Source organism: Prochlorococcus sp. RS04 (assembly GCF_001989455.1).
In the GTDB taxonomy this organism is placed as follows: Bacteria; Cyanobacteriota; Cyanobacteriia; order PCC-6307; family Cyanobiaceae; genus Prochlorococcus_A.
In genome coordinates, this window is sequence record NZ_CP018346.1 from 1 (window position 1) to 224,212 (window position 224,212).

The following is a 224,212-nucleotide window of genomic DNA, read 5'->3' on the forward strand; positions in this document are numbered from 1 at the left end:
TCATATCCAAATAATGAATCAAGATAATCTTGAAAGTCAGGAAAACCTTTCTCGAAATTATTATTTTCTTTATCATCCTGGTTTTTTTCATCCGAACTATTTTTTCTTACATTAGGATCACGTAGATATTCGTATGCTTCGTTAATTAATTTAAATCTTTCTTCTGCATTAAGATCGTTTTTATTTAAATCTGGATGCCATTTTCTTGCTTCTCTTCGAAAGGCCTTTTTAAGTTCTTTATCATCGAAATCAGGGGGTAAACCCAAAATCGACAAATAGTCTTTTTTAGAGGAAGTAGTCATTGTCCCATGGATCATCGTCCCTAGAATTACCATACCTCGAATTTCTATAATTTCTATTCATTTGATTATCCCAAGGGTCATCATCCCAATAATCATCAGAAAAGAGTTCATCCTTTAATGATCCAAATGTATTTTTAATACCCTGTAAGGGATTATTATCAGTTTTCTTTTCAGCAGCAAATTTTCTATTTAAGCCGAATAATGCTTCTTGTAGAGCACTTACTGATATTTCTAGTTCTTGAGGATCATCGTCATCAATATACTCTTCAACATCTTGAATAGCCAATTCAACAGCTCGTTGTTGCCTTTCGGCCCCATAAGGGCCAAATTCTAATGAGGCATCTCTAAGTCTTCTCTCAGCTTGCGCAATAAGAGTTAAAGCACTATTTTTTCTATCAATTACAGCTCTTGTCTTTCTATCTTCATTAGCTTTCGCTTTAGCTTCTTCAATTATCGAATTTATTTCTTGTTCATTTAAATTAGAACCTCCAGAGATTGTAACTGTTTGCTTTCTTCCTGTTGTCCTATCAGTAGCACTTACTTCTAAAAGACCATTAGCATCAATATCAAATGCTACCTGGACTTGAGGTATCCCTCTTGGCGCTGGAGGTATTCCTGATAGTCTAAATTTACCGAGTGATTTATTTTCAGATGCTAAAGGCCTTTCTCCCTGGCGTACTTGAACAACAACTGATGATTGATTTGCTTCAGACGTACTAAAAACATCAGATTGTCTAACTGGTATTGGAGTATTACGCGGAATGAGTACCTTCATAAGACCACCAATAGTTTCTAAACCTAAAGATAAAGGAGTAACGTCATTTAGAAGTAAATCTTGTAAATCACCACTAATAATTCCAGATTGTATTGCAGCTCCAACTGCTACTACTTCATCAGGATTAACAGATTGACAAGGATCATTTGGAACAAGAGTCTTTACTAATTGTTGAACCATTGGGATTCTTGTGCTTCCACCTACAAGAACTACCTCATCAATATCCTCTGCATTCCATCCAGAATCATCTAAAGCTATTTGCACAGGCTCTAATAATCTATCAAGTAAATCTTGTGATAATGACTCAAATATTTTTCTATTTAATGTTTCTTCAATATGTAACGGTCCCTCATTACTTGTTGTGATAAATGGTAAAGATATTTTTGTTTTTTGCAAACCTGACAATTCACATTTTGCTTTTTCAGCAGCCTCAGTTAATCTCTGTAAAGCTTGTCTATCCCTTCTTAGATCAATATCATGTTTAGCTAGAAATTTTTCTGCGAGCCAATCAACTATTTTTGAATCAAAATTGTTACCTCCTAGCTGTGTATCTCCACAAGTGGCTTTAACATCAAATACACCATTAGAAATTTTCAACAATGAAACATCAAATGTTCCTCCTCCTAAATCAAAAACTAAAACATTATTAGAAGAACTTTTTTCAAAACCATAAGCAAGAGCAGCAGCAGTAGGTTCATTTAAAATTCTATCTACTTTAATACCAGCTAATATTGCAGAATCCTTTGTAGCCTGCCTTTGAGATTCATTAAAGTAAGCAGGGACAGTAATAACTGCAGAATCAACCGTATCTCCAAGATAAGTTTCAGCATCATTAATTAATTTTCTAATCAATGAGCTCACTAATTCTTCTGGTGCATATTCTCTTTCTGTATTTGGACTAAGAACTCTAACGCTTCCATTGGTATTAGCCTTTACGTTATAAGGAACAGAAATACTATTCTCATCTAATTCATCCCAGTCACTACCAATAAATCGTTTAAGGTTATAAAAGGTATTCTTAGGATTTAAAACAAGTTGTCTTCTCGCTTGGTCTCCTATTACTATTTCCTTGTCTTTTGTAAATCCAACTATTGAAGGTGTAGTTCTAGATCCTTCAGAATTTGCAATAACAATTGGACGACCAGCTTCTATAACTCCCACAACAGAGTTAGTAGTACCTAAATCAATTCCAACTATTTGCCCCATGATTTTAGATCGCTAAATTAAAGCAAAATTTACTAATAATTTAATTAATTTTTATCTTAGATATTTACATATAATAGTAAAAATCAAATATTTTCAACTTAATTTAAATAAATAAGATTATTTCTAACTGGTTAAAAGGATTACTATCTATTTTAAAAGATACTTTAAAGACAAAGGTGTTGATGTATTTAACCAAAATAAACTAATATAAAACGGAGAGAGAGGGATTCGAACCCTCGATAAAGTTGCCCCTATACAGCATTTCCAGTGCTGCGCCTTCAACCACTCGGCCACCTCTCCCAGGATAACCATTTTAACCCTTTATCATCCCATTTTAGAGGAAAGTTATTTGAAAAAGACTTTCACAGTCACGATTAAAAATAAGGAAACCGGAAAGGTCTACCAAGAGCAGGTTAATAGTGATGATTACATACTTAAGGAATTTGAAAAGAAAGGTTTCAAACTTGCATTTTCCTGTAGAAATGGTTGCTGTACAAGTTGTGCAGTTAAAATTAAATCTGGCACCTTAGAACAACCTGAAGCCATGGGTGTATCTCAGGCTTTAAAAGACAAAGGCTATGCACTACTTTGTGTCGCTAAAGCAACTTCAGATCTTGAGGTAGAAACAACATATGAAGATGAAGTTTACGATTTACAATTTGGACAATATTTTGGTAGGGGAAATACAAGAGTTGCACCACCTTGGGAATTTGAGGAAGATTAACTATCATGTTTGAATTAAGTGAAATAGAGGATCTTGCAAATCTAGTAAACTTATCCAGTTTGTATGAAATAGCCAAGAATTCCGCTCAAATTGGTAATGAAATTTTAAAAGTTAATTACAATAAAATTCAAAAAATATCATCAAAGGGTAGGAAGGGTGATCTAGTTACGAATGTAGATTTGGAAGTTGAAAATAAAATAAAAGAATATTTATTAGAAGAGACACCAAACATATCTATAAATGCAGAGGAATCGGGTAAATTAACCAAATCTTCGGACTTAACATGGTGTATAGACCCATTAGACGGTACTACAAATTATTCCCATGGATATCCTTTTTTTGGTACTTCTATTGGTCTTGTATATAAAAATAAGCCAATAATAGGCGCTATATCAGTACCTTATTTAAATGAACTATATTCAGCCTGTATAGGTATAGGCTCATTCTGCAATGATAGTGAACTTAAAGTATCGAATCCCTCTAATCTTTCTGAGAGTCTACTTGTAACTGGTTTCTCTTATGACAGATTTGAGACAGAGGATAATAATTATGCTGAATTTTGCTATTTAACACATAAAACTAGAGGTGTTAGAAGAGGAGGTGCAGCAGCAGTTGACCTGGCATTTGTTGCTGCAGGGAAGGTAGATGGATATTGGGAAAGAGGATTGGAAGTATGGGACTTAGCGGCCGGTGCTATCATTGTTAAAGAGGCTGGTGGTATTATTTCTGATTATCCATCAGGTGAATTTAAATTAAGTTCAGGAAAAATTTTAGCTTGTTCTCCCAGCCTTGAGAATGAATTAAAAAATGAACTAGATAAAGTCTCTCCATTTAAAAAAAATCTTTATACCTAAAATTATTTAAATATTTATATGACAGATATAAAGGAAATTAAATTAGTAGATGTAAAAAACAACTCAAACATCATAAATAAACTAAATAGTATTTATAAACTATGGGGATATGAAGAGGTTTCACCCTCATTTATTAATACTTTAGAGACCATAAAAGGCCGTGGGGTGATTGACGAAAATCAGGTTGTAGGAATAGTAAGTAATAATTCATTATGTCTTAGGCCAGAAATGACAACATCAATTGTCAAATTGTCATCTACTAGATTAATTAATAAAAAAAGACCTATAAGATTATTTACTAATGGAATGGTTTTTGATAAAAAACAAAATAATAAAAATTCATTTAATTTACAAGAAAAATTGCAGAGTGGAATTGAATTAATTGGATACGATACAAAATTTCCTGAAATTGAAGTTATTAACATTTTGTTTGATTCAATCGATAATATTAATTTGAAGGATGGTTGTAATTTATTTCTACTAGTAAGCACCACAAAAATAATGGACTTGATGCTGAACAAATATAGGAATAATAATTTTGAAGAAATTAAGCAAAGTCTAGTTAATTTTGATCAAGATAATTTATCTAAATTAGGAATAGATGAAGATGATAAATATATTCTTAAAGATCTTTTATTTACAAGAGGAGAACCAATTGCAATATTAAAAAAATTAAAAACCATATATGGTACTAGTAAAACATTGGATGATTTAAATTTTTTATTTGAAACATTATCAAAAATATCAAATAAATATGGTGTTAAATTACAACTTGATCCCACTTTTCAACCTCACTTGAATTTATATGAAGGAATAGTTTTTCAACTAATAGGGGATAATGGTAAAAATAAAAGCATAATCGCAAAAGGGGGAAGATATGACGAGTTAGTAAGATCATTTAGTCCTAATGAGAAAATATTTAATGGGATTGGATTTACAATTTCAGTAGACATTTTAAGAAATTTAATTAAAGAAGAAAAGTCAGAGAAAAAAAAGATTTTATTGATGTTTAAAGATTCTTATTTGTTAGAAAAAGGAATGAATGAACAAAAAATACAACAGAAAAAAGGAAATATTGCTGTCTTATATTTAAATCCATGTGATGACTTGGCTAAAGCAAATCAAATTATGAAAGAAAATAATTGTAGTGAAATTTTGTGGGTTAAATAAAAACAACTAAAAATTTATTTAACTTTTTAATTCATATGTTGTTCGGACAATACTCCTAATTAAACTTGATTAACTAGTTTTTACGAAATAAGATTTAAAATGTTTGATTTTTTTTAAATGGAAAAAGGCGAAATTCGTATTAATACTGAAAATATTTTCCCAATTATAAAAAAGGCAGTATATTCTGACCATGAAATCTTTTTAAGAGAACTTGTTAGTAACGGTGTTGACGCAATTAGTAAAAGAAGAATGGCCTCTATGGCAGGTGATTGCGAGAATACTGAGGAGGCTCAAGTAAAAATAACAATTAACCGTGAAAAAAATACGTTAACAATTTCCGATAATGGAATTGGAATGAATGATGAAGAAATTAAGAAGTACATTAACCAAGTAGCATTCTCTAGCGCAGAAGAATTCCTAACAAAATACAAAAAAGATAATGATGAATTTATAGGTCATTTTGGACTAGGTTTTTATTCAAGTTTCATGGTTGCAGATAGAGTTGACATATTAACTAAATCAGCAATTGGAGAATCAAAAGCTTTCAAATGGTCTTGTGATGGATCTCCAAATTTCACTTTAGAGGAGTCAGAAAGAGAGACAATTGGTACAGATGTAATACTTCACCTACTTGAAGAAGAAAAAGAGTTTATTGAGCCTGAAAGGATTAAATCATTAATAAAAAAATATTGTGATTTTATGCCAATAGATGTCTCATTAGAGGGTGAAACAATTAATAAGAAAAATCCACCTTGGAGAAAACAACCTAGTGAATTAAAAGATGAAGATTATATTGAGTTATATAAATATCTTTATCCTTTTCAGGGAGATCCACTGTTATGGATACACCTAAATACCGATTATCCATATGACATACAAGGAATATTGTATTTTCCTAAATTGTCTGGTAGAGCTGATTGGGAAAAGGGAGAGATTAAACTATTTTGTAATCAAGTATTCGTAAGCGATTCAATAAAAGAGATTGTCCCAAAATACCTTTTACCTCTAAGAGGAGTAATTGACTCTACAGATATACCTTTAAATGTTAGTAGAAGCGCATTACAAACAGATAGAAAAGTAAGATCTATATCATCATTTATTTCAAAAAAAATTGCTAATAAACTAAAGGATTTAATAAAAAATTCTCCAGAATTTTATGCAGAAATTTGGGATTCTATCTCTGCTTTTATTAAAATTGGGGCGATCGAGGATGATAAATTTGCTGAATTAGTAAAAAACAGTATAATTTTTGAAACAATAATAAATTCTGAGAAAGACGTCACTAAAGATATTGAAAATAAAAGTCTTATCAAATCCAATGATAAATATTTCACGACTCTGGCAAATTACAAAGAACGAAATAACTTAACTGACTCTAAAAAAATTATTTACTGTTCAGATTCTATTGCTCAGTCAAGCGCATTAAATATCTGCTTATCTGATAACAAGGAAGTTATTAAATCAGATCCCTTAATTGATGCACAATTTCTTCCTTGGTTAGAAAGTAAAAACGAAGATTATCAGTTTCAAAGAGTTGATTCAGAAATAAATGAACTTGAAGATAAAGAATCTAAAGAAATTGTAGATAAGGATGGCAAATCAAATACAGAAAATCTTAGAGATACTATTGTAAAAGCACTTAACAACGAAAAAGTAACAGTTAAAGTTCAGTCACTTTCAAGTAAAGGTGCACCACCAGCGATGATTTTGCTTCCAGAGCAAATGAGAAGAATTAATGATATGGGTGCTTACATGGAACAAAAGATGCCTGGCTTGCCTGAATATCATGTGCTTTTAATTAACAAGGAACATCCTCTTATTGTTGGTCTTAATAAAATTACAGGCAATAAAATAATTATTGATAAAAAAGACCCTATAGAAAATCCATTGGCATCTAAAATTGCAAATCATGTTTACGATATGGCTAAACTATCAGTTGGTGGATTAGATCAAGAACAGATTATTAATTTACAAAATAATAACGCCGATTTAATTTCAGAATTGCTTAATTCAACAAATTGAGTCGTGTGTTAAAATTTTTACAGATATAACCCAAAAAATATGTCAAGAGTTTGCGAACTGACTGGAGCAAAAGCTAATAATGGGATGGCTGTAAGTCACTCACATATTCGTACAAAAAAATTGCAACAAGTTAATCTCCAAAAAAGGAGACTTTGGTGGGAAGAAGGGAAAAAATGGGTAAATATAAAAATTAGTACCAAAGCACTAAAATCTATACAAAAAGTTGGATTAGATAAATTTGCTAAATCAAATGGAGTTGATTTAAAAAAATTCTAAATTTGATGAGAAATTTAGTTGTAAGTATATTAATATCATTTATTGTTTTTATTACTTGTAATTCGGCAAAAGCATTCGATTTTGCTCCAGAAGTAGGAGATAATGCCCCAAACTTTCAATTAGAAGGTTTTAATAAAAAAATAAAATCAAAAAAAATATGGGAATTAAATGATTTTCAAGGTAAGTGGCTTGTCATGTATTTTTATCCAAAGGACTTTACAGCAGGTTGCACTCTTGAAGCTAAAGGTTTTTCTGAATTAAAAAAGGATTTTTCAAAAAATAATGCCGAAATTGTTGGAATTAGTGCCGATAATCAAGATTCTCATGAAAGTTTCTGCAGCGAGAAGTCCATAAACTACACTTTATTATCTGATCCTGACGGAATTATTAGTGATAAATATGGTTCGTGGATTCCTCCATTCTCAGATAGAAATACTTTTTTAATTTCTCCAGATGGGAAAATTTCTTATAGATGGATTAGTGTATTACCTATAAATCATGCTAAAGAAGTTCTCAACGTTTTAAAGAAAAAAATTTAAAATTTTGCACGAATTATCATTTGGAACTTGGTTAATACATATCTCATCAGTAATTGAATGGATTGTTGCTATATTTGTCATAAAAAAAATTTCTACATATAAAAAATATAATTTATTTTTTTGGTTAAGCCTCGCTATGGTCCCAAACTTAATAGGTGCTATGTGTGCGATCACTTGGCATATCTATGACAACCAGGAAAATCTTTATGGTCTTGTATCACTTCAAGGAATATTTACATTAATAGGAAATTCAACATTAGCCTTAGCAGCAATAAAGATTTTTAAAGAAAAAGAGACTTATGAATGATTTATTTTTAAAATTTATAGAAAAATTAGGTTTAGTCGATAACACATTTTTGTTCGCAGTATCAATTATTCCTTATGCAATATTTTTGTTCTACTTATACAAAATAAAATCTGTTAATAATATTGTAAAAACAGGATTTTCCTTAACTGTTTTATTCGTATTGATAACTATATTGGTATCTTTCTTCACACTAAATTACTATAATGAAACCCTTGTTGAGGTTGACTTTCTGCATGGTTTAGCAGAATCATTCCTAACTTTAAGTGATTTTGTTATTTTGTTTGGATTTATAAGGTTGTTAAATAGCTTAGAAGTAAACAACTCTTAAGACCTTTTACAATTTTGTGTTTTTTAGGTAAAAGTATTAGAGAATATATAAAAATAACGATTTTTTATGTTTACTACATTATTTGCAGCTGCAGATCCAGCAACTTTTTCTTGGTCTCCAAAGTGTGCCGTCGTAATGATTGCATGTAATGTTTTTGCTTATGCTATTGCTAGAGCAACTATAAGAAAACCAAATGAAGGTTTTGAAATACCTAATTCAAAATTCTATGGTGGTTTAAGTCATGCATCAGTTGTAGGTGCTAATTGCCTAGGTCATATTTTCGGAATTGGTGCAATCCTAGGATTAGCCTCACGTGGTGTTTTATAAAAATTTATTTATTAAATTTTTAATTATTTAACTTAAATTTCTTAACAATTTTTTCTGCCATCTGATCAGGCTTAAGTCCTAATTTTTCTTTACTCTGGTCAGGTGAAGCATGATCAACTAAAACATCGGGTATACCTATCCTGTATACAGGAATGTTTACATCATTATCGTTAAGTAATTCAACTATTGCAGAACCAAATCCACCAATTAAGGTTCCTTCTTCCATAGTTACCACTTTTTGAATTCTACATGCTAATGGCATAATAAGATTTTTATCTAGAGGTTTCACAAATCTCGCATTAACAATACATGTATTAATGTTCATATTTTTTAGGATTTTTGAAGTTTCAATAGCTGATGCAACCATTGATCCATAAGCAATAATTAAAATATCTTCTCCTTCTTCAAGTATTTCAGCTTCGCCAATATTTAAAGGTTCCCAACCTTCATCCATTACAGCCACCCCTAATCCAGAACCTCTTGGTATTCTTAGAGCTGTAGGACCATTATGGTTAATTGAAGTTATTAACATTCTCTGTAATTCAGACTCATCTTTTGGTGCCATCAATACAAAATTAGGTATAGATCTCATATAACTGATATCGTATTGACCTTGATGAGTAGGACCGTCAGCTCCAACTATCCCAGCTCTATCAAGTACAAACGATACAGGTAAATTTTGTATCCCTACATCATGAATCAATTGATCGAATGCACGTTGTAGAAAAGTACTATAAATAGCTACAACAGGTTTAAGACCATCACAAGACATTCCTGCCGCCAGAGTAACTGCATGTTGTTCTGCTATTCCTACATCGATATATTGATCTGGAATATTTTTTTGCAATATATCTAAACCAGTCCCTGTAGCCATTGCTGCTGTAATACCAACGACTTTGCTATCCTGTTCACATATTTTCAATAAGGTTTGACCAAATATTTTACTATAACTAACAGGTTTAGGTTTCTTAGATGGAATTGATTTCCCAGTTGTTAGATCAAATGCTGACTGTGCATGATATCCAACCTGATCAGCTTCTGCATAAGGATATCCCTTGCCTTTGGTTGTAACTACATGAACAAGTACAGGTTTTTTAAGTTTATGAGCAGCGTTAAAAGTATTAACTAAATTTCCAATATCATGTCCGTCAATTGGACCCATATAAGTAAATCCAAGTTCTTCAAAAACAGCTCCAACCTTTGGCACTGCTAGTCTTCTAACGCTTCCTTTAATATTTTTTAGCTCTTCTGGAATATCCTTACCAATTATTGGAATATTTTTAACACTTTCTTGAACACTATCGGACAAAAATTGCAACGGTGGACTAACTCTTACTTTATTTAAGTAAGATGAAAGGGCTCCAACTGGAGGCGAAATAGACATATCATTATCGTTTAATACTACAACTAAAGGAGTGTTTGGTAAGTGACCTGCATGATTTATAGCTTCTAATGCCATACCTCCAGTTAATGCTCCATCTCCAATAACTGCAACACATTTATAATTTTCACCTTTTCTATCTCTTGCTATTGCCATTCCTAAAGCAGCAGATATAGAAGTACTTGCATGTCCAGCTCCAAAATGATCAAACTTACTTTCACTTCTCTTGAGATATCCCGCGACTCCATTTTGTTGTCTAAGGGAATCAAATTGACTAAAACGTCCTGTTATTAATTTATGAGGATAACCTTGATGTCCTACATCCCAAACAACCTTATCAAAATCAAGATCAAGAGTTTGATATAAAGCCAATGTAAGCTCAACTACACCTAATCCAGGCCCAAGATGTCCACCACTAGTAGATACTACTTGTAGATGTCTTTCTCTAATTTGACATGCAATTTCTTCTAATTGTGAAACTGTTAAGCCATGAAGTTGATTTGGATGACTTAACTCACTTAAAAGCATTTAACAAAAATTGGTATCTATATAATCTAAAACGCCGAGGTGCAAAATGAGTATTTTTTTTGAAATAGATCATGTAATGTTTTATTAGATTAATAATTAATGCTAAAAATATATATATGAATGATTATTTTGAAAAAATACTTCAAGCTGAAGTCTATGAAGTTGCAAAAAAAACACCACTAGAGAAAGCTCATAATTTAAGTAATACACTTAATAATGAAGTTTTTCTAAAAAGAGAAGATCTTCAGGATGTATTTTCATTCAAAATAAGAGGTGCATATAACAAAATGAGTAAGCTCACTAATTCACAGCTTGCTCAGGGTGTAATTACTTCTAGTGCTGGTAATCATGCTCAAGGGGTTGCACTTAGTGCCCTTAAGTTAAATTGCGAAGCAACTATATTAATGCCCATTACCACACCTCTAGTAAAAGTTAATGCAGTAAAAAAATTAAAAGCAAAAGTTATATTATATGGCGATAACTATGATGAAACTTATAAAGAGGCAATAAGGATTAGCCAAGAAAAAAATTTATGCTTTATTCATCCCTTTGATGATCCAGAAGTAATAGCTGGACAAGGAACTATAGCTATAGAACTAGAACAGCAGCTTAAAGAAAAACCTTATGCAATTTATATTGCTGTAGGTGGTGGGGGATTGATATCAGGTATATCCTTATACCTTAAAAAAGTATGGCCTGAAGTAAAAATAATTGGTGTAGAACCAGAAGATGCAGACGCTATGACGAAATCTTTGGAAGAAGAAAAAATTGTGGAACTATCTTCCGTAGGTCAATTTGCAGATGGAGTGGCGGTTAAAAAAATTGGTAAAAATACTTTTGATATTTGTAGAAAATATATAGATAAGATGATTAGGGTTAATACTGATGAAATCTGTGCTGCTATAAAAGATGTTTTTGAGGATACTAGATCAATACTAGAGCCCGCAGGTGCCTTATCAATAGCGGGAATGAAAAAAGATATTTTAAATTCGAATCATTCAAATAAAAAAATGGTTGCGATTGCATGTGGTGCAAATATGAATTTCGAGAGGCTTAGATTTGTAGCAGAAAGAGCAGAACTTGGAGAGTGTAAAGAAGTAATGATGGCTGTTGAAATTCCTGAACGTGCTGGTAGTCTAATTGATTTTTGTAAGTTACTTGATAATAGAAATTTAACTGAATTTAGCTATAGGATGTCAAATTCAAAGAATGCACAGATCTTTGTAGGGGTTCAAGTCTATGGTTTAAATGATAAAAAAAATCTATTAAATGTATTTAAAAATTCTGAATACTCATTTATTGACATAAGTGATGATGAATTATCTAAAAATCATCTCAGACATATGGTAGGTGGAAGATTACCAAGGGATTTTAAAGAGATGGAATATAGAAACTTTATTGAGCTTTTATATAGATTTGAGTTTCCTGAAAGGCCAGGCGCATTAATAAACTTCTTAAATAATATGAAGTCAAATTGGTCTATAAGCGTATTTCACTACAGGAATTATGGATCTGATGTAGGAAAAATTGTTATTGGAGTTTTGATTGACAAAAATGAGATTTTAGAATGGAATAATTTTGTAAAAATTCTAGGCTATAAATTCTGGGATGAAACTAAAAACGATACATATAGATTATTCCTTGGTGCATCAGATTAAATTTAAGGTAGATTAGGAAAGATTTCGGTAATTAAAATCAATCAATCTGATCTAAATACCACGCCAATATCTGATATAGATCTAGTTACTAAAGTTGAAGCTGTTCTATATTTAAAAGGCAGACCAATAACAAAAAAAGATCTTTCAGAAATTACTAATTCTGATATAAATTCAATAAATGATGCAATTAAAGATCTAAAAAATAAATACTCTAATCCCAACTCAGCTATTGAATTAAATGCAGTTAATAACAGTTTTTCTCTCGAACTAAAATCTAGTCTTAATGAATTCGTCGATGATTTACTTCCTTCTGATTTGAAAACATCAGAATTAAGGACATTGGCAACTATTGCGATCAAAAAAAAGATCCTGCAATCGGACCTCATACTTCTTCGAGGTTCAGGTGCTTATGATCATATTAAAGAATTATTAGAAAAGAAATTCATCGTCAAACGGAGGCAAAAAGATGGCAGATCATATTGGCTATCATTATCAGAAAAGTTTTTTCAAACTTTTGCTGTAAGTAATGAATATCTCTCAAATATAGGAAGTGGTAACAATAAGCAGCAATAATAAGGAAATGTTAGGATGTATTAAATTACGACAAGATGATGTTATCTGAGATTTTTGCAGTTTTGGGTCAAACTTTATCAATTTATTCTTTCATATTGATAATAAGAATTTTACTTACATGGTTTCCAGGTATTGATTGGAGTAACGGAGTTTTATCTGCATTAACTTCTATCACAGATCCTTATTTAAACATTTTTAGAGGTATTATCCCTCCAATAGGTGGATTTGATATTTCATCTTTGTTAGCTTTTTTACTTTTAAATGTTATTCAAAATTTAATTACAAATCTCCAGTATGCAAGCTTAGGTTATAGCTGAATTTATCTATCATCTCCCGAACCTCTTATCTTGCCTTTAGCTGCTCTTAATTTTAATTTTTCAAGGTTTTGTAATGCAACATCCTCTAAATTGAAATTTAATTCTGTACAAAGATTTGATACATACCACAAAACGTCTCCTAACTCTTTTTTAATACCTAATCTTGATTCGTTATCAAATATTCCATTTTTATCTCTTATAACTTTTTTCACTTTTTCTGCAACCTCACCAGCCTCTCCCACTAAACCAAGAGTTGGATAAATATTATTTGAACCTAAATCTGGATATTGTGCTGTTTCTCTAGCTTTTTTCTGATAAGTTTTAAAATCCATGACTTAAATAACTAACTTTGGGTATGGTAAATTTATTTATATCTAGCAATATTATCTATATATGTCGAATATTGATTTAAAAAGAAGAACAAAAATAGTAGCAACTATTGGCCCAGCAACTCAATCTGAAGAGATAATTTCAAATTTAATTAAGGCTGGAGTAACAACATTCAGATTAAATTTCTCTCATGGAGATCATAAAGATCATGCTGAGAGAATTAAAACCATAAGGGAAGTATCAAAAAAATTAGATATAGATATTGGAATATTGCAAGATCTTCAAGGACCTAAAATACGATTAGGGCGCTTTAAAGATGGGCCAGTAAAAGTTAAAAAAGGCGATAAATTCACACTGACATCAAATGAAGTCGATTGTACAAATACTATTGCAAATGTTACCTACGACAAACTTTCTCAAGAGGTTAGCGAAGGGAAAAGAATACTTTTAGATGATGGAAAAATAGAAATGATTGTAGAAAAAGTTGATACAAAAGCTAATAATTTGGAGTGCATGGTAACTGTAGGAGGGGTTCTTTCAAACAATAAAGGTGTTAATTTTCCAGATGTCCAATTATCAGTAAAAGCTTTAACAGAAAAAGATAAAGAAGATTTAAAATTCGGTTTATCTGAAGGAGTTGATTGGATAGCACTAAGTTTCGTAAGAAATCCATCCGATATAAATGAGATAAAAGATTTAATAAACAAAAATGGGCATTCAACTCCTGTGGTCGCAAAAATAGAAAAATTTGAAGCAATTGATCAGATCGATACAGTATTACCCTTATGTGATGGGGTTATGGTTGCAAGAGGTGATTTGGGAGTTGAAATGCCTGCTGAAGAAGTTCCTCTTTTACAAAAGGAGTTAATAAGAAAAGCCAATTCATTAGGTATCCCAATAATTACAGCGACTCAAATGCTTGATTCTATGGCATCTAACCCAAGACCAACAAGGGCCGAAGTTAGTGATGTAGCGAATGCAATTCTAGATGGTACTGATGCTGTAATGCTTTCAAACGAAACTGCAGTTGGCGATTATCCTGTAGAGGCAGTTGAAACGATGGCAACCATAGCAAGAAGAATTGAAAGGGATTATCCACTTAAGGCTATTGATAGTCACTTACCCAGTACGATCCCAAATGCTATTAGTGCAGCAGTAAGTAATATAGCTAGACAACTTGATGCAGGGGCTATAATCCCTTTAACAAAATCAGGTTCTACCGCTCGAAATGTAAGTAAGTTCAGACCACCAACACCTATATTGGCAACTACTACAGAGAAGAGTGTAGCGAGAAGATTGCAACTAGTTTGGGGAGTTACTCCAATAGTTGTTAAAAATGATGAAAGAACAGCAAAAACTTTTAGTTTAGCTATGCAAATTGCTCAGGAGATGGGAATCCTTAATCAAGGAGATTTAGTAGTTCAAACCGCAGGTACATTGACTGGAATTAGCGGTTCTACAGATTTAATAAAAGTCGGTTTGGTAAGAAAGATTGTATCAAGAGGTATTTCAATAGGAGAAATCGGTGTTACAGGTAAAGCAAGAATAATTAAAAATAATCTTGATATATCCTTAATTTGCCCAGGAGAAATATTATTTGTTCCGAAGGAATTAATGAAAAATATTCCATTGAGTAAAAATATTGCCGGTATTGTTACGAACCAAAATGTAAATGATGTTTATGCTTTGTTTAACAAAAATAATAAAAAGATTTCTACAATTTGTAATTTAGAAAATATGGATAAACATGAAATCAGTAATGGCGACCTTATTACACTGCAGCTAAATGAAGGTGTTATATACATGGGGCAAATTGAAGATGATGATTCATTAGATAAATATAAATATGTCTAGGAATATCTCAATAAAAGAAGCCTTAGGCATGGCCACAAAAACTTTAGTTTCGAACAAATTGAGAAGTTCTTTAACAATGCTGGGGATAATTATAGGAAATGCATCAGTTATTACACTTGTTGGGCTTGGAAGAGGTGCTCAAACATTAGCTAAAAACCAATTAAGTAATTTAGGTGCGAATGTTTTATTCATTGTTCCTGGAAATAATGACACCAGAAGAAGAGGTATTTCATTTCCTAAAAATCTTGTTTTAGAAGATGCAATAGCAATAAGTAATCAAGTCCCAACAGTTAAAAAAGTTGCGCCTCAAATTTCTGCTAACGAAATAGTGCAGTCAAATTCTAAAAGTCTAAATATATCAATTGCAGGAGTTACACCCGAATTTCTTGAAGTAAGAAGCTTTGAAGTTGATAAGGGAAGATTTATATCTAAGAGTGATATTAATAGTGCTAGAAGTTATGTAGTAATAGGTCCTGATCTTAAAGACGAATTTTTCAAAGATAATTCTTCATCACTTGGTGAAAAAATCAGAATTAAAGACCATACTTATGAAATTATTGGAATATTAAAACCAAAAGGTGCTGTATTTGGAAGTAATCAAGACAAAAATGCTTATATTCCATTAACCACCATGGTTAATAGGATTACAGGGAAGGACCCAACATATGGAGTAAGTTTAAGCTTTATTAGTGTTGAAGCGATAGATAAAAATGCAACTAGTGCCGCTAAATTTCAGATTACTAACTTATTAAGGCAAAGACATAAAATAATCCGAGATGATGACTTTGCGGTTAGATCACAAGAAGATGCATTGAATATAGTAACCAATATAACAAGTGGGCTAACGTTTTTATTGGCTGGTATTGGGGCAGTATCTTTGGTGGTTGGCGGCATTGGAATCATGAATATTATGCTTGTTTCTGTAAGTGAAAGGACTGAAGAAATTGGACTTAGAAAAGCAATAGGAGCTAAACAGTCAGATATATTAATTCAATTTTTGATTGAAGCATTGATTTTATCTACAATTGGCGGGTTAATTGGAACAACAACAGGATTATCAGGTGTTTTTCTTTTATCTCTGATAACACCACTTCCTGCATCAGTAGGAATTACAACTACTTTTTCCACCATGATCATTTCAGGATCAATAGGTTTAATCTTTGGCGTTTTACCTGCAAAAAGAGCTTCCAAATTAGATCCAATTGTTGCATTAAGAAGTTTATAAATATAATTTTTAATAATGCTCAATTTTTATAAATTAATTGAGATATTGGTGAGTCTTCAATCAATAGTAATAACATCAATGTTACCTGTTTATATTCCACTACCTTTTATCTATAAATCTAGTAATAACTTTGACTTACCTATCACATGGCAAATTCCGACCATAATTTTATTAACACTTATATTCCATAAAAAAGTTGTATTCAGAGCATTTTCTATATATATAATTTTGGGGTTATTTATACTTCCTATCTTTCAACAAGGAGGTTCATTAGGTTATTTGCTCACTCCAAATTTTGGTTATTTATTAGGTTTATATCCATTAATAAAAATAATTGATAATTTAAATAATAGAAATAAAATAAACGTTGGAAACTTTTTAAAAAACGGATTTATAGCAATAGGTGCTATGCATTTAACTGGAATATTTTACAACTTCTTACAAATCATATTCTACAGTCAATACAATTTATTTTTATATAATTTAGGGAAATACTCATTAGGTAAAATTGGATATCATTTTTTAATGCTTTTTCCACTTTTATTACTTATTAAACCTATAGAACATTTAAAACGTAGAAATAATGACTATTAATATAAAAACAAAATTATATTTTGTATCTTTAAGTATTTTTATTGTTCTAATTGATCAATTTACGAAATATTTAATGTTTTATAATAAAAAATTATTTATTAATAAAAATTTTCTTTTATTCAAATTAGACTTTGTAAAAAATTATGGAGCAGCATTTAATATATTAAGTGGTAGTAGAGTATTTTTATCTTTAATAAGTATTTTTTTTTCTATATTACTTCTTTATTTGATATTTAGGAAAAATACTTTAAACTCATTTGATCTATATTCTTATAGCTTTATTCTTGGAGGAACTATTGGTAATGGTATAGATAGGATATATAGAGGTTTTGTAATTGATTTTATAAATTTAAATATTATAAATTTTCCAGTATTTAATATTGCTGATATATCTATTAATATTGGTTTCATTTTTTTACTATACAACATTTTTAAAAATAATCGATAAAATGAATTATTTGAAATTAAAGTATATAAAGTATGTAGTATTGATATTATTTCTTTATATTATATTTTCTATATTTGTAAGAATAGTAAATATTTATACTCTTTTATTTTTAATTATAATTATTTATACTTTCTATAATATTGATAAAAAATTATTTAAAAAAATAGTTTATAAAGTTATATATAAAAATAAAAAAAATACACTTTCATTCAAAAATACATATGGTGCTGCCAAGATAAGTTTGGAAGGAGTCGAGAAGATTAACAAAAAAATTAGTGATAAAGTAGAAGCGGAATTGTTAAATTACCAAAAAAATAAACTAGAGTCCCAATTAAAAACAGGAGATTATAAAGTTACTCTTTTTGGAGCAGGTTCCTCAGGAAAAACATCTATAGCAAGATCTTTATTGAAAAATATTGTCGGACAAACCTCAGCAAAAATAGGTACAACAAAGCAAATTAATAGCTATAAAATTCGTATACCAATTTTAAAAAGAAACATTAATATAGTTGATACTCCTGGTTTATTCGAACCATCTAAATTAGGGGAAGAAAGAGAAAAAGCAACAATTATACAAGCATCAAATTCTGACTTAGTTCTTTTTGTGTTAGATCAGGACATAAATAAATACGAAAACTATTTAATTAAAGAATTATTAAAATTAAGGAAAAAAATAATAATAGTTCTAAATAAATGTGATTTGAGGTCTAGAGATGAAAATAACCTTATTAGAGAAAATATAATTTCTATAACATCCGCTAGAAAAAATAGAATTTCAGTTGTACAAACAATTGCAGTCTCTCAAAAATCTCCCTATACAAGATCAGATGCTTTAAATTTAGTTCCAGAGGTAGGAAGTTTATTTAGAGAAATAATTGAAACTCTCGATAATAATGGTGAAGAGTTATTAGCGGATAATATTCTTTTTCGCTCAAATAAGTTAGGTATTAAAAGTAAAAATTTCGTACAAGAACAAAGATATTTAATGTCAAATAAAGTGATTAATAAATATATGTGGATAACAGGAGGAGTAATACTAGTTAATCCACTACCAGCAGTTGATTTTATTACTACTACCTCTGTAAACCTTCAAATGATAATGGAATTATCAAAAATATATGAAATAAAACTTACAAAAAAAGATGCAAAAGATTTGGCGACTTCATTGCTAAGCGCATTAGCTAAACAAGGCATACTAAAAGGAGGTCTCGCCATTCTTTCTCCTGCTTTAGCTACAAGCTTGACTAAAATAATATTATCTAAATCTATACAATCAGTTACAGCAGGCTGGTTAATAAGAATAGTAGGACTAAGTTTGATTGAATATTTTAAAAATGGTCAAGATTGGGGAGATGGAGGCATTCAAGAAGTAGTAGATAAGATCTATAGAATAAGTAAAAGAGAGGATATTTTAAATAATTTCGTAAAAGAAGCTATTTCAAAAATTGAAATGAAAAAATATTTTAAATCAAATAAAAGTTTGCCTCCATTTACTAATTAATATTGGATAGTTGATCATTTAGAAAAGTTCTGAAATCAAAGATAGTTATTAATAGTAAATAAGCAATGCAAATAGCTATAGAGATAAACCCTGTTACTATTGCAATAATTTTTGGTCTTCCCATATTCATTAGTTAAGCATCTAGAAGTCTTAAAAGTTCTTTAATATCAGAATCCTTTGTATTGTAATTTCCCATGACAACCCGTAAAAAAAATTTACCTTTAAATTTTGGTCTAGAAAGCATAAAATTATTGTTAATTAGTTCATTTACTTTAGTTTGAGTCCATGCATCAGAGTCTTTTGGCTCAATTTTATTTGGTAAGAATGAAACAATATGAAGAGGACCTGAATATATATCAAATTTATTTTTACTAATATTTTTTACAAAAAAATCTTTTCTTTTAATTGATGACTTTAATATATTTTCTATACCTTTGAGACCTAAAAAACGTAACCCAAGCCATAATTTGATAACCTCTGCAGGTCTAGAACCTTGTATGCCTATTTCTCCTCTATTTATAATATTTTCTTTAGATGATATGTATGGTAGTCCAGTATTAAAAGTATTTTCTAAAGTACTCATATTTGAAACCAATAACAAAGATGAAGTCTTTGTAATGCCAAGAATTTTTTGTGGATTTATCGTTATCGAATTAGCCTGATTAATATTATTTAGACCTTCTATTGGAATAGAAGTTATAGCAAAAATCCCTCCAATTGAACCATCAATATGTAACCATATGTTTCTTTGTTTACAGATTTCACTTATTTCTTTAATAGGGTCAATGGCGCCTCTTACAGTTGTCCCAAGGGTGGCAACAATAGCAAATATTTTTTTATTTTCTATTGAACAATTATCTAACGAGTTTCTCAGATCGTTTATATCCATTCGACCTTGATTATCAGTTTTAATCCTGACAAGATTCCTAGTATCAAGACCCATTACTCTTATACATTTAACGAAAGATGAATGAGCATCTTCACTAACAAGTAATACAGAATTGGGATCTGAACCTAATCCAGCATTATTTCTAGCTGCAATAAGTGCATTCAGATTACTTAATGTACCTCCGCTAGCAGCTATACCTCCTGAGAAATCATTAAACCCTATTTTCTTAGCAAACCATTTGCATAATGATTCCTCAAGCAAGGTTACACTTGGTGATAACTCGTAAGCAAGAAGATTATTATTTAAACCAGCAGCAATTAAATCTCCCAAAATAGAATAAATTAAAGGTGGGGGATCAAGGTGAGCTAGTGAGCCAGGATGAACGGGATTAAATGAATTATTCAAAAGAGATTCAATTTCAGCAAACAAATCTTCCTCAGAGTTACCATCTTCCGAAGGCATAATACAATTGAAACTCTCATCAAAAGGTAAAGGACCATTTTTCTCAGCTTTAGAGAACCAGTCACAAAGAGTTTGACTTGCTCTATTAAGAAGAGTAATCAATTTGTCATTAGTCCCAAAGTTTGAGGGGAAATATATATCTTTATTATTAATTAAATCTTCAGCCATCAGATAAGATATCTATTAATAATTCTATTCTCAATCTTGGTAAATGAGATATATTTTTGAAAATGGAAATAGTAATGAAGAACAACAAAAAAAAACAAATAATTCAAAATACACTTCGTGGATGAATTCGATATTAAGAAGATCCGAAGAAATTGGAAAAGTTGAGCTACCAATCTGTTCAATAATTTTAGATGAGAGAGGAAGATGTATTGGGAGAGGGGTAAACAAGAGAAATATAAATAAAGACCCATTAGGTCATGCTGAGATAATGGCACTAAGGCAGGCATCTCTAATAAAAAATGATTGGAGATTTAATGAATGTATTATCATCACAAATTTAGAACCATGTACCATGTGTGCTTCAGCACTTATTCAAGCAAGGATGGGTAAAGTTGTTTTTGGTGCCTACGATAAGAAAAGAGGGGGATTGGGCGGCTCAATTGACTTATCAAAGCATAAAAGTTCTCATCATAAAATGGAAATCGTAGGAGGTATTTTAGAAGACGAATGCAGTAAAATTTTACAATTATGGTTTAAAAAGTTGAGGACTCAAAAATAGAATATTTTTTTAACTCAGTATCAAATAGGTTTAATAATCTGTCAACATTCTCATCACTTGAGTTATAGCCCATTAATCCTATGCGCCATACCTTACCAGACAATTCTCCAAGTCCATTTCCTATTTCTATTCCAAAGTTTCTTAAAAGATGATTTCTAAAACCATCTCCATCAACTGCAGGTGGGATCTTAACTGTTGTAAGAGTTGGCAATCGATAATCCTCTGATACATGTAATTCCATTCCTAGACTTTCTAAACCTTTCCAAAGTTTCTTTGCATTAGAATTATGCCTATACCAAACATTCTCTAAACCTTCATTTGCAATTAATCGTAAACCTTCTCGAATAGCAAAATTCATATTTACAGGGGCCGTATGGTGGTAAACGCGATCAGACCCCCAATATTTATTTAAAAGAGATAAATCTAAATACCAGTTAGGTACTTTTGTTTTTCTTGAACTTAGTTTTTCTTCAGCTCTTTTATTCATCGTAAAAGGGCTTAATCCTGGGGGACAACTTAATCCTTTTTGACTACAACTATATGCCAGATCAATTTTCCATTCGTCAATCAATAGTTCTAGAGCTCCAAGAGAAGTAACTGCATCAACTAAAAACAAGCAGTTATTTTTTCTACATACATCACCGATACCATCTAGAGGTTGTAAAACACCACTTGATGTTTCAGCATGGACAATAGCAAAAATTGCTGGTTTTTTAGTTTCTATTTCATACTTGATTTCTTCATAAGAAAAGGATTCACCCCAGGGTTTTTCAATAACAGATACATCTGCTTTATATCTTGTTGCCATATCAACAAGTCTGTCTCCAAAATATCCTTTTTTAGCGATAAGAATTTTTTCTCCTTCCTCTATAAAATTAGCTATTGATGCTTCCATAGCTGCACTTCCAGTACCACTCATTGGAAGAGTCAGACGATTATTACATTGCCAGGTATATCTTAGAAGTTGTTGAACATCAGACATCAATGAAATATATGCTTCATCTAAGTGACCAATAGGATTCAAAGAAAGAGCGCTTAAGACTTCTGGATGTGCGTTTGAAGGCCCAGGACCTAATAAAAGTCTAGAGGGAACATAAGTCTTTGAGAAATGAGATAAACTCTCTTCATTTAAAGCCGAAATAAGTTTTGCTTCTGTCAAAGCATTACATTCAATTACTCTTAAATTAATCTAATATCTCCACATAAGCGATATTTATTTAAAGAAATTAATTCAATTTAAATATTTAGGTAAACAATTATTAAACTTATGACTTGAAACACTAAAAGAAGACATCAAGTCTTAAAAAAAGTTACCGTTGATACATAACAAGAATCATCAAGTTATTAATTTCATATAAGGTATTAAAAAATTATGTCTAAATCTCCTCAAGATGTTTTAAGTCAAATTAAAGACGAAGGAATTGAACTCATCGATTTAAAATTCACTGATATTCATGGAAAATGGCAACATTTAACTCTTACATCAGACATGATAGAGGAGGATTCTTTTACAGAAGGTTTGGCATTTGATGGCTCATCAATAAGAGGTTGGAAAGCAATTAATGCCTCGGATATGTCAATGGTGCCCGATGCAAGTACAGCTTGGATAGATCCTTTTTATAAACATAAAACTTTAAGTATGATTTGCTCTATTCAAGAGCCAAGAAGCGGGGAACCTTATGATAGGTGTCCAAGAGCTTTAGCTCAAAAGGCATTAAAATATTTAGACTCGACTGGCATAGCAGATACTGCATTTTTTGGACCAGAACCAGAATTCTTCTTATTTGATGACGTGAGATACGACTCTAAAGAAGGAGGTTGTTTTTATAGTGTAGATACTATTGAAGCTCCATGGAATACAGGGAGAATTGAAGAAGGGGGAAACCTTGGATACAAAATACAATATAAAGAAGGATATTTTCCAGTAGCTCCAAATGATACTGCGCAAGACATCAGATCTGAGATGCTTCTTCTTATGGGTGAATTAGGTATCCCGACTGAAAAACATCACCATGAAGTTGCTGGTGCAGGCCAACACGAGCTTGGAATGAAATTTGATTCATTAATAAATGCTGCTGATAACGTTATGACTTATAAATACGTTGTCAGAAATGTTGCAAAAAAATATGGAAAAACAGCAACATTTATGCCCAAACCTGTTTTTAACGACAACGGAACAGGAATGCATGTTCACCAAAGTTTATGGAAGAGTGGACAGCCACTATTTTTTGGTGAAGGATCATATGCAAATTTATCTCAAACAGCAAGATGGTATATCGGAGGCATACTTAAACATGCACCATCATTCTTGGCATTTACTAACCCAACCACTAATAGTTATAAACGATTGGTTCCAGGATTCGAAGCGCCTGTAAATCTAGTTTATTCTGAGGGTAATAGATCAGCTGCGGTAAGAATACCTTTAACAGGACCAAGCCCCAAAGCTAAAAGATTAGAATTCAGATCAGGGGACGCACTTGCAAATCCTTACTTAGCATTCTCTGTAATGATGCTTGCCGGTATTGATGGAATTAAAAATCAAATTGATCCAGGAGATGGAGTAGATGTAGATTTATTTGAACTTCCAGCTGATGAACTTGCAAAAATTGATACAGTACCGTCATCTCTAAATGACTCACTTAATGCGCTAAAAGCAGATAAGGATTATCTATTAGCTGGTGGAGTATTTACTGAAGATTTTATTGATAACTTTATCGATATAAAATACGAAGAGGTACAACAACTAAGACAAAGGCCTCATCCACATGAATTCTTCATGTATTACGATGCATAAAAAAAAAACAATATTTTAAATTAATCAATTTGAGAAATATCACAAAATATTCTCAAATTGATTTTTTTTTTGTTGGAATATATATATATAAATTGAAAAATGGCTAGGGAATCTATCTCAAAAATTGCATATAAAACCCTACAACAAAGTAAAAGCATTGCAGGTTTTGCTCACAAACAGATTAGTTCAAGATTAATGAACTTTATTCTTCCCGATTCAAAGCTTGAAAATTTTAATATAGATAGAGACCTTCTTATGCAAATCCAAAATTCAATGGATATCTTAAGAGAAGAAGATTGGAATGATGCAGAAAATAATTTATATCCAAAAAAATTATTGTTTGACGAACCATGGCTTAGATATCTAACTCAATATCCTAAAGTTTGGCTTGATATGCCTAATACATGGGATAGACGCAGAAAACAAAACTTTGATGATCTTCCAAAATCAATTGATAAAGATAATTACCCTCAATATTACTTGAGAAATTTTCATCATCAAACAGATGGTTATTTATCAGATTTTTCAGCTAGCATTTATGACCTACAAGTTGAGATACTTTTCAATGGTAGTGCTGACTCAATGAGGAGAAGAATAATTAAGCCAATAAAAGAAGGACTTGAAATTTTTAGAGATAGAAAAAAAAGTTCTATAAAAATACTTGATGTGGCTACAGGATCAGGAAGAACATTAAAACAATTAAGAGCAGCATTTCCTAAAGAAAAAATTACAGGCATTGATTTATCTGATTCATACTTAAAAGAGGCAAGTAGATATATTTCAGATTTAGATGGAGATTTAATTGAGTTGATAAAAGGTAACGCTGAGGAATTACCTTTTGAAAATGATAGTTTTCAATGCATTTCTTGTGTGTACCTATTTCATGAATTACCTAGAACAATTAGAGCTAAAGTATTAAATGAATTTTTTAGAGTTCTTGAACCTGGTGGCATATTAGTTTTAGCTGATTCAATCCAAATAAGTGATTCACCTGACTTTACATCCGTAATGGAAAGCTTCTACAAATCTTTTCATGAGCCTTTTTATTGTGATTATATAAAAGAGGATATTGATTCTAAAATTAAGGATGTAGGTTTTAAAGATGTAAAATCAAATTCCTTTTTTATGACCAAAGTATGGTCTGCTGTAAAGTAAAAAAAAACTCTTATGACCTATTGGGATAAAGATACTATTCATCTTGTTCAAAGTCTTAATGACAAATTAAAGATTGATCATTCTAAATGGCATAAAGATAAAGGAAATAAATATAAACGAGCTGCAGAACTAATTTCGGCTGGATTATGCCAATTAATTATTTCTTGCAATGACGAGGAAACTATTGAGTATATAGAAGAAAGTGTTAAATGGTTAAAAGAAATAAACGTAGATCAACCTTGCCCTAGTAAAAATCACCTTTTTAAAGCCAACTGAAGTCTATTACCTTTACTACTCCATCTAATATCATCAAAACATTCATTAATAATGTATAGGCCACGGCCATTTACACTACTTATTTTTTTTGGTAATTTATAGTCTCTTTTTTTTATTTCTAAACCATTACCTTGATCTTGAATTTGCCAAACACACCAATTAGGAGTAATTATTCTTCTTACTCTAATATTTTTTTTAGGATCTAATTTATTTCCATGTTTTACTGCGTTAACTAGAGCTTCATGTAAACCAAGTTTTATAAGATAGCTTGATTGAGAATTTTTAATAGGTTCTAATAATTGATCGACAAATTCATTTAACTGTAATGATGATTCAAATTCATAGTTTGACCAGTTAATTTTTGGTCTTTTAAAAAATCTTTTTAAAATATTTTTGCCCCGGAATAAGGACATAATAATATTTTTCCACTGTCTTAATTTTAACTTATTAAATAGCTTAATTTAAAGAATATTATTGTGTCTCTTTGAAATAGCAGGATGCCGTAGGATGGAGTCCATAAGTCTTACTCCTCTTAGTTGATTTATTAAAGGCATATGTCCATCGGGAGCATCCAATGACCAGCAAAAAGATCCAGGATATCTAGTCCATAAGCCCTCTTTTTTCCACCCTATTTTCGGCCACATTAATTCATATTTTTTCCCTACTGATTTTAATATCTTTGCTTGAATTGAAAATCCAAATCTACCAGTAGAATAAATAGTCCATAATCTATCTATTGTTTCTAGATCTATTCCTGACATATTTTTAACTTCACTGTAAAAAACATATCCACGTTTTTCCGCTAATTTTCCAGCTAATTTTCGTAAGTAGGAACTAGTTAATCTATCTGCATCTTCAAACTTTTGCTCAACTAACAACAATTGCAATTCCTCATAATTAATATCAATATCTGAATATGTATTAAACCAATTATTGAATTTAGAGTTTTCAAAGAATTCTGCCTTAAATTTTTTTAAAACTTGCAATATCCAACCAGCAGCCCAGTCATCTCCTTCTTTATCAAACATATCAAACAGAGATGGGCCAAGATTAAAAATATTTTCGACTTCAGATTCTATTTGAGTTAATGAATTTATTCTTTTTCTTTGATTGGAATCTACAAATTTTTTTATAAGATCTAATGTAGCATTACTATAGTTATCCTGTTCTTTGTTATTCATTTTAAAAAATTAATCTAAAAAAATAAAAACTATCCATGTATTTCAAAAGAAAAGAACTAGAGAAATTTAGATGTTTTAAAGGACCACTTATAGATGTTAGGAGCCCGAGTGAGTATTATAAAGGACACATGCCTAATTCTATTAATATTCCACTATTTGATGATGATGAGAGATCTATAATTGGTACAATTTATAAAAAAGGAAGTAGAAAAAAAGCAGTCATAGAGGGATTAAAATTTTTTGAAAAAAAAATGGAATTACTTCTTGATAATTTATTCAAGAGTATTGAGTCTCATACAACTATTGCTAATAAAAATGATGAATTATTTATCAGGATATATTGCTCTAGAGGAGGAATGCGTTCACAAAGTATTGGATGGTTATTAGATAAATTTAAATTAAATATAGTTACACTTAATGGCGGATACAAAATATATAGAAAATGGGTATTAGATAGTTTTTCAAATAAGTTGAATTTAGTAGTTATTGGTGGGAAAACAGGAACAGGTAAGACAAGATTATTATCATTACTTGAGAAATATAAATATCAAACTATTGATCTTGAAGGATTTGCTTGTCATAGAGGAAGCACATTTGGAGGTTTAGGAATGAAAAAACAACCTTCAAATGAACAATTTGAAAATATAATTGCAGAAAAATTAAATTCTTTTAAATGTTCTAATAATATTTTTGTAGAAGCTGAAAGTGCAAATATAGGTAAATGTAAAATTCCTCATGAATTCTTTAATCAGATGAAAAACTCTAGGAGGATTGAAATTATAAGGAGCGAATCTAACAGGTTAGATGAGTTAATAGATACTTATAGTGTATTTAAAAAAGAGGAACTCCAAGAATCAGTACTAAGGATAAAAAAAAGACTAGGACCGCAAAGAACAAAAATTGCTCTTGAATCAATTAATAATGAGAAATGGGACTTAGTTTGCAAATCAGTTTTAGAATATTACGATAAGTGTTATGAATATGAAAAGGTTGGCAAAACTAATATAAAGATAATAGATTTAACTGATAAAAAATATGATGAAAGTACACTAGAGTTAATAAATAATGTTTTATAAAATAACTACAAACGAATATGAAAAATATTTCCTAAGATAAAAAATTATCAACCGAATATTATGACAACAAATAAAACTGCAAAAATACAATTTTATGAGGGAACTGATGAACCAGTAGTGCCTGAAATAAGACTGACTAGGAGTAAAGATGGTACTACCGGTCAAGCATTATTTTTATTTGAAAAACCTCAGGCATTATCTTCAATTACAGACGGTGAAATCACAGGTATGCGGATGATAGATTCCGAAGGTGAAATATTAACTAGAGAAGTTAAAGTAAAGTTTGTTGATGGAGAACCAATTTTTTTAGAAGCGGTTTATATTTGGAAGAACACACCAGACTTTGAAAGATTTATGAGATTTGCAAATAGTTATGCAAAATCAAATGGATTAGGATATTCTGAAAAGAAGTAGAGTATTATAAAAATTGAATAGTTCATTATATTTCAAGTTAGTAGCAATATTAATTACTTTATTAATAGTATGGACTTTAAGGGATTTTCTCCTCCTAATAATTTGTTCTTTAGTAATTTCAAATATTGTATGTAATCTATCTAATCAAATCCAAAATGGTTTGAAAATTCCTCGATCGATTTCTTTGTTTCTTGTCTTAACCGTCATATCAGTAATAATATTTTCTATTTTTATTCTTGTATTACCTCCGTTTATAAAAGAATTCAATGAAATACTAGTTGACATTCCAAATGGTTTATCAAAAATAAATATATTGATCAATACAAATCTCAACAAATTTAATAGCTTATTTTATGGCGAACAATCAGAAAATGTTATAGACATATTTAGTTTAATAAATAATGTAGTTACCATTCCAGATGTCTCAACTATTGCAAAAGCTATTCAAGAAAGTTTTAAGAATTTAATTAATATTGCGGGGAATCTAGGTTCAGGTCTTTTGAGATTAGTATTCGTATTAGCAGTGAGTTTGATGATTTCTATTGAACCAAAACAATATAAAGAAAATGTACTTCTATTAATACCAAAAAATTACCGAAATAAATTTAGAAATATTCTGGAAAAATGCAATATTGCATTAGCAAATTGGACCTTTTCTATGGTCATAAGCTCATTATCAGTAGGTTTATTATCATTAATAGTTTTATCTATATTAGATGTCAAATACGTTGTCTCAAATGCTTTAATAGCAATGGTTCTTAATATAATTCCGAATATAGGTCCAGTTATTAGTGGTATATTTCCAATCTCAATTGCGCTACTAGATAATTTTTGGAAACCACTGGCAGTTTTAGGATCATATGTAATCATTCAAAATATTGAAAGCTATATCATAATGCCATCTATAATGAAGAAAAAAGCAAACCTACTTCCTGGTTTGACATTAATATCACAATTTGGATTTACCTTCATTTTTGGTCCATTAGGCTTAATACTATCTCTTCCATTAGCTGTAGTAATACAGGTTTTAATCAAAGAATCATTTAAAGATATTTAAAAACTACTTAATTAATTTTTTATATAAATATGGGTATGAAAAAAGTATAAAGATAGCTAAGGGATGTTTACCTATAGCAAAATATAGAGAACTAAAAGTAAAATGATCAAATAATATTCTTAGCTCAGTAGAAAGATCTATTAAAACTAAAGAAAATAAAATTATCAAATAGTAATTCAATTTCATAGAATGAGGAGCTTAAGCTCAGTCTTTAAGCAATAAAGATGGAGCCAATAAAATACTTGAAAAACTTCCAACAATAATGCCTAATGATAAGGCCAAAGAAAACCAAAACAGCGAGTAAGATCCAAACAAAATTATGCTTAATAAAGGGATAAGGGTTGTAATACTGGTAAAAGTTGTTCTCCTAAATGATTCGTTTACTGATAATTGAATAGTTTCGTTATAGCCTTCTTCCTTTGATTTTAAATTCTCACGTATTCTATCAAAAATAACAACAGTATCATTTACGGAATAACCAGCAATAGTTAACAAGGACACCGCAAATAAACTATTTACTTCGACAGATAATATAATCCCTAACCAGGAAAATATACCGAAAACAATTAATAAATCATGGAATAAGGCTAATAATGCAAATAATGCATATTTTTTATCGAACCTAATAGTTATATATAAAGATATTGCAAATAAAGAAACCAACAATGAAGTAACACAATTGGTAAGTAATCTTTTCCCAAGTTTTGGACCTATTAATCTTGAATCCTTACTCTCATAATTTAGAGGTCCAATAATATTATCAAGATTAGTAATTAGATTATTTGATTCTTCGATACTCAAATAAGGTGTTCTTATTGAAATTAATTTATTATTATTTTGGAATTGTAATTTAATATTATTTATAAATTTTTTATTACTAGAGATATCTCTTAAATTTTCTAAAACTGAATCAGGGGAAAGATTAGAACATTCATCTTCACAAACTCTTTCTATTCTTAGTTCATTTCCTCCAACAAAATCCATCCCTAAATTTATAGGTTTCTTATAGGAAGTATTAAAAGTTGAATATAAAATTCCTAAAAGACTTAGCAAAATAAGAAAAGTTGAAAAACTAATTATCTTTCTTTTATTTTTTATAAGTTCAAGATTATAATTCATGGGAAATTAGAAACAAAAAATTTAATTTGAAAAATTATTCTTGGGTAGAAAGAGATTTTTTTGCCTTAAAGATTGATATGTTGTAAAAAATCTCAAAATAGTTTTAGAACAATTTAATGAGGTAAACAAGCTTATTAGAACTCCAATACCTAATGTTGCCGCAAAACCTTTAACGAAATTTGTTCCTAATAAAAACAATACAAAACAACTTAAAAGAGTAGTAATATGACCATCAACTATAGATGAATTAGCTCTTTGAAAACCGCTATCAATAGATCTTGAAAGAGTATTGCCGTCATATAATTCTTCTCTAATTCTCTCAAATATTAGAATATTTGCATCAACTGCCATACCAATGCTAAGTATAAGCCCAGATATTCCAGGTAAAGTCAAAGTTACAGGAATTAATGAATATAGGGCTAAGTTAAAGAAACCATAAAGTACTAGAGATAGAACTGAAACGAAACCTAGAATTCTATAATTAAAAATCATAAATATTCCAACAAAAATTAATCCACTAATAGCTGCATAAAGACTTTTTAAAATATTTTTGGATCCCAATAAAGCCCCTATAGTGTTAGTTTCTACTATTTCAATTGGCAATGGTAATGAGCCTCCTTTAAGTTGAACTTCTAATTCTCTAGCATTTTCAGCAGTAAAATTACCGCTTATTGTTGCTGATCCACCTGTAATACCAGTACTAGCAAACTGGTTACCAACACTAGCTTCACTTATAGATTCGCCATCAAGGATGATAGCCAATAGTTGATTAGTGCCAGCAATTGACTTTGTAATTTCTGCAAACTTTTCACCTCCTGAATTACTAAAAGCTAATAAAACTTCCCAATTATTATTTGTTTGTTCTTGTCTCCTTCCTGCGTTAATAAGATCCTTACCAGATAAATCCGTTTTAATAAATAAATTTGTAATTTCTTTATCAACATATTTTTTGATTTCAATTAACCTCCCATATAAATCATTACTAGTAGATGAGTAATTCAAATCTTGCTCTATATTTGTAAGATCATCTTGAATAACTTTTAAGAAATTATCATTATTTTGATTTTTTTCTTCAAAGGAATATTGTTCAATTAATTCTCTAATACTCAATCTTTGCAGTTGCAGGTTTTTTAAATCTTTAGATGTTCCTTCTTTTTGGGTTCTAAATTCTAATAAAGCAGTCTTACCTAATACCCTTGAAGCAACTAATGGATTTTGTTCGCCTGGTAATTCTAAAATCAATTGATCACCACCGAGTGTTTGTAAATTAGACTCAGAAACTCCTAAATTATTAACGCGCTTATCTATAACCGAATTAACTGCTTCAAGTTCATCCCTTGTTACCTTACCTTCCTCTTTAATAATTTGTAGTGTAAGTTGAGAACCACCTTGTAAATCCAATCCCAACTGTAAGGGATAATTTATTAATAGATAAACAGATAAAGTAAGTAGAAATATAATAAAAAAAAGCCAACCTTGCCTTCTTTTCATTTTCTATATACTCCCACTAATTAAATGTTCAACTTTTTCAACTATTTGATGTGGTTGGATTATTGTCAAATTCTCAAGATTTCCATTATAGGGAGTTGGAATATCCTGACTAGATAATCTAATTGGTCGGGCATCAAGATCATCAAAACACTCTTCTGTTATCAAGGCAATTAATTCTGCACCAATACCTCCAGTCTTCATACATTCTTCAACAATAATTACTTTATTTGTTTTTCTTATTGATTTTGAGATGGTTTCCATATCAAATGGTTTTAAACTTATTAAATCTATTAACTCAACATCTATTCCTTTTTTTTCTAACTCTTCAAGAGCTTTAAGGCAGTGATGTCTCATTCTTGAATAAGTCAATAAAGTAATATCACGCCCTTCTTTTACAACGTCAGCCTGATCTAAAGCGCAAGTATAATCACCCTCAGGTAATTCTTCAGACAAATTGTATAGAAGAACATGTTCGAAAAATAGAACCGGATTATCATCTCTTATAGCTGCTTTCATTAAACCTTTAGCATTTGTGGGCGTACTACATGCAACAATCTTTATGCCAGGAACTGCATGAAAATATGCTTCAAGTCTTTGACTATGCTCAGCACCAAGTTGACGACCAACTCCACCAGGTCCTCGGACTACTGCTGGTATTTTATAATTTCCGCCACTTGTATATCTAAGCATACCCATATTGTTCGATATCTGATTAAATGCTAAAAGCAAAAATCCCATATTCATTCCTTCTACTATTGGTCTTAAGCCAGTCATTGCTGCACCGACAGCCATACCCGTAAAACTATTCTCTGCAATTGGAGTATCTAAGACTCTTAACTCTCCATATTTTTCATATAAATCCTTAGTTACCTTATAAGATCCTCCATACTGACCCACATCTTCCCCCATTACGCAAACATTTAAATCATTTGCCATTTCTTCATCAATTGCCTCTTTCAAAGCATTAAATAATAATGTTCCAGCCACAATTAATTACCTAATTAATCACATATATAATCCTACCACTTTGAATAATTCAACCTCCTTCAGCAAAGGTTATGAGTAGTAATATTGATAAAATCATTCCTGGAGATAGCAAAAGGACTAAAAGGCCTAAGTCATGTAAAGACATTCAAAGAAAGTGTTTCTTTAATAATATTGGCAATTCAACTTTTCTTCACAATAAAACTTCGAATAAATACAATAAAAAGTCCTATACCTATAAAAGCAAAAGAAAAAGTTAGCAAAAAAGATAATCCAATTATTAATGTATTAATGCTAGAGGAAATATTTTGGACTATTTCAGAAGAATTTGATGGTTTATGTACTGAAAAATAAATTGCAATTTTATTACTTAAAAAATAAAAAATTATAAATAATAAAAAACTTGTTAATGATCCAACAATAAAATTTAAAGGTCCTTTTTCGGGAATATTTTTTTTAATATTCTCATTACTGTTATCAGCCACAATAGATTTTTATATAAAAAAATTTAAATGAATGTTATTCCCTTTTCAAGGAAAGTGCAAACCCATGAATCATAGCCTTTATCTTTAAATAATTTAGAATTTGCATTTAATTCTTTTTTAGCAGTCTCTATATCTTTAAAGAGTGCAAAGCATGTAGGGCCTGATCCACTCATTGAAAATGTGAGACAATTTTCTAATGTAGAAAGTAAATATAATGCCTGCTTTACAGAATCATTTTCATTTTCAACAACTAACTGCAAATCATTTTTAATAAATAAATGTTGATTATCAAAATTTAAGTTATTTAAACCATTATCTCTTAAATTTTTTCTTATGTTCTCAATCATTTCTCTATCAGTAAGATATTCATCACAAAATCTCTTACTATATTTTTTATAAGTTTCAGCAGTTGATACTGATACATTCGGATTTTTTAAAAGAATTGCTCCATATTCAAGTGTTGAATCTAATTTCTCCAAAATTTCGCCTCTTCCAAAACATAATTGAATACCACCATTTATAAAAAAGGGAATATCAGATCCTAAAGTCGATGCTAATGAACGTAAAGTTTCTAAATCTAATTTCAAATCCCATAAATTATTAAGACCAATTAATGTTGCTGCTGCATTACTGGAACCACCAGCTAATCCTGCGCCAATTGGGATATTTTTTCTTAAAAATATATTCGCACCGTAATCTATATTTGATTTTTTCCTTAATAGATTTGCCGATTTAACAATTAAGTTATCATCAGATAGGCTTAAATCATTACAATCAGACTCAAGTTTAATTAAACCTTCATTATTAATTTCAAATTCTAAATAATCAGCAAGATCGATATTTTGCATAATCATTGCCAACTCATGAAAACCATCCTCTCTTTTACCAATAACTTCAAGATGCAAATTTATTTTGGCTGGAGATTTTATATTAATTTTCTTTTTAGCTAAATCTTGCATATACTTAAATTTTTATTCTTTAATTTTAATACAATTTTCTGCAAGCTTAATCCATTGGTCAATTGAAATGTCTTGTGGTCTTAAATTAAAACAAACTTTTGAAGATTCAGATAATTCATTTATCTCTTCATTTGAAAGTATTGAATTAAGTGTATTTCTAAGCATTTTTCTTCTTGAATTAAATGAAATTCGAAGAAGTTTATCTATATATTTTTCTAGACTAATATCTAATCTTAAATCATTTTTAATTGGTTCGAAAACTACTAAAGAAGAACAAACTTTTGGAGGAGGACTAAATGATGAAGGCGGCACATCACATATTCTTTTTATTTTTGATAAAAGTTGCATTCTTATACTAAGCGCACCAGCATTAGGACTACCTTCTTTTGACAAAATCCTATCTACAACTTCTTTCTGCATTAAAAATATTATTTTTTCGTAATTATAGTTTCTTATAATGCCCAATCGACCTATGAAAATATCCAATATTGGTCCAGTTATATTGTAAGGAATATTTGCAATCACTTTTGTAATCTTCTTATTAATCGAATCTAAATTTACAGAAAGAATATCTCCCTGCTGCAGTGAAAACTTATCATTATTATTGAATTTTTCATTTAATAAATTTATTAAATCTTTATCTAATTCAATTGCATGTAATTTTTTAATTTCTGAATCTAACAACTTAGATGTTAAAGCTCCTTTACCAGGACCAATTTCTAAAATAAAGTCATTTTCATTAAGAACAGCAATTTCTTTAATTTTTTCTAATATCTTTTTATTTACCAACCAGTGTTGTCCAAATCTTTTTTTTTGATGATAGTTTTTAGAATTCATCTAAAAGATAAATAATATGTTTAAATTAAATATGAATTTATTTAATCCTTTATATCATGAGCTTATCAAAAAAAAATTTAGATAAACTCAATAAATTTAAAAAAAAGAAAAATTTAAATAACGAAAGTAAAAATATAAATAATTACATAAATATAACTAATAATGATAATTTAATCACCAATCCACCTAATTCAGAAGATCCCAATAAAATTTTTTATTCGTTAATTGATAATTCAGAATCTTTAGAAGAGACTTCTAACGTAAATAATTCACTAAGAAAAAGTGAGATTAAACAAATTAATATGAATTCTAAAAATGATAATTTTTCCAAGAAATTAACAACCGAGGAGGAACTATATGATGAATTTAATTATCTTCTTGATGAATAATTAGTTTTGATATTTACTTATGATTCAGAGTAATAGATTATCCATTTATGCTATCGGCAAAATAAAGAAACTTTGGATTAGAGATGGAATTAATCAATACAAAAAAAGAATGCCTGAACTTATCATTAATGAGTTAAAGGCTTTTAATTTAAATAATCTTAGATCCAATAACAATATTATTATCTGTCTAAGTGAAGAAGGAAAACAGTTTAATTCAGTTGAACTAAGTTCCTTACTCTTGAATTTTAAAAATAAAAAAATTAATTTCTTAATCGGTGATACTGATGGAGTTAGTTCAGATATAAAAGAAAAATCAGATCTTGTACTAAGTCTGTCTCCTTTAACTTTTCCTCATGAATTAGCTAGATTAATCCTAATCGAGCAAATCTATAGAGCTATTTCTTTATCAAACAACTCCCCTTACCATCGTTCTTAAAAAGATTAGATTCAATCTAAAATTAATCTATAAAAGTTAATAACTAACTATTTTTTGATTTTTTGCTATATAGTACATATATACTATTAATTTCATATTGGATTCTTTTGATTCAACTACTAAAATATTTAAAATACCCTTATTAACTGATTCGGTATCAGCAGGGTTTCCTTCTCCTGCAGATGACTATACAGAAGAAAATATTGATTTAAACGAACATTTAATATCTAATCCTTTTAGCACTTTTTTTCTTAGAGTTAAAGGTGACTCAATGATAAATGCAGGAATTAAAGATAAAGATTTAATAATAGTAGACAAGAGCTTAACAGCCAGGCCAGGGAATATCATCATTGCAATGATAGACGGAGAATTTACAATAAAAAGATTATCTATAAAAAATAATGAATTATATTTAAAATCAGAAAATCATAATTATCCTGATTTTAGGTTTAAAAACCATATTGATGTACAGATATGGGGAGTTGTTATTTATTCAATACATAGCTATTTATGAGAATTTCAAATATTGATGCAATAGCTCTTATAGATGCTAATAATTTTTACGCGTCATGTGAACAAAATATTAATCCTCATTTGAGAAATAAACCTGTAGTAATTTTATCTAATAATGACGGATGTATCATTGCAAGAAGCCCTGAAGCGCGAGCTTTAAAAATTAAAATGGGAACTCCGTATTTTAAGGTCAAAGAAAGACTAAATAAATTAGATGTAGCAGTCTTAAGCTCAAACTACTCGCTTTATGGGGATATGAGCAGAAGACTAATGAATTTACTGAAAAACTACTGTGAACAAATAGAAATTTATTCCATTGACGAAGCATTCGTCTCGATTTCTAGACCTAATGATGAAAATCTATATCCTTGGGCAAGAAGCATAAGATCATTAATATATCAGAATCTAGGGATTACCATAACAGTAGGAATAGGAGAAAATAAAGTAAGAGCAAAAATTGCTAATAAACTAGCTAAAAATATTGATTATTCAGCTGGAATATTTGATTTAGGTAGAACCGAAAATGAGAATGATTATTTGAAAAGAATTAGTATAGATAAGATATGGGGAGTCGGGAAACAAACATCTAATTGGTTACAAAGTAAAGGTATTAAAAATGCGAGAGAGCTAAGAGATATGGAAGAAAATGAAATCATTAAGAAATTAGGCATCGTAGGGAAAAGACTGCAATTAGAACTGAAAGGCCATAGATGCCTGCCCATAGAAAAAAACAAGAAATCAAAAAAAGAAATTCAGGTGAGCAGGAGTTTCGGCACACCTATCACAAAATTAGAAGACTTAACTCAAGCACTGGCAACTCACGCAATAAAAGCCTCTGAAAAAATGAGAAGCCAGAATTTACAATCATCTAATATTAGAGTATTTGCTAGAACCAGTAAATATTCAAGTCAAAATTATCAAAGAAGTGCTCATAGAAAACTTACAAATGCAACAGATGACACAAACAATATTTTAAAAATAGTAGTTGAATTATCTAAAGAAATTTATAATCCCGAATATAAATTCTCAAAAGCTGGTGTTTTAATGCAGGATTTAACAAATAGCGAATATTTACAGCAATCAGTTATCAATTACAAATCTCAGAAAGTCTTAAAAAAATCAACAAATCTTATGAAAACGATTGATTTATTAAATAAAAGATTTAATAACAATGCAATTACATGGGCTATTACAAAAAATTCACAAAGTTGGAAGATGAATAAGAATTTCTTAAGTCGCTCATCTACAACTGATATAGAACAAATCCCAACTATAGTGAAGTAAACAAAATAGAATGGAATTTATATTATTTTTGAGCAAATTAGATAAAGAGATTCTTAACTTATTAATAAAAGCAAACTACATAGTTGAAGAAAATAAAATTGAATGTCTATTAAACAAAGAAATAAAAGGGCTACATAATTTTAAAGAAAATAAAATAATAATATGTACTGAAAATGTAAAAAGGAAAACAAATTTTAGAAATAAGAATCAACAATCAAATAAAGATAACTTCAAAACAGAAAGGTCGATAAGAAAAGCATTAAGACACGAAGCAACTCATGCGATACAAAAATGTAATGACAATAAAACAATAGGGGATATAAAAAAATTAGAAAGCAAATTGCATCAAAGTAAAAGAAAAGCATTAGAGTTCTCTAGTTCAAATTTTTCTGGGACTTATGCGAAAGAAGTAGAAGCTTATGTTCTTGAAGATAAACCCAAAAAAGTTAAAAACATGATTAAAAAATACTGCCTATAAATTAAAACTTTTTATATTAACTAGCGACGAAATTGCCACAGCGTTGTTTGTCTAAGAAATTCATATGTTGTCTTTCTAGGTAATATAATTCCTGAAATTTAATGGCATCTGAGTTTAAATCCTTAAAAAGATCATCTATCTCTTTATTTGTATTTGAAGAACCTGAAGAAGGATTATCAATTAAAATAGATATACAATTTTCTAAAGTTTTTAATCTTTGAGATCCCCAAGATTCTATTAAGTGTCTACATCTTTTTAGAGAATTATATTTCTCAAGAAGTGATAATGTTCCTAGTAAATTGTCCTTAGGATTACTTAGCAATGTTAAAAACAACTCATTTGGATTAATAAAAATATTAATTTTATTTGATGATTCAGGATTATTGAGAGCTAAGTAGTCAGGCAGAAGTGAAATTAAGTTAATAGAAGAAAAATCTTTTTGAAGATTTTGACTATTTGATTGTTTTAAATCATTTAAGTAATTTAAACCTAAATTATTTTGTTCAATTTTTGAAATAGCATCCCATAAACTTTGAATATAACAAGTATTAAAACCATTAATTTCTCTTTTGAGAAATTCATCACGAATAAATAGCCTAAGATCTGGACAATGTAAATAATAAAAAATTATTTCCGATTCATTTTTCTCCCGTCGAGAAATTTCATTTGGTTGTTCAAATTTTTTTGATCTACCATGCCAACGAAATCCCTTTACTTGATTTCTTAAATCTTGTTCAAACTGTATTGCTAACCTAGCTTGTCCCTTACTTAATTGTTCGGAAACTTTTTGTAAATAATGAGTTCTGGTTGATGATTGAGGTAATTTACTCAACAATTTTACCAATGAAGAAATAACACTTTGGAAAATTTCAGACTTAGTTAAATCTTGATCTTTAAAGATCTGATCAATCTCCCAATCAATCCAAAAGGATGAATTATCAATTAAATTAAAATAATCTTCAGGGGTATGACTATTCAAATATTCGTCAGGATCTTTAAAATGACTTAGTTGAAGTATCTTAAGATTAATTTGATCATGAAGGGATAGGGTCTCAACTTCTTTAATTACTCTTTTTGTAGCTAAAATTCCTGCATTATCAGAATCAAAATTCAAAATTATATTTTTATTATCTGTACATCTACATAGTTGAGAAATTTGATACTTATTTAATGCGGTACCGAGAGAAGCCACAGAATTAGTTATACCTTTTGAATGAAGAGAAATAACATCAAAGTAGCCTTCAACAATAATAGCTTTATCTCTTTTTCTAATATCACTAGAAGCTTTTTCGAAGGCAAACAACATTTTTCCCTTTTCAAATATCTCTGATTCAGGAGAATTAAGATATTTGGGTTCCTGACCATCAAGAGATCTTCCTCCAAAGGCAACTACTCTTCCCTGCATATCATGTATTGGAACAATTAATCTATTTCTAAAACGATCATAAATCTTGTCAGAATTATCTTTAGAAATTGCAAGGCCTGAAGCTAATATTAAATTAATGGGGAATTTTTCTACCTTGGAAAGATAATTAAATAAATCATTCCATGAATTTGGGGCAAAGCCTAATTCAAAGTTATCAATAATCTTGTTACTCAAGTTTCTATTAGATGTTAAATATTTCATGGCTTCAAAACCAAGAGAATTATTTAATTGAGACCTAAACCATTTTTTAGTGACTCTTAATATTTTATAAAGCTCTTCCTTTCTAGATAGTTGTTTTTTATAAGCTTCTACTTGGGGACCCTCAAGATTTTCAACATTAATATTATTTTTTTTTGCAAGAGAAAGTACAACATCTGAAAAATTTGCACGAGTAAATTCCATTAAAAATTTAATAGAGTTTCCACCTGCACCACAGGAAAAACAGTAATAGAATTGTTTAGTTGGTGATACTGTCATAGATGGCTTAGTATCATCATGAAAAGGGCAAATCCCAACAAATTCCTTGCCTTTCTTCTTAAGAACAATATGTTCAGATATAACGTCAACAATATCTGCTTTTTCCTTAACCTCTTGAATAGTTCTTGGGTGTATAGAATGAACCATTGAGATTTTTATTAAAAACAAATAATGATTTATTTGTTATAGGTCAAAATCAAATAAGAATCTACTTAATTTCACAATAAAACTATTTTTTTAAATGATAAATATCGCAGTATTAGAAAAAAAATTTTATTCATTGAACAAGTTTAATTTGGTATTTGCTTCATTCTTCTTTAGTTTGATGACTTTATGCGTAAAAAATATTGATAAAAGGATACCTATTTATGAATTAGTTTTATTCAGATCATTTTTGAGTTTAATTATTACATTATTCATAATTAATCTAAAAAATATAAATCCTTGGGGAAACAATAGACCATTACTTATCTTAAGAGGTGTTTTAGGAACTTTAGCTTTAGTTTGCATTTTTTATGCGATAAGAAATATGCCCCTTAGTATATCTACAGTCATTCAGTACACATACCCTATCTTTATATCTATATTCGCTGGCATATTTATAAACGAAAAAATAACTCGGAATATAATTTTTGCTTTACTTGTTGGCTGGATTGGAATATTTGTAATAATAAATCCAAGTCAATTATCAAATATAAACGTTGAAATTGAAAATGTTTCGATCTCGATCGCATTTCTTGGGGCAATCTGCACTGCATTGGCTTACGTAACTGTGAAGAAACTTTCATTTACTGAAGATGTTTATGTAATTATTGAATATTTTCCACTTGTTTCTTTTATAGCTTTATTGCCAATTGTATTAATGAACTGGGTTACCCCAACCTGGAATGAATTAATTTGGATAATTGGCATTGGCTTATTTACTCAATTAGGTCAGACTTTCTTAACTATAGGATTAAAAAATTTGCCTGCTTCTGAAGCTTCAACAATTAACTATTTGCAAGTTTTATTCGGGTCAATTTGGGGGGTTTTGTTTTTTAGTGAAATAATAAATATAAATTTTTTATTAGGTGCTTCACTAGTATTATTAGGAACTATTATATCTACTACCAAAATAATCAAAAGGACATAGAATATAATTATTAAAATATAAAAAAAGTGAAATTTTTCTATTTAGCTTTATTATTTTGTTTTTCTCCAATTGTTCAAGTAAATGCAACAACACCAAAGTCAGTAACTTGCACAAGAACTGAATATAGAGAGGAATACATCCCTGGAACCAAATCAAATCCAGGCTACGTGAAAAGTTATGAGGTGGACGTTGTAATACCTTGTGGAGGTCAAAATACTGCTGAAAAAATAGATGATAATGACTGTAGTGAAGGTTCTGTTATAGGAGGACTTCTTGGTGCTGGAATAGCACTATCTTCCTCTAGAGGGAAAGATAGATTTTGGGCAGTACCTGCTGGCGGAACGGCAGGAGCACTAATTGGTTGTCAGGTGGATGGTGGTTAATTGATAAGTTGGATAAATGGAGAATTGGTTGAGTTATGGCAAACCAATCAAAAATTTTTTGTTTTAGTAAATTGTCAAGGATTAGGATACGAAATACAAATACTAGAATCCTTTTTTCTCAAATTAAAAAAAAATCAGATATCTAATAAAAAAATTACTCTTTGGTTAAAACATATTAAAAAAGAAGATTCAGATTTATTATTTGGCTTTACATCAAAGGAACAAAAGAATTTCTTTATTGAAATTTTGAGTATCCGAGGTGTTGGATCTCAAATCGGCATGGGTATGTTAAATAAATATTCTATTGGTGAAGTTATCAATGCAATAAAGACACAAAATAAAAAATTAATTTGTTCCGTACCTGGTATAGGACAAAAAACGAGTGATCGGTTAATTTTAGAACTAAAAAATAAGTTTAAAAGCGAAATACAATTTGAAGAAGAAAAAGCAAATGATGAATTTAAGATTAAGGATCCAGAAATTAATAAAATGATCGAAGATCTTCAGTTAACTCTTCAATCATTAAATTACAAAAATAAAGAAATCAAAACTATTTTGCCAATTATTATTAATGAAGTAGATTTCCTTGCAAAAAAGGAAAGTAATTTATCATTTGAAAATTTATTGAAATTAGCTATGAATTATCTAGATAAAGAAAGTAGTAATATAGCTAGCTGACGTAGTATCATAGGTTAAAAGAGAAAAAATTTATGTCATTAGATACAGCTGAAAAACAGAAGCTGATTGAGACTCATCAAGTACATCCAACTGATACAGGTTCAGCCGAAGTTCAAGTAGCACTTCTTTCAAAAAGAATATCGAAATTAAGTGACCACCTCCAAGGAAACATTCATGATTTTGCTTCAAGGCAAGGATTATTAAAAATGATTGGTAAAAGGAAAAGATTACTATCTTTCATAAAAGACAAAAACGTTCAGAGATATCAAGAGCTATTAAAGAAAATTGGAATCAGAGGATGATTTCAATTAATGAAAAAAAAGCAATCTAAAAAAAAGACACAATTTAAAAAGAAAAAAAATTATCTTGAGAAAACTGCATTTTCTAATCTAGAAAAAGCATCTAATACTGTAAATGCCCCAAAGAGATCATCTACTGGGATACCAAAATATGTTGCTGATAGAATGGCAAGAAGAATATTTTTTACAGCAGGAATTCCCACAATATTAGGGATGTCTGTTTTTGTTGTTAGCTACATTATAGTTACAAGAAATATTGCTGAGATACCTCCTTCATCAACAATTGCAATTTCAGCATTATTTTTTTTATTAGGTTTAGCAGGTTTGAGTTTTGGAATATTATCAGCTAGTTGGGATAAAGAGCCTGGTTCTTTTTTTGGTATTGAAAATATTCCAATGAACATACAACGTGCAAAAGCAGCTTTCAAACCTGCAACTCAAAATTTCGAAGACAAAAATTAATCTAAGAAACTAAAGATTTCAAATTAACTTTGAATGATTTATCTTCTAATAATTTGCATACCCCTTGAATATCTCCAACGCAAAATTGCTCGCCAAATTTAACGTAGGTAACGCTATTTTTATTTCTAACTGCAGCTAAAACTGGAATCTTTATTCCACATCTATCTTTATCTGGTTTAAATTTAGTTAAACAGTTTCTCAAGGTATTTTGTACTCTTACATCTGATGCTTGAGAACTTTCAAGATTAATTATAAGTAATTTAAGGTTATCTATTTCTCTACAATCATCAATTATTAATTGAGTCTTATCACTTTTTTTATCTATTGTTCCCCACACCAATAATCTAGTATCAGTCAAAAGAAATTCTGATAATCTTACATAGGTTTTTGGAAAAACTATCGCTTCACAACATCCAGAAAGATCCTCAAGCTGAACTATAGCCATCCTATCTCCTTTTCTTGTTGTAATTTGCTTTAAATCAGGGATCATTCCAACTAACGATACTTTGGTTCTATCTTTAGTTTCTTCTAACTGAGAAATGCCAATAGGTGAAACAAGTTTTGCTGGCTTAGTTAAATGCTTAAGAGGATGATCAGATAAATAAAAGCCTAATAGCTGTTTTTCTAACTTTAACTTCTCAATAAGTGAATAGTCATCAACCTTAGCTAATTGTGATTCGGAAAAAGCAACATTAGAGTATTCTTCTTTAGAGTCAAATAGATTTCCTTGGCCTGATAATCTATCACGATTTCTTGAAGAGGCCCAATCAATAACATGTTCAAGATCTGACAATAACTGAGCTCTATTATTATCATTTGAAAATTCGTCTAGAGCTCCACAATGAATTAGAGATTCAATACTTCTTTTATTAAGAATATTAGAAGGCAAACGGTCGCACAAATCCGCTAATGACTTAAAGGTCCCCGAGCTATTTCGGTTTTCAATTATATTTCTTATTGCAGAATCTCCTAAATTCTTAATTGCAGACAACCCGAATAAAATCTGATTATTCTTAATAGTAAAATCAACCCCAGAAAAATTGATGCTCGGGGAAATAACTTCTATTCCCATTGAATAACAATTAGAAATATATCTTTGCATCTTATCGCTAGAGCCGGAATTTACGCTTAAAAGGGCTGCCATATATGCAACAGGAAAATGGGCTTTTAAAAATGCAGTTTGATAAGTTACAGCACCATAAGCAGTTGAGTGACTTTTATTAAAACAATATTCTGCGAATAAAACCATCTGATCAAAAAGATCATTTGCTAATTTTTCATTTACTCCTTTCTTCTTAGAACCATCTACAAAAATATTCCTATGCTTTACCATTTCAGAAACTTTCTTTTTCCCCATCGCTCTTCGAAGTAAATCAGCATCACCTAGAGAATAACCGGCTAAGTCTTGAGCAATTTTCATGATTTGTTCTTGGTAAACCATAATTCCATAGGTTTCAGTAAGAATTGACTTAATAAAAGGATGAGGGAAATCAATCTTTTCGTTTCCATTTTTTCGATTTATGAATTTAGGTATAAGGCCTGCATCAAGAGGACCAGGTCTATAAAGAGCCAGTATGGAAGAAATATCCTCTAGAGAGTTAGGTTTGAAATCCTTAACCACCTGTTTCATTCCAGAAGATTCAAGTTGAAAAATACCTTCAAGATCTCCTCTCCCAATAAGCTCAAAGGTTTTACCATCATTTTGTGGTAACTCATCAATCATTATTTTCTTACCAGTAGATTGATTAATAAGAGAAACTGTCTTTTCAATCATCGTAAGATTCTTAAGACCCAAGAAATCCATTTTCAATAATCCAAGTGATTCGATATCGTCCATAGAATATTGGGTTATTATTTGTCCTTCATTATTTCTTTGAAGAGGTACAAGTTCGTCAAGAGGATCTGATGCGATAACAACTCCAGCAGCATGAACTCCATATGTTTTATTAGTTCCTTCTATTCTCAAAGCCAAATCAACCCATTTTTTCACCCTATTATCATTAATATATTTCTCTCTAAACTCTTGACTAGGAGAATTCTTATCAATCATTTCATTTAACTTAAATGGTTTCCCTCTTACGACCGGAATTAATTTAGCCAATTTATCCGCCTCTCCATATGGTATATCTAGAACCCTTGCGACATCTTTTAAAACCGCCTTAGAGGTCATCTTATTGAAAGTAATTATTTGCGCAACTTTATCCTCTCCATAACGATTAGTAACATAATCAATAACTTCATTTCTCCTATCAATACAAAAGTCGGTATCAATATCTGGCATTGACTTTCTTGCTGGATTTAAAAATCTCTCAAACAACAATCCATGCTCAACAGGATTTATATTTGTAATTTGAAGAGCATAAGCTACTAGTGAACCTGCGGCAGAACCTCTACCTGGTCCTACAGGAATAGAGTTATCTCTAGCAAATTTGATATAGTCCCAAACAACCAAAAAATAATCAGGGAAGCCCATATCTTTAATAATTTTTAATTCGGAAGATAGTCTCTTTTTATAGTTCTCATCAACTTCTGAAAGATCATTTTTTTTAAGTCTTTTTAAAAGGCCTTTATTAGATAACTGTGTAAGGAAGGAAAATGAATCTATATCTTCGTTAAGGGGGAATTTTGGCATTCTATAATTTCCAAACAGATCAAATACTTCAACTTTTTGAGAAATTTCTACTGTATTATTGACTGCCTCAACAATTGATTCATCATCAATATGATCTTTAAAAAGTTCAAGCATTTCATTTTCACTTTTAATATATTCTGTACCGGTATATCTCAATCTTTTTTCATCACTTATTAGTTTTCCTGTTAATACACAAAGCAAAGCGTCATGTGCTTCAACATCCTTACTTGATAAATAGTGGGCATCATTGGTTGCAATTACTTTTATTTGGTGCTTCTTCCCAATTTTTATTAATTCAACGTTAACAATTCTATCCTCAATAGAGCCATGATCTTGTATTTCTAGATAAAAGTCATCTGCAAATAATTTTTTATACCAAAGGGCTACATCCTCTGCTACATCTAATCTACCTTTTAAGATAGCCTGAGGTATTTCTCCACCAAGACAAGCTGTAGAAACTATAAGACCATCACTATATTTGCTTAAAAGAGATTTATCAATACATGGTCTTGAAAAAATGCCTCGACCTCTCATCCCGTTTAGGTGACTAATTGTTGTCAACTTAACTAGATTTTTATAGCCAGTATAATTTTTTGCTAACACCACCAAATGATATCTTTTTTCTTTTTTTGGTTGAGGATCATCAATAGATCCATTAATCACGTACATTTCATTACCAATAATTGGTTTTATACCTTTCTCATTACACTTCTTGACCAAATCAAGAACACCATACATAACTCCATGATCAGTAAGAGCGATCGATTCCATTCCAAGATCACATGCTCTTTCTACAATTTTTGAAATTTGACTGGCTCCATCAAGTAAGCTGTAGTCACTATGATTATGAAGCGGAACGAAAGCCATATTCAAATAATTTATATATATAAGATAGAGAAAATTTCTAAAATATCTATACTTTGTGATTACAAATTAATTATTAATACAAATTTAAAATAAAGGTCTGTTTTTAATTACCTGAGCATCAATTTCAAAAATATTTGCGGCATTCAATATTCTATGTTCCTCTAATACATTGCCTATCAATTGCATTCCGATAGGTAATCCTTTAGTATCAAATCCACAAGGAATACTGATGGCTGGGAGGCCTGCTAAATTAGCAGGAACAGTTAATAGATCAGACAAATACATTGAAAGTGGATCATTGACAAAATCTCCCTTCAGAAAAGCAGTGGTTGGGCAAGTTGGAGTTAATAAAACATCTACTTTCTTAAAAGCATTATCAAAATCTTTTCTTATAAGTGTCCTAACTTTTTGTGCCTTCTTGTAATATGCATCACTGTAGCCTGCTGACAAAGCATAAGTACCTATCAATATTCTTCTTTGTACCTCATCTCCAAAACCTTGAGCTCTACTTTTTGAGGTCATTTCTATAAGATTTGAACCTTCATTCGATCTGTATCCATATTTAACTCCATCATATCTAGCTAAATTTGCTGAGGCTTCAGATGGTGCAATTACATAATATGTTGCAATTCCATCATTAAATCTAGGACATTCAATTTCGATAATTTCAGCCCCTAAAGATTGGAATCTATCAACTCCAGAAAGGACAGATTCCTTAACTTCTGGATTAAGCCCTGGGTGTTCAAAACATTCTTTAATAATTCCAATTTTTAAATCCTTTATAGATTTATTTAAGTCAGTCAAATAATTTGGAACTGGCTTATCAAGACATGTGGAGTCAAAAGGGTCTTTACCAGATATTGAATAAAGAATTTCAGCAGCATCTGAAACAGTATTTGTAATTGGGCCAATTTGATCAAGAGAGCTGGCAAATGCTACAAGTCCCCATCTGCTAACTCTGCCATAGGTAGGTTTAAGACCTACAACGCCACAAAAAGAAGCTGGTTGCCTTATTGATCCTCCTGTATCAGAACCAATAGCCGCTGCACAAAATCCAGCAGCAACTGAAGCAGCACTACCGCCTGAACTACCTCCTGGCACTCTATTAATATCCCAAGGATTTGAAGTAACACCAAATACAGAAGTTTCCGTTGAACTACCCATTGCAAATTCGTCTAAATTTGTTTTTCCTAAACAAATTGCCCCTGAAGACCATAATTTACTCGAAGCGGTGGATTCATAAGGCGCAACAAAGCTTTTGAGCATTTTACTCGCACAAGTTGTTGCAACTCCTTTGGTGCAAATATTATCCTTTATTGCTATTGGCATCCCCGCGAGAAGAGGCAGTTTTTCATTATTTTGAATTAATTTGTCTATATTTTCAGCTTGGGATCGAGCAATATCTTTTGTAGCACAAATAAATGAATTAATTTCAGGATCTTTGTGGTCGATGTTGGCAAAGATATCATTAACTAATTCTTTAACAGAAGCATTATTGCTGGTGATTTCTTTTCTTAAAGAATTAAAATTCATTTCTTAATTTATTTCTTAAAAACACAGTTATCAAACAGTTAATGGTTCTTCTTTTTTGCATCTTACTAAACTATGTTTAATATTTTTAGACCCTTCATCAGTAAGATCTTTAATAAAAGAAGGCATATTTTCCTTTAAGCTGCGTTTAGTAATAAATGGGCCGAACCAGTAGGTACTACTAGGTTGATCTGTCTCAATTTTAGCCCACCAGGCTAAACCGAGTTTGTTTCCAAAGTTTCTAATCAATTTTATTGGCCTGAAAGACCATCAATTCTTGTTAAATTCTATACAATTTTGTAGTGAAAATTCAATAAATTTTTATTAATCATATAAATGTATTGAAACAACAACATTTTAGTGGTTTTAAAAAACAGTGCTTATTAAAAAAATTATTTTCCTGTCAATTGAAAAAGTGATATAGCCGCCGCCACAGAGGCATTTAAACTTGAAGTCTTACCTTTAAGAGAGATGCTTAATATAAAATCGCATTTTTTTTGAGTAAGCAAAGAAATACCTTTATCTTCAGAGCCAACTACAACTACCAAAGGAGCTTTTTCTTGAAAATTTGAGATAGATATTTGACCATCTCCAGATAAGCCAACAACAAGAAAACCATTTTTCTTAAGTTCCTCAAGTGCTCTATTTAAATTGACAACTCTAGTTACATGGAGGTGTTCTAAGGCACCTGCAGCTACCTTGGCGACTGTTCCAGTTAATCCTGCAGACCTTCTCTGAGGAATAATTACACCCTTACAATCAAATGCCTCAGCTGATCTGATAATCGCACCAACATTATGAGGATCAGTAATACCGTCTAATGCGACCAATACAGGATTTGAACAATTTAGCTTAGAAAAATCGATTAATTGTTCTAGGGATATTGTTTTAGAACATGCTAACTGCAATGCGACACCTTGATGTGAAGCACCATATGTCAATTGCGAAAGCCTGTTCCAAGAAACTTCTTCAATAAGAACTCCTTTTGATTTAAGATCCTTAAGCAAAATATAAAATTTGTCTGAGGAAAAAATTTCCGAAGTACACCAAACCCTATTAATTGCTCTATCACAACTAAGAGCCTCATAAACCGAATGTTTACCCCATATCCAATCATCAAAACTTCTCTTATTAATAAACTCCTGATTCATATCAGAATCTTTATTAGGAAATTTTGTATTAGATTTAAGTCTTGGATTTCTTCTTTTTAAAAACGAAGTATTATTTTCATCATTTTTTTTTAAATTTTCAACTTTCTTATTTTTAGCGGAATTGCTCAAAAATCTATCATTTTTTTCTGAACGATTTGTGTTTTTTGAGAAATTACCAAAATGTGAGTTTTTTTTGAACTCTTTATTATTTCCGCGAAATTTATTTGAGGAGTTTTTCATAGATTCAATTCATTTTTAATTCTAAATATTCAAAAAGTGTTGATAATCTTTGAGGATCTTTTAAAAATAGCCAGCCAATAAGAGTTTCAAAACCAGTTGCTCTAGAGTATATGGTGGGGTCTGTTGATTTTGGATATCTCTTAATTTTATTTCTAGCACGCCTAATTAGATCAATTTCATTTGAATTTAATAAATGTTCAATTTGACTTAATGATTTTGACTGAGATTTTGCTTTTACTTCGTTTACTACAGATAAATGGAGGTCTTTAGATTTTAAAGGAAAATGAACATGCCTTAGTCTTTGGTGGAGCTCCCATACCGAATCTCCAAGCCAAGCAAGTTGAATAACACCTATATCCTCGGGGGATCCATATGGAACCAAGTTTTGAATCCAATAATTCAATTCTTTAAATAATTTAATGCATCTTCAAGACTTGACTTCAAGTTAAGAAAATCCCCTAAACGAACAAGTTTAATAGTTTGAGCCACTCTCGAATTGCCAACGACAGAGAACCCAAGTTTAGATTTTTTGCATTCTTTCGAAGTTTGAACAAGTGCTCCAAGACCTGAGGAATCTACAAAATCTATTTTTGTAAGATCAATAACGAATGGTAAGTCATTATTTAAATTATTAGTAACAAAAGTCTTAAATTGTTTTTCTGAGAAAGCATCAAGTTGGCCTTTAAAAGTAAAAACCATAATGTTTTCTATAACCTCAAGGTTTCCTCTTAAAGAAACGGTTAATTTTTTGAAATCTTCTATGATCTAATACCTCCAAAAAATTTAATATATCAAATGTAATTATCAAATCAAAAGAAAACAATATGTCAACATCTTTCTAACATTAGAGAAACAAATTTTTTAAATAAATAATCTGAATCATGTGGGCCAGGTCCTGCTTCTGGATGATATTGAACACTAAATATAGGCTTATTATAAACCTCTAGGCCAGCAACAGTATTATCGTTGAGGTTATAGTGAGTAATTCTAACTATGTCCTTTGAGAGAGAATTGGGATCAATAGCAAAACCATGATTTTGACTAGTTATCTCAATTTTATTATTTTCTCCACAAGGATGATTTAAACCACGATGTCCAAAAGGTAATTTATAAGTTGAGCCCCCTAATGCTAATCCAAATATTTGGTGGCCAAGGCAAATACCAAACATAGGTATTTCTCCATATTCAATGAGCGCTTTTGCTAAGTTTATACCTTCAGTAACAGAAGAAGGATCGCCTGGTCCATTTGAGAAAAATATACCATCCGGCTTGTTAGAGAGAACATCATTTAGAGAAGAGCGAGAAGGTAATACCAAAACTTCACAACCATGGGACACAAGTCTATTAAGAATTGAATTTTTAATTCCAAAGTCAATTGCTACTATTTTTAAATTTTTAGAAGATTCATTACATCTTTTTCTTAAATCAAAAGTTGTTTTCGTATGACTTTTCCATATATATTGTTGCTTTGTTGAAACAACCTTTGATAAATTTAATCCCTCCATCTTTGGGGTATCACAAATTATCTTTAGACAACTTTCATCAGTTTTATCTAAAGAGGTAATAACTCCATTCATCGCGCCACTAGATCTTAAAATTTTAACAAGAGCCCTTGTATCAATTCCATATAGACCTATGATGTTTTTCTCAACTAACCATTGATTAAAATTATTTTTAGATCTCCAATTACTAGTATTAAAAGAAAAATTTCTAACAATTATACCTTTGACATTAATATCGGATTCTGAATCTTCAAAATTAATACCAGTATTTCCAATCTCTGGATAAGTGAATATTAATAACTGTCCATAATAACTTGGATCTGTAATAACTTCTTGATATCCGGTCATTCCCGTATTAAAAACTATTTCACCAACGGCAGTACCAGAAGCACCAAAAAAGAATCCTGGAAATACAATTCCATTACTTAAAACTAATTTCGCGTTTTTCTTATATGGATTAATCATCAATTTGAAATTAATTAATTTGCAGATAAATAATTTTTTAAAAGTAAAAACTTTTTCCAAGGATCTGCTTGATAAATAGAAGATAAAGCTTTGTTAAATCCTTCATTTAAATCATCCTCAATGCCTGCTGCCCAAAGCACTAGCGCAGAGTTCAAGGCAACTACCTCGATATGAGATTTTTGTCCGGAACCATTTAAAACAGACTTTAATATTTCCTCATTAGACTCAGCATCTGAAACTACAAGCTTTTCGTTAGGTATATTTTCATGATTAAAATCTAAAATATTTATTTTTGAAAACCGTAATTCACCATTATCAACAAATACTAACTTATTATCTCCTTGAAGCGAAGCTTCATCAAGACCACCAGACCCATGAACGACTATTGCTCTATTCATACCCATTTTTAAAAGTGCACTTCCCATAGGTTTTAAAAGATCCTCAGAAGCAACACCCAAAACTTGAGCATTGGGTCTTAAAGGATTTACCAATGGTCCAAGTTGATTAAATACTGTCCTTATTCCAAGGGTCTTTCTTAATGGAGCAAGTTTTATTAAGGATTTATGCCAAACAGGTGCGAACAAAAAAGTTATTCCAATTTCACTTACGGCTTTGATTACTTTTTCTAATGAACAATTTAAATTCAAACCAAGATTCAACAAAACATCAGCAGAGCCAACTTTTCCACTAGCACTCTTATTTCCGTGTTTTGCAACTTTTACTCCACAAGATGCAGCTACAAATGCAACTGCAGTCGAAATATTGAATGTATTAGCTCCATCACCCCCCGTTCCACAAGTATCTACCAAATGTAACTTTGGTCTTGCTAATGGCAATTCGCAAACATTTAAGAGTTCCTCAGCCATAGAACTTAGTTCGACACCTGTAGAACTCTTTGCTCTTAAAGCACTCAAAAAAGCTCCTGTTTCAACATCTGAAATTTCATCATTAAGCCATCTTTGCATTAAAGATCTAGAAGTTGATTGATCAAGGTCCACTCCCTCCAACAAATTATTTAGGATTTCAGAGTTTGATAGATTAGAAGACATTGATTTATGGAAGAAAAATTATGCAGAATAAATTCAATTTGAGGTATCAAAACTTGAGCCAACTAAATCTTTATTTGTATTAGAGGGCCTGAAGCTTTTTGACCAAATAATTTTTGTTTTTGAAAAAAGTTCATTTTTAGTGATCTTCCAAAAATTTAAAATTTTTTCAATATCGTTTTTAATTTCGATTTCTCCTGGGAAATTGGTATAACGATTAATTAATCTAGCTAAATTTATATAGTCAAGATCTTCTGGTGTTTTTTTAGTTATAAGGGAATCTATAATGTTTTTGTCTGTTTCATGTAATGGATGAGTTTGCTCGTTACCCATAAATAAATACTGAATCATTTATAAAATTAGCTCACATATTCAAAAATGAAACATTATCTTAATCATATCTGCAAAATAAAATGAAAAATTTAAAGATAAAAGTTATATCTAAATACCTAAGACCTTACAAAAAAGAATTCTTATATGGTGCTTTAGCTCTCTTAATAGTAAATATACTAAGTGTTGTTATACCCCTAGAAGTAAAAAATATAATTGACCAATTACAAAATGGGTTCTCTTCGGATTTTGTTATTTCTAAATCTTTATGGTTAATATTTTTAGCAACTTGTATGGGTTTAATAAGATTATTTTCTAGACAGATTGTCTTCGGAATAGGTAGAAAAGTAGAAGTAAATCTTCGTCAAAAACTATTTGACCATTTACTTATTCAAGATCCAGAATGGATCCAAAAAAAAGGTAGTGGAGATATTATTAGTAGAGCTACAAGCGATGTTGAAAACATAAGGAGACTTTTAGGTTTTACAGTTTTAAGCTTGTGCAACATTGTCTTGGCTTATTCATTCACTATTCCTTCAATGTTTTCGATTAATAAACCATTAACAATATCCGCTTTAATGATTTTTCCATTAATCCTTGGGATTGTAAGTCTATTTGGAGGCAGAATGGTTAATCAAAGGAAAGCTCAACAAGAATCATTATCAAAACTTAGTGATCTAATACAAGAAGATCTATCTGGCATAAGTGCCATTAAAATTTATGCGCAAGAGAATGCTGAGAAAAATGAATTTAACATATATAATAAAGCCTATCGAAATTCAGCCATAAAACTTGCAAGAACAGCGAGTACCCTATTCCCTTTGTTACAAGGGATATCCTCAATTTCATTATTGATTTTATTATCATTAGGAACTTTTCAATTAGAGAGTGGATTTATTTCTATAGGTGGTTTAGTAGCTTTAATTCTTTACGTAGAAAGACTTGTCTTCCCTACAGCTCTACTAGGTTTTACCTTAAATACTTTCCAACTTGGTCAAGTAAGTTTAGATCGTGTTGAAGAAATCTTTCAGAACAACCCAAATATTGTAGATAGAGAAGAAACTAAATTTTTAAAAAGAAAGATTAAAGGATTCTTAGAAGCAAAAAATCTAACGATAAAGTATCCAGGATCAAAATTTAAAGCATTAAATAGTCTTAATTTTAAAATTTATCCTGGAGAACTTATTGCAATAGTTGGCCCAGTAGGTTGTGGGAAGACAACGCTAGCTAAATCTCTAGGTCGGACTATTGAAATACCAGACAATCAATTGTTTTTAGATGAAATAGATGTAAAAACTTTAAAATTAAGCGATCTCAGAAAAAATATTTCAATCGTTCCTCAAGAAGCATTCTTATTTACTTCTACAATCTCAGAAAACTTAAGTTTTGGAGAACCCAAAGCTTCTGAATATTTAATTAAAGAAAGCGCAACAAAAGCTGGATTAATTGATGATATCAATAGTTTTCCACAAAGGTTTAAAACTGTTGTTGGTGAAAGGGGTATTACATTAAGTGGTGGACAAAGACAAAGAACTGCACTAGGAAGAGCACTTCTTGTTGATTCTCCTATTGTTGTTCTTGATGATGCTTTAGCAAGCGTAGATAATAAAACAGCAGCAAGAATAATAGATGAAATGAGTGATAGAAGTAATAAAACAATCATAATGATTAGTCACCAACTTTCTGTTGCAGCAACCTGTGACAGGGTTTTAGTAATGGATAAAGGAGAAATAGTACAAGAAGGGGCTCATAAAGATTTAGTAGAGGTGAATGGACTATATAAACAACTCTGGGATAGAGAACTAGCTACCAGAATTGTAAAGAGCTAAAACTAATTTTTTTTTTCTTATAATGGATAGATTTAAATTATGTTTAAATTCCTGAAAAACATTATGAATAATGATGAGGTAAATTTAACTAATGATGCTTATGCCTTACATAGAATATTAAAAACAGATATCAAAAAAGATCCTAATTCAGAAGAAGATGAAATAATTTTTGGATGTGGTTGTTTCTGGGGTGCTGAAAAATGTTTTTGGAAACTACCTGGTGTTATCACAACATCTGTAGGTTATGCTGGAGGGGAAAAAAACAATCCATCTTATTATGAAGTATGTTCCGGCTTAACTGGTCATTCAGAAGTTGTAAGAGTTATATGGGATAAAAGGGAAATTGATGTAAGTGATTTATTAAAAATGTTTTGGGAATGTCACGACCCTACTCAAAAAAACAGACAGGGTCATGATTTGGGAACACAATATAGATCAGCAATATATTACAAAAATGAAAATAATATTAAAACCATATTAGCCAGTAAGGAGCAATATCAAACGGAACTAAGCAAAAATAATCATGGTTTAATTGAAACAGAAATAAAAATGATTGATTCATATTTTTATGCTGAACAATACCATCAACAATACCTTGCATCAGCTGGAAGCAGGCAGTATTGTTCCGCTTCACCTACAAAAGTTAAGTTAGGAGTATTTACTGGAAGCAACTATAAATTAGAAGACCATATATGGGAAAACTTTAATTGGGAAGTTGACAAGTGTGTATTGAGATCTGATAACAATCCTATAAAGAATAACATTTAAATCAATCTAATCTTTATAGTAAAGACACGGGGCGTAGCGCAGTTTGGTAGCGCACCACTTTGGGGTAGTGGGGGTCGTGGGTTCAAATCCCGCCGTTCCGATTATTTATCTTCTTCATTAATAAGCGATTTGTACAGTTTATATGAACTTATGCCTACCGCTATGAAAGTAAAAGAAGAAAAAAAAGCTAAAACCAATATTGTAAGATTTGAAACTTCAACTTCACCTAATTGGAAAGATATAAAAATGTTCATTAGAAAGAAATTTTTTAAAACCATAACACAATTACAAAAAATTTTTTTTACATCCAACTATGTATTCAGAAGAATTACAACACCAAAAAATACTCGATAGATTATAAATATTTTCAACCCATTTGAAGAAAAATACTTTAATAAGAAATCTATTGCTAATAAAGAAGACAAAAATGCAGTTATAAGACCAACAAATAGAGGAAAAAAACCTAATGCAAAGAAATCATTAAAAGAAGAAATAAACTCAACGATCGCAGCAAGAGAAATAGCTGGCATCCCTAAAAGAAAAGAAAATTTCGCAGCATCTCCTCTTTCCCATCCTGATATTAAAGCGCTAGAAATAGTGACCCCCGATCTTGATACACCAGGAAAAATTGCAAATGCTTGAAAGAAACCTATTAAAAAACTATTTGAATATTTATGGTTTTTTATATTAATAGAACCTCTTTTCGCACTATCTGCCAAGTACATAAAAAAAGCCATCAGAAATGAGACCAATGCTATTGATAAATTTGATCGAAGAACGTTTTCAAAAAAAGAAGGGATAAATATTTTTATAAACCCACCAAGCAAAACGATTGGAATAGTACCAATCAAAATAGACCTTAACAATCTTTCATGTAAGAGATATTCAAGAAAATTATTGGAAGATTGACTTCTGAAATTAAAAATATCATTCCTAAAATACCAGGCTATAGCTAGAACACTGCCTAGTTGAATTGTCGCGGACAATGAAGCTCCAGGATCATCAATACCTAAAAAAAGGGATATGATTTTTAAATGAGCTGTACTACTTACAGGGATAAATTCCGTCAACCCTTGAATTAATCCATATAAAACGAATTTTAAATATTCCAAAAATTATTAAATTACCTAATTAATTAATAGCAATTTACATTCAAAAATTAAAAGCTAGTATAAATAAATGAAAAAAAAATCTATTTTAATATTATTTTTTCTTTTTTCCTTAATCTTTTCTGGTTCTGCGAAAGCTAACTATTGGTTAATAATTGGAACCTACAGACAAGGACCGGGAGGAAGGCCAGAGGTTAGCGGAATAACAAGTCCTTCTTTACATTCTATTCCGATGAGAGATTTAGATACTTGTAATAAGGCAGGCGAAAAAATTACTAATGAAATATACAAACTTGTTTGGCAATTTGATAGTAGATGGACCTGTGTGTTTGGAGGTAATTAGAATTAAAGTTACCTTTTAACATCGTGAGCGCAGCCATCTCCTTTATAGTTTTCACTCTCGTAAAAATCATTTTTTGTCCCAAAATAAACTGTCAACAAAACGAACGGTAAGCTTAATATAAATAAAATAGTTGTTAAATCCATAATGGTAACTTGTTCAAAAAGGTTATGAAAAATTTAAAATTTTTCTGCTAACTCATTTTTTAATAATCTGTGGGTCCTTTAATACCAAGATAAAAGAACGCTCCTAATCCAACTAAAAGTAAAACTCCAGCTATGGCTGCAGAAGGAACGAAACCGCCTATTGCAAAGGAAGAAAAATAATACATCTATAAAACTAAAACTAGTTTGATAATATCAATAAAAAATAGGTATTTGTAAAAAATTTTGACTCGAAGACAATTAAATAATATCTGTTTTATGCCACTAAAGTCGAATCTTCGTTATCAGCAGAAATTCTTATTCTTTCTTCCAACTTAGGACCATATAATTCATTTCCCCAGATTTCAACTCTTGAATCATTTGGGGCCATAAAAGTAAGAATGTCAGTTGGGAATAAAACTCTTTCTAAGAAAAAATTTGATGGACCAATACATCTCAAGACAACCATCCTACAGCCTTCATTTTTGTAAGAAAACTCAACCATCTCTAAACAGCAAAATATAAATAATTAAACACTATTAAGCACTAAAAAAAATGTATAAAAAATTACTGAAAAAAAAGAAATTTAGAAAATGCTACAAATTCAATCCAGCCTCAACTAACTTTCTTTCTTGATCAATTAATAAAAGCGCATAGGATTTTATAACATCAAAACTTTTATGAGGAATTGAGACATTGAGCATTCTCAAGAAATTAGATAAATTTTCATCTTTAAGGGCGTTACCTTTTTGTAAAAACATTTCTTTTTCCTGATTTGTTTTCCATATATTCATATATTCAATCTTCAATGGCTTTAAGTGCCAAATATTGTCTATTAAACTCCAAATATCTAAATATTCTTTTAGGTTGTTTTGAATTTTTAATACATAAGATGATTCATGAAGACTCAAATCTGTTGTATTTATGGATCTATCATTTATGTCAATAGAATAAGGTTTTATTCCCAAAAACCATCCCTCAAGAATTAATAAATCAGGATTATCTAATCTCCAATGAGATCTATCTCCTAAACCATTTCTTAAAGATTTATCGAAAACTGGTACATTTAATTCTCCATTTATCTTCCAATTTAATAATTTTTCATGCATTAATTTTACTGAGTGACTTCCAGGAAAACCTCTTGAAACATTCCAAGGATTATTCTGAATTGCTAATTTCATTTCATTTGAAGGGAGATAAAAGTCGTCAATTGAAATAACCGCAATTTTGAAGTTAAATTTTAACGATATAGCTTCGAGCCATTTACCTAGTGTTGTTTTACCTGTGCCAGGAAGAGCTGAGATTCCAATAATTTTTCTATCAGAAAAATTATTATGCAATTTATAAGCCTGAGATAAAAGAGGTAAAGCCAAACCCCAAATCCAATCATCATTTACCTTATTGTTCCAATATTGATCAATTGAAAGAATGTTTCTTTTATTATTCCAAAAATTGAACCAATCATCCAAGGATTCCCAACCAATATCAACAATTAATTTTTCAAATTTTTCAAGAGGAAAATTAATATCTAAATCTTTCATCTTTCTAACTTAGTTCTCTATCATTTATTAATTTATTGATTTCATTTTTCCAACCATATCCATTTGGTTCAGAAGCCAAAGTAAATTCCAAATCTTTTAATTGATCTAGTAAATTTGAGTTAGGTCCATTTATTCCAGGAATAACTATTTTAATATCTGAGTTTAAAAGTAGAGGCAAATCATTTGGAGAATCGCCTAAACCTATAATTTCAATATTATGAACATTTGAATATTCTTTAAGAGCCTTTATTGCTTTTCCTTTATTCGATTTTGTAGATAATAAGTGACTCATTCTATTGCCCTTAAAAATATCAACATTAAATTTTTTACAACAGATATTAATTTTCTCTTCTAAAAAACTTGGCGGATTTAAAAAAGGCATGCTCCAGTGTCTATCACGCATTAAATTCAATGATTTGCCTACTAAACCTGTAAGCTGAGTGGCTTCTTGATCAGTGAGATTATTAAGAGGAGTAAGTTTGTAATCAATTTCTTTAGAAATAAAATTTAGGATTTCTTCAAGAGATTCGTACTTTATTCCAAGAATAATTTCTCCATTTACTCTTTTAAGAGATTCACCATATATTGCCGCACCATTCTCAACAATATAAGGATCCGTCAAGTTAAGTTCTTTTCTAATAACTTTTACTTCAGAAGCGGTTTTGCTTGTACAAAGAATTACGGGTATAGACAATTTTTGTAGTTTTTTTATAGTTTCTTTAGCAGGTGATAAATCATATGAGTGATCCATTAAAGTACCATCTACATCACTTACTACCCAAATAGAAGAATTTTCTATCATTTTTATAAAGCACTAAGCCAAATCACTTGAAAAGGATCAAGACTAATATTTTTGCAATTGTATTTATTTGTTGTTAAAAAATCATGGGTATTGAAATCATTATCAATTATTTTTGGTAGATCATTATCATTCAATTGATAATTAATTTTATTTTCAGTCATATTATGGATTGCAAAAACAGACCCAGGTCCTATACCTCTTTTGATTACAACAATATCACTTCTACCTTTAGACAAACAATTCATTTGTGAACAAGGGTGAAATTGCTTTAATTCTGATCGGACGTCCATAGCATTACGAAGATATTTTAAGTTTTTATTAGCATTAGATTCAGGATTATTTAAAACAGCTGAAAGATTTTCTGATTTAAACTTTTCTCTATTTAGATCTCTTCTTTGACCTGTCATAGAAAAACTTTTAATATCATTTTCTGAAGCTAGTAATGCTGGCAAATAAAATGCAGGGACCCCTTTAAGAGCCATTACTAATAGTTGACTCAAAATAAATCTCTCATATTGAAATCTTTTAGCATCTCTACTGGAGTCTTCCATTGCACTCCACCAACTAATATTCAATTCATAAGGTTTATCATCACCATTTGATAAACGTCTATGACTTACTAATCCTCCTCTTTTCTCACAATTAATTAATAAATCCTTAATTCTCTGCTCATTCATTAAACCCTCAAGAGCTCTTAGCCCAACGCCATCGTGCGATGCAGTGAAATTAAATAAAGTGGTATCTTCAGGTAAATTGGGCCAATCAAAAATCCATGAGTTTAGAATATCAGCTCTTGAAGTAATAATTGCCTCTAGGAGAAGAGGAGGCAATGGGAAATTATATGCCATGTGGGCTTCATCATCAGGAATGAGATAAGATAGATTCTCTTTCTGAGGAACATTGGTTTCTGTTATTAAAACTCCATCATCAAGAAGATTATTTAAAAGAACTCTTAAGAGTTTCACAATTGAATGTGCTCTAGGTAAATGTAAGCATGTGGTCCCTGATTCCTTCCATATAAAACCTACAGCATCAAGCCTTAACCATTTAATTCCATTAGATAAATAAGTAGTAATTAAATTTAAGAACTCAAGAGTCATTTTAGGATTATGCCAATTCAAATCAATTTGATCTGGCCCAAAAGTTGTCCAAACTTGTTTAGGACCATCATCAGTATTTATTTGAGAAAACAAAGAGGAACTTCTAGGTCTCACTACATTTGACCAGTCAAGATTTTGTTCCGGTGAAAAAACATTTGATATACCTGGTTCTTGGGATTTAATAAATTGTTGTACCCATGGGTGAGATGATGAGACATGGTTTAGTACCAAATCAGCCATCAAATCATGATTTTTAGAAATACTTTTGAGGTCATCCCAACCACCGAATTTTTCTTCTAGAGAATCATAACTTGACACTGCGAAACCTCCATCACTTGTAGATTTCAAAAAAGGAAGAATATGTACAACTTTAGAAAGACTTCCAAAATGTTTACTTAATAAATTCCTAAGAGTTATTAACGTTGCCTCACCATTTTTATAAATACTATCTGCATAAGTTATCAAAACTGAATGAGATTCATTCCACCTTTCCTTATCTCTTATTTCTTCATAAGCAGATTTCTCTGAGAAATCATCTAAAATCTGTAATAATTGGTTTGAGATAAAATTAATTTCTTCTGTAGTATGATTTGAATAAATTGTTTTTAACAATTTATCAATTTTTAATCTATCTAATTTTTTCTCTGAATCAATTTGCTTCACTTTGAAAAAATCATCGAAGTATTAATACCATTCTGCACATCAATTAGAAAATGGACTTTCAACAAGGTTTAATCACAACAATACATGAATATGGAGTTACAGGAAATTTACTTAAAGAATTAAACAAAAGTCTTAAAAGAAGATCAACTAGCATTTTAATACCTTGCTTATATGAAGAGTTTGAGCGTCCAGCATTAAAAGATATTAGAGGTGTTTTAAAAAACCTTACAGGCTTAAATGAATTAGTAATTGCTCTCTCCGCAAAAACTGTTGAGCAAGTTAAGTCAGCAAAATCATTTTTTGACTCAATGCCATTCCCAGTTCATGTTCAATGGACTAATTCTCCCTCTGTAATTGAGCTATTAAAAAGCCAAGAAAAAAATGGATTAGAACTTTTAGGAACTCCAGGTAAAGGATGGGCTGTATGGCAAGGCATTGGAGTTGCGACTAGAAAATCAGAAGTTGTTGCTCTTTTTGATGCTGATATAAGAACTTTTAGTCCTTTATATCCTTCAAGAATGATACTTCCACTTCTGGATGAATCATATGGAATATCATATGTAAAAGCTTTTTACAGTAGATTATCTCTGGAAACACATCAATTGCAAGGTAGAGCAACAAGATTATTCGTGGGTCCTTTATTGGCAAGTCTTGAGCAGTTAGTTGGTAAGGGTCCGTTTTTACAATATCTTCAATCTTTTAGATATCCATTAGCAGGTGAGTTTGCTTTTACTAAAGACCTTGCTATGAATTTAAGAATTCCTTGTGACTGGGGTTTAGAGATAGGTTTATTATCAGAGGTTTATAGAAATGTAAGGACCTCCAAAATAGCCCAGGTTGACCTAGGTTTATTTGATCATAAACATAAGAATATTGGTGATTCTTCTAAAGAAGGATTGCAAAAAATGTGTACAGAAATACTTTCAAGTGTTTTAAGAGGTCTCATGGAACATCAAGCCGAAACATTAACTAGCACTCAACTAGCAACTTTAGAAGTTCTCTACAAAAGAGTTGGAGAAGATCGGGTAAAACAATTTGGATTAGATTCAGCAGTTAACCAACTTCCATATGATAGGCACGAAGAAGAATTATCCGTACAAAAGTTTGCGAAACTATTAAGACCTGCTACAGAAGATTATCTGGCTTGTCCTACTACACTTCAATTACCAAGTTGGTCAAGAGTTCTATCTTGTGAGAATAAACTGCAAGAAGATTTAGCTATTGCAGGGTCAAAAGACATACAGATAAGTGAAAAAGAATTAATTAAAAACTTCTAAAGCAAAAAATACCTCTGAGCCATTGGGACTTCATCAAGGGGTTCACAAGTAAGAAGTTCTCCATCAGAAAAAACTTCATAAGTTTGAGGATCAACCGAAATATTTGGTAGTTTACTATTAAGTTTTAAATTTGATTTATTGATATTTCTGGTATTTTCTACTGCAATACATTTCTTTTGTAAGCCTAATTTATGCGGAATATTTTGTTCAATTGAATTTTTACTTAAAAAGGTAAAAGAACTCTTAATTAGAGATTGGCCGAAACTTGCAAACATAGGTCGACCATGTACAGGACCTGGAGTAGGAATTGAAGCATTTGCATCACCCATTTGGGACCAAACTATAGATCCTCCTTTAACAACTAATTCAGGCTTTACTGCAAAAAAGGAAGGTTTCCACAACGCCAAATCCGCAATTTTACCCTTTTCTATAGACCCAACATGTTTATCAATACCATGAGCTATTGCAGGATTAATTGTGACTTTAGAAATATATCTCTTTACTCGATAATTATCGTTTCTATCTGAATCCTGCGATAGCGGGCCCCTTTGGACTTTCATTTTATGTGCGGTTTGAAAAGTTCTTGTAATCACTTCACCAACTCTTCCCATAGCTTGAGAATCACTAGCAATAATTGAAAAGGCACCTACATCATGCAAGATATCCTCAGCTGCAATAGTCTCTCTTCTGATCCTTGATTCAGCAAATGCAATGTCTTCTGGGATTTTAGAATCTAAATGATGACAAACCATTAACATGTCAAGATGTTCTTCTAATGTGTTCCTTGTATAAGGTCTTGTTGGATTTGTGCTACTTGGAAGAACATTTTTTTCTCCACAGATTTTAATAATATCTGGAGCATGACCTCCACCTGCTCCTTCGGTATGAAAAGTATGAATAGTTCTTCCTGCAATAGCGTTGATGGTATCTTCAACAAAGCCTGCCTCATTCAAAGTATCAGTATGAATACATACTTGTACGTCAAACTTATCTGCAACATTTAGACAGGAATTTATTGTAGAAGGAGTGGTTCCCCAATCCTCATGAAGCTTCAATCCACATGCACCAGCTTCAACCTGATCAATAAGATTGCTCTCGTTTGTTGAGTTTCCTTTTCCAAAAAAACCTAAATTCATAGGAAATGCTTCTGCAGATTGAAGCATTCTTGCAATGTGAAAAGAACCCGGAGTACAAGTAGTAGCATTTGTGCCAGTTGCAGGTCCAGTTCCTCCTCCCAACATGGTTGTAATTCCAGAGGCTAGTGCTGTCTCAATTTGTTGGGGACAGATAAAGTGAATATGGGTATCTATTGAACCTGCAGTAAGAATATGCCCCTCTCCAGCTATTACTTCTGTTGATGCACCAATAACAATATCAATATTATCCTGGATATCAGGATTGCCAGCCTTACCAATTTCAAAAATCATTCCATCTTTTATACCCACATCAGCCTTAATTATTCCCCACCAATCTACGATCAAAGCATTTGTTATTACGGTATCTACAGCCCCATCAGCCCTTTTTACTTGAGACTGTCCCATCCCATCTCGAATAACTTTACCTCCACCAAATTTAACTTCATCTCCGTATGTAGTTAAATCCTTTTCTACTTCAATAAAAAGTTCAGTATCAGCGAGCCTTACTCTATCTCCTGTGGTAGGTCCGTAAGTTTGAGCATAAGTTTTTCTATCAATTTTATAAGACATAATTTTAACTATTTAAAGAACCATTAACTAATGAATTAAAACCATATACATTTCTTAAACCTGAAAATGGCACTAATTTGACATCTGTTATATCACCCGGTTCGAATCTAATTGCTGTTCCTGCAGGAATGTCAAGACGCATACCTTTTGTTATTTCTCGATCAAAAATTAAAGCCTTGTTTGCTTCATAAAAATGGAAATGAGATCCAACTTGCACAGGTCTATCTCCAGAATTAGAAACCGTTACTGTTTTAACATGCTTACTAAGATTTAGTACGATTTCACCTTCTTCAGGAATTATTTCGCCAGGAATTAAATTACTCATAACTAATTAATCGGATTGTGAATAGTAACTAATTTAGTCCCATCGGTGAAAACCGCTTCTATTTGAACTTCATCAACCATTTCAGGAATGCCCTCCATAACTTGTGATTTTGAAAGCCAGGTAGTTCCCTCTGACATTAATTGACTTACACTTTTACCATCTCGTGCTCCTTCAAGAACTTGAAAACTTAAAAAAGCAATTGTTTCAGGATAATTAAGCTTAAGACCTCGACTGAGTCTTCTTTCAGCTAAGAGCGCAGCAGAAAAAATCAATAATTTATCCTTTTCTTGAGGTGAAAGATGCATAATAAAAAATTAATCTATAAATTATTAAAAAAGGTTCTTTCTGAACATAATTAATAATTCATAGAATCTTGTAAAGGCCATACACCTTGATATTTTGGCTCACAAAATCCACAAACAGACCTGATTTGTTTCCAAATACAAAAAAAACATTTTCTAGCATCTTGAGAAGAACTTCCTAGGAATCGTACAGAGATTCCATTTTCAAGGATTCCAATAGATAAATTATTATTAGTTTCATTGAAAATCTTTTTTATGTTTCCTACCAGATTATTTATTTTTGACTTGGAGAAATCTTTTTCGCAAATCCAAATTAATGATCCAAAAACGGGCATATAATCCATGCCTGACTTGGCCACAAAACTTGCCTTAGATAATTCAATCTGATCAACATATTCCCAATCATCAAGTAAATCATTATTTCTCATAATTTCTAATTTAGACCTGAAAACTCCACTCTCAATAGATTCTCCGGATGAAGATCTTCCAAGTCTTATTAAATCAGTAAATAAAAAACTTGAAGTTTCTGAAATAGATACTTTAAAAATTTGCTCATACAAACCATTTGCAAAGATGATTGTTTCTTGGGGAAGAAACTCTAAATGAGAATTGTCAAGAATGTTTATGAGATTCTTTTGCTTTGAAAAACTTCCTTTTGGATTGATTTTAGATCTTCCAACTGTTCCATATACTTTTTGAGCTGAAGAAGTAGTCAATAAAACCTTAGAGTTTTTTTCAAGATTTACCTCAAAATCGAGTAAATCACCTCCAACCAATCCCCCTGCAGTATGGAGAACAGGCAAAATGCATCTTCCCTCTTGATCATGAGTAGACTTTAACAACTTATAAGGAGAAGTTGATTTAGATTTAAAGATTGTTTTATCAGCATTTCCTAAACTTGCTTTATTATTGAAAAAATTTAAGAAACAATTACCTTCCCATGAAGTTTTAATCATAAATTGTTTTCTTTAATTACTAAATTAAAGTAACCAAAAATTTTGATTATGAGAATGAATAAACAAATTGTTGTAACTGATTGGATTAAGGAGAAACCGAAATTAGGTTCATTTTTAAAACTTACTCTAAGTTCAGATGAAAGAAGAATCTTAAGAGGTAAAAGAATAACTGATTGTGATCAAGAAATAATTTTACAATTACCTAGAAAGGGCAAATTAAATGATGGAGATATTCTTTCAACTAATGAGTCCAATTTCTATGTAGAGATAATTGCCAAAACAGAAGATTTAATTGAAATAAGTTCAAATTCTAAAATTGAGCTAATTAAAACTGCCTATCATCTCGGAAATAGGCACGTGGAAGTAGAAATCAGCGAAGGCATTCTTCTAACAAAAAGTGATTATGTTATTAAAAATATGGTTCTAAACTTTAAGGTTGATGTTAAAAATACGAAAAAAAAGTTTTTCCCAGAAAGAGGTGCCCATAGTCATGAGTAAAAGTCACTTATTAAAATATTTATTAATAAGTCCTAACTTACCAGTCGGAGGATTTTGTTATTCGGAGGGAATGGAGAGTTATCTTCAAAATAAAAATTTAACAGATTCAAATTCTGTAAAAGACTTAATCTTAAGTGAACTAAAAATTGGTCAGATAAGACTCGATGCAAGACTTTTACTAGATTTTTTTGATATTTTCAATGAGATAAACTGCCGCAAAGATTTAAATGGTAATTTGCAAAAGCTAATAAGTTTGGATAAATGGATCCTCTCATCAAAGGACTCTCTCGAAATGAGAGAACAACAAATTCAAATGGCAAAATCACTCTTTGAGTTAACCAAAGAATTTGGATTTGAATATCCATATGAAAATGATAAAAAAAACTCCTGGTCATTAGCATGGAGTTGGGCTTGTTATTGTTTTGAAATTACCAAGTTAGAAATGGTTGAGAATTTTTTCTATGCGTGGAGTGCGAATCAACTTAATGCTGCATTGAGAATTATTCCTATTGGGTCAACAAAAGCACAATTAATTCAGAGAGACTTATTAGAAACAATTTCAAAAGTTTCTAAAGAAATTATGGACAAAGAAATTGATGACATCTATTTTGGCAATGTAGGTTTAGCTATGGCACAACAAAATCATAATGATCTTTATACAAAACTTTTTAGAAATTAATTTATGAGCAGCAAATTGAGAGTAGGCGTTGCTGGGCCTGTAGGTTCAGGAAAAACTGCATTAGTAGAGACTCTATGCTTAAGAATGAAAAAAACTCATGAGATAGCTGTTGTCACCAATGATATCTACACTAAAGAAGATGCTAACTTTCTTATAAATAAAAAAGTTTTAGAGGAAGGAAGGATTATTGGTGTAGAAACTGGAGGTTGTCCTCATACAGCGATAAGAGAGGATTGTTCATTAAATAAAAATGCAGTTTTAGATTTAGAAAATAAATATAATCCTTTAGATTTTGTTTTTGTAGAAAGTGGAGGTGACAATTTAGCATCTAGTTTTAGTCCAGAACTTGTAGATTTATCAATATATGTAATTGATGTATCTGCCGGAGACAAAATTCCTAGAAAAGGGGGACCAGGGATAACAAGGTCTGATTTATTATTAATAAACAAAATTGACTTAGCAGATAAAGTTGGTGCAGATCTAAATATTATGAAAAGTGATACTGAATTCATGAGAAAAGGGAAACCTTGGTTTTTTACTAACCTAAGTAGCGGCATAGGAGTTGAAGAAATAACTCAATTTTTAGAATCACATATACCCAACAATCGAAACTAGAAAAATGTCCATTCCTAATATATTGGATTCAACAAAAAGTTACGACTGATACAAAACGAATCCTCACTCGTTAATAACTTTTACTTTATCCCCCTAATGAGGGTCAATTACCTAATTTATCCTAATTCATGAGAATTTCAAGGCGTATTTTGGCAGGTTTAGCTACTGCCTCACTTGCGGTCACCGCAACTTCCTGTGGTGGAGGCGGAACCTCCGGAAGTTTCGATGACACTGTAACCGTTGGTATTTTGCATTCGTTATCCGGAACAATGGCTATTTCAGAATCAACTCTTGTTGATACAGAAAAAATGGCTATTGAAGAGATAAATGCTGCTGGTGGGGTTAAAGTTGGCGGCAAAAGCTACAAAATAGAATACATAGTTGAAGATGGTGCATCTGACTGGCCAACTTTTGCTGAAAAATCAAAAAAACTTATCGACCAAGACGGAGTTCCTGTCGTATTTGGTGGATGGACATCTGCAAGTAGAAAGGCAATGTTACCTGTCTACGAATCAAAAGATGCGTTCCTCTACTACCCAATCCAATATGAAGCTCAAGAATGTTCTAACAACATTTTCTATACAGGAGCCACACCAAACCAACAATCGGAACCCGCTACAGATTTCATGTATAAGCGTTCCCCTGCAGCTGGTGGAGATTTCTTCCTTGTAGGTTCTGATTATGTTTTCCCAAGAACTTCAAACACAATCACAAAAGCTCAAGTAAAACAGTTAGGCGGTAAAGTAGTTGGAGAAGACTACCTTCCATTAGGAAATACTGAAGTTGCTCCAATTATTTCAAAAATCAAAAAAGCTTTACCAGATGGTGGAATAATCATTAATACTCTTAATGGTGACCAAAACGTTGCATTCTTCAAACAGATTCAAGACGCAGGTATTACACCTTCAAGTGGTTACTACGTAATGAACTATTCAATTGCTGAAGAAGAGATTAGTACAATTGGTCCTGAGTTTCTTGAAGGTCACTACGGTGCTTGGAACTACATGATGTCAATTGATACTCCTGCATCTAAGAAATTTGCTGCAAGTTTCAAGAAAAGATGGGGAGCAGATCGTGTTGTAGCTGACCCTCAAGAATCTGCATATAACATGGTTTACTTATGGAAACAGGCAGTAGAAGATGCTGGCACATTTGACGACAACGCAGTAAGGGAAGCCCTTGTTGGACAAAAGTTTGATGCTCCACAAGGTCCTGTTGAAGTTATGCCTAATCACCACTTATCTCAAACAGTAAGAATTGGGGAGATTAATGCAGAGGGTGGATTTACAATCCTTGAAGAGACAGGAGTTGTTCTTCCTCAAGCATGGAACCAAAAGCATCCAAGTTCAAAAGGATTTGCATGCGATTGGACAGATCCTTCCAAAGGAGAAAAGTATAAGCTTTAATCTAATTAAAACCTATACTTCAAAATAAAAGGAGGTTAAGGCCTCCTTTTATTTTATATAATCAAATATTTTCTTTTTCTAAATTGGAGTTACTTCTCGATAGTCTTTTTAATGGTGTTGCAATCGGATCTGTACTACTTGTTGCTGCATTAGGTCTAGCAATTGTTTTTGGTCTTATGGGTGTAATAAATCTTGCCCATGGAGAACTTATGATGCTTGGGGCTTACACAACATACGTAACACAATTAATTTTCAAATTACCTATATTAAAACCTTTCTACAATTCATACATAATAGTTTCTATTTTCCTTGCTTTTATTGTTAGTGGAGTAGTAGGTATTCTCCTCGAAAAAACTATAATTAGAAAGCTTTATGGAAGTCCACTAGAAACACTTCTCGCAACTTGGGGGGTAAGCTTAATTCTTCAACAATTTGTCAGAAGTGTACCTTTAGCTTATGGGACCGGCCTGGTTATAAGTCTCTTAATTGGTTTATTCTTACCAACATCATTCCCTTCAAAAATTAAAGAATCAATAAATTTCAAATATTTTAAATTTAGTTCTTGGCTATTTGCTGCTTTAATTGGGGTCCTGACAGGTAGCGTAATCTCATCTTCTGTCAGCAAACTTAGTAGAGCAAGCGCTCGAAATGTTGATGTGACAGCACCCTCATGGATGAGAGGTCAAGTAGAAATTATAGGCACTGCATTTCCTAAAACAAGATTAATGATAATTGTCATTACTCTAATCTCTGTAATAGCAATAACATTATTTCTTAATCAAAGTGCTTGGGGGATGCGTATAAGAGCAGTTACTCAGAACCGACAAATGAGTGATTGTCTGGGTATATCTACTGAAAAAGTGGATATTATTACTTTTGGAATTGGATCTGGCTTAGCAGGAGTTGCTGGGGTAGCAGTATCTCTTTTAGGTTCTGTAGGACCGAATGTTGGGGGAAACTATATTGTTGGTTGTTTTATGGTTGTAGTGCTGGGAGGAGTAGGAAATTTATTAGGAACAGTACTTGCTTCATTTGGAATAGGGATAATGACTGATTTAATTGGAGCTGGAAGGCTCTTATCAATATGGCCAGATATGCCTTTACCTTTATCAAACACGATTAACTTTTTTGCAACCACAAGTATGGCAAGAGTAATGATATTTGCACTAATTGTTATATTCCTACAATTTAAACCTACAGGTTTATTTCCTCAAAAAGGAAGGATGGTTGAGAACTAATGTCTTTAAGTAAAATTAAATTTGATAAAAAAATAGTATTATCATTCTGGATAATTTTAATAGCCTTAATTATTGCAGCACCAGCTATACTCCCTGTATTTAGACTAAACCTTCTAGGTAGATACTTATCCTTATCCATTGTCGCACTTGGTGTAGATCTCATCTGGGGATATACAGGTTTACTAAGTCTTGGACAAGGTATATTTTTTGCACTAGGTGGATATTGTGCAGCAATGTATTTGCAAATAACCAGCTCCTCTGAATTTCCAAATAATATTCCTGAATTTTTTGCTTTATATGGTGTTGAAAAATTACCTTTTTTCTGGGAACCGTTTAGATCGCCTGTTTTTACCTTCTTCTCTATCTGGATAATTCCAGCATTGGTTGCTGGTTTAATTGGATTTCTTGTTTTCAGAAATAGAATCAAAGGGGTTTATTTTTCTATACTTACTCAAGCTTCTCTTCTTGTATTCTTTAACTTCTTTAATGGACAACAAAAACTTATAAATGGAACAAATGGATTAAAAACAGATGTAACAATACTATTTGGTCAGATGGTAGGCTCTGAGTCTATGCAAAGAATATTCTTTTGGATAACCGCCATACTAGTAATAGGAGCATGGTTTTTTGCAAAGTGGGTAGTTAAAGGAAGATTTGGAAATATCCTTATAGGAATACGAGATGATGAACCAAGAGTTAGGTTTACAGGATACAACCCAGTTATATTCAAGACGATAATATTTTCTATTGCAGGAGGACTCGCAGGAATTTCAGGAGCTTTATATACCGTTCAGTCTGGAATAGTATCCCCTCAATTTATGACGGTTCCATTTTCTATAGAAATGGTTATATGGGTTGCTGTTGGAGGAAGAGGAACTTTATTGGGAGCGATACTAGGAGCAGTTTTCATCAACTATGCAAAAAGTCTTGTAAGTGAAGCTTTACCTGCTAGTTGGATGTTTATTCAAGGAGGGTTATTTATATTGGTTGTAACAGCTCTGCCAGAAGGAGTTTTAGGATGGATTCAAGGAGATGGTCCTAGGAACCTTCTTCAAAGATTTGGTTTGAAAAGGAAGATTGAAACCTATCCAAGCTTAGAAGTTAATAATAAGGAGGGGAATAATGAATAATAAAGATCTTTTGAATTTAATAGATATTACTGTTAGTTTCGAGGGTTTTTTAGCTCTCAACAAACTTAATTTAAATTTGAAGAAAGGAGAATTAAGAGCTGTAATAGGACCAAATGGCGCAGGTAAAACAACATTTCTTGATGTAATTACTGGAAAGGTTAAGCCAACAAATGGTGAGGTGATATTTAAAGGGAAATCATTAGTAGGTAGAAAGGAGCATAAAATAGCTAGACTTGGTGTTGGAAGAAAGTTCCAAAGTCCAAGAATCTTTGAAAATCTAACAGTTAAAGAAAATCTTGAAATATCGGTGACAACTCCCAAAAGTCCCTTAAACCTTATAAATAAAAGTATTAAGGATGAACAGCTTAATGAGATTGATCGTCTAATGAAGATTGTTAATTTAGCTCAAAAAGTTAATTCTAAAGCTGGATCTTTATCACATGGCCAAAAACAATGGCTCGAGATAGCCATGTTAGTAGGTCAGAAGCCAGATTTAATGTTAGTTGATGAACCTGTTGCCGGTTTGACTGATGAAGAAACTGATCTTACAGCTGATTTATTAAAATCTTTATCGGGAGAAAATACAGTAGTGGTAATTGATCACGATATGGAATTTATAAGAAGACTTGATAGCAATGTTTCAGTATTAAATCAGGGCACAGTATTATGTGAGGGAACGATGGAAACCATACAAAAAGACAAAAAAGTTATTGATGTTTATTTAGGAAGACCTGAGGACTAGTTATGGAAAATTTACTCGAAATAAAATCCTTAAATACTTACTATGGCGAGAGTCATATTCTTAGAGATGTAGATTTAAATGTTAAATCAGGAGAAATGGTTTGTTTGATTGGAAGAAATGGAGTTGGCAAAACAACTTTATTGAAATCACTAATTGGTTTGTTAAAACAAAAAAAAGGCGATATCTATTTGATTGGAGAAAATATCAACAGAAAAGCACCTCATCAGAGGGCTAGAAAAGGAATGGCTTACGTTCCTCAAGGCAGAGAAATTATTCCGTACCTATCAGTTGAAGAGAATCTTATGTTAGGAATGGAGTCTCTACCAGGTGGATTATCTAAGAACAAGAAAATAGATCCATTTATCTATGATCTTTTCCCGATCCTAAAAGATTTTCTTCAAAGGAAAGGAGGAGATCTTAGTGGAGGACAACAACAGCAATTAGCCATTGCAAGAGCATTGCTAGGCAAACCTCAACTTTTATTACTTGACGAACCAACGGAAGGTATTCAGCCGAATATAGTTTTAGACATTGAAAATGCAATTAACCAAATAATTAGAAATACAGGAATTGGTGTTTTATTAGTTGAACAACATTTGCATTTTGTAAGACAAGCCAATAGATATTATGCGATGCAACGCGGAGGTATTGTTGCAAGCGGAAATACTAATGAGTTGAGTCAAGCGGTTATTGATAAATTCTTGAGTGTTTAATAGATTATTATTTTAAATTAATAAAAATCTTTAATCATTTTTCGCATCTTATAAGGTCTATACTGTTTGGATGCTCATTAATATACTTATTAAATTCCATTGCTAGTGTTCTAGCCTCGTAAGCGTCAAAAGCATAAAAACAACTTTCTAATCTTATATTTTGAAAATCGCGATAATGCACTGTGTATGGCTTTAACATATTATTTTTGTTCATTTAATTTGCTAAAAAGCAATTACTTATATTTCAACCATGCATAAATTAATAAGTTTAAAGCACAAATTTTGTTGTTATCAAAATATATTGACTTAAATTATGTATTTAAAAATACTTATAAAGAAAAAAAAGAAATTAATTTATTTTTTTTTTATTTTTGGAATCTTGCTTTTTACCTTCTATCAAAAAAACAAATTTTGATAAAATATATCCAAAAACTGGAATCCAAAACTTTTCATAAAAAAATTTCATAAAAAATTAAGCAGCTAATGATTCGTTATCTTCAATTTCAGTTTTATTAATTCGCTGCAAATCTACAGAATTAAATAAATGTTGAATGAGGAGAAAATCAAGTTCCCCTTTTAACAAATTAATATCGGATGAAAGGAGATCATCAACAAAATCATCAAAAGTTTCTGAAAGGGGATTCACAACTAAAAATTTATTTTTGTCATTATCATCGCATTAAGAATAAAAGTCAACCAAATTTGAATATTAATTTTTGAATTTTTTGTAAATTAATTAATAAAGTCTAAAAAATTAAATGATAAATATAAACAAGCAAAATAACAGGTTTAACATTAAGCTTAATGTTTTTGAATTAAATTTCATTTATCTCGCTTCCTTAATTTAACATCACTACTGATTTGCATTTTCAAAACGATAATACACATATTTGCTAAAAAGAAATTTAAAGAATGCATCATCAAACCTTTTAATATATTTATAGCAAGACTATTGATGTGCCAATTAGGAAAGAATCACTAAAAAAAATTTTTAAACGTAATAAATTTTTATAGATTTCAAATTTGATATTAATAGTAAATTTTAAATATTATTTTTTAATTAGCTCGAAGTAACCATTTTTATTTAATAAATACTTATCAAACCAAAGGCTTAATAGATTATCTAATCCTATTCCATTCATTTTATTTATTTGCGAAGTCTTATAGTCTGAGAGTGCAAGCAATAAATACGGAAAAATCATATCAGAAACCCCTTTTGGCAGTTTATCTAAAGGTATTCCATGCGCTCTATCCCATAAAATTTGCATATCCTGAGAGAACAAAGAACTCCAATAACTAAAATTACAATATAACTTTTCTGGAGGGAGGAGATTTACAGAAAAAATTGGGAGAGATGAATTCATAAGAATAAATATTTTATAGATTATTGAATTTAGATTTTTGAACTGATGAAAAATTTTTAATATGAAAATCTCCTATTAAATACAAATTTAATTTAACGCACAGTGCATCACTTAGCAACACCTAATTAAGTGTTATATTTATCCATCATTTCCTGAAATTTTAGGAATGATAAAAACTTTTTATAAGTTTGCAAGTCAAAAGTCTCCTGATTCTCTGCATTTAAATCGGTTGATTTTCCAGGAATAAAATGATTTCCTAAATTAGTATCAATTGAGGGTTTTGCATTATCTGTAAAGTCACCAGAATTATCAAATAAGTTTTTTGAATTATCGTGATTTGATTGATATGATTGAGTTTCTTTACCATTTTTTTTATTAAATATACCTCTTATAGAAAGTGCTTCTTCTACCAAAATACTTATTATTTTTGAATTGCTTAAATTGTTTTCTGTGCTTAACTTTTCAATTATTCTCATAACATCTTCTCTAGGAATAAAACCAACTCTTTTTTTCTTGGTAGGCATTTAAAAATTAATTAAAGTTCAGCACTTGACTGTAATAAGTGTTGCACTATATTCATTATAAGTCAATTTAATGCTAATGATTTTACCAACAACATTACTCTTAGGAGCCCTTGGATATCTTTTCTATACTTCAAAAAAAGAACTTTCATTAGATCACCATGAACTTATAGAAAACCAAAAAGAGAATGATGATTTGTATAAAGATTTGGAAGATCTATTTATTTAAAATTACCGCGTATACATTAAAGAACTTTGTTTCTTGACTAAAGATATACAAAATCTTAAACATAATTAGAATTAGATTAAAAAGCTATTAATTAAATGACTGTCCATCAAGATTACGAAATAAAAATCAATCTAAATGAATTGATCGAGAAGAGAATTCCATGTTGTGATTTACTTCATCCAGATCATTGTCTAACAGAAAAACAAGTCTCTGAAATTGCACATGATATTCGTATGGATTTAAATTTGCATGATCTTTATAAGCAAGTGGATCAACATATTATGAATTATGTAAATGCAGCAGGAATTGATAACAAAGATCATTGGGTTGAACCTCATCTTCCAGATTTGGAGAGAGATTTAAAAGAAGAAGTTGGAATAGAATTTGATTAATCTTTTTTTCTTACAAAAGAAATCAATATATGTATTTTTTTTCCAAATCATCTATTAATTTATAGATACTTTCAGCTGATCTCTTTCTTTTTTTTAATATTCTCAGTACTATAAATCCAATCAATAATGCAAAAATAGGTGTAAAAATTATAATTTCATGATTCATAATCATCAAAGAGAAACCTATTATTTAAATTATTAGAATTTCCGAATCAATAAAATAGGTACTTTATACAAATATCCTTCGCTATAAATAATTAAGATATTTTATAAAAAAGTGAATAGATACAATTTTTTTCATAAATTATGTAGAAATAAATTTTAATTCAATAAATATAATGATTAATTATTTTGCTTTAACAGTAACTGAGATGGGGATCGGTAAAATAGAGTTAGCAGTTATTGGCGTAGTAATTTTAATATTTCCAATTTTATTTGTTTATGCTTCTAAAAACCTTGATGCGAAGGGAGTTTTCGAATGGATGATGGAAAAACCAAATGATTGGATAGGTAAAAAATAAGACTCATAAAATATACATTTTCTAGTTAAACTTCAAATTTTCTAAATTACTAATATCGAAATCATAAACCTGGCAATTATTTTCTAAATCATTAATTATTGAATTTTTTAGTAGAGAATAATCTATCAACTTATTGAGTTTATTATTTTTAAATTCCTTATTAGTTTCTCCAATAGCAAATGCCAAAGCTCCTTCATAAGAGATGCCGAATTTGGTAGTGTTGCAGTAAGTTCTAGTGAACTTGTTAGAAATCTTTTTAGTATACTTTTCAAGACTTTTTGAAGAAGTATCTAATGAGTAAACTGGAGTACTAAAAAGAAAAAGCAAAGTTAAAGTTAATATCGCAAAAACTCTTTTAATCATAATATTTCATAAATTGCAGATTTAATATAGTTTAGAATTTAACTCTGCCGACTATGTTTTATTAAAAATATAGAAATTAAAAATTAATTAACCACAATCGCTAATTCATATTTTTGAAGATAAAAACTCTCTAAATGAGTATTTTATGGTTTGAATTTTTTTTGGTAGTTTTTTAAAAAAACGCCTAAATGCTTTTGGCATGATAAAAAATCCATTTCAATAATTAATAGATAACAAATAATACATTGGTAATCAATAAATAAATTAATTATTAAATATATGGATTGAGCTATGGAAATGTTTTTGAACATGAATTACTGTTTAATTAAGTATTAAATACAAAATTAATATGGCGCTACCAGAACTGATTTATGCTCCTATAGATGGCGGAACAATCCATAGATATGAAATTAGTGGTGGCAAGAGAAAATTTTTAAGATTTATAGGCTGTTATTTGGGTCAATGCAATTTCCACAAAAATATTGATGATGCTATTGCTTACATAAAAAATTTGAAGGAATCACAAAAGATACAAAAAACATGAAATAAAGATACATAAATGCGACAGAGACTCAATATTTTTCGATAACAAAATAATTATTGCTACAAATAATAGAGAATTTTCTTTTTATAAGAAATTGATTATTTACTTGGGTTATAGTTCCGAAAGATAAACAGTCATAAAAAAAAAGAAATTAATTTATGGAAAACAGACAAATTAATTTTTTTAAATCAAAAGACTTTAATACCGTTCTTAAGCCATTTAAAAAAGGAACGGTAGTAAAAATTGACTCGTTTGATATTAGAGAAAATCAAAAAGAATTAAATATAGGTTTATTTGGTTGGTATGCAATTTGTCCCTCTAAAGAGCTAAAAAAAAATAAGCTATATTATTTTTCACTCTATGATGAGCCTCTTGTTCTTTATAGAGATGAAAATAAAAAAGTTAGGTGTATTAAAAATATTTGTCCACACAGAGGGGCCTCCTTTTTTGGAGGGACAGTATCAGATGGGGTAATAACCTGCCCATATCATGGAGCTAAGTTTTCATCTGGAGGAAGTTGCCAAAATCTCAACAGAATTACATGTCGCCATATAGTCGATAATAACTACGATAACTATGCCAAAAGAATTCATTTATCTCAATACAAAACTTCAGAAAAAAATGGATATATTTTTGTACATTTTTCTAAAAAATCTGAGACTGATTTAAATAATATAAGTGAAGATACACCTATAAGTAACTACGAATTATATGAAAATGGGTTTTCACATAAGGATTATGTCTTTGAGGAGGTACTAGTTGACTTCAAATGTGATTGGTCAAGGATTATTGAAAATCATCTAGATATCCTTCATATCTTTTGGGTTCATGGCGATACAATCCCCGATAAAGATGTTAATAAAAACGTACTTGTTAGTTTTAACCAGAAAATTAATATTAATCCCAAATACATAGAAAGTATTTATTATTACAAGAATGACCCTACAAAAGAATTTATTCGGATAAAATACATACCTCCAGGAAGGATATTAATCTACAAAGGCGATCCTTCCGCATCAAGATATTTACAAGTTTTAGATCATATTCCTCTAGGAAACAACAAAGCAAGAGTAATAGTTAGACACTATAGGAAATTTCTACAAAATAAACTACTTAATAACCTCTTGTTATTTAAAGAGACTCAAAGAAAGATTTTTTATAAGATATTCGATGAGGATTATATGATTTTAAAAACACAAACATATAATCACGATATGGGATTTATAAGTAAGGATGAAATAAAATTATTAGGAGAAGATAGGATAATAAATTATTTTTGGAAGTGGTACAAGAAGTCTGAAGATAAAGATGAACCGTGGAAAAATACTAACAAATCCCAAAATCTTGATGTATATGAAAAAGTGATATTGAAATATCCACCTGAGATAAAGAAATTAGAAATTGAAAATAATCTTGATATTATTAGAAAAACATTTGTAAGATTTGCTGCTCCGCTAATATTTTTTATGTTAGTAATATAATTTATGAAGAAAGTAAATAGACCTTCATGGTTGAATTGGCTTTATCTCTTTATTTTTATTTTGAGCTCTATTCAATTGATTATATTTTGGAGTAATAAGTTTTAGTGTTAAATAAATTTTGGTTTGACGCAAAAAATATAAATTGTTTTAAAAATGACTTTAGAGTAATTAAAGATTTAAATTTAAAGATAGGGTATTCAGAAAATGTAATATTAATTGGACCAAATGGTTCAGGTAAATCATCCTTAATTGAAATAATTAATAGAAACATATACCCAGTAGTAGCTAATGAATCAAAACTGAAGATATTTGACAAAGAACTTATAAATTTGTGGGAACTAAGAAATAAAATAAGTACCGTAAATAATGATATAAAAAAAAGAATAAATCCAAATTTACAAGTTTTTGATTTAATCTTGAGTGGACTATATGGAAGATATTGTTACGTACAAAATAAATCTGAAAGAGATTCTTATAAGGTGGAAAAAATCATCAAGAAAATGAATATTACTAATTTATCTAAAAAGAATTTTTCCTACTTATCAGATGGAGAAAAACAAATTTCTCTCATTGCAAGGGCATTAATCAAAAAACCGAAAATCTTAATCCTAGATGAACCAATTGCAAATTTAGATTATAAATCAAAGTATTTTGTAATTGATAAGGTGAATGAATTATCAAAATTAAACACTAAAATTTTATGTGTCACGCATGATATTTCAACGATTACAAAAATTTATGACCGAGTCATTATGTTAAAAAATGGTGAGATAATCGCTGATGGAGAACAAAATAAGGTTATAAATAGTGAAAATCTTAATAAGTTATATGATATTCAAGTAGAGGTAACTAATAATAATGGAATTTGGAATATAAAAAGATTATCTAAATAACAATTATGAAAATCGCTATGGCAATAGAAAGAAATAAAAATTTTTTACTTTTTAAAAATGAAGAGGATTTTTTTTTAAATGAGGAAGAACCACATTTAGAACACACAATCCTACCTCCTAATGATCGATCTGAGACGAATGAAGAACTCCCACAATTAAAACAAACTTTATTTGCGCTCATCTAAAATAAAATACTTAGCAATTCTATATAAATTATATTCCTAAATACTATGTAAAGAAAAACTTCATTTATGTGATGATAATGAGAATCTATTGCAATAAGCATTTTTTTAGTGCATAATTGATAATAATTCTCATTATCATATTTAAATAAATGAATTTCCATAGTTATGGAGAATTCCCTTCAAAATCAGTAAGGATAATAACTGGGCAATCCGTATTAATAGATCCTTCATCAAGACCAAAAGGTACATGCCTGGAAGTTGAAAGTGGAATTGCAAGAGTTTATTGTCCTTGTGAAGAAACTGAAGGGATGACACTTGCATTTTTACAATCAGGTGATCAATTAAGAACAGACCTTTTATGTAGCGAAGGTGTTTGCGTTGAAGCACTAACAGATTTGTCTTTTCATAGCAATGTAAATATTGATGAGAATATTGGTTTCGATGCAGTAAATGAATGGACTTTGCAACTCCTTAGGATTAGGCACTTAGGAAATGCAGAACAGAGATTACAAGCGTTATTTTCAATACTAGTAAATCGTCTAGGTAGAAGATGTGGTCAATGGTGTGAGTTACCTTTTAGGTTAACTCATGAAAGGATTGGCGAATTAATCGGTTCTACACGAGTAACATCAACAAGATTAATTTCGAAATTAAGATCATCTGAGTTATTAATAGCTCCTATCGGGACGCAAACAGTAAGTGTTGCCCCTTCTTTTATTGAAACATCGCCGCTATAAAAACATGAAGGAATCACAATCACTCACAAACAATTTATTAATGGAAGTCTATTTTTTATCGAATAGACTCAGAAATATCAAGCAATCCTACAAAACCACAGAAAATAAAGCATTGAAGGAAAGGTTATTTACTGAAAACAAAAATATTTTTAAAAGAGTTAATGAGATTTATAAAATAGCTGTACTCTTAAATAAAAATAAAGAGAAAATCAACTTTTCAAATTTACTTTTTGAAATAACTAAAAGGACATTGAATGAAAATAAATTTGAAAGTAATTTATTTTTTCTTTAAATCACTATCTATTAATAAGATTGCCGAAGGTTGATTTGAAGCAAACTTTACCTTTCCTAGGATGTTGGCAAATTCATCTTCTGATTGTGTTTGAGCCTCTATAATTGGATCTAAGAATACGTTAGTTCTTGTATCTGAAATTCTTTCTGATATGGAATAAAGTTGTTGTAGAGATGAAGTTAAATCAGCCTCCATATTAAAAGAATAAGAAATAAGCTCCTCTATAGAATCCCACGTTTGAACAGGTGCAGGAATTTCATCTAATTTTACGCTTTGTCCTCTTGCGATTAAATAATCTGCAAATTTCTGAGCATGTTCCATTTCCCCTTGTGATTCACTTAGAAAATGAGAGGCAAATCCATTTAAATCACGTTCTTGAAACCATAGATAAATAGAAAAATATTGAACATTGGCATATCTTTCCATTGTTAGATGTTCAAAAATGTTATCCAACAAACTTTTGTCTATCGGTTGAGCAACAGCTCTTCCAGATGGACCAAAATTAACTAATTTTTTTGTTTTTAAGTTATTTTCATTCATTTTCGTATGAGTATCTAAAAAAATAATACAACATTTTGTATAAATTAGTAATTAATAAATTCTTTAAATTAAATTAAATAATATGATAATGAAAATCACTCGCAATACTGTAAATGAATTTAGAGTACAGTTTTTCTGAACTGCTTTTAAGTAATAAAATATATAAAAATAAAAAAAAGAAATGTAAAAAGAAAAAATGCTCTAATTGGAAGGGAGGGAAATGTAATTGCCTATAAATAAATTCTATATATATACCTTATGTGCTCCAGGATATAAAAAATAATAACTATTTTTATTTATAAAAAGAGAACATTTATCACCATTATTTAAGAGATTATTAATATCAGTTCTAACCCGCAATATGTTTCCATTAATAGTTACTTTATATATAAGAAATTCTCCAAGAAATTCTTTAGATATCACATTCGCATTTCCAGATTCTGATTTTTTAATTGAAATAAATTTAGGCGAAATTGACATACTTTTAATATTTGCAGATTGTAAAACTCCTGAACTATTTATTTCACCTAAACAAGACATATATGCATTACCATTTTTTTTGAGATTAATAATATTATTGCCCAAAATAAAACTACTAACAAATATGGTCTTGGGATTATTTAGAAGGTTAATTGGAGTATCAATTTGATGAATTTTTCCATCCTTCATAACAGCGACTTTATCGCAAATTGACATCGCTTCTTCCGGATCATGTGTAACCATCAATCCGCTTGCATTACAACCTTTTAGAATATTAGGGAGTTCACTTCTCAATTTTAGTTTGACATGCATATCAAGACTACAAAAAGGTTCATCTAATAAAATAAAGTTTGTACCTGGAGCAAGAGCCCTCGCAATTGCGAGTCTTTGTTTTTGGCCTCCAGACAATTCATGTGGGTACCTTCCAACAAAATTATCGAGACCGACAACATTTAATAAATAATCAACTCTAGATCTATCTTTTTTGTTTTTCAAACCAAAAATTACATTTTCCAAAACAGTTAAGTGAGGGAAAAGTGCATAGTCTTGAAAAACCATACCAATATTTCTTTTCTCAGGACTAAGAATTTTTTTCCTATTTGAAATTTCAGTATCATTTAGAGAAATCCTCCCTTTAGAAGGATATTCGAACCCCGCGATTAATCTTAAAAGAGTAGTTTTTCCGCAACCAGAAGGTCCAAGCAACCCTAACAATTCGCCGTTTTCAATTTTTAGATTAATTTCGTTTAATATCCAATTTGAACATTCTCGCTTATCGTATTTATGATGCAAATCATCAATTATTAACGCATCATTTTTCACTAAGTTCTTCTTATTCAAATATATTAAGTTAGCAGAAAATATTCACCTAAAATATTCCATGTATAATTTTATACACCATTTAATTTTCAAATTTAATGAGAAAGTCTGAAAGAGCAGAAATAATACGCAAGGAACTCAAAAAGCTATATCCATCGCCTCCAATACCCCTTGATCATACAAATGCATATACTCTTCTAGTCGCCGTAGTTTTAAGTGCTCAATCAACAGATAAGAAAGTTAATGAATTAACAAAAAACTTATTTAAAGTTGCAGACAATCCAGAAAAGATGATGCAGCTAGGTATTAATGGCATTTACGAATACATAAAATTTTTAGGTCTATCTAATCAAAAATCAAAAAACATCTATAACTTATCTAAATTATTGATTGAGAAGCATAATGCTACGGTCCCAGATTCTTTTGAGAAGCTTGAATCTCTTCCAGGGGTAGGTCATAAAACAGCATCAGTTGTAATGTCTCAAGTGTTTAAAATACCTTCATTCCCAGTAGATACTCACATACACAGGTTGGCGCAAAGATGGGGCCTATCAAATGGCGATAGCGTAGTTCAAACAGAAAAAGACCTAAAAAAAATATTTCCTATTAATGATTGGAATACTTTACATTTGCAAATAATCTTTTATGGCAGAGAATACTGTACTGCAAGAGGCTGTGATGGAACAAAATGTTATTTATGTCGCACTCTTTATCCCAAAAGAAAAAAGAAATTTATATGTAAAAAGCCTTAAGAAATTTATATAATATTTAAATTAGTTTTTAATCATGAAAATAGCAATTACTGGTGCATCGGGGAAAACAGGTTATAGAATTTCCGAAGAAGCAGTTAAGAAAGGATATAAAGTAAGGCAAATCATTAGAAAGAATTCAAAAGTCTCAGCAGGACTAGAGCGTTTAGAAACAATTAGGGTTTCATTAGACAATAAAGGGGGACTTGATGAAGCATTTAAAGATATTGATGCCTTGATAATTGCTACTGGAGCGAGAGCATCATTAGATTTAACTGGTCCTGCAAAGGTTGATGCATTAGGTGTATACAGGCAATTAGAGAGTTGCAAAAGAGTTGGTATTAAAAGGGTTATTTTAGTTAGTTCCCTTTGTACTGGTAAATTATTTCACCCATTAAACTTATTTGGATTAATTCTTATTTGGAAGAAATTAGGTGAAAACTTTCTACGTAATTCAAATTTTGATTGGACCATTATTAGACCTGGAGGATTAAAGGAAAATGAAGATATTAAATCAGAAAATATAAATTATTCAAAAGAAGATACTCAAATTAATGGATCAATCCCAAGAAGATTAGTTGCGCAATGTTGTATAGATTCTTTAAAAAACAAAGAATCCATAAATAAATTAATAGAAATTACAAGTTCGAATGATAATAAAAAGATATCTTTTAAAAAAGCTATGCAAATGATTTAAAAGATGTAAATATATAAATTAAAACTATGAAAATAAATCCCAAAATTGACGCATTACAATTAATGCTTACTGATTTAAGAACTAGAAATGAGCCAATAAGACATAAAGCTGCATTTAAAGGCTGTCAACCAGAATTTCAAAGTCTTGTATCAAGATTAATAAAGCAGTTAGAGGAAGAATTAGTTGCTGAAAAACTTACTAACCGAGATAGTTAAAAAAATTAGATTACTTAAATGAACTTAAGTTATCTAATTTTGCTTGTTCTGAAAGTTCATCATATCCTCCAAAAAATTTATTATCCAAAAATATTTGAGGGAAAGTATTATGGCTACTTTGAGCCATTACTTTTTTAAAGCTCTCATCATTTTCTATTAAAGTAACTTCATGAGGGATAGATAAAGAATTAAGCAACCTAATTGCTCTTTTAGACCAAGGACAATCCTTTAAAATATATGCTTTTACACGTGATTCATTTTTTAATAAATCATTACTTGAGATATTAATAATTTTCTGTTCAAAAGAAAGTAATAATATATCAGTACCTTTTTTTACAATGCAACCCTCCTCAAGATGACCGCCAAAGACATTACATCCCTCATCTGCAAAACTCAAATGTAAATGAACATCTCCTTTATTAAAATGTCCGTTTAAAGAAACTATCTCTAGATTTCCCTCAAATTTATTTATCTCTTGATTACCTGGGCATTGAATACAAACTGTTCTAAGATTACCAACCACTCCAGAAACATACCCATATAAATTATTCGATAAAGAATATTCTTTAATTGAATTTATCAAATCAGATTCTGGAGATAGCTTTAGGCTATGAGGCTGCATTAGATATTAGATATTAGGAATAGTTTTGTAATATAAAACATCATCATCCATAAAGAGAAGTTGAGTTTATAATCTTTAGGAATCAGATTTAAATTAAATTTTAAAATCTAGCATCAAAAACTATTTAAAATTTTTACTAAAAATTTAAGTTTGTTGAGAGTGTAATATATTTTTATATACAAAAATTAATTTGTTATTAAAAAAAAATTTTAAAAATTTGGCATTGAATATTCCCAATTTATTATCAATATCTCGCCTTTTCCTTGTATTTCCATTAATACTTTTTTTAGAAATTAATAGACCAATTTATGTATTTATATTGATTATTATTGGCGGTTTAACTGATTATTTTGACGGGTTAATTGCAAGGAAATTTAATCTTAAAACCAGATTAGGAGCTATCCTAGATCCTTTAAGCGATAAAGTATTCTATTTAATTCCTCTGACCTTCCTTTGTAAAAATAATTTTATACCCTTCTGGTCATTGTCATTAATTTTATTTAGAGAATTAATTATCTCTAGCTTAAGGAACTCTACAAAAGACGGCTTACCAGCATCAATGTTAGGAAAATATAAAACATTTTTCTTTTTTATTTCAGTAATTACCTTTTTTACACCATTAAAAAATAGCTTATTGGATAATTTGGCTTTAATTTTTTATTGGCTAGGATTCATCCTGACTTTTGTTACTTTATTAGGCTATTTAAGAATTAAAAAGAATATTGTCTGAATTTTCATCAAACTCCTGACTCTTTTTATTATTAAAATCATTCACAAAACTATCCTTCAGACCATTAAGTAAATCAAAAGTTGGCGCCCACTCTAAATCACGTTTTATCTTAGAGATATCAGTCTGATAATGATTTAATCTAATTGGAAATCCCTTTCGAGACTTAGGATCTAATTTTTGATAATCAAATGTTCTTAAAGAAATCTCATTTTGGTTTAATCCAAGAACATTCGCACAGAAATAAATTAAACCCTTGATTGTCACTCCTTTTTCACCTGAACAATTGTAAATATTATTTTTGGAATTTTCAAAATTTATGCACCTAATCATTACATCAGTTAGATCCGAAACATGGCCTAGCTGAGTAATTAAAGAACCGTCCCCAGGAATTGGTATAGATTTTTTATTAAATAACCTTTCAAAAAACCAATTTTCAATTTTATTATAATTTCCTGGTCCATAAATGTAAGTAGGTCTAAAACTCGTAAAAGGAATTTTTTGGTTTTTTAACCAATTTTCTGTCTCAAACTTACCTTTATGCCTACTTTCCGGATCAATTGGATCAACTTCGGATAAGGGTAATTCACAATTATCTTTATAAACACCTGCAGAGCTTACGTATATATATCTCTGGAAAGAGTTATCTAAATTCTCTATAAGAAGTTTGGTTTGTTCTAACTCTCGTCCAGAAATATCAAAAACAACATCATACTTTTCATTTCTTAGCTTGAAGATATCTTCTGAATTATTTCTATCACCCTTAATTAAATTTGTTTTTTCAGGATTACTTTTATTACCTCTTGTAAAAATATGAATATCATAATTTTTACTTAATAACTTTCCAACCAAAGACTTACCAACAAATCTAGTGCCACCCATTACAAGAATTTTCATATTCGAAAAATATTTAACTGAAGTAGTAATCTTAAATAGAATTACATATTGAATAGTACTACTAATAAGTAATTAATGAAAAGGATGATTCTATGGACCTAATACCAGCAATTGATTTAATGAATGGTAAGTGTGTAAGGCTTTTTAAAGGCGACTTTAATAAAAGAAAAGACTTCACAAAAGAGCCTCATGAGCAAGCTAAATTTTGGGAAAGCGAAGGAGCAAAATATATACATATAGTTGATTTGGATGCTGCAAAAACTGGATCCCCAACAAACGATAAATCAATAAAAAAGATTGCAAAAACAGTTAACATACCTATTCAAATAGGTGGGGGGATAAGGTCTCAAGAAAGGATAGAACAATTATTTTCTTATGGTATTGAGAAAGTTATCATGGGAACCTCTGCAATAGAAAATAAAGAACTAGTTAAAGACTTATCAAATAAATTTCCTGGAAGGATAATTGTTGGGATAGATGCAAAAGATGGAAAAGTGAGTACAAGGGGTTGGCTTGAGCAATCTAATATTTTGGCCACAGATCTAGTAAAGGAGTTTTCTTCATTTAAAATTGCTAGTTTTATTGTTACAGATATAAATACAGATGGGACTTTAGAAGGGACAAATGAAGAATTCATAAAAAGCATACTTGAAATTACAGATATTCCAGTAATAGCCTCAGGCGGTGTTGGTTCAATTTCTGATTTATTATCGTTAGTAAAATTTGAAAACTCTGGACTCTTTGGAGTAATAGTAGGTAAAGCTCTATATGAAAATAAATTCACAATAAACGAAGCGAATAATGTATTGTCAGCAGAGAGATTAAATGACTTTGATTTAAACACAAATTACTACGCTTAAAAGAGTATAAAAATTCTATTAAGGCTGGTGTTTGCAGGAATTGTTAGTTAATTTTGAATAAGAGATAAGAAATCTAGTCTTGGAATTAATTTCAAAAAAATCAATATTGATTATTGCTCCAAGCTTAATAGCAGAATCTTTATCGCTTAAGTTAACATCACTAGACCAAAATTTAGAAATTAATTTTAATAATGGAACAGGTGATAAAACTCCAGATTTAGTTATATGGAATGTTCTTAATTTCCAATCAGAAGATCTTGTAAGGTTAGAGTTTTTAAAATTAAGAGAAAGATATGATGAGTCAAAGTTTCTTATAATTCTCTCTGGCGAACTTGTTTATGAAGCAAATAACCCTCCATCGTTAAATGCTGAAGGTTTTCTTTTAAATCCCAGTGCAGAAAAAGTTCTTGAATCTATTGATACCATTTTAAATGGAGGAAGGGTATTTGATATTGAAAATAATTCCCGAGTTCAATTAAACAAAAATAAGCCTCTCTCTTTTAGTCAAAAAATTCTAACTTCAGGTCTTAAACAAATCGATTCTGAAATTAATCATATATTCAAATATGTCAACTCTGATTCAACACCAGAATTTTATAAATTCATTTTAAAAGGAAGATTAAGAGAACTTATTACTGCAAAATCTTTTCTAATTTTCTTATGGGGTAATTCACTAGAACTTTATACAGAGGCGGTTTACACTGAAAATAAAATTAATCTTGAAAATAAGAACACTGTTTTCATAAAAGATAAAAACACCGCAGAAATATGGAATTTGATTTTAGATAGACTAAAAGAAAGGTATAGCTCAACTAACTTACAAGTTGAATTTAATAATTCATCATTAATTCTCTCTGGAATAAAAAAAGAATTCATTTCGCGACTAATTTGCAAAATGTTAGATGAGTTAGATAATTTAGTAAAAAATATTAAGGAAAACTATAAGGAGAAAGATTTTAAAGATGATTTAGATTCTCTTATAAAAGAACTTAAAGTTAATACAATTTCAAATATCACAGACAGTTATTTTCGATTAAAAAAAGGAGGCGAATCTATTTCAATAAATGATTTTATCTATAGTGAGGTAAGTTGCGAAGAGATAGATAGAGAATCACATGAATCAATAATGTTTATTGAGCCAATTATTAAAAATGAAGCTCTTGACTATGATGGGAAATTACTCCCTCTATATGAAACAGAATCGTTTTTGATCCTCGAAAATATAATTTCAAATTGGACAATAAGGAACTGTAATTTATTAGCCTCTGAAATCTTTAATATTTGTTCTTCTTGGCCTGAATTAAGAACTGTACTTATAAATCCCGAATTACAATCGACAAGAAATTTTGAAAGATTTAGAAATAATATTAATAACTACAATCGCTGGCATGACTATATTTATATGCCTATCTATTTGTATGAGAGTAAACGAGAATATATTGATATTATTGATAAAAAATTTACCCGTTACTTTAAAAATGAAAATAGGGAGAAAGAATTAGAGAATCTAGAATGGCTACAAAAACAAGTTACATTGTTAGTTGAGATAAGAGATGCAGTAGCACCGCAGTTAGAAGTTGCTGTAAAATATATCGGTAATCTTTTTGTAACTTTCCTTACAAAGGTCGTTGGCAAAGCTATTGGTTTAGTGGGGAAAGGAATCCTTCAAGGATTAGGAAGATCAAGTTCAAAGTAAGTTTTTAAACTTTAATGAAAATAATTCAATGGATCCTAATAGCATTAATTTTCTTAAGTCCATATAAAGCAAATGCATCTAGAGATTCTGATAGTTACGATGGCAACATCTTTCCTATATACGCGGGAAATGGGGCAATAGTTCCTCCCCAGACAACTCTTCAGGAATCATTAAAAAATAAAAGAGTAGCAGTTTTATTTTTTTATCTTGACGATAGCTCAGATAGTAAAGCTATGGCTCCGATAATATCTGGTTTAGATTTGATATGGAGAAATAATATAGATATAATTGCTCTAACTACTGATGAATTACAGGATAAAGAAAAGTCTGATCTTAGAAATGAACCTAATTATTATTGGAACGGATTAATTCCACAAACCGTGATTTTAAATAGCGATGGTGAAGTTAAATTTGATGAAAATGGAATGATTAATATCGATGAATTAAACAAAGTTATAGGAGAACTAAAAGGAATTAATATAGAAGATACGACATTTTCTGTAGAGAGTTTTAATGAATACAACAGTATCATTTCTGAAAAAAAAGATAAAAACAAAAATTAATTAAAAAATGATATTAATAAATATCCTCTTATTTCTTTTATTTTTTTTAATTCTTTCAGATTTATATATTAAAAACTCACCCAAATCAAAATTAAATCTGGTACCTATAAATTATAAAATCAAAAAAAAAGATGGTTTAAACGAATTAATTATTGATTTAAAAATAACTAATAAAAGTAAAACCAAAGAGACGATGGTATCTAATATAAATTTTGAATTAGATTTTTTTAAAAATAAAGGTAACGAATATTCCCAAAATTTTAATTATCAAGAAGATATTTATATATATGAAAATAATAAAATTAAGAATTTAAATAATTACTGGCCAACAACAATTATCAAGTCAAATTCAGAATTATTTGTAAGAATCATATATAAATTTAGCAATAATAATTTTAGAAAAAAAATAAAATATTTATGGTTAAAAGTATTTTGGGAGAACTATGGACATTTTGGTATTTCAAATAATGAGGATTGTTTTTTAATTAATTTAGATAGTCAAAAACAAAGGCCGAAAGAAGTTTCTGAAATTACTTTAAATAATAAATATAAAGCTTTTGCTATTAAAACTGATATACTTGGTTGCTTTGATAATCCAGTAAGTACTGTGATTGAATACTGCAAAGGAATTGTAGAAAAAAATGATATTTTAACAATCGGCGAGAGTCCGCTAGCGATTATGCAAAATAGATATATTTCCCCTAAAAATTTAGAATATAGTTTATTTTCGAAAGCTTTATGTTATTTTTTTCACCCTACAAGCAGTCTCGCAACAGCTTGCGGAATGCAATTATTAATAAATAGAATCGGAGTCACAAGAATAACCTTTGCACTATTAATTGGATTTCTCTTCAAATTATTTGGTATTAAAGGTATGTTTTATAGGTTAACTGGTTCAGAATCATCCCTCATTGATGATATAAGCGGCACAGTTACACCTTACGACAAGAGTATAGTTATGGGTCCTCTCAATTCGGATTTATTTTGTAAGGAGGTCTCGAACTATCTAAATATAGATGTTGCTGTTGTCGATGTTAATGATCTTGGAGGTGTGAAAGTCTTAGCAAGTTCAAGTAAAAAAGTAAATAAAATACTTAAAAGAAACTTATTATCTAATCCAGCAGGCAATGGAGATGAAAAAACCCCTATAGTATTAATAAGAGAAAAAAAGTAAATGAAAAAAGATACCTCTTATTCTTTTCAATCTAAAAAAGGAATGGAAGTAACTTTTGAAGAACTCCATATACGGCACATTAATCTTTTAATAGATATTAAAAATAAGGAATTGAATAATTGGTTTTTAAAGATGGCAATTATCAATACCTTTGATGACTTAAAAATCTTCTTGAATAATCTTAAGAAAAATAAAAATAAATGCATAATTGCTATATATGGAAACGAAATTATCGGTTATTTGAACATTTTCCCATTAAACAAAAAAGAGACTTGCTTAAAAATATCTAAGCCCAAGTTGATAAATAGCAAGTCTTCTTTAACCGATAAACAATTAACTTTAGGATTGATAAAAAAATCTATCTCAATAAAAGAAACCAAAACTTCAAGTTGGATAATTAATTCAGATATAAATAATGTTGACCTCATATCAAACTCAAGAGAATTAGGCTTTCAACCTTTAGGAGAGATAATCCTTTGGGATGGATCTGATCTAAATAAACCTAACAATCAAAATACAAATGCCTATACATTAATTAATGAATTCCAAAACATAAATAAACAAAATATATTAAAAATAGTTAATTTCATAAGATCAAATCAATCTCCCTTAATAAGAAATATTTTAGATTTTGATCAAGAGGATATTCTTAAAAGAAATAACTCTAAGAGTGGTGCCTTAATATATGAAAATTCAGTTTTATGTACAATTTTAAAAGATATTAATTATCAAAAAGAAGAAATTTATACTTTAACTATAAGTAGATATTGGGATGAGAGATTCAATTCAATTTTAAAAGAATTTATAAAAAGATTTTTTGAAAAATCACCTGTTTCATATTTAAAAACCTATAAAGAAAATTCTCAATTAAATGTTTTTCTCGAAGAGTGTAATATCAAAGAAAAAAATCAAGAAATAATTCTTATTAGGAACACAATAATTAAGAATGAGTCCAAACAAGTAAATATAATAAATCAATCTTTGGAATCAATCTTTGAAAAATTAAGTCCTCAAGGTAATCCATATCCATCTCCTTTTCCATTAAAAACAAAGTGAAATTTTGCAAACCCCAACCCAAGTCAATTTTGAGTTTGGATATAGGTACCAAAAGAATAGGATTAGCTTATTGTGATCCCCTCTGCATAACATCAAATATACTTCCAGCAGTGAAACGATTTGAAAATAATCAAGAGATTAAAATCATTAGAAATTATATAAATGAATTTAATTTGACTGGTTTTATCGTGGGTATACCGCTAGATGAGAAAGGTCAAATGACCACTCAAGCTATTGACTGTAAAAATTACGGTAAATTACTTTCAAATGAATTAAAGCTTCCATTTTCTTATGTCAACGAACATAGTTCAACTTGGGAATCTTCAGAAAGATTTGGTATAAAAAAAGATAAATCCGGATTGATTGATAGTTTTTCAGCAAAAATAATACTTGAACAATGGATCGAAGAAGGTCCTGAATTAGAAGAAATAGCTGGTAAACGTCAGATAAAATATTAGTATTAAAAAGGATAGATAATTTTTAAATGAAAGAAGCCAATTCAAATGATAATTATGATGCACAGACTCTTTTATTAAATGACTCAAATGGAAACGAGCTATTTTGTTATCTTGAACAATTAGTAAGTGTTGAAGGCCAAGAATATGCTTTATTAACCCCAGTTGATACTCCAGTAAGTCTTTTTAAGATAAATGAAAAAGATGAACCTGAACTGATTGAGAAAATAGATAAAAATGAACAAATACTAAAAAATGCTGAAGCAGTCCTTCAAGAACATGATTTAAGACTTATCAGGTCAGCAGTTACATTAACAGTATCAGGAGAACTTGAAGAACCAATTTACGATGAATTAGAAGAAGATTACGTCGATGATGATAGTGAGAGTTATGAATTGCTCGTTAACTTTAATCTTTTTGACCAAGAATATGGCTTATATATACCACTAGATCCTTTTTTTATTGTTGGTAAATTAAAAGACAATGGTGCCTTATTAGTTGAGGATGATGAGTTCGATAAAATTCAACCTTTGATTGAAACTGAGCTTGAAAAAAGTAGTTCTTAAATTAAATGAGATCTATCCTAAATGTCAATTGGGATTCAAACTTACCAATATATAATATTTCTCAATCTGAGTTGCAAAAAAAAGGAATTAATTCTTTATTGCTAGACGTGGATGGGACTCTAGTAAATAGAAAATCAAATATGATCCCAAAAGCTGTAAAAAATTGGATCATAGAATCTAAAAAACTTTTCTCCTTATATCTAATAAGTAATAATCCATCAAAAAAAAGAATCGAAAAAATAGCGAAAGAATTAAATTTAAGGTATAAATACAATGCATCAAAACCTAGAAAAAAAGTAACTTTGTCTGCTATCAAAGAAATTGGCAGAGAGCCAAAAAATATAGCCATTATTGGCGACAGAATTTTTACAGATATTATTGTTGGTAATAGATGTAATATAAAAACAATATTAGTTAAGAGATTAAATAGAGATGGCCTGCCTATAAAATTTAATTTAACTTTGACAATAGAAAAATTAATTTCTCATTTTATAAAATGAAAACTTGGGTTATAAAAATTGGTACTAGTATTTTAAGAGGAACAGAGGAAACATCTACAGAAGAAGTTATTGAAAACCTTTCTAGATCCTTTACAAGTTTTCTTTCAAAAGGAAACAAGTTAATTTTAGTAACTAGTGGAGCCGTTGGATTAGGCTGCCAAAAGTTAAATATTAAAACAAGACCAAATGATTTAAGTACACTTCAAGCTACTGCTGCAGTAGGTCAAGTTAATTTAATGTCCTTATACGATAAAGTATTTAATAAATTAGGTCTTAATATTGCTCAAATTTTAATAACTAAAGCTGATTTCAATTCACGAGAATCCTTTAATAACGCTTCTAAAACTTTAAAAAGATTAATCGATTTGAATGTTATTCCAATAGTAAATGAAAATGATACCGTAGCAAATGAAGAGCTTAAATATGGAGATAATGATACCCTCTCTGCTTTAGTTGCCTTGGCTATAAATGCTAACAAGCTTATTTTATTAACCGATATTGAAAATCTATACTCAAAAGATCCACGTAATAATAAAGATGCGCAACCTATTAAAGAAGTTCATAATAGTGAATTAAAGGAAATTAAAGATAAAAATATTCTAAACTCAAATAATGAGTGGGGAACAGGAGGAATTTCTACAAAATTAATTTCTGCAGAAATTGCAACAAAAGGAGGAGTCGAAGTCCAACTAGTTGATGGAACTAATAAAAAAAACTTAATTGAAATATTTAATGATAATAAAATTGGAACTTTATTTTATCCAGTAGAAAAACCTATTGGAAACAAAAAAAGTTGGCTTTCACACGCAATTCAAACAGTAGGGAAAATTACTTTAGATGAAGGCGCTTCTTTTGCAATTAAAAAAAAAGGTGCCTCACTTTTAGCGGTTGGTGTTAAGAATGTAGAAGGAAACTTTACGATTAATCAGGCAGTTAAAATCGTAAATACAAATGATAAAGAAGTTGCAAAAGGTTTAGTATCAATAAGTAGCGACAAATTAAGAAGTATCTTAAATAATAAAGAAAATAACAACTCCTCGATAATTGTCGTTCATAGAGATGTTCTTGCTCTCTCTTAGAAAAAATTAAAACTGAAAAATGCTTTTAAGTGATTTAGTTGATCTAATAAAAAAAGGAAATTCAAATTTTATTAGTGCCAATATTTTCGAAGATTTAAATATAGATGATGCTGCCTCATTAGAGGCTGCAGTTAAACATCAAATATCTTTTTTAGAAGAAAATAATATACTTAAAGAAAAATTAGATCAAACTAAAGCATCAGCAATAATAACTACTAACAACGATGAAATCGTTAGTGCCCTAAAAAAACTCAATATATCTAACATAATCGTTAAAAATCCAAGAATTGCATTTGCAGAAGTATTGGATTATTTATATAAAACTATCAATTTCAAACCAGGAATTCATGACTCAGCAGTTATAGATAAAACAGCAATAATTGGAGCAGATTGCCATATTGGACCTAATGTCTATATTGGGGAAAATACAGTAATTGGAGACAATAATCATATTCTTCCTGGATCATCAATTTTAGGCAATGTTCAAATAGGAAATAATAATATAATTCATCCAAATTGTGTTATTTACGAAAATACCACTCTAAAAAATAATTGTGTAATTAATTCAAATTCTGTTATTGGATCAGAGGGATTTGGTTTTATTCCTGAAAATGGCAAATGGGTAAAGATGCCGCAAAAAGGTGGTGTAAAAATAATGAGTTTTGTAGAAATTGGAACTAATTGTTGTATTGATAGACCCGCAGTTGGATTTACTTTTATTGATGAGGGAACAAAGTTGGATAATTTAATACAAATAGGTCATGGCGTAAAAATTGGAAAGAATTGTGCATTTGCAGCTCAAGTTGGTATCGCTGGAGGCGCAAATATTGGAGATGGTGTTATTTTGGCAGGGCAAGTAGGAGTCAATAATAGAGTAAAAGTTGGTAATAATGTCATTGCGAGTTCAAAATGCGGAATCCATTGTGACATTGAAGATGGCAAGGTAATAAGTGGTTTCCCCGCGATGGAAAATAAATCATGGCTAAGGAGTTCAAGTATATTTAAAAAATTACCAGAATTAGCAAAAAAACTTAGACAATTAGACAAGCAATAATTTATTGTTCTATTAAACAAAAATTTAAATGAAGAAATATAAGATTGTTTTATTGTCAGGAGATGGAATTGGACCAGAGATTTCAGAAGTTTCAAAAAAAGTTTTAAAAAAGCTTTCAAAAAATCATAATTTCGATATTGAGATTATTGAAAAATTATTTGGAGGGATAGCGTATGAAAAATATGGTACTCCTGCTCCAGATGAGACACTAGAACAATGTAAAAAAAGTGACGCAGTACTTTTAGCATGTGTTGGAGATATTAAATATGATTCTCTTGCAAGAGAATTAAGGCCAGAAAGTGGGTTACTAAAGTTAAGATCTGCCCTAAACCTTTTCGCAAATATCAGGCCTGTCAAAATAAGAAAATCTCTATTAGATGCAAGTACATTAAAAAAAGAAATCGTTGAGCATGTAGATCTTATTGTTGTAAGAGAATTAATAGGAGGAATTTATTTTGGGAAACCAAGAGGACACATAACAAATACAAAAATCCCAAAAGCTTTCAATACGATGATCTATGATTCAACTGAAATAGAAAGAATAACCGAAATAGCAATAAAAATTGCTAACCAAAGAAATAAAAAAATATGTTCTGTTGATAAATCAAACGTTCTTGAGGTTAGTCAATTGTGGAGAGATACAGTTTTAAATATCACCTCAAAAGATAAAAATATATCCCTAAGCAATATGTATGTTGATAATGCAGCAATGCAATTAGTTAGAGATCCTAGTCAATTTGATGTGATTTTAACTAGTAATTTATTTGGAGATATATTAAGCGATTTAGCCGCAATGTTAACTGGTTCTATTGGTATGCTTCCATCTGCTTCTTTAAACAATAATGGCCCAGGCGTTTTTGAACCTGTTCATGGTTCGGCTCCTGATATAGCTGGTAAAAACATAGCTAATCCTATTGCAATGCTTTTATCTGCTTCCATGATGTTAAAAATTGGATTAAATGAAGAAGAAGCTGCAGAAAATTTAGAAACTGCCATTGATAAAGTTTTATCAAAAGGATTTAGAACAGCAGATTTAGCTGATGGGTCTACTGAAGTTTTATCTTGCAGTGAAATCGGAGATAAAATAATGGATGAAATTTAAAAAAAAATTAATAAATAAAAAAATATTTTTAAGTAAAACATAAAGTTGGCATATGACCTGTCAGAATCATTAGATATTGTTTTTTAAAAATGTCAAAACGTCATCCAGTAGTTGCTGTAACAGGATCTTCAGGAGCAGGAACAAGTACAGTAAAAAGAGCCTTTGAGCATATTTTTGCCAGAGAAGATATTGTTCCCGCAGTTGTTGAAGGTGATAGTTACCACAGATTTGAAAGAATGCCTATGAAAAAAGCTATGGCAGACGCTCTTTCAAAAGGTGAAAATTTCTCACATTTTGGTCCAGAGGCTAATCTTTTTGACAAGCTAGAAGAACTTTTTAAAATCTATGGTGAAACTGGAGGAGGAAAGAAAAGATATTATCTACATAGTCTTGAAGAAGCAGAAGAACATAATACAAGACTTGGGACATCCCTAGAACCTGGACAATTTACTCCATGGGAAGATATTCCTGAGGGAACAGATGTACTTTTTTATGAAGGTTTGCATGGCGGGGTAGAAGGTGATGGATACAATGTTGCCTCTTATGCTGATCTACTTGTTGGAGTTGTTCCGATAACAAATTTAGAGTGGATTCAAAAAATCCATAGAGATAACGCAGAAAGAGGTTACTCAGCGGAAACTATTGTAGATACTATATTGAGAAGAATGCCTGATTATATAAATCATATATGCCCACAATTCAGCAAAACCGATATTAATTTCCAAAGAATTCCCACAATTGACACTTCTAATCCTTTCATATGCAGGAATATCCCAACTCCTGATGAGAGCTTTGTGATCATACATTTCAGAAAAGGGGCAAGAGAGAAATGGGGGATTGATTTTCAATACTTGCTTGGAATGATTAATGATTCATTTATGTCAAGTCCAACAAGTATCGTTGTAAATGGAGGAAAAATGGGATTCGCAATGGAACTAATTCTCACTCCAATAATTCATAAAATGATTGAGGAGAAAAATAAATAATAATTAATTTTCGATTATCAACTTAAATCATTATTTTTTAATTTTGAGAAGTTTTTAATCTAGAGGATCTCAAATTTTTATATATCTTTCTTGATAAAAGTACCTTACTTAGATTTAAATAGAAAAAACAGGTAACGTTGTGTCATTAATCGACTGGTTTGCCGCAAGGCGCAAAGATCAATTTGTTGGGAAAGTTTCCCAAGATACTGACGAAGGAGATGGATTGTGGGTTAAATGTTCTGAGTGTTCGCAAGTAGCCTATAGAAAAGACCTAATATCAAATTTCAATGTTTGTAGTAATTGTGGACACCACAATAGGATTAATAGCGATGAAAGGATAAATATAATTGCTGATAAAAATTCATTTAAAGAATTTGATAGTTCACTAAGTCCTACAGATCCTTTAGGTTTTAAAGATAGAAGAGCGTATGCTGATCGAATTAAAGAAAGTCAAGCAGGTACAGGTTTAAGAGATGGAGTCGTAACAGGTATCTGTTCTGTGAATTCAATGCCTTTAGCATTAGCTGTTATGGATTTTAGATTTATGGGAGGATCCATGGGTTCAGTAGTTGGTGAAAAAATTACAAGGATAATTGAGAGAGCAACTTTGGAAAATTTTCCAATTCTTATTGTTTGCGCATCAGGCGGAGCAAGGATGCAAGAAGGTATGTTAAGTCTCATGCAAATGGCAAAAATATCTGGAGCACTAAAAAAACATAAAGAGAAAAATCTCCTATATATGCCCTTATTAACTCATCCAACTACTGGAGGGGTAACAGCCAGCTTTGCGATGTTAGGTGATTTAATTTTGGCGGAACCTAAAGCACTTATTGGATTTGCTGGAAGAAGGGTTATAGAGCAAACATTAAGAGAAAAATTACCCGATAATTTTCAAACAGCTGAATATCTGCTTGAGCATGGTTTTGTTGATGTAATTGTGAAACGAAAAGATCTCAAGGATACTCTGACTAAAATTTTAAAAATTCATGGTGTAAAAGAACTTGCAGAAGCAAATATATAAAATGAGTATAATTTCAAATTTCTTTTATTTTTCTTTAAGCCTTTTATTTTTTATTTTAAATTTTGCGCCATATTCTTATGGGATAGGAAATGTTGACTGGGTGCTACTAAAAGAGAATAGTGAAGGGAAAGAATGGCTTGATAAAGGCAGTATTAAGCCTTTTCCAAATGGTGAAATCAGTGTCTTAACAAAGTTCTTCAAAAATCCAACTAATTCTGATGATGATGGAGAGTTATCACTTTATGTAATGAGAATTAATTGCGATGAAAAAAAGTTTAAAGATACTTCCATAAATGGAATACCTCAATTCAATTCAAAATGGCAAACTTCAAATAATGATGAACTCATAGATGTTGTTATTGAAAATAGTTGTTCAGAGTTTATTAATGGATAAGAATGAATTCTAAAAATAAAAAATTAAAAATAGCAATTGCTGGACTAGGGTTTGGTAAAAATGTTCATTTAGAGGCATTAAAAGAGTCTGATTACTTAACTCCTGTAGCAATTTATCATTACGAGAAAAAACAAAAATCGATATTAGAAAAAGAAACGGGCTTAGATTTTTTTCATGATTGGAATGACTTAATTAAATCTCCAGAAATTGATGGGATCATTATTGCTACCCCTCCTGAATCAAGATTTAAATTAGCAAAAAGCGCACTTGAGAACAATAAAAATTTGCTACTAGAAAAACCTGTTTCAATATCTTCCCTTGAAATTGAAGAGCTTCAGAGAATATCTTTGATTAATAATTTAAGCGTATGTGTTGATTTTGAATATAGGGCAGTACCTCTTTTCCTTCAGACAAAAAAACTTATTGATGAAAATATCTTAGGAGATATATATCTAGTCAAATTAGATTGGTTAATGGGCAGTAGATCCGACCCCAAAAGATCCTGGAATTGGTATTCATTGGAAGAAAAAGGTGGAGGAGTTATTGGCGCTTTAGGTACTCATGCATTCGATATGTTGAATTGGTTTTTTGGAGAAGCAATAAACGTGTCTGGCAAGTTAGCAACATCAATAAAAAAAAGACCTTTACCTAATTCATCTGATTTAAATGATGTTACGAGTGAAGATGTATGTTTAGCCAATATAGAAATATCAAACTACAGCTCAAATCTTGTTCCATGTCAGGTATCTTTATCATCAATTTCTAAAAATGGTAGAGGATTTAGTTTAGAAATATATGGAAGCGAAGGTTCACTAATTCTTAAAAGCGAAAACCAAAAAGATTATGTACATGGTTTTAATTTGAAATTTTCAAACAACGAAAATAAAATACAAAATCTAACTGCAGATTTAAGTTTTAATTTTGAAAAAACATGGACTGATGGAAGAATAGCTCCAGTTTTGAGAATTCAAAATTTATGGGCTCAGAGTATAATTAATGGAACACCTGTAATCCCAGGCTTATGCGAGGGACTTGCAAGTCATAAAGTTTGCGAAGCTATAAGAGAATCGTCGAAGAGCGGGTTAAATATAAAAATATAGATTTTGTATATCTAATTACGTGACATTTGATCCCTCTTTGTACTAAACTCGCGGAAACAAGTGCTTTGTATAGCATCTAACTTATTTTAATTATGGCCCTCGTTCCACTAAGACTACTTTTAGATCACGCTGCTGAGAATGGTTACGGTATTCCAGCTTTCAATGTTAATAATCTTGAGCAAGTTCAAGCAATCATGGAAGCAGCATATGAAACTGATAGTCCTGTAATCCTCCAAGCTTCAAGAGGGGCAAGAAATTATGCAGGAGAAATTTTCCTACGTCATCTAATCCTTGCTGCTACAGAAACATATCCTAATATTCCAGTGGTAATGCACCAAGACCACGGTAATGAGCCATCAACATGTTATTCAGCAGCAATAAATGGTTTCACATCAGTAATGATGGACGGTTCTCTAGAGGCAGATGCAAAAACACCTGCTAGTTACGAATATAATGTTGCAGTTACTAAAAAAGTAGTAGATTTTGCTCATTCAGTTGGAGTTAGTGTTGAAGGAGAGTTGGGTTGCTTAGGTTCATTAGAGACAGGAAAAGGTGAAGCGGAAGATGGTCATGGATTTGAAGGTGAACTTTCTACAGATATGCTTTTGACTGATCCTGAAGAAGCTGCAGATTTTGTAGCCAAAACAAAAGTCGATGCTTTAGCTATTGCTATAGGAACAAGTCATGGTGCTTATAAATTTACAAGAAAACCTACAGGAGAAGTTCTTGCAATAAGCAGAATTGCTGAAATTCATAAAGCACTTCCAAATACCCATCTTGTAATGCATGGATCTAGTTCGGTTCCTCAAGAATGGTTGGATATCATTAACAAATATGGCGGTGAAATCCCTCAAACATATGGTGTTCCTGTTGAAGAAATTCAAGAGGGAATAAGAAATGGAGTTAGGAAAGTCAACATTGATACTGATAACAGACTTGCTTTCACTGCCGCGGTTAGAGAGGCAGCATTTGCTGATAAGGCAAACTTCGACCCAAGACATTTCAACAAGCCTGCCAGAAAATACATGAAGCAAGTTTGTCTTGATAGATACAAGCAGTTCTGGTGCGAAGGTCAAGCAAGTAAGATCAAACAAAACAGCACTAATTATTTTGCTGATCTTTATGCAAAAGGTGATTTGGATCCAAAAGTAAAAGCTACTGTTTAATTTCTTCCCAAATTAAAAAAAAGACCTCCATAATTGGGAGTCTTTTTTTTATTTCAATATTAATGATTTTAATGTAAAGAGACCATCAGTCCCACCAATTGTCTCGTCGCATGCTCGCTCTGGATGAGGCATTAAACCAAGAACATTTCCCTTCTCATTAGTTATGCCTGCGATATCGAATGAGGATCCATTGGGATTATTCTTATATCTTAAAGCGATCAACTCATTATCTACAAGTTTCTTTAAAGTATCAGAATCACAATGATATCTTCCTTCCCCATGCGCTATTGGCAACTTAATTGTTTGTTTTTCATCTACATTGTTGAACCAACCTCCTTTTGAAGAAACTATATCAAGTTCAACATCATCACAGATGAAATTAAGATTTTTATTTGCAGTAAGGGCACCAGGCAAAAACCCTGATTCTGTCAAAATTTGAAACCCATTACAAATTCCTAAAACTCTTTTCCCGCTTTTAACAAACTCATCCAAGGCATTTATTAATGGAGAGAATCTCGCAATTGCTCCGCATCTTAAATAATCACCATAGCTAAATCCTCCGGGTAAAACTATTGCATCTACATCACTTAAATCTGAAGACTCATGCCACAAATATTTTGTTCTTATGTCTAAACAACCTTCCAACGCCCATGAAACATCACGATCACAATTAGAACCAGGGAAGACAACAACTCCTACAGTAAAATTATCCATCTTATAATTTTTCTAGTGAATACTCATAATCTTCAATAACAGTATTTGCGAATAACCTATCACACAATAAATCAATTTTTTCTCTTACTTCTTTTTCACCATTACCTTCTATTTTTACCTCAATCATTTTTCCTATACGTAATGATTTAATTCCCTCGGCTCCAAGTTTTATAGAAGCAGATTTGGTAGCTTCCCCTGCTGGATCTAAAACTGAGGGTCTTAGTCTTACAAAAACTTTTACAGCAAATTGGTCCAATTAAAAATTAATTTCTACTAGAAGATTAGTTTAAATTTTTATAAAAAGTACTATTGATTAATAAACAAATATTTTTACCTCAAGGTTTTCTGAGTAATTAAATGTTTATGAAGCCTCTACCAAAACAAACTAAGCAAGTTCTTCTTGAATTTTCATGAGTTTTGAAATTTCCTGCGCCTCCACATTTTGAACATTTTATTTTATCAATTGATGTAACGCCGTCAGAGATTATTTGTTTTAAAGCAATTTTTGGATTTTCCATATTGGGCTGTCTACTGTAGTAAGTATCCCGACAGCTAACTATAAAGTCAAATTGCAATTTTTGGATCACTTAAAATCTTAAATTTCTCTTTAATTTTTCTATTGAAAGTTTTTATAGATTTTTCATCAAAAGAAATTATTACTAATTCAAGCCCAGCATTATCATTTGGTCTCCAACAATTGTCTGGAGCTTCTTCAAACCAAGTATTAATTTTCTTTCCGACAATTTGTATTTGTAAAGGTAATGATTTGTTTGGTATCCAAATACGTCCTTTTATTCGAAGAATGTTTAGTTCATCCAAGATTTTTGTCATCTCCTTTTCAAAGTCATTTTTTTCAAGGAAATAATTTAATTTAAATGAATCTGATACAAGCTCAACATGATTATGGTCATGTTCTTCAGTTAAAAATTCTTTATAAGTCTCTTTTTTTAAATTAAAGTCGAATAGATAGTTTAAATCAATTTTGCCGTTCTTAGATTTAAGGACTGGTGTAGATGAGTTTAGACTTCCTTGAATTTTATTTTTTACAACGTTAAACTGATCATCATTTAAGATATCTGATCTTGAGACTAAAACGATATCAGAAACTTCTAGTTGCTCCTCAAAAAGTTCATCTATAGTGGCGTTGTGATCAATTTTATCTGTTTCATTATATTGTTTTGTTATTTTATTTAAATCATTAATTGGTGAACCATTAAGCATTGATTCTCCATTAACGATGCCAACAACAACATCAAGGTAGATGGAAGACCTAATCTCAGGCCAATTAAGTGCTTGAATTAAGGGAATTGGTAGTGCCAAGCCACTTGTTTCGATAATTATTGATTCGATAGGAGGATTAAATTCTAGGAGAGCTTTTATTGATGGAACAAAATCATCTTGAACAGTACAACATAAACATCCATTGTTTAATTCGATAACGCAGTCTTCTTCAGATTGATCACATTTATCACAACTTTTAATCAAATCACCGTCAATTCCAACATCACCAAATTCATTAATTATTAAACCAAATTTTTTATTACTTTCTTTTAATAGATATCTTAGAAAAGTTGTTTTACCTGAGCCAAGAAATCCCGAAACAACTATAACTGGTATTTTTTTTTTCATCTTTGATGATTAACAACCCAAGCTATATTCTGTACTCTCTCCTGTAGAACTATTTGTGCCATTAGCAATCGCACATAGTTGTTTTTGTTGTGTACGACTAAGAACAGCATCAGTAAAATCTGCACCATCTATTTTTGCTCCTTCAAAATTGCTCTCCATTAATAAAGCATTTGTAAAGTTAACATCCGAAAGATCCGCATTTGTAAAGTCTGTTGCGTAAGCTAATGCATCTCTTAAATTGGCTCCAGTAAACTTTGAGTCTTGCAATTTACTATTATTGAAAACCGCGCCCTCTAAATTACTTTCACTGAAATTAAACCCATTCAAATCAAACTTAACGTATTCGTTACCGCTTAAGTCTTGACCATGCATATCTGGCTCTAAATTAAGGTCTTGCTGGTTTCTAATCTCAGGAGGTCTTTTAGCCCATGCAGAATTTACAGAATTAAAAAATAAAATCCCAACGAATAATAAAGTAATTAGTGCATTCTTTAGTGAGTGAGAAACAATTGATTTAATCATAATAAGACTGTATTTTAGAACTTAAGTATTTAAAGTTTGTAAGAGTATCTTAAAGGAAAATATATGGCAATGTCACTAAAGGTTATTGTTCCTCCTCATCCATTAATAAAACATTGGCTTTCAATATTGCGAGAAAAAAATACTCCAAACATTTTGTACTCAACTGGATATGAGCAATTAGGAAAATGGCTTACATATGAAGCATTACGTAATTGGCTGCCATATAAAAAAGAAATAGTAAATACTGATAATGGAGACACAGATGGATTCTTTATTAATAATGATTATCCAATAAAAGTGCTCGCAATGTTACCCGAAGGGTTATCTCTTTGGTTTGGATCTAAAGAAGTAATTCCTAATTCAACTCTCTCATTAGGAGAACTTCCTAAAACTATTGAATCAAATGAAGGAGTTATATTTTATTCAGAACAAATAACAACAAAATCAGCAACATTAGAAACTTTAATTAAATTAAAGGAATTAGGTGTTGATTCAAATAGGATTCTTTTAATAACTGCTATTTGCTCAAATAAAGGATTAAATGAAATTGCGAAATTACTCCCTAATCAGGTAATTTACACTTCTTGCATAGATGAGGAAGACGAAAAAACACAATTATTAGTACCGGGTATTGGGAATCCTCTATCGCGTTTAAGTACTATATTTCAAGATAAGAACTAATATAGAATATAGGAGTAAATATTTTACCAATGTCTGAATACAGAGATTCGTCTTCAAATAATCTTTTATCATTAATAAGCGGTGCTTTTATTGGAGCAGCAGGTCTAGCTTGGTGGTTAATATCCGAGGCAGACAAAAGAAAGGAGGAAAAAAAACAAAAAGCAATGATGTATTCCTCCAGAATTCAAGATGGCTCAGAAGCGATTGATTCAAATGAAAATATAAATGAAGTTGAAGGAGAGAATCTGGAGAAGAAAGTTGAGCAACTTAATTCTGCAATTGCTGATGTGAGGAAGCAACTTGAAGAGTTGGGGCAATAGAATAAAAAAGGTTCTCAAATAATATGAATAAACTCAGATCATCTGCAATAACCCAAGGTGTGCAAAGATCACCTAACAGATCCATGTTAAGAGCCGTTGGATTTAATGATGAAGATTTTAATAAACCTATTATTGGAGTTGCAAATGGATACAGCACCATAACACCATGCAATATGGGTTTAAATAAGTTAGCTCTAAAAGCTGAAGAGTCTATAAAAAGATCAGGTGGGATGCCTCAGATGTTTGGGACTATAACAGTAAGTGATGGGATTTCTATGGGAACAGAGGGCATGAAATATTCCCTAGTTTCAAGAGAAGTTATTGCTGATTCAATTGAAACAGCATGCAATGCTCAGAGTATGGATGGAGTACTTGCTATAGGTGGATGTGATAAAAATATGCCGGGTGCCATGATTGCGATTGCAAGAATGAATATTCCCTCAATTTTCATTTATGGAGGGACAATAAAGCCTGGGAAATTGCATGGAGAAGATCTTACTGTTGTTAGTGCATTTGAAGCTGTTGGACAATTAACATCAGGCAAAATTAATGAAGAAAGGCTAATCCAAGTTGAGAAAAATTGTATTCCTGGTGCTGGTAGCTGTGGAGGAATGTTTACCGCTAATACAATGTCTGCGGTTATTGAAGTATTAGGGTTAAGTCTTCCTCACAGTTCCACTATGGCTGCTGAAGATCTTGAAAAAGAACTAAGTGCTGATAAAAGTGCTGAGATATTAGTCTCTGCAATAGAAAAAGATATAAGACCTCTAGACCTAATGACAAAGAAAGCATTTGAAAACGCAATATCAGTAATTATGGCAATTGGCGGGTCAACAAATGCGGTATTGCACATCCTAGCTATTGCAAATACTGCAGGAATAGATATCAACATTAATGATTTTGAGAGAATCAGACAAAAAGTACCCGTTATTTGTGACCTTAAACCGAGTGGTAAATATGTGACGGTAGATCTTCATAAGGCAGGTGGGATTCCACAAGTAATGAAAATACTTTTGAATGCAGGATTAATTCATGGTGATTGCAAAAACATTGAAGGCAAAACCATCTCAGAATACTTACAGAATATTCCAGATAAGCCTCCAACAAATCAAAATGTCATAAGAGACATAGATGACCCTCTTTATAAAAAAGGACATCTAGCGATATTAAAAGGTAACTTAGCGAGCGAAGGTTCTGTAGCCAAAATTAGCGGCGTAAAAAACCCTGTATTAACAGGTCCAGCAAAGATTTTTGAAAGTGAAGAGGATTGTTTAAAATCGATATTAAATAACGACATCAAAGCTGGTGATGTTGTTGTTATTAGAAATGAAGGTCCTGTTGGAGGTCCAGGCATGAGAGAAATGTTAGCTCCAACATCTGCGATTGTTGGTCAAGGGCTAGGGGAGAAGGTGGCTTTAATTACCGATGGCAGATTTAGCGGGGGTACCTATGGTCTTGTTGTGGGTCACATAGCTCCAGAGGCTGCTGTAGGAGGAAATATAGCTTTAATAAAACAAGGTGACTTAATTACAGTAGATGCTGTAAAACAACTAATTGAGGTTGATTTATCTGACGAAGAATTAGAAAAAAGAAAAAAAGATTGGGTAAAACCTATTCAAAAATACAAAAGAGGAATTCTTTCGAAATATTCGAGAATCGTAAGCACATCAAGTTTAGGGGCTGTTACTGATTTATAAATCAGCTCAAATTTTATTTTCTTAATCAATAAAACTTTTTATCCTATTTGCTAAATTTTCCAATCTAGCGCTGTATTTTGGTGAGTTGCATTTTTTCCCATTATTGCTATCCATCCATAATGTTTTAACTCCACACCATAATATTGGTTCATCAGGGAAGTTAAGCTTAGAGATTACTAAAACCAACTCTTTATTTGATTTAAAAAGTTCTAATTCAAGATCATAAATTTCTAATCTCTTACCTTCTTTATCTCGACATAAGATATTAACTGTTAAATCAATATCTTCATCTTCGAATTCGTATTCACCACTTATTTTTACTACAGAATGAACAAAAGGTTTATTTGTTAAATCTGCTGACTTAGCGATTAAGCTCTCTATATTTTTAGTTGGGTTTTCAAATAACACTTATTGATTTAATTAAAACTTTTATTGAACCCTGTTTAAACTCATTATTAAGTAATCCATCATCACCAAACTTAGAGTGTAGTAGTTGCAATCTTTTAATTTTAGATGGCTTGAATTTAAATGGAAAACGTACTTTATTAGCTCTTACTGAAGGTTTTAACTCACTAAAAGGAATTTGAATATTTGTTGTCCCGAATTTTTTTGTTGAGAATGATTTAATCCATCTTAGTCCACCCGGAATAAATTCGGTTAGTCCTAGTAGATCATCTTCACAAGCGACAGCAAATTTAAAAGTTCTTCCTTGTCCATCAATATTTAATTCAAAGGATGAATATTCAGATACATTTAAAGTAGGTTTATATACAGACGATCTACAACTAACAAATCCTCCTGCTTTCTCGACAATATTACCCTTTAATATCAAACCCGAATTTGAAATTTCACAAGAAGCTGAACTTGATCCGCCCATAACAGTATCGTTTAATGTTTTCCAACCATCGAACTCCTTTTTCTGGAATAAAAATTTTTTCTTACTCATTAAATAATTTAAATTATTAATAGACTTTAACTAAATTTTTAATTCTTTTGCTGAATCCTGATCGCAAAATATTGAAATTTGATTAATAGATTTTATTAATTTTGATGGTGTCCTATCTGGTGGCTCTTTTTCATCTAATAACCTCTCAAGAGCAATTCTTTTAGAAGTTCCACTAACTAAAAATACTATTTTTGAAGAAGCTGAAAGAACCTTTGGAGTTAATGAAATTCTTTTTAAACCTTTACCTTCATTAAAAATAACAAAATCATCCACATTATTATTTTTTTGATAAGGGAACAGTGAGGCTGTATGACCATCGTCTCCAAGACCTAATAATGTTAAATCAAAAGTTGGAGGGCTTGATCCGCATTTTTCAAATAATTTAGAAATAAATTGATTTTTTGTAGCTTCATCATCAGCATTTAAATCATTGAAAATTTCATAAAAAAAAGCTTTAGATCCAAAATTAGTTAACAATGAATTCTTCAACATTAACGAGTTACTCAATTCTGAATTTGGATCAACACATCTTTCATCCCCTAAAAAGACATCAACCATATCCCATCTAAGATCACTTTTTGATAAAAGCTTATAGACAGATTTTGGAGTTGAACCTCCACTTACACAAAATTTGAACCTGTCTTTCTTTTTTAAAGTATGAATAATGTGGCTTTGAATAAACTTAAAAACCGCAGTTGATAGTTCTAACTTGTCTTTATATATATTTAAGGTGTATCCATTTTTGACCTTTTCAATCATTTCATCCATTCAGTATGAAAACTACCTTCCCTATCAATTCTTTCATATGTATGAGAGCCAAAACAGTCTCTCATTGCCTGAACAAGATTCTGAGGAAGTCTATTTGTTCTATAACTATTCAAATAATCTAGAGTACTTGATAAACATGGGACTGGTATACCTGCCTTTGTAGATAGAGAGACTACTTTAGCTAAGTTATCTAATCTTGTCGCAATTTCATTATTAAACCAATCATCAAAAATTAAATTTTTTAGATTAGGATCTTTATTATAAGCATCTTGAATTTTACTTAATAATTTTGATCTAATTATGCAACCACCTTTCCATATTTGAGCAATTGACGGCATATTCAATCCATAATTATATACTGCAGATGCTTCTCTTAAAATATCCATACCTTGGGCATAGCTAGCAATTGTGGCAAGGACTACAGCATCAAATAAAGGTTTCATTCCATCTGATATATTTCCTAAGTCAAAATCCTCTATCTCTTTAGATGGAATAGTTTTTTCAATCTCACTACGTTGCTCTTTTAAAGAACTCATTACTCTTGCATTTAAAGATGCATAAATAGTTGGGACTGATACCCCCAGCTCTAGAGCACTTACAACAGTCCATAACCCTGTACCTTTCTGGCCAGCTTTATCTAATATTTTTTCCACGACATCATCTCCAGTTATCTCATCTTTTGTATTTAGACAAATCTCTGTTATCTCAACAAGATAAGAAGCTAATTCATCAGTATTATTCCAAATACCAAATACCTCTGACATCTGCGGTCCATTCATACCTTTGACTCTCTTCATAAGGTCATAAGCTTCTGCGAGTATTTGTTCAATTCCGTATTCAATTCCGTTATGAACAGTTTTCACAAAATGACCTGAACCTCCTGGTCCAACATATGCAACACATGGTCCGTCATCAACTTTAGCAGCCATTTTTGTTAATAAGCTTTCTATTGCATCATATGAAGCCTTAGTACCGCCAGGCATCATACTTGGGCCTTCTAGAGCTCCTTTGGCACCACCTGATACTCCCATTCCAATGTATCCAAAACTTTTACTTTCAAGAGTATTTACCCTTCTTTCTGTATCTTTAAATTGAGAATTACCGCCATCTATTAATAAATCTCCTTCCTCGAGATATCCAGAAATATTATCTATTACAGCATCTGTCGCGGGTCCAGCTTTTACCATCATTAGAATTCTTCTAGGTCTCTCTAGCTTGTTAACAAATTCTTGGAGAGTTTCAGCTCCCTCTATATTCTTCCCAAAACCGCGACCTTGTAAAAATTCTTCAGTTTTTGAGTAAGTCCTATTAAAAACTACACTAGAAAATCCATTTCTCTCTGCGTTAAGAACTAAATTTTCGCCCATAACACCAAGACCTATTAAACCAAAATGTGCCTTGGACATAAAAAATTAAAAAACTCAATAAATATAGTGTGCCTGCAACTCAACAAAATTGCTCAAAAAAAATACTAATGTCAGCGAAAAATGATCGAAAAGATTTAAATAACAGTTCCGTTTGCAATCGTTGCATTTTTAACTACAACAACAATTCCATTTCTTATGTAGAAGCCTAATTCTGGCTTATCTGCTTCTTCTACTCGATCTTTATTGATAATTACGACATTATCACCAATCCTTGTATTTTTATCAAGAATTGCTCTTTTTACAGTAGTTCCTTCGCCTACACCAAGAGGAGTTCCGCCTCCTTTTCTTAATTCAATCCTCTCTTCAGGTGATTCAAAGAAATCGGCTCCCATAACGAGAGTATCCTCAAGAACAGAATCACTTTCAATCCTACTTCTAACACCTAAAACACAATGCAAAATACTGCACGACTTCAAGATTGTACCTTCACAAACTATTGAATCAGTAATTTGAGCATCTACAAGTTTAGAAGGGGGGAGAAATCTAGGTCTTGTATAAATTGGAAATTTCTCATCATAAAAGCTAAATGGGGGTTTTGGTTGCTCAGTTAATGCAAGGTTTGACTCAAAGAATGCCCCAATGGTACCAATATCTTCCCAATAATCATCAAATACATAACTTTTAAGAGTATCGCCTCTATTCAGGGCTTCTGGAATTATGTCCTTACCAAAATCTGTATAATTAGGAAATTTATTAAGAAGATCGAAAAGAGTATTTCTGCTAAAAACGTAAATCCCCATAGAGGCTAGATATGGTTTCTCGGCAGCTGACTCCTTACTTAATCCAAATTTTGAAGTATCTACTGCCATTGCCTTCAGCTTCTCTCCAGTAGGTTTTTCACTGAATTCTTTTATATTTCCTAAATCATCAGTTCTCATGAGGCCAAAACCTTCTGCTTGAGCTTCATCAACAGGTAAAGCTGCAACAGTTAAATCAGCGCCATTATCTCTATGATGTTGAACAAATAAACTGTAGTCCATTCTGTACAGTTGATCACCTGACAATATTAAATATTCATCAACATCCCATTCTTGAAATAACCATTGGTATTTTCTTACAGCATCAGCAGTACCTTCAAACCACTTCGGACTATCAGGAGTCTGTTGCGCGGCTAACACCTCCACAAATCCTTGACCGAAAGGACCATTTAAATTATAGGTTCTTCCTATATGTCTATTTAGAGATGCACTATTGAACTGGGTCAATACGTACATTTTTTCAATGCCTGAATTTATACAATTACTAATCGGAATATCTATCAAACGATACTTACCTGCCAATGGCACAGCAGGTTTAGCCCTCATTTTTGTTAGAGGGTAAAGTCTGGAACCTTTTCCTCCTCCGAGGATTATGGCCAACACACGCTTCATTAAATCTAATGGAGGTAGATATACAACTACTTAAAGTAACTGATTATGGGCATATTTAGAAATACAAATGGTCAGTTTACAAAGGTATTTCGATAAATCACTGGAAAAACTTAATATAAATAGAGAAAATTAGTTATTTTTATCTTCTTCTACCAAAGAAAACAATTTTTCAACGATTTTCAAAGAAACTTGTCTTTCTTCTCTTGATTGTGGACTTCTCAACTTGGTGACAGGCGTATGAAGTATTTTATTGATAATTCCTTTAGTCAGCGCTTCCACAACTTTTCTTTCTCGAGCCGAAAAATCTGGTCCCATCCTACTAAGTGCTTTTTGCAATTCCTCTTTTCTAATTAACTCCAAATCGGATCTAAGTTTATTAATTACTGGAACCGCCTCTAAACTTGCCCACCATTCTAGAAAAATGATCCTTTCTTCTTCTACTAGAGATTCCGCTTCCTTTGCTATTTTCTGTCTAAATTCTTGATTTCTTGAAACGACCTCTTGTAAGTCATCCACATCAAATGATTTCACAAATTCATGATGTTTCACATCATTAGATATATTTCTCGGTACACCAATATCAATAAATTTAAGTTTATTACTCAAATTTAATTTTTCAATTTTAGCGAGATCAATTATTGGCTCTTCAGAAGCTGTACTAGTGAAAACAAGTGAAGATATCGATATGTTTTCATCTAATTCGTTTAATCCTTTACAAGCAATCTCTAAGTCAGGGAAATCTAGAGCAAGATTCAATGCTCTATCAATATTTCTATTGACAAGAATTAGTTTATGACATCCTTTTGATTTTAAATGAGTTATTAAAAGCCTACTCATTCGTCCGGCGCCAACTACAAGAACGTTCTCTGATTCCAAACTTACTAGAGTATCAAAACCCTTTTCTTGTCCAATTTTTAATTGAGCTAATTCTACCGCTGCTGAACTGATTGATACAGCTCCAGTTCCTAAATTTGTTTCGGATCTTACTTTTTTACCTGTACTAACTGATTGAGTTAATAATCTATTAAGAATTGGTCCAGTAGATTGATTCTCTTGACCTAATCTCATCATTTTTTTTACCTGTGAAAGGATTTGTCCTTCCCCTAAAACGAGGCTATCGAGTCCTGCCGAAACTTTCATCAAATGCAAAACTGCTTCTTCCTGTCTAAAGCAAAAAAGATGTGGATTTAAATCTTCAAAAATAATTCCAGAATATTCTGATAAGAATTCTTTAATAGATGAAATTCCAGTATTTTTATCCTTTACAAGCGCATATATTTCGAGCCTATTACAAGTACTTAAGATTGACACCTCTAACACCTCAGAGAAAGCTTTTAAAGCTTTCAATGATTCTGTTATGGATTGGTCAGGAATACTTAACTTCTCACGCACTTCGACAGGTGCCGTGCGATGACTCAGTCCGACGACAACAATATGCATAAAATCAAAAGCGAATTTTTAAAGGCTGATACTCTTAGCACCATCTTTTATATGGACAGTATTCGTGAATCTTGCAGTACTATCTAATGTACTAATAACTAGACTACTTGTTCTAACGCAATCCCTTTCAAATTTAACTCCGTCAAATAGTAATCCATCAGTTATTCCACTTCCAGCGAAAACAACATTTTCTCCTGATGCCAATTCATTCGCTTCATAGATTTTATCTATATCGGTTATGCCCATTTCATTAAGACGTTGTATATTTCCTTCTTTTGTATAATCAGCCCATTCAGAAGTTTGAGCGATTGCTGGATCATAAACTAGCTGTCCTTGAAAGTGTCCGCCTAGAGCTCTCATTGCAGCGGCTGAAATAACACCTTCTGGAGCCGCACCTATACCCATCAAGCAATGTGTTCCAGTACCTGCAAAACCACATGCAATCGCAGCTTGAACATCACCATCAGATATCGGTTGAACTTTTGCACCACATCCTCGAATCTCTTTAATTAAATCTTTATGCCTAGTTCTATCCATTACAACAACAGTAAGCTCATCAATAGAAAGACCTAAGCAATCACTTAGTATCTTCAAGTTTTCAGTAGCTGAATTTCTAATATCTACTTTACCTTTAGCCGCAGGAGGTGCTGCTAATTTGTTCATGTAAAAATCAGGAGCATTGAATAGACCACCCGTATCAGAGGCAGCTAAAACAGCCATAGATCCTCTTTGATTATTCGCACAAAGATTAGTTCCTTCACAAGGATCTACTGCAAAGTCGACCCCTGGACCACTTCCACTACCAACCTCTTCACCTATATAAAGCATAGGTGCTTCATCTCTTTCACCTTCTCCAATAACAATTTTCCCTTTCATTTCAATTTTGCCCATTCGTAGCCTCATTGCCTCGACTGCTGCAGCATCAGCTTCATCTTTTTGACCAAGTCCTGTTAGTTTTGCTGAGGCAATAGCAGCTTGCTCGACAACTTCGAGAATTTCTTGAATTAAAGTTTGATTCACAATTAAATTTTGAGGATTTTCTAAATGTTTTGAGTATGATCTCATAAAAAATGGCATTTTTTATGAGAATTATTATGCTATTAAGCTTTTTTTAACTCTTTACAGCTGTTACTTTATCAGGCCGTGACTTGAAATTAGGAATAAACAACTAAATATAGTATCTTTATTAAATATTTTAAAAATTAAATGACTGAGTCAAATCAAGCAATTTCAACTGGTGCTAATAGACCAATTCAAATAATTCCTTCAGTTTTACCAGCAGATTGGGCAAATATGGGGGCATGTGTGAAAGAGCTCGAGGAGGCTGGAGTAGATAGGATTCAATTTGATGTAATGGATGGAAATTTCGTGCCAAATCTTACATTTGGGCCTGAAATGATTGCTGCATGCAGGAAATATTGCAATGTCCCTTTTGAAACTCAATTAATGGTGAGCCAATATAACTGTGAAACCATGCTTGAATCTTATGTAAAAGCTACAAAAGGGGCAAATGGTGAACCAGGAGTAGTAATAGCTCATGCTGAAGCAAATATTCATTTGCATAGAGTTCTTGGAAGGATAAGAGATTTAGGAGGATCTCCTTCTGTTGCATTAAACCCTCATACTCCTTTTGAAATGATTAAAAACATAATGGATATGGTTGATCATGTTTTGGTTATGACAGTTAATCCAGGATTTGGAGGACAAGCTTATATACCAACAATGCTTAATAAAATCAGAGAAATAAGAAACTTTATAATCGAAAAAAACTTAGATGTCGACATTGAAGTTGATGGAGGGATAAAAGCGAATTGGACTATTTCACAATGTGCCGATGCTGGTGCCAATTGTTTTATCGCAGGTAGTGGAATGTTTGCTTACCCAACATTAAAAGAGGGATGTGATGACTTGAGAAAAGTTGCACAAGAAGCACAAAAGGGGAATGTTCTTTCAGAGCCTTAATCAATAAGATAGGTGATTGCTTAATCACTCAAATATCCATCCATAACTATGTAACCCTATGCCTAAAAAATTTACTCCTAAATAGCAAACTAAAACAACTAAAAAGCCTGTAGATGCTAATAATGCTGGTTTACGTCCTTGCCAACCCTTGCTTATTCTCATATGCAGATAAGCGGCATAAAACAACCATGAGATAAATGCCCATGTTTCTTTTGGGTCCCAACTCCACCATGTGCCCCAGGCCTCATTAGCCCAAACTGCACCTGAAATTAAACCGAGAGTCAAAAGAACAAAACCTACTAATATAGAACGATAACTTAATGTATCTAATTCTTCTGAATGAGAAAATTCAATAGGTTCAACTAAATCATTTACAGGATAACTATTTGAAAGGTTAAATCCTCCTATACCGGTAGAACTACTTCTGATTTGAAGCGGCTTATTTTTATTAATAAACAAAACGGACATTGAAAGCAAAGAACCTATTATTAATGCTGCATAACTAAGCATTACTACGCTAACATGCATTACTAACCAACTAGACCTTAAAGCTGGAACTAAGTTCGATGATAATTTCAAATCCTCGGGTAAAACAAAACAAGCAAAAGCCACAGTCAGTAACTCAATAGGTATAGCAATTGAAGGAATTATTGGAGCTTGGTATTCTCTTTCAATCAATAGTTGACCTAATGTGATACCCCAAGTAAGAAAATAAAGGGATTCATACAAATTACTAATAGGAAAATGCCCAGAAATTGACCACCTAAAAAGTAATTGTAATGTTATTAATAAGTTAACAAAAATGGTAATCAGTTTTACAGCAGAAGAAGACTTGTTTTTAAAAACTGCACCCAAAGAAATTGGTAAGTTAATTAATAAAAAATAAAAAACTAAAAGACCTAAAACTGAAACCGGTTCATATATTAAATTTTTAAAAAAATTATTTAGTATCATATCTAGAAATATCTCGAGTTTTAATATTCAATGACAAACAAATAATAATTTAAATCGTTCTTATATGAGTAAATCTTTAATAATAAAGTTTTAATTTATTTTTAAAAAGTATTTCAAAGTTTGAAATTATTTCCTAGATAATACTTCTTGACTATTGGATTATCAGCCAACTCACTTGAAGAACCGTTAGCTAAAATTTTTCCTTCACTTAATACATATGATTTGTTAGTAATTAGAAGGGTTTCCCTCACATTATGGTCTGTAATGAGAATCCCAACCCCATCACTACTTAATTTAAGAATTAGTTTCTTTAGATCATTAACAGCTAGAGGATCGATTCCAGCAAAAGGTTCATCTAATAACAAATATTTAGGTCCTTTTCTGCCTACAGTGAGAGCTCTAGCTATCTCACACCTCCTCCTCTCTCCTCCTGAAAGTTGATAACCATAATTATCTACAAAGTTATTCAAATTAAATTCATTAATTAATTGTTCTCTTCTATTTCTTATCGCTGCTCTACTATAAGATGAATTTTGTAAAGCCAAATCTATATTATCTTTAACAGTGAGATCTCTAAATATACTCGCTTCCTGAGTTAAGTACCCTAACCCAAGTCTTGATCTGATTGGTAGAGGAAGATTGGTTATATTTTTCCCATTCATTAAAATTACACCTTTATCTGGTTTTATGTTCCCAACTGCAAGATTAAAAGTTGTAGTTTTCCCAGCACCATTAGGCCCCATCAAACCTACAACTTCCCCTGGATTAACAGTTATGGAAACATCATTTACGATTAATCTTCCCTTAATTGAAAGGGATACATTATGAATTGTTAGGTTCATTTTTATTGAGATCGATTAGTTTTCTTGTTTTCTTGAAAAAAAAATGGGATGGAAAATAATAATTTCATTTAAAATAAGGATATATTCATATTTATCAAAGAGGTTTCAAAAAAGGCTTATCGTTCTCACTTAATAGCTCTTTATATTGTAATTTCCTCAATAAATCTTCTAAACACTGGCAGAATGATTCAAGATCAATTCCTAAATTAATCTTAGTTCTAGTTTTTATTCTACCTAAACCCTCCCCAAGCAGGATAGTAGCTCCATTTAAGTTACCCTTACTTAAGTGAAACTGAGAAACAGATACTTGTAAAATTCCTTGGATAACTTGTCTTTCTTCACCATCAACGGTATTCCATATTTCTTCAAAAGCATCATGAGCCTCATACCATTCATGATTGTTAAAAAGATTTAAAGCAGTAAAAAGAGAATCTTTAAAACTTTTTGTATTTTCTTCGTTCATGAAACTAATTATTAATTTCTTTTCTTTTTATTTATTTTCCTCATTCTTATTGAATCTGGTGTCACCTCTAGCATTTCATCTGGACCAATATATTCGAGTGCTCTTTCAAGAGTAATATCAACAGGTGACTGCAAAGTATCAAGTTCTTCTGCCCCTGCAGACCTCATATTAGTCAACTGCTTAGTTTTACATATATTTAACTCAAGATCTTGAGGTCGATTATTCTCTCCGATTATCATTCCCTTATAAACTTTAACTCCAGGTTTAATGAAATAGACTCCCCTATCTTCAGCATTCTTTAATGCATAAAATGTGGCCACACCTTCCTCAAAAGCTATAAGGACTCCATTTCTTCTGGTTTCAAAATCTCCTGTTTTAGGTTTATATTCATAAAACGAATGACTCATAATACCCTCACCTCTTGTTATTCGAACAAATTCACCACGAAATCCAATAAGTCCTCTCGATGGGACAAGAAACTCTAATTGAGTTCTCCCATCTGAACTTGTCTGCATGTTTTTCATCTCTGCCTTTCTAGATCCAAGTTTTTCGATACAAGAACCAACAGATACTTCAGGTACATCTAAAACTAAAGTCTCTATAGGCTCACATTCAACATTATCAATTTCCCTGAAAATTACTTGAGGTTGTGAGATTTGAAACTCAAAACCCTCTCTTCTCATAGTTTCAATCAATATCCCTAGATGTAATTCTCCTCTCCCTGAAACTGAAAACCTGTCAGGTGAATCAGTTTCTTCTACTCTCAGGGCAACATTTGTTAAAAGTTCCCTCTCCAGTCTATTTTTTAATTGTCTACTAGTAACAAATTTTCCCTCCTTTCCCGCGAATGGTGAATCATTGACAACAAAAGTCATATTTAAGGTAGGTTCATCAACTTTGATTAATGGAAGAGGATGAGGAGAGTCGGGACATGCTATGGTCTCACCAATATTGACGTCATCGAAACCAGAAACGGCAACAATATCACCTGCAAATGCTTCATTTATATCAATTCTTTGTAATCCTTCAAATCCTAAGAGCTTACTAACCTTACCTTTAATAGTTTTTCCGTTTTCTTTAATTAAACTAGCCTGTTGGCCATTTTTTATACTTCCATTGTGGATCTTTCCAATTACTATTCTGCCTAAGAAATCAGAATAATCCAAAGTAGTAATTTGTAGTTGTAAAGGCTTATTAGAGTCACCTACTGGAGGAGGAACGTGTCTGATAATAGCTTCAAAAAGAGGCATCATATTGTCACTATTAGATTCCATCTCTTCTTTTGCGAAACCAGATAAACCACTCCCAAAAAGATAAGGAAAATCACATTGATCATCATCAGCACCTAATTCCAAAAACAAATCAAGGACCTTATCAATTGCTATTTCTGGTACTACTCGTGGTCTATCTATTTTATTTACAAAGACTATGGGCCTAAGTCCTTTTTCTAATGCTTTTTTTAAAACAAATCTTGTTTGAGGCATAGGACCCTCATTTGCATCAACAATAAGCAGACAACCATCAACCATTCCCAAAACCCTTTCAACTTCTCCTCCAAAATCAGCGTGTCCAGGTGTATCTATAATATTAATTCTGGTATCTTTATAATTAACTGCAGTATTTTTTGAGAGAATTGTTATCCCCCTTTCTCTTTCAAGATCATTTGAATCCATTACACATGTAGGGATAACTTCATTGTCTCTAAATATTCCTGATTGAGATAACAATGCATCTACAAGAGTTGTCTTCCCATGATCTACGTGAGCAATAATTGCAACATTTCTAATTTCTTTTATCGAAGATGACATTTATAGAATTTATATAAATAATAGATTGACTCTATTAAGGCTAACTCAAAGTATGCAAATTATGAGAATTTTCTCTTTATGACTTTAAAAATATAATCTAATGGAATAATTAAATAATCGATTAGATTTATAATTTTCTATTTGAGCTTTCAAAAACTTTTAATGCTTCAATTGACCCCTCATATCTCCAATGCCAGGGTTCGTAATCTATGTATTTATTATCTTTGTTGAACGATAACTTAAAGTGAAATTTAGCTGCATTTTTTATTAGCCATCTAAAGGCGTCAGTATTTTCGAAATCGGTTTCAAAGTCTTTCTCTCTTTGAGTAGCATCACCAATATCGATTGCGAAACCTGTACTATGTTCAGAATACCCTGGAGGTGCTGAAACTCTAGCTCTTTCTGCAGCTACTTGATTTCTAATAGATTTTAAAGAATAAAAGATATCGTTTTGCAAATTTATTGATCTATAACCACTCAAGAAGACTAAATATATCCCATCCTTTTTGGCTTCTTCTCTCATCTTTAGTAGAGAATCGCGCATATCCATATGAACTTCAATATTAGGCTCAATTAAAACTAGTTTCTCCTTAGAAATTTCTGCATAGGGTAAATGACCTAGTATTCTATGGTCGTGATTTGTCTGAGCCTGGAAATTGAGATTATCAAGAGATCCTATTTCTATATTTTTAGTTAATCGCAATGCAGCGACAGAAAAGATAAGAAAAAGAAATGGAGAAAATATTAATAGATTTTTTAATAATGTTGAATTTGGATTATTTAGGTAAGTTCTTTTTGCAAGTGGTATATCAAATTGATCGATATCTTTGTTTAGTTCCAATATTTAGAAGTGAATTTGGAAAAGATATTTCGATATTAACTATTATTTTAAGAAATGCACTTTTATAAGCAAAAAAGATGTAGTTTTTATATACAGTATTATTTTTTTTTCATATGTTGAGAGTAGCTGTTATTGGTGGAGGTCCAAGTGGTTCATGTGCGGCAGAAATACTTGCTAAAGCTGGAATAAAAACTTGGCTCTTCGAGAGAAAATTAGATAATGCGAAACCATGTGGAGGAGCAATTCCACTTTGCATGGTCGAAGAATTTGATTTACCTGAGTCAATTATTGATAGAAAAGTAAGGCATATGAGAATGATATCTCCCTCAAATAGAGAAGTAGATATAAGTTTAGATAGAGTTTATGGGAAAAGTGATAATGAGTTTATTGGGATGTGTAGAAGAGAAGTAATGGATGCCTTTATGCGTAACAGAGCATCAGATCTTGGTGCTACATTAATAAATGGATTAGTTACTTCTATTGATACTGGAGATAATAATCAAGGGCCATATAAGCTTTCCTACTCAGATTTTACGAATGGAGATAAAAAGGGGGAACTAAAAGAGCTTACTGTTGACCTTTTGATCGGAGCTGATGGAGCCAATAGCAGAGTCGCAAAAGCAATGGATGCAGGTGACTACAAAGTTGCTATAGCATTTCAGGAAAGAATTAAATTGCCTAAAGAAGAAATGAGTTACTACGAAGATCTTGCTGAAATGTATGTTGGGACTGATGTTTCTCCTGATTTTTATGGGTGGGTATTTCCTAAATATGATCATGTTGCTGTGGGCACAGGAACCATGCAAAAGAATCAGTCATTAATTAAAGGACTTCAAGAGGGTGTAAGAAATAGGGCAAAGAAAAGACTTGTTAATGGTGAAGTAATAAAGGTAGAAGCTCACCCTATTCCAGAGCATCCAAGGCCAAGAAGGGTAGTTGGGAGAATGGCATTGGTTGGTGATGCAGCTGGTTATGTTACAAAAAGTTCTGGAGAGGGTATTTATTTTGCTGCAAAAAGCGGAAGAATGTGTGCTGAAGAAATTGTTGAAGCATCAAAAAATGGTCAAGTAATTCCATCAGAAAAAGATTTAAAAAACTATCTTAAAAAATGGGATAAAAAATATGGCACAACTTATAAGGTGCTAGAAATCCTTCAAAATATTTTCTACAGAAATGATTCTGCTAGAGAAGCCTTTGTTGAGATGTGTGATGACATGGATGTTCAAAGACTTACTTTTGATAGTTACTTATACAAAAGAGTTGTATCTATGAAACCATTACAGCAACTTAAAATTACCATGCTTACACTTGGTTCGATTTTAAGAGGGAAAGCCCTAGCGCCTCTAAAGTATAAACCCGTTGATAGTGCTGTTAGGGAAAATAATGAAGTAGAAAAAATGCTAGAAAATTATTCAATAAAGGGAGGAATTAAAGTTAAGAGTTCAAAAGTGTAAAATCGGCAATTTTTAGAGAATAATTTCTAATTAAGCTCAACAAATTGAGTCTATTATTTCTTATTTTTAAGTCCTCTGACATTATTAGGACTCCCTTTTCATTATCAAATAAATCCTCAATAGTTTTTACATTAATCTCAAACAAATTTAGAAGTTCCAAATAATTGCAATAACCTTCTGAAAAAAGTTTTTCTAATTCTCCAATAAATTCAAAAACTTTGAATTCACAATCTTTTTCAAAAAGTTTTGTGTTTACATAATCTCTTGTTGAGAGAACCTCTTTTGAAAAATCACTTTTATTTGCTAATTTGCTTACCCTAGTAATTACATTCTGGATTTCCAAAAAATTATCCTTTTCGTTAAAATTAATAATAGAGTTAATCCTATTTTTAAGATCAACAATATCCAATACTCTTTTTTGAGATAATTCATCAGAAGAGCAAACGGCCTTTATTAATTCTTTACTTAGTGACATTTCTTCTAGATGACTAACAATTCTTTGAACTAAAAATTCATTTAAATCATTAAATACTGTTTCTCTTGAGAAGTTTAAATTCGGAAATACGATTTTCCAAAAATCAATAAGTTCATTGAATAATTTATCTAAAGGTAAATCAAGTTCATAATCCCAAATTATTTTAATCACTCCATTCAAATTTCTTCTTAAAGCATAAGGATCAGATGATCCACTAGGACGTTTACCAGAAATAAATATACTTATTAAAGTTTCGACCTTATCTGCTATGGAAACTATTGCACCACATTTTGTGGAGGGCAAAGCATCTTTATAAAAAGAAGGTAAATAATGCTCAGCGACAGCCAAGCAAACATCCTCACTAAATCCCTCATATTTAAGATATTTACCACCCATTATTCCTTGCAGCTCAGGGAATTCGTAAACAATTTCGCTACATAAGTCGTTTTTACAGTATTTAGCAGCTTCTATTATTTTTTTTTCTTCTAAAGACTTATCATTTAAAAATTTTAGAATTTTTTTAGTAACTTCCTCTATCCTTTCTACCCTCTGAAATATATTTCCAAGTCCTTTTAAATATGAAACAGATTTAAGCTTTTCATTTCTTTCGATTGAAGTAACTTTTTTGTCACTTTCTACGAAAAACTTTGCATCTGAAAACCTTGCCCTTAATACTTTCTCATTACCTTTGGCAATATTATTATTTGATTCTTCAAGACCATTTGAAATAACGCAGAAAGTTGTACTAATATTTTTTTCAGAGCTTAAATCTAGTTTAGAAAAACTTTCGTTTTTAAATAAAAGAGGAACGTATCTCTGATGAATTTTCATGACTGTTGAGAGAACTTCAACCGGAAGATCAAGAAATTCATTACTAAATTTACCAATAATTAAGTCTGGCCATTCAACTAAATCAGTTAGTTCATTTAGTAATCCTTCTGAAAGGTCAGGTTTCAGATTTAAAGATTTAGATGCCTGATTTATTAAACTTTCAATTTTTTCTTTTCTTTCTTTTCGAATAGCTATTACTCTATTTCGTTTCAATAATTCAAAAAATTCATCAGGATTCTGAACTTCTAAAACTTCATTGATTAGCCTATGACTTTTAGTTTTATTACTTATTTTGATTTTTGGATCAAATTCAAAATCAAGAATTTCATCATTATAAATAGAGGCTATCCACCTGATAGGTCTTGAAAATTTTATGTTCCCACCCCCCCATTTCATAAATCTAGGACCTTGAAGACTACTTACTAATTTTGGGATAATCGAAGACAAAGATGTTTTTGTTGATAGTCCTTTCTCAATTTTCTTTCCAAATACAAAATCACCCTTTTCCGTGTTTTTTATTTCTAGCTCACCTACATCTATATCTAAGCTATTAGCAAATCCTAAAGCAGCATTAGTAGGACATCCATTTAAATAAGCTAAATTTGCTTTAGGCCCTTTTCTTTCTATTATCTTATCTTCTGCATAATCAACTAAACCTTTGAGAAGTAGAACTATCCTCCTTGGTGTGGAGGTAACAACTATTTGTTCGAATTTGATTAACTTTTTATCCAATTCAAATTCTATTAGAGATCTAAATTGCTCTAGAACAGAATGAGAAAATTTTGCGGGCAACTCTTCAGTTCCTATCTCAAGTAAATATTTAGACAAGAAAAAAAAATATGACTTAACTTACTATAATTTACTACCAGTTAAATAAGCTTTTCGCTAATGTATAAAAAGAGATATGTTTTGGTCCGTTGATCAAGGTTGAGAAAGTAAAAAAGAAAAAAGTTTCTGCAAAGGAAGAGACTGTTTGTTTAGCAAATGGACTAGAAGTCTCTAAATTTGAAAATTTTAAAAAAAGTAGCCAATTTCTTAAGGAACCACTTGCTTCAGAATTAGTCAATGAAAGTGATCATTTTACTAATGATGCAGTTCAGTTATTAAAATTTCATGGTAGTTATCAACAAGATAACAGGGAAAATAGAAAGCCGGGCAAAAGTAAAGATTGGCAAATGATGCTTAGGTTAAGAAATCCGGGCGGTGAAGTCCCTGGGAAATTATTTTTAGCATTAGATGAATTATCTGACAAACTAGGTAATGGAACACTTAGGGCCACTACAAGACAAGCCTTTCAAATGCATGGAATCAGAAAGGAGAACCTAAAGGAAGTAATTCAAACAATAGTAAATTCAATGGGCTCCACATTAGCTGCATGTGGAGACATTAATAGAAATGTTATGGCCCCTGCGGCTCCATTTGATTCGCCGAACTATATTATTGCAAGAGCATTGGCAAAAAAAGTTGCAGATCTTCTCACCCCAATGGCTGGTCAAGGCACTTTTCTAGAGCTTTGGGCTGATGGAGATTTAGAGTACACCATAAAGCCTGATAAAGATATTGAAGTAATTAGGAAGCTCCAATTCAAAGATAATGTTTTTAGTGGAATAAAAGATGAGCCTCTTTATGGTTCAACTTATTTACCGAGAAAATTCAAATGTGCCGTGACAGTTCCTGGGGACAATTCTGTTGATCTTCTTACCAATGACATAGGAATAGTTGCCTTTACTTCTAAAGATGGAAACTTAGAAGGATGCAACTTCTATGTTGGAGGTGGTATGGGTCGCACACATAATAATGAAGAGACCTTTGCCAGAATTGCAGATCCACTTGGATATGTTGAAGAACCTTATGTTTATGAATTAATACAAAGCATTGTGGCTATTCAAAGAGATTATGGTGATAGAAAATCAAGAAAAAATTCGAGAATGAAATATCTTCTTCATAGAAAAGGTATTAAATGGTTCAAAAAGATACTCTCTGATAAGTATTTCAAAAAAGAAATAAAAAAAATTAGAAAAGAACCTGATAAGGTTCTTATTGATTATCTAGGTTGGCATAAACAAAATAAAACCACCCATTTCGTTGGTTTACCATTATTATCAGGAAGATTATCTGGAGAGAAGAAGAATACCATCACAAGTATTGTTAAAAAATATAATTTAGATTTAAGACTCACACCTAATCAAGATATTTTACTTTGTAATATTCCCAATAAAAACAAAGGTGAAATTCAAAAATCTTTATCAAAAATTGGATACGAAAATTTAGAAAACATTAATGAAATACAAAGACATGCTTTAGCTTGTCCTGCTTTACCACTTTGTGGTCTTGCAATGACTGAAGCTGAAAGAATATTACCTGATGTATTAAAAAGGATTGAAAATTTACTATTAGATCTAAAAATACAAAAGACAGTATTATTCAGAATGACAGGATGTCCGAATGGATGTACCAGGCCTTATATGGCTGAATTAGCACTTGTTGGAAGTGGGCAAAACAAATACCAATTATGGTTGGGGGGAAGTAAAAATCTACAAAGGCTTGCTAAACCTTTTTTACAAAGAATGGAACTTAACGATTTAGAAAAAACTCTTCAACCATTATTTGATAATTGGAAGAGTAATTTGGATTTGGATTTCGGAGATTTTATAAATACTCAAGAAGAAAATTATATATTAAATTTACTAAATGAAAATCAATAGAATTTAAATTTTTCCATAGAGGGCATTTGCTTTTTTATTTTTCCAAGCCCATAATTGATCACCATAACTAAAATGCCACCATTCATTTGGATGTTGAGCAAATCCGAATTTAGTCATAATTTTCCTTAATAAATTTCTTCTACTATTCCAAATAATTGCTTCTTCTTTCTTTATATTTGCAAAAAAATAAGGATTTGATGTCTCATCCATTTGATCAACCATGCTTCCCATTTCAACAAGATTTCCGTCTTTATCTGATAAACAAACATCCAATGCACCCCCAGTTGAATGAGGGGGAGGACACTTAGTGTCATGAGAAGGATATGCCCAAAATTTTTCAACTTTTTTTAAGATAGATGGATAAGACTTTATATTCTCAAAAGAAATATCAATATCGGATTTTTCGCACTCTAATAAAAATGCTCTTTTAAACATAAATTCCTGGACTTCTAAAGGTCGCCAACTGTCATAAATTAAAAGGTTAAAACTACTCTTTGATATTAAATAATCATTAACTTTTACTAATCTATTTACGGCTTCTTCTCTTAATTTCCAAATAGAAGTTTTATCTTCGTAAGGTGCCCCTAAATCAGAGTAAGGGTGAGGATCTAAAAACTTTAGACAGCTTGGTATAGCTATTAATTTATCTCCATTATCTTTAATTGGTATTTTATTCCAAATTTTCAATTGAAATTTGCAATTGATTTATAGTGGCATATATATCAAAAATAACAATGATAGTTTTCAATTTAAGAAATCATGAATGAATTTATTATCAGATTTATCAATAAGTATATTCCTTAAAACAATATTTTCTTTAAAATCAGGATCATCACTAACAATCTTAATAGCCTCTTCACGAGCCTTATCAATAAGAAATTTATTGTTAGGTAAATTGTCCAGTACAAAATCAGGCAATCCGGATTGTCTATATCCTAAAATCTGGCCTGGTCCTCTAAGCTCCAAGTCTTTTTCAGCAATATAAAAGCCATCATTAGATTTTTGCAAAACACAAAGTCGTTTATTTTCCATTCCATTTTTATTGGAGGTTACCAGATAACAAAAAGATTTTGTTGAACCTCTACCAACTCTTCCCCTTAATTGATGTAGCTGGGACAATCCAAATCTATCCGAATTATAAATAATCATAATTGTGGCGTTAGGCACATCAATACCAACCTCAATTACAGTGGTTGAAACCAATATATTAATTTCATTCTTTAAAAAAGAATTAATCACTTCATTCTTTTCTTGTGAACTTAATTTGCCATGTAATAATCCAACTTTTTTGTTAAAAAAGACCTCTTCTGATAAATGTTTGAATGTTTTCTTTGCGGAGCTTAAATTCATTTTTTCTGAATCTTCTATAAGTGGCAAAATCACATAAGCTTGCTTTCCCTTATTGATCTCATCTTCAACAATCTTGAACAAGTTAGTTAAATCATCTTCTGAAATTATTTTTGTTGTTATAGGAACTCTCCCAGGAGGGAGTTCTGTAATTTGACTCACATCTAAGTCACCATAAATCGAAAGCGCAAGAGTTCTTGGAATTGGTGTTGCTGTCATTGATAACAAGTTAGTATTTTCTCCTTTGTTTAGTAATCTATTTCTTTGAGTAACTCCAAATCTATGCTGTTCATCAATTACGACCATCCCTAATGCATTAAAGATGACTTTATCCTCAAATAATGCATGAGTACCTACGAGGATATCAACTAATCCATTGTTCAAATTAGAGAAAATTTCTTTTCTCTTTTTTTGAGGAGTATTCCCAGTAAGTAGCTCAACAGAGACTAAAAGGGGGTTCAAATATTTTAATAAATTTTTATAATGCTGTTCTGCCAATACCTCAGTTGGGACCATAAATGCACCTTGCAAGTTTTTTTCTATGACCAGTAGAAGAGACGCTATTGCAATTATGGTTTTACCGCTTCCTACATCTCCCTGAAGCAATCTAGACATTGGTACGGGACTAGATAAATCTTTCTTAATTTCATTTAAAACATTTTCCTGAGATTTTGTTAATTCAAAAGGAAAAGTATTAAAAAATTCTTTTAATAAAGATTTCTTTTTAGGTAATTGTTGGGAAGTTACATTTTTATTAGTCTTTCTTTTTCTAAGTAGAAACTTTATTTGAAGTAAGAATAACTCATCAAAAACCAAACGTTTTTTTGACTCAATAAGTGCCTGTTGAGTTTGTGGAAAATGAATATTAATCAAAGACTCTCCTTTTGACAATAAAGATAATGAATCAAGTTGCTTTTTATTTAAAATTTCTGGATATTGCTTTGCATAAATTAATACCTTTTTCATAAGTTTTATAAAACTCATATTTGATAATGCTTCACCTAATGAATACAAGGGTAATATTTTGCCTGAGAAATTAAAATTATCATTTTTATCATTAAGAATTTCAATCTGCGGATCTACAAAAGTTTTGCCATACTCTGTAAATTTAACCTTACCGGAAATTGCTAATTTAGTTCCAGGAGTGTACAAAGATTTTTGAGATGTGAAGAAAGAGTAAGATCTAAATCTTCTTCCTAAAAAAAATTTTGTAACCTTTATTGAAGACGTCTCATCAAAAACGACAATATTCATTATTGATAAATTACTATTTTTTTTACTCTTATGAATATAAAATCTTTTAACGTTTGCAATGCACGTGTATAAATTATCTGGTTTTAAATTTATTATCTTGACTCTATTTGTATAGTCTAGATATGTTCGTGGGAAATAATTAATTAGATCTTTTATATGAAATATCCCTAATTCATTAAGCTTATTTTTATAAACTTTTCCTACATTTTTTATTAATGAAATATCTGAATCAAAAGACAAACTTGCATCAGCTTTATTCAGAAAAACATTATTAGAAATATTACTAGAACTTTCTATTTGTAGAGTTTTGCCTAGTTTATAAAGATTTTTTCTCGTATCTATAATTAACCTTTTTCTTTGATTTTCATCTAATTTATTGTATTCATTATATCTTTTAGAAAATTCATAAAATATCCTTAAATATTCGTCTGAGAGATTTAGATTATCTAGTTTTTTTAAAGATTCATGCAAATAATCATTAAAGTATTTTTCTCTTCCTAAAGTATTAATAAATTTGTTTTCAGTTTCAATAGTAAGAGATTTTTGAAGAGGTCTTATCCAATCTTTAATTAATTTATTATTGTTCCCACTAATAGTCACATTTGAAAAAAGAGTTATTTTTTCAACGTATTTTATTCAAAGTTATTTCTTTTTGCCTCCAATATGTCTCTTTTTTAATCAAACGCTGAAATTGATTTTTTAGCTCATTTATTTTGTTCCTTTGAATAGAAAGATTTAAGTTTTTAAACTCTAACTCAACAGTAGATATGTTAAAGAAAATAATACTTGGAAAATTATTGCCGTTTGATGATGATCGATTTAAGTTTAATTCAAGATTAATAACAAAAGGATATGGATGTTTAATCATAAAATTTTTGCCTACTAAGTAATTAAAGGAATCTTTAGATATCATCTTTTTTATTAGATTTGCTTTGAATAATTCTTGGTTAATACTATATGAAAGATTCAATAGTAAATTTTCCAATGACCTGTCTATTAAATCAAAATTATTAAGAATCTGATTATTTGGTAAATTATCAATTTGATTGATATTTTCTTTTTCTTGATTTATGGGTTTTTCCACCTTTTCTTCTCCTATTAATTCAAGTAAGGAGGAAATAAATTGTTTTTCAACTCCTAAATTTTCAAGAATATTATTTTTAGATAAATAATAATTATGTTGGTTATTATCTAAATCAAGTGATACAAATCTCTCATAATTATGAGCTTGGTAATATTCAGAAGTATTTGAAAAGTCTTCATTAATCTTGAACTGAGTGGGTTCATTTAATTGAAAACCATCTTCAATTTGAAATTTTTCTTTTTGATTATCCTTTATTTTTGTGGAACTATCAATAAAGGTAAAATTAATTTCCTTATTTATATTTTTTTCAATTTCATTTATCTTTAATTGTTCTACTGTTAAAAAGGGCAAATTCGTAAATATTAATTTACTTATTTTTTTTTCAAAAAGACTATAGAATTCATTTTCATTTAAGAAATTATCATTAATTGTTGGATAACTATATATTTGATTAAGGCCTTTTTCTACAGAGATGAAAAGTAGATCCCTTACTAGATTAAGATAAAGTTCGTATTCCCTAGAGATATTTCTAGTTAATATTCTTTTTTGTATTTCTGCTCTATCTAATTGAGAATTAATTTTATCAATATCTATGTAATTATTGAAATTATTCAAGTGACTAGTTTGTTTGCATTGATGCGACCTCTTCAGCAAAGTCCATTTGATTTTTTTCGATACCTTCTCCTAAGGTATATCTTGTAAAGCGTCTCACTTTGATATTTTCCCCAATTTTTGCAGCTGCTTGTTTAACAAGATCCTCAACTGTTAGAGAACTATCTTTAATGTAGGGTTGTGAAAGCAACACAAGCTCATTAAGTCTTTTTGCAATTCTCCCCTCAACTATTTTTTCTTTAATTTGTTCTGGTTTTCCAGATAAATCATCCCTACCCATTTCAATCTGCTTTTCTTTTTCCACAACATCTTCTGGGATTTCTTCAATTGATACATACTCAACATTTGGGCATGCTGCTACTTGCATTGAGACATCCTTCAGCAGAGATTGGAATATATCACCTCTAGCAACGAAATCTGTTTCACAATTTAACTCTAGTAAAACTCCGACTCTTGATCCAGTATGAATATAACTTCCAATTGACCCTTCGGCCGCTACTCTTCCCGATTTCTTTTCGGCACTAGCTATGCCTTTCTTTCTTAACCATTCCAAAGCTTTATCTAGATTCCCTTCAGTTTCGTTAAGTGCTTTTTTGCAGTCCATCATTCCTGCGCCAGTTTTGTCTCTAAGATCTTTTACAAGTTTTGCTGTAATGTTTCCCATTTGAAATAATAAAAAATAGTGAATAGTAAGTTTTAAATTAGAATTTAATTTTTTCGTTCGGCATTAGAGCCCTTTCTACCTTCATTTATGGCATCTGCAAGTCTTCCTAAAATAAGTTGTACAGATCTAACGGCATCATCGTTACAAGGAATTGGAACTTCACACAAATCTGGATCGCAATTTGTATCCAACATTGATACTAATGAGATATCTAATTTTCTAGCTTCTAATACTGCATTAGATTCTCTTCTCTGATCAACCAATACAACTACATCTGGTAATCTTCTCATACCCTTAAGTCCACCTAAGTATTTTTGTAATCTTTCAAGTTCTCTCCTTAATACTGCAGCTTCTTTTTTAGGCCTCATTGCTATTGAACCACTACTTTCCATTCTTTCTAGATCCTTTAATCTTTCAATCCTAGCTTTCATTGTTGTCCAATTAGTCAACATCCCCCCAAGCCATCTTTGATTTACATATGCAGCTCCACAGCGTGTAGCTTCCTGAGCTACTACATCTGATGCTTGTTTTTTAGTACCAACAAATAGGAAACGTTTACCGCTTTTTGCAGCGTTTCTCGTCCATTTATATGCATTATTCATACACAATGCCGTTTTAACAAGATCAATAATATGAACTCCATTTCTCGCGCAATATATATACTTAGACATCTTGGGGTTCCAACGTCTAGTTTGATGCCCAAAATGAGCACCAGCTTCCATCATTTCTGATAGTGATACAACAGCCATAATTTAAAAAGGGTTTCGGGTTAGCCTCCATCTGACGGGGAATTAATATTAATAATTCACCCGAAACTGTCAGATGTGTGAAATTTAATTAAAACATCCTAGCAAGTAATGTGTATTTCTAAAAGTTTTTTATCTTAATTTGGTTAACTGTTTAATGTAAATCATATTTAGAGGGATCCTAAGTATCTCAAGTGCAAGTCTATTTCTTCTTATATTTACTAGGAATCTTAATAAAGGAAAAATTCTATCAACACTGATTAGTCCTCCCAAGCAAAGAATTTGCCAAAGTAAATTATGTAGAGGAGTTAATTGAATCATAAATCTAACCCTTAAATTTGGGTGTTTCTTATAAAACACTAAAGCCATTTTTGCTCTCTCTTTTTCTTGAGCTATTAATGAATCTATTTGTTCGCAATTAAATGGCGGATGCCAATGAAAACCTACTGCATTTGGGCATTTAATTAATTTTGTCCCAATTTTTTTTAATCTCTCTCCAAGTTCTAAATCCTCCCAACCGTAAAGACTAAAAGAAGTATCAAATAATCCTACACTTAAAATCAATTCTTTTGCTATCGCTACATTCCCAGTAGCAAAGTATGCAAAAGAAGTATCCATTATTTTATGTTTTTCACTCTGAGGATTTAGAAAATTAGATGTATTGACTACCGAGCCATAGGTAAAACATTTTTTATTATTTTTTCTCCAATAGGCAAGTAATTTTTCTACGTGACAATTTATAAAATTGTCTAAAACAATTAGATCACTATCAATGAATATGATAATTTCATATTTTGATTTAATTACTCCCAGATTTCTTCCAAGTGCAGGCCCTCCATGTTCTTGCTGAAATAGAATAACGTGTGGGAGATTAGCTTTATTTTTATTTATCCATGAAGTTGTCCCGTCAGTTGATCCATCATCAACTACTATTACTTCATAATTGCTGATTTTTGTATTTAATTTTTGATTCTCAAGCGCAAATAGACATTTCTCTAATATAGGTAATCTATTGTAAGTCGGTATAACAATACTTACATTCATGATTATTTTTTAAATATGCATAATATTTTGAATTCCAAAAGATAAAAATAAAAGATGTTCCCTAATCAGCTGCACCACCATTATTTGCTGTGCCTGTAACGTTTCCACCATCAGGTCTTCCATCATTTCTTAATTTCCTTTTTTTGAATTTTCTAGCATAGGCTCTATTACGTTCCTGCTTTTCTTTTTTTAGATTCCTTCTCTTAGACATAAAAACTTTTAACTTTTAATTATATTAGCTCACTATGAGCACTATATATTTTACCATCTTCCATATTTAATATCCTATCAGCCATATCAGAAATTCTTGGATCATGCGTCACCATAAGTACAGAACAATTTTGCTCTTTTGCTAGTTTCCTTAAAAGGGTTACTATTTCTCTTCCAGTAACGCTATCTAAAGCAGAAGTGGGCTCATCAGCTAATAAAAGTTTTGGGTTAGCAGATAAAGCTCGAGCAATTGCTACTCTCTGTTTCTGCCCGCCAGATAAGTCATTTGGCAACTTTTTATGATGCTCCTCTAATCCTACTGCTGACAACCAGTTTCTCGCTATTTCACGTCTTTGCAAATATGTTAAACCTTTTATTAAATCGGCTCCCATTTGGACATTTTGTTCTGCTGTTAAACATCTCAGAAGATTATGACCTTGAAAAATCATTCCAATACTTCTTCTAAGAATCTGACGCGTTTTCCTTGATGCTCCATTTAACTGATTATTTAATACCACTAATTCTCCACTTTGACAGGTTCTCAAGGCACCAATTAATGTTAAAAGAGTCGTTTTACCACATCCAGAAGGTCCTTTTAAAAGGACTAACTCTCCTTTATCAATACTTAAATTAACGTCATTAAGAACTTGTTTTTTATTCTCATTTTTACCATAAAAGTGACTCAAATTATTTATTGAGACTGTTTTTAGGTTTTCAACATTATTTTTTGATTTATTAGCTTTAACCATTTATCTTCAATTGTTAAAAAATTTCGGCAGGATCAGCATCAACTAATTTACGCATCGCAATAGCGGCGGACCCCATACACATAACTAAAACTAATACGAAAATTAAAATAGTTTTGTCTGCGTCCATTATTATTGGGAGTTTAGTAGAACTTCTTATAACTGAGTAAAGTATTTGACCAGAGAAATAAGCAGGTAAATAACCAAACAATGCCAACAAAAACCCCTCTCTAGCTACAACAAAGAAAAGGGACTTAAGTCTATACCCCATTGCCAATAAGGTGGCATACTCTGGGAGGTGATCTGTAACGTCACTATAAAGAATTTGATAAACAACCACACACCCTACAACGAAACCCATCAATGCTCCCAAACTAAATATAAAACCAATCGCAGTACTATTTTTCCAATAATTCTTCTCAAATTCTACAAATTGATTTTTTGTAAGAACCCTAACATCACTTGGGAGTGAGTTATTTAATATCCTTGCAATCAATTCAGGATCAGATCCTTTTTTTAGCTTTACTAAACCAATTTCTATACTGCCAGGAGGATTAGCCGGAAAAAGTCTTAAGAAGGTTTCTCGACTAGTTATCAAATTACCATCTGCGCCAAAAGATGGTCCCAACTCCACAAGGCCTTCAACAATTACTCTTTTTCCAGCAACCTCAGTCTCAACTTTTTTTGCAGATAAGAACCATTCTTCAATCGGTCCAAATTCAGGTCTAGATAGTTTGTCAAAAAGAACTCTTGATGGATTTCTTAATTTATAAGCTTTCTTTGAGAATCCTTCATCTAAAAGAAGTGAATCGGAGGGATTAAAACCTAATGCAAGTATTGATCTAGTTTTAAGATTTTCGGGATTTCTCCAAAGTAAATAATTTAAATTAACGGGAGCAGTTTTTTCAACATCCTCTACTGCGAGAGTTTGAATTAATCTTCTTTTTGGGAATCCACTCATGCTTATAGAACTTTTTGATCTCGGACTTATTAAAACAAGATCGGCATCTAGAAGTTTATGAATAGTTACGCTCGTGTCAAATAAACCATCTCTAAAACCTAATTGCATAAACATCAAAATCCCTGCAAAACTGATTCCAGCTATGGCAACTGCTAACCTTAATGGTTGCCTAGTTAATAACAACCAAGCTAATGGTATTTTTCTAAATTTTAAAAAAGAAAAACTCATTAGGGAATAAATTTTGCAATCACTTTCATTCCTGCATAGTTTTGAACGATATCTATAGAATCTTGATCTAGTTTTACTAGTACTTCTATAATTCGTGAATCAGCATCCCCTGTTGGATCAGTCGATAGAACTTTTCTTTGTTTTACCTGAGGACTAATCCTAATCACCTTTCCCTTAAGATTATTTTGGAAGCCTCCATTTTCACTGCTCAATTCAACATTTTGAGAGATAAAGACTCTATCGATGTCAGATTCATAAACCTCTATCAAAGCTTCCATTTTTTGACTAGAACCAATATCCAAAATCCCTTCATTTTGTGGCCTTTCACCAACTCTGGCGTTTATTCCAAGGATAAAACCATCAATTGGACTCCTCAGTTTTGAATTAAAAAGATCTATCTTGATATTTTTTTGATCCCCGATAAGGTTTATTTTCTGTTTTTGCAATTTTAATAATTCATCTTTTCTCTGTGAAAACTCTACAAAAGAATATACATCTTTGTTCAAAGCCAACTCATACCTTTGAATTTGATCATTCTTTAGGGTAATTTCTTGGTTAATAGTATTAATTAGATTTTCGTTTCTTTCAAGATCAGCGATTAATTTTTCTCCATTTTCAAAGATTGCGAGAATATCACCTTTTTTCACGAAATCACCTTCATTTACTAAAATTTCGACAATTCGGGGGGAAGAGCCAAACTGACTTATTGGAGCTGCCAATTGTCTAATCTCTCCCGAAGGAGAAAGTTGACCAAGTGCAGCAACAGCTGTAATAGGAGGTATGAAATCTGAAGTTATTTCCTCTTTAAATTTTGAACTAGATTTATTATTTCCAGAACAGGAAATAACACCAAGAGATAATGGAGTAAATAATAAAAAATAAATAAATAAATTTTTTAATATTTTTAATTTCATTAAAAATCGAAGAGTACTGTTTTTATGTAGTTATTGACCCATTTTTCATCGAAATATTTTAAAAGAACCATGCTAGTCTTCTCGTTTTTCATTTGTTGAACACAATAATTTTTTTGAAAATCAATTCTCTCTTGGATAATTTCCTCACTAACATCCGGTTTAGCTTTCTTACTTAATTTGATCAAAACAGAGAGGTATTGATTCACAACTTTACAAAAAGCATTTTTTTCAGATTTACTTTTTAAGGAAGCAAAAAATACATTATTAGAAAAAATCCCCCCCCATTTAGGAATCTCTCTCAAAGAGGTAAAAGAACTTTTATCGACTTCAGAAAGTAATTTTTCGTATTTCAAACCTTGATTTTGTGATGCCGGGGATAAATCAACAATTGCAGCAGAAACAATATCATTTATTTTTACCAAATCCATCCCAAAAATTGGGATATCAAACTTTGGATCAGGAAAAAAAACGCAGTGCAATATTCTAAGATTCATTGAAAATTCTGCCACTTCAATATGTAACTTTCTAAAACCTTTTGCTTTATGAAATTCATTTTCAATATAAAGTTCTCTGCCAATTTCTTTAGATATTATGTTAGTTAGTTTTGGATCAATTTTTATACTCTTAAGGTCCTCAAGCATGGATCTATGCTCTCTAATATTTTGTAACAAATCCAAAATAAGAGGGTCAGTTAAATTTGTTTTAGTTAAAGATTCAGACAACAAGGTTAAAAAGTACCAAAATAGAATTTAAAGAGAGAACCTAAATGAACGTAGGAGATGTAAACTACTACACCCATTCAAGCAAAACTAGATGTGTGTTTGTGGATAATAAAGAATTGCCGCTTATAAGCATTGATATTTGGTGCAAAGCAGGTTCTTCATTTGAGGATGTTGATAAAAATGGCACTGCTCATTTTCTAGAACATATGATTTTTAAAGGGTCTAACAAAATAATGCCAGGTGAGTTTGACCATAAAATTGAATCTCTAGGCGGATTAAGTAACGCTTCAACTGGTTATGATGATGTACATTACCATGTCTTAGTTCCACCCTGTAACTTTAGAGAATCACTTGCTCTTTTGACAAATATTGTCGTTGCTCCAGATTTTAATCCTGATGAATTTATAAAAGAAAAAGGGGTAGTTATTGATGAAATAAAACAACAAAATGATCAGCCTGAAGAAAGATTATTTAATTATTTTTTAAAAAGGGTTTGGTTAAGTCCGAATTATTCCAATTCGATTCTAGGAACTGAACATAGTATTAAAAACTTAGAGATAAATGACCTTGTAAAATTTCATAGCAAACATTACACTACCGAAAAAATTTGTATTGCAATTGCTGGGAATCTCTCTGAAGAAATTTATAAATTTTTTGAAAAAAGTGATCTATCTGGTATAAAAGAAAGTCCAAATTTAATAAATCTACAAAATAAACCTTCTCTAAAAATAAGGCATGGTAGAGAGTCAGTTAAGTTTGATAATTTAGAGTTCTCAAGAATATTTATGGCTTGGTTTATCCCAAACCTAAATGATCAAAAAAATATTATTGGACTTGAGATATTAGCATCAATACTCTCTGTGGGAAGAAACAGCAGATTAGTAAAAATTTTAAAAGAAGATAGTAATCTTGTTGAATCGGTATATGTAGATGTAAATGCTGGAGAATTAGGAGGATTATTTGTAATGGAAGCAAGTTGCGAGACCAAAGATATTGAATTAGTAGAAAAGCAAATTAATAAAACAATAGATGAAATCTCAAATTGTAAAGTCTTGGCTTTGGATGAAATAAAAAAAGCAATAAATATTGTTAAAAGTAATTATATCTTTAATTTAGAGACATCTACACAACTCTCTTCATTCTTTGGAAATGAACTTCTTTGGGGGAGAAAATCTTCAATAAATAATTTAGAGAGTCATTTAAAATATTGGAATGACTTGGATAACTTCAAAGAGATCACAGAATATATCCGTGGAGAGAAATTTACATTAGTTGCATCCCCTAGTAAATGTTAAAAAGATATTTTTTAAATAATAAAAAAAGAAATTTTTCAACTGCTTTAATTTGGATTAAAGGGGGGAGTGATATGGATAGTATTGGCAAAAAAGGGATAAACAAGATCCTTTGTTCATTACTTACCAGAGGATGTGAAGGTTTTAACAATTTCACTCTCTCTGAATATATTGAGTCCTATGGAGCAGAATTAAATCAAGAAATATTTGAAGATGGTATTTCAATAAGTATTAAATCCCTAAATGAACATTTCAGCAAATTATTCCCTTTATTAGATTTATTTATTAATAAGCCAATCCTGTCAGAAACTGAATTTAAAAAAGTAAAAAAATCTTCTATTGATCACATTAAAAAAGATAAAGAGAATCCATTCAATATCTGTTTTGAAAACTGGAGAAGAATTGTTTACTTAAATCATCCTTATGCATTTAACACAATAGGAAATGCTAATGATGTCTCAAAAATTACCTATGAAGATGTTTTACTTGAGTTTAAAAATTTAAAAAATAGAGAAAAGTATTTAATTTCAAATAATCCCGAAATAAATGGAGAAAATTTTGGAACACTTGAAAAAAAAATCTTAAATGAAAAATCAGACCCTTTAAATCATTATTTAAATACTACGAGAAGATTTGATTATATTGATAATGATTCAAATCAAACAATAATAATGATGGGGGACCAAACTTGCTCGCGAAGAAGTAGTGAATATTTTCATCTTAAGGTTTTGGAGTCCTATTTATCTTATGGAATGAGCGCTGCTTTATTTAAACTTTTTAGAGAAAAACATGGTATCACTTACGATTTAGGTGTTTATTATCCTATCAGGAGTGGAAATGCCCCATTTTTAATTTATTTATCCGTATCTAATGATCAAGCACTTTTTGCTTTTGAACTCTTATTAAAACTATGGAAAAATTTACTTTTAAATCCGTTGACTAATGCTGAAATATTCTTAGCAAAAGAAAAACTAAAAGGTTCTTTTTTATTAGGAAATCAATCACTAGATGAAATTTTACATAGAAAGATACAGTTAGTTAGTTATGGTATTTCACCAATTTCTGAGAAGGATTTAAATTCAAAAATAGAAGAAATTTCTTCGTTAGATATTTTGAAATTAACTAATAAGTATTTTTCAAAACCTTTTCTGAGTATTTCAGGAAATAAAAAAATATGTTTAGAGATTTCTAATAGGTGGAAGAAAAACTTTTAGATTAGTTTTTCTCAATCTTATCAATATCTATTAAAAACGAACCTCTCCTAAACTTTACTTCAACAGTATTTGGAGATTTAATTGAAAGGATTTCCCCAATTTCATCAATTGCCACTAGATCAGGTGGTCTTAACATCGGCATATTATCTGAAGTCTTCAAGTAAGAGACTGGTGCAATCAACTTAACCTTATCGTTGATCTCAAATTTCATTTATAAATTAGATACATTATGGAGTAGTATAAGCATAAAGTTAATGAAAATATCAACGAAATGCACTGATTCATTCTAGAATCACAGAATTGACTTTCTGCAAATTAATGAATCAAAAATTTAAAACATTAATTTTATGGGCTTTACCTATACTTTTAGTAATAGCACTTTCCTACCAATTTTTATCTTCAAGCAACGTTGACTCGCTTAAATCTAATGGCACTACTGTTGCACCAAGAAATTCAGCGGTTGCAAGAGTAAGTTACGGCAGATTTTTAGATTACATTAATTCGGGAAGGGTTACATCTGTTGATATTTTTGAGGGAGGCAGAAATGCAGTTATAGAGACAATAGACTCGGATTTAGATAATAAAGTTCAAAGGTTGCGTGTAGATCTTCCTGGCTTAACACCAGAACTAATAAATATTTTGAAAAATGAGGGAATTAGTTTTGATGTTCATCCAATAAAAACAGCTCCTCCTGCATTAGGAATTTTAGGTAATTTACTCTTCCCAGCAATCTTAATTGGAGGTTTAATTTTGTTAGCGAGGAGGTCAAATGGTATGCCTGGAGGTCCAGGCCAAGCAATGCAGTTTGGGAAAACTAAAGCAAGATTTGCAATGGAGGCCGAAACAGGAGTTGTATTCAATGATGTTGCAGGGGTTAATGAAGCTAAACAAGATTTGCAAGAAGTTGTCACTTTTCTAAAAAAACCAGAAAAATTTACTTCTGTAGGTGCAAGAATTCCCAAAGGGGTTCTATTAGTAGGACCTCCTGGTACTGGTAAAACCCTTTTAGCTAAAGCAATTGCAGGTGAAGCTGGTGTACCATTCTTCTCATTATCAGGTTCTGAATTTGTCGAAATGTTTGTTGGTGTTGGCGCTAGTAGGGTTAGAGACCTTTTCAAAAGAGCTAAAGAGAATAGTCCTTGTTTAATTTTTATTGATGAAATAGATGCAGTCGGAAGGCAAAGAGGTGCAGGTATTGGTGGAGGTAATGATGAGAGAGAACAAACTCTCAATCAATTACTTACTGAAATGGATGGTTTCGAAGGTAATAGCGGCATAATAATTATTGCAGCCACAAACAGGCCCGATGTTCTAGATTCAGCGCTAATGAGACCAGGAAGATTCGATAGACAGGTAACTGTGGATGCGCCTGATATCAAGGGTAGACTATCAATATTGGAAGTTCATGCAAGGAATAAGAAACTTCAAGAGGATTTAACGCTTGAAAGCATTGCGAGAAGAACCCCAGGTTTTACTGGAGCAGATTTAGCAAATTTATTAAATGAGGCTGCTATTTTAACTGCTAGGAGGAGAAAAGACTCTATAAGTATCTCAGAAATTGATGACTCTGTAGATAGAATTGTCGCAGGAATGGAAGGTTCTCCATTAACAGATGGTAGAAGCAAGAGATTAATTGCTTACCATGAAGTTGGCCATGCTCTAATAGGTTCACTTGTCAAAGCCCATGATCCTGTTCAAAAAGTGACAGTCATTCCAAGAGGTCAAGCTAAAGGATTAACTTGGTTTACCCCGGATGACGAACAAACCCTTGTTAGCAGGGCGCAATTAAAAGCAAGAATAATGGGTGCTTTAGGAGGAAGAGCTGCTGAAGATGTAGTTTTTGGAGAAGGTGAGATTACAACAGGAGCTGGAGGTGATTTCCAACAAGTTGCTTCAATGGCCCGCCAAATGGTCACTAGATTTGGAATGAGTAATTTAGGTCCGATAGCTTTAGAAAGTGGTAACCAAGAAGTATTTGTTGGTAGAGATTTAATGACTAGAAGTGAAGTTTCTGATTCAATCTCTAAACAAATAGATGAAAGTGTAAGAATAATGGTCAAAGAATGTTATAAAGAAACCTACGATATAGTTAACAAAAATAGAGAAGCTATGGATAAGATAGTAGACCTATTAATTGAAAAAGAAACACTAGATGGTGATGAATTTGTAAGTATTCTCTCCAAATTCACCAAAATTCCAGAGAAAGAGAGAACACCTCAATTATTAAGCTAAACCTTTATTGGTTTCTTATCTAACACCAAATCAATTAAACCGTACTCAACAGCTTCGTTTGGGGACATATAAAAATCTCTATCGGTATCTTCTTTGACAGTGTCATAATCCTTTCCAGTTCTTTCTGATAATTCACTATTTAATCTTTCTTTTAAGAACAAAATTTCATCTGCCTGAATTCTTATATCACTGGCTTGCCCTCTAGCACCTCCAAGTGGTTGATGAATCATTATTCTTGAATGTCTAAGGCTGCTTCTTTTACCTTTAGTACCTGCCGCAAGCAAAAATGCACCCATACTAGCTGCTAAGCCAACACAAACTGTATGAATGTCAGGCTTTACATGTTGCATTGTGTCAAAGATACCCAATCCGTCATATACTGATCCGCCTGGTGAATTTATATACATATAAATGTCCTTATCTGGATCCTCTGCCTCGAGGAACAATAATTGAGCAACAATTCTATTAGCAGTTTCACTAGTAACTTGTTCTCCCAAAAAGATTATTCTCTCTCTTAATAGTCTCGAATAAATATCAAAGACTCTTTCACTACCGCCCGATTCTTCTAAAACTAAAGGGATCATAATAATATTTATCTGTTTATTAGATATTAACGATATTGAGTCAACATACGCTAACCTTATTAAGGTTTACATATAAAAAATTGAAAGAAAAATTGACTGTTTCAGATAGCAAAAAGTTATTTCATGAAAAATTTCCTTACGTCATTCCAGGTTTATATAAAAGAATAGTTGATGAAATGCTTGTCGAACTTAATCTTTTGAACCATCAAAATGAATTTACGCAAGATTATCTTTTTTGTGTCGGCCTCACCGAAACATTCAAAGAATTAATGAAAGGGTATCAACCTGAAAAACACTTGGATCTACTTTTTGAATCTTTATGCTTTTCTACAAATTTTGAGGCGAAGGAAATTAATGAAATCTCTAAAAAGTCCCAAAAAGAATTCAAGGATAAAACTTCTAAAGATATTTTAAAATTATTAGTAGAAAAAAGTAATTCTAAACTTTATCCTTCAAGGATTTTGAACTTAGGGATATATATATTAATTTCAAACTCCCAAGATTTCAAAGAGAAAAATGAATCAGATAAAAATAAGATGACTTCTGATATTTTTGAGAAGTTAAGCTTATCTGCTAATAAAGCAGAAAAAGATATTGGAATCTACAAAAGCAGCATATCAAAAATGGAACAAGCAAAAGAATTAATTGAAGAGCTCAGAATTAAGGACAAGAAAAAAACCAAAAAAAATTAATAACTATTTTTTTAATCTTTTTTTATCTTTCCAAGAGACATAGGATATATAAATTACAGCAAATGTTATGAATATGAGTAAAACAAACGATGTTAAAATAAGAAATTTACTTAAAAAGACTTCATAAGTTAAAAATGAAATCATATGTCAATGGATCCGTCCCCATTTCTTCCCCAAACAACCATGGCAATTGAAAAAGTAAAAATAGCAGCCAATGCTGCCCAGCCTATTTGAAAGATCATTAGAATTTAATCGTTTTTATAAATATAACAGAACTTCAAAATTTTTAATCATTTTAAAGATAAAGTTAATTTCTCAGAAACAAAATTTTCCCAATAGAATTATAATAAAGTTAAATTGGGAAGGTTAGTTTTAAATCATAGTACAAATATAGAAGGTCTAATTCCAATACTTCAAAAATTAGCACTGGAAAATAATATCAAGACAATAACTCCAGCTGTTATTTCAAGAGCCAGGGGGAGATCTTCTAAATTGATAATTAGATTGTCAGTGAAAACTATAAACGGATATAAAGCAATCGCAAGAAAAGGCAATACAGCTCAAGAAGTTTTTATTTCAACAGAGTTAAGTAAAGATGAATTAAAAGAAATCATAGATCTTTATAATAAAAAGTAATTAAATTAAAGGGTATTAGAAAATAGATAGGAGAGAACAAATGAAATTGGTATTAAATTTTTCTATTTTTTTATTGGCCTTTTTTTCATTTAGTAATAAATCATTATCACTTACTGATTTCCAAATAAAAAGATTTTGCGCAAAGGAGAAAAGAGTATCTTTATGTATCAAAAATTTACAAGAGAAAAGATCTGATCTCCAAAAAGGAAAGCTAATTGAAATACCTGTAACCCCTTACAAACGGTAATAAGAAATTGCATTTAAATTTCAAATTCTGATTCGAAAAGATTAAATGCATTTTTATAGTTTGTGAGAAGTTCTTCAGAATTATCAGAAAATCCCTGTCGTTCGTAATCTTCTTTTAATTCATCATATAAGTAAACCACTTTGTTAAAGGCGCTCATATATTCTTTTTGTATGTCTTCATCATCGATATCATAGATTTTTGCCAGTACTAATTCAACATTTTTTTTTGATGAATATATTTTTTTCTCAAAATCTTTATTTAACTTCCTTCTTTTTTTTGCCATTTAAAATTTCTAAATACAAATTAACAATACTCAAATTCATAGATAAATTAAATTAAAACTTATAAAATAAAGATATAGTTTCCAAATCAAAATAAAACCTCTACATTCCAAATAAATCATTGGATGATATGAATAAAAAAGAAACAACTAATCCTAAAGAACTGAAAAACCAAAACTATGAAGCCAAGAAAATGAATACTTCCTCAAACTTAAAGAAAAAGAAAGATAAGGACCTTCCATGGTGGGTGGAGTTATTATTTGTTCAAATAGGATTACCAGATAAATTACTAATAAAAATTTTAAAAGCCAAAAAAACATCTAAAGAATTTATCATTAATGAAAAAAAAATAATAATTATATTTTTGTTTGTAATTACTACATTGGCATATTTTTATCCAGTTATTAAACATGCCAAAAATAAATTAGATTGTGAAGAGATTGCTAAAAATTATATTATTAAAAATAAAAATACAATAGGAATTAAAAATAGAGAAATAAAAATGTTATCTACAAATTTTTGTTATGGTGGCGAAGAAATCTATGAAATAGAAAATTTAAAAAATTAAATTTTGAATTATTATCTATAAATAAGCATATCAATATTATGATAGTAACTTTAAGTTTAATAAAGTTAAAATTTTTTCTATGACTGATATAAATCAAAAGAAAGAAAACGTAAAAATGCGTTTAAAAGATTTGAGGCAAAACTTAAAGAAAATGCATTTACAAGTTACGGAAGAATTAATATTACCTAAGCCAGGTGATGTAAAAGACTTGATGGATAAAATGGATAAACTATTAAAATTAATAGAATCAAAATAAACTATAATTTAAATAATTTAGAATCATCAAAAGTTAAAAAAATGAAAATTATAAAACAAATTCCTATGTTAATTCTAATCGCAATTTTCTTAATTTCTTGTAGGACATCCACTAATAAAGAGTATCCCAAAAAGAATTTAGAAAAAAATATTGAGGATAATCCTAATTCAGAAAAGAAACGAATGGAAATAAAGTTTTCTTGTGGAGAGGATGGTATTTCAGAATACTTAGATGATGGTTGGAATATTTTAAAAGAAGAATCTCAAGAAAAAATTTGTACCTGGAAGTCTGTTCCTGCCACAAAAAATTGCAATATGGAAAAAGATAAAGGATGTAAAATAACAAAGCCAGATAAAATAGGTGAAGAGAAAATTTATTTATTGGAAAAATAAATTTAATATATGACTCCAAAATCAGAACATTTAGTTGATTTAATTTTGAAGAAATTAAAGACTTATAAAAAGAAAAAAATATTTTTAGAAAAAGAAAGTTTGAATAAATTTATTCTTTCACTTTTCAAAGAGAGCTAAATCCAAGACTTATTTAACTTAACTGCTATAGTTAGATTAATTTGTAATTAATATAGATATGGATAATTTTTCATCATTAACTTTTATTCTGTCAGTAATTTTTATCGTAAGTCTTTATTTTTTATTTAGGGTTACTTCTAGTACAAAGAATTAAAAAAAATATTTTCACATCTTTGCTAGATGATTGGATCATCTCTTAGTAGTAAAACCGTATGCTTATTTAAACCATCATTAATCCATTCTTTATATTCTTCTAGAACACACTTTTTGTCAGAATTATCTAATAAATTAATTCTTTTTTTTGCATTATCTAGTGCCAGGTTAATACAGAATTTATAGTCTTTGGATTTTTCTTGCATTTGTTTTTATTGAATCTTAGTAAAAATAAGTTCTTATTCTGTATTGAAAATTACAATAATAAGCCTTGATTTGATAAGAGTATCAAGCAATACGGAAGAATTTTTAATATATTTAGGATAATAACAATCCCTATAATAATCTTATGTCCTACGAAGCAGGCAGTAAAGAATGTAGACATTTAATTGAAGCCAAAGAAAGCCTTCTATCAACATTAGATGCGTTAAGTAATATACATTCAACCGATCTCATACAAATCCAAATTAAGGAAATTTACAATAAATTGGAACAGATGCATGACAATAGAAAAAAAATAGAATCAGCTACAAATTATCTTTAATACAATCAATTTAACTAAAAGCTCTCAAAATTTGCTTTTATCTTGGTTACTTTTTTTTCTGATAATAAATCCAATAAAGCATCAAGCTGAGCGAGTACTTCCTTTGCTTCATTAAGATCTGGCAACAAATCTTCTTTGATGAGCATTTGATGCATCTCTCTAAGCTCTAACCTTATATATCTAAGGTGAGAACAAACTTCCTCTCTCTTAGTTGCACTCATATTTCCTTTATATTCTTAACATTATACAATACGATCTTTTTTGACTCCCATATAAGTTTTGTCAATTTGAAAAATTTTTTCAAACCCAATAACATATCAAAATCTTTTAAAGTCGATTTGTAGTAATATATCCTTCATGAAAAAGAAAAAATCTAAAAAAAAACAAACTAATTCAAATTTAAAAGATCAAAAATTAGGTCAAACAAAAAATTCTGCGAAATTAGTACTTTTTGTTTTTGGGATAGGTCCAATTATTGGCATAATAATATTTTTATACAGTAAGGGATTTTTTAATTCACCAACTATTTAAATCTTAAGAAATTAATTTTAAAAAAATTATTGAAATTTTTTTAATGAAAATATCCTAAATTCTGCCATTTTTCGAGCATTTTCAGTATTAGATATCAAAAAAGGATGATCTGATAAAAGTTCTAATACCTTATCTATCTTTAATCGGATATCATCACAATCAACATTTTCCCATTCTTCATCAAATGACATTGCAAAGCTATCAGCATTATCGTATAGTTTATTTTTCATAATATTTGGAATTTAAATTTAGAAAATTTCAAAAATCAAAACCGAACTGAAAAAGTAATTAGAAGAAGCATTTAAAACTATCCCCATAAGTATTTGAGAAATAACTTTGAATGAGTGTTCTTTGATATTATACTTTAATCCTAAATTTTAAATTTATACATAAGTGCTATTAATCAAAATCTGAGTTGATTTGACAGAAGTGTTACAATATTGACATATGTAAAGACTTATGGAAAATAAAGTTAAAAGGATAGGGTATCTTCCTAGAAAAAGAGTACTTGAAATTATTGATGAAATATCCAAGAGTGAATCTATAAGTAGATCTAAAGTAGTTGGAATATTAGTTGAGGAAGCATTAGATGCGAGAGGAATTGCGAATTTTGGATATAGTAATATCAGCAAGTCAAATATATTCAAGTCGGATAATTTTAAAGATCTCCAAAATGAAAATGCCCACTTAAAAGATGGGGAAGACGAATTTGTTGATGACAGTGGTTACACAGTTTCATCTCACAAAACTTTAGACCGCTCAATATCTTCTGCAGATATAGAATTAGCAAATAAAATAAACATTCTTAAGGAATCAGGATTAATATAACTTTTATTAATTAATCACTTAATTTTTTAATGCATAATATTGGTTCATTGTTTATTCTTAGTCAAGAATAATATTCTTTTTACATAATTCGAATATTAAATCCTTTCTAATATTAATTTTGAAATTAAAAAATGAAAGATATTAAATGTCCTTCATGCGGCAAAACTTTCCGAATTGATCCCAGCAGCTTTGAAGAAATACTTCTTCAGATAAAAGACGAAGAATTTAATAAACAAATAAAAGAAAGACTTATCTTGGCTGAAGAAGGTAATAAAAAAGCTTTGGAAATTTTAAAACGTGAGTTAAAAATACAGTTAATAGAGCAGAATCGGATTAAAGAGTCTGAGATCCAAAATCTTGAATCTAAATTAAAAATAGCTGAAGAAAAGAAAACAAATGCCCTTAATGATTTAAAAAATCAAGCAACAAATAAAATTAATTCATTGAATAATGAATTAATCAAGTTGAAAGACGAAATTAAAAACCAGTCTTTAATTTCAGAATTATCTTTAAAAAACAAAGTTAGTGAAGCTGTTACTAATTTAGAAAAAGAAAACTCATCTTTAACAAATTCCATTGAAAAGATGAAGCTTGAACATTCAATTAATGAAAAATTAATTGAAGAAAAGTTTAAAAGCAAAATTAGTGAAAGGGACCTTACTATTCAGGAGTTAAGAGAAATGAAATCTAGATTATCTACAAAGATGATAGGAGAAACATTAGAAATTCATTGCGAAACTCAATTTAATCTGAATCGTGCCTCTGCATTTAAAAACTCATATTTCGAAAAGGATAATGATGCCACTTCAGGAAGTAAAGGTGACTATATATTTAGAGAGTTTGATGAAAATAAAACCGAAGTCGTATCTATAATGTTTGAAATGAAGAATGAAAGTTTAAATGGAACTAATAAAAGAAAAAACGAAGATTTTTTAAAAGAATTAGATAAAGATAGAAAACAAAAATCTTGTGAATATGCAGTTCTCGTATCTCTTCTAGAACCAGATAGTGAACTATATAATGCTGGCATAGTAGATGTTTCTCATAGATTCCCAAAAATGTATGTCATAAGACCTCAATTTTTCTTGCCCATTATTTCTCTGCTAAGAAATGCATCTATGGAAACATTAAAATACAAATCACAAATTGATTTAATGAAACGTGAGAATTTTGACATAACTAATTTTGAAAGTACTTTAGAGCAATTCAAAAATGCAGTTGGTAAAAATGTTTCACTTGCCCGGGATAGATTTAATGATGCAATTTCGGAAATTGATAAATCAATAATCCATTTACAAAAAACTAAAGAGGCTTTAGTTCTCTCAAAAAAACATCTTTTATCTGCTGACAGCAAATCTCAAGATCTGACAGTAAAGAAATTAACTAGAAATAATCCAACCATGAAGAAGAAGTTTAATGATTTAAATAATTTTGAAGATGAAGTAGCCTAATTAAAAAAGTTTTTAAAATTAATAATAATTAAAAATATATTTAATTTTTAACTTATAAATATACTATAAATAATAAATTTCATAGTAAAGAAAATAATGTCTATCAACACTCCCATTTTCAGTATTGCCAAAGATCTTAATGTCGAAAGTAATAGAATATTATTAGCCTGCAAGAAACTTGGAATCAATGCAAAAGGTGCAACAAAAAGATTAAATAAAGAAGAATTAGAAAAAATTAAAAGTTATTTTGAAACGGGAAAAAATGTGTCAGATGAAGTGATCAATTTAAATAAGGTTAAAAGTAAAAGTAGTTCTAAAAAAATTGTAGAAAAGGTAAAGATAAAATATTTTGCTAACAGACTTATTCGTAAATCTTAAATAAAAATAATTTTTTTTAATTACTTAAAGGAATAAGCCACAGAAGAAAATAATAATAATTTATCATAAGTAAAAATACTTAAAATGAGCATAAGTAAAATTTTAAATTCTCTAGAAAAATCATGGGAGAGAGATGATATTCTTTTAAATATCAAGAAGGGGTTAGGGACAGATGAGATAGTTAATGAATTTCTTATGAAAAACGAAAGTCAAATTAAAGAATTAAATTTTTTATTAAGACCAGAAGATATTGAATTATTAAATCAAGTAGAAAAACTCTCAACTTGCGAATCTAAATTAATAAATGAGATTAAAAATTTAAATTACTTAGAAAATAATGAAAATCATCACATTATGAATAAAAACAAGATTGTGTCATCTAATAGAATTTCTTTTAACAAAATTAGTTCATTCATGATTAATTGGAGTAATAAATTTGTAGTTATTGCTTTACTAACAATTTCAGCCATAGCTTTATCAAAACAAGCATGGGCATAATTAGCTAAATTAACTTCATTGTAAGAGATGTAGTTTTGAGAACTAAACAAGAATATTTAATTAGATATGAAGATGGAAATCTTTATTGTGAACTTGCTGATATTTGGATTGATCCAAGCAAGCCAGTAAAAAAGGCATTAATAACTCATGCTCATTTTGATCACTTTACATTTGGCTGTGAAGAATACATTTCTACTAAGGAAACTGCGTTTCTTCTTAAAGAAAGAGTTGGAGATAATATCAAAATTAAGACTTTTGAATATGGAGAAGAATTTAAGATAAATGGCATTAATATTTCTTTTCATCCATCCGGGCACATCCTTGGATCTAGTCAAATAAGGTTTATTTTTGCTGAAGAAAAATGGCTGATTTCAGGAGACTTTAAGCTTCAAAAAGATCAGACTTGCAAACCATATGAAATAGTAAAAACTGATTATTTAATAAGCGAATGTACTTTTGGTTTGCCAATATTTAAGTGGGATGAATCAAATAAAATAGCAAACGATATTTCAAAATGGATAACTAATTCACCAGAAAAAACCTCTTTACTTTTCTGCTATTCACTTGGAAAAGCTCAGAGATTGTTAAACGAAATTAGTCAAACAAATTTTAAAGGCAATATTTATTCCCATGGCAGTATTCACAAAATGAACAATAGTTATAGGGAACTTGGAATTGATATTAAAGATACTATAAAAATTGAAAATAAAAAAAAGATAGATGAACTTAAAGGAAGTCTAATATTATTACCGCCATCTTTAAGTAAGGGTTCTTATTTAAAAAATTTCAAAAACATTCAAACAGCTTTCGCAAGTGGATGGATGTCAATAAGAGCTCTAAGAAAAAGATCAGGTTATGATAAAGGATTCGCAATCTCTGATCATGCGGATTGGGATGGAATTCTGGAAGTAGTAAAAAAATCTGAAGCAAAAAATGTATTTTTTCATCATGGAGATAGTGAAGCCTTAAGTAAATATTTAGTTGAAAAGGAATCAATAAATGTCCTTTTATTCGGTAAATAAATATGAGCTTAAAAAAGTTTTCAGAACTATTTGGAGATCTAGATTCAATTAATAGTAAAAATAATAAAATTGAAGTTTTAAAAAATTATTTTTTATCTAATGATCCAATAGATAATTCATGGGCAATATATTTACTAACTGGAAAAAGTAATAAGAGATTTATTAGTGGAAGATATTTAAAAAACCTTTTTTCTCAAATATATGAATATCCTCAATGGCTAATTGATACATGTTATTTAAAAGTTGGTGATTCTGCAGAGGTAATAACGTTATTACTTAAAAATAAAACAATTTCTAGAAAAAAGAAATTATCAAATATAAGTCTCAATCAATTACTAAGCGAAACAATACCTGCATTATCAAAACTTAATGAGGAGGAGAAAAATTTAGAAATTAAAAATCTTTGGGAAACATTACCTGAAGATAACCATCTAATTTTTAATAAAATTCTTACAGGAACTTTTAGAGTAGGAGTCTCTATCGGATTAATAACAAAATCAATATCAAAACTAATTAATATTGATGAAGAGATTATTTCTCATAGGTTGATGGGTGATTTTAAACCTTCAATTGATTCATATGAATTCTTAATTAACAAGAATATCAATCTTCAAGAGTTAAATTCCAAACCATTTCCATTTCTTCTAGCAAATACTATTGAAGATAAAATCTTCAAAAATTCAATAAATGATTTTCAATTTGAATGGAAATACGACGGTATAAGGATGCAATTAATTAAAAGATCAGGCAATGTTTCGTTATGGACAAGAGGGCAAGAATTAGTAAATGAATCTTTCCCAGAATTAGTAGAGAAAATGTCACATATAAAAGATGATTTTGTTCTTGATGGTGAATTATTAGTTTGGAATTTTAAAGAACAAATTGCCTTTGATTTTTCGTTACTTCAAAAAAGAATAAATAGAAAGTCTCCTACTAGATCAATCCAAATAAAATATCCAATTATTTTTATTGCTTATGATCTTCTAGAGATTAATGGGCGAGATATAAGAGAAATTAAATTAGAAAATAGAAGAATTGAGTTAGAAAAATATTTTTCAAAATGGCAAATTAAAACTGAGAATAATATCTCTGATATTTTCAAAATATGTGATTTAATCTTTCCTAAAGATTGGCCTGATGCTTTAACTTATAAAGAAAAATCTCGAGAAAATAATACTGAAGGATTAATAATTAAAAAAAAGACTTCTATATACGCATCTGGTAGAAAGAAAGGTATTTGGTGGAAATATAAAGTTGATCCTATGCAACTGGATGCTGTTCTAATTTACGCTAAGGGCGGTAGCGGTAAAAGAGCTGGTCTGTATACAGATTACAGTTTTGCATTATGGAAAGACCAAGAATTAATTAAATTTGCAAGTGCATATTCTGGTTTAACGAATATTGAGATTAAAGAGCTAGATAAATGGATAAGAAAAAATACAATAGAAAAATTTGGTCCTGTGCGATCGTTAAAACCTGAAATGGTATTCGAAATATCTTTTGAGAAAATACAATTTTCTAAACGTCATAAGTCAGGAATAGCAGTACGATTTCCAAGAATAACAAAATGGAGAAAAGATAAAAAAGTTAATGATGCAGATAGTCTAGAGAATGCTTATGAACTGATGAAAAAAATATCATGAAAAATATTACGAAAAATAATAAGCAAAATAATTTAATTTCTAAAATTAAACAGTTTTTCTCCACAAATGGATGGGAGCCAATACCCTATCAGATCGAATCTTGGGAAGCATTTTTAAATGGAGAGAGTGGAATAATACAAGTTCCTACTGGATGCGGCAAAACTTATGCTGCATTAATGGGCCCTCTATCAAAGATAGAAGATCCCAAAAATAATAAAAGTGTGAATATATTATTAATAACCCCTTTAAAAGCACTAAGTAGAGATCTAAAAAATTCCATACAATTAGCAGCTTTGCATTTTAATAAAGAAATCACTGTTGAAATTAGGAACGGCGATACAACACCATATGAAAAGAAAAAGCAACTAGCTAAACCACCTAATATTCTTATTACCACTCCAGAGTCTTTATCTCTTTTACTTTCTAATAAAGAATCTAATAATCTGTTCAAGGAGTTGTCATCAATAATTATTGACGAATGGCATGAATTGATGGGTAGTAAAAGAGGAAACCAGTGCGAGTTATCTTTAAGTTGGCTAAGAGGTAATATAAAAAATTTACAAATTTGGGCAATGTCTGCAACTATTGGAAATATTGAAGAAGCAGCAAGAGCAATAGTTGGGATGAGCGCTATTAAACCCAAAATTATAAGTACAAATATTCAAAAAGAGATCGAAATTATAAGTGTTTTACCAGAGGAGGAAACTACCTTTCCATGGAGTGGGCATCTTGGGATTAGAAGTCATTCTTCACTATTAAAAATCCTAGATAAAAAAAAAAGCACCTTATTATTCACCAATACGAGAAATCAATCTGAAAGATGGTATCAATGTTTAAAATTTTTTCTCCCAGAGATGGAAGACAAAATTGCACTTCATCACGGTTCCCTGGATAAAGAAGATAGAAAAAGAGTTGAAGAAGGGGTTAAAGACGGATTAATAAAATGGGTAGTCTGCACCAGCTCATTAGATTTGGGAGTTGACTTCCAACCTGTAGATCAAATAGTTCAAATTGGTAGTGCAAAGAATTTAGCTAGACTGATCCAAAGAGCGGGAAGAAGTGCTCATAGACCTGGTGGAAAATCAAAAATAATTTTTATGCCTACTAATTCTTTAGAGTTATTTGAGATCAGTGCAATGAGAAGAATAATAAAAAGTGGCATATCTGAGGAAATTAGACTTCCTGAATTATCTTATGATGTGCTTCTTCAACATCTAATGAGTTTGGCATGCGGAAATGGCTTTGATCCAAGAATTGAGAAAGAAAGAATTAAAAGTTGTTGGAGTTTTAGAAACTTAAATGATCATGATTGGAATTGGTGTCTTGACTTTTTAGAGTATGGAGGAAAATGTCTTAAAGCATACCCAAAATATAAAAAGATAGTTAAAGAAGAATCACAAAATAATAATGAAAACTTTAAATATTTTGTAAAAGACAAATCTTTAATAAGAATGCATAAGTTCAATATTGGGACAATTACTAGTGACAAATTTGTGAATGTTAAATATATGAAAGGGAAATCCTTGGGAAATTTAGAAGAGAATTTTGCCTCAAAATTAAATCCTGGAGATACCTTTTACTTTGCTGGTAAAATGCTTCAATTTATAAGAATCAGAGATATGATTTTATACGTTAAAAAATCAACAAAAAAAAGTTCTCTTATTCCTGCATGGGTTGGAGGTCAAATGGCAATTTCTGATCTACTTTGTGAGAGTTTGAGAAAAGAAATAGATATATGCAATGAACTAGAAAATTTTGATTACTTAAATCCTGAACTCAATTCATTACGCCCAATATTGAAGAAACAAAAAGTTCTTTCAAATATTCCAAAGAAAGATGAATTCCTTATAGAAATATATAAAACCAAGGATTTATCAAATCTTTTTGTTTTTACACTTGATGGCAAATTTGTAAATGAAGGAATTGCATTTTTATGGGCTTTGAGATTGGCAAAATTAAAACAATCTACATTTAGTATTACTGCTAATGATTTTGGATTTAGCTTAACTACTGCAGAAGATTATGATTTTTCTATAATAAAAAAAGAAGCTGATTACTTTTTGAATAACAAAAAATTAGAAGAAGATCTAGAAAATGCAATTAATTTTTCAGAATTAACAAAACGTAGATTTAAAAATATTGCCCAAATAAGTGGATTAGTAAATCAAAATAATCCAACCAAAACAAAAACCTCTTCCCAACTTCAAATAAGTTCAAGTCTTTTCTACGATGTCTTTACTAAATATGAAGAAGACCATCTTTTGATAAAACAATCGCATCAAGAAGTTAAAGAATATCAATTAGAAAATAAAAGAATATCTAGATCATTAGAAAGATTAAAAAATTTAAAAATGCTACTAAACGAGATAAAAACTCCAACTCCTTTTGCATTCCCTTTATTAGTTGAAAGACTTAAAAATACTTTAAGCAATGAACCAATAGAAAAAAGAGTAGAAAAACTTATAAAAAAATATAGTGATTAAATGAATAAAAGTTCTTTTAAATTTAGTTGGGAAGATACATTGTTAGAGATGCTTCCTTCAAGAGCATTATTTCTACCGGAAACAAAAGAATTGTTAATATGCGATATTCATCTTGGGAAAGCTGAGTATTTTCAGCAGAATGGTATACCTCTTACTAATAATTCAGATAAAAACAATTTCTTAAGAATAAAAAAAATAGTAAAAAAATATAGTCCTGAAAAGTTAATAATATTGGGAGATTTATTCCACAGCAAATATTCAATAGATAAAACTCTTCAAAAAAATGTTGAGGATCTTCCAGAACTACTAAAAACTAACGTTGAACTCGTCCTCGGAAATCATGATGTAGGTTGTGATATTAAAAATATAAAAATTGTTGATATTAGAAAAACTAAAAATATTACTTTTAGCCATGAACCAGTTAATTTAGAAAATAATAAAACATTGAATATTTGTGGACATTATCATCCAAAAATCTATTTAAAAAACAATGGAGATAAATTATCTTTTAGGTGCTTTGCAATGGATAAGACTAAAAATACTTTATTTTTACCTGCATTTGGAGACTTAACTGGAGGATATCCCTGCAAAAAGTCATTTAAAAAATGGGCAATAGTTTCTGAGGAAGAAATTATCGAAATAAAATCTTAAGAAAAATCCTATTGAAGTGACTTAAATTTTTCATTTAGATATGCCAATTTATACTTAAAAGTCTCGATTATTTTTTTAATCAATTATTTTATTGCTATAAATCATTCTCTACTAGTAGAAATAGAAAAAAAATTTTTACAGCTAATGACCCTTTCCTTAGCAGACAATCCACGTTATAAAAAAAATAAACACATTTTATAGAAATGAAAAAATTAATAGCCTTGATTTTATTTCCATTTCTTCTAATTTCATTTGGAGCAAAAGCAAATGATAATTTTTCGGTTGAGATAGAGGCACTTACATTAGTAATGGAACAATATAAGGAAGATACTGAATCAAGTGTTGAATTAGATATTGAAGATATAAAGCCAAGTTATATGGCTCTTAGACAAGACGAATGTAATGCAACTGTTGAAGTTACAGAAAAAACAGGATTAGAGGTTGTAAATACTGAATCTTTTGATGTAAATGTCTGCCTGAAAGAAATTTATAAAGTAATCAACTAAATAAGCAGGTTATAAAAATATAATAAAAACAAACAAATTAAAGAGGTCTTTTACTTAAAGAAGGTAAGACCTCGAGACCTAACAGAAAACTTTGGAACGGGTTCTGCTACCCAATTAATAACTACAATGAAATTGTATAGGTGTAATTAAAAGTACAAAACCTTAAATTATTTTTTAAATAATTATTTCTTCTTTGATAATGTTTGTGATTCTTCTCTAGACATTAAAGCTTCAATTTGAGCAAGAACTTTTTGAAGTTCATCCGTTTTTGTAAGAGATGCTTCTGCTACTTCTCTTAATTTTTCTAACTGTTCTTTAGTTTTATCCATGATAAATAAATTAGAAATTAACCACTTTTAAAAATGGTTTTAATACAGATTTTTCACTCCCACACAGATTCATATTCTCTCTTTTTTTTATAAAGTCAAATAAATTTCCCTTTATTAAGGTTTTATGAGGACTTCCAATTAATTCTTTATTTATTATTGAAACCATAAGATTACCTGAAATAGAAATACTCTTAAATTATGAAGTAAATACAGGTAATCCTATTGTTGCAGTTGTTATGAGAGCCCCTGCAAAAATCAAAAAAGGTAGAAAAGGGTAGTTTTTCAACGATAAACTTACTAATTCGAAATAACTATATAGGTATTTATACTGTTTGTCTACCCCTTGCCTTTCTTAAAGGTAAAAATTTTTCTTTTAAAAGTAAAAATTTAACATCAACCAAATTTACCTGATATGTATTCCTGAGTGGTTTTTTCTTTTGGAGAATTAAAAATTTTCTTTGTGGAATTAAATTCTGCAAGATAACCAACCTTTCCTCCATCACCATCTTCATATTCAATAGCATTAAAAAATGCAGTCATATCGCTAACTCTTAATGCCTGTTGCATATTATGAGTAACGATTATTATTGTGTAATTCTTCTTAAGTTCATGCATCGTCTCCTCAATTTTTAAAGTAGAGATTGGATCTAATGCTGAACATGGCTCATCCATTAGAATTATTTCAGGCTCAATTGCGATGGTTCGAGCAATACATAATCTTTGTTGTTGTCCACCAGAGAGAGAGTAACCACTATCATTTAATTTATCCTTACATTCATCCCATAAAGCAGCCTTTTTTAGTGAACTTTCTACTAATTTATCCATATCTCCCGTAAAGCCATTAATTCTTGCTCCAAATGCGATATTTTCGTAGATAGATTTAGGAAAAGGATTAGGCTGTTGAAAAACCATTCCGATTCTTCTTCTTACTTCTACTGGATCTACTCTTTTATCGTAAATATTAGTTCCATCAAAAAGGACAGTACCCTTCAGTGAGCAATTAGGAATTAAATCGTTCATCCTATTTAATGATCTAAGAACAGTTGATTTGCCACAACCCGAGGGGCCAATAAGGGAAGTTATATTTCCTTTTTTAAAGTTACAAAAAACATTTCTTACTGCTTCGAAAGATCCATAGCTAATAGAAACATTCTCAAGAGACAAAATGATATTTTTTGGTATTTTTTTATTAGTTCTAATCATTTATACTCTCTTAGTTTTCTCTGTAAAAGCGGCCAATATCCTTGAAAATATATTTACTGATAGTATCGACAAAACAAGAATAAAGGAAGCTGCCCAGGCTAATTTATTTTGAGCATCATAAGGTTCAAGGGCAAAGTTATATATCAATACAGCCAAGGAACCCATCTCATAAAACAAGTCCCCAAAGCCTGTTATGTAGTAGTAAGAAAATAAAGCCGTAAATATCAAAGGTGCTGTTTCACCTGCAGCTCTTGCGATACCAAGTACAACGCCAGTAGCAATAGACCTAAAGGCAGAGGGCAAAGTAACTTTCAATATGGTTGTATACATACTTGCTCCAACACCAAGAGACGCATATCTTAATTCGTTAGGAACTAACTTTAAACCTTCATCAGTGGTCTTAATCACAGTAGGCAACATCAATATTGAAAGCGCCATCCCTCCAGCTAAACCGCTGTACATACTCCCAAACAAGATCTTTGTAGAAACAATTAAGGCATAAATAAATACACCGGCAATTATTGAGGGGACTCCCGCCAGAACATTAACTCCAAATCTAATAAATCTTGAAAAAGCTCCACCTTTAGAGTATTCAGCTAGATATATTCCACCACCAACACCTACTGGTATCGCAATAATTGAAGCAATAGTAGTTATTATTAATGTTCCGATCAATGCAGGATTAATACCACCTGCATCTAAATCATCTCCAGGGGGATTTGGTTCTAAAGTAAATAGTTCGGGTGTGATTTGAGATCCACCTTTGATGAGAATATAAGTCACTAGAAAAATCAAAGGAAGTATTGCGATCAATGCACAAATTACTGATAAAGAAGTAAAGAATTTATTTCCTATATTTCTTGATAATCTTTTCTGGTAATAGAGTGAATTCATAATTATCTAATATTTGAGACTAAATTTCTTAACTAGCCACTGCGCAAAGATATTTACTACCAAAGAAAGGATCATAAGTACAAAAGCCGCATAAAACAGTGATGAAACCTGACTTCCATCAGCTTCACCGAACTGGTTTGCGAGCATGGAGGAAATGGTATATCCCGGAGATAATAGAGACCAACTAAATGCATTGGAATTACCAATAATCATTGTTACAGCCATGGTTTCACCCATTGCCCTACCTAAAGCCAATAGAACACCTGCCATAATTCCTGATAATGCTGCCGGCAAAATCACTGAAAATATTGTTTTCCATCTGCTTGCTCCAATTCCATATGCTGCATTTCTTAACTTTTTAGGAACCTGATTAAGTGAATCTCTTGCAATGGATGTCACTATAGGCAAAAGCATAACTACTAAAATCAATATTGCTAACAAGGAATTCCTGCCTGTAGGTTCTGTACTGAATAAAGGTATCCAACCAAAGAAATTATGTAAAAAGACAAAAAAGGCTCTAAAAAAAGGTTCCATTACAAATATTGCCCAAAGTCCCAATACAACTGATGGAATAGCTGCTAATAATTCAACAAATGAACCTATTATTTCTCTGACAACTTTCGGTACAAAATCCTCGGTAATAAATATTGCAGTTCCAACGCCCAAAGGGATAGTTATTAATAACGAAAGAAATGAAGTTACCAATGTGCCATATATTGCAGTAAAAGCTCCGTATTCATCTTTTACTGGATTCCATTCAGAGGTTACGAGAAACTTCAAGCCATACCTTGAAAAGGATTCAAATGACTGAAAAAAGACTACTAAAATAATTCCTAAAAGTATTATTGCTACGAAACTAGACAAGACTAGGGCAGTATTCTTGAAGATAATATCTATATTTTTTTCGATACCGAATCTTTTACGATTCTTGAAAAGAGTTAATTTCTCTTCCATTAAAAAAAGAATATCTCTATAAATCTACTACTAAATGTTGTAAAAGACTTTAAGAGGGGTTAAAGGTATAAGAAAGTCATGAAAAGTAAACATCCTCAGCTTAATTTCTTCAAAAATTTTTTCTTTAACTTTACTTAACCATAGGTGAATATTATTTACTAAATAAAAAATAAGGAGATGTTTAAATACAAGGAATTCATAGCTCAAATCAAACATAAAGAAGTAGTATCTTCCCCTGTATATTTTATTCCTGTTTTACTTATATCCATAATGATTATTATTGAAGGTTTTCACATCTTTAACCACAAACAAAACTGCAAAACTAAAGCTGAGTGGATGGAACAATCAGGAATGACTTATGACAGGGAATCAGAAGTTAATTAATAAAATCTAAAATATAATTTATTCGCAACAACGTTTTCTATTTGAGGAATAATCTGTCAAAGAAGTTATCCATTCCTTGATCAAAAAGAGAGATTCTTTATTTAGGCTGTAATACACCCATCTACCTTCTTGTCTGTCTGAGATAAGACCAGCCTCCTTTAAAATTTTTATGTGGTATGAAATTCTTGATTGAGATAACTTAGTTAATTTCATAATATCGCATACACAAACTTCTCCATCCATCATTAGGTCAATTATTTCTAGCCTAAAAGGATCAGAAAATGAAACCATCAACTTAGATATATTTTCTTTTTTTACTTTGCTAATCTCTTTTAACACTTATGAGGAAATAAAATTTTCTTTAATATAGCTTAAATAAAAAAGATTTTATTAATCAAAACAAATTGATACATCAAAATATTTTGATGTATAATAAATATAGAAAATTTCAAAATTATGAAAATTGGAATTAATGGTTTTGGAAGAATTGGCAGATTAGTTTTCAGAGCATTATGGGATAGAGCTGATATAGAAATAACTCACATTAATGAGATAGCAGGAGATTCGAATGCCGCTGCGCATTTACTCGAATTCGATTCGGTCCATGGTAGATGGGGGAAAAATATAGAGGTCAAAGAAGAAGAAATAATAATTGGGGAAAAGAAATTAGCCTACACATCTTTTAAAAATTATCTTGATGTTCCTTGGGAAAAATCTTCTGTAGATATTATTTTGGAATGTACAGGAAAGAATAAAAAGCCAGACAAACTTAATCCATATTTTGATTCTCTTGGGATGAAAAGAGTAATAGTAGCTTGTCCAGTAAAGGGTATTGTAGCTGGAGAGGAATCACTTAATATTGTTTACGGTATAAATCAAAGTCTTTATGACCCTTCTAAACATAAATTAGTAACTGCAGCATCTTGCACTACAAATTGTTTAGCTCCGATAGTAAAGGTAATCAATGAAAATTTTTCAATTAAGCACGGCGCTATTACAACTATTCACGATGTTACCAACACTCAAGTTCCTGTAGATTTTTATAAAAGTGATTTGAGGAGAGCAAGAGGATGTATGCAAAGTTTAATACCTACTACTACTGGATCTGCTAAAGCTATCGCTGAGATCTTCCCAGAATTAAAAGGAAAATTAAATGGGCATGCAGTAAGAGTTCCTCTACTTAATGGTTCTTTAACTGATGCAGTTTTTGAATTAAATAATGAAGTGTCAACTGAACAAGTAAATTTGGCACTTAAGTTAGCTTCAGAAACTTATTTAAAAGGAATTCTTGGCTACGAAGAAAGACCTTTAGTTTCTGCAGATTATGTAAATGACTCTAGAAGTTCAATAGTTGATAGTTTATCAACTATGGTTGTTAATTCAAATTTATTAAAGATATACGCTTGGTATGACAACGAGTGGGGTTACAGCTGCAGACTTGCAGATCTTACTGAATATGTAATCAAAAAAGAGATTTAATTTATGTCTTTATGAAGTTATCTAATATTCAACAATATAGTGTTGTAACAGCAAACTATTGGGCATTCACGCTTACTGACGGCGCATTAAGATTATTAGTTGTTGGTCACTTTCATGAGCTAGGTTACACAACTCTACAAATTGCTTTACTTTTCCTTTTTTATGAGTTTTTTGGAATAATTACTAATTTATATGGTGGTTGGATAGGAGCAAGATATGGTTTAAGGCTTACTTTATGGATTGGGACGATCCTGCAAATCATTGCTCTTTTCATGCTTATTCCAGTTAAGGAGGATTGGCCAGTAATATTTAGTGTCGTATACGTTATGGTTGCTCAAGCAGTCAGTGGGATAGCAAAAGATTTAAACAAAATGAGTGCTAAAAGCGCTGTTAAGACAGTTGTTCCAGAGACAAATAATGGCAATGATACTGGCCAAAAACAACTTTTTAAATGGGTTGCTATTTTAACTGGATCTAAAAATGCTCTTAAGGGAGTTGGTTTTTTCTTAGGTGGACTTTTATATAAGTTATTTGGATTCAATAATGCTGTAGGAATTATGGGTTTTGGACTCTGCTTAGCCTTTTTATTGACATTAATTTTACCTGGAGAAATTGGCAAGATGAAAACCAAACCAGCTTTTAATGATCTTTTTTCAAAATCAAATGCAATAAATATTCTTTCTGCAGCAAGATTCTTTCTTTTTGGAGCAAGAGATGTTTGGTTTGTTGTAGCTCTTCCAGTATTCCTAGATATGGCCTTTGGTTGGGACTACATGGAAATAGGCTTATTTCTTGGGGCCTGGGTAATAGGTTATGGAATTGTTCAGGCTTCTGCTCCAGCAATTAGAAAGATATGGGGCCAGAAAGAAAGTCCAGATCGTAAAGCTATCCAATTTTGGAGTGCCGTATTAATGGTCATACCATCTTTGATAGGAGTCGCATTATGGAGAGAAAGTTCCCCATCAATAGCAATAATTTTAGGCCTTACTATTTTTGGATTTGTTTTTGCAATGAATTCCTCTACACATTCTTATATGATTTTGGCCTACTCTGATAATGAAAAAGTCAGTTTAAATGTTGGCTTCTATTACATGGCAAATGCTGCTGGAAGACTAGTTGGAACATTACTATCTGGCTTACTATTTATGATTGGGAGAAATCCGAGTATTGGTCTTCAATATTGTCTTTATTTTTCATCACTTCTAATATTCTTATCTTGGATTTCGAGTCTTAAATTACCAACAATCAAACAAAGCTTATCAGCTCCATAAAGACTAATTTTTAGGAATTAGAATATTTTAATGGCAAAAATATCCTTAATTCAACTTGCAAAAACTTTCCTAAAAATTGGTATTTTAAGTTTTGGAGGACCCTATGCTCATATTTCCTTATTCGAAGATGAACTTATAAATAATAAAAAATTGATATCAACTCAATCTTTTGAAAAAGGTATTGGATTATGCCAAATACTTCCGGGACCAATATCTACTCAATTGGCAATATATATAGGTCTTAAAATAAATGGTTATCTTGGTGGATTGATATCAGGTATAAGTTTCATTATCCCAGGATTCATTTCGGTATTAGCTCTTAGTTTTTTTTGGCAAATTGGTTCTGGATCAAAATTCTTAACAGATTTAATTTATTTTAATCCGCCTATTATTGCAGGAATAATTTTCTCATTCTCATTAGTTCTACTAAAAAAAAGATTAAAGTTTGATAGAATATTATTCTCCAGCTCAATATTATTTCTACTTATATTTGCTAAATATAATAGTATTCAATTTCCACTAATAACAATTCTCAGTATTGCAGGATTGATAAATATATTTTTAAAGAAATTCAAAAATATTTTTTATAGCTTAGTCCCTTTATCTATATTTTCAACAACCTCATTTTTGATTAGCTCGGTCTTTTTAGATGTATCAAAGTTTTATAATTTTTTAAGAGAGTCTATAAACTCAAAGTTTTTAGTAGATTACCTTAATCTGTTTTTTTTCTTCTTTAAATCGGGACTTTTTATTTTTGGAGGTGGATTAGTAATCATTCCTCTTATGAGTGATTATGTTGTCTCGCAAGGATGGTTAACAAATAATGAATTTATAGATGGAATAATGATTGGCCAGATAACACCTGGGCCTGTCTTATTAACTACAAGTTTTATTGGTTATAAAGCAGGTTTTTCAATTGGAGGTATTAATGAGGCTTTAAAATATTCATTTATATCAACTTTTGCAATTTTTTTACCAAGTTTTATATTGATTTTTGTTTTTGGAAAAGGCTTTATAAAAAACAGAATTAAATCAATTAATTACTTTATCGAAGGAGTTATCAATACAATTCCTGGAGCAGTTATTTTCTCTGGATTTAATTTAATTGAAGATAGTTTTTCATCAAAATTCTTTTTAATTAGCTCTATTTTTATAGTTTTAATCTCCACACTATTATCTTTTTTAAAAATAGTTCCAACATACATACTCATTCTTTTTTCTTTAATATTAGGCTTGTCAAAATATATGTTTGCATAAAAAAAAGGAGGAAATAAATTCCTCCTTTTAAATATTATCTTACGGTTTATTTACCGATTCTTTTTACAGCAGCTCTTGACTTCTCAAGAATATCTCCTTTTAAGGGGACAAATCCAAGTGATGGAGCTTTATCTTGATACTCATCACTTAATAATGTATTAAAGGCTTGTTTGATAGCTTTAGTGTTTCTACCATTACCCTCTTCATAAGCAAGTATCCATGTTAATGAAGCTATAGGGTATGCTCCTTTTGCAGTTGGATTAGGATTTTTACCAGCAAGATTCTCATCTAGAGTAATCCCATTAAGAGCCTTAGCTCCTGCTTCTACAGATGGTTTTAGAAACTCACCTGAAAGATTCTGAAGTGCAGCAGCTTTGACATTACCTTTTATGTAAGACTGGTTAACATAACCAATTGCGCCTGGAGTGTTTTGAATAACACCTGCAACACCAGAATTACCTTTTGCTCCAACACCTGCTGGCCACTTAACTGATTTACCAGTTCCTAAAGTCCATGTTGGTGAAAATGCTGCCATAGAGTTTGTAAATGCTTTAGTTGTACCTGATCCATCAGAACGATGTGCCCAAGTTAACTTACCTGATTTACAGCCTAATTCTTTCCAATTTTTAACCATACCCATAGCAACCCTTACTGCTTGCTCTTGAGTAAGTTTCAAATCACAATCATAGTTATAACCGAAAGCAATAGTTCCACCAACCATTGGGATTTGAACTAAACCTCTGGTAACCTTTGCTATATCTTTATCTTTCATTGGATCATCTGATGCACCGAAGTTAACAGTTTGATCAATAAATGCTTTTCTTCCAGAGCCAGAACCAACAGCTTGATAATTAACTCTTGGTCCACCTGAAGTGGCTAAATCTTTGAACCAACGAGTATAAATTTTGGCAGGAAATGATGCTCCAGCACCACTTAATCTTGTTCTAGCAGAAACACTTGTGCCAGCTACACTTGTACCAGCAGCAATGGCTACTACAGAAGTGAAAACCAAAGCTTTCTTAGCTATGTTCATGGTTGTCATGATTAAATGTAAAGACTTCATATTTATAGCATTGGATACATGCACAAATACTCTTTAATTAAAAGTTTATCTTTTAATTAATTATTCCTTAAACTCTTCTTAAACTAACTATCAAATGGACCTTTTTTCGTTTGGTTTTAAAAATATTTTTAGATTAAATAAAGTATAGTTTTTAACTTTTCTTTATAAAATTTCAAAATTTGTGGACAATTCTTTTTTTAGTTTAAGAGAAGTTTAAAGTCTATTTAAATCTTTCTTTTTGACTTTATTTCTTACCCATTTCTTAACCTAAATTCGTTTTTATTTATTTGGATTAATATCCATTTTTACGTGTTGAGGTTCATGAAACTTTTTCAAAAATTAATTGCTGCTCCTGCCATCATTTCTTTGGCATCAGGTTTTGCAGTAAATGCAGCTGAGATCAATTCAACAGATCTTAGTGATTATACAAACTCTAACAATTTAGTATCTTTAGGTGATTTCAAATCAGATACCTTATACCCAGGAGATTGGGCTTACGATTCATTAAAGGATCTGACAAATAGCTCAAAATTCAATGGAAACTCAGTCTCTCGTTTAGAAGCTGCTGCTGAATTAAGTAATCTAATTGCAGGCGGTGAAGGCTTAATGAATGGAGCTGCAATAGATAGACTAAGCGATGAGCTTGGTTCTGAGTTGGCAATTATGAAAGGAAGAGTGGACGGCCTAGAGTCTCGTGTAAATACAATGGAGGCTGGCAGTTTCTCAGAAACTACTAGTATGAGTGGTTCAGCAGGGTTCCTAATAGGTGCAACTGATTCAGCAACTGCTACCAAGGATAAAGTTCAGTTTGAATACATCGTTGAAGTTGACTTAAATACTAGTTTCACAGGTGAAGATAAATTAAACATTGAGATTGAGACTGGAAATGGTTTAACAAATGTTGGTGCTGACAAGACTGGTTTAGACTGGGGTTCATCTAATGCTGATGAATTAAAGATTGACGACATTAACTACACTTTCCCATTAGGTTCTTGGACGGTGGCTGTTGGTGATTCTATGGATGCATCCAAGACTTGGCCTAATGCATGTGCCATGAATAACATGGTTGATAATTTAGGAGATTGTGGTGCTGCAAACTCTGTTGACTTAAGTGGTGATGTCTCATTCAGTGCCGCAACTGGATTTGGCGATGGTTGGGAATTTGGAATTGGTGCATCTAGCGATAGTGGCACAAATGGTCTTTTCACTAAGCAAAGTTCTGACGAATATGGACTAGCTATTGGTTATGAGACAGATGTATATGGTTTCACAGCAGCTTACTCTGATAAAGATACTGCAAGCTACTACGGTTTAACTGCCTTTTATAGCCCTGATTCAATGCCAACTACTTTAAGTGGTGGTTTTGAAACTGGTAATCCAACTACTGGGGAAGACACCACTCAGTGGGCTGTCGGTATAAGTACTGATTTAGGCGAAGGCTCATTAAGTCTAAACGTTGGAACTAATGGACAAGTGAAAGACAGTACCGAGGACATTTATGCCTATGATATTTCTTACGAATATCCAATCAACGACAGCATGAGTATTACACCTTTCGTTTACGTTTCTGAAACAAGAGGTACAACTGCTGATACTACTGGAGCTGGTGCGTTCGTATCATTCTCTTTCTAATTAAATAAATTAGAAAATCTTACACACACATGAAGACCTGCCTTTGGTAGGTCTTTTTTATTTATATATCTTTTAAAGCTTAAATTGTTCTTAATAAATCTATTTTTTTGTCTTAACTTTTTAAAGGGAACATGAAGAAGTATTTTTTCTTATGCACTAAATGAAAAAAGCCCTAGCTGCTGCAAGTTTTTCAGCATTACTTGCAATCCTCGCCTCCTCTACAAGTAGCGGATTTGCAAATTGGAATACCAAATATTGGGCAAATGAAAAAAACTTCAACAGAATTTCTTCTTTCAATGTAAGCGATAATTTACCAAAGGGCTCAAAATCTACAACCAAAACATCCTCTGAAGTTGTTACAGCTTCAGAAGATGGTAAGACTTTGATGTATACAGATAGTGATTTAGGAGTAGTAGGTTTAGTTGATATCTCAGATCCTGCGAGGCCAAAAGCATTGGGAATTATTGAACTGGAAGCAGAACCAACTGGAATTGCAGCACTTGGAAACAATGCCTATATAGGTTCAAATACATCTGAAAGTTATACAAATCCTTCCGGAGCATTAGTTCAATACAATTTAGAAAAAAGAAAAGCAGTAAAAGAATGTGATTTAGGTGGGCAGCCTGATAGCGTCTTTGTTTCACCAGACGGAACATTTCTAGCTGTCGCTATAGAAAATGAGAGGGATGAAGAATATAAAAATGGATTTATCCCTCAATTAGATGACAATGGCATTCAAATTAATCCTGCAGGTTATGTTTCTCTTGTGAAGTTAAACAAAAGAGGAAAAATACAATGCAATTCAATAAAAAAAGTTGATTTAACAGGCTTATCCGAAATAGCTCCTTTCGATCCCGAACCAGAATTCGTTGCTATTAATGATCTTGGTGAAACAGTTGTCTCTCTTCAAGAAAACAACCATCTTGCAGTAATTGATAAAGATGGAAATGTAATATCACATTTCTCGGCAGGAGTTGTAAAACAAATGGCAGGAATGGATACAAAGAAAGATGGAGCACATAAATTTAAAAGCAAACTAAAGAATGTAAGAAGAGAACCCGATGGTCTTACTTGGATTGATAATGACCATTTTGCAACAGCAAATGAAGGCGATTACAAGCATATTGATCCAAATCAGGCAAAAAGAGGTGGTTCAAGATCCTGGACTATTTTTAAAAAAGATGGAACAGTAGTTTATGAAGATGCAAATAGACTAGAAAGAGCAATTGCACAAATAGGTCATTTCCAAGATGGGAGAGCAGGTAAAAAGGGAGTAGAACCTGAGTCAGTTACATATTCAAAAATTAATGGGACGCCCTATTTATTTGTTGGTGCTGAACGAGCTGGGATAGTAGCTGTTTACGATATCACAGAACTAAATCAACCTTTGCTTACTCAATTACTTCCATCAGGCATTGGACCAGAGGGATTTGTCGCAATTCCAGAGAGGGGATTAATTGCCTCAGCAAATGAAAAAGACTACAACAAAAAAGAACCTGGTTTATCTTCTCATGTGACTATTTATCAACTACAAGACGCACCTGCTTCATACCCACATTTAACAAATGAAAATGGCCTTGAATTTGTGTCTTGGGGTGCGATAAGCGGAATGGTTGCAGGTGATGATGGTAAAATTTATGCTGTAAATGATGGGACTTTTAAAACCCAACCAAGAATTTATGTTATTGACCCTTCATCTTCACCAGCACTACTAGAAAGAGCTATAGATATAAAGCTAGATGGTAAGACTGCATTATTTATGGATCAAGAAGGTATTACTACTGATGGTAATGGTGGATTTTACATTTCTACTGAAGGAATCAAGAAAAAGCTAAATGAACATCCTCCTGCTATCTACCATGTAAGCTCAGATGGTGAAATTTTAGAGAAGATAACTCCACCACCTTCATATCTTAATTATGCTAAAAATCCTGGTTTTGAAGGCATAACAAGAAACGGCGACATTCTTTATGTTGCTCAACAGAAACCTTGGGGTGATGATACTTTCAATACTACTAAGATCCTTTCCTATAATTTAAAAACTAAACAGTGGGGGGCCGTAAATTATCAATTAGATAGGATCAAAAAAGGCGGTGTTGGAATTTCAGAATTAACTTACCATGAAGGGGCACTTTATGTAATCGAAAGAGATAGTTTCTATGGTAAGAAAGCAAAATTAAAAGCTATATATAAAGTAGATTTAAATGATGTCATTTTCGAAGGTCTTCAGACTAATATTCCTCCAAGACTTTATCCCTTAGTTGAAAAAGAGTTAGTTACTGATCTAAAACCAGTAATGAAATCTACTGGTGGTTTTATCCTTGAAAAGGTTGAAGGTTTAGCAATCACAAACGACGGACAAGCATGGATTTCAACTGACAACGACGGTACTGGAAAGAAATCAACTGGTGAAACTCTTTTCCTAAATATTGGAAAAATCTAGTTAAAACTACTAATTCAAGTCACCTTTTATATAAGGTGGCTTTTTTTTTGCAATTCTTATAATTAAATAAAATCAAGTCATGAAATACCTACTATTTATTGTTTTATTCATCGCTCCAGTAAAAGCTGAAACAAAATATTATTGGCAGGGTGTCAGGCATTATTTAAATCGACCCAAACTAATGATAGAGGCATGCAAAGATATGAGAGAAGAAAATGACATTGGAACATCTGCTTTCGAGAGTATGTACATGCCAACATTACCTGATAGGCTTTGGTTAGCTATTGGCAAAAGAGATTCTTATTGGGCAGATGACTCCAAAGAAGGAAGCATTCTTTTTACAAGAGAAGGGGTTTTGAATTTAAAAAAATTTATTGCAGAAAAATCATGTCCTAATATTTTTTAAATTTTCCCTATAAATCTGTATTAAGACACGGAAAGATAGTTTCAATAATCGCTCCACCATCTTTATGATTAAATGCCTTTATAAAACCTTTATTGTTATTAATTATTTTTTTTGTAATTGAAAGACCTAAACCACTTCCACTTTTCTTAAATTTAGTCCTTGATGGATCCCCACGATAAAAACGAGAAAAAATGTCATTTGATTCATTTTCTTCTAATCCAATACCTTTATCTCTAACTCTTATAACAACAGAGCTATCTCTCTTAAAAATTTCAATTTGTATGCTCTCTTTTGTTGGGGAATAACGAATAGCGTTATCTAAAATATTTATAAATGCTCTTTTTAAATTTTCAATATCCCCAGATATATAATATTTTGTTGGAGAAAATAAATTTATTTTTATATCCTTTTTTTCTGCGAGCGGTTTTATTGTTTGCCAAGATTCCATAATCAAATCTGAAATAGATATTTTTTTGTTTTTATTAAAATCTTCACTACTTTCTAGCTTAGAAAGCTCTAAAGTCTCTTCGGCCATTTTTCTTAATCTTTTTGACTCTTTCTTAAGTCTCTTAACAAGATACCTATCCTTTTTTGATACTACTGATTCAAGTCTTTCCCCAATTAAGATAAGTGATGTAAGAGGGGTTTTCAGTTCATGAGACACATCATTAATTAATTGATTTTGTCGTTTTTTTATCGATTCAATTGATAATTTACTTTCCAATAATATTAAATAATTCTTTTTTCTTCCTCTAACAATATTTACCGAAATGGGTACTCCCGCAATTGTGAAATCAAGGTTGAATGGGAAATCTTTTTTTCTTAAATATAAAATTTTATTACTAAGTACTTCAAGCTCATTAATATCATTAATTGCTTTTCCAATAACATCTTTATATTTGATAATCCTAATAAGAGATAATGCTTTCTGATTGATAAATTTTATTGTCAGATCAGATGATAAGATAATCCACCCTTGCGATGAATAATCTAACCAAGACAACACTTCTTGAGGTCTAATTTTATCAAATGGGAAATCAATAGTTTTTTTATACTTATTTTTATCAACTTCAAATTTTTTTTCTTTTGATTGAGAAAAATGCTTGACTTTTATTTTCCATTTCTGATGTAAAAAAAATAATACTTCTTGTAGTGTTTTCATTTTCATCCAAACTTATAGCCAAAACCTCTAACAGTTTTAAGAAACTTTGGAGCTGAGGGATCTTCCTCTAATTTCTCTCTGAGCCACCTAACATGAACATCTACAGTTTTAGTATCACCAATAAAGTCAATTTCCCATATTTTTTCAAGTATTAAATCCCTTGACCATACTCTTTTTGGATTTTTCATAAATAACTCTAATAATTTAAATTCTTTTGGAGATAATGTTATTTCTCTATCAAAAGAAGTTACCCTACATTCTTCCAAGAACATTTTTATATGATCAAACTCGAGAACAGTTTTTGAGTTTTCTATATATTTTTTATTACGTTTAGATCTTCTTATTAATGCTCTAGATCTAGCAATTAATTCATTTAAACCAAAAGGTTTTGTTAAATAATCATCTGCACCAACCTCTAATCCAAGAACCCTGTCTGATTCATTATCTTTAGCACTCAAAATTAGTATGGGTGTATAGTCTTCATCATTTCTTATTTTTCTACATAACTCTAATCCATTTAGTCCTGGCAACATTAAATCTAGAATTATTAGGTCAACATCTTTTTTAATATCATTATTAATAAAATCTAAGGCACTTAAACCGTCTTTGAAACTTGATACTTTGAAACCTTCGCTGATCAAGGTTTCACTGACAGTAAGCCTAATACTCTTATCATCCTCTACAAGAAGAATTCTTGAGTCTTGCAAACTTTTATGATCTTTAATAGCCATTTAAAGTTCCAACAATTTTATTTTATATAATCAAAATTATTTGATCTAATTATTTCATAATTAATTTACATTGAATTATTATCTTTTTCATTTAATCTTATTTCCTTGTTAATTTTCCCTTAAACCCTTTTATCTATATTTAGATTGTCTCTTTAATCTTCCTCACACAAAATATTAAAGAGACAAATTTATTGAATTTAATAATAGATATTAAAACTAATATCCCATCGAAGTGTAATAATAATCGTCATCTTCATCTATATTTGTTACTACCCATTCTGGCGGAAAATCACCAATTTTTACATATTGATAAAGCTTATCAACATCTGGATCGTAATAAGTATCATTGATTTTTGGATCTTTGACTACTTTGCTCGGATGCATAAAAAAAATTATTTCTACTCTTTTTTCTAGATTATTTAGTTTAAAGCAGCTTTAAATCTCATTTAAATATTTTCATTTGATCTAGTTAACATAGCACTAATTTAACTTGTAATTAATCTTGATTGTTTTAATTACCGATTTTTTCGGATCTTTATTTGGATAACAATTAACAATTCTATATTTACCACCTTTTCTATCTGTCTCAACGAGAGTAAATTGAACAAATTTTTCTTTTTCAACATTTGAAAAATCTTTGACTTCTATTTTGATGATTTCTTCATTTTCACTTTCAATTATTCTGGATTTACCTCCACAAAGACGAACAGCAGTTTCTTTAGTTACATAAAATAATTTTTTTTCATCAGTAATGGATGATTCACCTTTCGTGATCGAAATTTCATCTTTTGTAATAGATAAATCATCTTGGGTAATGGATAATTCATCTTTTGTACTGCAAGAAGTAATAATAAGGATAAATAAAACCAGTAGCTTTTTCATGATTTTTTAGATGATAAATTCACTTGTAATTGCTTTTAATTGTTTTTTATTTAGTTGGGTAAGATAGCTATAAATTTCTTTTCTACATAATCTGTCTTCAACTCTTTTACTTTCAAGAATTGAAAAAGTAATGAAATTAACAAGTTGAATCTTATTCATATTTATTTTTTAAGTGTCTATTGTTAACTTTGAATTAAATTCTTATTAAATAAACTTTTGACTATTAGAAAAAATATTTAATTTAGAAATTTTTTAAACAAATTTATTTTTTACTTAATAACTTCTTAATCCAATAATCTTAATTTATATAAGTCTTTTATATTTTTACGCCTTAAATATTGAAGACAATCATATAAAAAAAATAATAAATGATTATAAAAAATTCACCTTCTCCCAAAAACTCAAATCAAGCCCAAGAAATAGGGCATATCAAATATTCTTATAAAGAAAGTTTTAAAAGAGAAAATAAATCTATTTTGGATGATTCGGAATTTATTGAAAATTACAATAACGCCCTTAAATCACCACAATCAAGAAGATTGTATAAAGATGCAGAGAATGAAATTCATTTGGACTCAATTGAGGCCCATAATATTTTACCTCTAGATAAAATTTCTATTTAAAATTTTATTAAAAACTACTTTTAAAGATTTTTTAAATATATCTTAAATCCGAACTTCTTTTTTTAATGTTAGTTTACTTCTACGTTCATCCAATTTATTTGGACGCATGATATGAGAATAGGGAACGGGATTCTCATTAACTGCATAAGATCATGAATGAGCTCTCTCAAATAAGAGAAAAAATTACAAAAGCCAAGAGGCTTTATGAAGCCCAAATCTTGGCAACTAAAAATGGAGAAGTTACTCCATATAGAAGATCAGTCTTTGAAGAAAGAATTAGGGAAGCACAAAAAGAAATGAGATCGCAAGACACCAAAAAATAAATTCTTTTGTAAAAATCTATTTTGTATCAGCTACATTCTTGAAGAAATCACAGTAAGCCATTAATTCTGATTCGGTTTTAATTTTTAGATTTAAATCATTAATTGCTTTCTTGGTATCAATTCTGTAGCCATACCAATCTAGACAAACTTCTCTCTGCTTTTGGGTTTCAGAAACCTTTTGAGTACCTATTTTGTTTGAGTTACTAGTACAACTCGCAAGGAAAATAGTTGAGAGAGCTAGTAGTGGGAATAGTAGTCTTTTCATTTTTTAATCACAACAACTTTCCGTTGTTGCTGAAGAAGTCCAAGATGATTCTTCCATTGTTGAAAGGTCAACTCTATGAGTTGCCATCAAGTCACCATTAGCTTCCACAAACTTTTGAACATTACCTTCTGGAGCTTGATGAATAACAATAACTTTTTGAGGATCTTCCTTACTTACTCCTCTAAAAAGTGGCTGAATAAGAAATTCAGAATGTCTTTTATCAGCTTCCGCACTATCAAATATTGCTACCCATTCATCGAAAGTGCTTTCAATTTTAAAAGTAAAAACTGAGGTTATGGAACAAGACATAATAAAAATATTATTTGTAGCCATAAAATAAGTCTGTTTAATTAAGGTTTGGTAAATTATCTTTAAACGGAATTAAAATACCTTTTTTTTTAAATTTGAGCCAACCTTTTTTTTCTAGTATTTTTAAATTTCTCGTTACGGTTACTCTTGTTGAAGAAATAGAATTACCGATAATTTTATGGGTAAAATTAAATTCTTTTAAATTTAGATAAATATGTTTATCTTTTTTTAAGCCAATTATTGAGGATAAGTATAAAAGAAATTCTTTTAGTTTTTCTTCTGATTTTTTTATATCCCTTATTAATAAAAGTTTTTCCAATTGATCAATTCTTTTTAGACTTTTTGTTAATAAGTCTGTAGATGAAAAAAATAGCCCTCTTTTAATTGTTTTAATTTCGCAATTTGTCAACGCAATTAATTTAATATTTTCGTAGTTACATAATGTCAAATTTATTACATCATTTTCATTTATTATCCCAACAATATTTTTCTTATTCTTAATTTTTGATTCCATTATTAATATTCCTGATTTGACTTCTAGGATTGTATTGTTGTTAAAGTCTATATTTTGCTTTTCAGGAATTATCATGTTTATTTCTTAAAGTGCTTTCACCCTAAATTTATAAAGTTAAAAATAAATTAAAAATTATTTAATTCCCTGGTCAAATCTGATTAAAAATTGACTAACTCAAAATAAAAAAATTAATCAGAATTTAAACTCTTTTTGGGAAAAAGTTAATCTCTTTAGAGCAAGTTAAACATGGAGAATAAATTCAACACTAATGAGAAATTTTTTAAAGATAGTCTTAGGGCTATCAATAATCAGTGCAAGTATTTCAAGTTGTGGGAACAAATCAAATGATTTAATTGGAGATTTAGATTTATCTGATTGCAATCCAAATAATACTGTTGACAGCAAATATTGTGATCGAGATGGAGATTTTCTCGCAGACCTACCCCTTTCCGAAGATGAATGGATAGATCCTGAAACCATTGTGTTCTCATATACACCTGTTGAAGACCCCTCCGTTTATGCAAAAGTTTGGGAAGATTTTGTAATACATATGTCTAAGGTGACTGGTAAAAAAGTCACTTTCTTACCAGTTCAATCTTATGCTGCTCAAGTTGAGGCAATGAGATCTGGACGTCTTCATGTAGCAGGAATTAATACTGGAAGCAATACAGTGGCAGCAGCATGTGCAGGAGCAGTTCCATTTGGAATGATGGCTAAAAAAGATTTATCTTACGGTTATGAAATGGAAATTATTGTTCCTTCTGATAGTCCAATTAATTCTCCTGCAGATTTAAAAGGTAAAAAAGTTACATTTACATCTAAGACATCTAATTCAGGATTTAAAGCACCATCGGCCATCCTTAAAGGAGAATTTGGTCTTGAGGCAAATAAAGATTTCACCCCAGTCTTTTCTGGCAAGCATCAAAATTCAATAATGGGTGTTGCAAACAAAGATTATGAAGTAGCACCAATTGCTAACTCAGTTCTTACAAGAATGGATGCAAGAGGTGTTGTTGATTCTTCTAAAATAAGAACTATTTATAAATCCCAAACCTTCCCAACGACAGGTTATGCTCATGCTCATAATCTACATCCAGCTGTAGTTGCAAAAGTAAAGCAAGCTTTTTACACCTATAACTGGGATAATTCAACATTAGATAAAGAATTTAAAAAGGCTGATAGATTCATTTCAATAAGTCACAAGCACGATTGGGACGTTATTAGAAAAATAGATAAGGCTAATGGTGTTGTTTATGATTGCAAATAAAAATTTTTAATCATAAATAAAATCAGACTTAATGCTTAAAACAATAAACCTCAAAAAGGTTTATCCAAATGGAGAAGAGGCTCTTAAAGGAATAAACCTAGAAATTCCTAATGGGCAAGTAGTTGCTCTTATCGGTCCTTCAGGTGCTGGTAAAAGTACTTTTATTAGAACAATAAATAGATTAGTTGAGCCCACTTCAGGGAAAGTTTATTTCGCTAATGAAAAAAATGACATTACTTCTTTAAATAAATCTAAATTAAGAAAAATAAGAAGACAAATTGGAATGATTTTCCAGGAATTTGCTTTGGTAGAAAGATTAAGTGTAATGGAAAATGTCCTTTCCGGCAGATTAGGTTACGTAGGATTTTGGAATAGTTTTTTCAGGAAATTTCCTCAAAAAGATATTGAAGAAGCATTCCGTCTGCTTCAAAGAATTGGACTAGAGCATATGCTTGATAAAAGAGCCGATGAATTGTCAGGAGGGCAGAGGCAAAGAGTAGGAATTGCTAGAGCTTTGATACAAAATCCAATGTTACTTTTAGTAGATGAACCTACAGCTAGTTTAGATCCCAAAAATTCCAGGCAAATTATGCGATTAATATGCGAGTTATGTAAGGAAAGAAATCTTGCTGCGATTATAAATATTCATGATGTTTTTCTTGCTAAGAATTTTGCAGAAAGAATAATAGGTTTAAAAGCTGGAGAAATTGTTTACGATGGCAAGCCAAGTGGCTTATCAGAGACAATACTTACAAAAATATATGGAGAAGAAGACTGGTCTAAAACTGTAGCAAATTAGGAATATATTAAATGAATGATAAGAAAGTAATTTGGAAAAGAAAACCGTTAATAAAAAATAGGTTATTAAGAATTGGATTAATTTTGCTAATTAGTACTTACTTATTATCTGTTTTCCTAACTACCGAAATTGATTGGCAAAGAATTCTTGAAGGGATCCCAAGGGGTAAAAATTTTATATTTGCTTTTTTCCCTCCAGATTTTATAACTAGATCTGATGAGATTTTGGCAGGTATTTTTGAAAGTCTATGGATGACTATTGTTGCAACTATTGTGGGGATACTTATTTCTATACCTGTATCCTTAGGGGCGGCTAAAAACATAGCTCCTAAATTTGTTTATTTCTTATCAAGAGGAGTTATCACATTGTCGAGGAGTTTTCAGGAAGTTATCCTAGCAATATTTTTTGTTAAGTTAATGGGTTTTGGACCTTTTGCTGGGATGGTAACTTTGAGTTTATCGACAATAGGGTTTTTCGCTAAATTATTATCTGAAGATATTGAAGACATAAATAAATCCCAAGCTGAAGCAATCAAATCTACCGGCAGCAGTTGGTTTCAATGGGTTAATTATGGTGTCCAGCCTCAAGTTATGCCAAGATTTATTGGATTATCTTTATACAGATTGGATATTAATTTTAGAGAGTCTGCGGTAATTGGAATTGTTGGGGGAGGAGGTATTGGTTCTACCTTAAATACAGCTTTTGATAGATATGAATTTGAGACTGCAGCGGCTGTTCTTATCGTAATTATTTCTATCGTGATGATTGTTGAATATACATCTAGTCATCTCAGGAAATTAATAAAGTAATGCCAATAATAAAACAAAAGGATTACAAAACCTGGAAAAAATTTGATCGAAAAAGAGATTTACAAAACTGGCTTTGTTGGTTCTTAGGTACTTTAATTTTTAGCTTTTGTTTCGGTCTGATTAGTAGTAAAACAATCTGGTTTTATGTATTTGATTCACATAATGAGGCTTTAGATCTTTTAGGTAGGATGTTTCCTCCAGAAACTAATTATTTCTTAAATTTAATAAAACCTATTTGGGATACTTTAAATATCGCGACTATTGGTACAACGATTGGAACTTTAATTGCAATACCATTAGCTTTTTTATCTGCAAACAATACTACCCCAAGTAAAAAGTTTTTAAGACCTTTAGCCTTATTTTGCATAGTTTCAAGCAGATCAATTAATTCAGTAATCTGGGCATTACTTCTTGTTGCAGTTGTCGGTCCCGGAGTCTTGGCTGGCATAATTGCTATCGGATTAAGATCGATTGGATTTTGTGGAAAATTACTTTATGAAGCTATAGAGGAAATTGATGAAAACCAAATTGAAGCTATTGAGGCAACAGGGGCAAATAAAGCACAAATTATGACCTTTGGCATAGTGCCTCAAATTCTCCCAGCATTTACGAGTATTTCTATTTATAGGTGGGATATAAATATTAGAGAAGCAACTGTTGTTGGCTTAGTTGGAGCAGGAGGTATAGGGATAGAATTAGATGCTCAAATAGGAGACTTAGCTTGGGCTAAGGTATCAGTTATTTTATTAGCAATAGTAGTAGCGGTTGTTTTTAGTGAATGGATTACAGCAAAAATAAGGAGATTTATTCTATAGAATAGATTCAATACTATTTTGTTTAATGGAGCTAAATACTTTCTTACTTATCTTATTAGTCATAGCAAATTTTACAAATTTATATCTGACTCATTTCAAAAAAAGAAAAAGTAATAGTTTTTACAATTTAAATCAACCTTTATTTCGCTTAACCTTTTATTAATTTAAAGTTAAAAAAAAGATAATCAAATCAGTATTAAATAGATTTAATTGATTAAATCTTAGTGAATAATAAGCTCTCCTTAAAAAATATTAATGTCAAATATGGAGAGAGCCTAGCTTTAAAATCCATAAACTTAGATATTTATAAAGGTGAATTTGTAGTCCTTCTTGGGTCTTCTGGGGCAGGTAAATCAACTTTGCTAAGAACAATCAATCAATTGAATCCATTAACTTCAGGAGAGTTAGATTTTTTTGATTTAGGAAAAATAAGAAATAAAAAAGATCTTCAGAATTTAAGAAAAAAAACTGGGATGATATTTCAACAACATCAGTTGATTGAGAGAAATACTGTTTTCCAAAATGTTTTAACTGGTCGACTTGGATTTCATTCACTATTTAGAAGCATTTTACCTCTTCCAAAATTTGATCAAGAACTTGCTCTCGATTGCATAGATAGAGTTAGCCTCTTAGACAAAGCGCTTGTAAAAGTAAAAGAATTAAGCGGAGGACAACAACAAAGAGTAGGAATTGCTAGAGCTTTAGCTCAAAATCCTTCGTTGATTTTGGCAGATGAACCAATAGCTAGTCTTGACCCAAAAACTTCCCATCAAGTTTTATCGATGCTGAAAGATATTTGTAAGAAAGATAATATATCCGCATTAACTAGTCTTCACCAAGTTGATTTTGCTAAAGAATATGGAGATAGAATTATTGGCTTAAGTCATGGGAAAATAGTTTTTAATGGTAAATCAGATCAACTTTCAGACGAGATTTTAAAAAATATTTATTCATCTTCACCAATAACAGAAGAAGCAAATTTTACCTCAAATGAAGTGGTAATGGTTTAAAACCACTTCATTAAAAAAACTTAAACAAAAAAATGAAACTTAAATCTCTTTTAAGCGTTTTTACTATTTCTATTGTGGCGCTTACTTCGGCATGCTCTACGAAAAATGCTGGACCAAGTGCTGATCCTGATAAGTTAATTGTTGCATTAATTCCTGATGAAAATGCTGCAACCGTTATCCAAGATAATCAAGGTCTAAAAGATTACTTAACTGAAGCCTTTGATAAGGAAATAGAGTTAGTTGTTACTACTGATTATTCTTCAATGATTGAAGCAGCTAGAAACGATAGGTTGGATTTAGCTTACTTTGGACCTTTATCTTATGTTTTAGCTAAAGCAGTAAGTGATATTGAACCTTTTGCAGCAAGGATCAAAGGAGGAACTAAGACTTATAATTCCTGCATAATTGGAAACACTAAAAAAGGTGTTACTAGTTTTGATGATATCAAGGGTACTACTTTTGCTCTTGGAGATCCAGCTTCAACCTCTAGTAGATTATTCCCTGAGTTAACTCTTGCTGAAAATGGACTTACTAAAGGCAAGGATTTTCAAGGAGTTTTTCTAGGATCACATGATGCTGTTGCCTTAGCAGTTCAAAATGGAAATGCTCAAGCAGGAGGAATGGCATGTCCGATTCTTAAATCCCTAAAGAAGAAAGGAGTTATTGACCCTTCTAAAGTAACAACTATTGCTCAATCTTCTCCCATTCCTCAATATCCATGGACAATGCGTTCAACTTTATCTCCTGAATTAAAAGAAAAAATAAGAGTTACTTTCTTAGATCTAGATAGTGACAAAGTCCTGAAACCTTTTAACGCTGATGGTTTCGCATCTATAACTGATAGTGATTATGACGGTATTAGAAAAGCAGGCAAACTTCTAGGTCTTGATCTTTCTAAGTTTGTTAAGTAAAAAATCACTTTAAAAATGCAAATAAAAAAATTATTAAATGGATAAATTTAAGAGAATTTTAGAGGTCGAAAGGAGGACTTGGAAAAAACAATTTTTCAGGGTTCTCATAATTTTGATATTTGTATTTTCTTCTTTAGCAGTTGTAGGTCTTTTCGATTTTGAAAGGATAAGTACAGGTATTCCGGCAGTTTTAAAATTACTGCCGGAAATGTTTCCTCCTGATTTCTCAAGAGCTGGAACTTGGTTTAAACCTTTAATAGACTCTTTGGCAATGAGTATCGCAGGAACTTCGATTTCTGTTTTTTTATCTTTACTTCTTTGTTTTTTTGCTGCAAGAAATACAACTATAAATCCAATTGTTTACAACTTAGCGACACTAATTTTAAACGTCACAAGAGCTGTTCCTGAATTAATTTTAGGTATTATTCTAGTTGCAATGATTGGCTTTGGTGCTCTACCGGGGACATTGGCATTAGGTCTTCATTCTGTTGGAATGTTAGGTAAATTTTATTCTGAAGCTATTGAGCTTTGTGACAAGGAACCTATAGAAGCAGCTAGAGCTTCTGGCGCAAGTGATCTACAAGTTATTGTGCATAGCATTCTTCCTCAAGTTTTTCCTGCTATGGCTGATGTAACTTTTTATAGATGGGAATACAACTTTAGAGCTTCAATGGTTGTGGGCGCTGTAGGGGCTGGTGGTATAGGTTTAGAGATCATAAGTGCTTTGAGGATAATGGATTATGCTCAAGTATCAGCTTTATTAATAGTAGTTTTAGTCGTAGTAACTGTATTAGATAGCATGAGTAACTATCTCAGGAAATCAGTATCTGAATAATTCTCATTAAATGAAGAAGGTTGTTATTTCCAATAAAGTTCATACTGAAGTTATTGAGTTATTAGAAAAAAATTTTGAAGTAATTAGTAACCAAAATGATAAACCTCTAACTTATAAAAAATTAAAGTTCTTATGTAAAGATGCACATGGTGTGATGGTATTCATGCCCGATAGGATTGATAAAAACTTTTTAGATAATTCAAAAAATTTAGAGATCATCTCTGGAGCACTAAGAGGATTTGACAATATTGATTTGGAAGAGTGCATAAAAAGAAATATTAAATTTACAATGATCCCAGATTTACTTGCTTCGCCAACAGCAGAGTTAACGTTGGGACTTCTTATTGGTTTATCAAGAAATCTACTAATAGGTGATGAATATGTTAGATCTGAAAAGTTTAAAGGTTGGGAACCAAAATTCTTCTCAAATGGGATTGAAGGGAAAAATGTTTGTCTTCTGGGTATGGGTAAATTAGGGGTTGAAGTAGCTAGGAAGATTAAAGGTTTTAATGTAAAACTTTTTTATCATGATTTACAAAAATTAGATTCAATAGATGAACAACAACTAAACACCAAATATCTGGAATTAAATGATCTTTTTGAGAAGGCTGATTATTTGGTTATTCTTTTACCTTTGAAAAACGATACTTACCATTTTATTAACTTTGAAAATATTTTAAAAATAAAAAAAAATTGTTTAATTATTAATACTTCAAGAGGTTCTGTAGTAGATGAGAGTGCAATTGCACAAGCAATTAATTCTGGGCACATAGGAGGATATGCTTCAGATGTCTTTGAATTTGAAGATTTATCGATAAAAGATCGACCAAAAAAAATTAATCAGGAATTATTAAATTTAAGAGATAAGACTTTTTTTACTCCTCATCTTGGCTCCGCAGTTGATGAAGTTAGACTTTTTATTGAATTAGAAGCTGCTCAAAATATTATCAACTTTTTATATCATTAATAGTTTTATACATTTTTATATAAGAGATATTTTCTTTTTTGAAATAATCACCTTCAGATAAAAAACCGAATTTTTCATAAAACATTTGGGCTTTTTTTCTAGAAAATAAATAAATATAATTTATGTTTTTTAATTCTAAGAAAGAAATTGAATGACAAATTAATTTAGACCCAAATCCTTTTTTTTGATAAGCAGGTTTTGTGGCCATTTTTCTTATTCTTGCTTTATTTTCTCTCATGAAAAGTGAAATTATTGATATTAATTCCTCTTGTTTATATAAACCAAAATGTGTCCCATTTTTATCATCTTCAAGAAGACAAAATTCTCTTTTTTTATCTGGCCAAATAGCTTCATGCCTTATATCAATAGTTTGATTAGAATATATTTTTCTAATTGAAATTGGCATTCTTAATTATCTTTTCTTCTTAAATTTACCTTAATCATAAATGTTTAATATCTTGTTAAGACTTGTATTGAGGTGGAATCAGTTTTGAACAATATAAAATTAAAATTCGATAATGACGGATTTATAGTTAATGAGAACCTAATAAATCAAAGTGATTTAGAGGCAATTGAAAAATGGATTAGTGAACTTAACGACTCTAAAGAGGTTAACCATCATTATGAAAAAACAGTTAATGGTAAAGTGCTTTCAAGAACAGAAAACTTTGTAAGCTCGCATACATCTTTTAGGGAATTTCTTTTAAGTTCATCAATAAAAGATTATTTAACTATGCTATTTGATGATGAACCAATATTATTCAAGGAAAAAATAAATTATAAATACCCAGGGGGAGCTGGATATGCACCTCATCAAGATGCTCCTGCTTATCCTTTTGGGAAAAAACACATAACAATGCTATTAGCTATAGATGACTCTGATATAAATAATGGATGTTTGGAATTTGCAAGAGGTAGAAATAATGAGGGCATAATAAATATTGATGAAAAGGGGTGTATAGATTCACTAACCGCAGAAAAATTTGTTTGGGAGAAGATACCTCTTAAAAAAGGAGGCGCAGTATTTTTTGATTCTTTTGTTCCTCACAGAAGTTCAACAAATAAATCTAGTCGTCCAAGAAGAGCGCTATATGTTACTTATAATGCTAAAACTGAAGGCGATTTAAGAAAAGATTATTATGACTTTAAAAAGAACTCTCTTAAAGATGGATATGTAAGTTTAATAGGTCACTTTGAAGGAGAAGCAATTAAATGAAATACAAAACTATTAAAAACTTCAAAAACAAATTACAAAATTCTGATAACAATGAATTTGTAGATTTATTATTTGACTTTATTAAGGAGGAAGGAAAAACTAATTATGATGAATCAGTCACTCAATTACAACATAGTCTCCAAACAGCTTCACTCGCTCGCATTGAAGATGGCAGAAGGCATATAGTAATTGCTTCTTTGTTACACGATATAGGTCATCTTCTAATCGATGAAAATGACTCAAAAAATGATTTCTTAAAAAAAGATCTTAACCATGAAAATATTGCTTCAAATTTTTTAAAAGATTTTTTCTCTGAAGAAATTACAGAAAGTATTCGCTTACACGTTGTAGCAAAAAGATATTTATGCTCAATCGATAATTCTTATTATGAAAGTTTATCTAAAGCATCTAAAAATAGTTTTCAGGTGCAAGGTGGTGCTTTAAATAAAGAAGAGATTAATGAACTAGAAAATAATAAATACTTCAAAGATGCAGTTCGATTAAGAAAATGGGATGATAGAGGAAAAGTTTCTCTAAAAGAAGTTGAAGAATTAGATACTTATAAAGAAATGATTGTTGCCGAAAGATTAGCTATCTATTAAAAATATATTCATAGCTTATATTTATAGATTCTTTAAGAGAATTGCTTATGAATGATGATTCAATTTTTTCTTTTATAAAGTTCTTTATTTTTAATTTCTTAATAAGTGGAAGGCATATTTTACAATGCAAGGTTGAAATTTTATTATTTTGAACATCACTTTTAGAGATAATATCAACATAAAAACTTTTTGATTCAATATTATTCTTTTCTAGAATTATTCCAAGAGTTGTTGAAATACAAGAAGCTAAAGATGCAGACAATAGATTTGAGGGTTTAGTCTGTTCGCAAGAATCATGTAAATTTCTATTCGAATTTGTTTTTATTTTTAAATGATTTTCAAGGATAATTTCACTCTCAAATTCACCTACATATTTCGCCTTAATTGACATATAAAAATAGTTATTATTAAGAGCTTATTATGGATAAATTAACTTAAGATTAAGGCCAAAAAATTTTGCTAAATTTAATAATTGATTAAAAAATTTTAAATGCAATTTTCTGATAGATATCTAAGTATTTGGGTTTTCATAGCAATGTGTATTGGATCTTTATCCGGTTATTTATTTCCTAATTTATCTCAATTTATAGGGGGATTAGAACTCTCAAGAATAAATCTTCCAATAGCAATTCTTATCTGGGGAATGATTTTCCCAATGATGTTATCAATAGATTTCAAGTCAATAATAAATTTGAAATATAAGATTAAAGGATTTTCTATTATCCTTTTTATTAATTGGTTAATAAAACCAGTTTCAATGGCAATCATCGCAGCTTGTTTTTTATATTTTTTATATGGTAAGTTGATAGATCCTGTACTTGCTAAAGAATATATTTCTGGAATGATTCTATTAGGAATAGCACCATGTACAGCAATGGTTTTTGTCTGGAGTAATCTAGCTAAAGGCGATCCTTTATTTACTTTAATACAAGTAGCTATTAATGATCTAATATTAATTTTAGCCTTTCCATTATTGTCAAAAATTCTTTTAGGATTTAATAGTATAGATATCCCGTTAGATACTGTTTTCGGTTCTGTAATAATCTTTATTTTGGTACCACTTTTTCTAGCGATATTTTTAAAAAATAGAATCCATAACGAAAAAAGAATAAAAAGTATTTTGAATAAAAGTAAAAGTTATTCGTTGTTTTTTTTAATTCTTACAGTCTTTTTATTATTTTTTGTTCAATCAAAATCTATATTACAAAATCCTATTCATATAATCTTAATTTCAATTCCATTAATAATACAGACTCTTTTTATTTTTTATTTAACTGCTTTTTCAATGAAGTTTTTTAGGCAAAAGTATTCTATTTCCTGTCCAGGATCGATCATAGCAGCTTCAAACTTTTTTGAACTTGCAGTAGCTGTATCGATAACTCTTTTTGGGATTAATTCAGGAGCTGCTTTAGCCACTATAGTTGGGGTACTAGTAGAAGTTCCTTTGATGCTTTATTTAGTAAATATTTCTAAGTCTTCCAAAATATTATTTATAAAGTAATATTCTCTTCTTCAAGTTTTTTCTTTAGTTCTAGTGGCATATAAGCAATATCTTTTTTAATTGCATCTAAAGCATCTTTATACTTTTCAGGATCAGATAAAAGCGTTTTTATTAAGTTATATTGACTTTCAATTTCCTGAGAGGAAAATTTACTCATTTTTAAAAACTTATCACTTTTTTTATTTTAGATTGACTGTCAATTTAATCTGTCTTTAAATATCAACTCCTAAAATAAATTTAATTTTTAAATTATTTTGGGTTACTTAAAAAAAGAATTTATTAAATCACTTAAAGTTAAAGGGTCCATATTTTTAATTGTGTTAATTATTGGATTTATTTACTCAAGTCCAAAATCAAAAGTAATTATTGCAAATTCTTTGACTTCTTCCGCTAAATTTTTAAACGAAACTGTAGAAATAACAGATAAAGATAGTTGGTTTTCTGAACCTGATTTCATTTTTAGTCTTAGGTTAAAATTACGAGAATTATTGAGAGGAACTCAAAGAGGTTGAGAAGGAGCTAAATGCTAATTATGGTAGATCGACTGTCAATCGTGATATCCAACTTTAGAAACAATATTTCCTGAAACAGGGTCAGTAACACCAAGTTCTGGAGACAACTCTTCCATAAATCCTCTAACCTCATCAAGGTGAGCAATCATAGCTGGTCTTTGAGCTGAAATAGCTTCTGCACTTTTCCAGATCCCAACAAAACAGTAATCATAATTTCCAGTTTTAGCGATATATCTTTGAGTCATCCCCTCAAAACTTGTTTTATCTATTACTTCGAAATACTTATCTACACAATCAGACTTTAATTTAAATCGAACAACATTCATGAAATTTTGAGCAGTCATAAAAAAAGAGGGTTTTTATACCCTCCAATTTTAGATCGACTGTCAATCAATAAGCAGTTCCTCCTAATTTCTCAAGTAATTCATACTTATCTCTTTTCTCATACCACTTATTTAAATCTTCTTCACTTACTGTTTTAAATAAAAATAAGGATATCTTTTCTAAATAATCAGCAATATAAATTCTTGAAATTGGGTTTAGAGAAACATAAATTATGGTAATTAAAACTAATAAAAGTTCAACTAGGAGTATGCGTTTCATTCAGAAATTTAAATTGAAGTTCCTTTTTTGAGCTTTGACGAGGAATCATTTTCTGGAAAAATCTGTTTTATATTTTCTGGAAAGAAAAACTCTAATTGCCTCCTTAAATCACCTTCATATAAATAGTCTTTTGTTGAGACTTTAAAAGTATCTCTTACTAATCGAACATTTATTTTTTCCTTTTTACCTGCCTCATTAATTCTTGATAAAACTAATTTAATTGGCTTATCTTTTGGTCCTTTTATGAGAGAAACAGCTTCATTTATACCCATTCCTTTAGTTGATTTGCCATCTATTTTTATGATTACATCATTTGGTTTAATGTCAGCTGAAGCAGCAGGTGAATCATTTATTACAGATTGAATAGTTAATTCAGCAGTGTCACTATTGAGAAAAAGCCTTATTCCAATCCCTGATATTTCCTTATCTTTTTTATGAGATAGTTTTTTATTAGTTTTCACACATCCTGCATAATCTCGTGCTTCTAAACATTTTTTATGTAATTCATCAGATATTTCAGCATTAACAGCAGTTGGTAAAGCGAGGGCAGCTAGTAATGGGAGTAGTAAGCGTTTCATTTATTTATTCAACAATAATTGAGCCTCCCATCCCAAAAGGAGCATGAGGAGAACAAACATAATAGTATTTCCCAGCTGATACACCCGTTGTGTTCCATGATAGTTTTCCATCTTGAGTTCCAGGGTTACCTGATAATGTCCCTTTGGTTACTTGATCACCGCCTCCACGAGAAAATTCAGTCTTTATATAAAACGGATGACTAAACGCATCAACATTAAAAACAATAGTATCTCCTTTATTAACAGTAACTGTAGGATCATTCCCACTTACAGATCCATTTTTATCTTTACCACTAAGAATATAGTTTTCTATACTTTCTGCTGAAACATCAATAAAGTAAGTCTCTGACTTTGCATTCGCTGGAAATGAAAAACCTAAAAGCAAAGGCAATAATAAAAGTGAACGCATAAACTTAAGGAATTTATATAAACATATTAAAAAAAAAGGAGCTAATTGCCCCTTATTTTAGATCGACTGTCAATCAATTAAATTATCCCATCGCTGCTACTTCTTCAGCAAGTTGTTTATTTCTTAGAATAACTTCTTCATCATTAAAAACAGGAAGTACATTCCATTCAACTCCAAATTTTGCTCTCCAAATACCAAAATGTTCAGCCATTTTAAGATGACTTTCAGCTTTGCATGTTACGAAAACTTCTCCGGTTTGAGGAGCATGGACTCTACTTATCAATTCAAAGCCGTCAAAATTATCCTTAGGTGCGCCGGAAGCAATATATTGTTCAAAGAGTTTGTACCCTTCAGATTGCGAAAGAGTATCTGGGATAACTCCATGAACGTGATAGTAAGCCATAATTAGAATTCAATAGTGTAGTTTCAATCTAAAAACGATAATTTAAAAAGTATTTAATTTATCTTTAAATTTAGATTTTTAGATCGACTTTCAATCTTTAATTAAAATCTGCTTTACCCAGTTTAGTTTTGAAGACTTTAAAAGTAAGACCACTTTCGTTAATTGTTTCAATTACTTAATCTCCAACAGTTCCATAAAATTCAATAGACGAATCTCCGTCACACAGTCCAGCGTGAACTTCAAGATAAGCACCGACAGGAGGGTTAACTAAATGAGCAAGAAATGCATCATCATTTTTAAAAACCTCTGACCATACAAAACGAAGTGTGCAAGATAAATTTAAATGGCCCATCTGTTGCTGTCAAATTATTTCTAGGGAGTGTTTTAATTATTCTTTAATCCACTTTTTAGTCTTTAGAAATTCCAATTTATCTGTAATTGATAGGAATCTGAATTTTTTGAATCTCCCTGTTCATTTTTGTAAGAAAGCACAGCTCCGAATCTATTTTTCCTAATCATCTGCAATCCAATGGATAATTACTTTTTATTAAAAATATAACTTGCAAAAATGCCTTTCTTTTTGTTTCTTTTTTTTTCTTTTAAACAATTCATAACTTGCTTATAACTTTAAAATGTGACTCTAATAATGCATTCAATTCTTCTAAATCAAAGCAGTGGTCTTGGATGCAGTTTTTTATAGTATTCAGCAAGTAAACTAATAATTTTTAAAAATTAAAATAATATTTTATTTTTTCTTATTCGTATCTTATTTAATTCTTAAAGAAGAGTTCATTAAATCTTTTAAGCTGTTGGTAGCTTCTACATTCTCCTCACACGAAATAGAGAAGCTTTTTCTTTTTGAAATAAATTTGGTATGACTTATTTTGCAGAGCCAAATTACATAGAATATGAGCTATGGTTTGATTCAAATATTAATGCAGTTGATTTAATTAACTATTCAGATGAAAATGAATTTTGTAATTTTACGCATAAAAAATTCCATAAGATATCAAGTTTAAATTTAGTTATTGGTTCCTCAAAATATAAACAAATGATGATTTTTTCTTTTTTCTAATTTCCTTGCAGAGTTAATGCATTCCTTTATTGTTTTATCTCTCTGATTTGGAAATAGCAGAAGTAATGGATTATTCTAGTCAAAAACTAAAAAGCTTTCCTGAAAAAGTTTTTTCTGTTTTTCTCTTATTTATATTAAATATATTCCATTAACTTAATTATCTTTGATAGTTAAGCAGCTTCTAGATTTGATTCTTCTTGTTCAAAATTTGCTTTATTTTCCTTAATTTCTTGATTAGCCCATTGTAATAATCTTATAGATAATATTAAGTCTCCATCTAACCATGCTCTAATAGCCATAGCTCTTCTAGGATCATAAAATTTTTTCTTTCTATACCAATCAAAAACATTCTCATCTGATTTGTCTCCATTGCATGAAAGACAAGCTGGAACACAATTTCCTGTCAAGTTTAAACCTCCTTTACTTCGTGGCAATATATGATCAATAGATTCTGAAGGTTTTCCGCAATATATGCATCTTTTGCTCGTAAATGTATGAATAGACTTTCGCCAAAATCTTAATTTGAGCTTAGGGCATAAATCCTCTAAAAACACTGCATCATCAATATGCATTAAGATTATTCAATTAACTATATTTATGTCATATGAAATTTAAAAATAATTTAAGAAAACGTTATCTTTAAGAAATTAAATTATTTTCAAAAACCAATCATAAAATAATTAATTTCAAATAAATTTTTAATTAATTTTCTCATCACTTTTTCTTATTTTTAGTTTGAGCTTTTACTCTTCAGAATTTGGTTATGGGAATAACAATATACATTTAACATTTAACTTTATAACTTACCTTTTCTATATGTGGAGTCTAGTTATTTAGTTGAATATAATGAGCTAAGAATTTAAAAAAAATGTCTGATAAAAAGAAAGATACAAAAAAAGATTTTAAAAAGAATAAAGCTATGCTTGCTTACGGAGTGATACAACTAGGATCAGCAGTTGTATCAGCTTTTGCCTTAGTAGCTATTGCACTAAGCTTTTGCTCATTAAAAAAAGAATCAAAGTTCTTTAATGAATGTGTTGAAGAAATGAAAGCGACTGGTTCGCAAACAGCTGATGCGGTTCGTTTCTGTACTGGTGGTTAGCATTAGGTAAATTAAGTGTTTCCGATATTTTTATAAATAATATTTAATTTGTCTTAGTTCATATTAACCATAAATTAATTTTTTCTTATTTTCCCCTTAGTAAAACTAATAAATAAACTAACTAAAATTTAAGTGATTATAAATTTAGGAAAATTTTATGAGTGGAGATTATGAGACATTAGAAATCAATCAACCTAAGATTTCTTATTTTAAAAAGAGATCAGAAGATAATACTTTATGGCTAGAGGAAATGATTAAAGAGATTGAAAAGATTGAAGATACGAATAACAATATATCTGATGCTGCTTAATCTACGATGGTTTGTGATTAATGATATTTATTGAGTAATCTATTGTAAATTACCAACAATAATATTATTCCACCTATACCAAGAATTGCATGGTATGGGTCATAATGATTTTGCTAAAGCTCATTTAAAAATTCCATTAATTTAGTCTTTGGGTCGAGGTAATATCAAGCGTTTCATTTAAAAACCATAAGTGACTTAATCGCATTTTTTCTTTCGATATATTTTCTGCATTTCTTTTTGTTCTGATAAATAATCTTCTTTTGCTTGTTTATTAATTTGATCATATTTGGCTTTAAATTCTTCTATAAGAGCTTGAGCATTTTGTCTTCTTTCTTTGGGCATAAAATCAAAATCTTCATCACTGTAATTTCCACTTTTTAAGATAGTTTCAAACAAATAACATTCACTAGATAAATCAATATCAAATTCTTTTATTAAGAAATATTCATTACATAAGCTTTCTATTTCATAAGGACTATCAAAAAGATCCTCCCATTTTGTCTCTATTGCATAAATTTTGATAATTTTATCATTAGCAAATTCTTTGCTTTGTTTTGCAAATGATATTTTTTGCTGATAATCATTTTTTGATTTATTTATTGCAAATTTAAGATCTTCGCATAATCTTGCTTTATCATTTCCGAAACCAAATATAAGTGGGAAAACAATAAATAAAGCTAAGCGTTTCATTTAATCGTTGACTTTTTGGTCTAATAATTCTTTTAATTCCTTTGGTAAGTTTAAAAAAGAATCTCTTAAATTTTCATTCTTTTCTCCTATATGCAGTATCCACTCTCTAAATTCTTCTGCTATTGCATAACTGTCTTCATATCTTTCTAGATTATCCATAACAGAAATTCTTTTAGTAGCCCAACAAGTCGCTATATCAATTCTTTTTTTTGTTTAGTATTTACTGCCAAAATTCATCTAATGCATCAAACACTCTGTTGAGATAATCGTTTGCTCCTATACATTCCCATTTCCCCTTTTCACCAATCGCACATTTGTAGTGCAGTTCTCTCTTGAGTTGCATTAGTTTATTGGTCATAGCAACCTTGTCTAGTCTTCCGTTCATAGTAATTCCCTAGCTTCTGTCAATATTCGATTCTTTAAAAAAATAAGCGCGTCTAGTTTTTCTTCTTTTTCTTCATAATTTTCAAATTTCATTTCTGCAATTTCAACAATTGCTTTATCAACCTTTTTAAGCTGTTTCTTGATAACTCCCTTTTTAAGTTTTTTTTTAATAATCATTTTTGGTATTTTGGTTGATTCCATTGAAATTACCTTTTTTCTTTATATTCTCTTTCTTTTCTTCAAAATGCGAGTCCCTCACTTTAAATTCTGGTTAAATTATCTACATAATATCGTTAAGAATATAGTTACCGCTCTTTCAATTTAATTTAATCAATCATTGGGTTTTTCATTCTTTCTGATCAATTGGTCTAAAGTTTTTTGATCTGAGACGACAATAAAATCATCCTCTTTATATGGAGTTGTATCAATCCATTCTGGAGGATAATCCCCAAATTTAACGTATTGATAAAGCTTATCTAAATCTGGATCATAATAAGTGTCATTAACTCTTGGATCAGTTATTACTTTGCTTGGATGCATAATAATAATTATTTGTACTCTTTCCTTATAGATTATCTAGATTAAAGCAGCTTTAAATCTCATTTAAAATTTCCTTTTAATACAAATTTTTTTTAAAAGCAAGCCTTTATTTAAAATTTAATTTTTGTTGTTACTCTGTTTTTATTTTGAGATTTGAATTCAAAAATTCCTGTTTCAGTAAATATGGTCAACTCATCTCCAGATGTTTCTTCAATTGCAATTCCATCAGACTCTAAATTTTTAACAAAAACATTCCCAATAAGTTTTAGAGATTTATCACCCTTGTCAAAAGAAAGCTTGTCAGAATAAGCCTCAAAATTACCACTATTACTCTTAATGACTACATTTCCCATAGCCTCTAAATCACCTTCTAAAGTATTTACTTGAGAATCAGATGTAAGTGTGTAATTAGTAAATTCCTCAGCAAAAGAATATTCAGCTAATAGAAATAAAAACGATGCAAGAAGTATGCTTTTCATTTAATTCCAACCCTTTTCTGCATTTTGAATAATCCATTGTGCAAGAACCTTATCCTCTCCATCCTTCAATTTATTTTTATAACCTTTCATAAAACCAATCCCTTCATTGGCAATAATTGTTATTGAATCTACATCTGCTATTCCTCTTTTTTCAAGGTCGGAAAGTTTTAATGATTTGGATCCTTTTAGAACTACTGATCCACCTCTTACATGGCAGCCTGCACAAACATTTCTAAAAATTGTTTCTCCATCTCTTATATCTGAAGCCATTAGATATCTATTATGCAAAGAGGTTTGAAAAATAATTATTAAAGTTATTACAGGAATTACAAATAGAAATTTAAATATTTTCATTTGATATATTACACCCAAAATTAATTTAGCAATTAATTCTTAATTTTGAACTGTCTACTTTAATAACTCAACTGCTACAACAAGATTGCCTAATAATCCGTTCAGAATATTAAGCTGCTCTTTACTACCAAAGGCTATTAATACCTGACCTGGTTGAAGTATGAAATTCCCTCCAGGATTAGTGAACAACTTTTCATTTTCTTTAATGGCTAATATTTTAGCTCCACTCTTTTTACCTATTCCAAGTTCAGAAAGTGATCTTTTCTCTGAAGTTTCAAAAAGACTAATATCATTACTTAATTCAAATTCTTCAATTTCACATTCACTTCCTGCAAGCAGATCAAGGAAGTCGATAGCTATTGGTCTTAAAGCCATTGATGCCATAGCTCGCCCTGCTGCGATATAAGGACTTACTACAATACTTGCTCCAGCTAATCTCAATTTACTTGCGGCTTCTTCAGTTCCAGCTCTTGCAATTACTCTTATAGAACTTCTTATTCCTTTAGCGCTTAAAACCACATATAAATTTGCAGCGTCATTAGGTAAGGTAACAACCAAGCTTTTGCATTTTTCTAATCCTGCTAGTTTTAAAGTCTCGTCAAGAGTTGCATCAGCGCAAAGTACTTCTAAACCATTTTCTTCAGCAATTTTTTTTCTATCTTCGTCACTCTCAACAACAATAATTGGAATATTTTGCGTTTTTATTTGGTTAGATATTTCCTGACCTACCCTCCCATATCCACACAAAATTACATGATTTTCCATTTTTCTAAGAAGTCTTTTAAAACGTAATTCGTTTACTCTTTGAAAATAGCCGGATTCGAATAATCTAACAGCTTTTTGAAAGGTAAATTGAATAAAGATCAATCCGCCTACGATTACCAAAACAGTTACGATTCTGCCTTCAGGACTTAAAGGTTGAACTTCTCCAAAACCAATAGTGGTTATTGTGATTAGAACCATCCATAAGCAATCACTCCATTCCCATCCCTCTGTTATTCGATAGCCAATTGCTCCTAAAAAAAACAGAAAGAATAAAGAATAAATAAGACCAAACCAAGGCCTTAAATAGTCTTTAATAAAATAGAACTCAAATAATCTAAGCTTCATATCCCTTATTATCGTTAACTATTCAAAAATTTCAAAAAATTTTTCTATTATGTTCCTAAAACTATTTATTTGTTTAAGTGAAATATATATTAAGCAGGATAATAATATTTATTTTCGTAGCTCTATGCGTTAAACAGATGATTACTGTCTCAGGTATTATTTAATAATTCATTAAAAATTAATTCAAGGTTTTACTTGTACTGATTCAATAAGAAAATCAGAAGCTGCTTTTAACCAATCAGCGACAGTAAGACGAAGGTCAGGTTGAGAATATACAAGTGCGACAATAATTCCAACTAAGATTATCTTTACCATGGCAATTCAAATATTCTTATGAATTAAAGCACAACTATTTAGTAAAAAGAACCTTAAATGTATAAAAAATAGATTAATTAAAATTTCTCTAATTGATTAAACAAGTATTCCACTCTTCTAAGATTTACTCCTAAATCAGATTGTCCTAATCTTGCTGCAGATCTTATCTGAATAATTCCTTTTGATCTATCTACATAACTTCTTACATCAAGCTTTAAAATTTCGAGGTCATCTGGAAATCTAAAAATTAAGCTTCTACAAACACCTCTCCAATAATTTCTACCACTTTCAATAACTTCTGTACGAGGTAACCCTTCCGCCAGAGAAACAAGTTGAATAAACTTTTGATCAACATTTATTAGTTTCTTTTCTACTAAGACACTATTTAATGGATTAGTTATTGGAGCAAGACCTTGAATGGAGGAAACCATATTTTTAAGAAAGATATAGATGTTCTAACCGATTTCATACACAAAGTGAGAGAAAAAAAGTAAATAAATTCCCCATAAATTTAATCTCTTTATAAAGATTCCTTATTTTTTGATCAAAATTCTAAAATTTGAGATTTTTAATTGTTTTTTTTGATAGAGATGGTTGCCTTGATTGTTTTCTATTTAGTTTCCTAACCCATAAAAAAACTCCAACAAACAAAAATATTTCAACAATAATTCCAACCTTTATTAAACTCATTTTTTATCCTCTTTTTTCTTGTTGGTGCCTTCGATATATGGCACAAGGATATTTAATAACCATTTTTTAAATGCACTTAAAGGTTTCATAATCTATTTACTTGCCTTTTCTCCACATACTCCTCCCTTTGATGAGATCCTCTATATTTGGCCAAGCTGCTATTAATTCTTTTAGTGCCTTTCTATTAGGAGTATAGAAAACACATGACAATGCACTTATTACATAAAGTATGAACCATAACTTACTCTCTGAATAAGCTAAAAACAAAGAGAAAAGAAAACTTCCAATAAAGAAGAAGAAAAATGACCTATTTAATATTTCTAATGGAGTTCTTTTAAGTCTGTAGAATTTAATCTTTTTAATATCTTCTTCAGTATCTTTCTGAAATTTACTTTCGTACGAATTAATTATTTCTTCTTCTAGAACTTTTTCATACTCTAAATTATCAATTGGATCGCTTTGATCCTTTTTATTTATCATCGGTATCAATACAGTACAAATATGTTAACTAATTTAAGGTATTTTAAAAAGTATCAAATTTTATCTATTAAATGTAGCTATACGAACAGATCATGGTTTTGAAAATACTTCAAGATTGTCTTATTTATAAAAGATAAATTAGTCAAAATATTCTTTTTAATTTTCCCAAATCTTTCTGTCATTTAAAACAATCACCTCTATAAACTTCATAGCATTAATTAAATTCGGAGGCAATATCTAAATCTAGAGTTAAAATAGTTTAGAGATTTTAATAATAATCTATATGCAAAGGTATTTGATTTCCTACGAATTTACTGATGGCGAGGATCAAGAAGAAGGGGCAGAAATGCTAATTAATTGGTATGAATCAGGTGGTCCCCAAAATAGACCTGAAAACTATGAGGTTCATTCTTGGATTTTTATGGTTCAAAATGGGATTGGACATTCTGTAGTGAGTGCAGATTCTCTTGAGACAATTTGGAAGCAATGGCATCCATGGAGAAGGTTAATGGATATAAGCATTCAGCCTTGTATGGATCTTGATGAGACAGTCGGATTATTCAAAAAACAAAAAATGAATACACGGATAGTCTAAAAGTATTTCTAACTTCTAAATATAAATTTCTTTTTAGTAGCACCTAATACTACATACATATTTCACTGCGTTAAAAAGGATAAGATTAATTTTCCATGATGAATGATTCTTATCACATTTACTTCAAAGGAGAAATTCTTTTCAAGAATTTAAGTAAAGATGAATTTGAATTTGTTTGGGGAAAACTTTATACATCTTATATAAATGCCCTAAATAAAGAGCTAACCTACGAATTAGTTAGCGAAAGCAATATTATGGAGCCGGCCTTTAACCTTGAGCCATCTTATTAAATCAAGAACTAAATCCTAGATTATGAATAAAACAAGAAAACCTTTCTCTCTTTTATTTTGAGGTACTCTTTCTCTTCTTTAGTTATATCTAAAGCAATTTTATTTGCCTCAATTTCGACATTCGAACTATAAGTTTCAAAGTTTTCCTCTCTTTTAAATAGAGCAACGATGCCAATATCTGTTATAAACCAAATAAAATGATCAGTTTCTCCAATTGGCTCCTCTTTTAAAGAGTCAATAATCAAATCACAGGTTGAGTCCACTTAATTATTCTGAGAGTAATTTTAATTACCCCCGTTGCAATACCTTACGGCCTCAGAATTGGTACCACCATCTTCAATAATTTCTGCAACACATTTATTGAAAAGTTTAGACTCTTTTTTTACTGAACAGAATCCAAAAGCGATTGCAGCTAAAGCTATTGCAGATACGAAACTAGAACCAAGTTGTATAAAACCATAGGCAAACATAATGTTTTTCTTTCCAGAACATTTTTTTGAATCCTTTTTTTCTTCTGTCATTTAAAATTTATTAACTTAGTCAACCCTATTTGATTAGTTTTAGGTTTGAGAAATATTTGCATAGAGAAAACCGAATTAAACAATTTATACTCAGCTATGGCAAAAATTAAAAATTTCAAGTTTTGATTGATTTTTCTTCACTTTAATTTTCAATTTGATACATCATGAAGAAAAAACTTCTTGAATTTTTTATCAACATGAGCTTCTGGTATAGAAAATTTATCTTTTTTAAAAAGTAATGATCCCACAGTTATAACAAGAGATTATGTTACTTTTTAAACTATATTTTATTTTTTTTGATGAAGTATTAATACTTAAAAATTTTTCCAGAAAAGCTTGTTTTGATAATGCTCCCGAAGAGTTATCCACTTTTTAAGCGTTTTTCAACAGGGTTTTCCACAATATGTTGATTAAATTTGAATTTCTATGAGCAAAATAAAATATTATCTTCTTTTAAGAAAAAACTATCCACAAATTTTTTTTGGGATCACTATGATTTCTACTGTCTTTTAAATAATTTTAAGAACAAATCTTATGAATCTAAATGAGACAAAAAGGGATGTAAATCCCGAAATCAAAAAAGAGTTGGAAAAATCTAAGCTCAAAGTTCTTACTAATGAAAATGATTTTTTAGTAAAAAACCTCAAAAAGGCCGGATGATTTATTAGAGCTAAAAAATTTTTTAAACTGCAAAATTTACAAAATTCCTTTCTAGGTCGAAATAATGATTTTTGGAATGATCATCCAAAATATTTAATCTACCAAATATAAAATTTCTATTAAATATACAAATTAATACTCTTTATACCAATCATAAAGAACAAATCTTAGTTATATTATCCAAATCTCCTTAAGAGATCTGAACAGAAATATAAACGGGAAAAATCATTTAAATTATTTAAACATTAAGTTTTTCCTGTATTTGCATCATAGTTTTTACAAAAGATGAATATCCAAGAACTTAAAGTCAACTACAAAAAGCTTTTAAACAAAGCTGCCAAAGCAAACGGTCGTAAAGAAACTGTTTCTTACTTAAATCGTGCTGCTAAAATTAAATCAAAGATCTATTCAAACACTAAAGTAAATTGTTTTAGATGTAATGGAGCAGGTTTTCTAAGAATTTCTTTAGATGAGACTAAGACATGTCTATCTTGCTATGGGAAGGGTTTTTTGATTAAAGAAATTCAGCAGGTTTAAAAAATTTGATTGTTCATGAAAGATCTCATTCAAGCTCATAAAAAATTAATTAAAACAGTAAAAGAACAAATGGGATTTTCTGATTATGGGATGTACTGGTTGGCTTTCTTGGAAGGGGGTTTAACTATATGGTTCTTGGATAGAATATTTTTCCACTGGTTAAAGTTTTAATTTTTATTTATGTCAAAAAAATTTTACGGGTATTAAATAAATTAATTTATCGAAACCATTTAAAAAGTTGTAGCATAGTAAAAAAAACAATATGCAACTACTGGGATTAATTCTTCTTCTAGCAAGTAGCTGGTACTTATGGAAATTAACATCAAACTTTCTTGATGAACCAACAAAAAAAGAGCTGACTAATAGTTTTAATAACCTCAAAAATAAATTCTCTGAGGGGAAACAAAACTTTTCTAAAGCAAAAATAAGCGAAGCTTGGGAAAAGTACAAAGAAGAAGGTGGTGCCTTATCTAATAAAGAAAAAAGCTAGTGGACTTTTTTATTATTACAGGTCTTACTAAAGATATATCTAAAATTGATCTAATTGGTATTTTGATTGGGCATTTAATTTTTGGTGTTGCATTGACCAAACTTTTAGATTGGAAGTGGTTAAAGAACCTTATAAGTGAAGAAGATAAAATAAGGATGCTTAAAAGTTATACATGGAAAGACTTATTAGTAGATGGAGCAATTGTTACGGTAGTTCTAGGAATAATCTTTTTGATAATTAGCATTTTTCTATAAATGAACGTAACTTACATCCTTTTAGTTTTTTTAATGATATCAATTGTGATTTTCACTCAAATAATCAATTCCTCCGATAAATAAAAATAAATGACTGAAGTAGTTAGCAACTCCTCAACTGGATGGTACTTAATCGCTTTAGTAAGCACTTTATCTTTTTTAGCCTTAATTTACTTTGGCCAAAAAAGATAGAGTAAATTTTGAAAGATTATTTAAATTCATAAAAAAAGCTCTGCAACTTCACGAGATGCAGAGCTTTTAATTATTAAGTAACTGATTTATATAAATCTGTTGATTATAAAACCTTTTTTCTTAATCAAAGAAAAAGAGACCGATGAATGTGATGAAGATACTGAATTCACGGCCCCTTTAATAACCGCATTTTTCGGTAGATACGACAATGAATCACCTCCTTTACTAATGTTTTTCTAAAGATAACTAAAAGACTTAAACAAGGAAAGAAATTCGTTAAAAATTTAAAAGTTTTTTAACAAATTAACGATATAAATCTCTTAAAAATAAAAATATAGAATTTACCAAGGCAAAACTTCTCCGTTGGCATGCCAAAACGTACCCGAGTTATTTTTATTTAAAGAATCTATACGTTTTAAAAGGCCCTTTGCTGATTCTTCAGGACTAATGCCATTTCTTGTAAAGCCAGTCATTCTTGTACTCACTAACCCAGGATGCAAAATAGCTACATAAATATCTTCTCTTGATAAATCTATAGAAAGTGATTTTGCTGCCATGGACAAAGCTACTTTAGACATCCTGTAACCATAAGAGCTTCCAGATGTATTATCTTCAATAGATCCCATTCTACTTGTGATAAAAGCAACTTTAGAATATCTTTTTAAAAAATGTTTAAGTGATTGAGTCATACATATTGGGCTCAATGCATTGACTTCAAATTGCCGCAAAATACTTTTTTTATCTAAGTTTTCGAAAGAATTAAATTCATAAATTCCTGCATTATGTATTAAGCAATCTAAATTAACTCCAGATAGTTTTTCACACAAATTTGTTATCGACTCATCAGAAGAAATTTCTATATTCTCTTCAATTCTCACTCCTAAATCTCTAAGTTCTTTTGAAGCTTTCCTACAAGTTGCAATTACATTATCTCCCCTCTTATGAATTTGCCTACATAGTTCTAAACCAATACCCCTATTTGATCCTGTAATTAGAAAAGTCGACATCTCTAAACTAAAAATAAAAAATTAATCTAAATTCAAATATAAAAGAAAACGAACTAGAAAAAGAAAAAATTTATAAAGTTCCTTATTAGATTTTTAAGGTTATTATAGGTTATGAAATTTAAAAGAATTTATAAAAGAAAGCAAAGATATTTTTATCATCAAAATTTAATGTATGGAAATTTTCAATCAAGAATTTATAGAAGAGATTATTAGGTTAACGTGGAGAAATCCTGCTTTCATGGCTATAGCTATTGCATTAGTTTGGCTTATCCCACAATTATTTATTAGAAATATAATGGCAAAAAAATATGAAAGAAGAAAAATAGAAATTCAGAAAAATAAAATTCAGAAGCTTTACCCAACTAATACTCCTAAATAAGATTTTTATTTATAAAATGATCTAATGATTCAAAAAATACTTTTTACATCTAGGTAAAATATGACCTACAAAATAATTAGAATTGATGGGAAAGATGACGAATTAACAGCTCAAAGTTTTGATAAATATTCAGATGCGTACAATTTGCTAGAGGAACTATATGGAGATTTATGTTGTTCAGATGCTGATTATGGAGACATAACCTATTACGATATTGTGGAAAATAATTTTAAAAATATTAATGGATAATAAAAACTGGGCTCCCTCCCAAGAAGAAAATTTAGGGGTAATAACGAGAGTATATGAATTCATTAAAGAAGAACTTTCAGAACTTCAAAAAGAAACTGGATGTCCCGATTCATTTATTTATGATTTTATTGGCAAAATTCAGAATGAATGGCATCCTGAGTCTTGTCACTCCATAGTTAGAAATAAAAAAAGGAAAAATTAGAAAACATTAAATCTTCAACTAAAATTTATAAAATTTCTCTAGTATAATTTGAATTTAAAAATTAAATCATGATTATTAGAATACTAGGTATCGTACTTATCCTTGGTACAATTGCATATTATGGTTTAGTTTTAACTGGGCAAAGCAATCTTTAGTTTTTCAACTTTTAAAATTTCTCATGAAATGGCCTCCTTCTCTTTGTTGGACAGCACCAAAAACTATTAATGGTAATAGGCATTTTCAAGTTAAAGCTTATGGTGGTAAAAATGAAAATAGATGGGTTGATATTTTTCCTACCAAAAATAAAAAAGATATTAAAAGGATCCTATGGACAAAACTAAAATCAGAATGGACTTCTGGATGGTTGAGGCTCCCAAAAGATAAAGAATAATTTGTATATGTAAACAAATATTATTAACCAGAAAACTGTAAAAAATAATACCTAATGCAAAAAAAATAACTTCTAAAATTTTTTAAAATGCTATTTAATATGAAGCCAGAACCGAAGAAAAAACTCCCTAATAAAAAAGTTATAAGTTCAGCAAAATTTGAGGCTAAAGAACAATTCACAAAATCTGCATTAGAAAATTTAAAAACAGAAAATGAAAGGCTGGTTAATTCACTAAAAAAATCTGGGGAAATTAAAGAATCAAAAAGAAAATAGACTTACGGTATTAAAAAATTTTTATTATGATGATAATTTATAGATTGAGAAATGATTGAAAAAATCTCTCTAGCAAATTCTCATTTACCTCAACTTATTGGGTTTGTACTTATGTCAATTGGTTATACATTAGGCAATAAATTTTACCTTCCTGAAATCAAACAGAAGTAACGATTTCTATTTATTAAATATATTTCAAACAAATTATAATAAATGTATATTCCCAATAAAAATTTAATACATTATTTGATTTGACAATACAAATTTTAAAACTTTCTGCAATTCAATTAAGAAAAGTAATAAGAAATAAATAACACATTAGTGTAACACTTTAGTCTTTAAAAGTGTTAAATCCAAAGAAAAAGTAAGAATTCATACTAATTTTTTTTAAAATATGTTACATTCTTTAATAATACAAGTTAAAGTTTCCTCAGTAAAAGGAAATGCTTGATATGTACAAATATCATTTACTCTTTGGCTTACTAATTGATCACACATGAAATATAAAAATGGATGCTCTTACTAGTTTTATAGTTGTTATCATCGCAATAACTATTCAATTCTCTTTATACGCCATCAAAAGGTTGCAGGAACCTTTAGAACCAAATTATTTGATGGATAAAAATTCGAAAAAAATAAAAAACTACATGGGTAAATTTTGGAAAAATGCCGAAATAACAAATGGGAGATTAGCTATGATTGGTTTTTTAGCTTTGATAATAAACTACGGTTTTTTTGGGTGGATAATACCTGGTTTTATTTAAAATATAAATACATTAAATTTTTAAAGAAAATAAATCTCTCGTTCAAAACAAACTCTCCTTTTAAAAAAATAATTTTTATTATAAGTAAAAAAGCAATTGAGCAATTCTGATTTTGATAAAAATGGATTAGACAGCTATGGAATACATTGGCTTCAATATGCCGCTTTTGCTGTCTCTGGTTTTGCTATATTTACAACTTGGGCATTTTTTTATGATGAAAGATTCCACAACTTTGTAATGAATATTTTTAGGGTTATTAACTGCAGCGGGTTCAACTGTAATGGAGCATTTTAAAATTCTATGGCTAATCCAGATCAAAAAACAATATTAATTGATAATGCTTATGAGGAAATTAAAAACATTTGTATAAATCTTCAAAAAGATACTGATGCTTCGAATTTGGAAGTTAAAAGTTTACTAAAACTAATTATGAATGAATGGGCAGAAAAGGAGGAGCAAAAAAATGGTTTTGGATTTAGGTAAAGTTAGCCACTGTCTAAGAAGAGAATTAAGCCTCAAATCATTTTAATTTGAAAAGATTTTTTAATTTTTAAAATTTAATATTTATAATTTTCAATTTTTAGAAAGAAATTAAAAAGGAATGAATCTCAAATAGAAGATTCATTCCAGATTTAGCATTAGTTTTATCTAGATTTAAATTTTATAATTAAACTCCTCTGGTGGACTGTCAATCATTAGATCCCTCCTATTCAACAAGTTAAACCTAAGCCTTACTTATTAAGAAAGTAAATCAGTAAAAATGCTGATTTGTTATTTTCTAAAATGTTTGAATTAAAGATGCCAATTCTGGGGCATCTAATAAAAGTGCAAAAAATGTGAGCACAACTAATAAAAATATGGAAAAGTAGAATTGAATCATGCTTCAAAATTACTTAAAAAGAATTTTTTAAGTTGTATAAAATAATGCTTTGTTTACATAATTAAATATCTCTACTTAGAGAAGTTTAATTAAAGAATAATTAAGATGCTTCAGGAGAAAATATCGTACTATTTTTTTGCCAATACTCACAGCCTTTAAGTAAATGATCACCATCTGGTATGCGTTTTTCGTATTTTGGACAGATCAAGATAGTAGCAAAAGTTTCTGTAGTGCTGTAGCGAAAGTGATTGCAAGTAATACAAATCTTTGTTCGTTTTCGTTTTAGGGTCGATTCTTTTAGATATTCCCATTTTGACGAATTAACCTTGATCATGATTACTGGAATTTATTAGTAACAATTTGCCAACCTCCTGAAATCAATTCATTCCATGTTTCACAAGCACACTCAATAGAGTGGAGTCTTGAATTTTTAATTTGGGCTGGTTCACCTAATTCATTTGCATAGAAAAGATGAGTATATACTTTTAAGTTATTAGATACAGATTTCTTATAACTCTCAAAAAAAATTAATAAACCACTTTTTTTGTTAAACAACCAGCCAGTTGGGGGGTCAATAAGGCTGCCACGATAAAAATAAGTCCGAACATTAGCGACTCCTGAAGTCATGAAGATAATACAGTTGTACTATTAATATAAATGTACTACTCGTAGACGTCAAGTGTTCCTCTGGTAATTATTTAAATACTAAAATTAGTATCCAAAATAATCAGCCGTAAACTTCTTATTTGGTAATAGTGAATACAAGTAACTCCTTGAAAAGGAAAATATCATTTAGAGAGTATCTCCAAAAAAATGCAATGTATCGAAATCCCTTCTATTTAGGATGGAACAAAGGTTGGTCTTTTTTATTTTTTTTAGAGGGTGGCATTGCAAAAATTGAAGCAAAAGGTTTTGGTATTTCTATTACAACAAAAGTTGAGAAAGGAGAATCACCCCTAGAATCTGCGGATAGATTAGTCTCGAAAGAGCAAAGGATTAGAAAATCAAGATATTATTCTTGGGTTAAATCTATTAATGAATAAAACAATAAATTAACCAATCCTTAAATTTCTAAAGTAATTTGTTGATAGTCAATTTAAAATAGAGAATAGTCATTTATTTATCGTGTCCAATAAATTTTATGAATGGTGGAAAAACCATAGAAAAGTTGTAACATATGGAGCTTTTATCATCTTGTTTGGTTTTTATTTATCTCCTGTTGTCAAAGAAGCAACATACAAAAACCAATGTATTAAGTATTCTACTAAAGGAGCTTTAACTAAATTTAATAAGGACGATATAGGAGAAACTTTACTAGAAGAAACAGGTTTGAATATTGATGAACTAGCAAAGATTGAAGGTTATAAGAATTGCATTAATTAAAAAGGTCGCAATAATTACGCTGAGTTTTTTAAATGATTAAAGCTATGTTTAAACTTATTTTATTAATATTATTATTTGGATTTATATCAATAAGTCCAAAAACAAGATATTTGGTTGGCATAACTCTAAAAGAAATTTCTTCATTTCTTTTATGGACTGTTAAATATGAAGATAGAGAAAAATGGATTATAGATAAACCAAGTTGGATACCTAGCCAAAAACTTAAGCCATCTTATTAAATGAAGACTTATTTAGAAGAACGAATTGAATGGTTTGACGATAATTATAGAAATGGTAATGCTTTAATCTCTGATAAACAGTTCGACCAACTTGAAAAAAATTTATTAAGAACAAACCCTAATTGTGATTACTTTAAAAAGAAAAATAAACTAGTTTTACCTTCATTAGAAAAGGATTCAATAGATGAATTTTTGAAAGGATTATTAGTAAATACCAGATTATTAATTGAACCAAAAATTGATGGTTGTGCTGTTGCTTTGCAATATAGGGATGGAACCTTGGAGAAAGCAATTTCAAGAAAAGGGGAAGATGTTACTAGTAAACTTATTAAATTACAAGACATTCCCAATAATCTCCCTTTAAGAGGAGTTCTTCAAGTTAGGGGTGAATTATATGCACCCAACCAAAGTCCAAATATCTCCCAGAGAATCGCTTCTGGATTTCTAAGAGCTAAAGAAGGATTTTCTGAAAGTCTTAGCTTCTGCGCATTTCAAATACTTAATTCAACACTTAACCAATATGAATCCAAAAAAAGTCTTTCAAAGCTTGGCTTCACAGTCCCTCAGGATATTTCATGCAACTTTACGAGCCAAGTTGAAGTATTTAGAAAACAATGGCTAGAAGGGAAGCTTTTTAGTAAATATCCAACAGATGGAATAGTAGTAAAAATAAATTCTAGAAAATTACAATTGATTAGAGAAAAATCAAATTTAGATTATCCTTATTGGCAAGTAGCAATAAAACGTTAATGGAATTAATGCACCAGATTTTTCCTACTTGGCATATTTACTTGGATATGTTTTTGGTTGGCTTTGCAACTTACGGTTATCTAAGAATTAAAAAAAAAATAAAAACTAAATAAAGTTTTAAAATCATCCGTGGTCCTTAAGCATTGATTTAAGTTGTTCGGTATCTAATTGTTCAAGATAATTTCTCATTGCCAACCAAGATCTTCTGCTTTCTAACTTTCCACTTTGTTTAAATAAATTTGCGGAAACTTGATCTATTAATTCTCTATGTGTCATATTTATATTCTTCATCAAGTTCAATGACAACACCATTAAAAAATTCTGCTAATAATTTTGATGGGTCTTGCATAGATATCTTTCTATCTACTTTTGATAATTTCTTTTTGATTGGATTTAAGTTAGTCATACAGATTCAGGTAATTCAAGTTCTTCAAAAGTCCAGCCTTCTAATTGAAGGTCATGCCATTTATCCCAAGCATTATCCAAATACATTTGAGTGGATGATTTGATTGCCATTGGCTCACCAAGATCATTTGCATAATATGTATGAGCAAAAATTCTCATACTATTTCTTGGAGATTTTTTATTCCTTATAAATAAAATTAATCTGCTGCGGTCTGGGCTAAGCAACCAACCACTTGGGGACTCATTACGATAACCGTAAGAAAAATTAGTCCAAACATTAGCTCCTCCTAAAGTCATTACTTAGTAATACATGTGTACTACTAATATAAATACATTTGAAATGGATCGTCAAGTTTTTTGGCAAATAAATTATTTACACTGATAGAGAATAAAAACAGCTCAGTTATTCCAAAAAAATAAAATACCTACCAAAAGCTTGTTATAGCAAGCATTTTGATAGGTAACACCGGATCCCCGTCAGTTCTCTGCTGCATCGACCTGGAAATGCCAGAAGAGGATTCAAAGTGGGCTTTCGTTTCCGATTACAAGATCGGTTTACTACCGCATCACGACAGTCTCCTCATGTCGAAAGAGAGTCAGATCAGAGCACATAAAGAAGAACTTAACCAAAGATCCAGTAATCTAACTCTAACTTATTTTTTTATGCATTTGGAGATGGCCAAATGTCTCTTACCATAGTTAATAAAATTTGAGCTTCATCGTATCTTTCTGAATGCGTTTTACCATTCAATAAAAATGTGATGTGAGCCATTTTTCTTCCCAGAATTTCTCGAGATTTGCCATAACAATGAATATTAGAACCCTCAATTTCAGATAACATTTTAATTCTGGTTTCCATTGAGATTGGGAAATTCTTTTTTAATCCCAGTAGATTTATCATAATTGCCCCTTCACAATTCATTTTAATTTCAGGTGGCATTATCCCAGAAGAAATGCAAACATATTGATCAAACTGACTTGAAGTACAAGCTTCAATAGAGAAATGAGCTGAGTTATGTGTTCTAGGAGCTATTTCATTAATTAAAAGACCATTATCGCCATAGAAGAATTCAATAGCTAAAACTCCAACGTAATTAAGTTCATTGACTATTGAAGAGAAAATATTTATTGCAAATAAGTTCAAATCATATTCATTTGTTCCAGGTGCAAGAACCCAATCACAAACATGGTTTGATTGGAATGTCTCAACTATTGGGAAGAATCTTATTTTACCGGTCCTATCTCTCGAACCAACAAGAGCCAGTTCTTTTTCATACTCTATCCATTCTTCTATTAACCATTCATCAGAATTATTCTCTATTAGAAAAGAATCTAAATCTTCTTTTGTCTTTATTTTTCTGTTCCCTTTGCCGTCATATCCACCTTTATTTGATTTTGCCATTAGAGGAAAAGTCCAATTATTGATTTCTTCATCCGATAGATTTTTAAAATCTTCAATACTTATCCATTTAGGACAGGGAATATTCATTCTATCTATTAATTTTTTTTGAGAAAACCTATCTACTAATGGCTTAATTGCATTAAGGCTTGGAACAAAAATATCTTTATTGCCAATTAAATTTAATTTATCAATTTTTATCCATTCATTTTCAAAAATTATTTTTTCACACTCATTAATTAATGATTTATTACCTCTTATCTTTAAAGGATCAGCTTCTATGACATGATCTGCTTTTGAACCAGCAGGATCATCACAAGATTTTGTTTGCACACATACTTCTAAATCTCTTTTTTTTGCTGCCTCGGTTAACATCAATGCCAGTTGACCACCTCCAATTATTCCTAGGGAATAATTTTTCTTGATATCGTTTATATTTTTTTTAAAACTCATAGCATGATTTTATTACCATTTCTAATTCTTAACAACTGAATTTTTAAGGATCTAGAGCTTAGATTTTGCTAATATATAAAGTATTTAATACCAAATATTTATAAATTTTAACTAGGTAATCAATTGTGAATAAGAGAAAAATATTAGTCCCATTAGGTGATAAGTCATACGAAGTAACTCTAGAAGCAGGGATACTTAATAATATCAGCGAGGAACTCTTAAAAATTGGAATAACAAAGAAAAGAAAAATACTTGTGATTTCAAATGAAGAAATATCAAATTTGTATGGTGAAAAATTCTTAAATAATTTAAAAGATAATCAATTTCAGGCCAAAATGTTCCTTATCAAGGCTGGAGAATCATATAAAAACTTAAAAACCTTAAGTGAAATATATGATATTGCATTTGAATTTGGCTTAGATAGAAATTCAATAATTATTGCCCTTGGAGGAGGAATTGTTGGAGACGTAAGCGGTTTTGCAGCTGCTACTTGGCTAAGAGGTATCGAATATATTCAGATTCCAACAACATTACTATCAATGGTTGATTCATCTGTAGGAGGAAAAACAGGAGTAAATCATCCAAAAGGTAAGAATTTAATTGGAGCTTTCAATCAACCTAAAGCAGTTTTTATTGATCCAGAAACTTTAAAAAGTTTGCCCAAAAGAGAATTTAGTGCAGGAATGGCCGAAGTAATAAAATACGGAGTAATAAGAGATAAAGAACTTTTCGAATACTTAGAAATTGAAAAAAACAAAAATGAACTTATAAATCTCAAAAATGAATATCTAATTAAAATAATTAATAGTTCAATTAGAACAAAGTCTCATGTTGTTTCTCAAGACGAACATGAAAATGGTGTTAGAGCAATATTGAATTATGGTCATTCTTTTGGTCACGTTATTGAAAATTTATGTGGATACGGCAAATTTCTGCATGGTGAGGCAATATCAATTGGTATGAATATTGCGGGGAAAATAGCAATTGAAAAAGGGTTATGGTCTAAAGAAGAATTAGAGAGACAGCGAATTCTCTTAGAGAGTTATGATCTTCCTACCGAGATCCCCAAAATAAATAAAGAAGACGTTCTAACAATACTTATGGGCGATAAAAAAGTTCGTGATGGCAAAATGAGATTTATATTACCGAAAGAAATTGGTGCAGTGGACATATATGATGACGTAGAAGATTCATTATTTTTAAAGTTTTTTTCTTAACGCAAACAGGTTGAATATATATTCATTTCCTTCTCCTTAAACTTATTAAAAACAAACCACTTAAAATTACCTAGACATACAGGATCAACGAGTCTAAGTAATGCCTCTCTTCTTAAAAGAGCATTTGATAAATCCTCCTTAAATTCCTTCTGAATTCCATAAAGTCTCTCTGCCAATCCAAGTGCCAACAAAGCCTCTCCTTGTTTAGTTATTCCAAGAGTATTAAATCCAAGAGTCTCAGCATCATTAATTAAAGTTTCTATGCACACATGAGATGTTAAATCGCAATTCCCAGGAGAATCTAAGACATCATTCATCATTTTTTGATTTTCATAAGAAACTATCGTCCCATCAGAATTCTTAGAGTTATAGTATTTTTTGGCTTCTTTAGCGTAATCAATTATCAATAAAATACCATTATTGATTTTTCCATAAATAGCTTCTAACCATTTTGAATTATCTACATGCCATTCTGTCGTCCATCCTTCAAGAGCATCTTCAGGCGGAATAGTAATTCCCAACTCACTTTTAGCAAGTTCAATACTTTTTTCCAATTGACTTGTAATTGGCATTTCATCAAAAAATAATTTATGAGATTTTTTGTCTATAGAAACTGCTTGTCGTAGTAATTTTCCTTTTGAAAAGGTTATTCTTTCTACTGGCAAAGCATCTAAAACCTCATTTGCGAGAACTATTCCATTTATATTATTTTCCTCTACTTCTTCCAAACGTTTCCATAAAATATCAATACCTAAGTTTAAAAATTCCTCCAATTTGTTTTTTTGTTTTTCTACCATCCCTTCATTGGGTTCAATAATTACAAAAGAAATACCTTCTAAAAAATTCTTGCTGTTTTCTAAAAAGTATTTAATTAATCCACTCATAAAGCTTCCATCTCCAGCTCCAAATTCAGTTACAGATAATGTCGCATTAGATAAAAAACTACTTTTGAACTGAATCAACCAATCTTCTATTTGTTTGCCAGTCAAATAAGCAAAATCATCAGATAAAGATGGTGCTGTGACAAAATCTCCTCGAACGCCTAACTCAGCCTTGCCGCTGCCGTAATAACCATTAATAGGATCATTTAATGCAAAATTCATAAAATCATAAAAACTTATAGTCCCACCCATTTTTATTATTTTTTTTACTAACCAATCTGGATTATTCGCGGGTAAGCAATTCATCGGCGAAAATATAAAGAGACAAAACTTATTTATGCCTTCAAAGATTAACTATTTATTAGGAATATTTCTATCTATATTAGTTTTAATTTCACATAAACCTGTTTTTGCTATAAATAATCCAAATCTCTTACCAGAAGAAAAAACACCAGTAATTGATTTAGCTAAAACATTAAGCCCTAATCAGAAAAAATCTTTAGAGGAAAAGCTCAACAATCTAGAAATTGAAAGTGGGTGGAAAATTAAATATTTATCTCAGTTTGAAAGTTCTCCTGGTAGTGCAATAAAGGACTATTGGGATTTAGATGAGACAAGTTTGTTGATAGTTGCGGATCCTAGAGGGGGGAATTTGCTGAACTTTAACGTAGGAGAGGCTTATTTTAATTTTATGCCAAGGTTATTTTGGGTTGAACTTCAAACAAGATTTGGCAACCAATACTATGTTAAAGATCATGGTGAGGATGGTGCAGTATTAGATGCAATTGATTCAGTAAAGATTTGCCTCGAAAGAGGAGGATGCCAAGTTGTCCCTGGTCTACCCAAAGAGCAATATATATGGACTTTATGTACATCGATTCTTGGAGGTTTAGTAGCAGGTTTCGCATCTGCCCCAAGAAAAGAAGGTCAAGTCATATCAATTGGATTTTTAGCTCTTCTTTCTCCTTTATGGGGAATGTTATTTGGAATTTTTGGTTTGGCACCGATAATATCCAGAACAAATGATTTATTACCTTTATTTAAAAATGGTTTAGCTTTTACAGCCGCAGGAATTGCGGGTTATATCTTATCTCAAACATTATTTTCAAGATATGAAAAGCCCAAAAATACTTAAAATATGATCAGAAATATTTAAACCTAAAAAAATTTATCTTCTTCACAAATTTCACCAGACTCTGAATACCATCGATGAGAAACATGCCTTAATTCCTTATCTTCAAATTCAATCCATGAAAAGTTAATTAGCAATTTCCCATCTTCATCAGTTTTATATCTTGGTACTACAGCAGTGTTGAAATAAATTGTTCCTTTGCTATCAATTTTAAACATCTCTCTTAAACCAAGATTTCTTTTAAGCCGGTTGTGCATATGACCAAAAATTACAACATCAACTTTTCTTCTCTTTTGTATTTGAGAAATAGCAGCAGACAAATCTCTATCTCCCCAATCTAAAGAGGGTAATTTCCAGTCTTTCCCACAAATGCTTTTAGGCTCTGAACCTAAACCCGAAGGACCAGCATGAGACATAATTATTAGAGGTATTTCTTCAACAGTCTCTTCTGAACATTTGATAATTTTATTTATTGAATCTTGTTCTGTTATAGGTCCATAAACGCCTTTAACTTCTTTTGAAAGATAATAGCCGCCGCCAGAACTACATGGTCTAGCAGACAATAAATTTATTTGATTATTAAAAACTTTCAAATCCCATGCACAATATTTTTGACCAAGAACACGTATCTGCTTTAAGAGAGTTTCACCTGTAGAATCTCTCCCTCTATCATGATTTCCTAAAATCACAAAAGTAGGAATTTTGATCTCATTGATTTTTTTAATTATTTTGACACTTCCATCAGAAATATCACCAACAAATAAAACAATATTTGGTTTGATAATCGATAAAACTTTCAAGTCTAATTCAGACCATTGACCATGACAGTCACCAACAATAGCAATTTTTAAATTTGTCAGAATTTTTTCTGTTTAAAGGCATATAATCTATTTAGAGATATTCTAAATCCTGACCAGTATAACTTCTACTGCAAAACAGAAATCAGTTCAAAACGAAGAGGATTTGATTTCTGAAATAAAGGAGCGTTGCGAAAAAGCTAATGCAATTATTCTTGCGCACTATTATCAAGCTCCAGAGATTCAGGAAATTGCAGATTTTATTGGCGATTCATTAGATCTATCTAGGAAAGCTGCAAATAATGACGCAGATATAATAATTTTTTGCGGTGTGCACTTTATGGCCGAAACCGCAAAAATACTTAGCCCTAATAAAACAGTCCTATTACCAGATATTGACGCAGGATGCTCATTAGCAGACGATTGTCCTTCAGATAAATTTCAAAAATTCAGGGAAGAAAATCCAGATCACTATGTCGTAAGTTATATAAATTGTACTGCAGAAGTAAAAGCTCAAAGTGATCTGATATGTACAAGCAGTAATGCAGTCTCATTAATTAAAAAGATACCTGAAGATAAAAAGATAATATTTGCGCCAGATCAGAACCTTGGGAGGTGGGTACAGAAAAATTCAGGAAGAGATCTTAAATTATGGCCTGGCAGCTGCATTGTTCATGAATCATTTAGTGAAGAAGCACTTCTAAAATTAAAATATCAAAATCCAGGATCAAAAGTAATTGCTCATCCTGAATGTAGTCAAAATTTACTAATTCTCTCAGACTTTATTGGATCAACAAGTAAGCTGCTTGATTTCGTAAGTAAAGATCCATCTAAAACTTATATGGTACTAACTGAACCTGGAATAATCCATCAAATGAAAAAGAAAGAACCTAATAAAATTTTTATTGAAGTCCCAGATGTAGAAGGTTGTAAATGTAACGAGTGTCCATATATGAAATTAAATACTTTAGAAAAAATTCTTGATTGTTTGAAAAATAATTCCCCGTCTATCGAACTAGACCCAGAAATAATAAAAAGAGCTTATGTGCCAATAAAGAGAATGCTGGATATGAGTAATTAATTTAATGAAAATACTTTATCTTCCTTATTAATTTTTAGGAATGCATTAAGATTTGTAGTGTCAGGATTAAATTCACTTATCTGATTCTTTCTATTAATTATATTTATTAGCTCTTTTTCACCAGCTCTATATTGTTTATCTTTTCTCGTTCCTATCTCTCTTTGGAGTATAGGGTTTATATTCATTTTTACTTCTATGTCTGGAATAATTCCAGATTTGTTTATATCAGTGCCGTTCGGAGTTAAATACTTAGCAACTGTAACAGTTAGACCTGAACCATCAACTAATGTTCTCATAGATTGAACTAGACCTTTACCAAATGTTTTTTTCCCAACTAATTTTCCTCTTTTGTTGTCCTTTATTGCACCAGAGACTATTTCACTAGCACTAGCAGAACCCTCATTAACCAACACAACTAAGGGCTTTTTTGTTAAAGCTTGACCGTTTCCTTTTTTTGTTTCTTTTAAACCATCTTTACTTACAGTGCTTACTATTACTCCTTTGTTAATGAAGTGCCTTGAGATATCAATGCTTGATTCTAATAAACCTCCAGGATTACTTCTCAAGTCAAGAACATATCCTGCGACTTTTTTTGTTTCTAAATCCTTAATAGCATCTCTAGTCTCTTTTGATGCATTTGCATTAAATTGTTTAATCCTTACATAGCCAATTGATAAGCCGTTTTTGGTTTGATTGACTTTACTTGATACAGATTTTATTTCAATTTTTTCTCTTGATAAAATCTTAAAAAAGGAATTAGAACCTCTAAGAATTTCAAGCTTTACTTTAGTACCTCTTTGTCCTCTTATTAATTTCACGGCCTCCTCAATATTCATACCTTCAGTAGAAATATCATCTATGGATAATATTTTATCTCTAGCTTTAATTCCAGCATCAAAGGCAGGGGTGCCCTCTATGGGAGAAATAATTATTAAATCATCAGATTCTTTATCTTTAACTATTTGGATACCAACTCCAGTTAATTCACCAGAGGTATCGATTCTCATTTGATTAAATTCCTTAGGTTCTAAAAATCTTGTATAAGAATCATCTAAGTTAGAAAGCATATCTCTAATCGCATCATATGCTTCATTGCTATCTGAATATGTTTTTGATAAAACTTCTTTTCTTAGATTAATCCAATTGGACTTTTGAAATTTGCCGCTTGAATCAAGAAAATCTCTATATACAATTTGCCAAACATGATCAATTACTTCTTTATAACTATTATTTAAAACTGTTGCCTCTGCAAAATTATTTAAGAATAGTCCAGAAAAGGATGTCGCAAACAGAAATATAAATTTTTTTTTAAGCAATTTTCTTATTTTCAAATAATTCGATATTTTTTATTATAAAAAGAATTTATTTATAATTCAAAATTTTGACAAATCCTTAAGGATCAATCCACTTCCCATCATCCTTAATAAGTTGGATTAATGCATTAACCCCCTCATCTTCAGGTACTCTTTTTATCTCTTCTTTCCTTCTATATAAGGCAATAGTTCCTTTACCTTTTCCAACATAACCATAATCAGCATCTGCCATTTCTCCTGGCCCATTAACAATACATCCCATTATTGCTATATCTAGACCCGTTAAATGTGAGGTGGCGTTCCTAACTTTATCTACAACTTCTTCTAGATTGAAAAGTGTTCTACCACAACTAGGGCAACTGATATATTCAACCATTGTTTTTCTTAATCCTAAAGATTGCAAAATTGAATAGCACACTGGTATTTCCTTTTCTGGAGCTTCTGTTAAGGAAACCCTGATGGTATCTCCTAATCCCTCTGCTAAAAGCGTTCCAATTCCAGCAGTACTTTTAATCCTTCCATAATCACCATCACCAGCTTCGGTCACTCCCAAATGTAAGGGATAGTTATATCCTTCTGAGTCAAGCCTGTCTGCAATCATTCTGTAAGCTGCCATCATGACAGGAGCCCTAGAAGCTTTCATAGAAATAATAATGTTATGAAAATCAAGCTCATCACATATTTTGACGAACTCCATCGCAGATTCTGTCATTCCTAATGGCGTATCTCCATAAGTAAAAAGCATCCTCTCAGATAGAGACCCATGATTAACTCCAATCCTTAGAGCTTTGTTTTCAGCCTTTAAAACTTCAACTAAAGGGGTAAATCTTTTAAGTATTGTTTGCTTAATAGTTTCAAATTCCTCATCTGTATATTCAGTTCTTGTAGGGTCTGATTTTTCAAAAACAAACAATCCAGGATTAATTCTTACTTTATCAACATGTTTTGCAACTTCCATTGCAATTTTCATACCATTATGGTGAACATCAGCCACCAAGGGGGTGTTGATATTATTTTCTAATAATTTTGCCTTTATATCTCCTACTGCTTTGGCATGTGCTAAGGAAGGAACAGTTAACCTTACTATTTCACAACCCACATCATGAAGTCTTTTGATAGCTAAGTAAGCATTTTCGACATCCATTGTATCTTCATTTATCATCGACTGAACTCTTACTGGATAATCACTTCCAATAGCTACATCGCCCACCATTACTGTTCTAGTTATCCTTCTCTCAATATGAGTTGAATATCTTTTGGAGAGACTATTAACCTCTTTTGATTGAGTTAATGACATTAAAATTCTTGATATTCAAAAAGGATTTCACTAAATTATACGGCATATAGTTTACCACTTACATTCTCTAGGTCTTTCAAAGTTAGATAGTAAGGTTTATTGATTTCTTTTGAAGGAAATCTCAACAAATAAGATGGATGAAAAATTACCATAATTTCTCTCCCATCTTTTTTAATCCATTGACCTCTTAAATTACTTATAGGATCTTTAACTTCTAAAATAGCTTTCATAGCAGTAGAACCAGTAAGTAATATAAATTTTGGGTCGACTAACTTTATTTGCTGTAATAACCAAGGTTTATGAATATTAATTTCTCTAGCAGTGGGTTTTCTATTATTTGGTGGACGACATTTAATTACATTACAAAAATAAACATCCTTCTTATAATCAATTCCAGCTTGTATTAATAATTCGTTTAATAACTTACCAGATTTACCTACATAAGGTTTTCCTTCTAAATCTTCCTGTGCTCCAGGTGCCTCACCAATTACTAACAAATCTGCAAATACACTTCCTCTCCCAATTACTAATCTTTTCACCGAAGATAAAACTTTAAATATTTTTATCTTAAGAACTCAAAACATGAAAATAAAATAGATTAAGAAAATGAACTAAATTAAACCATAGTGTGATAGTTTTATTTATTCTTAATTTATGCATTTGTCATTATTAAAAGTCATATTTGAAAAGTCATAAGTCAATGAGTCAAGTTAATTTATCTGATCGGGCACTTGCAATTGAGCCTTCTCTTACATTGCAGATAAGTGCTAAAGCAAATCAATTATCTGCAGAAGGAGTAGATATTTGCAATTTAAGTGCAGGTGAACCTGATTTTGATGCCCCAAAAGAAGTTATAGAGGCTACAAGTAAAGCTATATTTGATGGATTTACAAAATACGGACCCGCAGCGGGGAATTTAGATCTCCGAAAAGCAATTGCAAATAAACTTCAAATTCAAAACGATTTAAATTATGAATTTGAAAATGTAATGGTCACAAATGGTGCTAAGCAAGCAATATATAATCTTTTCCAAGTCTTGTTAAATATTGGAGACGAAGTTATTATTCCTTCTCCATATTGGTTAAGTTATCCCCAGATGGTTAGATTGGCGGGTGGGAAGCCAATTTTTACAAATTCTTCTGCAGAAGATGGATTCAAAATAAATATAGAAGATTTGAAGTCTAAAATCTCTTCAAAAACTAAATTTATAATTATCAATTCTCCCAATAACCCTACTGGAAGAGTTATGTCAAAGGAAGAATTATTACAAATTGCCGATTTAGCTAGAGAAAATCCAAATATCAATATTCTTTCTGATGAGATTTACGAACTAATCCTTAAAAAAGAATTTAAACACTACAGTTTATCTTCATTAGCAAATGACTTAAAAGATAGAATTTTTATAATAAATGGGTTTGCGAAAGGATGGGCTATGACTGGCTGGAGGATAGGTTATTTAGTAGGTCCCAAAGATGTAATCAAAGCATCCTCAGCATTACAAAGTCAAAGTACAAGTAATGTTTGCTCTTTTGTTCAAAAAGGTGCTTTAGAGGCTTTAAAAATTAATAATGAGTATTTTTCAATGATAAATAGCCATTATGATCAAAGACGAAGACTTCTCTATGAGGGCCTTAATAATATAAATGGGATTTATATTGAAGAACCTAACGGAGCATTTTACACATTTCCAAAATTACCCAACTCCTCAATTACTTCTGTTGATTTCTGCAATAAAGCTCTTCAAGATTACGGATTAGTTGTTGTACCTGGAAAAGCTTTTGGAGCTGATCAATGTATAAGAATATCTTGTGCAGCTTCAGAGATTAAAATAAAAGATGGACTAAAGAGGTTTGAAAAGGCAATCTCTGAATACTATTAAATTAACTAAGTTATGTTTAATTTAAAGAGTTTCCTAGTAAGTGCATCTCTATTATTTTCTGTTTCTTCATCACCTGTATTTTCAAATCCCAAAGTTTTAAAAGTTGGAGCAATACCTGATCAAAACCAAGATGTTTTGGACAAAAGATTTAATTTATTTTCAAAAGAATTATCCAAACAACTTGATGTAGAAGTTAAATACATTCCTGTTATTAATTATGTTGCAGCAGTAACTGGATTTAGAACTAAAGATTTAGATTTAGTTTGGTTTGGAGGTTTATCAGGAGTTCAAGCAAGATTACAAACACCTAATTCAATTGTCATAGCTCAAAGAGATATCGATAAGGAATTTAAAAGTGTTTTTATAGTAAATAAAAATTTAGAACTTAACTCAATTTCAAACATTAAAGGACTTAAAAAACTTAAGAATTTAAGATTTACTTTTGGCTCTGAAAACTCAACTTCTGGAAGATTAATGCCAGAATATTTTTTAAATCAAGCAGGGGTAGAAATTAAACATTTTAAAGGAAAAAAAGCAGGTTTTAGTGGGAGTCATGATGCCACTTTAGCTTTAGTTAATAGTGGGGCATTTGATGCTGGAGCTTTAAATAAACTGGTTTGGGAAAACAATCTTAAAAATAATCCCAAAAGAACAAGTAATTCAGAATTATTCTGGATCACACCAGAATATGTTGACTATCATTGGGTAGCTCAAGGTGATCTTGAAAATAGATTCGGGGAAGGGTTTACAAAAGAACTTACATCAGTAATTCTAAATTTAGATACAAAGCAAAAATCACATAAACAGATATTAGATATGTTCAATGCAAAAAGATTTATAAAGGCAGAATCAAAACAATATAAAAATATAGAGGAAATCGGGAGGAAATTAAATAAAATTAGATGAATAATAATACTGTCTTAGAATTAGAAAATATTTCTTATAAATACAAAAATGATCTGATTCTTAATAAAGTAAATCTAAAAATAAATTCTGGGGAAAAAATTGCACTTTTAGGTAAAAGCGGTTCAGGAAAAACTACACTTATATCAATACTTAATGGCACTATCAAGCCAACTCAAGGTGAGGTTAAATTATTCAATAAAAGTTTCGAGGAATTAGATAGAAAGCAGAAAAGTAAAATAACAACTATATGGCAAGATTTAAGATTAATAGAAGATCTCTCTGCAGAACAAAATGTTAATTGTGGACTACTAGCGGAAAACAATTTTTATTTCGCTTTTAAAAATTTACTAAATATAAGTTCTTTTAAGAAGGCGCATAAATATATGAAATTATGTAGACTTCATACCTCTATTTACGATAAAAAAATCAGAAAACTATCTGGGGGGCAAAAACAAAGGGTGGCTATAGCTAGATCATTAATTCAAGAATCAAATATATTACTTGCAGATGAGCCTTTTAATAATCTAGATCCCAAATTGATAACAACAATTAAAAACCTTCTGCTAGAAAATGTAGATAAAAATAATACAAAAAAATCCCCAAAGACAGTATTAGTTGCATTACATAGATTAGATTTACTGAACGATTTCGATAAAGTTATTGGAATAAGGGATGGTAAAATTTTTTTCAATATCAAAAGAAATAACTTAAAGAAGATTCATTTAGAGGAAATATTTTAATTAGTTGAACAAATTAAAATTAAACTATACCTCATTATCTTTTCTTCCAATTTTGGTATGCATACCTCTAGGGTATCAATTAATAAACAATATTCATTTTGGAGGATTTAAATTATTCCAAGATTTCTTAATTTCTGCATTTAATCCCAAGATCGATAATGAAATTATTATTACCGTAATTAAGCGATTAAATGAAACTATTTTAATTGGTTTTTTTAGTTGGTTAGTAAGTATTATTTTTGGAGCAATTTTTGGAATAATTTCCTCAAATATTTTTTATAAAATCTTTAATATTCCAAATTTTTTCTACCGCATTATAAGGTTTTTTCTAACAATAATTAGATCTATACACGAAGTGGTTTGGGGAATACTATTAATGCAAATATATGGAATAAATTTTTCGATAGGAATAATAGCTATATGTATACCTTATATTGCTGTAAATTCAAAAGTTTTTGCTGAACAATTAGAAACTATTGACTACAAAAGTTTTGAATCTATAAATCAAATAAATGCACCTAAATTTTCTTCTTTACTAACTTTAATATGGAATCCAATAATAAATACATTTAAAAACTTTGGTTTATATCGATTAGAGTGTTCAATAAGAAGTACTGTGATTCTAGGACTTTTTGGGATTGGAGGAATAGGTACCAGTATTTTTTTATCTTTCCAAACTTTAAATTTTAGAGAGTTATGGACTTATTTATGGTCCTTAGCAATTTTGATAATTCTTTCTGGATTAATATTCAAAAAAATAAAATTTAATACTACAAATAAAATCCTATCTATTTTTTTTATTGCAGTTTTTTTCATAACAATTTTATTTTCTTTTTCATATTTTCTTTATTTTATTTTTAATAATAATTTTAAAAATTTTAATTCCATTAATTCTCTAATTAAATCAAGCTCAGAATTAGGATTATTTGATTTCTTAAAACTTATATTGGAAACAATAATTTTAAGTCTTTTATCAACATCAATCGCAATTAGTTTACCTCCATTGGTAATAGGAATTTTTAACAACAATACTTCTAAAATTCTTATCAAAACTTTTGCATTTTTATTACGTTTAATACCTACACCTGTAATACTTCTAATTCTATTAACTTTTAATAATCCTTCTTTATCTTTAGCCGCTTTAACATTAGGTCTACACAACGCTGGCATTACAAGCAAATTACTTTTTACAAATCTAGAAAGCCAAGACAGGAAAAATTACATTGCGATGAAATCTCTAGGAATTTCAAAAAAGACTAGTTGGCTTTTAGGTTTATTTTCTCAACAAGCAAAAAGTTACTTAGCATATTGCGCTTATAGATCTGACATTATTATTAGAGAAACTGCAATTGTCGGAGTTATCGGAAGTGTTGGTCTAGGTTGGCAATTGCAAGAATCACTAAGTTCCTTCGCATGGCAAGAAGTTACCATAGTTTTAATAGCTTATAGCTCCATCGCAATAGTTGGCGAATTAATAAATGGTAAAATCAAAAATAGTTTAACTTGATTTGTAAGAATAATTTGTTGAATCAAGTAATTATTTTTTTCCGGTTATAGTGTTTAGTTTACCAAAACAGCTAGTTGTAATTGGAGATAGTTCAGTTTATGGATGGGGAGATAATGAAGGTGGCGGATGGTGTGAGAGGCTTAGAAAAGATTGGTGCAACAGCCAAAATGGTCCAGTAATTTATCAACTTGGCGTAAGGGGAGATGGGATAGAAAAAGTTTCATCTAGATGGGAGAAAGAATGGTCATCTAGAGGAGAAACGAGAAGAAATAAACCTAAAGCAATTCTGCTTAATGTTGGTCTTAACGACACTGCAGCAATTGGTCAGAAAAATGGAAGACATCAATTAGATATAGATGGATTTGAATATGGATTAGAGAGACTTATTAATGAAATGAACTCTCAAACAAATGTCTTTGTTATTGGTCTGACACCTGTTGATGAAAGCAAAATGCCGTTCGCAGGATGTCTATGGTACTCAAATGATTTTTGTAATTCTTATGAAAGGAGAATGGAGGAAGTATGCCTCAATCAGAATGTCCCATTTCTGCCTACTTTTAGAGAAATGTACTCTGATAAAAGAAGTAAAAATTGGATTACGCATGATGGAATTCATCTCAATTCCGAAGGTCATTTCTGGCTTTTCCAAAGACTGAAGAGCTGGGAGATTCTTACAAAATGGAAGGAATCCTAGAACTTTCCAAATATTTTTAATTTAAAAAATATGAATATAAAAAAAGAGCAAAGATAGCAAAAACAGAAGCAATACTTGTCTGAATAGCATTTACTAATTCATTACTTAATTTATATTTATTTTGAAATTTAGCACCAATAATACTCTCAGAAAGTGTGGCCAAGAATCCAGAAATCATAACAACTATAAAATGATATCTTGTAGAAATAATTGATAGACGAAGCATTATAAAAGCCATAATTATTGATCCCAAAACGCTAGATAATGTTCCTTCTATACTTATTCCACCTTCAGTACCTCTCTCAACCTTTTTAAATGAAGTAATTAAATATGTGTCTTCACCAAATCTTTTTCCAATTTCGCTACCAAAAGTATCCGCCAACTTCGCAGCAAAACTTGCAGCAAAACCTACTTTAAAGAACACTACGTTGGCAGCGTTAAATTTGGTCATAATGGCAAGAAATAATCCTGTAGCTGCAGAGCCCCATACATTCTCAGGGCCTCTTCTCCCACCTCTTTTTTCAGCTATTCCTTGTTCTTTTTTAAATTTAAAACCTATTTTGGTAACGAGAGATCCAAATAATAAATAAATTACGACTGACATCCATCCCTGCCAAGACAAACATCCCCACAAAATTGTGCCTAAAATTCCTGCACTTATCCAACCACTTTTCGTCATCAAAGGAATCTTGCAAAATATATAAATCAAAATAAAATTAATGCAAAAACCTATAAAAAATTGATTTCTAATTAAATCCATATTTATCTAATCCCTTAATTCTAAATCAGTTCTCCACTGATTTAGAATTGATGATGCGTTAATACTAGCCGTTGAAGTTCTTAAGATAGTGTCAGAAAGTTTAACAAAGGTAATATTTTTTCTATTAAAAAAATCAATTTCTTTAGAGGACCAACCTCCTTCAGGACCAATTACATTCCAAAAGATGCCTCCTTTTTTACTTCCAAATTCTTGTTGTTTTCTTAACCATTGATTTAAGTCATATAGTGTTTCTTCTCTAGTTATAGAAATTGAAACTCTTTCTTGATTATCTCTACTTTTTAGCCATTCAATAATATCCATTCCATTTAAAATAGATGGTTTCCATAATCTCTCACTTTGCTCAACTGCTTCTTTGATAATTAAATTCCATCTCAAAAGTTTTCTTGAAAAATTTAAATTTTTGTTCACCTGTCTTTCTGAAAATAATGGCTGTATAAAATCAATTCCTATTTCAGTACACATTTTTAAAATATCCTCAAACCCACTTTTTGGTATAACAACAGCTATGCCTAATAAGAAAATTTCTTTTTCTTGAAATAAGTAAGGTTTTTTTAATTGAATTATTTCCAAACAATCATTTTTAACTTTTATTGCTTTCCATAATGAACCCTCCCCGTTACCTATAAATATTTCTTTACCATTTTTTATCCTCATTACTTTATTTAAATAATGAGCCTCTTCTTTAGAAAGTTCTAAGTTTTTGTTCTTTATATTTTTAATTCTCTCATGGCAAATAATTAATCTTGTTAAGTCTTCCATCTAAAACACTTAATCTTTAAAAACTAAATCTTCATGTTCTTCAATTGCCCAATCATTATTTTCACCCCCAATAATTAACTCTTCAATTTTTACATAATTATTTGATATCTCATTCAAAGAATTAATTAATATATCTATTGAAATGGAGTCTGAAGTTCCAAAATCAACCCAACATCTTCCCCACAGGTTTTGATATTCCATAATTCCTAAATTATGCATTAAGGCTGGAAGAGATGAATTTTTTTGTTCATTATCGTAGGACATCCAACTTAGATCGGAACCCTCTTCATGAGTTTGCAAATTTTCAGAATTAAATCCACCTAACCTTCCTAAAACGTACCAACTATCAAAAACACCATCTAAATAATTTTTTTCATCTTGAGTTGGTGATTCTGAAAACCTGACCCATATCCAACAATTAAAAGGATCAACTTCCCTAAAAATAATATTCATATTGACTAATATCTTTTTAGATCTAAAGCTATTATAAGTAAGTTATTAGTATATTCAAATTCATACCTATAACTTAATTAATAATGCTTGATTTAAAAGAAATATCTTATCAACCCCAAACTGGTGAAAAAAAGATAATAGACAATTTAAATTTAAAAGTTCATGAAAATGAAATCATTTTAATTTGCGGCAATAGTGGTTCTGGGAAAACAACACTACTCGAAATAATAAGCGGATTAATAAATCCACAAAAAGGAAAAATTACATGGAAGAATAAAATTTTATCTTCTAGACAAAGAAGATGGTTTTGTGGAGTAGTATTCCAATTTCCTGAAAGATACTTTATTGGTACAACCATTGGGAAAGAATTAAAAATAGGCCATAAATCTTTAAGAGAAAAAAATATAGAAATAGTTTTAAATAAAGTTGGTTTGAAAAGAATTAATCTGACCCAACCACCAGAACAACTAAGTGGCGGACAACAAAGGCGATTAGCTGTAGCAGTTCAACTACTTAGAAACCCCTCAATTCTTTTACTTGATGAACCAACTGCTGGATTAGATTATTCAATGAGAAATGATGTAAAGAGTTTAATTCTTGAATTAAAAAATAAAAATACAATTATTATTGTTACTCATGAACCTGCCTTATTTGAGGGGATTCCCTCTAGGATATTATTCTTGAAAAAAGGGAAAATCAAAAATTTTATGAAAGAAAATCATGCAGGATAGGATAGTTCGGGCTACTGCAGCAAATGGAGGAATAAGATTAGTTGCGGTCTTAACAACAGAATCTTCTTTAGAAGCAAAAAAAAGACACGGTCTTTCTTATTTAACCACCTGTATCTTAGGCAGAGCATTTAGTGCTTCACTACTTTTGGCAAGCTCGATGAAGATAATGCATGGGAGAGTTACTTTAAGAGTTAGATCTGACGGACCTTTAAATGGATTACTAGTTGATGCAGGTAGAGACGGAAAAGTTAGGGGTTATGTAGGGAATCCTAATTTAGAATTAGACCTAGTCAAAAAAGGTAATAATAAATATTCTTTTGATTTTACAAAAGCATTAGGTAGAGGATATTTAAATGTAATTAGAGATAGTGGATTTGGAGAACCCTTTACAAGCACTGTTGAATTAGTAAATGGAAATATTGCTGAAGACTTAGCTTCATATTTATATCATTCAGAGCAAACTCCCTCTGCTGTATTTATTGGAGAAAAAATCCAGAATAAAAGTGTTATTTGTAGTGGTGGCTTATTAGCTCAAGTTCTACCTAAAAAAGATACTGACCCACTACTAATCTCACTACTTGAAGAAAGATGTAAAGAAATTAATTCTTTCAGCGAAGACCTATTTAAGTCAAAAGATAATCTTCTCTCGTTAATTAGAAATATATTTCCCGATATTGACGATAAATCAATCTCTGAAAAAGCTCGTTCCCAAGAAGTGAGTTTTAAATGCAAGTGTTCCAAACAAAGAAGTTTAAATGCGATGAAAATGCTTGATAAGAAAGAGTTAGAGGACATCCTCAAGAAAGATGGCAAAGCAGAGTTGGTTTGTGAATTTTGTAAAAATAAATATCTTATAAATTATGAAGAAATTAAATCTATGATAGAAAATCAATCATAAAAAAATTACGCCTAGCCACAAAATAACCATTGCCGGAATACTTTGAATTTTTTGTATTGATAAAGAGTTGTTTGATACTTCCTGAATGAAAGAATTATTTTCAAGCAATCCACCAAATATTAATCCTATCGAGAGAAAGGTAACACTCCATCCCAGAGAACCTATAAATCTTTTCCCCGATTTAATTTGAGTATAGGTAAGTATTAATGTTGAGATAGAGAGTAAAAGTCTATTATTAGAGTCAGGACTGATAAATAACAAAATTAAAAATAATAACCCAACAGATATTTTTATTGAAAGATTATCAAATGAAGGGGTAGTTATTTTTGGCAGACTATACTGACTTGAATTGTTAGAGTTATTATTTAAATTTTTTATCTTAGAAAGAAGTGGGAAATTATTATTGGTAAATTGATTAAGTTGTTTTTCTTTTTTTGAGGCACTTACAGCTTCATAGCTTACATTTCCTGATTGCCTGGCTTTCAAACTCCCCATGAGTAATTGATCAAAGGAAGATTCTATTTTCGCTTTTAAAATTAAATCTTCACCAGCCTCTTTAACTTTAATATCTCTAGCCTTCTGAATATCCTCAAAAGCAGCACCTTCTTTTACACCTAAAATTTCATAAGGTGATTTTTCGTTATTATTTTTATTACTGTTTGAATCCAAAATTTTTTACTAATACTAACAGATTAACTAATTTTATAATCCATTAAGACTTTATAAAACAATTGGTTCGACTCCACTAACAACAGGCGCAACTTTGTTTAAATTTAATTGATTATTGTCTTCAACAAACTGATTTAGATTCCACTCATTTTTGAAAAGAATAACTGGCCTATTCCAACAATCTTTAACTATTTTACAGTTGAATATTCTGCCTAGTTTTTCAATGGCTGGCCATCCATCAGAAATCCATCTAGCCAATTGATATGGCATTGCTTCAAGATTTGCATCTACACCATATTCACTTTTTAATCTGTGAGTTACTACTTCCAACTGCAATTGACCAACTGCTGCGAGTATAGGGTCTCTTTTACTCTCATCAAAGTCATAAAGAATCTGAACAGCACCTTCTTCTCGAAGTTCATTAACTCCCTTTCTAAAGTTTTTAAATGCTGAGGGATTTGGATTTCTTAGCCAGCTGAATATTTCAGGACTAAAGGATGGTATGCCCTCATATTCCAGATGAGCACCCGTATAAAGAGTATCTCCAATAGAAAACATCCCTGGATTATTTAAACCAATAACATCTCCAGGATAGGCATCATCAACTACTTCTCTATCCTGCCCAAATATTTTTTGAGGTCTTGATAATCTAATTGTCTTCCCAGTTCTGGAATGTTTAACTGACATGTCCTTTTCAAATTTGCCACTACAAACTCTTATAAAAGCAACCCTATCTCTGTGCTTTGGATCCATATTTGCCTGAAGCTTAAAAACAAACCCACTAAATTCATCGCTTGCAGGTTCAATATCCCCTTTATTACTATTTCTTGAAGTTGGTTTTTGTGCCATTTTTAAAAAACTATCTAAAAATGGCCTTACGCCAAAA

At 30.5% G+C, this 224,212-nt stretch carries 284 protein-coding genes, 2 tRNA genes and 1 other RNA gene (1 of these 287 cut by a window edge); 152 read left to right on the top strand and 135 right to left on the bottom strand.

The genetic code is table 11. The features are described from left to right. The 3 genes from BS621_RS00005 to BS621_RS00015 form a co-directional block, all read right to left on the bottom strand. The coding region (locus BS621_RS00005) for a J domain-containing protein (RefSeq protein WP_156858195.1) at nt 1-335 on the bottom strand (335 nt) is incomplete at its 3' end. Beyond that, complete coding sequence (gene dnaK, locus BS621_RS00010) at nt 286-2,283, bottom strand: molecular chaperone DnaK (protein WP_077141361.1); 1,998 nt, start codon at nt 2,281-2,283, stop codon at nt 286-288. The genes BS621_RS00005 and dnaK, both read right to left, overlap by 50 nt. Nucleotides 2,284-2,496: 213 nt before the next feature. Continuing rightward, nucleotides 2,497-2,583, bottom strand: a tRNA-Ser gene (locus BS621_RS00015). Between the two features lie 49 nt (nt 2,584-2,632). On the opposite strand from BS621_RS00015, the gene BS621_RS00020 reads away from it, so the two are divergent. The 9 genes from BS621_RS00020 to psaK all read left to right on the top strand — a co-directional run bounded on the left by BS621_RS00020 (nt 2,633) and on the right by psaK (nt 8,830). Continuing rightward, entirely contained in the window at nt 2,633-3,007 is a 375-nt protein-coding gene (locus BS621_RS00020) for a 2Fe-2S iron-sulfur cluster-binding protein (protein ID WP_077141362.1), read from the top strand. A gap of 5 nt (nt 3,008-3,012) precedes the next feature. Next, a complete protein-coding gene (locus BS621_RS00025) occupies nt 3,013-3,861 on the top strand; it encodes an inositol monophosphatase family protein (RefSeq protein ID WP_077141363.1) in 849 nt (282 codons plus the stop codon). 18 nt (nt 3,862-3,879) lie between these two features. Further along, nucleotides 3,880-5,031 carry an ATP phosphoribosyltransferase regulatory subunit gene (locus tag BS621_RS00030; RefSeq protein WP_077141364.1) on the top strand — a complete coding sequence of 384 codons (1,152 nt, stop codon included), beginning with the start codon at nt 3,880-3,882 and terminating at the stop codon, nt 5,029-5,031. Nucleotides 5,032-5,148: 117 nt separating this feature from the next. Next, the gene (gene htpG / locus BS621_RS00035; RefSeq protein ID WP_077141365.1) at nt 5,149-7,053 is read left to right on the top strand and encodes a molecular chaperone HtpG; all 1,905 of its coding nucleotides are present in this window, start codon (nt 5,149-5,151) and stop codon (nt 7,051-7,053) included. A 39-nt stretch (nt 7,054-7,092) separates the two neighbouring features. Continuing rightward, complete coding sequence (gene rpmB, locus BS621_RS00040) at nt 7,093-7,329, top strand: 50S ribosomal protein L28 (RefSeq protein WP_025881448.1); 237 nt, start codon at nt 7,093-7,095, stop codon at nt 7,327-7,329. A gap of 5 nt (nt 7,330-7,334) precedes the next feature. Next, on the top strand, nt 7,335-7,868 hold the full coding sequence (locus tag BS621_RS00045) for a peroxiredoxin (RefSeq protein ID WP_077141366.1): 534 nt from the start codon (nt 7,335-7,337) through the stop codon (nt 7,866-7,868). A gap of 4 nt (nt 7,869-7,872) precedes the next feature. Beyond that, complete coding sequence (locus BS621_RS00050) at nt 7,873-8,175, top strand: DUF2499 domain-containing protein (RefSeq protein WP_077141367.1); 303 nt, start codon at nt 7,873-7,875, stop codon at nt 8,173-8,175. Continuing rightward, entirely contained in the window at nt 8,168-8,503 is a 336-nt protein-coding gene (locus BS621_RS00055) for a DUF3593 domain-containing protein (protein ID WP_077141368.1), read from the top strand. Before BS621_RS00050 ends, BS621_RS00055 begins: the two co-directional genes overlap by 8 nt. Before the next feature lie 66 nt (nt 8,504-8,569). Continuing rightward, nucleotides 8,570-8,830 carry a photosystem I reaction center subunit PsaK gene (psaK, locus tag BS621_RS00060; RefSeq protein WP_011818394.1) on the top strand — a complete coding sequence of 87 codons (261 nt, stop codon included), beginning with the start codon at nt 8,570-8,572 and terminating at the stop codon, nt 8,828-8,830. A gap of 19 nt (nt 8,831-8,849) precedes the next feature. On the opposite strand, the gene dxs is transcribed toward psaK, so the two are convergent. Then, nucleotides 8,850-10,739, bottom strand: coding sequence for a 1-deoxy-D-xylulose-5-phosphate synthase (gene dxs, locus BS621_RS00065; RefSeq protein WP_077141369.1), 1,890 nt, complete (start codon nt 10,737-10,739; stop codon nt 8,850-8,852). A 116-nt stretch (nt 10,740-10,855) separates the two neighbouring features. Between dxs and ilvA the strand changes: the two genes are divergently transcribed. The 3 genes from ilvA to BS621_RS00080 all read left to right on the top strand — a co-directional run bounded on the left by ilvA (nt 10,856) and on the right by BS621_RS00080 (nt 13,287). Next, a complete protein-coding gene (gene ilvA, locus BS621_RS00070) occupies nt 10,856-12,397 on the top strand; it encodes a threonine ammonia-lyase, biosynthetic (protein WP_077141370.1) in 1,542 nt (513 codons plus the stop codon). A gap of 75 nt (nt 12,398-12,472) precedes the next feature. Next, nucleotides 12,473-12,970, top strand: a complete 498-nt coding sequence (gene scpB, locus BS621_RS00075; RefSeq protein WP_083703274.1) for an SMC-Scp complex subunit ScpB — start codon at nt 12,473-12,475, stop codon at nt 12,968-12,970. Between the two features lie 38 nt (nt 12,971-13,008). Continuing rightward, the gene (locus tag BS621_RS00080) at nt 13,009-13,287 is read left to right on the top strand and encodes a YggT family protein (protein WP_002807500.1); all 279 of its coding nucleotides are present in this window, start codon (nt 13,009-13,011) and stop codon (nt 13,285-13,287) included. A 2-nt stretch (nt 13,288-13,289) separates the two neighbouring features. Here the strand turns inward: BS621_RS00080 and BS621_RS00085 are convergent, their stop codons facing one another. Beyond that, nucleotides 13,290-13,619 (bottom strand): nucleoside triphosphate pyrophosphohydrolase family protein, encoded by a 330-nt coding sequence (locus BS621_RS00085; RefSeq protein WP_077141372.1) that lies wholly within the window; start codon nt 13,617-13,619, stop codon nt 13,290-13,292. Nucleotides 13,620-13,680: 61 nt separating this feature from the next. On the opposite strand from BS621_RS00085, the gene pyk reads away from it, so the two are divergent. The 5 genes from pyk to BS621_RS00110 are packed head-to-tail and all read left to right on the top strand — an operon-like array spanning nt 13,681 to nt 19,239. Next, nucleotides 13,681-15,471, top strand: coding sequence for a pyruvate kinase (gene pyk / locus BS621_RS00090; protein WP_077141373.1), 1,791 nt, complete (start codon nt 13,681-13,683; stop codon nt 15,469-15,471). Further along, the gene (locus BS621_RS00095) at nt 15,464-16,696 is read left to right on the top strand and encodes an ABC transporter permease (protein ID WP_077141374.1); all 1,233 of its coding nucleotides are present in this window, start codon (nt 15,464-15,466) and stop codon (nt 16,694-16,696) included. The genes pyk and BS621_RS00095 overlap by 8 nt, the downstream gene beginning before the upstream one ends. 15 nt (nt 16,697-16,711) lie before the next feature. After that, entirely contained in the window at nt 16,712-17,290 is a 579-nt protein-coding gene (locus BS621_RS00100) for a biotin transporter BioY (RefSeq protein WP_077141375.1), read from the top strand. Further along, nucleotides 17,280-17,738: a signal peptidase II gene (gene lspA / locus BS621_RS00105; RefSeq protein ID WP_077141376.1), complete on the top strand. Its 459-nt coding sequence runs from the start codon at nt 17,280-17,282 to the stop codon at nt 17,736-17,738. Before BS621_RS00100 ends, lspA begins: the two co-directional genes overlap by 11 nt. Before the next feature lies 1 nt (nt 17,739). Continuing rightward, a complete protein-coding gene (locus tag BS621_RS00110; protein ID WP_077142625.1) occupies nt 17,740-19,239 on the top strand; it encodes a GTP-binding protein in 1,500 nt (499 codons plus the stop codon). 133 nt (nt 19,240-19,372) lie between these two features. Here the strand turns inward: BS621_RS00110 and BS621_RS00115 are convergent, their stop codons facing one another. Then, nucleotides 19,373-20,758, bottom strand: a complete 1,386-nt coding sequence (locus BS621_RS00115; RefSeq protein ID WP_077141377.1) for a pyridoxal phosphate-dependent decarboxylase family protein — start codon at nt 20,756-20,758, stop codon at nt 19,373-19,375. Between the two features lie 43 nt (nt 20,759-20,801). Here BS621_RS00115 and BS621_RS00120 point away from each other — a divergent pair, with 43 nt between their 5' ends. After that, entirely contained in the window at nt 20,802-21,317 is a 516-nt protein-coding gene (locus tag BS621_RS00120; protein WP_077141378.1) for a nucleoside deaminase, read from the top strand. Here the strand turns inward: BS621_RS00120 and BS621_RS00125 are convergent. Further along, nucleotides 21,292-22,476 (bottom strand): pyridoxal-phosphate-dependent aminotransferase family protein, encoded by a 1,185-nt coding sequence (locus tag BS621_RS00125; RefSeq protein ID WP_077141379.1) that lies wholly within the window; start codon nt 22,474-22,476, stop codon nt 21,292-21,294. The genes BS621_RS00120 and BS621_RS00125 overlap by 26 nt on opposite strands. Nucleotides 22,477-22,689: 213 nt before the next feature. Here BS621_RS00125 and glnA point away from each other — a divergent pair, with 213 nt between their 5' ends. From glnA to BS621_RS00140, 3 genes are all read left to right on the top strand, one after another. Further along, entirely contained in the window at nt 22,690-24,111 is a 1,422-nt protein-coding gene (gene glnA / locus BS621_RS00130) for a type I glutamate--ammonia ligase (RefSeq protein WP_011818380.1), read from the top strand. Between the two features lie 99 nt (nt 24,112-24,210). Then, nucleotides 24,211-25,266 carry a class I SAM-dependent methyltransferase gene (locus BS621_RS00135; RefSeq protein WP_077141380.1) on the top strand — a complete coding sequence of 352 codons (1,056 nt, stop codon included), beginning with the start codon at nt 24,211-24,213 and terminating at the stop codon, nt 25,264-25,266. Nucleotides 25,267-25,278: 12 nt separating this feature from the next. Further along, nucleotides 25,279-25,542 (top strand): DUF6439 family protein, encoded by a 264-nt coding sequence (locus tag BS621_RS00140; RefSeq protein WP_077141381.1) that lies wholly within the window; start codon nt 25,279-25,281, stop codon nt 25,540-25,542. On the opposite strand, the gene BS621_RS00145 is transcribed toward BS621_RS00140, so the two are convergent. Both BS621_RS00145 and BS621_RS00150 read right to left on the bottom strand, forming a co-directional pair. After that, nucleotides 25,521-25,955, bottom strand: coding sequence for an ATP-binding protein (locus BS621_RS00145; RefSeq protein ID WP_025933495.1), 435 nt, complete (start codon nt 25,953-25,955; stop codon nt 25,521-25,523). The genes BS621_RS00140 and BS621_RS00145 overlap by 22 nt on opposite strands. Nucleotides 25,956-26,003: 48 nt before the next feature. After that, nucleotides 26,004-26,723, bottom strand: coding sequence for a GUN4 domain-containing protein (locus tag BS621_RS00150; protein WP_077141382.1), 720 nt, complete (start codon nt 26,721-26,723; stop codon nt 26,004-26,006). A 35-nt stretch (nt 26,724-26,758) separates the two neighbouring features. On the opposite strand from BS621_RS00150, the gene mnmH reads away from it, so the two are divergent. Genes mnmH through BS621_RS00165 form a run of 3 tightly spaced genes read left to right on the top strand, consistent with a single transcriptional unit; the run spans nt 26,759 to nt 29,270 of the window. Then, nucleotides 26,759-27,799: a tRNA 2-selenouridine(34) synthase MnmH gene (mnmH, locus tag BS621_RS00155; protein WP_077141383.1), complete on the top strand. Its 1,041-nt coding sequence runs from the start codon at nt 26,759-26,761 to the stop codon at nt 27,797-27,799. A 60-nt stretch (nt 27,800-27,859) separates the two neighbouring features. Then, a complete protein-coding gene (gene psb28, locus BS621_RS00160) occupies nt 27,860-28,213 on the top strand; it encodes a photosystem II reaction center protein Psb28 (RefSeq protein ID WP_077141384.1) in 354 nt (117 codons plus the stop codon). 13 nt (nt 28,214-28,226) lie between these two features. After that, nucleotides 28,227-29,270 (top strand): AI-2E family transporter, encoded by a 1,044-nt coding sequence (locus BS621_RS00165; protein WP_077141385.1) that lies wholly within the window; start codon nt 28,227-28,229, stop codon nt 29,268-29,270. A gap of 204 nt (nt 29,271-29,474) precedes the next feature. On the opposite strand, the gene secF is transcribed toward BS621_RS00165, so the two are convergent. The 6 genes from secF to rsmA all read right to left on the bottom strand — a co-directional run bounded on the left by secF (nt 29,475) and on the right by rsmA (nt 35,145). After that, nucleotides 29,475-30,389, bottom strand: a complete 915-nt coding sequence (secF, locus tag BS621_RS00175; RefSeq protein ID WP_077141386.1) for a protein translocase subunit SecF — start codon at nt 30,387-30,389, stop codon at nt 29,475-29,477. A gap of 21 nt (nt 30,390-30,410) precedes the next feature. Then, nucleotides 30,411-31,880, bottom strand: coding sequence for a protein translocase subunit SecD (secD, locus tag BS621_RS00180; RefSeq protein ID WP_077141387.1), 1,470 nt, complete (start codon nt 31,878-31,880; stop codon nt 30,411-30,413). A 3-nt stretch (nt 31,881-31,883) separates the two neighbouring features. Beyond that, entirely contained in the window at nt 31,884-32,867 is a 984-nt protein-coding gene (locus tag BS621_RS00185; protein ID WP_077141388.1) for a pyruvate dehydrogenase complex E1 component subunit beta, read from the bottom strand. Nucleotides 32,868-33,046: 179 nt separating this feature from the next. Next, a complete protein-coding gene (locus BS621_RS00190; protein WP_077141389.1) occupies nt 33,047-33,349 on the bottom strand; it encodes a DUF3082 domain-containing protein in 303 nt (100 codons plus the stop codon). 23 nt (nt 33,350-33,372) lie between these two features. Beyond that, nucleotides 33,373-34,308 carry a 4-(cytidine 5'-diphospho)-2-C-methyl-D-erythritol kinase gene (gene ispE, locus BS621_RS00195; RefSeq protein WP_077141390.1) on the bottom strand — a complete coding sequence of 312 codons (936 nt, stop codon included), beginning with the start codon at nt 34,306-34,308 and terminating at the stop codon, nt 33,373-33,375. A 12-nt stretch (nt 34,309-34,320) separates the two neighbouring features. Next, entirely contained in the window at nt 34,321-35,145 is an 825-nt protein-coding gene (rsmA, locus tag BS621_RS00200; protein ID WP_077141391.1) for a 16S rRNA (adenine(1518)-N(6)/adenine(1519)-N(6))-dimethyltransferase RsmA, read from the bottom strand. Nucleotides 35,146-35,201: 56 nt separating this feature from the next. On the opposite strand from rsmA, the gene BS621_RS00205 reads away from it, so the two are divergent. The 5 genes from BS621_RS00205 (at nt 35,202) to BS621_RS00225 (ending at nt 38,245) form a co-directional block, all read left to right on the top strand. After that, on the top strand, nt 35,202-35,534 hold the full coding sequence (locus BS621_RS00205) for a hypothetical protein (protein ID WP_077141392.1): 333 nt from the start codon (nt 35,202-35,204) through the stop codon (nt 35,532-35,534). 19 nt (nt 35,535-35,553) lie between these two features. Then, nucleotides 35,554-35,970 (top strand): 23S rRNA (pseudouridine(1915)-N(3))-methyltransferase RlmH, encoded by a 417-nt coding sequence (locus BS621_RS00210; RefSeq protein ID WP_077141393.1) that lies wholly within the window; start codon nt 35,554-35,556, stop codon nt 35,968-35,970. Nucleotides 35,971-36,067: 97 nt separating this feature from the next. Beyond that, the gene (locus tag BS621_RS00215) at nt 36,068-36,484 is read left to right on the top strand and encodes a LexA family protein (RefSeq protein WP_025894467.1); all 417 of its coding nucleotides are present in this window, start codon (nt 36,068-36,070) and stop codon (nt 36,482-36,484) included. Beyond that, nucleotides 36,481-37,767: a Y-family DNA polymerase gene (locus tag BS621_RS00220; RefSeq protein WP_077141394.1), complete on the top strand. Its 1,287-nt coding sequence runs from the start codon at nt 36,481-36,483 to the stop codon at nt 37,765-37,767. The genes BS621_RS00215 and BS621_RS00220 overlap by 4 nt, the downstream gene beginning before the upstream one ends. 10 nt (nt 37,768-37,777) lie before the next feature. Then, complete coding sequence (locus BS621_RS00225; RefSeq protein WP_077141395.1) at nt 37,778-38,245, top strand: serine hydroxymethyltransferase; 468 nt, start codon at nt 37,778-37,780, stop codon at nt 38,243-38,245. A 16-nt stretch (nt 38,246-38,261) separates the two neighbouring features. Here the strand turns inward: BS621_RS00225 and dnaG are convergent, their stop codons facing one another. Then, nucleotides 38,262-40,295: a DNA primase gene (dnaG, locus tag BS621_RS00230; RefSeq protein ID WP_077141396.1), complete on the bottom strand. Its 2,034-nt coding sequence runs from the start codon at nt 40,293-40,295 to the stop codon at nt 38,262-38,264. A 94-nt stretch (nt 40,296-40,389) separates the two neighbouring features. Between dnaG and BS621_RS00235 the strand changes: the two genes are divergently transcribed. From BS621_RS00235 to BS621_RS00255, 5 genes are read left to right on the top strand one after another with little or no spacing between them, the layout of a single operon-like run. Beyond that, entirely contained in the window at nt 40,390-41,280 is an 891-nt protein-coding gene (locus BS621_RS00235; RefSeq protein WP_077141397.1) for a DMT family transporter, read from the top strand. A 26-nt stretch (nt 41,281-41,306) separates the two neighbouring features. Beyond that, a complete protein-coding gene (locus BS621_RS00240) occupies nt 41,307-41,663 on the top strand; it encodes a glycine zipper 2TM domain-containing protein (protein ID WP_077141398.1) in 357 nt (118 codons plus the stop codon). Next, the gene (ruvA, locus tag BS621_RS00245) at nt 41,664-42,341 is read left to right on the top strand and encodes a Holliday junction branch migration protein RuvA (RefSeq protein WP_077141399.1); all 678 of its coding nucleotides are present in this window, start codon (nt 41,664-41,666) and stop codon (nt 42,339-42,341) included. 32 nt (nt 42,342-42,373) lie between these two features. Beyond that, entirely contained in the window at nt 42,374-42,643 is a 270-nt protein-coding gene (gene rpsO / locus BS621_RS00250) for a 30S ribosomal protein S15 (protein ID WP_077141400.1), read from the top strand. A 9-nt stretch (nt 42,644-42,652) separates the two neighbouring features. After that, complete coding sequence (locus BS621_RS00255; RefSeq protein WP_077141401.1) at nt 42,653-43,102, top strand: PAM68 family protein; 450 nt, start codon at nt 42,653-42,655, stop codon at nt 43,100-43,102. A gap of 1 nt (nt 43,103) precedes the next feature. Here BS621_RS00255 and BS621_RS00260 read toward each other — a convergent pair whose 3' ends face one another. The 9 genes from BS621_RS00260 to BS621_RS00300 all read right to left on the bottom strand — a co-directional run bounded on the left by BS621_RS00260 (nt 43,104) and on the right by BS621_RS00300 (nt 52,868). Further along, nucleotides 43,104-46,601, bottom strand: a complete 3,498-nt coding sequence (locus tag BS621_RS00260) for a DNA polymerase III subunit alpha (protein WP_077141402.1) — start codon at nt 46,599-46,601, stop codon at nt 43,104-43,106. Nucleotides 46,602-46,685: 84 nt separating this feature from the next. Then, nucleotides 46,686-48,134, bottom strand: coding sequence for an Asp-tRNA(Asn)/Glu-tRNA(Gln) amidotransferase subunit GatA (gene gatA / locus BS621_RS00265; RefSeq protein ID WP_077141403.1), 1,449 nt, complete (start codon nt 48,132-48,134; stop codon nt 46,686-46,688). A 30-nt stretch (nt 48,135-48,164) separates the two neighbouring features. Further along, nucleotides 48,165-48,380, bottom strand: a complete 216-nt coding sequence (locus BS621_RS00270) for a DUF1816 domain-containing protein (protein ID WP_077141404.1) — start codon at nt 48,378-48,380, stop codon at nt 48,165-48,167. A gap of 143 nt (nt 48,381-48,523) precedes the next feature. Beyond that, nucleotides 48,524-49,522 carry a 23S rRNA (guanosine(2251)-2'-O)-methyltransferase RlmB gene (gene rlmB / locus BS621_RS00275; protein WP_077141405.1) on the bottom strand — a complete coding sequence of 333 codons (999 nt, stop codon included), beginning with the start codon at nt 49,520-49,522 and terminating at the stop codon, nt 48,524-48,526. Nucleotides 49,523-49,526: 4 nt separating this feature from the next. Beyond that, nucleotides 49,527-49,925: a Mini-ribonuclease 3 gene (locus BS621_RS00280; protein ID WP_077141406.1), complete on the bottom strand. Its 399-nt coding sequence runs from the start codon at nt 49,923-49,925 to the stop codon at nt 49,527-49,529. Further along, nucleotides 49,922-50,221 (bottom strand): STAS domain-containing protein, encoded by a 300-nt coding sequence (locus BS621_RS00285; RefSeq protein ID WP_025931835.1) that lies wholly within the window; start codon nt 50,219-50,221, stop codon nt 49,922-49,924. Before BS621_RS00285 ends, BS621_RS00280 begins: the two co-directional genes overlap by 4 nt. Before the next feature lie 128 nt (nt 50,222-50,349). Then, the gene (gene carA / locus BS621_RS00290; protein WP_077142626.1) at nt 50,350-51,489 is read right to left on the bottom strand and encodes a glutamine-hydrolyzing carbamoyl-phosphate synthase small subunit; all 1,140 of its coding nucleotides are present in this window, start codon (nt 51,487-51,489) and stop codon (nt 50,350-50,352) included. A gap of 14 nt (nt 51,490-51,503) precedes the next feature. Next, nucleotides 51,504-52,538: an anthranilate phosphoribosyltransferase gene (gene trpD / locus BS621_RS00295; protein ID WP_077141407.1), complete on the bottom strand. Its 1,035-nt coding sequence runs from the start codon at nt 52,536-52,538 to the stop codon at nt 51,504-51,506. A gap of 33 nt (nt 52,539-52,571) precedes the next feature. Further along, entirely contained in the window at nt 52,572-52,868 is a 297-nt protein-coding gene (locus BS621_RS00300) for a DUF3288 family protein (protein ID WP_077141408.1), read from the bottom strand. A gap of 80 nt (nt 52,869-52,948) precedes the next feature. Between BS621_RS00300 and BS621_RS00305 the strand changes: the two genes are divergently transcribed. The 3 genes from BS621_RS00305 to BS621_RS00315 all read left to right on the top strand — a co-directional run bounded on the left by BS621_RS00305 (nt 52,949) and on the right by BS621_RS00315 (nt 55,563). Continuing rightward, on the top strand, nt 52,949-54,694 hold the full coding sequence (locus BS621_RS00305; RefSeq protein WP_077141409.1) for an ABC transporter ATP-binding protein: 1,746 nt from the start codon (nt 52,949-52,951) through the stop codon (nt 54,692-54,694). Nucleotides 54,695-54,733: 39 nt separating this feature from the next. After that, nucleotides 54,734-55,462 carry a peptide-methionine (S)-S-oxide reductase MsrA gene (msrA, locus tag BS621_RS00310; RefSeq protein WP_077141410.1) on the top strand — a complete coding sequence of 243 codons (729 nt, stop codon included), beginning with the start codon at nt 54,734-54,736 and terminating at the stop codon, nt 55,460-55,462. Between the two features lie 27 nt (nt 55,463-55,489). Continuing rightward, nucleotides 55,490-55,563, top strand: a tRNA-Pro gene (locus tag BS621_RS00315). 210 nt (nt 55,564-55,773) lie between these two features. Here BS621_RS00315 and BS621_RS00325 read toward each other — a convergent pair. Beyond that, nucleotides 55,774-56,574: an undecaprenyl-diphosphate phosphatase gene (locus BS621_RS00325; RefSeq protein WP_077141412.1), complete on the bottom strand. Its 801-nt coding sequence runs from the start codon at nt 56,572-56,574 to the stop codon at nt 55,774-55,776. 67 nt (nt 56,575-56,641) lie between these two features. Here BS621_RS00325 and BS621_RS00330 point away from each other — a divergent pair, with 67 nt between their 5' ends. Beyond that, a complete protein-coding gene (locus tag BS621_RS00330) occupies nt 56,642-56,914 on the top strand; it encodes a hypothetical protein (protein ID WP_077141413.1) in 273 nt (90 codons plus the stop codon). 202 nt (nt 56,915-57,116) lie between these two features. Here the strand turns inward: BS621_RS00330 and BS621_RS09690 are convergent, their stop codons facing one another. From BS621_RS09690 to BS621_RS00350, 5 genes are all read right to left on the bottom strand, one after another. Continuing rightward, a complete protein-coding gene (locus BS621_RS09690; protein WP_257008987.1) occupies nt 57,117-57,242 on the bottom strand; it encodes a hypothetical protein in 126 nt (41 codons plus the stop codon). Between the two features lie 89 nt (nt 57,243-57,331). Continuing rightward, on the bottom strand, nt 57,332-57,559 hold the full coding sequence (locus BS621_RS00335; RefSeq protein WP_011862870.1) for a DUF1830 domain-containing protein: 228 nt from the start codon (nt 57,557-57,559) through the stop codon (nt 57,332-57,334). 91 nt (nt 57,560-57,650) lie between these two features. Then, on the bottom strand, nt 57,651-58,595 hold the full coding sequence (locus BS621_RS00340; RefSeq protein ID WP_077141414.1) for a kinase: 945 nt from the start codon (nt 58,593-58,595) through the stop codon (nt 57,651-57,653). A gap of 4 nt (nt 58,596-58,599) precedes the next feature. Then, nucleotides 58,600-59,397: a mannosyl-3-phosphoglycerate phosphatase-related protein YedP gene (gene yedP / locus BS621_RS00345; protein ID WP_077141415.1), complete on the bottom strand. Its 798-nt coding sequence runs from the start codon at nt 59,395-59,397 to the stop codon at nt 58,600-58,602. Nucleotides 59,398-59,399: 2 nt separating this feature from the next. Continuing rightward, a complete protein-coding gene (locus BS621_RS00350; protein ID WP_077141416.1) occupies nt 59,400-61,160 on the bottom strand; it encodes a sugar phosphorylase in 1,761 nt (586 codons plus the stop codon). A 50-nt stretch (nt 61,161-61,210) separates the two neighbouring features. Here BS621_RS00350 and BS621_RS00355 point away from each other — a divergent pair, with 50 nt between their 5' ends. Beyond that, entirely contained in the window at nt 61,211-62,437 is a 1,227-nt protein-coding gene (locus BS621_RS00355; RefSeq protein ID WP_077141417.1) for a glycosyl transferase, read from the top strand. On the opposite strand, the gene ureC is transcribed toward BS621_RS00355, so the two are convergent. The 4 genes from ureC to BS621_RS00375 are packed head-to-tail and all read right to left on the bottom strand — an operon-like array spanning nt 62,434 to nt 65,726. Continuing rightward, nucleotides 62,434-64,143 carry an urease subunit alpha gene (ureC, locus tag BS621_RS00360; RefSeq protein ID WP_077141418.1) on the bottom strand — a complete coding sequence of 570 codons (1,710 nt, stop codon included), beginning with the start codon at nt 64,141-64,143 and terminating at the stop codon, nt 62,434-62,436. The two genes, BS621_RS00355 and ureC, sit on opposite strands and share 4 nt — an antisense overlap. A 4-nt stretch (nt 64,144-64,147) precedes the next feature. Further along, on the bottom strand, nt 64,148-64,468 hold the full coding sequence (locus tag BS621_RS00365) for an urease subunit beta (RefSeq protein WP_077141419.1): 321 nt from the start codon (nt 64,466-64,468) through the stop codon (nt 64,148-64,150). Between the two features lie 2 nt (nt 64,469-64,470). Further along, complete coding sequence (locus tag BS621_RS00370; protein ID WP_077141420.1) at nt 64,471-64,773, bottom strand: urease subunit gamma; 303 nt, start codon at nt 64,771-64,773, stop codon at nt 64,471-64,473. Between the two features lie 50 nt (nt 64,774-64,823). Further along, nucleotides 64,824-65,726, bottom strand: a complete 903-nt coding sequence (locus BS621_RS00375) for an urease accessory protein UreD (RefSeq protein ID WP_077141421.1) — start codon at nt 65,724-65,726, stop codon at nt 64,824-64,826. A 48-nt stretch (nt 65,727-65,774) separates the two neighbouring features. Here BS621_RS00375 and ureE point away from each other — a divergent pair, with 48 nt between their 5' ends. The 8 genes from ureE to urtE all read left to right on the top strand — a co-directional run bounded on the left by ureE (nt 65,775) and on the right by urtE (nt 72,747). Further along, nucleotides 65,775-66,224 (top strand): urease accessory protein UreE, encoded by a 450-nt coding sequence (gene ureE / locus BS621_RS00380; protein ID WP_077141422.1) that lies wholly within the window; start codon nt 65,775-65,777, stop codon nt 66,222-66,224. After that, a complete protein-coding gene (locus BS621_RS00385; protein WP_077141423.1) occupies nt 66,217-66,903 on the top strand; it encodes an urease accessory protein UreF in 687 nt (228 codons plus the stop codon). Before ureE ends, BS621_RS00385 begins: the two co-directional genes overlap by 8 nt. Before the next feature lie 3 nt (nt 66,904-66,906). Continuing rightward, on the top strand, nt 66,907-67,518 hold the full coding sequence (gene ureG / locus BS621_RS00390) for an urease accessory protein UreG (RefSeq protein WP_077141424.1): 612 nt from the start codon (nt 66,907-66,909) through the stop codon (nt 67,516-67,518). Nucleotides 67,519-67,646: 128 nt separating this feature from the next. After that, nucleotides 67,647-68,924, top strand: a complete 1,278-nt coding sequence (urtA, locus tag BS621_RS00395; protein ID WP_011818329.1) for an urea ABC transporter substrate-binding protein — start codon at nt 67,647-67,649, stop codon at nt 68,922-68,924. 83 nt (nt 68,925-69,007) lie between these two features. Then, nucleotides 69,008-70,162, top strand: a complete 1,155-nt coding sequence (urtB, locus tag BS621_RS00400) for an urea ABC transporter permease subunit UrtB (RefSeq protein ID WP_077141425.1) — start codon at nt 69,008-69,010, stop codon at nt 70,160-70,162. Next, on the top strand, nt 70,162-71,292 hold the full coding sequence (gene urtC, locus BS621_RS00405; protein ID WP_077141426.1) for an urea ABC transporter permease subunit UrtC: 1,131 nt from the start codon (nt 70,162-70,164) through the stop codon (nt 71,290-71,292). Before urtB ends, urtC begins: the two co-directional genes overlap by 1 nt. After that, entirely contained in the window at nt 71,285-72,034 is a 750-nt protein-coding gene (urtD, locus tag BS621_RS00410) for an urea ABC transporter ATP-binding protein UrtD (protein ID WP_025931815.1), read from the top strand. The genes urtC and urtD overlap by 8 nt, the downstream gene beginning before the upstream one ends. Nucleotides 72,035-72,036: 2 nt before the next feature. After that, nucleotides 72,037-72,747, top strand: coding sequence for an urea ABC transporter ATP-binding subunit UrtE (urtE, locus tag BS621_RS00415; protein WP_077141427.1), 711 nt, complete (start codon nt 72,037-72,039; stop codon nt 72,745-72,747). Nucleotides 72,748-72,781: 34 nt separating this feature from the next. On the opposite strand, the gene BS621_RS09655 is transcribed toward urtE, so the two are convergent. From BS621_RS09655 to BS621_RS00430, 4 genes are all read right to left on the bottom strand, one after another. Next, nucleotides 72,782-72,961 carry a hypothetical protein gene (locus BS621_RS09655; RefSeq protein WP_077141428.1) on the bottom strand — a complete coding sequence of 60 codons (180 nt, stop codon included), beginning with the start codon at nt 72,959-72,961 and terminating at the stop codon, nt 72,782-72,784. 258 nt (nt 72,962-73,219) lie between these two features. Continuing rightward, a complete protein-coding gene (locus BS621_RS09310) occupies nt 73,220-73,393 on the bottom strand; it encodes a hypothetical protein (protein ID WP_198025616.1) in 174 nt (57 codons plus the stop codon). 403 nt (nt 73,394-73,796) lie between these two features. Further along, nucleotides 73,797-74,111 carry a hypothetical protein gene (locus tag BS621_RS00425; RefSeq protein WP_077141429.1) on the bottom strand — a complete coding sequence of 105 codons (315 nt, stop codon included), beginning with the start codon at nt 74,109-74,111 and terminating at the stop codon, nt 73,797-73,799. A 125-nt stretch (nt 74,112-74,236) separates the two neighbouring features. Beyond that, nucleotides 74,237-74,635 carry a hypothetical protein gene (locus BS621_RS00430; RefSeq protein ID WP_077141430.1) on the bottom strand — a complete coding sequence of 133 codons (399 nt, stop codon included), beginning with the start codon at nt 74,633-74,635 and terminating at the stop codon, nt 74,237-74,239. Between the two features lie 76 nt (nt 74,636-74,711). Between BS621_RS00430 and BS621_RS09315 the strand changes: the two genes are divergently transcribed. From BS621_RS09315 to BS621_RS00440, 3 genes are all read left to right on the top strand, one after another. After that, nucleotides 74,712-74,861 (top strand): hypothetical protein, encoded by a 150-nt coding sequence (locus BS621_RS09315; protein WP_167315822.1) that lies wholly within the window; start codon nt 74,712-74,714, stop codon nt 74,859-74,861. Between the two features lie 95 nt (nt 74,862-74,956). Next, nucleotides 74,957-75,253 carry a hypothetical protein gene (locus tag BS621_RS00435; RefSeq protein ID WP_012007619.1) on the top strand — a complete coding sequence of 99 codons (297 nt, stop codon included), beginning with the start codon at nt 74,957-74,959 and terminating at the stop codon, nt 75,251-75,253. Between the two features lie 338 nt (nt 75,254-75,591). Next, on the top strand, nt 75,592-75,774 hold the full coding sequence (locus tag BS621_RS00440) for a hypothetical protein (protein WP_077141431.1): 183 nt from the start codon (nt 75,592-75,594) through the stop codon (nt 75,772-75,774). 21 nt (nt 75,775-75,795) lie between these two features. On the opposite strand, the gene BS621_RS00445 is transcribed toward BS621_RS00440, so the two are convergent. Further along, nucleotides 75,796-76,137, bottom strand: a complete 342-nt coding sequence (locus BS621_RS00445; protein ID WP_077141432.1) for an RNA-binding protein — start codon at nt 76,135-76,137, stop codon at nt 75,796-75,798. Nucleotides 76,138-76,486: 349 nt separating this feature from the next. Between BS621_RS00445 and BS621_RS00450 the strand changes: the two genes are divergently transcribed. From BS621_RS00450 to BS621_RS00475, 6 genes are all read left to right on the top strand, one after another. Next, a complete protein-coding gene (locus BS621_RS00450; protein WP_077141433.1) occupies nt 76,487-76,681 on the top strand; it encodes a hypothetical protein in 195 nt (64 codons plus the stop codon). 158 nt (nt 76,682-76,839) lie between these two features. Further along, nucleotides 76,840-78,162, top strand: coding sequence for a Rieske (2Fe-2S) protein (locus BS621_RS00455; protein WP_077141434.1), 1,323 nt, complete (start codon nt 76,840-76,842; stop codon nt 78,160-78,162). Between the two features lie 104 nt (nt 78,163-78,266). After that, nucleotides 78,267-79,055: an ABC transporter ATP-binding protein gene (locus BS621_RS00460; RefSeq protein ID WP_077141435.1), complete on the top strand. Its 789-nt coding sequence runs from the start codon at nt 78,267-78,269 to the stop codon at nt 79,053-79,055. Nucleotides 79,056-79,060: 5 nt separating this feature from the next. Further along, nucleotides 79,061-79,240: a hypothetical protein gene (locus BS621_RS09215; protein WP_156858196.1), complete on the top strand. Its 180-nt coding sequence runs from the start codon at nt 79,061-79,063 to the stop codon at nt 79,238-79,240. A gap of 149 nt (nt 79,241-79,389) precedes the next feature. Continuing rightward, the gene (locus BS621_RS00470; protein ID WP_077141437.1) at nt 79,390-79,977 is read left to right on the top strand and encodes a Crp/Fnr family transcriptional regulator; all 588 of its coding nucleotides are present in this window, start codon (nt 79,390-79,392) and stop codon (nt 79,975-79,977) included. Nucleotides 79,978-79,981: 4 nt separating this feature from the next. Further along, the gene (locus BS621_RS00475; protein WP_025923096.1) at nt 79,982-80,269 is read left to right on the top strand and encodes a hypothetical protein; all 288 of its coding nucleotides are present in this window, start codon (nt 79,982-79,984) and stop codon (nt 80,267-80,269) included. Here the strand turns inward: BS621_RS00475 and BS621_RS00480 are convergent. Then, nucleotides 80,255-80,809, bottom strand: a complete 555-nt coding sequence (locus BS621_RS00480; RefSeq protein ID WP_025923095.1) for a ferritin — start codon at nt 80,807-80,809, stop codon at nt 80,255-80,257. The two genes, BS621_RS00475 and BS621_RS00480, sit on opposite strands and share 15 nt — an antisense overlap. Nucleotides 80,810-81,052: 243 nt before the next feature. Beyond that, complete coding sequence (locus BS621_RS00485; RefSeq protein WP_025923094.1) at nt 81,053-82,111, bottom strand: ABC transporter ATP-binding protein; 1,059 nt, start codon at nt 82,109-82,111, stop codon at nt 81,053-81,055. Between the two features lie 95 nt (nt 82,112-82,206). On the opposite strand from BS621_RS00485, the gene nth reads away from it, so the two are divergent. Genes nth through BS621_RS00500 form a run of 3 tightly spaced genes read left to right on the top strand, consistent with a single transcriptional unit; the run spans nt 82,207 to nt 83,769 of the window. Then, on the top strand, nt 82,207-82,860 hold the full coding sequence (nth, locus tag BS621_RS00490) for an endonuclease III (RefSeq protein WP_025881233.1): 654 nt from the start codon (nt 82,207-82,209) through the stop codon (nt 82,858-82,860). A gap of 34 nt (nt 82,861-82,894) precedes the next feature. Beyond that, nucleotides 82,895-83,554, top strand: coding sequence for an SDR family oxidoreductase (locus BS621_RS00495; RefSeq protein ID WP_025959896.1), 660 nt, complete (start codon nt 82,895-82,897; stop codon nt 83,552-83,554). A 26-nt stretch (nt 83,555-83,580) separates the two neighbouring features. Beyond that, nucleotides 83,581-83,769, top strand: a complete 189-nt coding sequence (locus BS621_RS00500; RefSeq protein ID WP_025923092.1) for a hypothetical protein — start codon at nt 83,581-83,583, stop codon at nt 83,767-83,769. A gap of 10 nt (nt 83,770-83,779) precedes the next feature. Here BS621_RS00500 and BS621_RS00505 read toward each other — a convergent pair whose 3' ends face one another. Then, nucleotides 83,780-84,391 (bottom strand): PCC domain-containing protein, encoded by a 612-nt coding sequence (locus BS621_RS00505; protein ID WP_025923091.1) that lies wholly within the window; start codon nt 84,389-84,391, stop codon nt 83,780-83,782. A gap of 217 nt (nt 84,392-84,608) precedes the next feature. On the opposite strand from BS621_RS00505, the gene pgsA reads away from it, so the two are divergent. Continuing rightward, nucleotides 84,609-85,121, top strand: a complete 513-nt coding sequence (gene pgsA / locus BS621_RS00510) for a CDP-diacylglycerol--glycerol-3-phosphate 3-phosphatidyltransferase (RefSeq protein WP_423246153.1) — start codon at nt 84,609-84,611, stop codon at nt 85,119-85,121. Here pgsA and BS621_RS00515 read toward each other — a convergent pair. After that, nucleotides 85,095-86,015: an NAD-dependent epimerase/dehydratase family protein gene (locus BS621_RS00515; protein ID WP_077141438.1), complete on the bottom strand. Its 921-nt coding sequence runs from the start codon at nt 86,013-86,015 to the stop codon at nt 85,095-85,097. The genes pgsA and BS621_RS00515 overlap by 27 nt on opposite strands. Before the next feature lie 92 nt (nt 86,016-86,107). On the opposite strand from BS621_RS00515, the gene hisA reads away from it, so the two are divergent. From hisA to fba, 16 genes are all read left to right on the top strand, one after another. Next, a complete protein-coding gene (gene hisA, locus BS621_RS00520) occupies nt 86,108-86,875 on the top strand; it encodes a 1-(5-phosphoribosyl)-5-[(5-phosphoribosylamino)methylideneamino]imidazole-4-carboxamide isomerase (protein WP_025923088.1) in 768 nt (255 codons plus the stop codon). Between the two features lie 79 nt (nt 86,876-86,954). Beyond that, nucleotides 86,955-88,571, top strand: coding sequence for a DUF3685 domain-containing protein (locus BS621_RS00525; protein WP_077141439.1), 1,617 nt, complete (start codon nt 86,955-86,957; stop codon nt 88,569-88,571). A gap of 14 nt (nt 88,572-88,585) precedes the next feature. Next, a complete protein-coding gene (locus BS621_RS00530) occupies nt 88,586-89,134 on the top strand; it encodes a thylakoid membrane photosystem I accumulation factor (RefSeq protein ID WP_025894411.1) in 549 nt (182 codons plus the stop codon). A 7-nt stretch (nt 89,135-89,141) separates the two neighbouring features. Next, on the top strand, nt 89,142-90,308 hold the full coding sequence (locus BS621_RS00535) for a hypothetical protein (protein WP_025922330.1): 1,167 nt from the start codon (nt 89,142-89,144) through the stop codon (nt 90,306-90,308). After that, a complete protein-coding gene (locus BS621_RS00540; RefSeq protein ID WP_077141440.1) occupies nt 90,309-91,364 on the top strand; it encodes a hypothetical protein in 1,056 nt (351 codons plus the stop codon). Then, a complete protein-coding gene (ruvX, locus tag BS621_RS00545; protein WP_077141441.1) occupies nt 91,361-91,822 on the top strand; it encodes a Holliday junction resolvase RuvX in 462 nt (153 codons plus the stop codon). Before BS621_RS00540 ends, ruvX begins: the two co-directional genes overlap by 4 nt. 26 nt (nt 91,823-91,848) lie before the next feature. Then, complete coding sequence (locus tag BS621_RS00550) at nt 91,849-92,385, top strand: DUF3727 domain-containing protein (protein WP_025894407.1); 537 nt, start codon at nt 91,849-91,851, stop codon at nt 92,383-92,385. 5 nt (nt 92,386-92,390) lie between these two features. Next, nucleotides 92,391-92,885, top strand: coding sequence for a YqeG family HAD IIIA-type phosphatase (locus BS621_RS00555; RefSeq protein ID WP_025894406.1), 495 nt, complete (start codon nt 92,391-92,393; stop codon nt 92,883-92,885). Beyond that, a complete protein-coding gene (gene proB, locus BS621_RS00560; protein WP_025894405.1) occupies nt 92,882-93,964 on the top strand; it encodes a glutamate 5-kinase in 1,083 nt (360 codons plus the stop codon). Before BS621_RS00555 ends, proB begins: the two co-directional genes overlap by 4 nt. Nucleotides 93,965-93,983: 19 nt before the next feature. Further along, a complete protein-coding gene (gene lpxD / locus BS621_RS00565) occupies nt 93,984-95,018 on the top strand; it encodes a UDP-3-O-(3-hydroxymyristoyl)glucosamine N-acyltransferase (RefSeq protein ID WP_077141442.1) in 1,035 nt (344 codons plus the stop codon). A 28-nt stretch (nt 95,019-95,046) separates the two neighbouring features. Next, nucleotides 95,047-96,120 (top strand): 3-isopropylmalate dehydrogenase, encoded by a 1,074-nt coding sequence (gene leuB, locus BS621_RS00570; protein ID WP_025894403.1) that lies wholly within the window; start codon nt 95,047-95,049, stop codon nt 96,118-96,120. An 89-nt stretch (nt 96,121-96,209) separates the two neighbouring features. Beyond that, nucleotides 96,210-97,106, top strand: a complete 897-nt coding sequence (locus tag BS621_RS00575) for a phosphoribulokinase (RefSeq protein WP_025881193.1) — start codon at nt 96,210-96,212, stop codon at nt 97,104-97,106. Nucleotides 97,107-97,245: 139 nt separating this feature from the next. Further along, nucleotides 97,246-98,127 (top strand): acetyl-CoA carboxylase, carboxyltransferase subunit beta, encoded by an 882-nt coding sequence (accD, locus tag BS621_RS00580; RefSeq protein WP_025890687.1) that lies wholly within the window; start codon nt 97,246-97,248, stop codon nt 98,125-98,127. Nucleotide 98,128: 1 nt separating this feature from the next. After that, nucleotides 98,129-98,521 (top strand): hypothetical protein, encoded by a 393-nt coding sequence (locus BS621_RS00585; RefSeq protein ID WP_025894402.1) that lies wholly within the window; start codon nt 98,129-98,131, stop codon nt 98,519-98,521. 2 nt (nt 98,522-98,523) lie between these two features. After that, complete coding sequence (locus BS621_RS00590) at nt 98,524-99,621, top strand: Gfo/Idh/MocA family protein (protein ID WP_025923082.1); 1,098 nt, start codon at nt 98,524-98,526, stop codon at nt 99,619-99,621. A 92-nt stretch (nt 99,622-99,713) separates the two neighbouring features. Next, on the top strand, nt 99,714-100,787 hold the full coding sequence (fba, locus tag BS621_RS00595; protein WP_011376344.1) for a class II fructose-bisphosphate aldolase: 1,074 nt from the start codon (nt 99,714-99,716) through the stop codon (nt 100,785-100,787). Nucleotides 100,788-100,835: 48 nt separating this feature from the next. On the opposite strand, the gene purQ is transcribed toward fba, so the two are convergent. From purQ to BS621_RS00615, 5 genes are all read right to left on the bottom strand, one after another. Continuing rightward, nucleotides 100,836-101,501, bottom strand: coding sequence for a phosphoribosylformylglycinamidine synthase subunit PurQ (gene purQ / locus BS621_RS00600; protein ID WP_077141443.1), 666 nt, complete (start codon nt 101,499-101,501; stop codon nt 100,836-100,838). A gap of 1 nt (nt 101,502) precedes the next feature. Further along, nucleotides 101,503-101,757 carry a phosphoribosylformylglycinamidine synthase subunit PurS gene (gene purS / locus BS621_RS00605; RefSeq protein ID WP_025928315.1) on the bottom strand — a complete coding sequence of 85 codons (255 nt, stop codon included), beginning with the start codon at nt 101,755-101,757 and terminating at the stop codon, nt 101,503-101,505. Between the two features lie 97 nt (nt 101,758-101,854). After that, nucleotides 101,855-102,019 (bottom strand): hypothetical protein, encoded by a 165-nt coding sequence (locus tag BS621_RS09320; RefSeq protein ID WP_198025615.1) that lies wholly within the window; start codon nt 102,017-102,019, stop codon nt 101,855-101,857. Between the two features lie 46 nt (nt 102,020-102,065). Beyond that, nucleotides 102,066-103,130 (bottom strand): GTP-binding protein, encoded by a 1,065-nt coding sequence (locus tag BS621_RS00610; protein ID WP_025923080.1) that lies wholly within the window; start codon nt 103,128-103,130, stop codon nt 102,066-102,068. Nucleotides 103,131-103,139: 9 nt separating this feature from the next. Next, nucleotides 103,140-103,652 carry a pentapeptide repeat-containing protein gene (locus BS621_RS00615; protein WP_025923079.1) on the bottom strand — a complete coding sequence of 171 codons (513 nt, stop codon included), beginning with the start codon at nt 103,650-103,652 and terminating at the stop codon, nt 103,140-103,142. 63 nt (nt 103,653-103,715) lie between these two features. Between BS621_RS00615 and BS621_RS00620 the strand changes: the two genes are divergently transcribed. Genes BS621_RS00620 through ilvD form a run of 3 tightly spaced genes read left to right on the top strand, consistent with a single transcriptional unit; the run spans nt 103,716 to nt 106,350 of the window. Next, a complete protein-coding gene (locus BS621_RS00620; RefSeq protein ID WP_077141444.1) occupies nt 103,716-104,333 on the top strand; it encodes a uracil phosphoribosyltransferase in 618 nt (205 codons plus the stop codon). Between the two features lie 29 nt (nt 104,334-104,362). Then, nucleotides 104,363-104,653, top strand: coding sequence for a hypothetical protein (locus BS621_RS00625; RefSeq protein ID WP_011376338.1), 291 nt, complete (start codon nt 104,363-104,365; stop codon nt 104,651-104,653). Between the two features lie 23 nt (nt 104,654-104,676). Further along, a complete protein-coding gene (gene ilvD, locus BS621_RS00630) occupies nt 104,677-106,350 on the top strand; it encodes a dihydroxy-acid dehydratase (RefSeq protein ID WP_025891605.1) in 1,674 nt (557 codons plus the stop codon). 21 nt (nt 106,351-106,371) lie between these two features. On the opposite strand, the gene BS621_RS00635 is transcribed toward ilvD, so the two are convergent. The 7 genes from BS621_RS00635 to glpX all read right to left on the bottom strand — a co-directional run bounded on the left by BS621_RS00635 (nt 106,372) and on the right by glpX (nt 113,321). Next, nucleotides 106,372-106,758 carry a coat-like protein gene (locus BS621_RS00635; protein ID WP_077141445.1) on the bottom strand — a complete coding sequence of 129 codons (387 nt, stop codon included), beginning with the start codon at nt 106,756-106,758 and terminating at the stop codon, nt 106,372-106,374. Further along, nucleotides 106,748-107,296, bottom strand: coding sequence for a CIA30 family protein (locus tag BS621_RS00640; RefSeq protein WP_077141446.1), 549 nt, complete (start codon nt 107,294-107,296; stop codon nt 106,748-106,750). Before BS621_RS00640 ends, BS621_RS00635 begins: the two co-directional genes overlap by 11 nt. A gap of 30 nt (nt 107,297-107,326) precedes the next feature. Further along, nucleotides 107,327-108,064 carry a 6-phosphogluconolactonase gene (gene pgl, locus BS621_RS00645; RefSeq protein WP_077141447.1) on the bottom strand — a complete coding sequence of 246 codons (738 nt, stop codon included), beginning with the start codon at nt 108,062-108,064 and terminating at the stop codon, nt 107,327-107,329. Next, nucleotides 108,052-109,470 (bottom strand): NADP-dependent phosphogluconate dehydrogenase, encoded by a 1,419-nt coding sequence (gndA, locus tag BS621_RS00650; RefSeq protein ID WP_077141448.1) that lies wholly within the window; start codon nt 109,468-109,470, stop codon nt 108,052-108,054. The genes pgl and gndA overlap by 13 nt, the downstream gene beginning before the upstream one ends. 95 nt (nt 109,471-109,565) lie before the next feature. Further along, nucleotides 109,566-110,861, bottom strand: a complete 1,296-nt coding sequence (locus BS621_RS00655) for a glucose-1-phosphate adenylyltransferase (RefSeq protein ID WP_025890677.1) — start codon at nt 110,859-110,861, stop codon at nt 109,566-109,568. A gap of 129 nt (nt 110,862-110,990) precedes the next feature. Beyond that, nucleotides 110,991-112,301: a glutamyl-tRNA reductase gene (locus BS621_RS00660; RefSeq protein ID WP_077141449.1), complete on the bottom strand. Its 1,311-nt coding sequence runs from the start codon at nt 112,299-112,301 to the stop codon at nt 110,991-110,993. 18 nt (nt 112,302-112,319) lie between these two features. Next, a complete protein-coding gene (gene glpX, locus BS621_RS00665) occupies nt 112,320-113,321 on the bottom strand; it encodes a class II fructose-bisphosphatase (RefSeq protein ID WP_025931771.1) in 1,002 nt (333 codons plus the stop codon). A gap of 186 nt (nt 113,322-113,507) precedes the next feature. Between glpX and rpe the strand changes: the two genes are divergently transcribed. Further along, nucleotides 113,508-114,263: a ribulose-phosphate 3-epimerase gene (gene rpe, locus BS621_RS00670; RefSeq protein WP_077141450.1), complete on the top strand. Its 756-nt coding sequence runs from the start codon at nt 113,508-113,510 to the stop codon at nt 114,261-114,263. A gap of 24 nt (nt 114,264-114,287) precedes the next feature. Here rpe and ccsB read toward each other — a convergent pair whose 3' ends face one another. The 5 genes from ccsB to BS621_RS00695 form a co-directional block, all read right to left on the bottom strand. Continuing rightward, nucleotides 114,288-115,217, bottom strand: a complete 930-nt coding sequence (ccsB, locus tag BS621_RS00675; RefSeq protein WP_077141451.1) for a c-type cytochrome biogenesis protein CcsB — start codon at nt 115,215-115,217, stop codon at nt 114,288-114,290. Nucleotides 115,218-115,330: 113 nt separating this feature from the next. Then, nucleotides 115,331-116,059, bottom strand: coding sequence for an LPS export ABC transporter ATP-binding protein (gene lptB, locus BS621_RS00680; protein ID WP_025972040.1), 729 nt, complete (start codon nt 116,057-116,059; stop codon nt 115,331-115,333). A gap of 94 nt (nt 116,060-116,153) precedes the next feature. Then, entirely contained in the window at nt 116,154-116,522 is a 369-nt protein-coding gene (locus BS621_RS00685) for a DUF309 domain-containing protein (protein WP_077141452.1), read from the bottom strand. A gap of 11 nt (nt 116,523-116,533) precedes the next feature. Further along, on the bottom strand, nt 116,534-118,330 hold the full coding sequence (typA, locus tag BS621_RS00690; RefSeq protein WP_077141453.1) for a translational GTPase TypA: 1,797 nt from the start codon (nt 118,328-118,330) through the stop codon (nt 116,534-116,536). Nucleotides 118,331-118,457: 127 nt separating this feature from the next. Then, the gene (locus tag BS621_RS00695) at nt 118,458-119,171 is read right to left on the bottom strand and encodes a M15 family metallopeptidase (RefSeq protein ID WP_077141454.1); all 714 of its coding nucleotides are present in this window, start codon (nt 119,169-119,171) and stop codon (nt 118,458-118,460) included. A gap of 113 nt (nt 119,172-119,284) precedes the next feature. On the opposite strand from BS621_RS00695, the gene chlP reads away from it, so the two are divergent. After that, a complete protein-coding gene (gene chlP / locus BS621_RS00700) occupies nt 119,285-120,625 on the top strand; it encodes a geranylgeranyl reductase (protein WP_077141455.1) in 1,341 nt (446 codons plus the stop codon). On the opposite strand, the gene glyS is transcribed toward chlP, so the two are convergent. After that, complete coding sequence (glyS, locus tag BS621_RS00705) at nt 120,606-122,759, bottom strand: glycine--tRNA ligase subunit beta (protein ID WP_077141456.1); 2,154 nt, start codon at nt 122,757-122,759, stop codon at nt 120,606-120,608. The genes chlP and glyS overlap by 20 nt on opposite strands. A gap of 89 nt (nt 122,760-122,848) precedes the next feature. On the opposite strand from glyS, the gene BS621_RS00710 reads away from it, so the two are divergent. Continuing rightward, nucleotides 122,849-124,636, top strand: coding sequence for an NADPH-dependent assimilatory sulfite reductase hemoprotein subunit (locus BS621_RS00710; RefSeq protein ID WP_077141457.1), 1,788 nt, complete (start codon nt 122,849-122,851; stop codon nt 124,634-124,636). Nucleotides 124,637-124,639: 3 nt separating this feature from the next. Here the strand turns inward: BS621_RS00710 and BS621_RS00715 are convergent, their stop codons facing one another. The 11 genes from BS621_RS00715 to BS621_RS00760 form a co-directional block, all read right to left on the bottom strand. Continuing rightward, entirely contained in the window at nt 124,640-125,323 is a 684-nt protein-coding gene (locus tag BS621_RS00715; RefSeq protein WP_077141458.1) for a M15 family metallopeptidase, read from the bottom strand. 57 nt (nt 125,324-125,380) lie between these two features. Next, entirely contained in the window at nt 125,381-127,837 is a 2,457-nt protein-coding gene (gene recG / locus BS621_RS00720) for an ATP-dependent DNA helicase RecG (protein ID WP_077141459.1), read from the bottom strand. A gap of 22 nt (nt 127,838-127,859) precedes the next feature. Beyond that, entirely contained in the window at nt 127,860-128,936 is a 1,077-nt protein-coding gene (locus BS621_RS00725; RefSeq protein ID WP_225866704.1) for an adenylate cyclase, read from the bottom strand. A gap of 4 nt (nt 128,937-128,940) precedes the next feature. After that, complete coding sequence (tsf, locus tag BS621_RS00730) at nt 128,941-129,597, bottom strand: translation elongation factor Ts (protein WP_077141461.1); 657 nt, start codon at nt 129,595-129,597, stop codon at nt 128,941-128,943. Nucleotides 129,598-129,641: 44 nt separating this feature from the next. Further along, the gene (gene rpsB, locus BS621_RS00735) at nt 129,642-130,346 is read right to left on the bottom strand and encodes a 30S ribosomal protein S2 (protein WP_011818259.1); all 705 of its coding nucleotides are present in this window, start codon (nt 130,344-130,346) and stop codon (nt 129,642-129,644) included. Between the two features lie 129 nt (nt 130,347-130,475). Next, complete coding sequence (locus BS621_RS00740; protein WP_077141462.1) at nt 130,476-131,387, bottom strand: glycosyltransferase family 2 protein; 912 nt, start codon at nt 131,385-131,387, stop codon at nt 130,476-130,478. Between the two features lie 61 nt (nt 131,388-131,448). Further along, the gene (locus BS621_RS09220) at nt 131,449-131,598 is read right to left on the bottom strand and encodes a hypothetical protein (protein ID WP_100883531.1); all 150 of its coding nucleotides are present in this window, start codon (nt 131,596-131,598) and stop codon (nt 131,449-131,451) included. Nucleotides 131,599-131,617: 19 nt separating this feature from the next. Further along, nucleotides 131,618-132,346 (bottom strand): DevA family ABC transporter ATP-binding protein, encoded by a 729-nt coding sequence (locus tag BS621_RS00745; RefSeq protein ID WP_077141463.1) that lies wholly within the window; start codon nt 132,344-132,346, stop codon nt 131,618-131,620. A gap of 13 nt (nt 132,347-132,359) precedes the next feature. Then, nucleotides 132,360-133,532, bottom strand: a complete 1,173-nt coding sequence (gene devC / locus BS621_RS00750; protein ID WP_077141464.1) for an ABC transporter permease DevC — start codon at nt 133,530-133,532, stop codon at nt 132,360-132,362. Continuing rightward, a complete protein-coding gene (locus tag BS621_RS00755; RefSeq protein ID WP_077141465.1) occupies nt 133,532-134,446 on the bottom strand; it encodes an HlyD family efflux transporter periplasmic adaptor subunit in 915 nt (304 codons plus the stop codon). Before BS621_RS00755 ends, devC begins: the two co-directional genes overlap by 1 nt. Further along, entirely contained in the window at nt 134,446-135,171 is a 726-nt protein-coding gene (locus BS621_RS00760; RefSeq protein WP_077141466.1) for a phycocyanobilin:ferredoxin oxidoreductase, read from the bottom strand. Before BS621_RS00760 ends, BS621_RS00755 begins: the two co-directional genes overlap by 1 nt. Nucleotides 135,172-135,212: 41 nt before the next feature. Between BS621_RS00760 and BS621_RS00765 the strand changes: the two genes are divergently transcribed. Together BS621_RS00765 and BS621_RS00770 are read left to right on the top strand one after the other, a co-directional pair. Further along, the gene (locus BS621_RS00765) at nt 135,213-136,463 is read left to right on the top strand and encodes a M16 family metallopeptidase (RefSeq protein ID WP_077141467.1); all 1,251 of its coding nucleotides are present in this window, start codon (nt 135,213-135,215) and stop codon (nt 136,461-136,463) included. Beyond that, on the top strand, nt 136,457-137,674 hold the full coding sequence (locus tag BS621_RS00770) for a M16 family metallopeptidase (protein WP_077141468.1): 1,218 nt from the start codon (nt 136,457-136,459) through the stop codon (nt 137,672-137,674). The genes BS621_RS00765 and BS621_RS00770 overlap by 7 nt, the downstream gene beginning before the upstream one ends. Nucleotide 137,675: 1 nt before the next feature. Here the strand turns inward: BS621_RS00770 and BS621_RS00775 are convergent, their stop codons facing one another. After that, nucleotides 137,676-137,885: an NAD(P)H dehydrogenase assembly family protein gene (locus tag BS621_RS00775; RefSeq protein WP_077141469.1), complete on the bottom strand. Its 210-nt coding sequence runs from the start codon at nt 137,883-137,885 to the stop codon at nt 137,676-137,678. A gap of 107 nt (nt 137,886-137,992) precedes the next feature. On the opposite strand from BS621_RS00775, the gene ftsH reads away from it, so the two are divergent. Continuing rightward, the gene (ftsH, locus tag BS621_RS00780; RefSeq protein ID WP_077141470.1) at nt 137,993-139,906 is read left to right on the top strand and encodes an ATP-dependent zinc metalloprotease FtsH; all 1,914 of its coding nucleotides are present in this window, start codon (nt 137,993-137,995) and stop codon (nt 139,904-139,906) included. Here ftsH and clpP read toward each other — a convergent pair. Next, nucleotides 139,903-140,493: an ATP-dependent Clp endopeptidase proteolytic subunit ClpP gene (gene clpP / locus BS621_RS00785; RefSeq protein WP_269466542.1), complete on the bottom strand. Its 591-nt coding sequence runs from the start codon at nt 140,491-140,493 to the stop codon at nt 139,903-139,905. The genes ftsH and clpP overlap by 4 nt on opposite strands. A 32-nt stretch (nt 140,494-140,525) precedes the next feature. Here clpP and psb29 point away from each other — a divergent pair, with 32 nt between their 5' ends. Further along, nucleotides 140,526-141,182 (top strand): photosystem II biogenesis protein Psp29, encoded by a 657-nt coding sequence (gene psb29 / locus BS621_RS00790; protein WP_077141471.1) that lies wholly within the window; start codon nt 140,526-140,528, stop codon nt 141,180-141,182. Between the two features lie 140 nt (nt 141,183-141,322). Here the strand turns inward: psb29 and petN are convergent, their stop codons facing one another. Next, complete coding sequence (gene petN, locus BS621_RS00795; RefSeq protein ID WP_011376303.1) at nt 141,323-141,424, bottom strand: cytochrome b6-f complex subunit PetN; 102 nt, start codon at nt 141,422-141,424, stop codon at nt 141,323-141,325. A gap of 115 nt (nt 141,425-141,539) precedes the next feature. Between petN and BS621_RS00800 the strand changes: the two genes are divergently transcribed. After that, the gene (locus BS621_RS00800) at nt 141,540-141,818 is read left to right on the top strand and encodes a DUF2103 domain-containing protein (protein WP_025922313.1); all 279 of its coding nucleotides are present in this window, start codon (nt 141,540-141,542) and stop codon (nt 141,816-141,818) included. A 260-nt stretch (nt 141,819-142,078) separates the two neighbouring features. Here BS621_RS00800 and BS621_RS00810 read toward each other — a convergent pair whose 3' ends face one another. Further along, entirely contained in the window at nt 142,079-142,348 is a 270-nt protein-coding gene (locus tag BS621_RS00810) for a hypothetical protein (RefSeq protein ID WP_077141473.1), read from the bottom strand. Nucleotides 142,349-142,476: 128 nt separating this feature from the next. Between BS621_RS00810 and BS621_RS00815 the strand changes: the two genes are divergently transcribed. From BS621_RS00815 to BS621_RS00820, 3 genes are all read left to right on the top strand, one after another. Continuing rightward, nucleotides 142,477-142,914, top strand: coding sequence for a hypothetical protein (locus BS621_RS00815; RefSeq protein ID WP_077142627.1), 438 nt, complete (start codon nt 142,477-142,479; stop codon nt 142,912-142,914). Nucleotides 142,915-142,993: 79 nt separating this feature from the next. After that, complete coding sequence (locus tag BS621_RS09325; RefSeq protein WP_198025614.1) at nt 142,994-143,170, top strand: hypothetical protein; 177 nt, start codon at nt 142,994-142,996, stop codon at nt 143,168-143,170. 41 nt (nt 143,171-143,211) lie between these two features. Continuing rightward, complete coding sequence (locus BS621_RS00820) at nt 143,212-143,562, top strand: alpha-2-macroglobulin (RefSeq protein WP_077141474.1); 351 nt, start codon at nt 143,212-143,214, stop codon at nt 143,560-143,562. A gap of 314 nt (nt 143,563-143,876) precedes the next feature. Here BS621_RS00820 and BS621_RS00825 read toward each other — a convergent pair whose 3' ends face one another. Next, a complete protein-coding gene (locus BS621_RS00825) occupies nt 143,877-144,059 on the bottom strand; it encodes a hypothetical protein (RefSeq protein WP_077141475.1) in 183 nt (60 codons plus the stop codon). Nucleotides 144,060-144,202: 143 nt separating this feature from the next. On the opposite strand from BS621_RS00825, the gene BS621_RS00830 reads away from it, so the two are divergent. Beyond that, on the top strand, nt 144,203-144,397 hold the full coding sequence (locus tag BS621_RS00830) for a hypothetical protein (RefSeq protein WP_011818239.1): 195 nt from the start codon (nt 144,203-144,205) through the stop codon (nt 144,395-144,397). A gap of 14 nt (nt 144,398-144,411) precedes the next feature. Here BS621_RS00830 and BS621_RS00835 read toward each other — a convergent pair whose 3' ends face one another. Further along, on the bottom strand, nt 144,412-144,618 hold the full coding sequence (locus BS621_RS00835) for a hypothetical protein (protein ID WP_077141476.1): 207 nt from the start codon (nt 144,616-144,618) through the stop codon (nt 144,412-144,414). A gap of 136 nt (nt 144,619-144,754) precedes the next feature. On the opposite strand from BS621_RS00835, the gene BS621_RS09330 reads away from it, so the two are divergent. Next, a complete protein-coding gene (locus BS621_RS09330; RefSeq protein WP_011818237.1) occupies nt 144,755-144,928 on the top strand; it encodes a hypothetical protein in 174 nt (57 codons plus the stop codon). 26 nt (nt 144,929-144,954) lie between these two features. Here the strand turns inward: BS621_RS09330 and BS621_RS00840 are convergent, their stop codons facing one another. Next, nucleotides 144,955-145,158 (bottom strand): hypothetical protein, encoded by a 204-nt coding sequence (locus tag BS621_RS00840; RefSeq protein WP_077141477.1) that lies wholly within the window; start codon nt 145,156-145,158, stop codon nt 144,955-144,957. Between the two features lie 229 nt (nt 145,159-145,387). On the opposite strand from BS621_RS00840, the gene BS621_RS00845 reads away from it, so the two are divergent. The 9 genes from BS621_RS00845 to BS621_RS00885 all read left to right on the top strand — a co-directional run bounded on the left by BS621_RS00845 (nt 145,388) and on the right by BS621_RS00885 (nt 154,388). Next, entirely contained in the window at nt 145,388-145,756 is a 369-nt protein-coding gene (locus tag BS621_RS00845; RefSeq protein WP_025931740.1) for a hypothetical protein, read from the top strand. Between the two features lie 131 nt (nt 145,757-145,887). After that, a complete protein-coding gene (locus BS621_RS00850; protein ID WP_077141478.1) occupies nt 145,888-147,207 on the top strand; it encodes a DUF2130 domain-containing protein in 1,320 nt (439 codons plus the stop codon). Nucleotides 147,208-147,303: 96 nt separating this feature from the next. Next, nucleotides 147,304-147,585, top strand: coding sequence for a translation initiation factor IF-2 N-terminal domain-containing protein (locus tag BS621_RS00855; protein WP_025894354.1), 282 nt, complete (start codon nt 147,304-147,306; stop codon nt 147,583-147,585). A gap of 84 nt (nt 147,586-147,669) precedes the next feature. Beyond that, entirely contained in the window at nt 147,670-148,083 is a 414-nt protein-coding gene (locus tag BS621_RS00860; RefSeq protein ID WP_077141479.1) for a competence protein ComC, read from the top strand. A gap of 35 nt (nt 148,084-148,118) precedes the next feature. After that, complete coding sequence (locus tag BS621_RS00865; protein ID WP_077141480.1) at nt 148,119-149,105, top strand: ligase-associated DNA damage response exonuclease; 987 nt, start codon at nt 148,119-148,121, stop codon at nt 149,103-149,105. A gap of 2 nt (nt 149,106-149,107) precedes the next feature. Beyond that, entirely contained in the window at nt 149,108-150,748 is a 1,641-nt protein-coding gene (locus tag BS621_RS00870; RefSeq protein WP_077141481.1) for an ATP-dependent DNA ligase, read from the top strand. After that, nucleotides 150,745-153,231, top strand: a complete 2,487-nt coding sequence (locus tag BS621_RS00875; protein ID WP_077141482.1) for a ligase-associated DNA damage response DEXH box helicase — start codon at nt 150,745-150,747, stop codon at nt 153,229-153,231. Before BS621_RS00870 ends, BS621_RS00875 begins: the two co-directional genes overlap by 4 nt. Then, a complete protein-coding gene (pdeM, locus tag BS621_RS00880) occupies nt 153,232-153,882 on the top strand; it encodes a ligase-associated DNA damage response endonuclease PdeM (protein ID WP_077141483.1) in 651 nt (216 codons plus the stop codon). It abuts the gene before it with no gap. A 203-nt stretch (nt 153,883-154,085) separates the two neighbouring features. Next, a complete protein-coding gene (locus tag BS621_RS00885) occupies nt 154,086-154,388 on the top strand; it encodes a hypothetical protein (protein WP_077141484.1) in 303 nt (100 codons plus the stop codon). 182 nt (nt 154,389-154,570) lie between these two features. Here BS621_RS00885 and BS621_RS09335 read toward each other — a convergent pair whose 3' ends face one another. From BS621_RS09335 to pstC, 4 genes are all read right to left on the bottom strand, one after another. Next, a complete protein-coding gene (locus BS621_RS09335) occupies nt 154,571-154,717 on the bottom strand; it encodes a hypothetical protein (RefSeq protein WP_002808068.1) in 147 nt (48 codons plus the stop codon). A 393-nt stretch (nt 154,718-155,110) separates the two neighbouring features. Continuing rightward, on the bottom strand, nt 155,111-155,920 hold the full coding sequence (pstB, locus tag BS621_RS00890) for a phosphate ABC transporter ATP-binding protein PstB (RefSeq protein WP_077141485.1): 810 nt from the start codon (nt 155,918-155,920) through the stop codon (nt 155,111-155,113). Then, nucleotides 155,921-156,814 (bottom strand): phosphate ABC transporter permease PstA, encoded by an 894-nt coding sequence (gene pstA, locus BS621_RS00895; RefSeq protein WP_077141486.1) that lies wholly within the window; start codon nt 156,812-156,814, stop codon nt 155,921-155,923. 6 nt (nt 156,815-156,820) lie between these two features. After that, nucleotides 156,821-157,768 (bottom strand): phosphate ABC transporter permease subunit PstC, encoded by a 948-nt coding sequence (pstC, locus tag BS621_RS00900; protein WP_011376282.1) that lies wholly within the window; start codon nt 157,766-157,768, stop codon nt 156,821-156,823. Nucleotides 157,769-157,945: 177 nt separating this feature from the next. Here pstC and BS621_RS00905 point away from each other — a divergent pair, with 177 nt between their 5' ends. Continuing rightward, the gene (locus BS621_RS00905) at nt 157,946-158,152 is read left to right on the top strand and encodes a hypothetical protein (RefSeq protein ID WP_077141487.1); all 207 of its coding nucleotides are present in this window, start codon (nt 157,946-157,948) and stop codon (nt 158,150-158,152) included. Between the two features lie 18 nt (nt 158,153-158,170). On the opposite strand, the gene BS621_RS00910 is transcribed toward BS621_RS00905, so the two are convergent. After that, complete coding sequence (locus tag BS621_RS00910; protein WP_025890998.1) at nt 158,171-158,443, bottom strand: ArsR/SmtB family transcription factor; 273 nt, start codon at nt 158,441-158,443, stop codon at nt 158,171-158,173. Nucleotides 158,444-158,608: 165 nt separating this feature from the next. Here BS621_RS00910 and BS621_RS00915 point away from each other — a divergent pair, with 165 nt between their 5' ends. Genes BS621_RS00915 through chrA form a run of 3 tightly spaced genes read left to right on the top strand, consistent with a single transcriptional unit; the run spans nt 158,609 to nt 162,159 of the window. Continuing rightward, nucleotides 158,609-159,631 (top strand): ArsJ-associated glyceraldehyde-3-phosphate dehydrogenase, encoded by a 1,023-nt coding sequence (locus tag BS621_RS00915; RefSeq protein WP_077141488.1) that lies wholly within the window; start codon nt 158,609-158,611, stop codon nt 159,629-159,631. Between the two features lie 11 nt (nt 159,632-159,642). Beyond that, complete coding sequence (gene arsJ / locus BS621_RS00920; RefSeq protein ID WP_077141489.1) at nt 159,643-160,902, top strand: organoarsenical effux MFS transporter ArsJ; 1,260 nt, start codon at nt 159,643-159,645, stop codon at nt 160,900-160,902. A 30-nt stretch (nt 160,903-160,932) separates the two neighbouring features. After that, a complete protein-coding gene (chrA, locus tag BS621_RS00925; RefSeq protein ID WP_077141490.1) occupies nt 160,933-162,159 on the top strand; it encodes a chromate efflux transporter in 1,227 nt (408 codons plus the stop codon). Nucleotides 162,160-162,205: 46 nt separating this feature from the next. Here the strand turns inward: chrA and pstS are convergent, their stop codons facing one another. Beyond that, the gene (pstS, locus tag BS621_RS00930; protein WP_077141491.1) at nt 162,206-163,192 is read right to left on the bottom strand and encodes a phosphate ABC transporter substrate-binding protein PstS; all 987 of its coding nucleotides are present in this window, start codon (nt 163,190-163,192) and stop codon (nt 162,206-162,208) included. 351 nt (nt 163,193-163,543) lie between these two features. Here pstS and BS621_RS00935 point away from each other — a divergent pair, with 351 nt between their 5' ends. The 3 genes from BS621_RS00935 (at nt 163,544) to BS621_RS00945 (ending at nt 167,703) form a co-directional block, all read left to right on the top strand. After that, entirely contained in the window at nt 163,544-164,854 is a 1,311-nt protein-coding gene (locus BS621_RS00935) for a carbohydrate porin (protein WP_077141492.1), read from the top strand. A gap of 160 nt (nt 164,855-165,014) precedes the next feature. Next, nucleotides 165,015-167,297 (top strand): esterase-like activity of phytase family protein, encoded by a 2,283-nt coding sequence (locus tag BS621_RS00940; protein ID WP_077141493.1) that lies wholly within the window; start codon nt 165,015-165,017, stop codon nt 167,295-167,297. A 79-nt stretch (nt 167,298-167,376) separates the two neighbouring features. Next, the gene (locus BS621_RS00945) at nt 167,377-167,703 is read left to right on the top strand and encodes a hypothetical protein (RefSeq protein ID WP_025931724.1); all 327 of its coding nucleotides are present in this window, start codon (nt 167,377-167,379) and stop codon (nt 167,701-167,703) included. 7 nt (nt 167,704-167,710) lie between these two features. Here BS621_RS00945 and BS621_RS00950 read toward each other — a convergent pair whose 3' ends face one another. The 5 genes from BS621_RS00950 to BS621_RS09230 form a co-directional block, all read right to left on the bottom strand. Beyond that, entirely contained in the window at nt 167,711-168,865 is a 1,155-nt protein-coding gene (locus BS621_RS00950) for a sensor histidine kinase (RefSeq protein WP_225866705.1), read from the bottom strand. A 2-nt stretch (nt 168,866-168,867) separates the two neighbouring features. Then, entirely contained in the window at nt 168,868-169,596 is a 729-nt protein-coding gene (locus BS621_RS00955; protein ID WP_077141495.1) for a response regulator transcription factor, read from the bottom strand. Between the two features lie 216 nt (nt 169,597-169,812). After that, nucleotides 169,813-169,980: a hypothetical protein gene (locus BS621_RS09225; RefSeq protein WP_156858197.1), complete on the bottom strand. Its 168-nt coding sequence runs from the start codon at nt 169,978-169,980 to the stop codon at nt 169,813-169,815. Nucleotides 169,981-170,076: 96 nt separating this feature from the next. Continuing rightward, nucleotides 170,077-170,478, bottom strand: a complete 402-nt coding sequence (locus BS621_RS00960) for a hypothetical protein (RefSeq protein WP_077141496.1) — start codon at nt 170,476-170,478, stop codon at nt 170,077-170,079. A gap of 6 nt (nt 170,479-170,484) precedes the next feature. Further along, entirely contained in the window at nt 170,485-170,637 is a 153-nt protein-coding gene (locus BS621_RS09230; protein ID WP_156858198.1) for a hypothetical protein, read from the bottom strand. A gap of 209 nt (nt 170,638-170,846) precedes the next feature. On the opposite strand from BS621_RS09230, the gene BS621_RS00965 reads away from it, so the two are divergent. Both BS621_RS00965 and BS621_RS09340 read left to right on the top strand, forming a co-directional pair. Next, nucleotides 170,847-171,101 carry a poly-A polymerase gene (locus BS621_RS00965; protein ID WP_077141497.1) on the top strand — a complete coding sequence of 85 codons (255 nt, stop codon included), beginning with the start codon at nt 170,847-170,849 and terminating at the stop codon, nt 171,099-171,101. Between the two features lie 152 nt (nt 171,102-171,253). Next, the gene (locus BS621_RS09340; RefSeq protein ID WP_198025613.1) at nt 171,254-171,424 is read left to right on the top strand and encodes a hypothetical protein; all 171 of its coding nucleotides are present in this window, start codon (nt 171,254-171,256) and stop codon (nt 171,422-171,424) included. A 16-nt stretch (nt 171,425-171,440) separates the two neighbouring features. Here the strand turns inward: BS621_RS09340 and BS621_RS00970 are convergent, their stop codons facing one another. From BS621_RS00970 to BS621_RS00980, 3 genes are read right to left on the bottom strand one after another with little or no spacing between them, the layout of a single operon-like run. Then, on the bottom strand, nt 171,441-171,689 hold the full coding sequence (locus tag BS621_RS00970) for a hypothetical protein (protein WP_077141498.1): 249 nt from the start codon (nt 171,687-171,689) through the stop codon (nt 171,441-171,443). A gap of 3 nt (nt 171,690-171,692) precedes the next feature. Continuing rightward, nucleotides 171,693-171,998 carry a DUF3764 family protein gene (locus BS621_RS00975; RefSeq protein WP_077142628.1) on the bottom strand — a complete coding sequence of 102 codons (306 nt, stop codon included), beginning with the start codon at nt 171,996-171,998 and terminating at the stop codon, nt 171,693-171,695. Between the two features lie 37 nt (nt 171,999-172,035). Further along, a complete protein-coding gene (locus BS621_RS00980) occupies nt 172,036-172,587 on the bottom strand; it encodes a helix-turn-helix domain-containing protein (RefSeq protein ID WP_077141499.1) in 552 nt (183 codons plus the stop codon). Between the two features lie 193 nt (nt 172,588-172,780). Between BS621_RS00980 and phnD (BS621_RS00985) the strand changes: the two genes are divergently transcribed. The 8 genes from phnD (BS621_RS00985) (at nt 172,781) to BS621_RS01020 (ending at nt 179,925) form a co-directional block, all read left to right on the top strand. Continuing rightward, nucleotides 172,781-173,779, top strand: coding sequence for a phosphate/phosphite/phosphonate ABC transporter substrate-binding protein (gene phnD / locus BS621_RS00985; protein ID WP_077141500.1), 999 nt, complete (start codon nt 172,781-172,783; stop codon nt 173,777-173,779). 31 nt (nt 173,780-173,810) lie between these two features. Continuing rightward, on the top strand, nt 173,811-174,578 hold the full coding sequence (phnC, locus tag BS621_RS00990; protein ID WP_077141501.1) for a phosphonate ABC transporter ATP-binding protein: 768 nt from the start codon (nt 173,811-173,813) through the stop codon (nt 174,576-174,578). Between the two features lie 11 nt (nt 174,579-174,589). Further along, complete coding sequence (phnE, locus tag BS621_RS00995; protein ID WP_025980370.1) at nt 174,590-175,387, top strand: phosphonate ABC transporter, permease protein PhnE; 798 nt, start codon at nt 174,590-174,592, stop codon at nt 175,385-175,387. Beyond that, nucleotides 175,387-176,202, top strand: a complete 816-nt coding sequence (gene phnE, locus BS621_RS01000; RefSeq protein WP_077141502.1) for a phosphonate ABC transporter, permease protein PhnE — start codon at nt 175,387-175,389, stop codon at nt 176,200-176,202. Before phnE (BS621_RS00995) ends, phnE (BS621_RS01000) begins: the two co-directional genes overlap by 1 nt. Nucleotides 176,203-176,426: 224 nt before the next feature. Next, nucleotides 176,427-177,212, top strand: a complete 786-nt coding sequence (gene phnC, locus BS621_RS01005) for a phosphonate ABC transporter ATP-binding protein (protein WP_025930545.1) — start codon at nt 176,427-176,429, stop codon at nt 177,210-177,212. A 32-nt stretch (nt 177,213-177,244) separates the two neighbouring features. Further along, the gene (gene phnD, locus BS621_RS01010) at nt 177,245-178,123 is read left to right on the top strand and encodes a phosphate/phosphite/phosphonate ABC transporter substrate-binding protein (protein ID WP_077141503.1); all 879 of its coding nucleotides are present in this window, start codon (nt 177,245-177,247) and stop codon (nt 178,121-178,123) included. A 37-nt stretch (nt 178,124-178,160) separates the two neighbouring features. Next, nucleotides 178,161-178,958 carry a phosphonate ABC transporter, permease protein PhnE gene (gene phnE, locus BS621_RS01015; protein WP_077141504.1) on the top strand — a complete coding sequence of 266 codons (798 nt, stop codon included), beginning with the start codon at nt 178,161-178,163 and terminating at the stop codon, nt 178,956-178,958. Between the two features lie 10 nt (nt 178,959-178,968). Beyond that, nucleotides 178,969-179,925 carry a phosphonate dehydrogenase gene (locus tag BS621_RS01020; protein ID WP_077141505.1) on the top strand — a complete coding sequence of 319 codons (957 nt, stop codon included), beginning with the start codon at nt 178,969-178,971 and terminating at the stop codon, nt 179,923-179,925. On the opposite strand, the gene BS621_RS01025 is transcribed toward BS621_RS01020, so the two are convergent. After that, entirely contained in the window at nt 179,906-180,331 is a 426-nt protein-coding gene (locus BS621_RS01025; RefSeq protein WP_083703276.1) for a GNAT family N-acetyltransferase, read from the bottom strand. The genes BS621_RS01020 and BS621_RS01025 overlap by 20 nt on opposite strands. Nucleotides 180,332-180,415: 84 nt before the next feature. Here BS621_RS01025 and BS621_RS01030 point away from each other — a divergent pair, with 84 nt between their 5' ends. Both BS621_RS01030 and BS621_RS01035 read left to right on the top strand, forming a co-directional pair. Then, nucleotides 180,416-181,141, top strand: coding sequence for a phytanoyl-CoA dioxygenase family protein (locus BS621_RS01030; protein WP_077142630.1), 726 nt, complete (start codon nt 180,416-180,418; stop codon nt 181,139-181,141). After that, nucleotides 181,138-181,743 (top strand): HD domain-containing protein, encoded by a 606-nt coding sequence (locus tag BS621_RS01035; protein ID WP_077141506.1) that lies wholly within the window; start codon nt 181,138-181,140, stop codon nt 181,741-181,743. Before BS621_RS01030 ends, BS621_RS01035 begins: the two co-directional genes overlap by 4 nt. Here the strand turns inward: BS621_RS01035 and BS621_RS01040 are convergent. Next, nucleotides 181,733-182,134: an OsmC family protein gene (locus BS621_RS01040; protein ID WP_077141507.1), complete on the bottom strand. Its 402-nt coding sequence runs from the start codon at nt 182,132-182,134 to the stop codon at nt 181,733-181,735. The two genes, BS621_RS01035 and BS621_RS01040, sit on opposite strands and share 11 nt — an antisense overlap. A gap of 99 nt (nt 182,135-182,233) precedes the next feature. Here BS621_RS01040 and arsB point away from each other — a divergent pair, with 99 nt between their 5' ends. Then, on the top strand, nt 182,234-183,244 hold the full coding sequence (arsB, locus tag BS621_RS01045; RefSeq protein WP_077141508.1) for an ACR3 family arsenite efflux transporter: 1,011 nt from the start codon (nt 182,234-182,236) through the stop codon (nt 183,242-183,244). Here the strand turns inward: arsB and BS621_RS01050 are convergent. The 7 genes from BS621_RS01050 to BS621_RS09235 form a co-directional block, all read right to left on the bottom strand. Further along, nucleotides 183,234-183,401, bottom strand: a complete 168-nt coding sequence (locus BS621_RS01050; RefSeq protein ID WP_025890976.1) for a hypothetical protein — start codon at nt 183,399-183,401, stop codon at nt 183,234-183,236. The genes arsB and BS621_RS01050 overlap by 11 nt on opposite strands. A 390-nt stretch (nt 183,402-183,791) precedes the next feature. Next, nucleotides 183,792-184,100, bottom strand: a complete 309-nt coding sequence (locus BS621_RS01060; protein WP_077141509.1) for a hypothetical protein — start codon at nt 184,098-184,100, stop codon at nt 183,792-183,794. A 46-nt stretch (nt 184,101-184,146) separates the two neighbouring features. Further along, nucleotides 184,147-184,359, bottom strand: coding sequence for a hypothetical protein (locus BS621_RS01065; RefSeq protein ID WP_025893796.1), 213 nt, complete (start codon nt 184,357-184,359; stop codon nt 184,147-184,149). An 8-nt stretch (nt 184,360-184,367) separates the two neighbouring features. After that, complete coding sequence (locus BS621_RS01070; RefSeq protein ID WP_025892063.1) at nt 184,368-184,937, bottom strand: S41 family peptidase; 570 nt, start codon at nt 184,935-184,937, stop codon at nt 184,368-184,370. A gap of 4 nt (nt 184,938-184,941) precedes the next feature. Continuing rightward, complete coding sequence (locus BS621_RS01075; protein WP_077141510.1) at nt 184,942-185,346, bottom strand: cupredoxin domain-containing protein; 405 nt, start codon at nt 185,344-185,346, stop codon at nt 184,942-184,944. A gap of 82 nt (nt 185,347-185,428) precedes the next feature. After that, nucleotides 185,429-185,749: a DUF3303 domain-containing protein gene (locus BS621_RS01080; protein ID WP_077141511.1), complete on the bottom strand. Its 321-nt coding sequence runs from the start codon at nt 185,747-185,749 to the stop codon at nt 185,429-185,431. A gap of 175 nt (nt 185,750-185,924) precedes the next feature. Next, complete coding sequence (locus tag BS621_RS09235) at nt 185,925-186,101, bottom strand: putative quinol monooxygenase (protein ID WP_156858199.1); 177 nt, start codon at nt 186,099-186,101, stop codon at nt 185,925-185,927. A 522-nt stretch (nt 186,102-186,623) separates the two neighbouring features. Here BS621_RS09235 and BS621_RS01085 point away from each other — a divergent pair. After that, nucleotides 186,624-186,824, top strand: coding sequence for a hypothetical protein (locus BS621_RS01085; RefSeq protein ID WP_025931707.1), 201 nt, complete (start codon nt 186,624-186,626; stop codon nt 186,822-186,824). 170 nt (nt 186,825-186,994) lie between these two features. Here BS621_RS01085 and BS621_RS01090 read toward each other — a convergent pair whose 3' ends face one another. Further along, complete coding sequence (locus BS621_RS01090; RefSeq protein WP_077141512.1) at nt 186,995-187,396, bottom strand: HNH endonuclease; 402 nt, start codon at nt 187,394-187,396, stop codon at nt 186,995-186,997. Between the two features lie 296 nt (nt 187,397-187,692). On the opposite strand from BS621_RS01090, the gene BS621_RS01095 reads away from it, so the two are divergent. Then, complete coding sequence (locus tag BS621_RS01095; RefSeq protein WP_077141513.1) at nt 187,693-187,926, top strand: hypothetical protein; 234 nt, start codon at nt 187,693-187,695, stop codon at nt 187,924-187,926. Nucleotides 187,927-188,083: 157 nt separating this feature from the next. Beyond that, nucleotides 188,084-188,236, top strand: coding sequence for a hypothetical protein (locus BS621_RS09345; RefSeq protein WP_198025612.1), 153 nt, complete (start codon nt 188,084-188,086; stop codon nt 188,234-188,236). 195 nt (nt 188,237-188,431) lie between these two features. Here the strand turns inward: BS621_RS09345 and BS621_RS01100 are convergent, their stop codons facing one another. The 12 genes from BS621_RS01100 to BS621_RS01140 all read right to left on the bottom strand — a co-directional run bounded on the left by BS621_RS01100 (nt 188,432) and on the right by BS621_RS01140 (nt 193,278). Then, on the bottom strand, nt 188,432-188,926 hold the full coding sequence (locus tag BS621_RS01100) for a hypothetical protein (protein WP_077141514.1): 495 nt from the start codon (nt 188,924-188,926) through the stop codon (nt 188,432-188,434). Continuing rightward, nucleotides 188,927-189,085 carry a hypothetical protein gene (locus tag BS621_RS01105; protein WP_225866706.1) on the bottom strand — a complete coding sequence of 53 codons (159 nt, stop codon included), beginning with the start codon at nt 189,083-189,085 and terminating at the stop codon, nt 188,927-188,929. It abuts the gene before it with no gap. A gap of 61 nt (nt 189,086-189,146) precedes the next feature. Continuing rightward, entirely contained in the window at nt 189,147-189,311 is a 165-nt protein-coding gene (locus BS621_RS09350; protein WP_198025611.1) for a hypothetical protein, read from the bottom strand. Then, entirely contained in the window at nt 189,308-189,511 is a 204-nt protein-coding gene (locus tag BS621_RS01110) for a hypothetical protein (RefSeq protein WP_077141515.1), read from the bottom strand. The genes BS621_RS09350 and BS621_RS01110 overlap by 4 nt, the downstream gene beginning before the upstream one ends. Nucleotides 189,512-189,640: 129 nt before the next feature. After that, nucleotides 189,641-189,850, bottom strand: coding sequence for a hypothetical protein (locus BS621_RS01115; RefSeq protein ID WP_077141516.1), 210 nt, complete (start codon nt 189,848-189,850; stop codon nt 189,641-189,643). Nucleotides 189,851-189,960: 110 nt separating this feature from the next. Beyond that, complete coding sequence (locus BS621_RS01120; protein WP_077141517.1) at nt 189,961-190,329, bottom strand: hypothetical protein; 369 nt, start codon at nt 190,327-190,329, stop codon at nt 189,961-189,963. Next, the gene (locus tag BS621_RS01125) at nt 190,330-190,683 is read right to left on the bottom strand and encodes a c-type cytochrome (protein WP_077141518.1); all 354 of its coding nucleotides are present in this window, start codon (nt 190,681-190,683) and stop codon (nt 190,330-190,332) included. A 54-nt stretch (nt 190,684-190,737) separates the two neighbouring features. Continuing rightward, nucleotides 190,738-191,793: a potassium channel family protein gene (locus tag BS621_RS01130; RefSeq protein ID WP_075537636.1), complete on the bottom strand. Its 1,056-nt coding sequence runs from the start codon at nt 191,791-191,793 to the stop codon at nt 190,738-190,740. Between the two features lie 183 nt (nt 191,794-191,976). Then, nucleotides 191,977-192,108: a hypothetical protein gene (locus BS621_RS09695; RefSeq protein ID WP_011818220.1), complete on the bottom strand. Its 132-nt coding sequence runs from the start codon at nt 192,106-192,108 to the stop codon at nt 191,977-191,979. A gap of 77 nt (nt 192,109-192,185) precedes the next feature. Further along, a complete protein-coding gene (locus BS621_RS01135; protein ID WP_025890629.1) occupies nt 192,186-192,539 on the bottom strand; it encodes a DUF1499 domain-containing protein in 354 nt (117 codons plus the stop codon). Between the two features lie 121 nt (nt 192,540-192,660). Next, nucleotides 192,661-192,798 carry a hypothetical protein gene (locus BS621_RS09355; RefSeq protein WP_198025610.1) on the bottom strand — a complete coding sequence of 46 codons (138 nt, stop codon included), beginning with the start codon at nt 192,796-192,798 and terminating at the stop codon, nt 192,661-192,663. Nucleotides 192,799-192,894: 96 nt separating this feature from the next. Beyond that, nucleotides 192,895-193,278 (bottom strand): DUP family protein, encoded by a 384-nt coding sequence (locus tag BS621_RS01140; protein ID WP_075507881.1) that lies wholly within the window; start codon nt 193,276-193,278, stop codon nt 192,895-192,897. Between the two features lie 283 nt (nt 193,279-193,561). Between BS621_RS01140 and BS621_RS01145 the strand changes: the two genes are divergently transcribed. Together BS621_RS01145 and BS621_RS01150 are read left to right on the top strand one after the other, a co-directional pair. Continuing rightward, complete coding sequence (locus tag BS621_RS01145) at nt 193,562-193,873, top strand: DUF3303 domain-containing protein (protein ID WP_011818215.1); 312 nt, start codon at nt 193,562-193,564, stop codon at nt 193,871-193,873. A 95-nt stretch (nt 193,874-193,968) separates the two neighbouring features. Then, complete coding sequence (locus BS621_RS01150) at nt 193,969-194,163, top strand: hypothetical protein (protein WP_032520831.1); 195 nt, start codon at nt 193,969-193,971, stop codon at nt 194,161-194,163. Between the two features lie 20 nt (nt 194,164-194,183). Here the strand turns inward: BS621_RS01150 and BS621_RS01155 are convergent, their stop codons facing one another. Both BS621_RS01155 and BS621_RS01160 read right to left on the bottom strand, forming a co-directional pair. Beyond that, on the bottom strand, nt 194,184-194,426 hold the full coding sequence (locus BS621_RS01155) for a hypothetical protein (RefSeq protein ID WP_077141519.1): 243 nt from the start codon (nt 194,424-194,426) through the stop codon (nt 194,184-194,186). 21 nt (nt 194,427-194,447) lie between these two features. Beyond that, on the bottom strand, nt 194,448-194,684 hold the full coding sequence (locus BS621_RS01160; protein ID WP_025890625.1) for a hypothetical protein: 237 nt from the start codon (nt 194,682-194,684) through the stop codon (nt 194,448-194,450). Between the two features lie 945 nt (nt 194,685-195,629). Between BS621_RS01160 and BS621_RS01165 the strand changes: the two genes are divergently transcribed. From BS621_RS01165 to BS621_RS01175, 4 genes are all read left to right on the top strand, one after another. Beyond that, complete coding sequence (locus BS621_RS01165; protein ID WP_025931689.1) at nt 195,630-195,881, top strand: hypothetical protein; 252 nt, start codon at nt 195,630-195,632, stop codon at nt 195,879-195,881. Nucleotides 195,882-195,896: 15 nt separating this feature from the next. Continuing rightward, complete coding sequence (locus tag BS621_RS09360; RefSeq protein ID WP_198025609.1) at nt 195,897-196,052, top strand: hypothetical protein; 156 nt, start codon at nt 195,897-195,899, stop codon at nt 196,050-196,052. Nucleotides 196,053-196,143: 91 nt separating this feature from the next. After that, entirely contained in the window at nt 196,144-196,371 is a 228-nt protein-coding gene (locus BS621_RS01170) for a hypothetical protein (protein WP_025926289.1), read from the top strand. Then, on the top strand, nt 196,371-196,625 hold the full coding sequence (locus BS621_RS01175) for a hypothetical protein (protein WP_077141520.1): 255 nt from the start codon (nt 196,371-196,373) through the stop codon (nt 196,623-196,625). The genes BS621_RS01170 and BS621_RS01175 overlap by 1 nt, the downstream gene beginning before the upstream one ends. A gap of 533 nt (nt 196,626-197,158) precedes the next feature. Here BS621_RS01175 and BS621_RS01180 read toward each other — a convergent pair. Then, on the bottom strand, nt 197,159-197,824 hold the full coding sequence (locus BS621_RS01180) for an SDR family oxidoreductase (protein ID WP_077141521.1): 666 nt from the start codon (nt 197,822-197,824) through the stop codon (nt 197,159-197,161). A 172-nt stretch (nt 197,825-197,996) separates the two neighbouring features. Here BS621_RS01180 and BS621_RS01185 point away from each other — a divergent pair, with 172 nt between their 5' ends. The 8 genes from BS621_RS01185 (at nt 197,997) to BS621_RS01215 (ending at nt 200,565) form a co-directional block, all read left to right on the top strand. Then, nucleotides 197,997-198,203 carry a hypothetical protein gene (locus BS621_RS01185; RefSeq protein ID WP_077141522.1) on the top strand — a complete coding sequence of 69 codons (207 nt, stop codon included), beginning with the start codon at nt 197,997-197,999 and terminating at the stop codon, nt 198,201-198,203. A gap of 60 nt (nt 198,204-198,263) precedes the next feature. Further along, nucleotides 198,264-198,452, top strand: a complete 189-nt coding sequence (locus BS621_RS01190; RefSeq protein WP_077141523.1) for a hypothetical protein — start codon at nt 198,264-198,266, stop codon at nt 198,450-198,452. Next, nucleotides 198,445-198,654: a hypothetical protein gene (locus BS621_RS01195; RefSeq protein ID WP_077141524.1), complete on the top strand. Its 210-nt coding sequence runs from the start codon at nt 198,445-198,447 to the stop codon at nt 198,652-198,654. Before BS621_RS01190 ends, BS621_RS01195 begins: the two co-directional genes overlap by 8 nt. Nucleotides 198,655-198,832: 178 nt before the next feature. Further along, nucleotides 198,833-199,045 carry a TIGR02450 family Trp-rich protein gene (locus tag BS621_RS01200; RefSeq protein ID WP_077141525.1) on the top strand — a complete coding sequence of 71 codons (213 nt, stop codon included), beginning with the start codon at nt 198,833-198,835 and terminating at the stop codon, nt 199,043-199,045. Between the two features lie 99 nt (nt 199,046-199,144). Next, nucleotides 199,145-199,318, top strand: a complete 174-nt coding sequence (locus BS621_RS09365) for a hypothetical protein (protein WP_179852297.1) — start codon at nt 199,145-199,147, stop codon at nt 199,316-199,318. Between the two features lie 509 nt (nt 199,319-199,827). Further along, nucleotides 199,828-200,082 carry a chlorophyll a/b-binding protein gene (locus BS621_RS01205; RefSeq protein WP_077141526.1) on the top strand — a complete coding sequence of 85 codons (255 nt, stop codon included), beginning with the start codon at nt 199,828-199,830 and terminating at the stop codon, nt 200,080-200,082. 96 nt (nt 200,083-200,178) lie between these two features. Beyond that, complete coding sequence (locus tag BS621_RS01210) at nt 200,179-200,376, top strand: hypothetical protein (RefSeq protein WP_011818197.1); 198 nt, start codon at nt 200,179-200,181, stop codon at nt 200,374-200,376. Between the two features lie 6 nt (nt 200,377-200,382). Further along, complete coding sequence (locus BS621_RS01215) at nt 200,383-200,565, top strand: hypothetical protein (RefSeq protein WP_077141527.1); 183 nt, start codon at nt 200,383-200,385, stop codon at nt 200,563-200,565. A gap of 733 nt (nt 200,566-201,298) precedes the next feature. Here BS621_RS01215 and BS621_RS01225 read toward each other — a convergent pair. Beyond that, nucleotides 201,299-201,589, bottom strand: coding sequence for a DUF1651 domain-containing protein (locus BS621_RS01225; protein ID WP_025952633.1), 291 nt, complete (start codon nt 201,587-201,589; stop codon nt 201,299-201,301). Between the two features lie 128 nt (nt 201,590-201,717). Here BS621_RS01225 and BS621_RS01230 point away from each other — a divergent pair, with 128 nt between their 5' ends. The 4 genes from BS621_RS01230 (at nt 201,718) to BS621_RS01245 (ending at nt 203,334) form a co-directional block, all read left to right on the top strand. Then, nucleotides 201,718-202,005, top strand: coding sequence for a hypothetical protein (locus BS621_RS01230; RefSeq protein ID WP_225866707.1), 288 nt, complete (start codon nt 201,718-201,720; stop codon nt 202,003-202,005). An 82-nt stretch (nt 202,006-202,087) separates the two neighbouring features. Continuing rightward, complete coding sequence (locus BS621_RS01235; RefSeq protein ID WP_077141529.1) at nt 202,088-202,345, top strand: Notch domain-containing protein; 258 nt, start codon at nt 202,088-202,090, stop codon at nt 202,343-202,345. A gap of 44 nt (nt 202,346-202,389) precedes the next feature. Continuing rightward, nucleotides 202,390-202,584 (top strand): hypothetical protein, encoded by a 195-nt coding sequence (locus tag BS621_RS01240; protein WP_225866708.1) that lies wholly within the window; start codon nt 202,390-202,392, stop codon nt 202,582-202,584. Beyond that, on the top strand, nt 202,585-203,334 hold the full coding sequence (locus BS621_RS01245; RefSeq protein WP_077141531.1) for an NAD-dependent DNA ligase: 750 nt from the start codon (nt 202,585-202,587) through the stop codon (nt 203,332-203,334). Nucleotides 203,335-203,457: 123 nt separating this feature from the next. On the opposite strand, the gene BS621_RS09370 is transcribed toward BS621_RS01245, so the two are convergent. From BS621_RS09370 to BS621_RS01260, 5 genes are all read right to left on the bottom strand, one after another. Further along, on the bottom strand, nt 203,458-203,625 hold the full coding sequence (locus tag BS621_RS09370; RefSeq protein ID WP_156860744.1) for a hypothetical protein: 168 nt from the start codon (nt 203,623-203,625) through the stop codon (nt 203,458-203,460). Then, on the bottom strand, nt 203,600-203,740 hold the full coding sequence (locus BS621_RS09375; protein WP_179850533.1) for a hypothetical protein: 141 nt from the start codon (nt 203,738-203,740) through the stop codon (nt 203,600-203,602). The genes BS621_RS09370 and BS621_RS09375 overlap by 26 nt, the downstream gene beginning before the upstream one ends. After that, nucleotides 203,737-204,036: a DUF1651 domain-containing protein gene (locus BS621_RS01250; protein ID WP_012007505.1), complete on the bottom strand. Its 300-nt coding sequence runs from the start codon at nt 204,034-204,036 to the stop codon at nt 203,737-203,739. Before BS621_RS01250 ends, BS621_RS09375 begins: the two co-directional genes overlap by 4 nt. 162 nt (nt 204,037-204,198) lie before the next feature. After that, nucleotides 204,199-204,383, bottom strand: a non-coding RNA gene (gene ssrS / locus BS621_RS01255) — 6S RNA. Nucleotides 204,384-204,400: 17 nt separating this feature from the next. Beyond that, the gene (locus tag BS621_RS01260) at nt 204,401-205,591 is read right to left on the bottom strand and encodes a 5-(carboxyamino)imidazole ribonucleotide synthase (protein ID WP_077141532.1); all 1,191 of its coding nucleotides are present in this window, start codon (nt 205,589-205,591) and stop codon (nt 204,401-204,403) included. Between the two features lie 125 nt (nt 205,592-205,716). Here BS621_RS01260 and aroB point away from each other — a divergent pair, with 125 nt between their 5' ends. Further along, entirely contained in the window at nt 205,717-206,808 is a 1,092-nt protein-coding gene (aroB, locus tag BS621_RS01265) for a 3-dehydroquinate synthase (RefSeq protein ID WP_077141533.1), read from the top strand. On the opposite strand, the gene BS621_RS01270 is transcribed toward aroB, so the two are convergent. Then, nucleotides 206,805-207,995 carry an SAM-dependent methyltransferase gene (locus tag BS621_RS01270; protein WP_077141534.1) on the bottom strand — a complete coding sequence of 397 codons (1,191 nt, stop codon included), beginning with the start codon at nt 207,993-207,995 and terminating at the stop codon, nt 206,805-206,807. The genes aroB and BS621_RS01270 overlap by 4 nt on opposite strands. A gap of 31 nt (nt 207,996-208,026) precedes the next feature. Here BS621_RS01270 and BS621_RS01275 point away from each other — a divergent pair, with 31 nt between their 5' ends. Next, the gene (locus BS621_RS01275) at nt 208,027-208,824 is read left to right on the top strand and encodes a hypothetical protein (RefSeq protein ID WP_011818183.1); all 798 of its coding nucleotides are present in this window, start codon (nt 208,027-208,029) and stop codon (nt 208,822-208,824) included. A gap of 23 nt (nt 208,825-208,847) precedes the next feature. Here the strand turns inward: BS621_RS01275 and BS621_RS01280 are convergent, their stop codons facing one another. Then, entirely contained in the window at nt 208,848-209,621 is a 774-nt protein-coding gene (locus tag BS621_RS01280) for a TIGR04168 family protein (protein WP_237071837.1), read from the bottom strand. A gap of 118 nt (nt 209,622-209,739) precedes the next feature. Here BS621_RS01280 and nadA point away from each other — a divergent pair, with 118 nt between their 5' ends. Next, nucleotides 209,740-210,699 carry a quinolinate synthase NadA gene (gene nadA / locus BS621_RS01285; RefSeq protein WP_077141536.1) on the top strand — a complete coding sequence of 320 codons (960 nt, stop codon included), beginning with the start codon at nt 209,740-209,742 and terminating at the stop codon, nt 210,697-210,699. On the opposite strand, the gene BS621_RS01290 is transcribed toward nadA, so the two are convergent. The 3 genes from BS621_RS01290 to BS621_RS01300 all read right to left on the bottom strand — a co-directional run bounded on the left by BS621_RS01290 (nt 210,696) and on the right by BS621_RS01300 (nt 213,848). After that, nucleotides 210,696-212,030, bottom strand: coding sequence for a S41 family peptidase (locus tag BS621_RS01290; protein ID WP_077141537.1), 1,335 nt, complete (start codon nt 212,028-212,030; stop codon nt 210,696-210,698). The genes nadA and BS621_RS01290 overlap by 4 nt on opposite strands. A gap of 61 nt (nt 212,031-212,091) precedes the next feature. Next, nucleotides 212,092-213,309 carry a (E)-4-hydroxy-3-methylbut-2-enyl-diphosphate synthase gene (ispG, locus tag BS621_RS01295; RefSeq protein WP_025890605.1) on the bottom strand — a complete coding sequence of 406 codons (1,218 nt, stop codon included), beginning with the start codon at nt 213,307-213,309 and terminating at the stop codon, nt 212,092-212,094. Between the two features lie 35 nt (nt 213,310-213,344). Beyond that, nucleotides 213,345-213,848, bottom strand: a complete 504-nt coding sequence (locus tag BS621_RS01300) for a uracil-DNA glycosylase (RefSeq protein WP_077141538.1) — start codon at nt 213,846-213,848, stop codon at nt 213,345-213,347. A gap of 161 nt (nt 213,849-214,009) precedes the next feature. Here BS621_RS01300 and BS621_RS01305 point away from each other — a divergent pair, with 161 nt between their 5' ends. From BS621_RS01305 to BS621_RS01325, 5 genes are read left to right on the top strand one after another with little or no spacing between them, the layout of a single operon-like run. Then, the gene (locus BS621_RS01305) at nt 214,010-215,188 is read left to right on the top strand and encodes a pyridoxal phosphate-dependent aminotransferase (protein WP_075450033.1); all 1,179 of its coding nucleotides are present in this window, start codon (nt 214,010-214,012) and stop codon (nt 215,186-215,188) included. Nucleotides 215,189-215,200: 12 nt separating this feature from the next. Next, nucleotides 215,201-216,094, top strand: a complete 894-nt coding sequence (locus tag BS621_RS01310; protein WP_077141539.1) for a putative selenate ABC transporter substrate-binding protein — start codon at nt 215,201-215,203, stop codon at nt 216,092-216,094. Then, a complete protein-coding gene (locus BS621_RS01315; RefSeq protein WP_077141540.1) occupies nt 216,091-216,834 on the top strand; it encodes an ATP-binding cassette domain-containing protein in 744 nt (247 codons plus the stop codon). Before BS621_RS01310 ends, BS621_RS01315 begins: the two co-directional genes overlap by 4 nt. A 4-nt stretch (nt 216,835-216,838) precedes the next feature. After that, nucleotides 216,839-218,341, top strand: coding sequence for a PhnE/PtxC family ABC transporter permease (locus BS621_RS01320; protein WP_077141541.1), 1,503 nt, complete (start codon nt 216,839-216,841; stop codon nt 218,339-218,341). A 49-nt stretch (nt 218,342-218,390) separates the two neighbouring features. Next, a complete protein-coding gene (locus BS621_RS01325; RefSeq protein ID WP_077141542.1) occupies nt 218,391-219,035 on the top strand; it encodes a GDSL-type esterase/lipase family protein in 645 nt (214 codons plus the stop codon). Between the two features lie 16 nt (nt 219,036-219,051). Here BS621_RS01325 and BS621_RS01330 read toward each other — a convergent pair whose 3' ends face one another. The 3 genes from BS621_RS01330 to BS621_RS01340 are packed head-to-tail and all read right to left on the bottom strand — an operon-like array spanning nt 219,052 to nt 221,028. Then, complete coding sequence (locus BS621_RS01330; protein WP_077141543.1) at nt 219,052-219,795, bottom strand: TIGR00297 family protein; 744 nt, start codon at nt 219,793-219,795, stop codon at nt 219,052-219,054. Between the two features lie 6 nt (nt 219,796-219,801). Then, complete coding sequence (locus tag BS621_RS01335) at nt 219,802-220,575, bottom strand: 16S rRNA (uracil(1498)-N(3))-methyltransferase (RefSeq protein WP_077141544.1); 774 nt, start codon at nt 220,573-220,575, stop codon at nt 219,802-219,804. Between the two features lie 9 nt (nt 220,576-220,584). Continuing rightward, nucleotides 220,585-221,028 carry a DUF3531 family protein gene (locus BS621_RS01340; protein WP_077141545.1) on the bottom strand — a complete coding sequence of 148 codons (444 nt, stop codon included), beginning with the start codon at nt 221,026-221,028 and terminating at the stop codon, nt 220,585-220,587. 83 nt (nt 221,029-221,111) lie between these two features. Here BS621_RS01340 and BS621_RS01345 point away from each other — a divergent pair, with 83 nt between their 5' ends. After that, nucleotides 221,112-221,759 carry an ABC transporter ATP-binding protein gene (locus tag BS621_RS01345; RefSeq protein WP_077141546.1) on the top strand — a complete coding sequence of 216 codons (648 nt, stop codon included), beginning with the start codon at nt 221,112-221,114 and terminating at the stop codon, nt 221,757-221,759. Beyond that, nucleotides 221,749-222,657, top strand: a complete 909-nt coding sequence (gene hslO, locus BS621_RS01350; RefSeq protein WP_077141547.1) for an Hsp33 family molecular chaperone HslO — start codon at nt 221,749-221,751, stop codon at nt 222,655-222,657. Before BS621_RS01345 ends, hslO begins: the two co-directional genes overlap by 11 nt. On the opposite strand, the gene BS621_RS01355 is transcribed toward hslO, so the two are convergent. Both BS621_RS01355 and BS621_RS01360 read right to left on the bottom strand, forming a co-directional pair. Continuing rightward, nucleotides 222,652-223,326, bottom strand: a complete 675-nt coding sequence (locus tag BS621_RS01355) for a CPP1-like family protein (protein ID WP_077141548.1) — start codon at nt 223,324-223,326, stop codon at nt 222,652-222,654. The genes hslO and BS621_RS01355 overlap by 6 nt on opposite strands. Nucleotides 223,327-223,377: 51 nt before the next feature. Next, nucleotides 223,378-224,212: the 3' portion of a peptide chain release factor 3 gene (locus BS621_RS01360; RefSeq protein WP_025934975.1), read on the bottom strand. 803 nt of this gene lie beyond the right edge of the window; the window shows 835 of its 1,638 coding nt (coding positions 804-1,638); its start codon lies beyond the right edge, outside the window; it ends in the stop codon at nt 223,378-223,380.

Bases quoted from the DNA above. Each gene is read 5' to 3' on its own strand.
- leuB (WP_025894403.1), top strand. From the start codon at position 95,047: ATGAAGAAATATAAGATTGTTTTATTGTCAGGAGATGGAATTGGACCA.
- BS621_RS00445 (WP_077141432.1), bottom strand. From the start codon at position 76,137: ATGATTAAAAGAGTTTTTGCGATATTAACTTTAACTTTGCTTTTTCTT.
- BS621_RS00300 (WP_077141408.1), bottom strand. From the start codon at position 52,868: ATGGGTAACGAGCAAACTCATCCATTACATGAAACAGACAAAAACATT.
- BS621_RS00455 (WP_077141434.1), top strand. From the start codon at position 76,840: ATGGAAAACAGACAAATTAATTTTTTTAAATCAAAAGACTTTAATACC.
- BS621_RS00045 (WP_077141366.1), top strand. From the start codon at position 7,335: ATGAGAAATTTAGTTGTAAGTATATTAATATCATTTATTGTTTTTATT.
- BS621_RS00935 (WP_077141492.1), top strand. From the start codon at position 163,544: ATGAAACTTTTTCAAAAATTAATTGCTGCTCCTGCCATCATTTCTTTG.
- rpmB (WP_025881448.1), top strand. From the start codon at position 7,093: ATGTCAAGAGTTTGCGAACTGACTGGAGCAAAAGCTAATAATGGGATG.
- BS621_RS09330 (WP_011818237.1), top strand. From the start codon at position 144,755: ATGAAAAAGAAAAAATCTAAAAAAAAACAAACTAATTCAAATTTAAAA.
- BS621_RS00770 (WP_077141468.1), top strand. From the start codon at position 136,457: ATGTTAAAAAGATATTTTTTAAATAATAAAAAAAGAAATTTTTCAACT.
- pdeM (WP_077141483.1), top strand. From the start codon at position 153,232: ATGAATAAAAGTTCTTTTAAATTTAGTTGGGAAGATACATTGTTAGAG.
- BS621_RS00085 (WP_077141372.1), bottom strand. From the start codon at position 13,619: ATGGATTTTAAAACTTATCAGAAAAAAGCTAGAGAAACAGCACAATAT.
- BS621_RS00140 (WP_077141381.1), top strand. From the start codon at position 25,279: ATGACCTATTGGGATAAAGATACTATTCATCTTGTTCAAAGTCTTAAT.
- BS621_RS01065 (WP_025893796.1), bottom strand. From the start codon at position 184,359: ATGAAACGCATACTCCTAGTTGAACTTTTATTAGTTTTAATTACCATA.
- BS621_RS01140 (WP_075507881.1), bottom strand. From the start codon at position 193,278: ATGATAAATAAAAAGGATCAAAGCGATCCAATTGATAATTTAGAGTAT.
- phnD (WP_077141500.1), top strand. From the start codon at position 172,781: ATGAGAAATTTTTTAAAGATAGTCTTAGGGCTATCAATAATCAGTGCA.
- BS621_RS00950 (WP_225866705.1), bottom strand. From the start codon at position 168,865: ATGAAAACACTACAAGAAGTATTATTTTTTTTACATCAGAAATGGAAA.
- BS621_RS01100 (WP_077141514.1), bottom strand. From the start codon at position 188,926: ATGAAACGCTTAGCTTTATTTATTGTTTTCCCACTTATATTTGGTTTC.
- BS621_RS00145 (WP_025933495.1), bottom strand. From the start codon at position 25,955: ATGTCCTTATTCCGGGGCAAAAATATTTTAAAAAGATTTTTTAAAAGA.
- BS621_RS00940 (WP_077141493.1), top strand. From the start codon at position 165,015: ATGAAAAAAGCCCTAGCTGCTGCAAGTTTTTCAGCATTACTTGCAATC.
- BS621_RS00505 (WP_025923091.1), bottom strand. From the start codon at position 84,391: ATGCAGCCTCATAGCCTAAAGCTATCTCCAGAATCTGATTTGATAAAT.
- ispE (WP_077141390.1), bottom strand. From the start codon at position 34,308: ATGCAAGATTTAGCTAAAAAGAAAATTAATATAAAATCTCCAGCCAAA.
- BS621_RS01185 (WP_077141522.1), top strand. From the start codon at position 197,997: ATGGAAATTTTCAATCAAGAATTTATAGAAGAGATTATTAGGTTAACG.
- BS621_RS00535 (WP_025922330.1), top strand. From the start codon at position 89,142: ATGATATTAATAAATATCCTCTTATTTCTTTTATTTTTTTTAATTCTT.
- BS621_RS00945 (WP_025931724.1), top strand. From the start codon at position 167,377: ATGAAATACCTACTATTTATTGTTTTATTCATCGCTCCAGTAAAAGCT.
- dnaG (WP_077141396.1), bottom strand. From the start codon at position 40,295: ATGGTTCATTCTATACACCCAAGAACTATTCAAGAGGTTAAGGAAAAA.
- BS621_RS00475 (WP_025923096.1), top strand. From the start codon at position 79,982: ATGAAGGAATCACAATCACTCACAAACAATTTATTAATGGAAGTCTAT.
- nth (WP_025881233.1), top strand. From the start codon at position 82,207: ATGAGAAAGTCTGAAAGAGCAGAAATAATACGCAAGGAACTCAAAAAG.
- BS621_RS00840 (WP_077141477.1), bottom strand. From the start codon at position 145,158: ATGAAAAATAAACTATACGATAATGCTGATAGCTTTGCAATGTCATTT.
- pgl (WP_077141447.1), bottom strand. From the start codon at position 108,064: ATGGATGAAATGATTGAAAAGGTCAAAAATGGATACACCTTAAATATA.
- BS621_RS00745 (WP_077141463.1), bottom strand. From the start codon at position 132,346: ATGGTTAAAGCTAATAAATCAAAAAATAATGTTGAAAACCTAAAAACA.
- phnC (WP_077141501.1), top strand. From the start codon at position 173,811: ATGCTTAAAACAATAAACCTCAAAAAGGTTTATCCAAATGGAGAAGAG.
- yedP (WP_077141415.1), bottom strand. From the start codon at position 59,397: ATGATAGAAAATTCTTCTATTTGGGTAGTAAGTGATGTAGATGGTACT.
- BS621_RS00885 (WP_077141484.1), top strand. From the start codon at position 154,086: ATGAAAAAATTAATAGCCTTGATTTTATTTCCATTTCTTCTAATTTCA.
- pstB (WP_077141485.1), bottom strand. From the start codon at position 155,920: ATGATTAGAACTAATAAAAAAATACCAAAAAATATCATTTTGTCTCTT.
- BS621_RS09655 (WP_077141428.1), bottom strand. From the start codon at position 72,961: ATGAACAAAAATAATATGTTAAAGCCATACACAGTGCATTATCGCGAT.
- ccsB (WP_077141451.1), bottom strand. From the start codon at position 115,217: ATGATACTAAATAATTTTTTTAAAAATTTAATATATGAACCGGTTTCA.
- BS621_RS01240 (WP_225866708.1), top strand. From the start codon at position 202,390: ATGTTTAAACTTATTTTATTAATATTATTATTTGGATTTATATCAATA.
- ureE (WP_077141422.1), top strand. From the start codon at position 65,775: ATGAGAATGAATAAACAAATTGTTGTAACTGATTGGATTAAGGAGAAA.
- BS621_RS01315 (WP_077141540.1), top strand. From the start codon at position 216,091: ATGAATAATAATACTGTCTTAGAATTAGAAAATATTTCTTATAAATAC.
- urtD (WP_025931815.1), top strand. From the start codon at position 71,285: ATGAATAATAAAGATCTTTTGAATTTAATAGATATTACTGTTAGTTTC.
- BS621_RS01160 (WP_025890625.1), bottom strand. From the start codon at position 194,684: ATGACAGAAGAAAAAAAGGATTCAAAAAAATGTTCTGGAAAGAAAAAC.
- lpxD (WP_077141442.1), top strand. From the start codon at position 93,984: ATGCTTTTAAGTGATTTAGTTGATCTAATAAAAAAAGGAAATTCAAAT.
- BS621_RS01060 (WP_077141509.1), bottom strand. From the start codon at position 184,100: ATGACTGCTCAAAATTTCATGAATGTTGTTCGATTTAAATTAAAGTCT.
- secF (WP_077141386.1), bottom strand. From the start codon at position 30,389: ATGAATTATAATCTTGAACTTATAAAAAATAAAAGAAAGATAATTAGT.
- BS621_RS01125 (WP_077141518.1), bottom strand. From the start codon at position 190,683: ATGAAAATATTTAAATTTCTATTTGTAATTCCTGTAATAACTTTAATA.
- urtE (WP_077141427.1), top strand. From the start codon at position 72,037: ATGGAAAATTTACTCGAAATAAAATCCTTAAATACTTACTATGGCGAG.
- BS621_RS00970 (WP_077141498.1), bottom strand. From the start codon at position 171,689: ATGAAAAGACTACTATTCCCACTACTAGCTCTCTCAACTATTTTCCTT.
- BS621_RS00855 (WP_025894354.1), top strand. From the start codon at position 147,304: ATGTCTATCAACACTCCCATTTTCAGTATTGCCAAAGATCTTAATGTC.
- hisA (WP_025923088.1), top strand. From the start codon at position 86,108: ATGGACCTAATACCAGCAATTGATTTAATGAATGGTAAGTGTGTAAGG.
- BS621_RS00575 (WP_025881193.1), top strand. From the start codon at position 96,210: ATGTCAAAACGTCATCCAGTAGTTGCTGTAACAGGATCTTCAGGAGCA.
- BS621_RS00685 (WP_077141452.1), bottom strand. From the start codon at position 116,522: ATGAACGAAGAAAATACAAAAAGTTTTAAAGATTCTCTTTTTACTGCT.
- BS621_RS01165 (WP_025931689.1), top strand. From the start codon at position 195,630: ATGAATATCCAAGAACTTAAAGTCAACTACAAAAAGCTTTTAAACAAA.
- hslO (WP_077141547.1), top strand. From the start codon at position 221,749: ATGCAGGATAGGATAGTTCGGGCTACTGCAGCAAATGGAGGAATAAGA.
- BS621_RS00120 (WP_077141378.1), top strand. From the start codon at position 20,802: ATGAGATATATTTTTGAAAATGGAAATAGTAATGAAGAACAACAAAAA.
- pstC (WP_011376282.1), bottom strand. From the start codon at position 157,768: ATGGAAGAGAAATTAACTCTTTTCAAGAATCGTAAAAGATTCGGTATC.
- BS621_RS00205 (WP_077141392.1), top strand. From the start codon at position 35,202: ATGAGCTTATCAAAAAAAAATTTAGATAAACTCAATAAATTTAAAAAA.
- BS621_RS09225 (WP_156858197.1), bottom strand. From the start codon at position 169,980: ATGCATCCGAGCAAAGTAGTCAAAGATCCAAAAATCAATGATACTTAT.
- htpG (WP_077141365.1), top strand. From the start codon at position 5,149: ATGGAAAAAGGCGAAATTCGTATTAATACTGAAAATATTTTCCCAATT.
- BS621_RS00235 (WP_077141397.1), top strand. From the start codon at position 40,390: ATGATAAATATCGCAGTATTAGAAAAAAAATTTTATTCATTGAACAAG.
- BS621_RS00440 (WP_077141431.1), top strand. From the start codon at position 75,592: ATGATTAATTATTTTGCTTTAACAGTAACTGAGATGGGGATCGGTAAA.
- phnE (WP_077141502.1), top strand. From the start codon at position 175,387: ATGCCAATAATAAAACAAAAGGATTACAAAACCTGGAAAAAATTTGAT.
- ilvA (WP_077141370.1), top strand. From the start codon at position 10,856: ATGAATGATTATTTTGAAAAAATACTTCAAGCTGAAGTCTATGAAGTT.
- urtC (WP_077141426.1), top strand. From the start codon at position 70,162: ATGTCTTTAAGTAAAATTAAATTTGATAAAAAAATAGTATTATCATTC.
- BS621_RS09375 (WP_179850533.1), bottom strand. From the start codon at position 203,740: ATGACTAACTTAAATCCAATCAAAAAGAAATTATCAAAAGTAGATAGA.
- BS621_RS00585 (WP_025894402.1), top strand. From the start codon at position 98,129: ATGAGTATAATTTCAAATTTCTTTTATTTTTCTTTAAGCCTTTTATTT.
- BS621_RS00515 (WP_077141438.1), bottom strand. From the start codon at position 86,015: ATGAAAATTCTTGTAATGGGTGGCACTAGATTTGTTGGTAAGTCTTTG.
- BS621_RS01025 (WP_083703276.1), bottom strand. From the start codon at position 180,331: ATGCCAATTTCAATTAGAAAAATATATTCTAATCAAACTATTGATATA.
- BS621_RS00100 (WP_077141375.1), top strand. From the start codon at position 16,712: ATGCTCAATTTTTATAAATTAATTGAGATATTGGTGAGTCTTCAATCA.
- BS621_RS00740 (WP_077141462.1), bottom strand. From the start codon at position 131,387: ATGAATGTAAGTATTGTTATACCGACTTACAATAGATTACCTATATTA.
- BS621_RS01270 (WP_077141534.1), bottom strand. From the start codon at position 207,995: ATGAATTGCTTACCCGCGAATAATCCAGATTGGTTAGTAAAAAAAATA.
- lptB (WP_025972040.1), bottom strand. From the start codon at position 116,059: ATGAACCTAACAATTCATAATGTATCCCTTTCAATTAAGGGAAGATTA.
- rpsO (WP_077141400.1), top strand. From the start codon at position 42,374: ATGTCATTAGATACAGCTGAAAAACAGAAGCTGATTGAGACTCATCAA.
- BS621_RS01170 (WP_025926289.1), top strand. From the start codon at position 196,144: ATGCAACTACTGGGATTAATTCTTCTTCTAGCAAGTAGCTGGTACTTA.
- BS621_RS09335 (WP_002808068.1), bottom strand. From the start codon at position 154,717: ATGGATAAAACTAAAGAACAGTTAGAAAAATTAAGAGAAGTAGCAGAA.
- rpsB (WP_011818259.1), bottom strand. From the start codon at position 130,346: ATGGCTGTTGTATCACTATCAGAAATGATGGAAGCTGGTGCTCATTTT.
- gatA (WP_077141403.1), bottom strand. From the start codon at position 48,134: ATGAATTTTAATTCTTTAAGAAAAGAAATCACCAGCAATAATGCTTCT.
- BS621_RS00470 (WP_077141437.1), top strand. From the start codon at position 79,390: ATGAATTTCCATAGTTATGGAGAATTCCCTTCAAAATCAGTAAGGATA.
- purQ (WP_077141443.1), bottom strand. From the start codon at position 101,501: ATGGATAATTTTACTGTAGGAGTTGTTGTCTTCCCTGGTTCTAATTGT.
- lspA (WP_077141376.1), top strand. From the start codon at position 17,280: ATGACTATTAATATAAAAACAAAATTATATTTTGTATCTTTAAGTATT.
- BS621_RS00905 (WP_077141487.1), top strand. From the start codon at position 157,946: ATGTTTAAATACAAGGAATTCATAGCTCAAATCAAACATAAAGAAGTA.
- BS621_RS01305 (WP_075450033.1), top strand. From the start codon at position 214,010: ATGAGTCAAGTTAATTTATCTGATCGGGCACTTGCAATTGAGCCTTCT.
- BS621_RS00845 (WP_025931740.1), top strand. From the start codon at position 145,388: ATGGAAAATAAAGTTAAAAGGATAGGGTATCTTCCTAGAAAAAGAGTA.
- BS621_RS00335 (WP_011862870.1), bottom strand. From the start codon at position 57,559: ATGGTTGAGTTTTCTTACAAAAATGAAGGCTGTAGGATGGTTGTCTTG.
- ftsH (WP_077141470.1), top strand. From the start codon at position 137,993: ATGAATCAAAAATTTAAAACATTAATTTTATGGGCTTTACCTATACTT.
- phnE (WP_077141504.1), top strand. From the start codon at position 178,161: ATGGATAAATTTAAGAGAATTTTAGAGGTCGAAAGGAGGACTTGGAAA.
- typA (WP_077141453.1), bottom strand. From the start codon at position 118,330: ATGTCATCTTCGATAAAAGAAATTAGAAATGTTGCAATTATTGCTCAC.
- carA (WP_077142626.1), bottom strand. From the start codon at position 51,489: ATGATTAATCCATATAAGAAAAACGCGAAATTAGTTTTAAGTAATGGA.
- ureG (WP_077141424.1), top strand. From the start codon at position 66,907: ATGAGCAGCAAATTGAGAGTAGGCGTTGCTGGGCCTGTAGGTTCAGGA.
- BS621_RS00210 (WP_077141393.1), top strand. From the start codon at position 35,554: ATGATTCAGAGTAATAGATTATCCATTTATGCTATCGGCAAAATAAAG.
- BS621_RS00820 (WP_077141474.1), top strand. From the start codon at position 143,212: ATGAAAATTATAAAACAAATTCCTATGTTAATTCTAATCGCAATTTTC.
- fba (WP_011376344.1), top strand. From the start codon at position 99,714: ATGGCCCTCGTTCCACTAAGACTACTTTTAGATCACGCTGCTGAGAAT.
- BS621_RS09340 (WP_198025613.1), top strand. From the start codon at position 171,254: ATGAATGAGCTCTCTCAAATAAGAGAAAAAATTACAAAAGCCAAGAGG.
- BS621_RS00615 (WP_025923079.1), bottom strand. From the start codon at position 103,652: ATGATTAAATCAATTGTTTCTCACTCACTAAAGAATGCACTAATTACT.
- BS621_RS01035 (WP_077141506.1), top strand. From the start codon at position 181,138: ATGAAATACAAAACTATTAAAAACTTCAAAAACAAATTACAAAATTCT.
- BS621_RS09350 (WP_198025611.1), bottom strand. From the start codon at position 189,311: ATGAACGGAAGACTAGACAAGGTTGCTATGACCAATAAACTAATGCAA.
- BS621_RS09690 (WP_257008987.1), bottom strand. From the start codon at position 57,242: ATGTATTATTTTTCTTCCTTTGCAATAGGCGGTTTCGTTCCTTCTGCA.
- psb28 (WP_077141384.1), top strand. From the start codon at position 27,860: ATGACAACAAATAAAACTGCAAAAATACAATTTTATGAGGGAACTGAT.
- BS621_RS00555 (WP_025894406.1), top strand. From the start codon at position 92,391: ATGAGATCTATCCTAAATGTCAATTGGGATTCAAACTTACCAATATAT.
- BS621_RS00815 (WP_077142627.1), top strand. From the start codon at position 142,477: ATGAATAAAAAAGAAACAACTAATCCTAAAGAACTGAAAAACCAAAAC.
- BS621_RS00765 (WP_077141467.1), top strand. From the start codon at position 135,213: ATGAACGTAGGAGATGTAAACTACTACACCCATTCAAGCAAAACTAGA.
- BS621_RS00225 (WP_077141395.1), top strand. From the start codon at position 37,778: ATGGAATTTATATTATTTTTGAGCAAATTAGATAAAGAGATTCTTAAC.
- BS621_RS01345 (WP_077141546.1), top strand. From the start codon at position 221,112: ATGCTTGATTTAAAAGAAATATCTTATCAACCCCAAACTGGTGAAAAA.
- ureC (WP_077141418.1), bottom strand. From the start codon at position 64,143: ATGTCTTATAAAATTGATAGAAAAACTTATGCTCAAACTTACGGACCT.
- BS621_RS00775 (WP_077141469.1), bottom strand. From the start codon at position 137,885: ATGAAATTTGAGATCAACGATAAGGTTAAGTTGATTGCACCAGTCTCT.
- BS621_RS00540 (WP_077141440.1), top strand. From the start codon at position 90,309: ATGAAAAAAGATACCTCTTATTCTTTTCAATCTAAAAAAGGAATGGAA.
- BS621_RS00850 (WP_077141478.1), top strand. From the start codon at position 145,888: ATGAAAGATATTAAATGTCCTTCATGCGGCAAAACTTTCCGAATTGAT.
- BS621_RS01310 (WP_077141539.1), top strand. From the start codon at position 215,201: ATGTTTAATTTAAAGAGTTTCCTAGTAAGTGCATCTCTATTATTTTCT.
- BS621_RS00150 (WP_077141382.1), bottom strand. From the start codon at position 26,723: ATGAATAACAAAGAACAGGATAACTATAGTAATGCTACATTAGATCTT.
- devC (WP_077141464.1), bottom strand. From the start codon at position 133,532: ATGAGTTTTTCTTTTTTAAAATTTAGAAAAATACCATTAGCTTGGTTG.
- BS621_RS00955 (WP_077141495.1), bottom strand. From the start codon at position 169,596: ATGGCTATTAAAGATCATAAAAGTTTGCAAGACTCAAGAATTCTTCTT.
- BS621_RS00375 (WP_077141421.1), bottom strand. From the start codon at position 65,726: ATGATTAAAACTTCATGGGAAGGTAATTGTTTCTTAAATTTTTTCAAT.
- BS621_RS00830 (WP_011818239.1), top strand. From the start codon at position 144,203: ATGTCCTACGAAGCAGGCAGTAAAGAATGTAGACATTTAATTGAAGCC.
- BS621_RS00355 (WP_077141417.1), top strand. From the start codon at position 61,211: ATGGACTTTCAACAAGGTTTAATCACAACAATACATGAATATGGAGTT.
- BS621_RS01180 (WP_077141521.1), bottom strand. From the start codon at position 197,824: ATGTCGACTTTTCTAATTACAGGATCAAATAGGGGTATTGGTTTAGAA.
- BS621_RS01130 (WP_075537636.1), bottom strand. From the start codon at position 191,793: ATGAAGCTTAGATTATTTGAGTTCTATTTTATTAAAGACTATTTAAGG.
- BS621_RS01150 (WP_032520831.1), top strand. From the start codon at position 193,969: ATGATGAATGATTCTTATCACATTTACTTCAAAGGAGAAATTCTTTTC.
- BS621_RS00385 (WP_077141423.1), top strand. From the start codon at position 66,217: ATGAGTAAAAGTCACTTATTAAAATATTTATTAATAAGTCCTAACTTA.
- BS621_RS00450 (WP_077141433.1), top strand. From the start codon at position 76,487: ATGGCGCTACCAGAACTGATTTATGCTCCTATAGATGGCGGAACAATC.
- BS621_RS00610 (WP_025923080.1), bottom strand. From the start codon at position 103,130: ATGAAAAAAAAAATACCAGTTATAGTTGTTTCGGGATTTCTTGGCTCA.
- BS621_RS00835 (WP_077141476.1), bottom strand. From the start codon at position 144,618: ATGAGTGCAACTAAGAGAGAGGAAGTTTGTTCTCACCTTAGATATATA.
- phnD (WP_077141503.1), top strand. From the start codon at position 177,245: ATGAAACTTAAATCTCTTTTAAGCGTTTTTACTATTTCTATTGTGGCG.
- rlmB (WP_077141405.1), bottom strand. From the start codon at position 49,522: ATGAAAAACTCCTCAAATAAATTTCGCGGAAATAATAAAGAGTTCAAA.
- petN (WP_011376303.1), bottom strand. From the start codon at position 141,424: ATGATCTTTCAAATAGGCTGGGCAGCATTGGCTGCTATTTTTACTTTT.
- ilvD (WP_025891605.1), top strand. From the start codon at position 104,677: ATGAATAAACTCAGATCATCTGCAATAACCCAAGGTGTGCAAAGATCA.
- BS621_RS00980 (WP_077141499.1), bottom strand. From the start codon at position 172,587: ATGATAATTCCTGAAAAGCAAAATATAGACTTTAACAACAATACAATC.
- chrA (WP_077141490.1), top strand. From the start codon at position 160,933: ATGGCAAAAATATCCTTAATTCAACTTGCAAAAACTTTCCTAAAAATT.
- glnA (WP_011818380.1), top strand. From the start codon at position 22,690: ATGTCTAAATCTCCTCAAGATGTTTTAAGTCAAATTAAAGACGAAGGA.
- BS621_RS00860 (WP_077141479.1), top strand. From the start codon at position 147,670: ATGAGCATAAGTAAAATTTTAAATTCTCTAGAAAAATCATGGGAGAGA.
- BS621_RS00370 (WP_077141420.1), bottom strand. From the start codon at position 64,773: ATGCATCTTTCACCTCAAGAAAAGGATAAATTATTGATTTTTTCTGCT.
- BS621_RS00305 (WP_077141409.1), top strand. From the start codon at position 52,949: ATGAAAAATTTAAAGATAAAAGTTATATCTAAATACCTAAGACCTTAC.
- BS621_RS00810 (WP_077141473.1), bottom strand. From the start codon at position 142,348: ATGGCAAAAAAAAGAAGGAAGTTAAATAAAGATTTTGAGAAAAAAATA.
- BS621_RS01135 (WP_025890629.1), bottom strand. From the start codon at position 192,539: ATGGTTTCCTCCATTCAAGGTCTTGCTCCAATAACTAATCCATTAAAT.
- BS621_RS01245 (WP_077141531.1), top strand. From the start codon at position 202,585: ATGAAGACTTATTTAGAAGAACGAATTGAATGGTTTGACGATAATTAT.
- BS621_RS01095 (WP_077141513.1), top strand. From the start codon at position 187,693: ATGTCTGATAAAAAGAAAGATACAAAAAAAGATTTTAAAAAGAATAAA.
- BS621_RS01090 (WP_077141512.1), bottom strand. From the start codon at position 187,396: ATGCATATTGATGATGCAGTGTTTTTAGAGGATTTATGCCCTAAGCTC.
- BS621_RS01250 (WP_012007505.1), bottom strand. From the start codon at position 204,036: ATGACTTTAGGAGGAGCTAATGTTTGGACTAATTTTTCTTACGGTTAT.
- BS621_RS00915 (WP_077141488.1), top strand. From the start codon at position 158,609: ATGAAAATTGGAATTAATGGTTTTGGAAGAATTGGCAGATTAGTTTTC.
- arsJ (WP_077141489.1), top strand. From the start codon at position 159,643: ATGAAGTTATCTAATATTCAACAATATAGTGTTGTAACAGCAAACTAT.
- BS621_RS01195 (WP_077141524.1), top strand. From the start codon at position 198,445: ATGGATAATAAAAACTGGGCTCCCTCCCAAGAAGAAAATTTAGGGGTA.
- BS621_RS01190 (WP_077141523.1), top strand. From the start codon at position 198,264: ATGACCTACAAAATAATTAGAATTGATGGGAAAGATGACGAATTAACA.
- BS621_RS00625 (WP_011376338.1), top strand. From the start codon at position 104,363: ATGTCTGAATACAGAGATTCGTCTTCAAATAATCTTTTATCATTAATA.
- BS621_RS00095 (WP_077141374.1), top strand. From the start codon at position 15,464: ATGTCTAGGAATATCTCAATAAAAGAAGCCTTAGGCATGGCCACAAAA.
- pstS (WP_077141491.1), bottom strand. From the start codon at position 163,192: ATGAACATAGCTAAGAAAGCTTTGGTTTTCACTTCTGTAGTAGCCATT.
- BS621_RS01340 (WP_077141545.1), bottom strand. From the start codon at position 221,028: ATGAATATTATTTTTAGGGAAGTTGATCCTTTTAATTGTTGGATATGG.
- dxs (WP_077141369.1), bottom strand. From the start codon at position 10,739: ATGCTTTTAAGTGAGTTAAGTCATCCAAATCAACTTCATGGCTTAACA.
- BS621_RS01260 (WP_077141532.1), bottom strand. From the start codon at position 205,591: ATGAGTTTTAAAAAAAATATAAACGATATCAAGAAAAATTATTCCCTA.
- BS621_RS01335 (WP_077141544.1), bottom strand. From the start codon at position 220,575: ATGGAAGACTTAACAAGATTAATTATTTGCCATGAGAGAATTAAAAAT.
- BS621_RS01110 (WP_077141515.1), bottom strand. From the start codon at position 189,511: ATGGAATCAACCAAAATACCAAAAATGATTATTAAAAAAAAACTTAAA.
- BS621_RS00110 (WP_077142625.1), top strand. From the start codon at position 17,740: ATGAATTATTTGAAATTAAAGTATATAAAGTATGTAGTATTGATATTA.
- BS621_RS09315 (WP_167315822.1), top strand. From the start codon at position 74,712: ATGATTTTACCAACAACATTACTCTTAGGAGCCCTTGGATATCTTTTC.
- rsmA (WP_077141391.1), bottom strand. From the start codon at position 35,145: ATGAATTCTAAAAACTATCATCAAAAAAAAAGATTTGGACAACACTGG.
- BS621_RS00975 (WP_077142628.1), bottom strand. From the start codon at position 171,998: ATGTCTTGTTCCATAACCTCAGTTTTTACTTTTAAAATTGAAAGCACT.
- BS621_RS09370 (WP_156860744.1), bottom strand. From the start codon at position 203,625: ATGAAGAATATAAATATGACACATAGAGAATTAATAGATCAAGTTTCC.
- BS621_RS09215 (WP_156858196.1), top strand. From the start codon at position 79,061: ATGAAAATCGCTATGGCAATAGAAAGAAATAAAAATTTTTTACTTTTT.
- BS621_RS00435 (WP_012007619.1), top strand. From the start codon at position 74,957: ATGACTGTCCATCAAGATTACGAAATAAAAATCAATCTAAATGAATTG.
- pyk (WP_077141373.1), top strand. From the start codon at position 13,681: ATGTCGAATATTGATTTAAAAAGAAGAACAAAAATAGTAGCAACTATT.
- psaK (WP_011818394.1), top strand. From the start codon at position 8,570: ATGTTTACTACATTATTTGCAGCTGCAGATCCAGCAACTTTTTCTTGG.
- BS621_RS00495 (WP_025959896.1), top strand. From the start codon at position 82,895: ATGAAAATAGCAATTACTGGTGCATCGGGGAAAACAGGTTATAGAATT.
- BS621_RS00030 (WP_077141364.1), top strand. From the start codon at position 3,880: ATGACAGATATAAAGGAAATTAAATTAGTAGATGTAAAAAACAACTCA.
- ispG (WP_025890605.1), bottom strand. From the start codon at position 213,309: ATGTCATTAACTCAATCAAAAGAGGTTAATAGTCTCTCCAAAAGATAT.
- BS621_RS00755 (WP_077141465.1), bottom strand. From the start codon at position 134,446: ATGAAATTAAAAATATTAAAAAATTTATTTATTTATTTTTTATTATTT.
- pstA (WP_077141486.1), bottom strand. From the start codon at position 156,814: ATGAATTCACTCTATTACCAGAAAAGATTATCAAGAAATATAGGAAAT.
- BS621_RS09365 (WP_179852297.1), top strand. From the start codon at position 199,145: ATGAAGCCAGAACCGAAGAAAAAACTCCCTAATAAAAAAGTTATAAGT.
- BS621_RS00660 (WP_077141449.1), bottom strand. From the start codon at position 112,301: ATGCATATTGTTGTCGTCGGACTGAGTCATCGCACGGCACCTGTCGAA.
- BS621_RS01085 (WP_025931707.1), top strand. From the start codon at position 186,624: ATGACTTATTTTGCAGAGCCAAATTACATAGAATATGAGCTATGGTTT.
- BS621_RS00480 (WP_025923095.1), bottom strand. From the start codon at position 80,809: ATGAATGAAAATAACTTAAAAACAAAAAAATTAGTTAATTTTGGTCCA.
- rpe (WP_077141450.1), top strand. From the start codon at position 113,508: ATGACTGAGTCAAATCAAGCAATTTCAACTGGTGCTAATAGACCAATT.
- BS621_RS00260 (WP_077141402.1), bottom strand. From the start codon at position 46,601: ATGGCTTTCGTTCCGCTTCATAATCATAGTGACTACAGCTTACTTGAT.
- BS621_RS00430 (WP_077141430.1), bottom strand. From the start codon at position 74,635: ATGCCTACCAAGAAAAAAAGAGTTGGTTTTATTCCTAGAGAAGATGTT.
- secD (WP_077141387.1), bottom strand. From the start codon at position 31,880: ATGAAAAGAAGGCAAGGTTGGCTTTTTTTTATTATATTTCTACTTACT.
- BS621_RS01330 (WP_077141543.1), bottom strand. From the start codon at position 219,795: ATGGATTTAATTAGAAATCAATTTTTTATAGGTTTTTGCATTAATTTT.
- BS621_RS00115 (WP_077141377.1), bottom strand. From the start codon at position 20,758: ATGGCTGAAGATTTAATTAATAATAAAGATATATATTTCCCCTCAAAC.
- BS621_RS09355 (WP_198025610.1), bottom strand. From the start codon at position 192,798: ATGAGTTTAATAAAGGTTGGAATTATTGTTGAAATATTTTTGTTTGTT.
- BS621_RS09360 (WP_198025609.1), top strand. From the start codon at position 195,897: ATGAAAGATCTCATTCAAGCTCATAAAAAATTAATTAAAACAGTAAAA.
- BS621_RS09220 (WP_100883531.1), bottom strand. From the start codon at position 131,598: ATGTCTAAGAGAAGGAATCTAAAAAAAGAAAAGCAGGAACGTAATAGA.
- BS621_RS00960 (WP_077141496.1), bottom strand. From the start codon at position 170,478: ATGAAAAAGCTACTGGTTTTATTTATCCTTATTATTACTTCTTGCAGT.
- gndA (WP_077141448.1), bottom strand. From the start codon at position 109,470: ATGTCCAAGGCACATTTTGGTTTAATAGGTCTTGGTGTTATGGGCGAA.
- BS621_RS01225 (WP_025952633.1), bottom strand. From the start codon at position 201,589: ATGACTTCAGGAGTCGCTAATGTTCGGACTTATTTTTATCGTGGCAGC.
- BS621_RS09230 (WP_156858198.1), bottom strand. From the start codon at position 170,637: ATGAATAAGATTCAACTTGTTAATTTCATTACTTTTTCAATTCTTGAA.
- dnaK (WP_077141361.1), bottom strand. From the start codon at position 2,283: ATGGGGCAAATAGTTGGAATTGATTTAGGTACTACTAACTCTGTTGTG.
- phnE (WP_025980370.1), top strand. From the start codon at position 174,590: ATGAATGATAAGAAAGTAATTTGGAAAAGAAAACCGTTAATAAAAAAT.
- BS621_RS00620 (WP_077141444.1), top strand. From the start codon at position 103,716: ATGGCAATGTCACTAAAGGTTATTGTTCCTCCTCATCCATTAATAAAA.
- BS621_RS00640 (WP_077141446.1), bottom strand. From the start codon at position 107,296: ATGAGTAAGAAAAAATTTTTATTCCAGAAAAAGGAGTTCGATGGTTGG.
- BS621_RS00220 (WP_077141394.1), top strand. From the start codon at position 36,481: ATGAGAATTTCAAATATTGATGCAATAGCTCTTATAGATGCTAATAAT.
- BS621_RS09325 (WP_198025614.1), top strand. From the start codon at position 142,994: ATGACTGATATAAATCAAAAGAAAGAAAACGTAAAAATGCGTTTAAAA.
- BS621_RS01020 (WP_077141505.1), top strand. From the start codon at position 178,969: ATGAAGAAGGTTGTTATTTCCAATAAAGTTCATACTGAAGTTATTGAG.
- BS621_RS01145 (WP_011818215.1), top strand. From the start codon at position 193,562: ATGCAAAGGTATTTGATTTCCTACGAATTTACTGATGGCGAGGATCAA.
- BS621_RS01105 (WP_225866706.1), bottom strand. From the start codon at position 189,085: ATGGATAATCTAGAAAGATATGAAGACAGTTATGCAATAGCAGAAGAA.
- msrA (WP_077141410.1), top strand. From the start codon at position 54,734: ATGTTTAAATTCCTGAAAAACATTATGAATAATGATGAGGTAAATTTA.
- urtA (WP_011818329.1), top strand. From the start codon at position 67,647: ATGAGAATTTCAAGGCGTATTTTGGCAGGTTTAGCTACTGCCTCACTT.
- BS621_RS00500 (WP_025923092.1), top strand. From the start codon at position 83,581: ATGAAAATAAATCCCAAAATTGACGCATTACAATTAATGCTTACTGAT.
- BS621_RS00340 (WP_077141414.1), bottom strand. From the start codon at position 58,595: ATGAAAGATTTAGATATTAATTTTCCTCTTGAAAAATTTGAAAAATTA.
- BS621_RS00255 (WP_077141401.1), top strand. From the start codon at position 42,653: ATGAAAAAAAAGCAATCTAAAAAAAAGACACAATTTAAAAAGAAAAAA.
- tsf (WP_077141461.1), bottom strand. From the start codon at position 129,597: ATGGGAAACATTACAGCAAAACTTGTAAAAGATCTTAGAGACAAAACT.
- BS621_RS09345 (WP_198025612.1), top strand. From the start codon at position 188,084: ATGAGTGGAGATTATGAGACATTAGAAATCAATCAACCTAAGATTTCT.
- BS621_RS00655 (WP_025890677.1), bottom strand. From the start codon at position 110,861: ATGAAGCGTGTGTTGGCCATAATCCTCGGAGGAGGAAAAGGTTCCAGA.
- BS621_RS00590 (WP_025923082.1), top strand. From the start codon at position 98,524: ATGAATTCTAAAAATAAAAAATTAAAAATAGCAATTGCTGGACTAGGG.
- BS621_RS00055 (WP_077141368.1), top strand. From the start codon at position 8,168: ATGAATGATTTATTTTTAAAATTTATAGAAAAATTAGGTTTAGTCGAT.
- BS621_RS00025 (WP_077141363.1), top strand. From the start codon at position 3,013: ATGTTTGAATTAAGTGAAATAGAGGATCTTGCAAATCTAGTAAACTTA.
- BS621_RS01070 (WP_025892063.1), bottom strand. From the start codon at position 184,937: ATGAAACGCTTACTACTCCCATTACTAGCTGCCCTCGCTTTACCAACT.
- BS621_RS01215 (WP_077141527.1), top strand. From the start codon at position 200,383: ATGGCTAATCCAGATCAAAAAACAATATTAATTGATAATGCTTATGAG.
- chlP (WP_077141455.1), top strand. From the start codon at position 119,285: ATGTTGAGAGTAGCTGTTATTGGTGGAGGTCCAAGTGGTTCATGTGCG.
- trpD (WP_077141407.1), bottom strand. From the start codon at position 52,538: ATGTCTTCTAATCTATCAAACTCTGAAATCCTAAATAATTTGTTGGAG.
- BS621_RS01050 (WP_025890976.1), bottom strand. From the start codon at position 183,401: ATGAGTAAATTTTCCTCTCAGGAAATTGAAAGTCAATATAACTTAATA.
- BS621_RS09235 (WP_156858199.1), bottom strand. From the start codon at position 186,101: ATGGGCCATTTAAATTTATCTTGCACACTTCGTTTTGTATGGTCAGAG.
- BS621_RS00285 (WP_025931835.1), bottom strand. From the start codon at position 50,221: ATGGTTTTTACTTTTAAAGGCCAACTTGATGCTTTCTCAGAAAAACAA.
- BS621_RS01275 (WP_011818183.1), top strand. From the start codon at position 208,027: ATGCCTTCAAAGATTAACTATTTATTAGGAATATTTCTATCTATATTA.
- BS621_RS01205 (WP_077141526.1), top strand. From the start codon at position 199,828: ATGGATGCTCTTACTAGTTTTATAGTTGTTATCATCGCAATAACTATT.
- BS621_RS01115 (WP_077141516.1), bottom strand. From the start codon at position 189,850: ATGCATCCAAGCAAAGTAATAACTGATCCAAGAGTTAATGACACTTAT.
- BS621_RS00425 (WP_077141429.1), bottom strand. From the start codon at position 74,111: ATGAATTCATCTCTCCCAATTTTTTCTGTAAATCTCCTCCCTCCAGAA.
- BS621_RS00365 (WP_077141419.1), bottom strand. From the start codon at position 64,468: ATGAGTAATTTAATTCCTGGCGAAATAATTCCTGAAGAAGGTGAAATC.
- BS621_RS00080 (WP_002807500.1), top strand. From the start codon at position 13,009: ATGTTATCTGAGATTTTTGCAGTTTTGGGTCAAACTTTATCAATTTAT.
- mnmH (WP_077141383.1), top strand. From the start codon at position 26,759: ATGTATTTCAAAAGAAAAGAACTAGAGAAATTTAGATGTTTTAAAGGA.
- BS621_RS00965 (WP_077141497.1), top strand. From the start codon at position 170,847: ATGATTATAAAAAATTCACCTTCTCCCAAAAACTCAAATCAAGCCCAA.
- BS621_RS01075 (WP_077141510.1), bottom strand. From the start codon at position 185,346: ATGCGTTCACTTTTATTATTGCCTTTGCTTTTAGGTTTTTCATTTCCA.
- BS621_RS00550 (WP_025894407.1), top strand. From the start codon at position 91,849: ATGAAAGAAGCCAATTCAAATGATAATTATGATGCACAGACTCTTTTA.
- BS621_RS00135 (WP_077141380.1), top strand. From the start codon at position 24,211: ATGGCTAGGGAATCTATCTCAAAAATTGCATATAAAACCCTACAACAA.
- BS621_RS00875 (WP_077141482.1), top strand. From the start codon at position 150,745: ATGAAAAATATTACGAAAAATAATAAGCAAAATAATTTAATTTCTAAA.
- BS621_RS00825 (WP_077141475.1), bottom strand. From the start codon at position 144,059: ATGCAAGAAAAATCCAAAGACTATAAATTCTGTATTAACCTGGCACTA.
- BS621_RS00870 (WP_077141481.1), top strand. From the start codon at position 149,108: ATGAGCTTAAAAAAGTTTTCAGAACTATTTGGAGATCTAGATTCAATT.
- proB (WP_025894405.1), top strand. From the start codon at position 92,882: ATGAAAACTTGGGTTATAAAAATTGGTACTAGTATTTTAAGAGGAACA.
- BS621_RS01120 (WP_077141517.1), bottom strand. From the start codon at position 190,329: ATGAAAAGCATACTTCTTGCATCGTTTTTATTTCTATTAGCTGAATAT.
- BS621_RS00530 (WP_025894411.1), top strand. From the start codon at position 88,586: ATGAAAATAATTCAATGGATCCTAATAGCATTAATTTTCTTAAGTCCA.
- BS621_RS00910 (WP_025890998.1), bottom strand. From the start codon at position 158,443: ATGGTTTCATTTTCTGATCCTTTTAGGCTAGAAATAATTGACCTAATG.
- BS621_RS00330 (WP_077141413.1), top strand. From the start codon at position 56,642: ATGAAAAAAAAATCTATTTTAATATTATTTTTTCTTTTTTCCTTAATC.
- BS621_RS01080 (WP_077141511.1), bottom strand. From the start codon at position 185,749: ATGGCTTACTATCACGTTCATGGAGTTATCCCAGATACTCTTTCGCAA.
- BS621_RS09695 (WP_011818220.1), bottom strand. From the start codon at position 192,108: ATGGTAAAGATAATCTTAGTTGGAATTATTGTCGCACTTGTATATTCT.
- BS621_RS01200 (WP_077141525.1), top strand. From the start codon at position 198,833: ATGAAATGGCCTCCTTCTCTTTGTTGGACAGCACCAAAAACTATTAAT.
- BS621_RS09320 (WP_198025615.1), bottom strand. From the start codon at position 102,019: ATGGAAAATCCAAAAATTGCTTTAAAACAAATAATCTCTGACGGCGTT.
- arsB (WP_077141508.1), top strand. From the start codon at position 182,234: ATGCAATTTTCTGATAGATATCTAAGTATTTGGGTTTTCATAGCAATG.
- BS621_RS01040 (WP_077141507.1), bottom strand. From the start codon at position 182,134: ATGTCAATTAAGGCGAAATATGTAGGTGAATTTGAGAGTGAAATTATC.